This window comes from Halopseudomonas sp. T1L2 (assembly GCF_055397385.1).
Map to the genome: position 1 here is coordinate 2,405,172 of NZ_AP040865.1, position 227,598 is coordinate 2,632,769.

The window sequence follows — 227,598 nt, forward strand, 5'->3', positions numbered from 1 at the left end:
TCACGGTAAAGCTCGCGCCCCAGATCCGTCACCCGGAAGTGGCGAGTGGAGCGCTCGATGAGCCGGGCGCCGAAGTGTGTCTCCAGCCGCGCAACCCGCTTGCTGAGTTTCGACTTGCGCTCACCCGTTGCTCGTTCGGCGGCCGCAAACCCGCCAAAACGCACGACGCGAGCAAAGCACAACAGATCGTTCATATCCTGCATCGGAAGCGCCACCAGGGTTGTTCAGAGGGACCCGAATGCACAGTGAGACGGGCGTAAACGGGCCTATTGTTTCCAAAAAGGAAATTCTGAATCGCCAAATAGTGCGCTACTGCGACACTTTGTCGCTGCCATATAGTGACCACACCGCCCTTGCGACAGGTTCTCGACAGAAAGTCGACAACCAGAAATCCTGCAAAAACAGAAACAGTTTCAGAATATTTCAGAAGTATACGCTGGAACCGGGGCGGTACTCATCAACAGGAGAACCCTGCATGAAAAATCTGTCAGCATTGATTGTTGCATCCTTCCTCGCCTCCAGCCCTGCTATCCAGGCCGATGACAACCGCCAGCGCCTACAGCAGAACAGTGACCGCACAGCCAGTCAAAGTACCGCTGACTATCTTCAGGAGCTCATCGAGGCGCAGGCGCGGGCCGATACCGACACAGACGACCAAGGCAAGGCCTGATACCCCATTAGCTATAGCGAGCGCCTCGGTGCAACCCGGGGGCTCCGGCTTACTCACGACAGCTGTGGCAAGAAAAGCAGCAGCGCCAGAGTCACCGGAATCAGAATGGCCCCCATCACCGCCTGCGGGTGGCGACAGCGCCACAGTGCCATCCAGACAGCCCACGGCGGACTCAAGCGCGAAGCTTTGAGCCGCGGGAAGACCAGCGTCTCCAGCGCCTGACGGTCAAACACCGGCTGCATTGGGTTGCCCAGAAACAGCACAAGGTCATCCGCCATCAGATGGGTCGCGCTATAGCGTACCTCGGCCAGCGGGACGGTGCGCTGCCTGCCCTGCCCCTCCAGGATCAACGCCCGATCGGACACCCCAAGCCGCTGCCGCGCCGAGGCCCACAGATCATGGATCATGAGCCCCAGGCAGAGCGCGCCGTAGCACGCCAGCAACACCAGCGGCCAGGCGGAGCTGCCCAGCATCACTATCTGAAACAACACATACCCGAGTGCTGCAACGACCAGCACCAGCATCGGCATGATCCAGCGCAGGCGCCGTTGCAGCCGATTGGGTAGCCAGTAGACGTCGCCTCCGGGAATCGGCGCAGGTTCTGCCGCGACCGCCGCAATGAACCCGCGACCGGCCAAACCACGGAACTGCGCCAGGGTTTCCTTGCGCTCCAGCAACCACGCCGCGGCAAAGCCAGCGACCAGGCCAAGCCCCATCACCCCAAGTCCCAGCCACCCCAGCCAGCGGTAGTGCTCACGCTGCTGCGTCGCCTGCTGCTCCAGCGAGGTCAGCATCGGACTCGCTATCGCGGTCGGGTGTTCGCCCCGACTATCCAGCAGGAAAAGCCGTTGCGCGGCACCGTCGACCACCCACAGACGTTCACGCCAAAACTCGAATGCCAACGGATCACCGATCAGCTCGGCAGCAGGCGTGGCAATGACCTTCAGATCGCCATCAAACTGAACAAGGCGGCCATCGCGCATGGCGTTATTGGCCAGGTTGACCAGCCAGCCATCCGCGCGTTCGGCAAACTGATGTGGCCAGCGCAGCGCGCCCTGGGCCGGCAGCTCAACATCGCGCCTTCGCGAGCCAAAGTCATCGACGCCGTCATCCAGCATCACCAACCGATGGTTATTGGTATCGGCGACCCAAAGACCATCAGCGGTCAGTCGAAGCTGATTGGGGAAACGCAGCAGTCCTTCAGGTGTGCGCTTCAGCTCAAGCTGATCGGCAGACAGGCGGTAAACATGGAAGCCGGGCGTATCCGCAACAAAGAGAACATCGTCTGCCGCCAGCGCAAGACGAAAGGCACTGTCCATTGCCGGAAGCAGTCGACCGTAGGGTTCACAGGCCAGTTGAGGCAGGGCGCAACGATAAAACCCCTCAGGACCAACGGGAGCCCTGCCGGCGGTCTTCTGCAGCCGCAGGTAGCGCGCCAGCCAGTAGCCGAACCCGGCTTCTTCGGGGCGATGATAGACCAGCAGATCACCATTACTGAAAAAGGCATGATCACCCACCGGAGCGATACCGGCCTGACCAAGATCCAGATGCTGTTGCTCCCGGCCCTCGTGATCAAGCCAGACAAGGTGAGAGCCGAGGCGCACAGACAGCTCGGCTGCCTGAGGCCGAATAAAGCCATAACCCGGAACATCCAGTCGCAACTGGTTGGCCCAGAGGTACCCCAGCAATCCAAGGGTCGTAAACAGCACCACACCCGCAGCCGCCAGCCGGGACGTCCCTTTCATTTCGCCGCTCCATCATTGCAATACAGCCAGAAGCATCACCCAGACGACCAGCGAACGCAAACAGGGTGTGCCAACCCGATCATGCAGGATGAATGCCCACAAAAAAACCCGGCCGAAGCCGGGTTTCCTGATGCCTGAGGCAGCGGGTCGTCAGACGCCGCTGGTCTCGGCAGCTTCAACGTCCTTCATGGACAGTTTGATACGGCCCCGATTGTCCACGTCCAGTACCAGAACCTTCACTTCCTGACCTTCCTGCAGTACGTCGGTCACTTTCTCGATGCGCTCATTGGCGATCTGGGAAATGTGAACCAGGCCGTCCTTACCCGGCAGGATGTTGACGAAGGCACCGAAGTCGACAATGCGCTCGACCTTACCGGTGTAGACCTTGCCGATTTCGGCCTCGGCAGTGATGGCGTCAACACGTGCCTTGGCAGCGTTGGCGGCGTCCTTGCTGGCGGCGAAGATCTTGACCATGCCGTCGTCGGTAATGTCGATAGAGGCGCCAGTCTCGTCACAGATACCACGGATGGTTGCACCACCCTTGCCGATAACGTCGCGGATCTTCTCCGGGTCGATCTTCATGCTCAGCATGGTCGGCGCGTTGGAAGAGATTTCCTTGCGCGACTCGGGCAGCACTTCGTTCATCTGCTTGAGGATGTGCAGACGCGCTTCGTGCGCCTGCTGCAGCGCGATTTCCATGATCTCTTCGGTGATACCGTTGATCTTGATGTCCATCTGCAGCGCAGTAACACCCTTCTCGGTACCGGCAACCTTGAAGTCCATGTCGCCCAGGTGATCTTCGTCACCCAGGATGTCGGTCAGAACAGCGAACTTCTCGCCTTCCTTGACCAGACCCATGGCAATACCGGCAACCGGCGCCTTCAGCGGCACGCCCGCGTCCATCAGCGCCAGAGAGGCACCGCAAACGGACGCCATGGAGCTGGAACCGTTGGACTCGGTGATCTCGGAAACCACACGGATGGAGTACGGGAACTGATCCATGTCGGGCATGACAGCCTGAACGCCGCGACGCGCCAGACGGCCGTGGCCGATTTCGCGGCGGCCAGTACCGCCCATACGACCACACTCACCTACCGAGTAGGGAGGGAAGTTGTAGTGGAACATGAAGGGCTCTTTGCGCTCGCCTTCCAGCATGTCCAGCAGTTGGGAGTCACGCGCGGTACCCAGGGTGGTCACAACCAGAGCCTGCGTTTCGCCACGGGTGAACAGTGCAGAACCGTGAGTGCGGTCCAGAACGCCAACCTCGATGTTCAGCGGGCGGACAGTCTTGGTGTCACGACCGTCGATACGCGGGTTGCCGTTAACGATACTTTCGCGAACGGTGCGGTATTCGATCTCGCCGAACACGTCCTTGACTTCACCAGCCGGGAACTTGCCTTCGTCTTCGCCGGACAGCGCGGCAACGGCCTGGTCACGCAGCTCGCCCAGACGGGTGTAGCGCTCCTGCTTGTTGACGATGGTGTAGGCGTCAGCAATGCCGGCACCGAACTGGCTCTTGATGGCATTGATCAGCGCGGTGTTCTCCGCCGGCGCCTGCCAGTCCCATGCCGGCTTGCCAGCTTCGGCAGCGAATTCCTTGATGGCCGCAATCGCGCCCTGGAATTCCATGTGCGCGAACAGGACCGCGCCCAGCATCTGGTCTTCGGTCAGCTCTTGCGCTTCGGATTCAACCATCAGCACGGCTTCTTCGGTACCGGCAACCACCATGTCCAGACGCGAAATGGCCAGTTCTTCGTAGGTCGGGTTCAGCACGTAACCGCGCTGATCGTCGAACGCAACGCGGGCAGCGCCGATCGGGCCGCTGAACGGTACACCGGAAATGGCCAGGGCAGCGGAGGTACCGATCATCGCGGCGATATCCGGATCGGTGGTCTTGTCGGTGGAAACGACGGTGCAGACAACCTGCACTTCGTTCATGAAACCTTCGGCGAACAGCGGACGGATCGGACGGTCGATCAGGCGGGAAGTCAGGGTTTCCTTTTCGGAAGGACGACCTTCACGCTTGAAGAAACCACCGGGGATACGGCCGGCGGCGTACGTCTTTTCGATGTAATGAACAGACAGAGGGAAGAAATCGCGGCCAGCTTCGGGCTGCTTGGCGGCCACAACGGTGACCAGAACGCTGACAGCATTGTCGATACTGACCAGAACGGCACCGGAAGCCTGGCGAGCAATGCGGCCTGTTTCCATGGTGACTGTGCTATTGCCTAACTTGAATTGCTTGATTACCGGTTTCACGGTGTCTTCTCTCTCTTCTTTTGCCTTTGGGGGAAACTCTGGGCATGGCCGGGGATCGGACCCGGCCATGTCCAAACGGAGCTGGTCTTAGCGACGCAGACCCAGACTGCTGATCAGAGCGCTGTAACGAGACAGGTCCTTCGACTTCAGGTAGTCCAGCAGCTTGCGACGCTGGTTAACCATGCGAATCAGACCACGGCGGGAGTGGTGATCCTTCTTGTTCTCTTTGAAGTGGCCCTGCAGCTTGTTGATGTTTGCAGTCAACAGAGCTACCTGGACTTCCGGAGAACCGGTATCACCTTCAGCACGCTTGTACTCGGCAACGATTGCAGCTTTTTCTTCAACACTCAGTGACATCTCGTATTTCCTCTGAGGTAACAGGCCGGGACCAGTGTCCCGTGTTTTAAATCGAGGAATGACCATGCCTGTTGACAGCCACCCTCGTGGCGACCCGCTATCGGGTCAACTCCATGCCGAATCATACTCCCGAATGATCGGGGATTCAGCCAATTCTGTATGACGTCCCGGCGGCACAAGCCGCGGAACATCACGCCTCGAAACGCAACAACCGCTTGGGCGCAACCCGAGCATCGTCGGTCATTTCGCCGATACCGAGAAAGCGGCCACTGGCATCGCGCAGGCGCACCTTGCCAAACGCCGGACTACCCGGTACGCGTACCGCCTGTCCGTGATTCAGGTAGTAGGCGGTCTGCTCGGTCAACTCCAGGACCGGCCAGTCTTCCAGCCCGCTATCCATCGGCAGCAGCAGATGATCAAGCGCCTCGGCGCCACCCTCGGCGTGCAGCGCCTCAAGCGCCTCCAGGGTAACCGATTGGGACAAATCAAACGGCCCCGCCTTGATCCGGCGCAGCGCTGACACATGCGCGCCACAGCCCAGCGCAGCGCCGATGTCCTCGACCAGGCTGCGGATGTACGTCCCCTTGCTGCAGTGCACTTCCAGCTGCAGACGATCGCCTTCCAGGCCCAGCACCTTCAGTTGACTGATGGTGATGGTACGCGCCTTGCGCTCGATGGTTTCGCCGGCACGGGCCAGCTTGTAAAGCGGCTGCCCCTCATGCTTGAGCGCCGAGTACATCGGCGGCACCTGATCGATCTCACCGGTAAAGCTCGGCAGCAGTGCCTCGACGTCAGCCAGCGTCACGTTGAACGGCTTGATCTCCAGCACATCGCCCTCGGCGTCACCGGTGGCGGTGGTCATACCCAGACGCGCCTCGGTGACATACGCCTTGTCGGCGTCCAGCAGGTACTGGGAAAACTTGGTTGCCTCACCCAGGCACAGCGGCAGCACGCCGGTCGCCAGCGGATCAAGGCTGCCGGTGTGACCACCCTTGTTGGCGTTGAACAGCCAGCGCACCTTCTGCAGGGCCGCGTTGGAGCTCATGCCCAGCGGCTTGTCGAAAATCAGGATGCCGTCAATGGAACGGCGCTTGCTCTTCGCTCCTGCCACGGTTTACTCCTCGTCGCCATCGCCGTGCTGGCGATCCTCGGCCACTGCCCGCTCGATCAGCGAAGACAGATGCACGCCACGACGAATGCTCTCGTCGTACTGGAAATGCAGTTGCGGAATGGTTCGCAGCTTCATCGAACGCCCAAGCAGCATCCGCAGATAGCCGGAGGCATCCTTGAGGATCTCAAGGTTGAGCGCGATGTCTTCGGCGCTGTCCCGGTTCATCAGAGTGATAAACACCTTGGCGTGGGACATATCGCGACTGACTTCAACCGCGGTCACGGTCACCATACCCAGACGCGGGTCACGTACCTCGCGCTGAATCAGTTGAGCCAGCTCACGCTGCATCTGATCCGCCACACGCTGGGTACGACTGTATTCTCTTGCCATATTAACCGTCTCAAGCAACAAACTCCGGGCTGCCTGGCAGCCCGGAGTTTGTTGCGAATGTCAGGCGGCGCCCCGCAGGAACGCCGCTGTAGTGTTACAGACTGCGCTGAACCTGAACACGCTCGAAGACCTCGATACGGTCACCGGGACGAACGTCGTTGTAGTTCTTGACGCCAATACCGCACTCCATGCCGTTACGCACTTCGCCCACGTCGTCCTTGAAGCGACGCAGGGATTCCAGCTCGCCTTCGTAGATAACGACGTCTTCGCGCAGAACGCGGATCGGACGGTTACGGTACACAGTTCCCTCGATGACCATACAACCGGCTACCGCGCCGAACTTCGGCGAACGGAACACGTCACGTACTTCGGCAACCCCCAGGATCTGCTCGCGGACATCGCTGCCGAGCATACCGGACAGTGCTTTCTTGACGTCATCGATGATCTCGTAGATCACGCTGTAGTAGCGCAGATCCAGACCTTCGCTCTCAACGATCTTGCGTGCAGTTGCATCGGCACGAACGTTGAAACCGAAGATCACCGCGTTGGACGCCAGCGCCAGGTTGGCGTCGGTCTCGGTGATACCACCGACACCGCCGGAGACAATCTTGACCTGTACTTCGTCGTTGCCCAGGTCGACCAGCGAGCCCTGCAGCGCTTCCAGCGAACCGCGCACGTCGGCCTTGAGCACGATGTTGAGGGTCTTCTTCTCGTCCTGGCCCATGCTTTCGAACATGTTTTCCAGCTTGGCCGAGTGCTGACGAGCCAGCTTGATCTCGCGGAACTTGCCCTGACGGAACAGAGCGACTTCGCGGGCCTTCTTCTCGTCGACAACGACGTTGAGTTCGTCACCGGCGTCCGGCGTGCCATCAAGACCGAGAATCTCGACCGGAATGGACGGACCGGCTTCCTTGATCGGCTGACCGTTCTCGTCGAGCATTGCCCGAACGCGGCCGTAGTTTACACCGGCGAGTACAACGTCACCCTGACGCAGGGTGCCATTCTGAACCAGCACGGTAGCAACCGGGCCACGGCCCTTGTCGAGACGGGATTCAACGACGACACCGCGACCGGGTGCAGAAGGTTGAGCCTTGAGCTCAAGGACTTCGGCCTGCAGCAGAACCGCTTCGAGAAGCTCTTCGATGCCGGTACCGGCCTTGGCGGAAACCGGAACAAACATGGTGTCGCCACCCCATTCTTCCGGAATAACGTCACGGGCAGCCAGATCGTTCTTGATACGATCCGGATCGGCATCTTCCTTGTCCATCTTGTTGATGGCAACAACCACCGGAACACCAGCCGCCTTGGCGTGCTGAATCGCTTCCTCGGTCTGCGGCATCACGCCGTCGTCGGCGGCAACCACCAGAATCACGATATCGGTTGCCTTGGCACCGCGGGCACGCATCGCGGTAAACGCAGCGTGGCCGGGGGTATCCAGGAAGGTAACCATGCCACGATCGGTTTCAACGTGATATGCACCGATGTGCTGGGTGATACCACCGGCTTCACCGGAAGCCACCTTGGCACGGCGGATGTAATCCAGCAGCGAAGTCTTACCGTGGTCAACGTGACCCATTACGGTGACGACCGGCGCACGGCTGACTTCTTCACCTTCGTGGGCCAGCGACTCGACCAGTTTGTCTTCCAGGTCGCTCTCGCGAACCTGCTTGACCTTGTGGCCCATGTCTTCGGCAACGATGGATGCAGTGTCCTGATCCAGCACCTGGTTGATGGTGACCATGGTGCCGTTCTTGAACATGTACTTGATGACTTCAGCCGCCTTGACCGACATCTTCTGCGCCAGCTCGGCCACAGTGATGGTCTCGCCGATCACGACTTCACGCACCACCGGACCGGTAGGCTTCTCGAAGCCGTGCTGATTGCGCTTCTTGCCCGCCTTCAGCTTGCCACCGCCGCCACGGCGACGGGTTTCGGCTTCGTCATCAACCGAAATACGCGGAGCATGACGCGCCTTGTCCTTGCCACCATGACCGCCAGCACGCTTGCGACCACGCTCTTCTTCCTCTTCGCGGGCCTTGCGACGGCTTTCTTCTTTCTTCTTGTGGTGCTCGGCGGCAGCCTGCGCCGCCTCGGTCGGCTGAGGGGCCGGCGCAGCTTCTACAGCCGCAGCTGCCGGTTGTGCAGCGGCAGCGACAGCCGCCGCTTCAGCCTGACGCTTGGCCTCGGCCTCTGCTTCAATACGGGCAGCTTCCTCAGCCTGACGCTTGGCCTCGGCCTCGGCAGCCTGCTGACGCGCTTCTTCAGCGGCACGCAGCTGCTCCAGCTCGCGCTGGCGTTCGGCCTCCAGGTCGGCCGGTTCGCGCTTGACGTAAGTGCGTTTCTTGCGCACTTCGACGTTGACCGTCTTGCTGCCGGCAACCTTCAGGGTGCTGACCGTCTTGCGCTTGAGGGTAATCTTGCGCGGCTCCGAGCCGGAGTCGCCATGGGCGCTTTTCAGAAACGCCAGCAGGGCCTGCTTTTCGTCATCACTGACCGCTTGGGCAGGACCTGTTTGCGGCAAACCCGCTTCCTGCATCTGTTGCAGCAGGCGCTCTACCGGAGTACCTACTTCGTCAGCCAATTGTTTGACCGTCACTTCCGCCATTCACTTCTCTCCTCAGTCGGGTCCGTGCGTCTCCGCAGGGGGATCTCGTCGATTCCGACCGGTTATTCAAACCAGGGGGCGCGGGCTGCCATGATCAAAGCCGCAGCACGCTCTTCATCGATACCGTCGATGTCGAGCAGGTCGTCCACGGACTGCTCGGCCAGATCTTCCATTGTCAGGATGCCGTTGGCCGCCAGCTTGAAAGCCAGCGCCCGTTCCATACCATCCATATTCAGCAGGTCGTCAGCCGGCTGTGCTTCTTCGAGCTTCTCCTCGTTGGCAATCGCCTTGGTCAGCAGACGGTCCTTGGCGCGGGCGCGCAGCTCGTTGACGATGTCTTCATCAAAGCCATCGATCTCGAGCAGTTCCTCCATCGGCACGTAGGCAACTTCTTCCAGCGTGGTGAAACCTTCTTCAACCAACATCTGAGCCACTTCCTCATCGACATCCAGCTCGTCGACGAAGTTGCGCAGCACGTCGCCGGTCTCGGCTTCCTGCTTGGCACGGATATCGTCTTCAGTCATGACGTTCAGGGTCCAGCCGGTCAGCTGACTGGCCAGACGAACGTTCTGGCCATTACGGCCAATGGCTTGCGCCAGGTTGTCTTCGGCAACCGCCAGATCAATGGTCTGGGTATCCTCGTCCAGAATGATGGACGCGACTTCCGCCGGGGCCATGGCATTGATGACAAACTGAGCCAGGTTATCGTCCCAGAGAACGATATCGACGCGCTCGCCGCCCAGTTCGCCGGATACGGCCTGAACGCGCGAACCGCGCATACCGATACAGGCCCCTTGCGGATCGATGCGCTTGTCCTTGGAACGCACAGCGATCTTGGCCCGCGACCCCGGGTCACGGGCAGCGCCCATCACCTCAATCAGCTCCTCGGCGATTTCCGGCACTTCAATGCGGAACAGCTCGATGATCATCTCCGGGCAGGCACGTGACAGCACCAGCTGCGGGCCGCGATTCTCGGTACGGATATCCTTGAGCAGGGCACGGATACGGGTGCCGGTGCGGAACGTCTCGCGCGGGATCATTTCTTCGCGCGGCAGAACGGCTTCGGCATTGTTGCCCAGGTCGACGATGACGCTGTCACGTGTCACCTTCTTTACAGTACCGCTGATGATTTCGCCCAGTCGATCACGATAGGCGTCAACCACCTGAGCGCGCTCGGCTTCGCGAACCTTCTGCACGATAACCTGCTTGGCAATCTGCGCAGCGATACGACCGAACTCGACCGACTCGATCTTTTCTTCGTACTGGTCACCAATGTTGAGCGCAGAATCGCGCTCCTGAGCCTGATCCAGGGTCAGCTGGATGGCCGGATCGTCAAAATCCTCATCCGCCACCACCGCCCAACGACGGAATGTTTCATAGTCACCGGTGTGCCGATTGATCGACACGCGCACATCCACTTCATCTTCGTAACGCTTTTTGGTCGCCGTTGCCAATGCCAGCTCAAGCGCTTCAAAGATTACACCGGGTGGTACACCCTTTTCGTTGGAAACGGATTCCACAACCAGCAACACTTCTTTGCTCATCGTATGCCTCGCCTAACGCCGTCCATTGGGCTCGTTCAGCCCGAAATTTGTTCAAAAACGCGGAATGATATTGCCCTTATCGATCGAATCGATGGGCAGCAGGTACTCGTGCTCGCCTACCTGCAGAATGACCTCGTCACCCTCCACTCCGCGAATCACACCCTGAAAATTACGGCGCCCCTCATAAGGGGTACGCAGCCTGATCTTTGCCTGCTCGCCAGTGCAGTCCAGATACTGCTGCAGCGTGAACAGGGGACGGTCCATGCCCGGAGAGGAAACCTCCAGGGTATAGTCGCCGGAAATCGGATCCTCGACATCCAGCACAGCGCTGGCCTGACGACTGACGGCGGCACAGGCTTCGACACTGACGCCATCCGGATGATCAATATATACGCGCAGCAGGGTGTGTTTCCCCTGGGACAGGTACTCGATACCCCAGCAGGTGTATCCCAATGCCTCGACGACCGGGACCAGCAGGGTCTCCAACTCAGTCACTTTGCCGGACACGCTCACCGCCTATATTTGTCGCATGAATAAAAAATGGGCCTTAAGCCCATCGTGAGTCTGGCCGCTTCGCACAGACGAAGCCCAGAGACCGTTAGCTCCGCAGCCAACAGGAAATGAACCGCGGCAAAAACCTAACAAAAAGCCCCTTAAAAGGGGCCCTTTGATACTGGTTGCGGGGGCAGGATTTGAACCTACGACCTTCGGGTTATGAGCCCGACGAGCTACCAGACTGCTCCACCCCGCGTCGAATCTAGGGCGTGAATTATACGTCTACCGGCGCAACATGACAACCGGCACACCTGTTCACCCCTGAAAAAGAAACAGGGGCCTGATGTATCAGACCCCTGTAGATGGTGCGGAAGATGGGACTCGAACCCATACACCCTAAGGCACTACCCCCTCAAGATAGCGTGTCTACCAATTCCACCACTTCCGCAAAACCTGTACTACCAGCGCCGAGGCTTATTCAGCCGCCGGCGGAATCTCTTCCCCAATCGACTCCGGCACATCCGTTGGAGCGACGTCCTGCTCCAGCACCGGCACATCCTCGTCAATCAGCGCCGGAGCCTGCTGCTCAACCTGCAGGGCCGGAGCCGGCAGACCAGCCTCAATGGCCGCGTCCGCCTTGTGGCTGGCATAGTAAGCCAGCCCCAGAGAAGTCACAAAGAACACCGCAGCCAGAATCGCAGTCACGCGACTCAGAAAGGTGCCCGAACCCTGACTGCCGAATACGGTCGCCGAGGCGCCGGAACCAAAGGAGGCTCCCGCTTCCGCACCCTTGCCCTGCTGCATCAGAACCAGGCCGACTACGGCAATGGCAACCAGCAGGTGCAGCACTACAATCACGGTCTCAATCATTACACTCGTCCAGCGGCGCGAGCGATCGCACCGAATTCTTCCGCGTTCAGAGAAGCTCCACCAATGAGCCCCCCGTCGATATCCGGCATGGAGAACAACGCCTCTGCATTGTCCGCCTTCACACTACCGCCATAAACAATCCGCACATCTTGTGCCTGCGCGTCATCCAGCATCGCCAGCCTGGCTCGAATCATGGCGTGCACATCCTGAGCCTGCTCAGGGCTCGCAGTCAAGCCAGTTCCGATAGCCCACACAGGCTCATACGCAACTACGCCCTCTGCCAGACCACCAACACCAAAGGCATCGAGGATAACCTGCAACTGCCGCGCAACCACATCAGCTGTCTGACCGGCATCCCGCTCAGCCTGGCTCTCGCCAACACATAATACGGGCCGCAATCCACACGCAAGCGCAGCAGCAAACTTTTTACAGACCACTGCATCGGACTCGCCGAACAGGGTCCTGCGCTCGGAATGACCAACGAGGACATAACCACATCCTGCATCCCGAAGTTGCGCCGGCGATATCTCACCAGTCAGCGCGCCTGGCTCAGCCTGCGTGGCACAGGTCTGGCCTCCCACCGACAGCGGCGAGCCCTGCAGACGATCTACACACCGATCGATATACAGCGCAGGGGGAGCAATCATCAGCTCGACCCCTTCAGGCCACTCCTGCTCGACCAGGCCATTCAGCAAGGCATCTACAGACTGCCGAGAACCGTGCATTTTCCAGTTGCCGGCAACTAGCGGACGTCGCATGCCAAACCTCTCTACCCAAGCGGGCGCCAATCTTAACCAAGTTGTATCGGTGACACAACTGCCTTTTTCATCCGTTTAATATCCGCGTAACAACATCGGCCAGCGCCGCAGCTTCGTGCTCAACCTGCGCGGCGACCTGACCTTCGACCATAACCCGCACCAGCGGCTCGGTACCGGACAGACGCAACAGCACTCGACCGGCGTCGCCGAGACGGGCCTCGGCCTGCGACACCGCATCCTTGACCGCCTGCTGCTCCAGCGGCGACCCGGCACCCGGCGCATAGCGCACATTGATCAGCTTCTGCGGACACTTCTGCATGCCTGCGCAGGCTTGCTCCAGGGAGAGCCCCGACCGCTGCAGCGCCTTCAGCACCTGAAGCGCAGCAATAATGCCGTCGCCGGTCGAGGTGTGATGCAGGCAGACGATGTGGCCGGAAGATTCGCCGCCAAGTATCCACTCGCGCTGACGCAGCTCGGCCATAACATACCGATCCCCGACATTGGCCCGCACAAATTCGACACCACGCGCCTTCATCGCCAGCTCAAGCCCGAGATTGGTCATCAGGGTGCCAACCACTCCGCCCCGCAGCAAGCCGCGCTCGTGCAGGTCGAGCGCGATGATATACAGCAGCTGATCACCGTCCACCTCATTGCCAGACTGATCAACCATCAACACCCGATCACCATCGCCGTCAAAGGCGATACCCAAATCCGCCCCCTCGGCGACCACGGCGGACCTCAGCGCGGCCAGGTGGGTTGACCCGACATCGGCATTGATATTCAGGCCGTCAGGGCTCGCGCCGATCACCCTGACGTCGGCACCCAACTCGCGAAACACGCTCGGCGCCACCTTGTAAGTTGCACCGTGAGCGCAGTCGAGCACCACTTTCAGCCCCTTGAAACTGGTGCTGGTAGGCACACTGCTCTTGCAGAACTCGATATAGCGGCCGGAGGCATCTTCCACGCGGGACACCTTGCCGAGCAGGGCAGAGTCAACCACGGTCATGGGCTCATCTACCAGCCGCTCTATCTCGAGCTCCAGACTGTCCGGCAACTTGCTGCCAACCGACGAGAAAAACTTGATGCCATTATCGTAAAACGGATTGTGAGAGGCACTGATCACAATACCGACGTCAGCCATGAAGGTACGCGTCAGGTAGGCAATCGCGGGTGTAGGCATTGGCCCCAGCAGCTGAACATGGGCACCGGCCGCAGACAGCCCCGCCTCCAGCGCCGACTCGAACATATAACCCGAGATACGCGTATCCTTGCCGATAATCACGCGACAGGCACCGTGATGCCGAAAGGCCGTGCCAACAGCCCAGCCCAGCTTCAACATGAATTCGGGGGTAATCGGCGCACTGCCTACCCGGCCGCGAATGCCATCGGTGCCAAAATAACGTTTTTCCATTAACTGACTCTGCCGCTTGAAATTGTTAGGACTGACGGGCGCTTTTAACCGCCTCAACCATGCGCACCACATCGACCGTTTCAGCGACATCGTGCACGCGCAAAATCGCCGCACCGGCATCCACCGCCAGGGCCGCCAGGGCAAGACCACCATACAGACGCTGATCAACCGGCCGATCCAGCGCCTGGCCAATCATGCTTTTTCTGGACACGCCCACCAGCAGCGGTAGCCCGGCCGGACGCAGATCGCGCAAACGCGCAAATAATCCCAGATTGTGCTCCAGGGTCTTGCCAAAACCAAACCCGGGATCAAGGATCAATCTCTGACGGATAATGCCGGCTGCCTCGCAGGCCTCGACCCGAGCCTGCAGATACGCATTCACCTCATCCAGCACACTGGCGTAGCGCGGCGCGAGCTGCATGGTATCCGGCTCGCCCTGGCGGTGCATGAGGCAAATTGGCAACCCGGTATCGCGCGCGGCCTCGAGCGCACCGGGACGCTCGAGCGCACGGACGTCATTGATCAGCCCCGCACCGGCTGCGGCCGACGCCACCATCACCTCGGGCGTACTGGTATCAACCGAAATCACCACGTCAAAGCGAGCAGCGATAGCCTCAACTACCGGCACCACGCGCTGCAGCTCCTCCTCAACGGAGACTACAGCAGCGCCGGGGCGAGTGGACTCCCCCCCAACATCGATCAGGGACGCTCCTGCGCCAATCATCTGCTCGACATGCAGCAACGCAGCATCCAGACGATTGTAACGGCCACCGTCGGAAAAGGAGTCAGGCGTAACATTGAGAATGCCCATGACATGGGCACGAGAAAGATCAAGCTCCCGAATGCCGCAAGGCAAACGGGAGCTATTGCTGTCAGAACGCATCAGGCCCTCAATGCTCCCCGGCAGGTCCGCCGATCGGACCGGAGCCCTTGGGAGTATCAACGACATCCGACTTGGCATCGTCGGGCGTTACTACAGCGCCGGGCCCGGATTTGTCATCGCCTTGCCAGTCCTTCGGCTCACGGGGCACGCGCCCTGCCATGATGTCGTCGATCTGCTGTGTATCGATGGTTTCGTACTTCATCAAGGCTTCAGCCATCATGTCCAGCTTGTCACGGTTTTCTTCCAGCAGACGGCGGGCAGTGGCGTAGCTCTCGTCGATGATGCGACGCACCTCTTCGTCGATCTGCTTGGCGGTTTCACCGGAGACACCAGCCAGACCGCCAGCGCTGGAGCGCCCAAGGAAGCCCTGATCCTCGTCCTCGGCATAGAGCAGAGGACCCAGCTTTTCAGACAAGCCCCACTTGGTCACCATGTTCTTGGCCAACTGGGTTGCCCGCATGATGTCGTTTGATGCACCGGTGGTCACACCATCAAAGCCCAGCGTCATCTCCTCGGCGATACGGCCACCGAACAGCGAGCAAATCTGACTGGTCAACGCCCGCTTGGACAGACTGTAACGATCCTCTTCCGGCAGGAACATGGTCACACCCAGCGCACGACCGCGCGGAATGATGGTGACCTTGTAGACCGGGTCATGCTCGGGCACCAGACGCCCGACAATGGCATGACCGGACTCGTGGTAGGCCGTGTTCAGCTTTTCCTTGTCGGACATGACCATCGACTTGCGCTCGGCGCCCATCATGATCTTGTCTTTGGCCATCTCGAACTCGCTCATCTCCACCAGACGCTTGTTGGAGCGCGCAGCGAACAGCGAAGCCTCGTTGACCAGGTTGGCCAGATCAGCACCGGAGAAGCCCGGCGTACCGCGCGCGATCAGCGACGGATTCACATCCTCGCCCAGCGGCACCTTGCGCATGTGCACCTTGAGAATCTGCTCGCGGCCGCGGATATCCGGCAGACCCACCACCACCTGACGATCGAAACGGCCGGGGCGCAACAACGCAGGGTCAAGCACATCAGGGCGGTTGGTCGCGGCAATCACGATAATGCCGTCGTTCGGCTCAAAGCCATCCATCTCGACCAGCAACTGGTTCAGAGTCTGCTCGCGCTCGTCATGACCGCCGCCCATTCCGGAACCACGGTGACGGCCGACCGCATCGATCTCATCGATAAAGATGATGCAGGGCGCGTGCTTCTTGGCCTGCTCGAACATGTCGCGCACCCGGGACGCACCCACACCGACGAACATCTCGACGAAGTCGGAACCGGAAATGGTAAAGAAAGGCACCTTGGCTTCACCGGCAACCGCCTTCGCCAGCAGGGTCTTACCGGTACCAGGCTGACCAACCATCAGCACACCGCGCGGAATATGACCACCCAGGCGCTGAAACTTGCCCGGGTCACGCAGGAACTCAACCAGTTCCTGCACGTCTTCCTTCGCCTCGTCGCAGCCCGCGACGTCAGCGAACGTCGTCTTCACCTGATCTTCGGACAGCATGCGCGCCTTGCTTTTGCCAAAGCTCATCGGGCCACCGCGACCACCGGCACCGCCCTGCATCTGCCGCATGAAGAACATGAAAATGGCGATAATGATGAGAATGGGGAAGCTGGCGATCAGCAGCTGCGTCCAGATGCTTTGCTGCTCCGGCTGCTTGCCCTCGATGATGACATCGTTATCCAGCAGATCACCGATCAGGCCGTTGTCCTGGATGGCCGGACGCACGGTCTTGAAGGTATCCCCGCTGCGCTCACGACCGGTGATGATGTATCCATCCACAGTCACTCGCTCGATCTGGCGATTCTCCACCAGTTCCAGAAACTGTGAATAATTCAGCGTATCCGGTTCGCTGGTCTTGCTGAAGTTGTTCATCACCGTGACCAGTACCGCGGCAATGATCAACCACAGGATGAGGTTCTTCGCCATATCGTTCAATTTGCTACCCTCTTGCCCCGCTGCACGACCGCGGGCGCCTTGCTGAGTCTTTTAACCACCTGCCAACATTACACCAGTTTAGGTCACCTCGGCATTGGCTTCAGTGTAACCCGCTATGTAACAGCCACCTCACAGACCACCCGGGGCAAGCTCCGGTTCCGATTCGCTGCACACGGATCAGCGTTCACCACCCTTGAAACCGCGGGCCAGCAGGTAGGTCTCGCGCGAACGGCCACGCGAGGCATCGGGTTTACGCGTCAGCAGCTTGTCGAATTGACCCCGCATCTCACGGAAATACTCATCGAAACCCTCTCCGTGAAACACCTTGATCAAAAAATCGCCGCCGGGCCGGAGCACGCGCGAGGCCATGTCGAGTGCCAACTCGCACAGATACATGGCGCGCGGTTGATCAACTGCTGGCGTCCCACTCATATTGGGGGCCATATCGGAAATAACAAGGTCGACCGGGGCATCACCAATGGCAGCGAGAATCTGCTCAAATACCGCATCCTCGGTAAAATCGCCCTTGATGAAGGTGACGTCGGGAATGCTATCCATGGCCAGAATGTCGGATGCAATGATGCGCCCCTTTTCACCAATCAGACGCGACGCGACCTGCGACCAGCCGCCCGGGGCCGCCCCCAGATCCAGCACGGTCATGCCCGGCCTCAGAATGCGGTCGCGCTCCTGAATCTCCAGCAACTTGTAACTTGCGCGCGAGCGGTAGCCATCTTTCTGGGCCTGTTTTACGAACGGGTCATCGAAATGCTCTTTGAGCCAACGCTTGCTTGTCTTGGACTGTGCCACGGAATACCTCGTGCAGCGGATCACGCCGCCGGTTAAACTAGTGCATCAACACTCATTTGAATCTTCATACGGAACATTATGGCGCTCAGCTCCGCACAGAAAAAAGACCTCAAACGCATCGGCCATCACCTGAAGCCGATCGTCATCATCAGCGAACAGGGTGTCAGCGAAGGCGTCCTGGCCGAACTGGACCGCGCTCTGAACGACCACGAACTGATCAAGATCAGGGTTACCGTCAGTGATCGCGAGGCCAAACAGGCGCTGATTGCCGAGGCTTGCAGCCAGACCGGTGCCGAACTGGTTCAGGTGATCGGCAAGATGGCAATCCTGCTGCGCCGGGCCAAGAAGCCCAACGCCAACCTGTCCAACCTGAAACGTTTTCAGGGCTTCTGAAAAAGCAACGGGGCCCTTCGGCCCCGTTTGCCTTATCTATCACCCGACGACTCGTCCGGTCGTGGCTGCACCGCCAGCACCAGACCGGCGAACGCCACCACCAGATAACTCATCAGCATCAACAGCTGATTGCCTGCGCCGCGGAACAGGAAAAATGCCCCCACCGCCGCCAGCGCCAGAACGAGAACCTGGGCCCGCACATCACGCCAAATGGCTCCGCGCACACGCACTACCAGCACAAAAAGTTGCAGCAGCATTGCCACCGCACTGATGCCCAGTACCGCCGGGCGCAGGGTCAGGGCGGCATCGTCAACAAGCAACGGCGCCAGGCCGGACTGTTCCAGCGCCGGCAAAAAGACAAAGTGCAGACTCCATACCGAACCGACCCAGAGGGTCAGCAGCAGCTGCCAGACCACGCGGCCGCCATACCGGGGACCACTACCGACAGCCGCCGGCGTCACAGGTGCTGGACCTCGACAATCTCGTATTCGACCACACCGCTCGGTGTTTTCACCGCGACAATCTCACCCTCTTCCTTGCCGATCAGGGCGCGGGCGATGGGTGAATTGACCGACAGCTTGCGCTGCTTGATGTCAGCCTCGTCATCACCAACGATCTGGTAAACCACCTCTTCGTCAGTTTCGACATTGGCAATGGTCACCGTGGTGCCAAAGATCACCTTTCCGGTATGCGGGATAGTGGTCACGTCGATCACCTGCGCATTCGACAGGCGACCTTCGATGTCACGGATACGCGCCTCGACCATACCTTGCTGCTCGCGCGCGGCGTGGTATTCGGCATTTTCCTTGAGATCGCCGAGCTCGCGAGCTTCCGCAATCGCCTGAGTGATCTGCGGCCGCAGCTCACTCTTGAGGTGCTTGAGTTCGACTTCGAGAGCTTCTGCGCCCTGCTTGGTCATCGGGTACTTCATAACTCAGATACCTTTGTGTAAATCCTGGAGACGACGCACTGCGCGCTCCGGGCCAAATTTCAGTGCAGTGCAGACCGCCTCGCCACCTGCCAGGGTGGTAGTCGAGTAGACCTTGTGCTGCAGTGCGTTGCGACGAATCGAATAGGAATCGGCAATCGACTGGCGACCTTCGGTGGTGTTGATCACCAGATCAATCTCGTCGTTCTTGATCATGTCGACAATATGCGGACGCCCTTCGGTCACCTTGTTCACGCGACGTACCGGCAGGTTGGCCGCTTCCAGCACCTTGGCAGTGCCGGCGGTCGCAACCACTTCAAAACCCAGGTCGATCAGATCGCGGGCAACATCGACCACCAGCGGCTTGTCGTCTTCACGCACACTGATGAACACGGTGCCGCTGGTCGGCAGCACTTCACCAGAACCCAGCTGGGACTTGGCAAACGCCTCACCGAAGCTGTCACCCACACCCATTACCTCACCGGTGGACTTCATTTCAGGGCCGAGGATCGGGTCTACGCCGGGGAACTTGGCGAACGGGAACACCGCTTCCTTAACGCTGAAGTACGGCGGCACCACCTCTTCAGTGAAGCCCAGTTCCTGCAGCGTCTTGCCTGCCATGACACGGGCAGCAATCTTGGCCAGCGACTGACCGATGCACTTGGATACGAACGGCACGGTACGGGAGGCGCGCGGGTTGACCTCGATCACGTAGATGTCCTCGCCCTGCACCGCCATCTGCACGTTCATCAGGCCGACCACGCCCAGCTCCAGTGCCATCTTGCGCACCTGCTCGCGAATATCGTCCTGGATGTTCGCCGGCAGCGAATACGGCGGCAGCGAGCACGCCGAGTCGCCGGAGTGCACGCCAGCCTGTTCGATGTGCTGCATGATCGCCCCGATCACCACATCCTTGCCGTCAGAGACCGCGTCAATATCCACTTCGATGGCGCAGTTCAGGAAGTGATCCAGCAGCACCGGGCTGTCGTTGGACACCTTGACCGCCTCGCGCATGTAGCGCTTGAGTTCTTCTTCCTGATAGACGATTTCCATCGCCCGCCCGCCCAGTACGTAGGACGGGCGCACCACCAGCGGATAACCGATGCGCTTGGACAGTGCGAGAGCCTCGTCTTCGCTGCGCGCAGTCGCATTCGGCGGCTGACGCAGTGCCAGGCGCTCAACCATCTGCTGGAAGCGCTCACGGTCTTCGGCGCGGTCAATCGCCTCAGGGCTGGTACCGATAATCGGCACGCCGGCCTCTTCCAGCGCGCGCGCCAGTTTGAGCGGCGTCTGACCACCGTACTGCACGATCACACCCTTGGGCTGTTCGACGCGAACGATTTCCAGCACGTCTTCCAGGGTCACCGGCTCGAAATACAGACGATCCGAGGTGTCATAGTCGGTGGAAACGGTTTCCGGGTTGCAGTTGACCATGATGGTTTCGTAACCATCTTCACGCATCGCCAGTGCAGCGTGAACACAGCAGTAGTCAAACTCGATGCCCTGACCAATACGGTTCGGCCCACCACCCAGCACCATGATCTTGTCACGGCTGGACGGATTGGACTCGCACTCTTGCTCATAAGTCGAATACATGTAGGCGGTATCGGTGGCGAACTCGGCCGCACAGGTGTCAACGCGCTTGTAAACCGGCAGCACGTTCAGCTTGTGACGATGACGACGCAGGCTCTTCTCGCTCACGGCCAGCAACTGCGACAGACGCAGGTCAGAGAAGCCCTTGCGCTTGAGGCGGAACATCAGGTTGTAGTCGATGTCGGCCAGCCCCAGCGTCTTGACCCGCTCTTCTTCCTTGACCAGGTCCTCGATCTGAACCAGGAACCAGGTATCAATCTTGGTCAGATCAAACACCTGTTGCAGGGTCATGCCGGCGCGGAACGCGTCAGCCACGTACCAGATGCGATCCGCACCCGGGACGGTCAGCTCGCGGGTCAGCTCGGTCATTACGTCGTCGGCAGCCGGATCGACCTTGGGGTCGAAACCGCAGACGCCCACTTCCAGGCCGCGCAGTGCTTTCTGCACGGACTCCTGGAAGGTGCGACCAATAGCCATCACTTCACCCACCGACTTCATCTGAGTAGTCAGGCGCGCATCGGCGTTGGGGAATTTCTCGAACGCGAAACGCGGAATCTTGGTAACCACGTAGTCGATGGACGGCTCAAAGGAGGCCGGCGTGCGACCGCCAGTGATGTCGTTCTGCAGCTCGTCCAGGGTGTAGCCGACAGCCAGCTTGGCGGCAATCTTGGCAATCGGGAAACCGGTGGCCTTGGAGGCCAGCGCCGAGGAGCGCGACACCCGCGGATTCATTTCGATGACGACCATGCGGCCGGTGTTCGGGCAGATACCGAACTGCACGTTGGAGCCACCTGTCTCGACACCAATCTCACGCAGTACCGCCAGCGAGGCGTTACGCATGATCTGATATTCCTTGTCGGTCAGCGTCTGGGCCGGCGCGACAGTAATGGAGTCACCGGTGTGAACACCCATCGGGTCAAAGTTTTCGATCGAGCAGACGATGATGCAGTTATCCTTCTTATCGCGGACCACTTCCATCTCGTACTCTTTCCAGCCGATCAGCGACTCGTCGATCAGCAGCTCGTTGGTCGGCGACAGGTCCAGACCACGGTTGCAGATCTCCTCGAACTCTTCACGGTTGTAGGCGATACCACCACCGGTACCACCCATGGTGAACGATGGACGGATGATGCACGGAAAGCCGACCTGCTCCAAAACACCGTAGGCCTCAGCCATGGTATGCGCGATACCGGAGCGCGGGCACTCCAGACCAATGGCCTTCATCGCCTTGTCAAAGCGCGAACGGTCTTCGGCCTTGTCGATGGTGTCGGCGTTGGCACCAATCATCTCCACGCCGTACTGCTCCAGCACGCCGTGCTTCTCCAGATCCAGTGCGCAGTTCAGCGCGGTCTGGCCGCCCATGGTCGGCAGCAGCGCGTCCGGGCGTTCTTTCTCGATGATCTTGGCAACAGTCTGCCACTTGATCGGCTCGATGTAGGTGGCATCGGCCATGGCCGGGTCGGTCATGATGGTCGCCGGGTTGGAGTTGACCAGAATGACGCGGAAACCTTCTTCCTTCAGGGCCTTGCAGGCCTGAGCACCGGAGTAGTCGAACTCGCAGGCCTGACCGATGACGATAGGGCCGGCGCCGAGGATCAGAATGCTTTTAATGTCTGTACGTTTTGGCATAGTCGTTTACAAATCCTAGGTGTACCGGGGTTCAGGCGCGTTTTTTCATGGCGTCGATGAAACGGTCGAACAGCGGTGCCACATCGTGCGGACCCGGGCTCGCCTCGGGGTGGCCCTGGAAGCTGAAGGCCGCCTTGTCGGTGCGCTCGATACCTTGCAGGGTGCCGTCAAACAGCGACTTGTGGGTCGGCCGCAGGTTGGCCGGCAGGCTGGTCTCGTCCACCGCAAAGCCGTGGTTCTGACTGGTGATCATCACCACACCGGTATCCAGATCCTGAACAGGATGGTTGGCGCCATGGTGACCATGACCCATCTTGACGGTTTTGGCACCGGAGGCCAGTGCCAGCAGTTGGTGACCGAGACAGATACCAAATACCGGGATGTCCGTTTCCAGAATTTCCTTGATCGCAGCAATGGCGTAGTCACATGGCTCCGGGTCGCCCGGGCCGTTGGACAGGAACACGCCATCCGGGTTCAGGGCCAGCACGTCGGCGGCCGGCGTTTGCGCGGGCACCACAGTCAGACGGCAACCGCGCGCAACCAGCATGCGCAGAATGTTGAATTTCACGCCGTAATCGAAGGCAACAACGTGGTAGGGCAACTCGGCATCGGACAGCTCGGGATGACTATCGGTCTCCAGATTCCAGACACTGGAGCGCCACTGATAGCTTTCCTTGACCGACACTTCCTTGGCCAGATCCATGCCCTTGAGGCCAGGGAAGCTGCGCGCCAGTTCAAGCGCCTTTTCCTCGGAGATATCGTCTCCGGCCAGCAGGCAGCCATTCTGCGAGCCCTTCTCGCGCAGAATCCGGGTCAGACGACGGGTGTCGATACCGGCGATGGCAACAATGTTGTTTTCACGCAGATACCCGTCCAGAGACTGCTTGCAGCGCCAGTTGCTGGCCAGCAGCGGCAGGTCACGAATCACCAGACCGGCAGCCTGAACTGCGTCGGACTCGACATCCTCAGGGGTCACGCCGGTGTTGCCGATGTGCGGGTAGGTCAGGGTCACGATTTGACGCGCATAGGAGGGATCGGTAAGGATCTCCTGATAACCGGTCATGGCCGTATTGAACACGACCTCACCAACACTGGAACCGTCGGCGCCGATGGACTCACCGCGGAAAATACTGCCGTCGGCGAGTGCGAGAATGGCTGGCTTGGACAAGAAAACCTCCGAAAGAACTGACACATTTCACCAAACGCGGGCTGCACAAAAGCGGGAATGTGGTGCTGAACACAACATCCCGCTTGCAAAGGCATTGTCAGATACGCGCTGAATAGACAGATTAGCGCAATAGTTTAAACACATGAGGCCAAAATATCCACACCGCAACGCCCAGCTCTTCCCGCAGGCAGTCGCGATCACCGCCCAGCAATCGCTTCAATCTCGCACAACTCTGTGTTACAACAGCCGGTGTATGAAAATGGGCAGGAGCCCACGCCAGACGGCGCAGACCGTCAAAACCGGACGCCTCCCTGGCGCCGGATAACACAAGAAAAACCAAAGGACTCGGGGACCCTCACCATGCCAACGCTCTTGAAACGCCTGCTGGTGCTGCCACTGCTGCTTATTGCCTCACTCGCCTACGCCGACCCGCAACGTCTGCAACAGCTGCATGAGTTCCGCAGCGAAGCCTTCAAGGCCGGAACCTACCTGCTGATCGACAACAACCTCTACGAGCGCGTTCGTGAGCCAGGCAACCGCGAAATCTACAACTCCGCACTGCAGCAAATGGACTCGCTGCTGCGCCAGATGAACAACCCCGGCAACCTTCGCCCGCTCTACAGCGAGCTGGTGACCCTGATCCGGGAACTGGAAGCGTTGCCCGAGGACCAGGCGCACTACAGCCTGGCCACCGTCAATCGCATCATGATGGCACACGGCAACCTCGAAAATGCCGCCGCAGAGCTTTATGAAGCGGAAGTCGCAGGCAGTCCGGATAATCTGGTTGCCCTGCAACGCCAGAGCATCGAGACCAGCCGCATTCTGCTGCTGTATGAAAACAACATGTTCAGTTCGGTTGGCGTGTACTTCCTGCCCAGCCGCGAGGGCCTGTTTGTCGAGCTGGACAACCGCATCAACGAGGGCTCAAATCAGCTCAAGCAACTGATGCCTGAACACAAGGACACCTTTGACCGCCTGGATAAGCAGTACAGCTTCATCCAGCCGCGCCTGATCAACCATCACGCCGACTGGGTACCCACCATCGCCGCGTTCTACCTGACCAAGAACACCCAGACACTCGATGAACTGGCTCGTGAACAGGCCAACCTGGCCGAGGCCAGCGTGAGCACCAACTAAGGCGGCAGGAACAAAAAAGGGTGGCCATCATGGCCACCCTTTTTTGTGCATCATTCCGCCGTCTAGCCCTTGAAGCCGAGCACGTCCTGCATATCAAACAGGCCCGCGCCACGGCCCTCAAGCCACATCGCCGAACGTACCGCACCCTTGGCAAAGGTCATCCGACTGGAGGCCTTGTGGGTAATTTCTACCCGCTCACCCTCGGTCGCAAACAGCACGGTGTGATCTCCGACCACGTCACCGGCGCGAACCGTCGCAAAACCAATGGTCTTGGGGTCACGCGCCCCGGTCTGCCCTTCACGCCCATAAACAGCCACGTCAGCCAGATTGCGACCGAGCGCATCGGCAACAACCTCCCCCATGCGCAGGGCCGTTCCAGATGGAGCGTCGACCTTGTGACGGTGGTGCGCCTCGATAACCTCGACATCAGCCTCATCCCCCATGACCCGCGCAGCCATGTCCAGCAGCTTGAGACAGAGGTTCACGCCAACACTGAAGTTGGGCGCAAAGACGATAGGGATCTGCTTGCCGGCCTCGGCGAGCAACGCCTTTTCAGCCTCGGAGAAACCCGTAGTACCGATCACCATCGCCTTGCCTGCATCACGGCAAATCTGCAGATTCACCAGCGTCGTGGTCGGATGAGTGAAGTCGATCAGCACGTCAAAGTCGTCGACCACTTGCTTGAGGTCACCACTGATCGCAACGCCCAAGCGACCGAAACCGGCCAACTCACCCGCATCAGCGCCCACCAGCGAACTGTCAGGGCGCTCAATCGCCGCCGTCAGCGCAGCACCTTCCGTCTGACCGATTGCCTCGATCAGCGTCTTCCCCATGCGCCCGGCAGCGCCAATTACCGCAATCCGTCTCATCTTGCGCACCTGCCTCAGAATTTCATGTCTTCGAAGAAGTTCTTCACACCATCAAACCAGCTCTTGGCACGAGGCGACTGACTCGAGCCTTCGGCCTCAAGTGTTTGACGCAGCTCTTCGAGCAATTCGCGCTGACGCTTGGTCAGGTTGACCGGCGTTTCGACAACCACCCGGCAGAGCAGATCACCGGCCGAACCACCACGCACTGGCGTCACACCCTTGCCGCGCAGGCGGAACAGCTTACCGGTTTGCGCGCCCTCGGGAATCTTCAGCTTGACCCGACCGTCCAGGGTCGGCACCTCAAGCTCTCCGCCCAGTGCCGCATCGACGAAGCTGATCGGCACCTCACAGTACAGATTCTTGCCGTCACGCTGGAAGATCTTGTGCTCGCGCACCGAAACAACCACATACAGATCACCGGCAGGGCCGCCATTAACACCGGCCTCACCTTCACCTGCCAGGCGGATACGGTCACCGGTATCCACACCGGCCGGAACCTTGACCGACAAGTTCTTCTGCTTCTCTACACGACCATTGCCGTGGCAGTCCTTGCACGGATCGGTAATCATCTTGCCGGTACCATGACAGCGCGGGCAGGTCTGCTGCACCGAGAAGAAGCCCTGCTGCATGCGTACCTGACCATGACCACCGCAGGTGGTACAGGTTGTCGGCGTGGTGCCCTTCTTCGCACCGCTACCATCACAGGTTTCGCAGGCAACCAGAGTCGGCACACGAATGGTGACCGTGGTACCGCGCACCGCCTCTTCCAGATCCAGCTCCAGGGTGTAACGCAGGTCACTGCCGCGCTGCACGCTGGAACGGCCACGACCGCCGCCGCCACCGAAAATGTCACCAAATACATCGCCGAAGATATCGGAGAAGTTGGCGCCGCCGCCACCAAAACCACCGGCACCGCCACCCATGTTCGGATCCACGCCGGCGTGACCATACTGATCGTAGGCGGCGCGCTTGTTGGCGTCGGTCAGCACTTCGTAGGCTTCGGTCGCTTCCTTGAACCTCTCTTCGGCATTCTCGTCATCCGGGTTACGGTCCGGATGATATTTCATCGCCAGACGGCGATAGGCCTTTTTCAGCTCGGCCTCGCTGGCGCCCTTTTCGACCCCCAGCACTTCGTAATAATCACGCTTGGACATGTGTTCGACTTCCCTTACAGAGACACCCGGCACAAACGGCAACGCGGGAGAAGCTCCCGCGTTGCCAGGCAGAGTTGGAGGGCAACACACCGGACATGCCGTCGGTGCACCACCCTACCCGGTTCATCAAGGACTTACTTGTTGTCCTTGACCTCTTCGAACTCGGCGTCGACCACGTCGTCCGCATCGTTACCGGACTCCGCGCCTGCTGCCGGGTCTTCACCCTTGCCAGCCTGAGCCTGTTCGGCATACATCTTCTGGACCAGCGGGCCAGATGTCTCGGACAACGCGTTGATCTTGGCCTCGATCTCTTCCTTGTCGCCGGTCTTGATCGCAGCTTCCAGATCGCTCAGCGCCGTTTCGATGGCGGCCTTCTCTTCATCAGTCGCCTTGTCGCCCGCCTCGGTCAGGGTCTTGCGAGTCGCGTGAACCAGCTGATCGGCCTGGTTGCGCACGGTTACCAGTTCTTCGAACTTGCGGTCTTCCTCAGCGTTGGCCTCGGCATCACGCACCATCTTCTCGATTTCGTCATCCGACAGACCAGAGGACGCCTTGATCACGATGGACTGCTCTTTGCCGGTTGCCTTGTCTTTGGCAGACACGTTGAGGATACCGTTGGCATCGATGTCGAAGCTGACCTCAATCTGCGGCACGCCACGCTGCGCCGGCGGAATGTCGGCCAGATCGAAACGGCCCAGCGACTTGTTCTGGCTCGCCTGCTTGCGCTCACCCTGCAGCACGTGAATGGTCACCGCCGTCTGGTTGTCGTCTGCAGTCGAGAACACCTGCGACTTTTTGGTCGGGATGGTGGTGTTCTTCTCGATCAGCGTAGTCATCACGCCACCCATGGTTTCGATACCCAGCGACAGCGGAGTAACGTCCAGCAGCAGCACGTCCTTCACGTCACCGGCCAGCACCGCACCCTGAATGGAGGCACCGATAGCGACCGCTTCGTCCGGGTTAACGTCCTTGCGCGGCTCCTTATTGAAGAACTCGGCAACGGTCTTCTGCACCAGCGGCATGCGAGTCTGACCACCAACCAGTATAACGTCGTTGATGTCAGACACATCCAGGCCGGCATCCTGCATCGCGATGCGGCAGGGCTCGATGCTGCGCTTGATCAGGTCTTCAACCAGCGACTCCAGCTTGGCACGCGTCACCTTGACGTTCAGGTGCTTCGGACCGGACGCATCTGCAGTGATGTACGGCAGGTTGACGTCGGTCTGCTGGCTGGAAGACAGCTCGATCTTGGCCTTTTCAGCCGCTTCTTTCAGACGCTGCAGCGCCAGCGGATCGTTGTGCAGGTCAACGCCGTTCTCTTTCTTGAACTCGTCTGCCAGGTAGTCGATCAGACGCATGTCGAAATCTTCACCACCCAGGAAGGTGTCACCATTGGTGGCCAGCACTTCAAACTGGTGCTCGCCGTCAACTTCGGCAATTTCGATTACGGACACGTCAAAGGTACCGCCACCCAGGTCGTATACGACAACGGTGGAGTCGCCACGCGCCTTGTCCATACCGTAGGCCAGAGCAGCTGCGGTCGGCTCGTTGATGATGCGCTTGACTTCCAGACCGGCGATGCGGCCGGCGTCTTTGGTGGCCTGACGCTGGCTGTCGTTAAAGTAGGCCGGCACGGTGATAACCGCTTCGGTAACCGGTTCACCAAGGTAATCCTCGGCGGTCTTCTTCATTTTCTTCAGTACTTCAGCAGACACCTGCGGCGGAGCCATTTTCTCGTCATTTACCTGAACCCAGGCGTCACCGTTGTCGGCCTTGACGATCTTGTACGGCACCAGCTTGATGTCTTTCTGTACGACGTCTTCTTCAAAACGGCGGCCGATCAGACGCTTGACCGCGTACAGGGTGTTCTGCGGGTTGGTAACCGCCTGACGCTTGGCCGACTGGCCAACCAGGGTTTCACCGTCGTTGGTGTAGGCGACGATGGACGGCGTGGTACGACCACCCTCAGCGTTCTCGATCACCTTGGCGGAACCGTTTTCCAGAATAGAGACACAGGAGTTGGTGGTCCCCAGGTCGATACCGATAATCTTGCCCATAAGTTTCTCTCCGAATCTGACTGCCGCGTCTTGGTCTGCGGCGCTGTTCAACTATGCTTGAGCCCTTGATGGGGGCTGCCAAATCAATTTCAAGCCTGCTCGTCAATCGAGGGCGCGGCACCCGCCGCCGGGGCCTTGCTGACGACAACCATGGCCGGGCGCAACAGGCGACCGCTGAGGGTGTAACCCTTCTGGAACACCTTGAGCACGGTGTTCGGCTCAACCGCGGTACTTTCTTCCATCGCCATGGCCTGATGCAGTTCAGGATTGAAGGGCTCGCCCTCAGGCTGAACCGGGACTACCTGGAACCGCGCCAGGGTGTCGGCAAACATCTTCAGGGTCAGCTCAATACCCTCGCGCATCGGCTTGATCGCCGGATCATCAGCATTGGACAACTCCAGGCCGCGCTCAAGACTATCGATGATCGGCAGCAGATCATTGGCAAAACGCTCCAGCGCGAACTTGTGCGCCTTCTCGACATCCTGCTCGGCACGGCGACGCGCATTCTGCACATCAGCCGCCGCCCGCAGAGCCTGATCCTGAGCGGTAGCCAGCTGTTCTTCCAGACTCGCTACGCGCGCGGCAAGATCGCCTTCGGGCGTCGCAACGGTCTGATCGACCACGTCGTCCTGATCCTGCAGATCCGGTCTCTGTTCCTCTGCCATGTCTTTCTCCTGTCATAGGGTGGGCGTGTCTTTGCGCGCAATCGCCGCACACGCAGTCAATGATGAACGACCAGCCTCGCCGATCGCGTCTGGCAACCTATATGGGGACAGTCCACACAGCTTCAAGGGTCAATATCAATCAGTGTGCTCATGCTATTGCGGGGACTTGTCGCCACAAAGCAAACTACTGTATAAACAACCAGAACAATTTTCTCGGGAGCGCGCCATGCTGATCCACCTCGCGGTCAACAACTACGCCATCGTCGACACCCTGGAACTCGAGCTGGGCGGCGGCATGAGCGTGATTACCGGCGAAACCGGTGCAGGCAAATCCATCATGCTCGATGCACTGGCCCTCACCCTTGGCGATCGCGCCGACAGCGGCGCGGTGCGCCCCGGCGCCGACAAGGCCGACATCCTCGCCACCTTCGACATTCGCGACATTCCCGAAGCCCGCCAGTGGCTCGATGAGCGTGACCTGACGCAGGACGACGACCAGGTTATCCTCCGGCGCGTGATCACCGCCGAAGGCCGCTCACGAGGCTACATCAATGGCGCACCCTGCCCCCAGCAGGACCTGCGTGCCCTCGGCGAAATGCTGATCGACATTCACAGCCAGCATGAGCACCAGTCGCTGCTGAAAACCGATACCCATCGACGCCTGCTGGACGAGTACGCCGGCGCCGGCGAACTCGCGAGACAGGTTCAACTGGCTGCCCAGCGCTGCCGCCAGACCGAGAAGGCGCTACGCCAGGCCAGCCAGCAAAGCGAAGAACAGGCCGCTCGCCAGCAGCTGCTGACCTACCAACTGGACGAACTGGACAATCTGAGCCTGCAGGACGGCGAACTGGACGAACTGGAGAACGAGCAGCGTCAGCTTGCCAGCGCAGACCAGATCCTGCATTCCTGCCAGCAAGTCATCAACATCTGCAGCGAAAATGACGCAGGCAGCGTGCTGGAAGCCCTGACCGCCAGCCTGAGTCGGCTGGACGCCTTTAAAAGCCACAGCCCGCAACTGGGTGAAGCCAGCGACATGCTCGCCAGCGCACAGATTCAGATCGAGGAAGCAGTCGGCGAACTGACCCGTTACCTCGACCACTTCGAGGCCGACCCTGAACGCCAGCAGTACGTGGAAGAACGCCTCAGCGCCATTTATGACCTGGCACGCAAGCACCGTATTCAGCCGCAGGAGCTGCCCGCACTGCAGCAGCAGCTGATCGACGAACTGGAAGGCCAGCAGCAACAAGCTGCCGACGCAGAGCGCCTGCAGGAAGAACTGGTTGCCTACCAGGCCCACTATCGCCAACTGAGCGAGAAACTGTCAGCACAGCGCAGCAAGGGAGCAGCCAAACTCGCCAAGGCAGTAACTCAGGAAATTCAGCGCCTGGGCATGCCCGGTGGCCGAATCGAGCTGCAGCTGACACCGCTGGACGCTGACAGCTACCCGGTAACCGGGCTGGAAACCGTCGAGTTCCTGGTCAGTGCCAACCCCGGCCAGCCCGCCAAACCGCTGGCCAAGGTAGCATCTGGCGGCGAACTGTCACGCATCAGCCTCGGCATTCAGGTCATCACCGCACAGACGTCACGCGTTCCCACACTGGTGTTTGACGAAGTCGATGTGGGTATCGGCGGCCCGACCGCCGAGATCGTTGGCCAGCTGCTTCGCCAACTTGGCGCGCGCGGCCAGGTACTGACAGTCACCCACCTGCCGCAGGTCGCCGCTCAGGGGCATCAGCACCTGTTTGTACGCAAACAGCAAACCCGCAACAGCACACGCACCTGCATTGACCAGCTGGACGATAACGCCCGCGTACAGGAAGTCGCCCGCATGCTTGGCGGCGTCGACTTGACCGACGAATCACTGGCCCACGCCCGCAAGCTGCTCAGCGTTGCACACTGAGCAGATATAAAAAAACCGGGCCTGGCCCGGTTTTTTTGCACCAAAAAATCAGCACTTGTCCAATCTGACGTTACTTGCCGCCAGCCTTGCGCACATACAGCACCAGATTGTGGTCAACCAACTCGAAGCCGTGCTCCTTGACGATTTCGCGCTGACGGCGCTCGATTTCAGGATCGAAGAACTCGACCACTTCACCAGAGTCAACACAGACCATGTGGTCGTGGTGCTCGCCGTCGGCCAGCTCAAACACGGCGTGTCCGCCGTCGAAGTTGTGGCGCACGACCAGTCCGGCCGCTTCAAATTGCGTCAACACGCGATAGACGGTGGCCAGGCCAACGTCCTCGCCCGCCTCCATCAAAGCCTTGTAGACGTCCTCGGCACTCATGTGACGCTCGTTCGAACCGTCGAGCATTTGCAGGATCTTAACCCGAGGTAACGTGACCTTCAGGCCAGCTTTGCGGAGTTCTTGATTTTCAACCATGTCACTATTCTCGTTCAGCGCTTCGCAGGGCGGGATGAGTCGGGTATGATCAGGGCAATACAGCCATTCCAAAGATAGCGGATGTTAGCACGTGACGCGAAAAAGCTTTAATCGAATCCTTTTCATGCTGTTATGCAGTGTCTCTATCGGCCTTCTGGGTGGCTGCGGCGTGGTCCCCGGCATTTACAAGATCGATATCCAGCAAGGCAACGTTGTCACCCAGGAAATGGTTGACCAACTCCGCCCCGGCATGACCACCCGCCAGGTGCGCTTCATTATGGGCACTCCGCTGATCCAGGACACCTTCCACCCCAACCGCTGGGATTACCTGTACAGCATGGAATCGGGACACAGCACGCGCGTGCAGGAACGCATCAGCCTGAACTTTGAAGACAATCGCCTGGTCGGCCTCTCCGGCGACTTCATGCCAGGTCAGAGCCAGGACGAGGAAATCATGAGCTCCGACACCGTCGAAACCTATCCCGTCGACCTGGGCGCTCCACTCGGCACAGGCGAATAGCCAACGCACTAAAGGGGAAGCGTCCGACGCCTCCCCTTCCTGCCCCCGCGACTAGTCTTCCGTCTTGGCCGCCTTGGCCTTGGCAGCGCGCTGCTTGCGCACTTCCTTCGGGTCCGCAATCAGCGGACGATATATTTCCACCCGCTCTCCTGACTGCAGCACCCGCTCTGCAGGTTTGGGGACGGCCTTGCCGAAAATACCCAGCGGGGCACTTTCCAGATCCAGCTCGGGGAAGTGCTGCTCCATGCCGGACAGACGCACGGCGTCCAGCATGCTGGTGCCCTCGGGCACATTAAGCGTCACAATCTTCTGCTTGTGGGGCAGCGCATAGGCCACCTCCACCACCATGGTCTTCTCAGCCACCCCAGGTCTCCTTGGCCCGCTGACAGAAGGCGTCCACCATTGCATTGGCTGCCTGATTGAACAACGGCCCCAGCGTCGCCTTGACCAGGGCGCCGGCGTACTCGAAATGCAGATCCAGAGTGATCTTGCACGCCGAATCACCAAGCGCCTTGAACTCCCAGGCACCACGAAAATCGCTGAACGGGCCATCCACCAGACGTAGCGTAATGCGCTCGCCCGGCACCAAAGCATTTCGGGTAGTAAAGGCCTGGCTCATGCCGGCCTTGGCAATGTCCAGACGGGCACACATCTCGGTGTCAGTCTCACTGAGAACGGTCGCACCGGAGCACCAGGGCAAAAACTCCGGATAACGTTCAACCCGGTTAACCAGGTTGTACAGATGGCTGGCCGGATACGGCAACAAAGCCGAGCGCTGAATGTGGGTCATGCAATCTTCACTTGGTCAGTTCGGTGACGAGGATAATCAGAATCCCCGCAGGGGCTACATAGCGTAACAGCGAATAGATGAGCGGGAACAGGCGGCGATACTTCAACGCCAGCTCATCGCGGAATACATCGCGGTCCAGCACCCAGCCTGCGAACAGCACAAACAGAAGACCACCCAGAGGCAGCATGATGCGGCTGGTCAGATAATCAATCGATTCAAAGAACGTCATGCCGCCCTCACTGGTCCAGCGGAACAGGTGCCAACCGTCAGCATCGGACACAAAGAACCGCGCATCCGCCAGCACGTTGAACGACAGCACCGTACCCAGGCCAACTACCCAGCAGAGCAGCGCAATCACCGAGGTCACCCACACACGACTGCGACCACTGCGCTCAATCCAGAACGCCACTGCCGGCTCGAGCATGGAAATCGCCGAACTCCAGGCCGCTACAGTTACCAGCACAAAGAACACAACACCAAACAGGTTACCGCCGGCAATATTGCCAAAGGCGATTGGCAGCGTGACAAACATCAGGCCAGGCCCTTCATTGGGCTGCAGCCCGGCGGCAAACACCACCGGAAACAGGGCCATTCCCGCGGTTAGTGCTACGACCGTATCCAGCAGACCAACCGTCAGCACTGTCGATCCAATGGACGCCTTGCGCGGCATATAGGCGCCGAACACCATGATCGAGCCGACACCCACGCTCAGGGTAAAGAATGCGTGCCCCATGGCGGCCAGAATACCGTCAGGCACCTTGGCCAGATCAAACTCGAACAGAAAGCGCACACCCTCCATGAAATGACCCGTGGTAAGGCTGTACCCCAGAAGCGCCACCAGCAGTACAAACAGCATCGGCATCAGAATCCGCAGCGTGCGCTCAAGGCCCGCCACCACACCCCTGGCAATCACCCAACCGGTGAGCAGCATAAATAGCGTATGCCACACCGTCAGCCGAACCGGGTCGCTGACAAGGCTGCCGAAACGCTGCCCCGCACCGTCACCGTCAATGCCGGCAAACTCACCGCGCACCATGCCAACGATATAATCGAGCGCCCAGCCGGCTACCACGCTGTAAAAGGACAAGATCAGCAGCGCACCAGTCATCCCCATCACCGCAGCCCAGGACCAGGCGGACGAAGCGTTCGAGTATCGGGAAAGCGTCTTCAGCGTATTGACCGGGCTCTGTCTGCCGCGCCGTCCCAGCAGGGTCTCGGCCAGCATCACCGGCAAACCGATCAGACAGATGCAGATCAGATAGACCAGAACAAAGGCGCCACCGCCATATACACCTGTCATGTAAGGGAACTTCCAGATGTTGCCGAGGCCTACGGCAGATCCGGTTGCCGCAAGAATGAAGACCCAGCGGCTTGCCCAGATCCCGTGAATGGAGACAGCGTCTTTGCTCATAAAGAGTCCCGGAGTACCCGAAAAAAGGAACGCATTGTCCAGATTTTAACCAATCACCACAAGGTCAAATCGCCGCAGGCATGAAAGCCCTCCACCCACAAAATCCGCCGATACAGCATAGGAAACTACAGGTATACTGACGCGCCTATGAGCAAGCAAAAGAAATCCCCGGCCAACAGCGGCACCATTGCGCTGAACAAAAAGGCCAAACACGACTATTTCATCGAGCAGCGCTTCGAAGCCGGCATCGCACTGACCGGCTGGGAAGTAAAGAGCCTGCGCGAGGGTAAGGTGCAGCTGGTCGATAGCTACATCCTGCTCAAGAACAACGAAGCCTTTCTGCTGGGCGCCCACATCACGCCACTGAAGACCGCCAGCACGCACGTCATCGCCGACCCGACCCGCACCCGCAAACTGCTGCTGCACGCACGCGAACTCGACAAGCTGGTCAATGGCGTACAGGCCAAGGGCTTCGCCTGCGTCCCGCTCGCGCTGTACTGGAAGGGTCACCTGGTCAAATGCGAAATTGCCCTGGTACGCGGCAAAAAGGACTTCGACAAACGGCAGACCGAGAAAGAGCGCGACTGGGATCGCGAGAAGCAACGCGTCGTACGCGAGAACCATCGCTAATTTTTTTTTGCTACCCGCTGAACTTTCCCGCAACCAGCCCGTCATACCCTTTGACAGGCTGGTCCGCTCCACCAGCCGGTTTATGGTTTAAAGCATGTAACGCCTATACCCTGACTCGTCAGGGTATTTTTTTGTCTGCCGTGGCGGCTCGGGGAAAACGAAATGCGTCAGGCCGCTTGACGATCACGCCCGCACACCGCGCAAACCGGGCAGAACCGCCCTGGCCTGCAAACGATAGCTATTACTCAGGGAACCTTTCGCGTACAATCGCATCTTAGTAACAGACCTGAAAGATTTGGGGCCGATTTGGATTCGACGACGGTTACAAAACTTGAGGGGCATGCCGAGCTGGTAGCAGAACTCGTAAATTCGCTGCTGCAAACTTATAGTTGCCAACGACGACAACTACGCACTAGCCGCTTAAGCCGGCTAGCAGCCTCTAGGGGATGCCTGTAAACCCGAAGATTTGGCTGTCAGATAGAACAGGATCGCCGCCAAGTTTGCTGTAGACGTAACGGCTAAAACTTATACAGCTCGCTCCAAGCACCCTGCCACTCGGGCGGCGCGGAGTTAACTAAGTAGAGATGGCTAAGCATGTAGAACCGATAGCGGCGGACTGGCGGACGGGGGTTCAAATCCCCCCGGCTCCACCAAATGCAAGTTTTCACATGTACCCTCATGACTGAAAACACCCCCTGAAAGCCCGCCCCGTGCGGGCTTTCTTGTATCTACACGTTCCCCGGTAAATCCATGCCGCATTGCGCTTCGTGTATCCCCTGCGCGTCTCCCACGCAAACTTCAATTGCCGGCCGGGTATATGAGCACGCTGAAATTGAGCATCGCACCTTCACCGGTAAGCTGGTCGCCAGCCTTGATGCGGATGTTTCGCTGTTTCTTGAGCCTGGCACCCCGACCTCCCGAGGGCACCGAATAGGCATTGGGACGTCCCACCAGTTACGAATCTGACAGGCGACTGGTTATGGTCGGCCATGTGTCTGTCAGCTGCCCAGTGCTCACTTCGCTGCTAAGTGCGTTCCCAACGCTCGGCTGATCGCGTCATGGAGGCGTGTTGTATCCACCGGCTTGTGCAGCAACAGGGCGCCGGTGCTTTGCGCTTCACGCAGGCGATCGGGGGCGGTATCGCCGGTGATGATGAAGGTGGGCGGCAGGACGCCGAGGCGCTCACGCAGGGCTGCCATCACATCAGCGCCGGTCTGACCGTCACGCAACCGGTAATCGACAATCAGCAGATCGGGCAAGGCGCTGCACCCCTGCAGGGCGCTGGCGGCGGAGTCGGCAACCAGACAGCGGCAGCCCCAGGAGGAAAGCAGCTCACTCATTGCCACGCGGACCGCTTCGTCATCATCGACCACCAGCACCGAGACGCCATCGAAATTGGCTAGCTTTCGGACCGGTGCGCTGGTGTCGCTGACGACACCGCCCTGCTCGACCGGAACGATCAGACGAAAGACCGAGCCCTTGCCCGGCACCGATGCCAGTTCCAGCTCGACTTCCAGGGTATTGCATAGCCCCTGAACAATGGCCAGCCCCAGGCCAAGCCCTTTGCGCCGGTCACGCTCGGGGTTACCCAGTTGGAAAAATTCCTGAAAGACTGCCTGGCGGTTTTCTTCGGCAATGCCTATGCCGGTATCCCAAACTTCGATATGCGCCATGGCACCACGCCTGCGACACGCCACCAGAACACCGCCCTGTTCGGTGTAACGCAACGCGTTGCTGATCAGGTTACGCAGGATCAGTTCGACCAGTGAAGGATCGGTATCGACGGCCAGTACGGTATCCCGGCAGCGATAGACCAGCCCCTGGGCATCGGCCTGCGGACCGAACTCGCGCTCCAGTTTGCTGAACAACGTCTGCAGCCGGAACCCACAGGGTGCCGGTTCGATCACGCCGGCTTCCAGCCGGGAATAATCCAGCAGCGTGTTGAGCATATGCCGGGCCGACGCCGAGACCGCCGCGGCGTTATCGAGCATTTCCTGCTGACGACCATTGATGCCACTGCGCCCCAGCGCCTCCAGAAACAACCCAAGCGCGTGCAGCGGCTGGCGCAGGTCGTGACTGGCCGCGGCGAGAAAGCTGGACTTGGCCCGGTTGGCAGAGACCGCTTCAGAACGGGCCAGCTCACGCTGTTCGGACTCCGCTCGGAGCTGCTCCACCAGTTCCAGGTTGGTGAACTGCAATTGCAGACTGTGCCGAGCGGCCTGTTGCGCGCCACTGGCGAACATGGTCATGCAGAGCAGGTAGATGAAACACAGACCGCCCAGACCGAGCATCAGCGGATCAGAGCTGAACAGGCTGACAATCATCAGCGGTGCTACCGCCGGGTAAATGTAAGCACAGTAAAGCGGCATACTGGAGGCATTGATGGCAAAGGTGCCCGCTCCATGGGTAATGATCACCACCATGATCAGTAACAAGGGGATGGGGGAGCTGGCATCCAGAATGAGTAGAGGCAAAACGCCCCAGACGATACCGGTACTGGCAAATACACCCACCAGCAACCAGAACCGCCGTGGCGCGGTCATCGTTCGATGTACGACGTTGCGCAGCAGGACGTAGGTCGTGCTGTTAAGCAACCAGCTGCAGGCCAGCCAGAAAAACCCGGTACGGTCATCGAACAGCCAGTAGAGGGTCAACGCACAGAACAGGCCCAGCATGCTGGCGCCGACAATGCCTACGCCCAGCAGGTGTTGGGTAATGAGCTTGGCCTGTTCATTAAACAGGCGCGCCTCAGGCAAACGCCAGGGGGCAAGCATTTGCCCTGCCAATCCGTCGGACACTGCCACGCCCCTCCCCAAGGTCACGATGACACGCGGCATCACCAAGGCGGCGGCACGCAGTAGTCCGAAATATAGAGCATCATCGTGCCATCACCAACCAGAAACACGGCCGCCCGCAATTACGTATGAGCTGCGCGGTGCGCTCAACGAATTATGCCCCGGACGCGGGCGACTACCGCGGCCTCCGTGCGACTGCTGACGCCCAGAGCGGCCAATATTGCCGAGACGTGGACGCGCACCGTGTTCTCAGCCATGCCCAGCTCTCGGGCAATAGCCTTGTTTGAGCGCCCCTCGGCGAGCAAGCAGAGCACCTCGACCTGCCGCGCGGTCAACGCCGGGGCGCCAGTGCTCACCTCGGTGTTATCCGCATCACTCCAGCTTTGCTCCCCACTGAGCAGCGCGTCGATCGCAGCAGCGATCTGGTAGGCGTCGGCTGCCTTGCTGAGAAAGCCATCAGCCCCCTTTTCCCGTGCCTGGGTGCGCCAGCCGAAGTCATCGTTACCGGACAGCACCAATACCGAGGCTGCCGGAAATTGCCGTCGCAGCAGGGCGATTCCATCCAAGCCATTCAGGCCCGGCATGCACACATCCAGAATGATCAACGCCACATCGGAGCGCTCGATACGTCTGGCTTCGGCAACCGACCCGGCTTCCAGCAGCTCGCCCAGCTGCGGATGCTGCGCCAGCAACATGGCCAGTCCGGCCCGGAACAGCGCATGATCATCAATCAGCAGAGCGCACTTCTGCGCGCTGCGTGTTCCCATTGTCACTAGCTGTGTCACTCCTGTGAAATCCTGAACCCGGCATGCTCTTCAAATACGGGTTGATGCAGACCTTGACAGCCGAAGCCACCAGCAATCGAGATTGCTGGCTCGAAGCGCACCAATCCGTTCTCGACCTCAAGATAACCATCAACAAAGCGCAAGGTTGCAGAGTTCGTCCATAAGGGGTCGCCGGTGCGACTCCCGATAATAACTATGTGACCACCCTCCAGGCGCCAGCGGCCAACACTCATCACTTCGTCTCCAACCTGGTGGCAGCCGGGCAAACCCGGCATATAACTGCGATAGAACTGGGTCCAGTAGCCATCGGCATGAAACTTCATATCGGCGTAGACGTAGCCTGGTTGCCCGTACAGCGATACAGAACGGGCCGCGTGCCAATAGCTGCCCGTCAACTGCGCCTCCAATGAGTCGGCGTGTGCAGCGCTGAGGTATACCATCGCTGCACAGGCTGCAGCCAGCCAGGCACAACGAATCCTGCATGCGCTCATATACCATCCCCCTGTTCCGGATGCCTGCCATGGCCATCGAACATCCTGCAGAAAAGGGTACGTGGTAGCTTCAAGCGAAACCTATAACTCAGATGGACTAGCGTCTGACCCTGATCCCGCGCCTGTCGACTTTAACCTGACGATGGACACCCAGTTATTCGAAGACCAGAGCGGAACCGCTCTGTATCAGGCATCACCAGGCAAATAGGCCAACTCGTTGTCATTAAACGAACGTCATGCCGTCAGCAAATTGCAACATAAGCGTCGCGCTGCTAGATTTCACCCACACTCACAAAACGGAAACCTGAGATATGAAACGGATTCTCATCGGTACGCTCTTCGCAGCCGCTTCTTTCAACGCATTTGCAGTTGCTCCGGGCGGCCCCGGTTGCGGCTGGGGCAACATGCTGTTCGAAGGCCAGAGCGGTCTGCCTTCCCACCTGGTAGCCTCCATCACCAACGGTACCTCCGGTAACGCCACCTTCGGCATGACCTCCGGTACCAACGGCTGTGATACCAGCGGTCGTCTGGCTTACAACGGCAAGCCGATGCTGGTTCTGGGCAGCATCATGAACGAGCTGTCCGAAGACGTCGCTCGCGGTGAAGGCGAAGCGCTGACCACCTACGCCGTCGTTCTGGGCATCCAGCCGGAAGATCGCGACCACTTCGCCGCCGTCACCCACGCCCACTTCAGCGAGATTTTCCCCAGCGCTGATGTCACTGCCGAGCAGGTTCACGCCGCCACCCTGAGCGTCATGCGTCAGGACGCCGTTCTGGCCAAGTACGCCGAACAGGCCTGATCGCCGCAACGCCTGACAGAAGGCCGGAGCGCAAGCCCGGCCTTCTGTTTTTGTGCGTGCCGTGCTGACTCCCTCCAATGAGAGCCTCCATGCTCAGATGTCTGGTTCCCCTGCTGCTCGGCAGCCTCTGCCTGCAGGCGCAGGCCAAACCACAGCTCACCCAGGAACAACGCGATGCCCTGGCCAGTGAGCGCTTCTGGCTGACGCTGGGCCACTACCAGCCCGCTCGCTGGGGCGGCTGGCGCAGCTACGTAGACGACAACGCCTTTTTCCTCGCCGGCAACGGCGCCGAGTCCCCGTCGGATGAACTGAGCGCAACCTTGGATGGGCTGTATGCCAGCGCCGCACAGGGCAACGACCATGTGCAATGCCGCTACCCCTCACGTACCCGCTGGCTGCGTGAACAGCTGAACCTGAACGACCTGCCGACACCGAACTGCAGCGAGTACAACGACTGGTACGAGGACATCGCGCCGTACTCCACCGTGCTGGTGTTTCCGGACGCCTACCTGAACAGCCCGTCATCGATGTTCGGCCACACCCTGCTGCGTATCGACTCACCGGAAACCGCCGGCAGCGGCACCAGCCTGCTGACCTACGCACTCAACTTCGGGGCCATGGTCGAGAATATGGACAACGGCGTGCTCTACGCCTGGAAAGGCCTGGCCGGCGGCTACCCCGGACAGTTCTCGCTGCTGCCCTACCGCGACAAGATCAGCGAATACAGCCGACTGGAAAACCGCGACCTGTGGGAGTACCAACTTGATCTGAGCCCGGAAGAAACCGCGCGCATGGTCGAGCACGTGTGGGAACTGCGTCAGGTCCGCTTCGACTACTACTTCTTTGACGAAAACTGCTCGTTCCGGCTGCTCGAGCTGCTGGAAGTGGCCCGGCCGTCGCTGCGCCTGACCGACCAGTTCCCGCTGACCGCCATCCCCGCCGATACCGTGCGTGCGGTGCGCGAGGCCGGGCTGATCACCGAGGTGAACTACCGACCTTCACGCGAACGCGAACTGCTGGCCCGCGCCGCGCCCCTGACCGCTGACGAAGCACGATGGGTCACCCGGCTCGCCGGCGACAGCGCCCAGCTAAAGAGCAGCGCCTTTGCCGCATTGCCACGCGAACGTCAGGCGCTGATTCAGGAAGCCGCCTACCGGCTGGCACGTTACGAGGCCAGCGGCAAGGCGCGTGACTCGGCCGATGCCGCCAACAGCTACGCCCTGCTGCAAGCCATCAATCTCAACCCGCCACCGGCGCTGAACATCGAGACGCCGACCTATCCCGAGTTTGGGCACGAGTCCCGCACCTGGCAGCTCGCCGCAGGCAGCCGTGAGAACCGCGCCTTCGCCGAATACGGGTTGCGTATGGCCTACCACGATCTGGCGGACAATCTGGCAGGCTTTCCGCTTGGCGCGCAGATCGAGCTGGGTGACATCAGGCTGCGGCGGTACGAGGGCAATCACTGGCAGCTGGAACAACTGGAGCTGGTCAACATCCGCTCGCTGACACCCCGCAGCGCACTGCTCAAGCCGTGGTCCTGGCAGGTCGCCACCGGCTGGGAGCGGGTCGCGGGCGAGAACGGCAACCACCGGCTGGTGCCGCACCTCAACGGCGGCGGCGGCTTTGCCTGGCAGCCATGGGACAGCGTGCTCGGCTACAGCCTGGCCACCCTGCGGCTGGAACATCATCGTGACTTCGATGCACCGCTGAATGCCGCTGCCGGTTTCAACCTGGGGCTACTGTGGCGCAACCCGCTCGGCAGCCTTCTGGCAGAAGGCCGCGGCGACTACTTTGACAACGGTGAAGTACGCCGCAGCCTGGCTCTGGCCCAGCAATGGGAGCTGAGCCGCAATCTGGGGCTGCGCCTGCAGGCCTCACGCGAGTTCAGCCAGTTCAGCGCACCGCAGACGGAGTTCGCCCTGCAGCTGCGCTGGTATCACTACTGAGGGCGCGGGGCCATGGCCCCGCCAACTCACGCCCTGGCCTTGGCTGCCGCCAGATAGCTGGCCAGACGACTGCCCATCTCCTGCCCCAGCGCCTGCAAACCGCTCATCGGCCGCACCATCACTTCAAACTCGACAATCTTGCCGGCCTCGTTGAAGCGCACCATATCGATGCCCTTGAGCTGACGACCGTTCACCTCGGCGCTGAACTCAAGCACCACATTCAAGCCATCGGCCGTGGCCAACTGGCGGTGATAGGTAAAGTTCTCGAACACCTGCAACACCGTGCCGAGGATGGTCGCCACCACCTCAGCCCCCGGATATGGCGAGTGCGCCATGGGCGAGCGAAACACCGCGCCGGCATCCAGCAGGCTGGGCAGATCGCTCAGATCCTTGTGCTCTACCATCCGGTGCCAATGCTCAAGGCTGGCCGCCGCTGCGGGGTGGAGTTGCAGTTCAGACATGGAATTCTCCTTTGGCGCTGGCACCAAACCAGCAAACTTATCATTGTTAAGATCAAGCCAAAAAATAACCGGCAACCTGCTGTCGCAAGTACCGGTGAATGGGCACGTTACGACGCAATCTTAACAACGTCAAGATAACACCATGCTAGGATGCGACCACACCGTCATCACCGCAGCAGAGACATAGGCTCCATGGCAAAACCCGCAAACCGCTCCCGCGACGCCTACCACGTCGGCAATCTGGCCCCGCAACTGCTGGCAGCGGCCCGCACGCTGCTGGAGGAAGTCGGCCCGACCAAGTTGTCGCTACGTGCGGTATCAGAGCGAGTCGGGGTCAGCGCGACCGCAGCCTATCACCACTTCCAGAACCGCAACGAGCTGATAAGTCATCTTGCCGCGCAGGGCTTTGCAGAGCTGGCAGCGGCGCTGCAACGCGCCTGCAGCAACGGTTCAGGGCTCGACAGAGTGCGCGCCGGCAGCCTCGCCTACCTGCACTTTGCCCGCAGCAACCCGGCGCTGTACCAATTGATGTTTGGCCCGGAGTTCACCGACGAAGCCCTGATTCCGGCACTCCAGCGCGAACGGCTGGCGGCCTTTGGCGAGCTCAAGCGCATGGTGGCCGAGACCCTTGGGCAAGCATTGGACAGCTCTGACGTACGCAAGGCGTCTGTCGCCGCCTGGTCCTACATCCACGGACTGACCTCGCTGGTCATACACGGACTGCTGCCGGGCGCCGCAGACAACAGCGACGAGCACTTTGTCGAGCGCACACTCGAAGGCTTTGCTGCGCTGGCAATCAGCTGCACTACGCCAATCAAATAAAAATTATCGAATTCAAGCTCAATTATTATTGATTTGTCTTTAGGCAAGCCGCGCCGCACACTCGTGCCCGCTTGCCTACCAGCGCCCGAAACCGAACCGCGGCTCCCCTGCTGATCTGGTTACGGCGCTGGCCAGCCGGCCTTCCATACTGCCCTGCTGCATGAAACCCACGACCATGAATAACCACACCCAACTATCCCTGCCCGCCACTCGGCAGGGCTCGCCGCTGCTCGGCGGCCAACTATCGACTCATCCGCGTGAAATGCTGCGCGCAACCCTGGGCGCAGCCCTGGGCCTTAGCCTGAGTGTGTGGCTCTGCCAACAGGTATTCGGTACGGCGGTGGCGACCCTGCTGATCGGCCCGGTTGGCGCTTCTGCCATCCTGTTGTTTGCCGTACCATCCGGTGCACTGGCCCAGCCATGGTCAATTCTCGGCGGCTACCTGACCTCAGCCGTGGTGGCCACCGCCGTTGCCCAACTGGGCGGGCACAGCCTGCCGATGGCATCGCTTGCTGTAGGCCTGTCAGTGCTGACGATGTTTCTGCTGCGCTGCCTGCATCCGCCCGGGGGCGCTGTGGCTCTGTGCGTAGTACTGGCAGGGCCGGCACTGCAGGCGCTGGGCGAAAGGGCCATTCTGCCGGTGATGCTCAACGCCCTATCGTTGCTGACCATGGCGGTGCTCTACAACAGCCTCACCGGGTTACGTTAACCCAAACGCCCAGCACCGCAGATCAACATGCACCCTGCTGCTGACAGTACTCCCGCGCTATCCAGCGGCATTACTGCGGAGGACCTGGACCAGGCACTGGAGGGATTCGGCGGCTTTGTCGACCTGACCCGTGAGGATCTCGGCCAACTGATTGAAAAGGCAGAGCAGGCGGCGATGCGCCGACGAGTCGGTGCCGTGCAGGCTGCCGACATCATGACCCGGGAGCTGCACTTGATCAGCCCGGAAACTACCGTGCGTGATGCGCTCGACCTGCTCGGAGCAATGCGTTTGAAGGTACTGCCGGTTACCGACACCGAGCAGCGCCTGGTAGGTGTCGTGACGCTGGTTGATCTGGCCAGCGTACTGGATCGCAGGCGTCTCCGGCTGGTGCGCCGCAGGCCCAACGATCGTACGCCGGTCAGCGAAATCATGACCGCGCAAGTCACCGCGGTCGCAGCGCAGGCACCGTTAGGCGATCTGGTACCACTCCTGTCCGAGCGCGGTCTGCATGCTCTGCCGGTGCTTGACGGAGACAGACTGGTGGGCCTGGTCACCCAGACTGACCTGATAGGCGCTTTGCAACGTGGTCTTTGTGGCCAACGCGGCTAGGCCGCTGATACCGGACTCCAGCGCTGCGACCAGTCGTGGTCGCCGCGTGCCGCCTCGCGCAACAGGTCCAGCGCCTGCTGAAGACTGTCGCTGTCGCGCTCGCGTGAATAAACCAGCCAGGTCGGAAAACTGAATTCTGGCGCCTGCGGGACGCGCACAAGGGCGCCGCTATCCAGATAACTCTGCACCACCCGAGTGCGAAAATACCCGGCACCACCGTAGCTGAGCAGATACTGCAGCGCCAAAGGCCCCAGGTTGAAACTCAGCTCGGCGCGCGCCCGTTCCGGCAAGGCTCGATCGTGCTGTTGCCGGAAGGCGTCACCCCAGTCGATATAAATGTAGGGCTCGGGGTTACTCGGCAGACAAACCTGTATCAGCTTCTCTTCCAGCAGCTCCTCTACCTGCAGCCCGGGCCAATAGGTCGGCTGAAAAACCAGAGCGGCGTCGAGCGCGCCCTGCTCCAGCTTGCGCTGCAATTGCCCACCATCGCCCACCTCTGCCCGGACAGCCTGACTGCCCAGGCGCCGACGCAGCAGACTGACCCAATGCAACATCAACGGATTGCACAGGCTCGGCTCTGCCCCCACATGCAAGACGTTGTCGATACCGCAGAGCAGCGGCAGGTCACGCTGGGCCGCCTCCCAGGCCTGCACCATGCGATTGGCGTAGGCAACGAACTGCTCACCGTCGGGAGTCAGACGCGCGCCCCCACGGTTGCGCACAAACAGCGTGCAGTTGAGTTGCGACTCCAGGCTCTGGATACGCGCGGTGACCGCAGCCTGGGTCACATGCAGTTGCTCTGCAGCCGCCACCAGACTGCCGCTGCGGACGATTTCCAGAAAAGTACGGGCCAGGCTGATATCCATATGCGACTCTTGTATGTTCGACATGCGAAGGCTGAAGCAGCCCAAGATTGTCCTCCATCAGCGGGCCAGCGCCAACCGGCCGGAAGCGTCAATAAAGCGGCCAAGAGCCGAACATAAAAAATATTCGCCATTTTCTTGCCATTGCACGCCTCGGGCGAGAGACTGAAAAGCCCAACCAAGGAGGACAGCATGAAGATTCCATTACGGACTACTCTCAGCGCAGCCGTACTTGCGACCACCCTCGGCGTAATGCCGACGACAGCCAGCGCCAGCGATCTCGGCTACGGTGTCGGTATCAGCTATGTATTCGGCCAGGGTCTGGCAGTCGGGATAAAGGCCTTCGCTGACGACGAGGCCAACGAAGGTACGGTCGGCATTGGTATGGACTATGTGTTCAGCAACAGCGGATTGCGCCCGAATGTCGGCATTGGCTACCTCGGCGACGGCTACTATGGCGATCTGAACCTGGGCTACAACCTGGGTATCGGCGAATTCGATCTCGGCGTTGGTGCCGGCTGGTCCGATGCCGACGACAAGTCGAAGAACCGCCCGGCGGCATCCCCGGACAACCCGCCTCCGCCACCCCCGCCGGACCAGCAACCCGGCTGATGCGATGTTGCAGAGGCCGCCGACACGGCCTCTGCCCTGCTTCACGAAGACCCGCCTTATCTATCCCCGGCTGACCCCGATCAATAACCGCACTCCGGCACTCCGCTAAGCTCGCCGACTTTCTGTCGACCATGCGGTACATCATCATGCCCAACGCTCCCGAACTGCTGGCCCCGGCCGGCACCCTCAAGGCCATGCGCTACGCCTTTGCCTACGGCGCCGACGCGGTGTATGCCGGCCAGCCGCGCTACAGCCTGCGCGTGCGTGAAAACGATTTCCACGATCCCGAGGTCATGGCCGACGGCATCAGGGAAGCGCACGCACTCGGCAAACGCTTTTATCTGGCCAGCAATATCGCCGCCCATAACAGCAAGGTCGCTACCTACCTGCGCGACCTTGAACCGGTGGTAGCCATGGGGCCCGATGCGCTGATCATGTCGGACCCGGGGCTGATCATGCTGGTGCGCGAGCGCTGGCCGGAGCTGCCGGTGCACCTCTCGGTGCAGGCCAACGCGGTGAACTGGGCGACCGTCAAGTTCTGGCAGCAGCTGGGGCTGGAGCGCATCATTCTGTCGCGCGAGCTGTCGCTGGAAGAGGTCGAGGAAATCCGCCAGCGCTGCCCGGATGTCGGCCTTGAGGTGTTCGTGCACGGCGCGCTGTGCATCGCCTACTCCGGGCGCTGCCTGCTGTCCGGCTACTTCAACCACCGCGACGCCAACCAGGGCGCGTGCACCAACGCCTGCCGCTGGCAGTATGACGTAAAACCCGCAGTCGAAACTGCCGAAGGCAACATCGAGCCAGTCGCACAGCCGGTGCAGATCATCACCCAGCACGACAAACCCGACGAGCCGATGGCAATCGAGGAAGACGAACACGGCACCTACATCATGAACTCCAAGGACCTGCGCGCGGTGCAGCACGTCGAGCGCTTTGTGCAGATGGGCGTGGATTCGCTGAAGATCGAGGGACGCACCAAATCGCATTTCTATGTTGCCCGCACGGTGCAGGTCTACCGCCAGGCGATCGATGACGCGGTGGCCGGTCGCCCTTTCAATCTGGGCCTGATGGACGATCTGGAGAGCCTGGCCAACCGCGGCTACACCGAAGGCTTCTACCGCCGCCACCCACCCGGGGTCTACCAGAACTACGAGCAGGGCGCCTCGCGCATGACCCGCCACCAGTTTGTCGGCGAGCTGACCGGCGAAGCCAGCGACTGGATCGAGATCGATGTGAAGAACCGCTTCGCCCTTGGCGATCAGTTGGAACTGATGACCCCGCAGGGTAACCACAGCTTTGTGCTTGAAGCCCTGCAGGACCGCAACGGCAACGCCATTGAGGTCGCCCCGGGCAACGGCCACCAGGTGCGCATTCCACGCCCGCCGCTGGCCGATCTCAAGTACGCATTGCTGATGCGCTGGCTGCCGGCCTGACGACCGAAGCAAGGGCAAGTATGCAGGGGACACTGAGCTGCGCCCTTGCGCCGGACAACTGCACGGATTGATCGTCCGTCATTGTCCTCGCCCGCAGCGGGACCAGGCCCGGTCTGCCTTGTTACGCCGGGCGAGGACACTGAAGTGCTGGTATTCGATCGCAGAGCAAACGCACTGCCGGGCGTCTGATGCGCTCGGCAGGCATAGCGCGCGGACTCAGTCCCGCGCGGCCTTGAGCAGCAAGCTGTAGAGCTGATCCTTAAGATGGGCGCGTTGCTTTTTCATCTGCTGAAAGGTGGTGTCCTCCACCGGGGACTCGCGCTTCTCCAGCCGCATGATTTCCCGGTCCAGAGCAGAGTACTCCTGCAATAGCTGCTTGAAGTGGGCATCCGCCTCAGTCAGTTGGTCGATCAGATCGCTGTACTGGGGAAACTCCCCATGCAACTCGTGATTTGCAATACCCATCGCCTACGCCTCCGTTGATTGATCGGGACACTCCTGTGAGCCTAGTCGATTCAGCCCAAAGCGCCCAACCAGCGCCAGCCAATCACGGCAGCGGGGAGCAGCAATGCGGTCAGCACACCGAGCGCCCCCATCGCCAGCGCGGCAAAGGCCGCACATTCATCGCCCTCCTCCAGCGCCCGGGCCGTACCCACCGCATGCGCATTCATGCCGTAGGCCATGCCCCGCGCCGCCGGGTGATTGACCCCGGCGAGCTTCAGCAACGGCGGCAACATCACGGTGCCCAATACACCGGTCAACATCACCAGCACGGCGGCCAGCGCCGCCAGCCCGCCCAGTTGCTCGGCCAGCGGCATGGCAATCGGCATGGTCACCGACTTGGTCGCCAGGGTCATCAGCACCGACAGGTCTGCCCCCAGTAACCAGGCGGCCAGCAAGGTCAACACCACGCTGGCGCTCCCACCAACCAGCAGTGTCACCAGCACCGGCCAGAGATTGGCGCGAATACGCCGCAAATTCCGATACAGGGGCACCGCCAGCGCGACTGTGGTGGGCCCGAGCAACCAGGAGATAGGCACAACAGCTTCACGGTAGGCGGCATAATCCAGCTGCAACAGGCGGATACCGGCAATGAGCAGCAGCATGGTGATCAATACCGGCTGCAGCACCAGCCAGCCGGTGCGTCGGTAGAGCCAGAGCGCAAACACAAAGGCCGCCAGCGTCAGCGCGATAGCGGTCAGTGGCGCATGGACCACCTGCAGCAGCGCGTCAGTCATCTTCCCGGCTCCCGGTCATCAGCCGCTGCATCAGCACGCCGCACAGCGGAATGCACAGCAGCAGCGACACGACCAACCCCGCGCCAATAGCGGGCAATTGCGCCAGCAGCACATCCCCGCCGAGCACAATACCGGTCGCCGGAATCGCCAGCATCAGCGGCAGGTAACCCAGCAACGCCGCGCTGGCCTGTTCCAGCGACTCAGGAATCCGGCCAAGCAGCACCAGCAACGCCAACAGCAGGAGCAAACCGATGACCGGCGCTGGCAGCATCGGCAGCCAGAGCGCCTGCAGCAAAGCCCCCATCGCCTGCATCACCACCAGCAGGAGCAGTCCCTTCAGCACTCGCTAGTCCGCCGGCGAAACAGCGGCCGCGGTTCAATCGCCGAGCGCCCGTAGAGCACGCTCATGCCGTTCAGCCCCTTCAGTGCATCCTCGGCCGACTTGTCCTCGCGCACGGCAAAGGCATCAAAGCCGCACTGGCGCATATGGCTGAGCTGATCGCGCAACACATCGCCGACCGCATGCAGTTCGCCGGTCCAGCCGATGCGGGTGCGCAGCAGGTAAGCCTGGCTGTAGCCACGGCCGTCGCGAAAGCTCGGGAACAGCACGGCAATCAGCGGCAGTACCGCCAGATAGGGTTGCAGCCGCTCGGCCTCGTCATCGGGTTGCAGGCAGACCGCGTCGGCACTGGGCTCTTGCCCACTCAATACCGCCTCGGGTTGGCGCTGCAGCCACGCATCCAGACTGAGAATCCGGGGACCATCGGCGGGCTCCTCACCGGTCAGCGCCAGCGTCCACAGGTCCTCATTCACCCGTTCAGGCCCATGCTCGGTGAGACGTATCAGATTGTTCATGCGCGCACCTCCTGCGCCGGATACACCCGCGCCTTGAACGGGGCAAGGCCGATACGCGCGACGGTATCGACAAAGCGCTCCGTGCCCTGCCGCTGCTCGCGGTACACCTCGGCCAGTTGGGCAATCACCTCGGGCACGTCCTCGGCACTGAAGGCCGGACCGATCACCTTGCCCAACGCGCTCTGCTTGCCCTGCGCCCCACCGATGGTGAGCTGGTACCACTCGCTACCGTTTTTATCGACGCCAAGAATGCCGATATTGCCAATGTGATGATGACCACAGGCGTTCATGCAGCCGGAAATGTTCAGGCTGATCTCGCCCAGATCCTGCAGCAGCTCGGGGTCGGCAAAGCGCTGTTGAATCGCCTGTGCCACCGGAATGGACTTGGCGTTGGCCAGTGAACAGTAATCGCCACCGGGGCAGGCAATCACGTCGGTCAGCAGGCCAATGTTGGGCGTGGCCAAACCGAACTCGCAGGCCTGCTGCCATAACGCGTAAAGATCTGCCTTGGCGACATCCGGCAGCACCAGATTCTGTTCGTGGGCGACCCGAATCTCGCCGAAGCCAAAGCGTTCGGCCATCAGCGCCACCTGCTCCATCTGCTCGGCAGTCACGTCACCGGGCGGCATGTCGGCACCCGGTTTGGTCGACAGCGTGACCGACACATAACCCGGCTGCTTGTGCGCGTGGGTGTTGCGCTGCACCCAGCGGGCAAACCCGGCGTCGCGCGCCAGCGCGCTGCCAAATTCCAGGTCCACCGCTGGCTGCGGCGGGTAGCTCGGCGGCTGAAAACTGGCGGCGACGCGCTCATACTCGGCGCGGGTCAGCTCGGCGGGGCCATCCTTGATGTGCTGCCATTCGGCCTCGACCTCGCGGGCAAAAGCGTCGATGCCGAGCGCCTTGATCAGAATCTTGATGCGCGCCTTGTACTTGTTGTCCCGGCGGCCGTGGCGGTTATAGACCCGTAGCACCGCCTCGACGTAGGACAACAGGTGCTGCCAGGGCAGCGCCCGACGGATCGGCTGCGACAGAATCGGCGTACGCCCCAGGCCGCCGCCGACCATGACGTCGAACAGCATCTCACCCGCGGCATCCCGGTACAGATAGAGCCCGATGTCGTGCATCATCACCGCCGCACGGTCTTCGCTGGCCGAGCACAGGGCAATCTTGAACTTGCGCGGCAGGTAGAGAAACTCCGGATTGATCGTCGACCACTGGCGCAGAATCTCGGCCAGCGGCCGCGGATCGAGCACCTCATCGGCAGCCACCCCGGCAAAGGCGTCGGTGCTGATATTGCGCACACAGTTGCCGGAGGTCTGAATCGCGTGCATGTCGACCGCCGCCAGCCGGGCCAGAATGTCGCCCACCTGCTCCAACTCGATCCAGTTGAACTGAATGTTCTGACGCGTGGTGAAGTGGCCGTAGCCGCGGTCAAAGTCGCGGGCGACGCCCGCCAGGGCGCGCAGCTGATCGGCCGACAGCGTGCCGTAGGGAATCGCCACCCGCAGCATGTAGGCATGGCGTTGCAGATACAGACCGTTCTGCAGGCGCAGCGGCAAAAACTCCTCCTCGCTCAGCTCGCCGCTCAGCCGCCGGCTGATCTGATCACGAAACTGGGCGACCCGCTCGGCAACCAGCGCCCGGTCATACTCATCGTAGTGGTACATGCTCACCTCTCGGCAGGCGGCAGTTCCCGCCAGCAGCAGGCCTCCCGCACAGTATCATCAAGGCGGCCACTATGCGCAGGCCGGCTGAGCCGTACCAGCCTCAGATCCGGCAAAAAAAACCGTATCAGTTGTACTGAAGGCGCTGTTTTTCTTAAAGCGCAAGGCAACACCGCATGGGGTTGCAGTGCGGCTGTTGACCAAATACTTGAAGGATTGAGTGTGCACCGTATTTCGTCCCGTTTACGCGGGCGAGTAGCGCAGGTTTGGCGGGAAGAAGAGCGGCAGCCTGTTTGAGGCTCGCAGAGCCGAGTTCTGCCGATCCCGTCAAACCGAGCAACACAGCGAACCCGAAGAGCCGCGTAGCCGGGTGCCCCGGGGGATACAGGGAAGCGCTAACCCATTCCACATACCCTCTGGCGTTCAAGCTGGGCTGCAATCAAGGCGTGGTTTCGAAGGCATGTCGGGACCTGTCGAGAGACCACAACGCAGAGTGCGGCCCAGCATGAACGCCCCGCAGGGCGGGCGCTCAAGCATGCATCTGCTGCGTTGCGCTGCTTGCCAATAGAACCACTATTGGCCGCACATCGCGCCTTGCATCTGCACGCTTGAGCACTCGCAGAGGGCATGCGGAATGGGTAAGCGCTTCCCTTGGGGGGCTGGGCAAGCAGCCCCCCTTGGCTCGCCGTGAAGGCGAAAGGCTGATTCAGAAGCAGCCCGCGGGCCCTCGCCTGATGAAAGTCGGCAGGCAAACTAGAGACGCCTAAAGCTAGCCTTAGACCTTTTTGAGTCCTCGCAAAGCTTGCCGCCAGCGCCCACGAAAAGCCTACGCGGACACGCCTTTGGCTTTGTCCGCACTACGCATCGTGCATGCGCAGAGAAGGCAAACACGCTGCGCCGGCCAGCGGAACGAGGCACCCATCTGATATGGTTTTTTGCATCCAATCTGAATCTGTTACCGAATCAGTTGCAGCCGCATCATCGCCTCAGCCTGAACTTCCAAGAGCCGTGATGCCATGACCAGTCATATTCCGCTGAAAGACCTGACACCCGCCCAGCAGGGCGGGCCCATTCACACCCGCAGTTTCAAGGGCCTGTACCGCAACTTGCGGCTGCTGGGCGCGGGTGCCCTGATGGTGCTGTTCTTCGGTACCGCCTGGATCGACTGGAACGGCCAGCAAGCCGTACTCTGGGATCTGGACAGCAAGCAGTTTCACATCTTCGGCGCGACCTTCTGGCCGCAGGATTTCATCCTGCTGTCGGCGATTCTGATGATTGCCGCCTTTGGCCTGTTCTTTATTACCGTGGTCGCCGGCCGTATCTGGTGCGGCTACAGCTGCCCGCAGAGCGTCTGGACCTGGATCTTCATGTGGGTCGAGAAAGTCACCGAGGGCGAGCGCCACCAGCGCATCCGCCTCGACGCCGCGCCATGGTCGCTGAACAAGCTGCTGCGCCGTGGCGCCAAGCACGGCCTGTGGCTGGCAATCAGCCTCGTGACCGCCATCGGTTTCATTGGCTACTTCACCCCGGTGCGCGAGCTGGTCAGCGACCTGCTGAGCTGGCAGGTTGGGGCGACTACCGCGTTCTGGCTGCTGTGCTTTACCGCTGCCACCTACTTCAACGCCGGCTGGCTGCGCGAGAAGGTATGCGTGCACATGTGCCCGTACTCGCGTTTTCAGAGCGCGATGTTTGACGCCGACACCCAGCTGGTCACCTATGACGCGGCGCGCGGTGAAGCGCGCGGCCCACGCAAGAAAAACACGGACCCGGCTGCCAGCGGTCTGGGGGACTGCATCGATTGCACCGTCTGCGTACAAGTCTGCCCGACCGGCATCGATATCCGCGACGGCCTGCAAATCGACTGCATCAGCTGCGGCGCCTGCATCGACGCCTGCAACGGCGTCATGGATCAGATGGGCTATGCCCGCGGGCTGATTCGCTATACCTCCGAGCGCGCACTGGCCGGCGGCAAGACCCACTGGCTGCGCCCGCGTCTGGTCGGCTACGCGATCGCCCTGCTGCTGATGATCGGTGGCCTGGTATGGGGCCTGCAGGAACGTCCGCTGATTGATCTGGACATCAGCCGCGACCGCAGCGTATTCCGCGCCAACAGCAATGGCGACATCGAAAACATCTATACCCTCAAGGTGCTGAACAAGACCCAGCAGAGCCGCGAGTACAGCGTGAGCCTGGCTGATGCCGAGCGCTTCAACACCCAGGGCCTCGGCAACCTGCAGGTTCCTGCGGGCGAAACCAGCACGGTGGCCGTGCGGGTCAGTCGCCGCGATACAGCCGCCGCTGGCAGCGAGCCGCTGGAGTTTGTGGTGCAGGACCTGAACGATCCGGCCAGCCGAGTCAGCGACGAGAGCACCTTCGTCTCTCCGGCCGTGCGCTGATATCGCATGCGCGCGCGTGATGGCCTACAGTGGCGGACTCCACCTTCAGAGTCGCAGAACGGGATGAAACGCTACGAAAAGCTGGCCGACGACATCGCCGAGCTGATCCGCACCGGGGTCATCGCCCCGGGCGAAAAAGTCCCTTCGGTGCGGCACGCCAGCAGCACCTACGGGGTCAGCCCGTCGACCGTGTTCCAGGCCTACTACCTGCTGGAAGACCGCGGACTGATTCAGGCCCGACCGCGCTCGGGCTATTTCGTCCACGCCCTGGCGAGGCGTCAGCTGAGCGAGCCGAATATCAGCCCCTACGCCTCCAGCAGCGTCGACGTGGACGTCAGCGAACTGGTGTTCTCGGTCCTTGGCTCGCTGAAAGACCCGGACATGGTCGCCTTCGGCTCGGCCTTTCCGAGCCCGGACCTGTTCCCGCTGGCGCGGCTGTCGCGCTCGCTGGCCAGCAGCGCACGTGACATGAAACCCCACTCGGTGATTGCCGACATGACCGCCGGCAACCCCGACCTGCGCCGCCAGATCGCCCTGCGCTATATGGTCAGTGGCATGCTGCTGCCGATGGACGAACTGGTGATCACCAACGGCGCGATGGAAGCGCTCAACCTCTGCCTGCAGTCGGTCACCCAGCCAGGCGACCTGGTCGCGATCGAGAGCCCGGCCTTCTATGCCACCCTGCAGGTGCTGGAGCGATTGCAGCTCAAGGCAGTCGAGATCCCGGTGCATCCGCGTGAGGGGATTGACCTCGACAGTCTGGCCGACAGCCTGCAGCGCTTTCCGATCAAGGCCTGCTGGTTCATGAGCAGCCTGCAGAACCCGCTGGGCGCCAGCATGAGCGACGCCAAGAAGAAGCAGCTCTATGCCCTGCTCAAACAGCATCAGGTGCCGATGATCGAGGACGATGTCTACGCCGAACTGTACTTCAGTGCCAAGCCACCCAGACCGGTCAAAAGTTTCGATACCGACGGGCTGGTGATGCACTGCGGCTCGTTCTCCAAGTGCCTGGCACCCGGTTATCGGGTCGGCTGGGTAGCGGCCGGGCGCTTTGCCGAGCAGGTCAGCCGCCTCAAACTGATGACCACCATTTCGTCCTCGGTACCCGCCCAGGCCGCGCTGGCCGACTACCTGCAGCACGGCGGCTACGACCGCCACCTGCGCCGGCTGCGCCACGCGCTGGAGAGCCAGCAGCGCGCCATGCTGGCCTCCGCCGCCCGGCACTTCCCCCGTGAGACGCGGGTCAGCCGCCCCAATGGCGGGTACTTTCTGTGGTTCGAGTTTCCCGAGCGGGTCGACTCGCTGCAGCTGTTCCAGCACGCGCTGGCGCAGGGCATCAGCCTCGCGCCGGGGCCGATCTTCTCGGCCAACCGGCAGTACCGCAACTGCGCCAGGCTGAACTACGGGCACCCCTGGGATGACCCCAGCGAGCAGGCCATGGCCGCACTCGGCCGGCTGATCGCCGCCTTCTGAGCCGCTGCGACAGCCAGCCGCAGTGCACCATGGCGTCACACTGACCCAGAGCAATATTCGACCTGTCCGGCGCGCGCAGACTGAGGGCCTTTGTTCCCTGGGAGACGCTGCGCATGAACTGCGACATTGCCATTATCGGCGCTGGCCCGAGCGGCCTGTGCATGGCCCGCGCGCTGGCCGAAAGCGGCCTGAACATCGTATTGGTCGAGCGCCAGAGCGAGGCCAGCCTGGCCGACCCGGCGTTCGACGGCCGCGAGATTGCCCTGACCCATGCCTCCCGGGCACTGCTGGAGCAGCTCGACATCTGGCCCCGGTTGCCAGTTGAAGACGTAGCCCTGCTGCGCGATGCCAAGGTCATGAACGGCCCGTCACCCTTTGCCCTGCAGATTCAGGCGCGCCACGCCGGCTCTGATCACCTCGGTCATCTGGTTGCCAACCGCGCCATCCGGCAAGCCGCCTGGCAAAGCCTGCAGGCGGTCGGCGGAGTGCATCTGCTGTGCGACACCCGGCTGCGCCAGGTGCACCAGCACAGCGGCGGCGTCGAACTGGTGATGAATAACGGTACCCGGCTGGAAACCCGCCTGCTGATCGCCGCCGACAGCCGCTTCTCGGAAACCCGAAGAATACTGGGTATCGGTGCGCAGATGAAGGACTTCGGCAAAAGCATGCTGGTCTGCCGCATGAATCATGAAGCCGATCACCAGCAGGTTGCCTGGGAATGGTTCGGCTACGGTCAGACCCTCGCCCTGCTGCCACTGAACGGCAAACAGTCTTCTGTAGTTGTCACCCTGCCGCCACGGGAAATCGAGCAGCTTCAGCAGCTTGATCCGCAGGCGTTTGCCCGCGAAATGGAGAGCCGATTTGCTCACCGGCTGGGTAATATGGAGCTGGTCAGCGAACGCCACGTCTATCCGCTGGTCGGCGCCTACGCCCGCCGCCTGACGACTCACCGCGCCGCGTTGATCGGCGACGCCGCAGTCGGCATGCACCCGGTTACCGCCCATGGCTTCAACTTCGGCCTCGGCAGCGTGCAGCGACTCAGTCGCCTGCTACTCGAAGCTCACCAGCAGAACCGCGATATCGGCTCGATCGCCCTGCTGGCCCGTTACGAGCGCCAGCAGCGACTGGCTACCTGGCCGCTGTACCAGGCGACCAACCTGCTGGTCGAGTGCTACACCAATGACCATCTGCCGATGCGCCTGCTGCGAGGTGCGGCGCTGCGCGCTGCCCAACAGCTGGCGCCGCTCAAGCGCGGCATTGCGCGACACCTGACCGCAGGCAACTGAATGGCAGATGATCTAAGCTGACGTTTGTCATTATCGATGAGTGGACCTGAGTCATGTTGCTGATCGAACTGGGAACGCTGCTGATCGTCGTGGGTACCTATGTGGCGATCCATCTGTGTCTGGCCAACTACCGTGACAACGAGCTGGAACAGGCCGCGCAACTGCCGTTTGCCGAGGAGCCTGACCGCCTTGACGCCTGATGCGGCAATAAGCCACAGCCGCCGCAGCTCTGCGCCGGGGCACCGGTGCTAAAATTGCGCGCATGAATCTGACCCAAGACAACCGCCTTTCACTCACCCTGGTGCTCTACCTGTGCACCCTGGTGAGTCTGCTGACCTGCGGCTTCCACCAGGGTCAGATGAGCGGGCAGCACCTGAGCGGCGTCGGGGTGGTGTTCTGCAACCTCGGCAGCGACAGCCTGGGTGTGGATCTCGACGATCAGAAGCAGCACCAGATGAGTGACCTGCAGGCCGGCTGCCCGCTGTGCTCTTCCATCGGCCACGGCAGCGCGGTGGCCATGCATGGCTGGTCGCTCGACTACCTGCCCGCCAGCCCAACCAGTGCACCACCCAGCGGCCAATGGGCTCGCCCGCCGCCGCGCCATATCTGGCCCTCAATCAATCCCCGCGCCTCACCCTCCCCGCTCGACGCTGCGCCCCGCGCCGTCTGAGCCTGCCTGCGGCCACCGGCCGTGCGTTGCGTCACACCCCACAACACCCTGACCTGATTTCGGCCCGGCGCCGACTGCGCCGCTGTGGCCACTGTGTGGATGACAACAATGCAACACGCCAACCGTTTTACCCGAACCCCTGTCAGCCTGCGCTGGCAAGCCGCCTTCGCCCTGCTGTTTACCAGCCTCGGCGCTACCGCCCAAAGCCACGAAGGCCATGACCATGAAAGCAGCAACGCTGCGCTGCAACTGGCGCCCGTGGTGGTGACCGCCGTTCAGCAAAGCTCGCCACTGACTATCGTTGCCGACCCCAAGGACGCCCGCCAGCCGGTGCCCGCCAGCGATGCCACCGACTATCTGAAGACCATTCCCGGGTTCTCGGCGATTCGCAGCGGCGGCAGCAACGGCGACCCGGTCCTACGCGGCATGTTCGGTTCGCGCATCAACCTGCTGGCCAACGGCGGCCAGATGATCGGCGCCTGTCCCAACCGGATGGACGCGCCCAGCTCCTACATCGCACCGCAAACCTACGACCGCCTGACCGTCATCAAGGGTCCGCAGAGCGTACGCTGGGGGCCTGGGGCTTCGGCCGGCACCGTGCTGTTCGAACGTGAGCCGGAGCGTTTCGAGGAGCCGGACAGCCGCGTGCATGCCAGCGTACTGGGTGGTAGCAATGGCCGCTTCGACAAGCTGCTCGATGCCGCCATCGGCAACCAGAACGGCTACCTGCGCTTCGCCGGCAACGACGCCCAGTCCGACGATTACGAAGATGGCAACGGCGATACCGTGCCGTCGCGCTGGAGCAAGTGGAACGGTGATATCGCCGCCGGCTGGACGCCCGATGCCGATACCCTGCTGGAATTCAGCGCCGGCAAGGGTGACGGTGAAGCGCGCTACGCCGGGCGCGGCATGGACGGCACCCAGTTCGCTCGCGAAAGCCTTGGCCTGCGCTTCGAGAAACTCAACCTCGGTCAGGTCAGCAAACTGGAGGCGCAGGTCTACTACAACTACGCCGACCACATCATGGACAACTTCCGCCTGCGCAGCCCCGATCCGACCAGCATGATGCCCATGCCGATGGCCTCGCAGGTGGATCGCCGTACGCTCGGCGGTCGCCTGGCGCTGAGCTTCGATTGGGACGCGGTCGAACTGGTATCCGGTATTGACGCCCAGCGCAGCGAGCACCGTGCCCGCAGGTCCAGTTACAGCATGATGACCGGCTATACCGATGCGGACGAGTTCGCCTGGGAAAAAGACGCAGTCATGCACAACTACGGACTGTTCAGCGAAGCCACCTGGCACCAGAGCGACCTGACCCGCTGGATCGGCGGCGCACGGTTGGACCGCGCCTCGGTCAAGGACTACCGGGTAGGTATTCGCAACATGATGGGCATGACCACGCCCAACCCGACCGCCGGCCAGAGCCGCAGCGACACCCTGCCCAGCGGCTTCGTCCGTTACGAACAGGATCTGACCGCCCTGCCGGCAACGGTCTACGCCGGCCTCGGCCACGCCGAACGCTTCCCCGACTACTGGGAGCTGTTCTCGCCCAGCCTGGCGCCAACCGGCGAGCTGAACGCCTTTGACGGCATCGAGCCGGAAAAAACCACCCAGCTGGACGTCGGTATCCAGTATCAGGACGCACGCCTGCAGGCCTGGGCATCGGCCTACGCCGGTCAGGTCGACGACTTCATCCTGTTCCGCTACTCGACCATGATGGGCATGCGCCGCAGCCAGGCCTACAACGTCGACGCCCGCATTGCCGGTGGCGAGCTGGGCGTGGCATATGACCTGACCAGCAACTGGAAGACCGACGCCACGCTGGCCTACGCCTGGGGTGAGAACCGCAGCGACGGCCAGCCGCTGCCCCAGATGCCGCCGCTGGAAGCCCGCCTGGGCCTGAGCTACGAGCAGAACGACTGGAGTGCCGGCGCACTCTGGCGACTGGTCCGCGCGCAGAATCGGGTGGATGAAGGCGCCGGCAACGTGGTCGGTCAGGACATCGGCAGCAGCGCCGGCTTTGGCGTGTTCTCGCTCAACGGCGCCTGGCGCATGACCGAGCAGGTGAAGCTGAGCGTGGGTGTCGACAACCTGTTCGACAAGGCCTACGCCGAGCACCTGAACCTGGCCGGCAACTCGGCATTCGGCTTCCCCGCCGACCCGGTGGCCATCAACGAGCCCGGGCGTTCACTCTGGGCCAAGGTCGATTTCGACTTCTAGGCAATGGGCCCGCCAGACGCGCAATACGTCTGGCGGGTTCCGCTCAACCGATCAGACGTCGCTGATATCGCTGGCGTCGTGCCGCTCGGCGACCTGCAGCGCTTCGTCGCCCCACACCCGATTGACCCGGCGACCACGCTGTACCGCCGGCCGCGCAGCAATCTCCGCCGCCCAACGGCGCACGTGCTCGTACTCATGCACCGAGAGGAACTCGGCCGCGTCGTACAGCCCGCCCTCTACCAGCACGCCGTACCAGGGGTAAATGGCGATATCGGCGATGCTGTACTCGTCACCGGCCAGGTAGCGGTTATCGGCCAGCTGGCGGTTGAGCACGTCGAGCTGACGCTTCACTTCCATGCTGAAGCGATTGATCGGATATTCGAACTTCTCGGGCGCATAGGCATAGAAATGGCCAAAGCCGCCGCCCAGATACGGCGCCGAGCCCATCTGCCAGAACAGCCAGTTCATCGCCTCGGTGCGCATGGCGTGATCACTCGGCAGCAGCGCGCCGAACTTCTCCGCCAGATACAGCAGGATTGAGCCGGACTCGAACACCCGGGTCGGCGGGTTGGTGCTGTGATCAAGCAGCGCCGGAATCTTCGAGTTGGGGTTGATGGCGACAAAGTCACTGCCGAACTGATCGCCCTCGGCAATGCGAATCAGCCAGGCATCATACTCGGCATCGGCGTGACCAAGCGCCAGCAGCTCTTCAAACATGATGGTCGCCTTGACGCCATTGGGCGTGGCCAGCGAGTAGAGCTGGAAGGGATGCTTGCCGACCGGCAGCGTTTCCTCGTGGGTCGGCCCGGCAATCGGGCGATTGATACTGGCGAACTTGCCGCCGTTCTCACTATCCCAGGTCCAGACCTTGGGCGGTGTATAGCTGTTGTCAGTCATGCGACGTCTTCCTGTGTTCTGAAGCCAGACAGCAAAGGGTAGACGACAGAGCATGTCGAGCCACACCCGGCAGGTCAATGCCGAATCCTGCCTGCCCCTTGCACATCCATGCCGACGTGCAAGGGACGCAGCCCGGTCAGGCGGACTCGGCTTGCGGCAGGTCCGGACGGCGGCCGTAACGCTCGGCCAGCACCGCGCAGACCATCAGCTGAATCTGGTGGAACAGCATCAGCGGCAGGATCAGCGTCCCCAGCGCGCCGCCGGCAAACAGCACCTGCGCCATCGGCACACCGGTCGCGAGGCTCTTCTTGGAGCCGGCGAAGATAATGGTGATGCGGTCTTCGACGTTAAAGCCCAGACGGCGACCCAGCCAGGCGGTCAGGCCCAGTACCAGCGCCAGCAACAGACAGCAGGCAACCACCAGCCCCAGCAGCTCCGTAAGCGGCACGGTTTGCCAGATACCCTCGACCACCGCATGGCTGAACGCGCCGAAAACCACAAGCAGAATCGAGCCCTGATCCACGCTCTTGAGCCAGCCCTTGTTGCGTGCAACCCAGTCGCCGATCCAGCGACGGGCAATCTGGCCGGCAATAAACGGCAGCAGCAGTTGCACCACAATCTTGCCGATCGCATCCAGGGTGTTGGACTCACCGGCCTGCGCGCCCATCAGCAGCAGCACCAGCAACGGGGTCACAAAGATACCCAGCAGACTGGAAGTCGCTGCGCTGCAGACCGCCGCAGCGACGTTGCCGCGGGCAATCGAGGTAAAGGCAATCGCCGACTGCACGGTGGCCGGCAGGGCGCAGAGGAACAGGATACCCAGATAGAGCTCATCCCCTACCAGCGGCACCAGCGCCGGTTTGAGCAATACGCCTAGCAGCGGAAACATGATGAAAGTGCAGGCAAATACCAGCAAATGCAGGCGCCAGTGGGTCATGCCGGAGATGATCGCATCGCGCGACAGCTTGGCACCGTGCATGAAGAACAGCAGCGCAATGGCCGCGTTGGTCAGACCATCAAAGGCGACAGCCGCCTGCCCGTGCACCGGAAACAGGCTGGCGGCAATGACGACAGCGATCAGGCAGAGGGTCATGTTGTCAGGTAAAAAGCGTGGGCGTGCCATGGCTATGTCTCGTTTTTCGTTATCAATGTTGCGACGTGCGGGGAGGGAGTTTACTGTCTGAGCCAACGACCGACTAACGCGATTGGATAGCACAATGTCGACAAACGGACAAAAGCACCTGAATCTGCGTGCGGTACCTGATTTGCCCGGCCTGCCGCGTCCGCTGTATGCGCGCAGCGAATCGCTTGCCCGCAGCACCACGACCCACTGGCACAGCCACCCGTGGGCGCAGCTGTCCTACGCCATCTCCGGCGTGCTGTCTGTGCATACCCGCAACGGCCGTTTTCTGGCCCCGCCGCAGCGGGCGATTCTGGTGCCGCCTGATCTGCCCCACGCGGTGATCAGCTCGCCGGATACCGAAATGCGCAGCCTCTACATCGAACGCGACGCCATGCCGTGGCAGGCCGGACAGTGCGCGGTGCTGGAGATCAACCCGCTGACCCGCGAGCTGATCAACCAGTTCGGTCGCATTCCGGTCGAGTACGACGAGAGCGGTGCCGACGGGCGACTGGTCGCGGTATTGCTCGACCAGTTGACCGCCGCCCGCGACACCGGGCTGTATCTGCCCTGGCCGGATGACTCACGTTTGCAGCAGGTGTGTCAGGCGCTGTTCGACAACCCCGAACTGACGCTGACGCTCAGCGACTGGAGCGGACAGCTCGGCTGTTCCGAGAAAACCCTCACCCGCCTGTTCCAGCGCGATACCGGCCTGAGCTTCCGGGCCTGGCGCCAGCGCCTGCGGCTGCTCAGCGCCCTGCCGATGCTGGAACGCGGCGAGCGGGTGACCGACATTGCACTGGCCTGCGGCTACGACTCCACCTCAGCGTTTATTGCGGCCTTTCGCAAACAGATCGGTATGACGCCCAGTCAGTTCGCCAGCCGCCAGTAGCGCGCCGGGCTGTGCCTGGCCTTTGCACGCAATCAGGGAAATCACTTTCCTGTCATGACAACATCAGCAGCGGTGCCCCGTAGCCGCAATCAACCGGGCCCTCAGCCCGATTGATTGACCGCACGTTGACCTCGGGCAATACCAACCCGCTCGACAGCGCCCAGTATCCACCTAAGCTGAGGAAGGACGATTGCGTCCAAGCGACAACAACATCCCGCAGAGGAATGCTTATGAACTTCAAGAATCCGGTCATGATTGCTGCTCTGACCATGGCAGCACTGTGCCCGCCGGCCTTCGCCACTTCGTCCACTCCGCCCCCACCGTCGGCCGAACCAGGTTACGAACAGCAGGCAGCCAGCGCTGCCCAACTGCTGCAAAAGGCGATTGCTGCCTACCGCGAGGAAGGCAACGCGGCTTTTGCCCGTTTCAGCCGCCAGGGCGAATTTATCGATGGCGACCAGTACGTTTACGTGGTCGACGAGAACGGCTACATGCTGGCCAGTGGCGGCCCGTCGGCGGCCCTGATCGGTCGTGATATCACGCCGCTGCTGGACCCGGAACTGAAGGAAGCCTTCAACTCGGCTCTGCAGGCACCGGAATCAGACACGGTGTCGAGCGCCGAATACCGCTGGATGAACTGGAACGACGGCAAGGTGGAACGCAAGCAGGTGTTCTATCAGAAGGTCGACGGAAAGACCTTCGCCGTTGGCTATTACCTGCCACGTTCCAGCGAAGCTGCTGCCAAGGCACTGCTGGATGACGCGGCTGCCGCGATCGCAGACGATGCAGAGGCTACCATCGCCCGAATCAATCGACTGGACCCCGAGTTCAACCGGGACGACCTGTATGTATTCGTGGTGGATATGGACAGCATGAGCATGGTGGCGCACGGCTATAGCCGGCGTTTGCTCAACATTCACTTCCCGGATCTGAAAAACCGCGACGGCCTGCGCGTCGGCCAACAGATTCTAGATGCTGTAGAGGCCGGTGAAGACAGCGTCACCTACACCTGGCCCAACCCGGTAACCGAGCGGCCGGAAGAGAAAAAGACCCTGATCCGCAAGGTCGGCAACTATCTGGTTGCGGTGGGTTACTACCAGGAGCCGGTAACCGAGTAAGCCTGACAGGCTGGTGGCGCCCGCCATCAGCCTGCTTGCAGCTAGCGCAGCTGACTGTCCTTGCTGGCGCTGCGGTTATAGCCGGAGTCAAACCGGGCGTCTTTCTCCTGCTCTGCCTGACAGGCCAGACACAGGCGCACACCCGGCAACGCCTGACGACGACGCTCGGCAATCGGCTCCCCACAGTGCTCACAGTGACTCAGACTTTCGCCCTTGGGCAAATCCTGCCGGGCGCGCTCGACAGCGGAATCGAGTGTCGCGTCGATCTGCTCCTGTACCGCTCCGTCCTGTGCCCAGCCACTGGCCATGATGCCTCCCGCTTTACTCGTCGAAAGCCGCTTGCAACAACGATGGCAGCACTTCGCCGGCCGCGCCAGCCAACAGCCATTCATGCTGACCACCCAACGCCTGCGGCTGCGGGTTGACGTGGACCACGGCCGCCCCGGCCTGCAGCGCAATTTCCGGCACCTGCGCAGCTGGATAGACCACGCCGGAGGTGCCAACCGAGAGCAGCAGATCACAATCAGCCGCCGCCGCAAAGGCCGCTTCGAGCGCATCGACCGGCAGGCTCTCGCCAAACCAGACCACGCCGGGCCGGACCAGACCGCCGCACTGCTTGCAACGTGGCGGCGCAAGACGCCGACCTTCGGCAGGTTCTAACGGTGGTTCGGGCGGCATGCTGAATGGCGAAGCACACCGACTGCACCGCGGCTGATGCAGGCTGCCATGCAGGTGCAACGCATCGGCACTGCCGGCGCGCTCGTGCAGGTCGTCCACATTCTGGGTGACCAGCGTCAGCTTCGGCACCCGCTTTGCCAGCTCGGCAATCGCCAGATGGCCCGGGTTGGGCTGGGTGCTCAGCACCTGCATGCGCCGCCACTCGTACCAGCCCCAGACCAGCTCCGGGTCATCCTCGAAAGCCTCGGGCGTTGCCAGGCGCATGGGATCAAACCGCGACCAGAGCCCGCTCAGCGCATCGCGGAAGGTGGCAATACGGCTCTCCGCCGACACCCCGGCACCGGTGAACACCACCACATGCTGCGCATCACGCAGCCGCGCCAGCAAGCCCTGATCAAACGTCATCACCGCGCCTCCATAACCCGTTGCCGTCATCGTGCACCAGGGCGGAGTCAGTCGGCAAATACAAAGCCGGCCAGCGGTACGCCCATCGCAACCTGATGAAAGTCAGTGCGACCGGGGCTGTCAGCAGCAGCGCCTGCCACCACATGCAGCGGCAGCAGATGCTCGGCATCAGGGTGTGCCAGCAGAGCGCCCGGCGCCTGCTGCCAGTCAGCCAGCGCAGCATCGCGCTCGGCCTGCGGCAGCACGATCATGTTCTGCAGCCAGCGATCAAAGGCCTCGACCGCCGGCGCCGGCGCCGCCAGATTGGCGCGCATCAGCGGGATATTGTGAAAGCTCATGCCACTGCCGACGATCAGCACACCCTGCTCGCGCAGCGGCGCCAGCACGCGGCCCAACTCCAGATGGGCCTGCGGGTCCATATCAGACCGCAGCGACAACTGCAGCACCGGAATATCCGCCTCGGGCCGCACCAGCTTGAGCGGGATGAATACCCCATGATCAAGCCCGCGCCGATTATCGAACGCGGTATCGAAACCCGCTTTGCCGAGCAGTTCGGCAACCTCGCCGGCCAGCTCCGGCGCACCCGGTGTGGGCCAGGTCAGTTGATAGGTATGCGGCGGAAAGCCGTAGTAGTCGAACAGCAGGCCGGGAGCAGCCTGGGTATTCAGGGTAAAGACCGGTTCTTCCCAGTGGGCCGAGATCACCAGCAGAGCGCGGGGAGCCACGTTCAGGCTCGGCAGCAGATTGCGCAGCCAAGCCTCCATGCCCTGCCAGGTGTCGGCCGGTTCCCACTCCATGAAGAAGCAGGGACCGGCGCCATGGGGAAGAAAGACCGTCGGCAGTCGATTGGCAGACATGATCAGTCCTCCAGCACGTCAGTGATCAGATACGCAGGCCGAGGCGTGCATCCAGCGAGAAGCGGTCGCCGCCGCGCAGGAAGATACCGAAGGCGGTCAGGGCCCACAGCAGCGGGTATTCGATTCCGCCATTGGTCCAGAAGAAGCCATTGGCCGTGTGCACGGTCAGCGCCACGCCCAGCATGAATGTGACAGCCAACGCCGCGGGCCGGGTCAGCAGCCCAAGGACCAGCGCCAGACCGCCGAAGAACTCGACCAGCCCCGCCAGCAGCGCAAACAGAATGCCGGGGGACATGCCCAGCGAGCCTTCAAAGAACTGGCCGGTTGCTTCCAGACCGTAGCCGCCAAACCAGCCAAACAGCTTCTGCGCGCCGTGCGGCATCAGCATCAGACCGGCGGTAATACGAATCAGCGGATAGCCCAGCGGGGCCAGACGTTCAAAGATGGCCAGGCCGGGGGTAGCTGTGTGTTGGTTGCTCATGATGTGTCTCCAAAGGTTGCGTTGAGCTGATGGAGAGCAGAGTATGTTGGTTTCCAAAACGAAAGAAGACAGCAAATAAGGAACCCATGGTTAACAAATCGGAAACCTTGGGCGGATCACTCGAAGACCTGTACGCCTTTTGCGCTGTCATCGAGTTTGGCACTCTTTCCGCCGCCGCCCGTGAACGGGGAGAAACCAAAGGCAGTATCAGCCGCCGCCTGTCGCGCCTGGAGCAACGCCTCGGCGTCGCCCTGCTGGCGCGCACCCCTCGGTCGGTATCGGCAACCGAGGAAGGCACCACGTTCTATCTGAAGGCCCGCGACGCCCTGACCTTGCTGGCCGACGCCAGCGCCCGCGCCCGCGCCGCGCAGGACGTGCCAGCCGGTCATCTGCGCCTGACCGCACCGCTGGACCTGGGAGTTGGCGTGTTGCCGTTGCTGCTTACACGGTTCCGCGCGCAGTATCCGCAAATCGACATCGAGCTGCTGCTGACCGACACCCCACTGGACCTCAGCGCCCATCGTATCGATCTGGCCCTGCGCGCTACGCCGGGCAACCTGCCGGACATGAGCTATCGCGCCTCTGCGCTGGTGAACTTCCGCATCGGGCTGTATTGCTCACCAGGCTATCTCGCTGAACGCGAGCCGCCGAGCCAGCCTGCCCACCTGGCCGGGCATCAATTGCTGGCCTGTCGTGAGCGGGTCGGCGCAACAACCCTGCTGCTGAACGACAGTCGCGGGCATGGGGCCAGCCTGACCCTGAAGCCGGTCATGCGCACCAGCGACTACGCCAGTGCCCACCAACTGCTGTGCAACGGCGCTGGTATCGGCCCCCTGCCGGACCTGATTGCCCGCCAGAGTCTGGCCCGCGGCGAGCTGGTACCGATTCTTGCCGACTGGCAGGTAGCAACCGGAACCCTTTACGCAATCACTCTCAGCGGCGCTCAGGCCCCCGCCAGGGTGCGGTTGTTCCGCGAGTTTCTGCGCAAAGAGCTGACCACCCTGCAGCAACCGACCTGACCGCTGGCGCCATAGCCATTACACTGGCAACAGCTGCACTCCCCACACCCGAACCGGATGCCACATGCAGATTGAACTGATCGAGATTCGCGACCACCTGAGCCGCTTCCCGCCGTTCGACGAGCTGCCCGAGGAGCTGCTGGACGAGATTGCCCGGCAGGTCGAGATCGGCTACTTCAAGGCGGGAACAGATATTCTTGCCTTTAATCAGGAAATCCACGAGCTGCACTACATCCGCAGCGGCGCGGTCGATATCTTTCGCCGCGGTGGCGATCTCTACAACCGCCTGGGCGAAGGCGATATTTTCGGCCATTTCGGCCTGCTGCGACGCAACCGTGTGCGCTTTCCAGCCCGCGCTATCGAAGACACGCTGATTTACTACATCCCCGGCACGCTGTTCGACCAACTTTGTGAACAGCATGAGCACTTTGCCGACTTTGTCGAAGCCGAGGGCCAGTCACGTCTGAAAGCCGCCGTCGAAAACGGCCGCGCCAGCGAGCTGATGAAGATCAAGGTGCGCAAGCTGATATCCCGCCTGCCGGTCACCGTACCGCTGAACACCAGCGTGCAGGAGGCTGCGCAGGTCATGACGGCGCAAAGCGTGTCATCGCTGGTAGTCGTGGACCCGCACAGCCAGTGGCCCAATCCGGATCGCGTTCCGGTAGCCGATGCCCAGCACGGGGTGATGGTCGGCATCATTACCGACCGCGACTTCCGCACCCGAGTACTGGCCGAAGGCTTGCCACTGGACACGCCGGTCAGCGCGGTCATGTCACCCAACCCGATTACCGTTCAGGGTGACGACACCGTGTTTGAAGCCATGCTCAGCATGCTGCGCAACAATATCCACCATCTGCCGGTGGTCAAGCGTCGTCGCCCGATCGGACTGATCAACCTGAGCGACATCATCAAGTACGAATCCCAGAGCAGCCTTTATCTTGTCAGTGCGATTTACAACAAGAAATCGGTAGCCGAGTTGCAGGCCCTGCTGCCCGATGTGCGCGCCACCTTCGTGCGCATGGCCCGCGATGAAGCCAGCGCACACATGATCGGCAGTGCCATGTCGGGCATTGGTCGCAGCTTCAGCCAGCGTCTGCTGGAGCTGGCCGAAGACGAACTCGGCCCGCCGCCGGTCCCATACGCCTTTATGGCGCTCGGCTCCATGGCGCGGGACGAGCAGCTGGTCGTATCCGATCAGGACAACGCGCTGGTACTGGACGACAGCTTCGACCCGGCCCTGCATGACGATTACTTTTTCAAACTGGCCACCTTCGTCAGCGATGGCCTGGCCGCCTGCGGCTACACCTATTGCAAGGGCGGCATCATGGCGACCAACCCGAAATGGCGCCAGCCGCTGTCGGTCTGGCGCAAATACTTTATCGACTGGATCGAGCGCCCCAAGGCAGAGGCCCTGCTCAACAGTTGCATTTTCTTCGATCTGGATGCGGTCTATGGCGAGTCAGCACTGGTGGAAGAGCTGCAGGAATTGCTGGCAGAGCGCGCCAGCAGCAACGAGCCCTTTCTCGCAGCCCTTGCCCGCAATGCGCTGAACCGCACGCCACCATTGGGCATCTTTCGTACCTTCGTGATGGAGAAGGACGGCCGTCAACGCGATGTAATCAACCTCAAGCGCCGCGGCACCGCGCCACTGACCGATCTGATCCGAGTGCATGCACTGGCCTGTGGCTCACGGGCGCAGAACTCGTTCGAGCGACTGGATGCCATCGCCGCCACCAAGTTGATGCCGCCGGAATCACTGGAGCGGCTGCGCTATGCGCTGGAGTTCCTGTCGCTGGTACGCATCCGCCACCAGGCCATGGATATCGAGGACGGCATCGAACCGGACAACGAAATTGAGCCGGAAAAGGTACCCACCGTCGAGCGGCACAACCTCAAGGAAGCCTTTCAGGTGCTGAGTAACGCCCAGAAGTTCCTGCGTTTTCGCTACCCGCACCTGCCGGTCACCCGCACCCTATGATCCGCTTCAACCCCGCCGCCAACGCCGTCGACACGCGCACGCCTGAGTGGCCGACCGAGCTGGCCAGACTGGCCGAACGCAGCAGCCAGCCCGGCTTGCAGGCGTACTACCGCGCCGGCTGCCCTGCTGGTGACACGCCGCTGGAAGAGGTGCCGCTGGCGGCACTGGATATCGAAACCACTGGCCTGGATGCACGCCGTGATGCCATCGTCAGCATCGGACTGATGCCCTTCAACCTGCAGCGTATCCGCTGTCGCGAGGCCTTCTACGAGGTGGTAAAACCCGACATTCCGCTGAGCGAGGAGTCAATCACCTACCACCGCATCACCCACTCTGATATTCGCCAGGCGTCAGACCCTGCCAGCACCCTGAACCGCCTGCTGGAGGCCATGGCCGGGCGCATCATGGTGGTTCACTACCGGGCACTGGAACGCGCCTTTCTTGATCGAGCTGCCCGTCAGTATCTGGGTGAGCCGCTGTTGTTCCCGGTTATTGATACCATGCAGCTCGAAGCCCGAATGCACCGCGGCAGCGCCCAGCCCGGATGGCTGGCCCGCCTGTTCGGACGCGAGATCGAATCCATCCGCCTGGCGGACAGCCGCCAGCGCTACGGTCTGCCGCACTACCACGCCCACCACGCGCTGACCGATGCGCTGGCGACCGCTGAGCTGCTGCAGGCGCAGGTACTGACCCACTATCGGCCAGACACCCCGCTACGCGAACTCTGGTATTGAATAGGCAAACAAAAAAAGCCGCTCCCTGCCAGGGGAGCGGCCTTATCCAGCAGACGGCGATCAGCGCGGTTCGCTCATCAGCCCCTTGATGATCGCGATACAGCCAACCAGCAGCACGATGGTAAACGGCAGCCCGGTCGACACCGACATCGCCTGCAGCGCCGCCAGGCCACCACCCAGCAGCAGCGCGATCGCAACCACGCCTTCACTGATGACCCAGAACACCCGCTGGGGCACCGGCGCATTGACCTTGCCGCCGGCGGTGATGGTGTCGATCACCAGCGATCCGGAGTCGGACGAGGTAACGAAGAACACAATGACCAGTACGATGCCGACAAAGGAGGTAATCGCGGTCAGCGGCAGTTCGCCAAGCATGGCGAACAGCTTCAGCTCAAGCGCGGCGTCCTGTACGCCGGTGAACCCATCGGCCACGAACTGACCGATTGCGGTACCGCCAAAGGCCGTCATCCACAGTACCGACACCAGTGAAGGTACCAGCAATACCGCGACCAGGAACTCACGCACGGTACGGCCGCGGCTGACGCGGGCGATGAACATGCCGACAAAGGGCGACCAGCTGATCCACCAGGCCCAGTAGAAGGCAGTCCAGCCTTGGGTAAAGTTGGCGTCTTCACGGCCCACAGGGTTGGACAGCGCCGGCAGGTTGGTGACATAGGCCAGCAGGTTATCGAAGAAGCCGGTGGCAATCGCCAGGGTCGGGCCAACAATGATGACAAAGCCCATCAGCACGATAGCCAGTACCATGTTGATCTCGGACAGACGCTTCACACCTTTGTCCAGACCCGCGACCACCGAGAGCAGCGCCAGAGCGGTGATGCCCATGATCAGCAGCACCTTGGTGACGTTGCCGGTACCGATATCGAACAGGTAGTGCAAACCGGCAGTTGCCTGTTCGGCACCGAAACCCAGCGAGGTGGCCAGACCAAACAGCGTAGCGAACACGGCCAGGGTATCGATGATATGTCCAGGCCAGCCCCAGACGCGCTCACCCAGGATCGGATAGAAGATAGAGCGAATGGTCAGCGGCAGGCCCTTGTTAAAGGAGAACAGCGCCAGCGCCAGCGCCACCACCGCATAAATTGCCCAAGGATGCAGGCCCCAATGGAAGATGGTCGCAGCCATGCCAAGACGCTCGGCGGCAACCACATCCCCCGCAGCGCCGCCCAGCGGCGCCCAGTCGGTGCGCAGACCATCCTCGCCTACCGCCACGCCGCCAAGCGACGACGAGAAATGCGACATCGGCTCGGATACGCCGTAGAACATCAGGCCGATGCCCATACCGGCCGCAAACAGCATGGCAAACCAGCCGAGGTAGCCATAGTCAGGCTTGGCTTCCATACCGCCAATGCGCACCTTGCCCAGTGGCGAGACGATCAAGCCGAGGCAGAGGATGACGAATATGTTGGCGGCACCGATGAAAAACCACGCCAGATTGCCAGTCAGCCAGTTGCGCAGGGCGGTAAACAGCGGCGCCACTTCGGTCTGCAGTGCCAGGGTCAGCACCACAAACAGCACGACCGAGAGCGCTGAAATGATGAAGACCTTGCCGTGAATATCCAGGTTCAGCACAAAGCTGCCGGAAATGTTGTCCTGACCAATTACGTAGTCGGTATCGATCAGGTTGGCATCACCGGTCGGTGCCGGGATACCGTCATTGCCGACAGGATCGGCGTTAGAGTCGTGCTCGTTCAATGGTTCTCTTGCCATCTAAAGATGCTCCGATACTTCAGTGCGGGCTATGCCCGATGACGTGTCGACGGCACCGCGAGAGCGGCGCAGCGACAACAATTGACAGCCCCTAAAGGCAGTGAGGTGCACACCACAAAGGGTGTGCAGCAAAAACATCCAATCCGCCAGGCGGCCGTGTCAAAGCGAAGCGCTTTCCCAACAAAAGCAGCACAATGATAGCCAGTTGACAGGAATTAGTGAAATCGGCGGGACAATCAACAGCCTGTTCAGGGGCGCAATTCACCCTGGTCAAGCAGGCTGACGGCACCACGGAACAGCATCAGTACTTGCTCCTCTGCCAGCGCAAGAATGTCGCTACGGCGCTCAGGATCACCCAGATAATCAAGCGACTGATAGAGCATGTTGCGGTTGACCATGCCAGCAACCCGGCGCAGCTGCGCCGGACTGACCCGCTCAGGAATCAGCCGCAGCTCGCGAATATCCTCGGCCATATCGTCGGCAAACTCGTCCATCTGCCGACGCAACTCCTCGCGCAGCAACGCCGAGGGCCCATGCAGCTCGCGCAGGGCGATCAGCACCCGATCGCGATGGGTGAGCACGTAATCGAAATACAGTCGCAGCGTCTGCCGACATACAGCGCGCCCCTTGCTTACGCCTGGCTCGCCGGTACCCTGCTCGACCTCGGTCGCTGCCTGACGACGCAGGGCTCGCAGCGCCGAGCGCAACTCGCTTTTGGACTGTCTCAGCAACTGCAGGCCGAGGTCTTCCATATCACGGAAGTGACGGTAGAAGGTATTGGGATTGAGACCCGCCTCACGGGCAAGTTCGCGCAATCCCAGACTGGTCACACACCGGCTGCTGGCGGCCAGGCGCTCAGCGGCATCAAGCAGCGCCCGCTTGCCGGGCGGCTCGGCATGTTTCTTCGGCTCTGTGCTGGCCACCACCTCAGTTGCCCGGTGCGGACCTCAGAATCGCCAGCACCTGACGGTTGGACAGGCCATACTCATCCATGAGTGCCCGCAGGGCATCGTTAAAGGCCAGCTCCTGCTGCAACCCGGAGTCCTGCTTCATCTTTTCCAGCTGGGCCAGCTGGGCGGCCAATTGACGCTCGGCGGCGCGAAACTCGGAAAGCTTGCTCATGTCATACCTGTGTGAGTGGATACAAGAGAACCAACGACGAGAATACTACACCAGTTCAGCGCAAACGCCCTGTCGCCACCGCTGAGCAACGCAAAGGAGTACGCCATGGATGACAGTCCCCCCGCACTGGTCATGCCCCCAAGACAGCAGACCGCAGAGGGAGCGCAGCGTCGCGTCGGCGTTGAGCTGGAGATGAACGGCATCGATCTGGACCGGTTGAGCACGCTGGTCGCTGCCAGAGGCGGCTATCGAATCGAACAGCCAGGCCGCTGCGAGCGACGCCTGACCGGTGACCCGGCTGGCGACTGGGTGGTTGAGCTGGACTCGCAGTGGATCAAGAAAATCGGCCGTGAGCCGCGACCGCAGGGTGACGAGTCGGCAGAACTGCTCGGTTCGGCCGAGGATGCCCTGATCTGGATGGCTGAATCGCTGGTGCCGGTCGAGCTGGTTAGCCCGCCGTTGCCGCTGGACCGCCTGGACGAGATCAACGAGCTGATCCACCAGCTGCGCGAGGCAGGAGCCAAGGGCACCAGCGACCGCCTTACCAACGCCTTCGGCATGCAGTTCAATCCGGAAATTCCGGACGCCGACAGCCGCACCCTGTGTGCCTATCTGAAGGCCTTTCTGTGTCTCTACGACTGGATGAACGAGCGGGCGCAAGTAAACCTGACGCGCCGTATCACGACCTACGTTGATCCGTTCCCGGCCGATTACGTCAGCCTGGTTACCGACCCCGACTACTGGCCCGACCAGGCCCAGTTGATAGACGACTACCTGAAGCACAACCCGACCCGCAACCGTGCGCTGGATATGCTGCCACTGTTTCGTCATCTGGACGAGGAACGGGTGCTCGCCTGCACCCAGGACCCGCTGATCAAGGCCAGGCCGACCTTTCACTACCGGCTGCCGGACTGCCGTATTGATGAGCCCGACTGGGATATGACCGAGGCCTGGAACGACTGGCTCGAGGTCGAGAAACTGGCCGCCGATCATGAGCGCCTGCAAGGCTGCTGCAAGGCCTATCAGCAGTGGCAGCAACAGGGGCTGGGCCGACTGCTGGACAGCTGGCCACGGCAGCTGGAACGTGACTGGCTGCAAAAGGATACGGCATGAAGAAGCCCGTGATCGCCATCACAGGCCCAGACCGCGGCGCCACAGGGCCACGCTTTCTGGTGGCCTGGGCGATACGCCGCTATGGCGGCATCCCGCTGCAGCTCAGGCCTGGCGACGAAGAGCGCGCACAACGCTATCAGGGCGTGGTCATTACCGGCGGGCACGACATTGACCCGGTACTCTACGCCGCCGAGCCCGAGGTCAAGCCACGCTACGACGGCGCCCGGGACCGCCTCGAGTCCGCCGTCATCGACCATGCCCTCAGCCACGGGCTGCCGCTGCTGGGCATCTGCCGCGGCGCACAGCTGCTCAACGTGCGCTGCGGCGGCAACCTGTTTCAGGACCTGCGCTCCCGACGCAAGCTGACCTCGCATCGACGTACCGTGCTGCCGCTGAAAACGCTCTGCGTGGAGCCGGACAGCCATCTGGCACGCCTGCTGAGCCGCCAGCGGGCTCGGATCAACAGCCTGCACAACCAGGCGATCAATCGGGTGGGTGATGGCCTGGTCATCAGCGCCCGGGATCTGGACCAGATTCCCCAGGCCATCGAGGCGCCGGGGCGCAGCTTTGTTATCGGCGTGCAGTGGCACCCCGAGTTTCTGCTGTTCCTGCCGCGTCAGAGACGCCTGTTTCAGGCGCTGGTGTCAGCCGCCAAGGAGCTGACCTGAGGCTGCCAGCGCTTACGCGCGTGCAGGTAGGCGGCGGTGTCACCATAACCCAGCCGGTCCGCAATCTGCGCCCGGGTCAGCCCCTGCAGGGCCAGGTACTGATCCAGTTCGGCGCGCACCAGGTCCAGCAACTGACGAAAATTCAGGCCCTGATCCTGAAGACGTCGGCGCAATGTTCGAGTGCTCAGATGCAAAGCCGGCGCGACCTCTTCCAGTGACACCTGCACCCCGTCCAGCAGACCACGACGAACCAGCGCCGCCACCTGCCCGGCCGTACCGCCAAATTGTTGCTGCTGCGCCAGGCGTCGGTCCAGCTCGCAACACACCAGCTCAAACATCGCCCGGTTGGCACCGGGATGGGCGTGCTGCATGTCCGCGTCGCTAAACCACAACTGATTCTCGGCAGCGGCAAACTCCACGCACTCGCCCAGCGCCGGCCGATAGGCCTCGTGATAGTCCGGTTTCCGGTGACGCAGACACACCCGTACCGGCGTCAGCGCGATCTGAGCCGCTGCCCGCATCTGGGTTACCGCCATATTCATGTAGTGCTCGACCAGATAGCGCTCCAGCCCGGCTGCTGCATGCACCCGAATGCTGACCCCGGTCATGCCGTCGGCCTTCACCGACCGGACCGAGTCCATGGACGAGGCCAATGACTGGTAGCGCACCCAGCAGTCCAGCGACTGCTGCGGGTTGGCTGCGTAGAAGCCAAGGCAGGCCAGCACATGCCAGTCCTGCGGAGTAAACAGCGAGAACAGATGCAGGCCAATGGCCGGATCATGCTCTGCCGCCCTGTGCCAGAGCTGCTCAAGCGCCACCAGATCGAAATCGTCACGGTCGCCACGCTCGTGCAGGAAACGCTGCAAGACCTTGCCAAGTGGGCCGTGATGAAAGCGCTGAATCGACACCTTGGCCGATTCAACCCTGTTTTTGTCCTCTGCACGCATGTTGGACCGATCCGATTTGGATTCTTATTGGCTGGAAGTCGAGTCAATCAAACCGCCCGCAGAGGTTAGCATGGAAACAATAACAACAAGCCTGAACCCCGCCGTCATCGTCGCCGGGATCTTTTTCTCCTTCATCCTGCTTGAGCTCATCCTCGGCCGCTTTTTCCAGCCGGCCGGTCAGCGCCGTGACGCGCTGATCGAGATCATCGGTTCAACGCTGCTGCTCGGCGTAACCGTTCCGTTCATTACGTTCGCCAGCGGCGCGATCATGGGCACACTGGCCCCCGAGTAGAAAGGTGCCCTGAGCGGGATTCCGTGGCTGGCCGGCTTCGCCCTGTTTCTGCTGTTCGATGACATGACCCAGTACTGGTGGCATCGCCTCGCACACAAGGTGCCGTTCCTCTATGACCTGCACCGAGCGCACCACTCGGCCAGGTACATGAGCATCCGCATCGTCTACCGCAACAACAGCTTCTACTACCTGCTGATGCCCGGTATCTGGTTCTCGGGCATCCTCATCTATCTGGGCCTGGCACACGTCTACTTTGTGTATCTGATTCTCAAGATGTGCGTTATCTACGGCGCCCACAGCAGCGTGCCGTGGGACGCCAAGCTGTATCAGTTCAAGTGGCTGAAGCCGGTCATGTGGGTCGTCGAGCGCACCATCTCCACCCCCTCCACCCACTCTGCTCACCACGGACTGAGTGCCGAGGATGGCGTAACCAACTACAAGGGCAACTTCGGCAACCTGCTGTTCTTCTGGGACATTCTGTTCGGCACCGCCAAGATCACCCGTCGCCGCCCCCCGAAGTACGGCATCGAGAACCTCGGCCCGGTCAGCTGGACGCAGGAGCTGTTCTGGCCGCTGGTACGCAAGCCCAAAGCCAAAGCCACCCCCGAACTCAATCCTGAGGTAAGCCAATGAGTCGTCATATTGCCCTGATCGCCGGTTCCAGCCAGCACAGCAGCCAAAGCGCCAAAGTCGCGCACTGGCTCGCAAGCAGTCTGCAACGCCGGGACTGCGAAACCAGTGTCATCGAACTCGGCCAGCAGCCACTGCCGCTGTGGCCCGAAGCTGACAGCAACGGCGTCTGGCCGGCGATTTCTGCGACCCTGCGCAGCGCCGACGCGCTGGTTGTCATCAGCCCGGAATGGCACGGCATGGCCAGCCCGGCACTGAAAAACCTGTTCATGTACGCCGGTCGCGCCGAACTGGCGCACAAACCGGCGCTGCTGGTCGGCGTCTCCGGCGGCCAGGGCGGCAGCTACCCACTGGCCGAGCTGCGCGCCTCCAGTTACAAGAACTGTCGCATCTGCTACCTGCCGGAACACCTGATCGTGCGCAACGTGGAGCGGGTCATGAATCCGGGCGAACCGACCAGCGAAGACGACCTGCGCATCCGCGCCCGCGCCGACTGGGCCATGGACCTGCTGCTCGATTACGCCGAGGCGCTGGCGCCGCTGCATGCGCGTCATCGCAACCCGCCAACAGAGTGGATGAACGGCATGTAAGCGTTTGAAAAACAGTTGAAAAGCGCCAGCAGCCAGATCGCTCCCGGAGACAAAGGTCGCTATGATGGCACGCGACTGTCCGAGGAGATGGAACACCGTGCTGTTCAAGGAAAAACTGCTGCTGGCCAACTGTGACTCGGTGCACGCCCACGGCCACCAAGAGTTGCGCAAACGCTTTCTGACCGGCCTGGCCTTTGCTGATGGAGTGGTACTGCCACCCAACACCCTGATCGACAACCTTGAGCTGGCCAACGCCCTCGGCCAGATGAACGTGATCAAGTACCTCAACGAAGAGGGCAAGGGCAAATTTGTTATCCGCGGCTTCGGCCTGTCGCGCTTCGCCACGTTGCAGGAGTACTACGATGCCCTGCCCGGCAACTTTATCCTGTCCAGCCTGCCGGGTCGCCCGCGCAAGGGGGAGCTGGACCGGCAACAGCGCACGGTCATGGCCGAGCGCCTGCGCAAACTGCAGGCCGCGCTGAGCGAACTGCAGCCGGTGCTGGACGACGTCAGTGTGCCCCGCGAGGCACTGCAGCAGGAAGTCTTGCGCCGCCTGGACACCCTGCCCGGCTCCGGCGGCTACTTTGAGCATGACGGCGACTACCAGCTGTTCAGGCTCGGCGGGCTGAGCAAATATTCGCGCTCGGACTGGTACCTGTATGCCGAGCAGTTTTTCCGTGAGCGCGGTCAGGCAGGGCTCGAGGCGCTGCGCTTCGAGTTGATCGACCCTGCCTACAATTCACTGTTCGCCAAGGCGTCCGAGGGCTTTTTGCAGGACAACATTCGGTTTCTCCAGGGCGTTCCCGAGCAGGTGCTCGATTCCAGCATTGCCTTCAAGGCCCTGCGCAGGGAAATTGAACTGGTGCAGTACCCGATCAAGGTGTTCAACTTCATCTCGAGTCTGGGCGCCGGCGAGGTAATCAAGTTCCTCACCGACGAGGCACTCGGCTATCTTGAGGACAAGATGATGGAAACCGGCGAGTCCTACATGACCCGCCGCAACTGGTTTGGGCTGTATCCGCGCATGCGCAGCTTCATGGGCCTGGAGATCAAATGAGCACGGTTTACGAGAACCCCTGGTTCAAGGTTGTCCGCGAGGAGGGCTTTCACTGGGTTGAGGAAAACGGCGCCAGCAACGGCGCAGCCATTCTCGCCGTACTCGACGGCCACAGCGCGCTGCTGGTGCGGGTGCAGCGCCCCGCCCAGGGCAAGCGCATCATGCTGGAAATTCCGCGCGGCTACGGCGAACCGGGCGAAAGCAGCCTGCAGTGCGCCTGCCGTGAACTGCAGGAAGAAACCGGCTATCGCGCACAGCCAGACCAACTGACGCTGCTCGGGCACTATCGCCCCAACTCGGCGATTCTGGCCAGCAGCGTCGATCTCTATCTGGCGCAGCTCGGCTCAACCGACCTGGTCAGCGCCCCGGACGACGAAGCCATTGCCATCGAGGCCGTACCACTGCAAGCGCTACCAGCACTGTTGCAGGACGGTACGCTGGATGACGGCTTCACCCTGGCGGCGCTGGCACACTTCTACGCGCGCGCGCAGGGCTAAGGCGCTCAGCGGCCCAGGTCCAGCCCGCTGATCCGCCGCACCGGCGTTTGCACCGCCGCCTCCAGTACACCGGGGCGACTTTCCAGCAGGCTGAAGTGTTGACTGGCGCGGGTAATGGCGGTGTAGACCAGTTCCTTGGTCAGCACCGGGTTGCGCGCCTCCGGCAGCACCAGCACGGCGTGCTCGAACTCCGAGCCCTGCGACTTGTGCACCGTCATGGCGAACACCGTTTCCACCTCAGGCAGACGACTGGGCAAGACAAAACGAATGCCGCCCTTGCCGTCGTTGCGCGGGAAGGCGACGCGCAGCGCCTCAGTCTCCGGCTCCCCTGCGTGCAGCGCCGGTTCGCGGATGCGCAACGCAATGCCGATGTCGCCATTCATCAAGCCCAGACTGTAGTCGTTGCGGGTGACCAGTACCGGACGTCCCTCGTACCAGAGCTTGTCGGCGTGCGGCAGGCCACGACGGCTCAGCAGATCCGCCACACGCTGATTGATGCCTTCGACGCCCCAGTCGCCGCGGCGCACCGCACACAGCAGCTGGAAACGGTCGAAGGCGCGCAGCACATCGCCCGCCCAGGCTTGCCAGCGGGGATCATCGGCAGCCGCATCTGCGCCCGGGCGCTGCGCCTGCAGCGTGCTCAGATAGGCGCCATAGCCCGGCAGGCCACCCTCGCTGCCCAGCACCAGCGCGGCAAACCCGGGGTCGCGCAGGTCCGTCAGGCGCCGGCTGTGAATATCGACGAACTGCCCCCGCTGCAGCAGATCGCGCGCGGCGGTGGCGTCGCAGCGATTAACCGCGCGGGCCAGCTCACCGATGCCGCTGTCAGAACCAAAGCGGTGGGAATGGCGCAACATGGCGGTCTGCTGCTCGAGCAGATGGGTCGACTCGTCACCGGGCTGCAGGCCGCTGCCTGCCAGCGACTGACCGCTGACCTGCTGCAGCCAATCGACCGTGGCCGGTGAGTAGCAACCCGCGTCGGCGCGTCGACACAGATCACCCAGCACCGCGCCGGCTTCCACCGAGGCGAGCTGATCCTTGTCACCGAGCAATACCAGTCGCGCCTGCGGCGGCAACGCGGCCAGCACGTTGGCCATCATTTCCAGATCGATCATCGAGGCCTCATCCACCACCAGCACATCCAGCGCCAGCGGGTTACCGGCGTGATGGCGGAAATGGCGGCTGTCCGGCAGGCTGCCGAGCAGCCGATGCAGCGTGCTGACCTCGGTCGGAATCGCATTGCGCACCGCGTCATCAACCGGCAGCACACCGACCTGCCGCCCGATCGACTCGGTAAGCCGCGCGGCGGCCTTGCCGGTCGGTGCCGCCAGGCGGATACGCAGCGCCTTGCCGGCCTCAACCGCCGGCGTCTGCAGCAGCGCCAGCAACCGCACCACAGTGGTGGTCTTGCCGGTACCGGGGCCGCCGGTAATGATGCTGAAACGCCCGCGCGCCGCCAGCGCACAGGCGATGCGCTGCCAGTCCGGGTTCTGCTGACTGCCGGCAAACAGGGCGTCCAGCCGCTCAGGCAGATCCCCGGCAACCTGCAGTGGGTGCTGCAGGCGCTGATGCAGGGTCGAAACGACATGCCGTTCGTGCTGCCAGTAGCGGCGCAGATACAGCCGCTGTCCGACCAGCACCAGCGGGCAACAGCCCTGCTCCGGTTGCTGGCTATCAACCACCCGACTGGCCTGCAACGCCCCACGCCAGCTGTCCAGCGTAACGCCCGCCAGTATCGCCGACGGCAGCGGCGTATCGATCAGGCTCTCCCCTTCCGGCGGCAGCGACAGGGCAAAATCCGGTTCGGACAGCGTGGCGGCCAGATCCAGGCAAACATGCCCATGGCCCAGTTGATGGCTCACCAGCGCCGCCGCCAGCAGCACTGCCGGGCTGGTTTCCGGCGCCTGCTCCAGCAGAAACCCGGCGAAGGCCCGGTCCAGCGCCCGCAGCCAGCCGTTGGCCCGCCAGTCGTCCAGCAGCTGCAGCAGCGCGTCGCTGCTGTCCAGCTGCGTTGCAGATGCGGGCAGCGCGCCCAGCAGGTCCAGTTGATCACCCTGCATGGTCAATCTCCTCAACCGGTTGGCCGGCGAACAGGCGGTCCAGCGTTTCAATCAGCTCGCGCGGCGGGCACTGATGGCAGAGGCCGCCGTTTTCCGCGTCCACACCCCGCATGAACCAGTAAAGCGCGCCGCCGATATGACGGTCGTAGTCGTAGTCCGGCAGCCGCGCCTGCAACTGGCGGTGCAGCGCCAGCAGGTAGAAGACATATTGCAGATCGTAACGGTGCTCCAGCAGCGCACGACTCATGGCCGCCTCGCTGTAATCGGCCGGGGTCGCGCCCAGCCAGTTGGATTTGTAGTCGAGCACGTAATAACGCCCTTCATGCTCCAGTACCAAGTCGATATAGCCCTTGAACAGACCGTTAAGACGATCACGCTGCAGCGTCGGGCGCGGCAGGCCATCCAGCGTCATCGCGGTGACCAGCCGATCAATCTGCTGCACGTCGACCTTGCTGGCGGCAAACATAAAGGCCATTTCGCTCTGGTAGCGCGATTGCGGCAGCTCACCCAGCGCCAGCTCGGTACCCGGCACCAGCCCCGGGCGCTGCAGCAATTGCCCCAGCCATTCGCTCAGACACTCACTCCACTCACCCCAGCCACGGCGCTGGCAGCGCGGCGACAGCCAGCGGCGGCAACGCTCGGCATCCTGCAACGCCGAGAAGCCTTCCTGCGCCGCCAGCTCCAGCAGACCGTGCAAAAAGGTGCCGGGCTGCGGGCCACGCGGGAAGCGGTGAATGCTCGGCTGCTCGCCACGACGCAGTGGCACAAAGCGGCTCTGGCGCTCGTCGTCGGCAATCCACTCGGCCAGCGCGCTGTCGGTACTCTCGCCACTGAGCGCCAGCGCACTGTAGGAGCCAATCCACCATGCATCGAAGCGACCGTGCGCAGGGCGGCGGGCATCGACCAATGCCGGGCCATCATCCAGCAGCGGCAGCCGATCATCACGCGGCTCCGGCGCACCCTGCAGCGCGACCACCTCGCCGTCCGGCTGCCAGCGGGCCAGCCAGTCTTTCAGTTGAATAGATGAGTCCAGCGCCGCGCCACCGCCCAGCAGCCAGGCAATGGCACTGCGGTGCAGCACCGACTGCTTGTTGTTGCCGCTCTTGAGGTCGGCCATGCCCAGCCAGCAGGCATGCTGCGCGCGGGTCAGCGCCACATAGAGCAAGCGCAGATCTTCACCGAGCCGCTCGCGGTCAGCCTCGGCCACCTGATCGGCATCCGGCTTCAGTACCCAGCCGTCGCTCAGGCGCAGCGGCTGGTCGGCCCGCACCGGGCGACTCAGGCAAATGAACGGCAGAAATACCAGCGGATACTCCAGGCCCTTGGACTTGTGGATGGTTACCACCTTGACCAGCTCGGCGTCACTTTCCAGCCGCAGTACCTGCTCATCCGCAGCCCCCTCGTCCGCCTGCCGAATCAGCTCTGCCAAGTGGCGAATCAGCGCCTGCTCGCCATCCAGCTCGCGGGCGGCGCGCTGCAACAGCTCGGCCAGATGCAGCAGATTGGTCAGCGCGCGCTCGCCATCGTCCTGCTGTTGCAGCCGTGCCGGCAGTTCAAAGTCGTGCAGCAGACGGTGCAGCATCGGCAGCACACCCTGGCGCTGCCAGATGCGCCGGTAATCACGGAACTGGTCGACCCGTTGCTCCCACAGGCGCTCGTCCTGATTCAACTGATCCAGCGCCTGCCAGTTGAGGTGCAGGCTGTGGCTGGCCAGCGCCGCGCGCAGCAGGCGGTCGTTGCCGGGCTCGGCACAGGCGCGCAACCAGCGCAGCACATCCTGCGCCTGTTGGGTTGCCAGCACCGAGTCCTTGTCGGACAGATACACACTGCGCACGCCGCGGGCGGCCAGCGCATCACGAATCAGCTGCGCCTCGCGACCGGTGCGCACCAGCACCGCCATGTCTGCCGGGCGTACAGCGGCGAAGGGTTCTCCGTCACGGGCAAAGCCGGCACGCCCCTGCTGGCCTGCCTGCAGCAGCGCCGTCATCTCGCTGGCGCAGCGCTCGGCCATCTCCCGGCGGTAGACATCACCGCTCAATGGCTCTTCCGATTCCAGCAACCAGGCAGTCAAGGCCGGTGCGGGCTCACCGTCGGAGCACCAGACTTCCTTGCGTCCACGTGCCCCCACCGGCAGAAACGGCATGGGGTTGTCATCAGCCTTGCGAAACAGAAAGGCGCCAGCGGCGAAGTTCTGCTCGGCCTGCTCGAAAACCCGATTGACCGCCGTGACCATCGTCTGGCTGGAGCGGAAGTTGGTGTCCAGATTCTCGTGCCGCCCGGCGGTGTCGCCACGGGCGCGCAGGTAGGTATGAATATCCGCCCCGCGGAAGGCGTAGATCGCCTGCTTGGGATCGCCGATCAGCAGCAGCGCGCAGTCCTGATCGTTTTCCGCTACCCGATAGATGCGGTCGAAGATGCGGTACTGCAGCGGGTCGGTATCCTGAAACTCGTCGATCAGCGCGACCGGGAACTGCTGACGGATAACCTCGGCCAGCCGGTCGCCATTGGGGCCCTGCAGCGCCGCATCGAGCCGGGTCAGCATGTCGTCGAAGCCCATTTGCGCCCGGCGGCGCTTTTCCGCCTCAAAGCGCACCGACATCCAGTCCGCCGCATGACGCAGCGCATCGCTGTCCGGATTCGGCAGCGCAGCCAGCGCCTCGCGCAGTTGCGGCAAGCCGCGCAGCGCCGGATGATCGGGCACGGCGCCCTTCTTCCAGGCCTCGCCGAGGCCGTCTTCGCTGAGCCGGGCCCAGGCTGCCGGTGGCAGTTCGAGCTTTATCTGCTCCGGTGTCAGCGCCCATTGGCGCAAGGTCTCGAACCAGGGCGCGTAGTAGCGCTTCTGAATCTTGCGCTTGTCGACCACGCCCTGCTCGACCGCCTGATCCAGCAACGCTTCCAGCTCATCGGCCCACTGCACACAGGGCACCTTGAGCGCGGCCAGTTCGGCATCACGCTGGTTGAGCACCCGCTCCAGCAACGCCTGCAGTTCGGTAGCAGGCGCTGCGGCTGTCGGGTCGAACAACCGGCGCGCCTGCGCCAGCAACGCGTCCGGCTGGCCCCAACCGGACTGCACCCAGGCCAGCGCACTGCCGTGCAGGTGGTAGCAATGCAGCCGCCAATAATCCCGCGCGACCTCGGCCAGCAGGTCGCGCTGGTCGGTTTCCAGCGTTTGGGTAAACAGGCTGCCGCTGTCAAAGGCGTGCTCGCGCAGCATGCGCTGACACCAGCTGTGAATGGTCGATACCGCGGCCTGGTCCATCCACTGGGCGGCGATATCCAGCTTGCGCGCGGCGCTGGCGTGCTCGGCTTCGGGGATATCCGCCAGCAGGCCGGAGAGAATCGGGTCCGGTTCAGTCAGTTCACCGCGGAACGCCTGCGCGCCCTCGACCAGCCGTGCGCGAATGCGGTCGCGCAGTTCCTGGGTCGCGGCCTCGGTAAAGGTCACCACCAGCACGTCCGGCGGCAGCAGTTCACGGCTGAAGGCGTTGTCGCCCTCGCCATGCCCCAGTACCAGCCGCAGGTAAAGCGCCGAGATGGTGAAGGTCTTGCCGGTACCGGCACTGGCTTCAATCAGACGGCTGCCGCGCAGCGGGCAGCGCAGGGCCAGAGGTCGTTGGTTGCTCATGCCTGGTCCTCCGATGCCTGCGTAATCATCAGCCATTCATCCTCAATCGCCTGCGCCAGCGGTTGATACAGTGACTCTGCCCAGCCAATAAATTCGTCGTTCGCCTGCAGGCTGGCAAAGTCGGGATAGCTGCGCTGCAGCGCCGGGCTGCCGTCGACCTCGCCGCGACTGAAGTCGTTGCCCTCGTAGCAGAGCCGCGCGGCACCGAGGCGCTTTTCGTCCTTGCCCTCGGTCAGCCAGGCGAAGGCGGTTTCCACGGCGACCGGCAACGGTCGGCTCAGGCCGTGCAGATACCCCAGCAACCAATCGCGCACGATACTGGCGGCGCGTTCCTGCTCCAGCGGCAGCAGCTGAATGCTGGCGTCGGCACCGATCAGACAGGTCGTGAGCCGGTGACCAGAGGCCGCAGCCAGCACGTGCTGGCACAACTCGCCCAGCAACTTGCGCCAGCGCAACACGCCCTTTTTACCGAGCAGGCTGCCGGTCACCAGCTGGACCCGCATCAGGCCGTCCAACGGAGCACAGCGGCGCACGCCGGCAAGCCAGCTGACCACTTCGATAGTGGCGTCCGGTGTGCTCGCCACCGCCTGCAGCAGCAACGGATTTTCCAGCGGCTGATCCCACAACAGCAGTTGCTCACGGAAGCGCTCAAGCTGTGCGCCCAGGGGCGCAACCAGTTGCGCCAGGGTCAGCTCACCGAACCCGGCCAGCGGCAAGCTGCCGCGCTGCTGCAGGCGGCTGGCCTGCTCAAGCAGCAGGGCCTGCCAGTCATCCTGCAAATCGGCCTGCTGCACCTGTTCCAGCAGCCACTGACTGAGCTGGTGCCGTTGCAGGCCATCGAGTGCAAAGGGTTCGTCGTCTTCGCTGGTGCTGTGCTGCTCCTGCAGCCAGACCTTCAGCCGGGCGGCAAAAAAGTGCTCAACCGGGTTACGCAGAAAGCGCTGCAGCGCCAGCAGCTCGATGGGCGCTTCCAGCGTGACCGGCGCCAGCGGCTGGTCTGCATCATCGCCAGCACGGGAGTCGTGCAGCTGACGCCACTCGCTGGCGTAACTGAACAACGCGGAATCGGCGCTGAAATAGGCGCGACTGAACGGCTGCAACGGATGCTCGACGGTCAGCGCGTGCAACAGATCAGCGCCATCAGCCGTGTGCCAGCCGGCGGCCAGATGATCGCGCAGCTGCCCGATCAGCACCGACGGCGGCCGTTCGCTGTTGTCGCGGATACTGCGCCCGACCCAGCTGATATGCAGGGCGTCGCGCGCCGACAGCAGCGCCTCCAGCAGCAGATAACGGTCGTCCTCGCGGCGCGAGCGGTCGCCCGGCCGGTAGTCCTTGCCCATCAGATCAAAGTCCAGCGGTGGCTGCGCGCGCGGGTAGTCGCCATCATTCATGCCCAGCAGGCAGATGCGCTTGAACGGAATGGCGCGCATCGGCATCAGCGTGCAGACGTTGACCGCCCCGGCGAGAAAACGCTGGCTGAGCTGGCTCTGGCCGACACCATCGAGCCAGGCCTCGGCCACCACGTTGAGCGGCAGTGCCACGTCCAGCGCGACGCCGTCACACAGCTCCAGCCAGTCGGCCAGCCCCTCGTGCAGCTGCGCCAGCAGCAGTTGATCCCGATCACTCTCGGCGATAAAGAAGTCATCCAGCAGCTGGCGCAGGCGTTCGCCCCATTCACTCGGCACGGTCGCATTGGCCAGCCGCGTTTCGTGGCGGTCCAGTGCATCCAGCAGGCCGCTGAGCGGGCCGATCAGCGCCGCGTCCAGCCCGCCAATCTCGTCATAGGGTTCGATCTGCTGCCAGGCCTCGGCACCGCCGCTGGCGTAACCCAGCAGCATCCGGCGCAGGCCGAAACGCCAGCTATTGGCTTCCAGCCCGTCTGGCAAACCCAGAGCGGCGCGGCGCTGCTGATCCAGCCCCCAGCGGATGCCTGCGCCCTCGATCCAGCGTTGCAGGGTCGGCAGGTCGGCCTCACTCAGACCAAAGCGACTGCGCAGCGCCGGCACATCGAGCAGGTCCAGCACCTCGCTGACCGGCAGCCGGCTGTCAGGCAAACGCAGCAGGTGCTCCAGCGCAATCAGCAGCGGCTCCTGGCCGCGCTGGCCCTGATCGGCCAGGGTAAAGGGAATCGCCCGCGGGTCGTCGCCACTGTGCTGACCAAACACCGCCTGAATATGCGGTGCGTAGAGGTTGACGTCCGGCACCATGACGATGATGTCGCGCGGTTTGAGGTCCGGGTCGGCAGCAAAGGCGGCCAGCAGCTGATCGTGCAGCACTTCGACTTCGCGCTGCGGGCTGTGCGCCAGATGAAAGCGGATGGAGTGATCCCGTGCGGTGTCGACCGCCGGCCACAAGTCGCGCGACTCGGCCAGCGGCCGCAGTTGCAGGATGTCCTGCTGCAGTTGCTGCAGCAGCGTGTTGCCGGCGGGTGCTTCAAACAGGTCAACCCGGCCGCCGGCAATATTGGCGAAGCGCGCTTCGTAACTGGCGCGTTCGTCGTGCTGGTCGAGCAGGTTGATGTAGTCACGGCCCTGCTTGCCCCAGGCGGCCAGCAGCGGATGGGCGTGCTGGTGCAGGGTGTTCTCGTCCAACTGCAGGGGCGTGCCCGGCCGCCTTTGCTGACGACGGTATTCGTGGCGCAGCAGGTCCTGATCGGCAACGATATCGCCCCAGTGGTACTCACAGGGGTTGAGCACGCAGAGCAGCACCTGAGAGAAGCGGCCGATCACCGCCAGCGCCTCGAGCGTCTGCGCCGGCAGCGACGAGATACCGAACACGATCACCCGCCGCGGCAGGCTGGCTGGCCGGCTGTCACAATCGAGCAGGTGCTGGACAAAACGCGGATGGATGCCCGCCCGGCTGTCGCTCAGGCGTTCCGCGCCTACGTCCGCCAGCACCGCACGCCAGAGCGCCGGCTGCCAGCGTTCCTCGTCATCCAGCGGCCGCGCGCCGGCACGCGCCAGGCCGATATGGTCGCGCCCGGCGGCCCAGTCGTTCAGCCAGTCGGCGCGATAAACCTGATACTGGTCAAACAGATCGGCCAGCCGCACCGCCAGTTGGTAACGCTTGCGGCAATCGTGGTCATCCGCGAGAAAACGCTTGAGCGGCGCAAAATCGGGCTGATCCTGCAGTGCGGGCAGCAGCCGCATCAGCCGCCAGGTCAGCGGCTGCTTGTCGAGCGGCGATTGCTCGGGCACGCTGTCGCGTCCCAGAACGCCGCGGTAACTGTCCCAGAGAAACCGCGCCGGCAGCTGCACATCCAGCGCCGCGGCGATGCCGCAGCCGCCCTGAGCAGGGTCGGCAGCCAGCGCCATCTGCAGCCACTGGGCGATGCCGTTGCTCTGCACCAGGATGACTTCGTTTTCCAGCGGCGCCAGCGGGTGCGCCCGCATCCAGTCCACCGCCAGCTCGCGAAGGGTCTCCAGGCGGTTGCCGTGGATGATCATCAAACCGGGGGCGAGGCTGTTGGCGTCCTGCATGGAAGCTCCTTGAATAGGGTCTGTTGCTGTTTCGTTCCCCCGCCTGTTGCAGCCTGTAAAGCTGTCAATCAAGGAGCGAGAAGCGTAGCGTGGTCATTCCACGTAAGCGCCGAGCGACGCCGAGTGGCGGCTTTACAGGCGCAACCCGCAGGGCCGGGGCTATTTTTCGGCCATGCTGCGTTGTCAGTCGCTTATGTGGAGCGACCACACTGCGCTCTTTCCGCCTTGCCTGGCCGAAAAACAGCCTCCGGCAGACGGGGGAACGAAACAGCAGCAGACCCTTAACAGACCGCAGTCTATCACCGCGCTGCGACAGGCGCGGTCGCAGCTTACACCGCAAGTGGTTGAGAAGCGTTGGCGAGGCAGGCAGCGCAAGGCAAAGATCGCCGAGAAGCGATCGGAGTCGCGCTCGACTTTACAAATTGTAAATGAGCACTTCGATCGGACTCGCGCCCGAGGCGATCTTTAACGCAGCGATGGCAACGCAGGTAGCTTCTCGGCGACTTGCTAGACCTGGCTGCCCAGAAACCGCCTCTCCCACGGCGTAATTTCATCCATAAAGCTCTGCAGCTCCATGCGCTTGCTGGCCAGGAAGCCGTCAACAAACTCGGCGCCGAACAGCTCACGCGCCAGCGTGCTGCGATCCAGCCGCAGGATGGCGTCGTGCAACGTGCCGGGCAGGGTCAGCTCGTCCGGCGCCTCGAACTCGCCCTGCGCCGGTGCCGACGGCTGACACTGGTTGTCGATGCCATACAGACCGGCGGCGAGAGACGCTGCGACACTCAGATAAGGGTTGGCGTCGGCGCCGGGCAGGCGATTCTCGACCCGCCGCGCTTCCGGTCCGCTAGCCGGAATGCGCAGGCCAGCCGAGCGGTTGTCGTGCGACCAACACAGGTTGTTAGGCGACGCGTAGGCATGGCAGAAGCGCTGGTAGGAGTTGATGTAGGGCGCCATCAGCAACGTCAGCTCGCCCATGCACTGCTGCAGGCCACCAATGAAGTGCCCAAAATGCGCCGTGGCCTCGCCGGTCGCCGCATCGGTAAAGATATTGTTGTCGCTCCCCTGCTCCACCACGCTCTGGTGAATGTGCATCGAGCAGCCGGGCACCCGCGCCAGCGGCTTGGCCATGCACACGGCAATCAGCCCGTGCTTGAGCGCGACTTCATGCAGAGCATGCTTGAACAGAAAGGTCTGGTCGGCAATCAGCAGCGGATCACCATGGACAAAATTGATCTCGTACTGGCTGACGCCCATCTCGTGCATAAAGGTATCGCGAGGAATGCCCAGCGCGGCCATGGTGTCGGCCAGCTCGTCGAAGAACGGCTTGAGGCCGCTGCTGGTGCTGACACTGAACGCGCCGTAACCGGCTTCGCGGCGGCCATCCAGCCCCACCGGCGGCTGGAACGGCTGGGTGTCGTCACGGTTGGGCTCGAACAGGAAGAATTCCAGCTCGGTCGCTACCACCGGCGCCCAGCCACGTTCGGCATAACGCTCAACAATCCGACTCAGCAGAGCGCGGGTCGACAGGCCGGAGAGCTGACCATCCAGCTCCACCGCCTCGCAGATCGCCAGCGCGCGCGGACGCTCGATCCACGGCAGCACATGCACCTGATCCAGCAGCGGGCGCAACACCAGATCGCCATCGTCGCTGCCGTAATACTGCGCCTCCGGGTAGCCACCCATCACGCACTGCAGCAGCACGCCACGCGCCAACTGCAAACGGCGATCCGCCAGAAAGCCCTCGCCGGTCATGACCTTGCCACGGGGAATACCGTTCAGATCCGGGGTGACACACTCGACGTCGCCAACGCCGGCAAGGCGTTCGGCAAGGGAACCAAGGGATACGGGGACGTTCATGCAGCACTACCTGTGTTTGATCTAGCCAACATGGCGATGCCGGATCATACCCCATCCGAGCCGCCACCACTCAAGCGCCCGCGCGCGCCATGCCGGCCCTGAATGCAAAAAGGCCAGCGCAAGCGCTGGCCTTTCCTGGTATTGCCGGTGCGGATCAGAAGCTCAGAGCGCGATCGCCCTGCTCATCCTTGATCCGGGTAGGCAGGCCCATTTCGTTCAGCAGGTTGATGAACGGTTTGGGGTCCAGCTCTTCGACGTTAACCATCTTGCCCGCATCCCAGGTGCCCTGCGCGATCAGGATGGCAGCGGCAACCGGCGGCACACCGGCAGTGTAGGAAATACCCTGGCTGCCGACTTCGGCGTAGGCTTCGGCGTGGTCCGCTACGTTGTAGATGAACACTTCCTTGTCCTTGCCGTCCTTCTTGCCTTTGACCACATCACCGATGCAGGTCTTGCCGGCGTAGTCCGGGGCCAGCGAAGACGGGTCGGGCAGCACGGCCTTGACCACTTTCAGCGGAATCACTTCCAGGCCTTCGGCAGTGGTGACCGGCTGTTCGGACAGCAGACCGAGGTTTTTCAGCACGGTGAACACGTTGATGTAGTGCTCGCCAAAGCCCATCCAGAACCGCACGTTCGGCACGCCCAGGTTTTGCGACAGTGAGTGCACTTCGTCGTGACCGGTCATGTAGCTGGTCTGCGAGCCGACAACCGGCAGATCGTCGGTACGCTTGACCTCGAACATCTTGTTGCTGGTCCACTGGCTGTTCTGCCAGGACCACACCTGCCCGGTGAACTCACGGAAGTTGATTTCCGGGTCGAAGTTGGTCGCGAAGTACTTGCCGTGGCTGCCGGCGTTGATATCGATGATGTCGATTTCCTCGACGCTATCGAAGTATTCGTTCACCGCAACCGCAGCATAGGCGTTAACCACGCCCGGGTCGAAGCCGACCCCCAGGATCGCGGTGATGCCCTTCTCGGCGCACAGTTCCTTGCGCTTCCACTCGTAGTTGGCGTACCACGGCGGGGTTTCACAGATCTTGTCCGGCTCTTCGTGAATGGCGGTATCCAGGTAGGCAGCACCGGTCTCGATGCAGGCCTGCAATACCGACATATTGATGAAAGCCGATCCGACATTGATCACCAGTTGCGACTGTGTCTTGTCAATCAACGCCTTGGTGGCCTCGATATCGAGGGCATTCAGGGCATGGGCTTGCAATTCACCGGCAACCTTGAGGCTGCCCTTTTCCTTCACGCTGTCGACGATGGCCTGACACTTCTCGGCGGTACGCGACGCGATATGGATGTTACCCAGCACGTCATTGTGCTGGGCGCATTTGTGTGCGACCACCTGGGCCACACCACCGGCACCAATAATCAGAACGTTTTTCTTCATTTCTTTTCCTCGAAACGCCTCCTTGGAAAGGCTGGGTAGGTTATGCCTCAGGAGAGGCTGTCCAGGTAATCCTGGAATCCGAACTCGCGCACCAGTTTCACCGAGCCATCAAGCTCCCTGATTGCAATGGCGGGCATGTTGACGCCGTTGAACCAGTTCTTCTTGACCATGGTGTAACCGGCCGCATCAATAAAGGACAGGCGATCGCCGATCTTCAGCTCGCTGTCAAAATTGAATTCGCCGAAGATGTCGCCAGCCAGACACGACTTGCCACACACCATGTACTGGTGCGGGCCATCGCAGGGCTCCATCTTGGCCTCCTGACGGTAGATCAGCAGATCGAGCATATGCGCTTCGATCGAACTGTCGACCACGGCCAGCTGCTTGCCGTTATAGAGGGTGTCGAGCACAGTCACTTCGAGGGAAGTGCTCAGGGTAATGGCGGCCTCGCCGGGCTCCAGGTAAACCTGAACGCCGTAGCGCTCGGAGAATGCCTTGAGGCGGGCACAGAAACGATCCAGCGGGTAACCCTCGCCGGTAAAGTGGATACCGCCGCCCAGACTGACCCAGCTCACCTGCTCAAGCAGGTGGCCGAAACGCTCTTCGATCTGTCCGAGCATCTGGTCGAACAGTTCAAAGTCGCTGTTCTCACAGTTGTTGTGAATCATGAAGCCGGAAATCAGCGGCAGCACCGCCTCGATCTTGGCGGCGTCCCACTCGCCCAGACGGCTGAACGGACGGGCCGGATCAGCAATCAGGAAGTCCGAGCTGCTGACCCCGGGGTTCAGGCGCAAGCCGCGAACCTTGTCAGCCGAAGCCTCGCTGAAGCGGGTCAGCTGACTGATGGAGTTGAAGATGATCTTGTCCGAATGGGCCAGGACTTCGTCGATCTCGTCATCGGCATAGGCCACGCTGTAGGCATGCGTTTCCCCCGGGAACTTGAGCTTGCCAAGTTTCACTTCATTCAGGGAGGAAGAGGTAGTGCCGTCCATGTACTGACTCATGAAGTCGAACACGGACCAGGTAGCAAAGCATTTCAGTGCGAGCAGCGCCTTGGCGCCGGAGTGCTCACGCACATAGGCGATCTTCTCCATGTTGCGTTCGAGCTTGCTCTTGTCGATGAGATAGTACGGCGTCTTGATCAATTCGTTCATACCCTCCAGCTGTCAGAACCCGGTACCGGGCAAGTAAAAGCGCGAAATTATAAATTAACGCGCCAACAGTCGATAGGAAAAATCACCCCCTCAAGCCTAGCCGCCGATTACTGCAGTTTCACTTCAACACAACAAAACATGCAAAAAAAGCATCGAACTTAAAATAAAAATGCATTGGCCATATATTCGCAGTAACTCCTATAGTGTCTGCATGCCGGCGTCGCCGGTTACCAACAACAACTGCGCCGCATGTACGGCGACGACACACGGAGACACCCCATGCGCTCACGCACTGTCATCCTCGGTCTTGGAGCCCTTGCCGCCGGTATCAGCCTGGCGGTCAGCGCTGCCCCCAACCCGGCGACCGAACTCACCGCCGCCAGCAACCATGCGATCCTGGAGCAACTTCCCTTTGCCGACCAGCAGGCCTTCGCCGACGCTCAGCGCGGATTTATCGCCCAGCTACCTGATGGCAAAGTCCTCAACGCCGACGGTTCAGTTGCCTGGGACATGAGCGAGTATGCGTTCCTGAACGACGAGAGCGCACCCGATACCGTTAACCCCAGTCTCTGGCGGCAGGCTCGACTGAACGCCATTCACGGCCTGTTCAAGGTGACCGACGGCATGTACCAGATCCGCGGCATGGATCTGGCCAACATGACGATCATTGAAGGTGACACCGGCCTGATCATCATTGATCCGCTACTGTCTCCCTCCACCGCCAGGGCCGGCCTGGAGCTGTACTACCAGAACCGTCCGCAAAAGCCGGTTGTTGCGGTGCTCTACACCCATAACCACGTCGACCACTGGGGCGGCGTAAAGGGCGTGACCAGCAATGAAGATGTGGCATCCGGCAAGACGCGTATCTATGCGCCAGTCGGCTTTATGGAGCACGCGGTCTCCGAGAACGTGATTGCCGGTCCCGCCATGAGCCGCCGTGCCATTTACCAGTTCGGCGCCATGCTGCCGCCGGGTGAACGCGGCCATGTGGATACGGGCCTGGGCAAGGCGCTGTCGAAGGGTGATCGCTCCCTGATTGCACCAACCGATACCGTGCCGGATAACGGTAACCTGAACATCGATGGTGTAGAGATCGAGTTTCAGATGGCCCACGGCACCGAAGCAGAATCGGAAATGATGATGTACTTCCCTGCGTTCAAGGTCCTGAACACCGCGGAAATCACCAGCCAGCACATGCACAACGTGTACACCATTCGCGGCGCTGCCGTGCGTGACGCCAGCGCATGGGCCCACTACATCGACCTGGCGCTGGAGCGCTTCGGTGATCGCGCCGACATCGTGGTGGGACAGCACCATTGGCCAATCTGGACCCAGGAGGATGCCAAGCGCTTCCTGTCGGTACAGCGGGACATGTACAAGTACCTGCACGATCAGTCCGTACGCATGATCAACAAGGGCTACCTGCCGGGCGATATCGCCGAGCAGCTGAAACTGCCAGCCAGCCTTGACCAGCAATGGTACGCCCGCGGCTACTACGGCACCCTGCGCCACAACGCCAAGGCCATTTACCAGCGCTACATGGGCTGGTACGACGCCAACCCGGCCAACCTGAACCCGCTACCACCGGTACAGAACGCAGCCAAAACCATCGAATACATGGGCGGTGCCGACAAGGTGATCGAGCAGGCACGCAAGGATTATGACAACGGCGAGTATCGCTGGGTCGCCAGCGTAATGAATCAGGTGGTGTTTGCCGACCCGAGCAATCAGGCCGCCCGCGAGCTGGGTGCCAATGCACTGGAGCAACTCGGTTATCAGGCCGAAGCCGGCACCTGGCGCGGAGCTTACCTGATGGGCGCTCAGGAACTGCGTAACGGCACGCTACCGCCAACCGTGGGCTCGCTGTCACCGGACGTACTGCAGGCGCTGGACACCGGCATGTTCTTCGACCTGATGGGGGTACGACTGGATGCCGCCAAGGCTGAGGGCAAGCATCTGGTAATCAACTGGCAGCTGACAGACACCAACGAGAACTACCGTCTGAACCTGGAGCACTCGACGCTGACCTATCGCGCCAATACTCAGGATGACAACGCCCAGGCAACGGTCAGCATGAACCGCGACACGCTGGACCAGATCCTGCTGCGCCGCACCACCTTCCCGGACGCGGTCAAGGCTGGGCTGATCAAAATCAGCGGCGAACCCAATGCGTTCTTCGGCTTGCTGCAAATGCTGGAAGTACCCTCCGGTGACTTCCCGATCGTGACTCCAGTCAGTAACTGACCTTTTTAGCCCCGTTCGTACCTTGGCGGACGGGGCTCTTTTTCTTCAGGACTGCTGCAGCGAACGCAGCAACCGCTCGGCAAAAAATCCCCGCTGTTCATTCAGGTCAAACAAGCCCGGTGCAAACAACCAGGTCTGGGTCACGCCCATCAACTGGGTGTAAATCATCAACGCCAATTGCCCCGCCGTCTGACCTTGCGGAATCTGGCCCTGCGCCTGTGCGGCGCAAACCAGCGCTTCCAGCGTTTCTATCATGCTCTGGGTCAGCCGCCGCTCACGCTCAAGCGTTGTCAGCATCGCCTCGGTCAGCTCGGTCTTGTTGAGCAGAATCTCGAAGGACTGGCGAAACCAGGCGTCCTCGACCAGCAGCGCAAACCAGCTGCGGACAAAACCGTCGATTCGCTCCAATGGTGACAGACCGGCGCTGCGCGCCTGCGCTACCAACTGCTCGAGAGGTTCCTGCGAATAGGCCAGTACCGCCTCGAACAGGTCGTCCTTGTTCTTGAAGTGCCAGTAGATGGGGCCACGACTGAAACCGGCTTCGGTGCCGATCATGGCCAGCGTGGTGTTGGAATAGCCGTTGCGGCTAAATAACGTCAGCGCCGCCTCTATGATTTTCAGACGGGTTTTTTCCGCGTCTTCTTTGGTTCTGCGCATGGGTGTTCCAGCAGGTGCAGCGGGAGATTGCTCCCGCTGCAGTCAGACTCCTCAGAGGGCGCCGTCGGCAGCCATCTGCATGTACTCGGTATCGAACCGCAGCTTGATGTTAGCGGTATCACCCAGGGTCTTGCCATCGGGCATCGCGATGCCGACAAAGTCAGGCGAGTCTGCGCCTTCGCCAAGCAACCCCTTCTCGAACGAGAACTGGCGAACGCTGTCCATCGCCTCGTAGGCCTCATCACTGCCAATAAAGGCGATGGCGTCAGCCGGTTGCCAGAACATCTTCATGCCGGCCAGCTGTGCTTCATACCCGGCCTGATCGGTCGCAGACGCTTCGCCGAGGAACGCTCTGGCCTTCTGACCTTCCTCGCTGTCGGCCCCCATCTCGGCCATCAGCTCAAACCATGCACCGACCAGCGCCTTGCCCAACGCCGGGTTGTCGCGCAGTGTCTCGGTGTTAACGATGGTCAGATCCTTGATATGGCCCGGAATCTGGCTGGAATCAAATACCCGGTTGGCGCCCGGCTGGCTGAGAATTTCGTCAAGCAACGGATTCCAGGTCACTACATTGCGCACGTCGTCGGTATTGAAGGCGGCGACCATATCGGCATCGCTGGTATTGACCACGGTGACATCGCTCTCGCTCAGACCGACCGAGTCCAGCGCGCGGGCGAGCAAATAGTGGGATACCGACAGCTCGACCAGATTGACCTGCTGCCCCTTGAGATCAGCAACACTGGCGCTATCTTTCATCACCATGCCGTCGTTGCCGTTGGAGTAGTCCCCAACGATCAAGGCCGTAGTATCTACGCCGCCGGCGGCGGGGATCGACAGCGCGTCCATACTGGTCGCTACCACACCATCAAACTGACCGGCACTGTACTGGTTGATCGACTCGATGTAATCGTTTATCTGCACTATCTCGACGCTGATGCCGTACTTGTCGGCCCACTTTTTCATCAACCCGGACTCGTCGATGTACTTCCACGGAATCCAGCCGGCGTAAATGCTCCAGGCCAGTTTGAAGCTGTCTTTCTCTTCGGCTTGAGTTGCGGGAATCACGGCGACCGATGCCGCCAGTGCAATCATGGCGCCTGAAACAACCTGCTTGAAACGTCGTGCAAATGGAACGGACTTTTTCATGGTTCAACTCCAGATGGTTCTCTTTGGCAATGATGTGAAGTCTTGGCAGTAACTGAGCAGCAAGAACCGCGCCGTATTCGGCGCGGAACCGACTTAAAAGAACTTCAGGTAGCGTTGCAGCTCCCAGTCGGAGACGTGGGTGTGATACTCGGTCCATTCCTGGCGCTTGAAGCTGACGAAGCTGTCGAACATCGCATCGCCAAATACCTCGCGCGACAGCGGGTCTGCTTCGAAGGCATCAATTGCTTCGCCAAGGTTCTGCGGCAACAGCTCAATGTCCATTTCACGCACCTGCTGATCGGTGTAGTTGTACATGTTCTCGCGATGGGGATTACCCGGGTCCATGGCTTCGCGAATGCCTTCAAGACCGGCAGCCAGCATCATCGCGGCACCAAGATAGGGGTTGCAGGCGATATCGGCCGCACGGCACTCGACCCGACCGCCTTGCGACGGGATACGCAGCATGTTGGTGCGGTTGTTGTTGCCGTAGCAAACGAATACTGGCGCCCAGGTAGAGCCGGACATGCTGCCCTTGCGCACCAGACGCTTGTAGCTGTTTACCGTCGGCGCGATGACTGCGCTGATCGCCTTGGCGTGCTTCATTACGCCGGCGATGAAGTGATACGCCATCTGGGTCACCCCGCAGCCGTAGGGATCTTCGCCATTGGCAGGATCAAACAGATTGCGGCCGGTCTCACGATCAGCCAGCGACATGTTGTAGTGCGCGCCACTGCCGGTGCGGTTGGCCGACGGCTTGGGCATAAAGCTGGCAAAGCCACCGTGCTTGCGCGCAATCTCGTTGGCCATCAAACGGAAGAACACCAAGCGGTCAGCCATGCCGAGGGCGTCGGTGTAGGTGAAGTCGGTTTCAAACTGGCCGTTAGCGTCTTCGTGGTCGAAGGAGTACACATCCCAGCCCATGGCATTCATGGCTTCGACCAGCTCGCCCACAATCGGCATGTTATCCATCAGGCCGCGCGGGTCATAACAGGGTTTGGCCAGGGTATCGCGGGTACTGATCGGCTCGAACCCGCCATCCTCTGAGTCACGAAACAGGAAGAACTCGGTCTCGATACCCAGGTTAAAGGTCAGCCCCATATCAGCGGCCTTGGCTACCTGGCGTTTAAGAATATTACGTGAGCAGGCTTCGAATGGTGCGCCGTCCAGATACAGGTCACTGGCGAACCAGGCCAGTTCGCGATTCCACGGACAGATGGTGGCAGTCGCGGGATCGGGCATGGTCGCGACTTCATTGTCACTGATGTCCTGTGGAACACCGTCCAGCGCAGCGCCAGTGTAGAGCTCCGACCCTTTCATCATCCGCCCCAGATGATTGAGCGGAACAAACTTGCCCTTGATCACCCCGTGCAGATCGACGTAGCCACCCAGAGCGTACTTCACGCCCTTCTCTGCAAGGGACTCTTTCAATTGTTCACTGCTCACATGCTGACTCATGTTGATACTCCGCTGATTCTGTCCGCAACCGCTGCGGCGCTTGGTACGAATCTTTCATTCAACATACATGCCAGCATGCATATTTAATCCATAAGCAGATTCAATCAACTCCCAAACATCACCTCGATGGCACCAACCAAGAGATTGCTATATGTCGATATATCAAGCAGTTAAGAAGCAATTCAGCGTTGGAGACTGGCCACTTCAGAGCGGCAACATACTGCGCGATGCGCATGTCTGCTATCTGCAACTGGGCCAACTCAACGCTGCGCGCGACAACCTGATCATCCTGCCGACGTACTACGGCGGAACACACGAAGGAAATCTGCCCCTGATTGGTGCAGACGGACCACTGGATCCGGAACACTACTGCATTCTCATCCCGAACCTGCTTGGCAACGGCCAATCCAGCTCGCCGTCCAACGCACATCACAGTCAACGCGGCGCGGATTTTCCAATGGTTAGCCTGTACGACAACGTCGCTCTGCAGCACAGACTGGTTGAGGAGCACTTTGCAGGCACGGAAATCGCACTGGTAGCCGGCTGGTCAATGGGCGGCATGCAGGCCCTGCAGTGGGGCTGTCTGTATCCGGACCAGGTAAAGCGCGTAGCCAGTATCTGTGCGACAGCTCGTTGCTGGCCACACAACCAGGTGTTTCTGGAAGGAGTCAAGGCAGCACTGACGTGTGACAAAGACTGGGATGGAGGGCGCTACCAATCCCCGCCCAAAGCCGGCCTGAAGGCCTTTGGTCGAGTTTACGCCGGGTGGGCCTACAGCCAGGCGTTCTTTCGTCAAGAACGATACAAAGAACTGGGCTTCGACTCGATAGAGTCGCTGCTACGGTACTGGGAAGAGGACCACGTCAAGCAGGACGCCAACGATCTGCTTGCCGTGTTGCACACCTGGCAACAGGGCGACATCAGCGCCAACCCTGTATGGAACAACGATTTCAGCGCCGCCCTGAAGGGGATTAAAGCCAGGTGCCTGATAATGCCAGGCAGCACTGATCTCTACTTCACCAGCGAGGACGCCTTGAGCGAAGCACAGCAAATACCAAACGCATTTTTTCGGCCACTTGAATCTGACTGGGGGCATTGCGCCGGAGCGCCTGGGCGCAATCCGCTAGATACGAGAAGTATTCTCGATGTGCTAAAGACACTACTGACTGAAGATTAGGGGGAAACAGGGGAGCCGATGCAGAGGGTGTGCAGAATTCTGTGTAACCGGGGATGGGGTTACTACTGTGGCAGCCTGCCTTCGTAGCTGATCGTAAAGCGTGTCAGTGCCGCTTTCCAGTCACGGATCGGCATCGTCCATTTCTTGCTGATGTTGCGTAGCGCCAGATAGAACAGTTTCAGCAGCGCCTCGTCGCTGGGGAACGAGCCGCGGTTCTTGGTTATCTTGCGCAAACTCATGTTCACCGACTCAATGGCGTTGGTGGTATAGATCACTTTGCGGATCTCCGGTGGGAAGTCGAAGAACGGCGTGATCCGAGCCCAGTTGCGCCGCCAGGACTGACCAATTGGCAGGTAGTCGTCATCCCATTTGGTTTCGAACTCGCCAAGGCGCAGCTCAGCCTCGTCCGCCGTGCTGGACTGGTAAATCCGCTTCAGGTCAGCCGCTACCTCGGCGCGCCGTTTCCAAGAGACGTAGTTCAGGCTGTGCCTGACCATATGCACGATGCACAGTTGCACGCTGGTGTGCGGGAAGACAGCCTCGATGGCCTCGGGGAAGCCCTTCAGGCCATCCACGCAGGCGATGAAGATGTCCTGCACGCCACGGTTGCGCAACTCGGTCACCACCTGCAACCAGAACTTGGCACCCTCGCTCTGGGCGATCCATAGCCCGAGGATTTCCTTCTCCCCGGCCAGGTTGATGCCCAGCGCCAGGTAAACCGCCTTCACCCGCACGGCACCCTCACGCACCTTGGTGTGGATGCAGTCGAGGTAGACGATGGGATAGACCGCGTCGAGCGGCCGTGACTGCCAGGCCTTCACCTCATCGGTTACGGCATCGGTCACCGAGGAGATCAGACTGGGCGATACCTCGGCGCCATACATCTCCTGTAGGTGTGCCTGAATCTCGCGCACGGTCATGCCCCGTGCGTACAGCGAAAGAATCTTGTCGTCGAACCCCACCCAGCGGGTCTGGTGCTTCTCGACGATCTGCGGTTCGAAGGTGCCATGCCGATCACGCGGTATCTCAATGGGCAGCTCGCCGAACTCGCCCTTGAGCTTCTTGCGGCTAAAGCCGTTGCGGGTATTGCCAGACGAGTTACCGACCGGCTGATGCTTGTCGTGCCCCAGATGGTGAGTCAACTCGGCATCCAGCGCACGCTCAACCAGCTTTTTGGTCAGCTGCTTGAGGATGCCTTCGGCACCAATCAGGTCTTCAGGTTTTTGATAGTTGGCCAAGAGCTGATCCAGCAGCTCGTCGGTGATGGGATGTAGTTTCTTGCTCATCGTGTCTCCGGTTCGGAGCGACAGTGTCGCTCATTAGCCGGTTACACAAAAATTCGTACACCCCCCCGATGCATCCCCTGCAATATCCTAAGGCGTGAACCAAGGTCAGAAGTTGTAGCGGATGCCTGCAGACAACAGGTCCACATCATATTCGTCGCCCACATCGCGGTAACGCTCAAACTCAGCTACCAGCGTCACATGCTCGCCAAGGTTGTAACCACCGCCAACGCCAAACGAGGTGACCCATTCAGTTTGTGAGTCGCTGATTACATCAAAACCATTCACAGACAGATCGAAGTCTGTTTCAAGGCGGTGGTAACCCAATTTCGCAAACAGGCTAAAGCTATCCAGCGGCATGGTTAATACGCCATTCAAACCATATCCTTCAGTGCCAGCATTAAAGCCCAGATTGTTGTTCCCGTCAGTCGCGCGAAACGAAACCTCCCCCAAGTCAACGTACTCGGCTTCAAATGCGAAGTATTGGTTTAGCTTCAGACCTGCACCAATTTTCCAGGCTGTGTCCTTGTTGTCCATAGAGGAGTTAAGGCCTAGCCCTGACGGAACAACATCACCAGTGCTGAGATCAGCATCAGATTGCCCGAGGCTAGCAAACAGGTAGGGCTGAGCCTCCTGCGCTTGAGAGAGGGCTGAGGCCGAGCAAAGTGCAACGACAGTTGCAGCAAACAGTGTTTTTTTGAACATCTTATTAAGTCTCCATATGACAACATGCCACCTTCTTGGTAGCGGTCCTTGCTCTCGGCATTCCTGCCAAGAGATCCCAGATCATAAGGGTTATTGATCTCAGAAAGCCATCCCCCTTACTTGCTACTGATGGAACTATATTCAGAAGACGCGATGACATAGTCCCAATTCAGGTACGTATGTATGCAGAATATCGACCTGACTCTGCCGCCCGCAGCAGCGCTGACCCAGGCGAATTTTCCGTGCGCGCAAAGAAGAACACCCCGACCATGACTGATCGGGGTGTTCGGTATAGGCGCTTGACGATGACCTACTCTCACATGGGGAAGCCCCACACTACCATCGGCGATGCATCGTTTCACTTCTGAGTTCGGGATGGGATCAGGTGGTTCCAATGCTCTATAGTCGTCAAGCAATTTGTTGCTGCCCGCTGGGCGTGCAGCTTAAAAAGCTTGGATGTGTGACAGAAGCTAAGGTATTTGCAATCTCGCAAGTTCGCGAAGTTGTTTGTTTCTGTTTGGCTCGATAACACCAGATTGCTTGGGTGTTATATGGTCAAGCCACACGGGCAATTAGTATTGGTTAGCTCAACGCCTCACAGCGCTTACACACCCAACCTATCAACGTCGTAGTCTTCGACGGCCCTTTAGGGGAGTCAAGCTCCCGGTGAGATCTCATCTTGAGGCAAGTTTCCCGCTTAGATGCTTTCAGCGGTTATCTTTTCCGAACGTAGCTACCCGGCAATGCGTCTGGCGACACAACCGGAACACCAGGGGTTCGTCCAACCCGGTCCTCTCGTACTAAGGTCAGCCCCTCTCAAATCTCAAACGTCCACGGCAGATAGGGACCGAACTGTCTCACGACGTTCTAAACCCAGCTCGCGTACCACTTTAAATGGCGAACAGCCATACCCTTGGGACCGGCTTCAGCCCCAGGATGTGATGAGCCGACATCGAGGTGCCAAACACCGCCGTCGATATGAACTCTTGGGCGGTATCAGCCTGTTATCCCCGGAGTACCTTTTATCCGTTGAGCGATGGCCCTTCCATACAGAACCACCGGATCACTAAGACCTACTTTCGTACCTGCTCGACGTGTTGGTCTCGCAGTCAAGCGCGCTTTTGCCTTTATACTCTACGCACGATTTCCGACCGTGCTGAGCGCACCTTCGTACTCCTCCGTTACTCTTTGGGAGGAGACCGCCCCAGTCAAACTACCCACCATACACTGTCCTCGATCCGGATAACGGACCAGAGTTAGAACCTCAAAGTTGCCAGGGTGGTATTTCAAGGTTGGCTCCACGCAGACTGGCGTCCACGCTTCAAAGCCTCCCACCTATCCTACACAAGCAAATTCAAAGTCCAGTGCAAAGCTATAGTAAAGGTTCACGGGGTCTTTCCGTCTAGCCGCGGATACACTGCATCTTCACAGCGATTTCAATTTCACTGAGTCTCGGGTGGAGACAGCGCCGCCATCATTACGCCATTCGTGCAGGTCGGAACTTACCCGACAAGGAATTTCGCTACCTTAGGACCGTTATAGTTACGGCCGCCGTTTACCGGGGCTTCGATCAAGAGCTTCGCCGAAGCTAACCCCATCAATTAACCTTCCGGCACCGGGCAGGCGTCACACCCTATACGTCCACTTTCGTGTTTGCAGAGTGCTATGTTTTTAATAAACAGTTGCAGCGGCCTGGTATCTTCGACCGACATGGGCTTACGCAGTAAATGCTTCACCCTCATCGGCGCACCTTCTCCCGAAGTTACGGTGCCATTTTGCCTAGTTCCTTCACCCGAGTTCTCTCAAGCGCCTTGGTATTCTCTACCTGACCACCTGTGTCGGTTTGGGGTACGATTTCTAGTTACCTGAAGCTTAGAAGCTTTTCCTGGAAGCATGGCATCAACCACTTCGCGTTCTAAAGAACACTCGTCATCAGCTCTCGGCCTTAGCGACCCGGATTTACCTAAGTCACCAGCCTACAACCTTAAACACGGACAACCAACGCCGTGCTGGCCTAGCCTTCTCCGTCCCTCCATCGCAGTAACTAGAAGTACGGGAATATTAACCCGTTTCCCATCGACTACGCCTTTCGGCCTCGCCTTAGGGGTCGACTCACCCTGCGTCGATTAACGTTGCGCAGGAACCCTTGGTCTTCCGGCGAGGGAGTTTTTCACTCCCTTTGTCGTTACTCATGTCAGCATTCGCACTTCTGATACCTCCAGCCAACTTCTCAATTGACCTTCACAGGCTTACAGAACGCTCCTCTACCGCTCATCTTACGATGAACCCGTAGCTTCGGTGTATGGTTTGAGCCCCGTTACATCTTCCGCGCAGGCCGACTCGACTAGTGAGCTATTACGCTTTCTTTAAAGGATGGCTGCTTCTAAGCCAACCTCCTAGCTGTCTAAGCCTTCCCACATCGTTTCCCACTTAACCATAACTTTGGGACCTTAGCTGACGGTCTGGGTTGTTTCCCTTTTCACGACGGACGTTAGCACCCGCCGTGTGTCTCCCGTGCTGACACTCACTGGTATTCGGAGTTTGCATCGGTTTGGTAAGTCGGGATGACCCCCTAGCCGAAACAGTGCTCTACCCCCAGTGGTGATACACGAGGCGCTACCTAAATAGCTTTCGAGGAGAACCAGCTATCTCCGAGCTTGATTAGCCTTTCACTCCTATCCACAAGTCATCCGCTAACTTTTCAACGGTAGTCGGTTCGGTCCTCCAGTGCCTGTTACGGCACCTTCAACCTGCCCATGGATAGATCGCCCGGTTTCGGGTCTATACCCAGCGACTAAACGCCCTATTAAGACTCGGTTTCCCTACGCCTCCCCTAGACGGTTAAGCTCGCCACTGAATATAAGTCGCTGACCCATTATACAAAAGGTACGCAGTCACAGAACAAGTCTGCTCCCACTGCTTGTACGCATACGGTTTCAGGTTCTATTTCACTCCCCTCACAGGGGTTCTTTTCGCCTTTCCCTCACGGTACTGGTTCACTATCGGTCAGTCAGGAGTATTTAGCCTTGGAGGATGGTCCCCCCATGTTCAGTCAACGTTTCACGTGCGCCGACCTACTCGATTTCACAGCTAAGAGTCTTTCGTATACGGGGCTATCACCCACTATGGCCGCACTTTCCAGAGCGTTCTACTAAACTCAAAACTGCTTAAGGGCTGGTCCCCGTTCGCTCGCCACTACTTGGGGAATCTCGGTTGATTTCTTTTCCTCAGGGTACTTAGATGTTTCAGTTCCCCTGGTTCGCCTCACACACCTATGTATTCAGTGTGTGATACCCAGCTTATGCTGGGTGGGTTTCCCCATTCAGAGATCTCCGGATCAAAGGTCATTTGCCACCTCCCCGAAGCTTATCGCAGGCTATCACGTCTTTCATCGCCTCTGACTGCCAAGGCATCCACCGTATGCGCTTATTCACTTGACCATATAACCCCAAACAATCTTAAGTTAATTACTTAACTCAGATTATTCAGTGATATCGGTTTAAAACAGAATTAACGACAATTCCGGAACTTGCACTTGAGATTACAAGTTTACCTTAGCCACATTGCATGCAGTGAAACATGCCATGTGTCTGTACTTCTATCACATATCCAAATTTTTAAAGAGCGTCTGGTTCAGAGACCAGATATCAACAATCAAGGGTTTGATTGTTCATATATGAACTCTGAGTTCCATTCTATGGCGTGTGCTGCGTCGTCCTGGTGGAGCCAAGCGGGATCGAACCGCTGACCTCCTGCGTGCAAGGCAGGCGCTCTCCCAGCTGAGCTATGGCCCCGTTCAGACCTTACACCTCGACAATTGGTGGGTCTGGGCAGATTCGAACTGCCGACCTCACCCTTATCAGGGGTGCGCTCTAACCAACTGAGCTACAGACCCAATCGCCTTTCTTTCTGAATCAAGTAATTCGTGTGAGTGCTTGAGGAACAGCCGAGATCTTTCGATTAAGGAGGTGATCCAGCCGCAGGTTCCCCTACGGCTACCTTGTTACGACTTCACCCCAGTCATGAATCACACCGTGGTAACCGTCCTCCCGAAGGTTAGACTAGCTACTTCTGGTGCAACCCACTCCCATGGTGTGACGGGCGGTGTGTACAAGGCCCGGGAACGTATTCACCGTGGCATTCTGATCCACGATTACTAGCGATTCCGACTTCATGGAGTCGAGTTGCAGACTCCAATCCGGACTACGATCGGTTTTATGGGATTAGCTCCACCTCGCGGCTTGGCAACCCTCTGTACCGACCATTGTAGCACGTGTGTAGCCCTGGCCGTAAGGGCCATGATGACTTGACGTCATCCCCACCTTCCTCCGGTTTGTCACCGGCAGTCTCCTTAGAGTGCCCACCATAACGTGCTGGTAACTAAGGACAAGGGTTGCGCTCGTTACGGGACTTAACCCAACATCTCACGACACGAGCTGACGACAGCCATGCAGCACCTGTGTCAGAGTTCCCGAAGGCACCAATCCATCTCTGGAAAGTTCTCTGCATGTCAAGGCCAGGTAAGGTTCTTCGCGTTGCTTCGAATTAAACCACATGCTCCACCGCTTGTGCGGGCCCCCGTCAATTCATTTGAGTTTTAATCTTGCGACCGTACTCCCCAGGCGGTCTACTTAGTGCGTTAGCTGCGCCACTAAAATCTCAAGGATTCCAACGGCTAGTAGACATCGTTTACGGCGTGGACTACCAGGGTATCTAATCCTGTTTGCTCCCCACGCTTTCGCACCTCAGCGTCAGTATCAGTCCAGGTGGTCGCCTTCGCCACTGGTGTTCCTTCCTATATCTACGCATTTCACCGCTACACAGGAAATTCCACCACCCTCTACTGTACTCTAGCCAGACAGTTATGGATGCAGTTCCCAGGTTAAGCCCGGGGATTTCACACCCATCTTATCAAGCCGCCTACGCGCGCTTTACGCCCAGTAATTCCGATTAACGCTTGCACCCTCTGTATTACCGCGGCTGCTGGCACAGAGTTAGCCGGTGCTTATTCTGTTGGTAACGTCAAGATTGCAGCGTATTAGACTACAACCCTTCCTCCCAACTTAAAGTGCTTTACAATCCGAAGACCTTCTTCACACACGCGGCATGGCTGGATCAGGCTTTCGCCCATTGTCCAATATTCCCCACTGCTGCCTCCCGTAGGAGTCTGGACCGTGTCTCAGTTCCAGTGTGACTGATCATCCTCTCAGACCAGTTACGGATCGTTGCCTAGGTGAGCCATTACCTCACCTACTAGCTAATCCGACCTAGGCTCATCTGATAGCGTGAGGTCCGAAGATCCCCCACTTTCTCCCGTAGGACGTATGCGGTATTAGCGACCCTTTCGAGTCGTTGTCCCCCACTACCAGGCAGATTCCTAGGCATTACTCACCCGTCCGCCGCTAAATCCGGGAGCAAGCTCCCTTCATCCGCTCGACTTGCATGTGTTAGGCCTGCCGCCAGCGTTCAATCTGAGCCATGATCAAACTCTTCAGTTAAATACTGATTGGGTTTTGAGAAAACCCTAAACTTGGCTCAGCTTTACAAAAAACTCATGAATTCACAGAGTTACTTGCTAGGCTGACAATCTTTCTGATCATCGAGCACATTCAGCAAGCACCCACACGAATTACTTGATTCAAATTGTTAAAGAGCGATTCGGCCAGCGTTTCCGCCTAACCAAGGCCGCGAATTCTACGCTAACCTTATGTTCTGTCAAGCTTTTATTTGAAGTTTTTAACCGCTTCAAAACCTGCCTGAGCGACCTGGAAGTACTTTCGCTTTCCGGACCAGGGAGGCGCATTCTACAGGATCAAACCCCGCTGTCAACACCTTCCAAACAACCTGATGAGAACTTCTCATCTCTCTCGAACTGGCGTCTTTCGAACAACCCTTTCGAGGCGGATCATTCTACGCCATCTCGCCGGACTGTCAAGCCTCATTTTCAAGCTAACCTATTGATTAATAAGCGCTTTAAGCGAAGCATCCTGCCCGACGAGGAGGCGAATTATAGGCCCGTCAGATTTTCCGTCAAGCCTTTTTCAGAAGAATTTTGGCAAACCGTTTTTTACCGGCCTGACACACGTACTCTTCACCCAGCGCAAGCACACAGGAGTGGTCGACCACTTCGCCATTAACCTTCACCGAGCCGGCAGAAAGCAAATCACGCGCAGCAGCAGCATTCTTCGCCATACCGGCCCGATTGATAACTGCGGAAATCGGCAGGTCAGCCTCCGCCTCAATAACCACTTCTGGAATATCTGCCGGCAGCTCGCCATCCTTCAGACGATTGCCTGCTGAGCGGTGAGCATTGGCCGCGGCCTCTTCCCCATGAAATCGAGCAACCAACTCTTCGGCAAGCTTGATCTTGATGTCGCGCGGATTGGCACCAGCAGCGACGTCCGATTTGAACTGATCAATCTCCGCCATACTGCGGAAGCTGAGCAGCTCAAAGTAGCGCCACATAATACTGTCCGGCATTGAAACCAGCTTGTTGTACATCTCACCAGGCGCGTCGCTGATGCCTATATAGTTATTCAGCGACTTGGACATCTTCTTCACGCCATCCAAGCCCTCCAGAATCGGCATGGTGAGAATGACCTGAGGCTCCTGCCCATACTGCCGTTGCAGCTCACGCCCCATCAGCAGATTAAACTTCTGGTCGGTACCACCCAGCTCGACATCCGCCTCCATTGCAACAGAGTCGTAGCCCTGCACCAATGGATACAGGAACTCATGGATTGCGATCGACTGACCACCCTTGTAACGCTTGTCGAAGTCATCGCGCTCCAGCATCCGAGCGACGGTATACTTGCCCGCCAACTGAATCATGTCAGCGGAGGTCATCTTGTCCATCCAGGTCGAATTGAACATGACCACCGTCTTGGCAGGATCCAGAATCTTGAAAACCTGCTCTTTATAGGTCTCGGCGTTGGCAGCCACCTGTTCACGAGTCAGCGGTTGGCGCGTGACGTTCTTGCCGGTCGGATCGCCGATCATGCCGGTGAAGTCACCAATGAGAAACAAAACCTGATGACCAAGGTCCTGAAACTGTCGCAGCTTGTTGATAAGCACGGTGTGACCGAGGTGAAGGTCAGGCGCGGTCGGATCAAAACCCGCCTTGATTCGCAGTGGCTTACCGCGCTCCAGCTTGGCGCGCAACTCGCCCTCAACCAGAATTTCATCGGCGCCGCGCTTGATCAGCGCCAACTGCTCGTCAACCGGCTTCATAGCTGCAGTTTTCCTGTGAGTGTCAGTGGGTGGTGTTTTCAGGGGGACAAACCATACAACATTGCCTATCAATTACAAGCAGCGCAGGCGCACCTTGCGGACAGCAGGCATTACGAAACGGACATAATTTGGCGGTATAAATCTGACAGGCGGGAAAGGCAAAAGCTTGCCACAGCAGCTTTTCAATTATAATTTAGCAAGTTAGTCCACTTTATCTAGAATACTTCTACACAAGAGCGCTTATGGGATCTCAAGATAAAAAGTCACCGCGATACCCCAAAAGCCACCTCGTGGCAGCCAGCGGTATCGCAGCAGCGCTGAGCATCATCCTGCTCGTAGTCCCTACCGCCGACGTCGAAGCCAAGAAGACATTAGTCCAGCTCGAGTTGCCGGCCCCCGAATCCAACGCCGACCAATCGCTTTCCCAGTCTCCTGAACAACTGGACGCACTGGTCAGCGAAGCAGTCACAATCCCCAAGCCGATGGATATCGCACGGCAGGCAACCGCCACAGCGAACGACGAGCCCCTTGTTGCGGTTGACACTGCAGCTGCAGAGGTCGGCCCTACCTGGCAACAAATTACCGTTGCCAACGGCGACACCCTGTCCACCTTGTTTGATCAGGCAAACCTGGGTGTCAGCACTCTGCATGCTGTCATCAACAGCAGTCAGGACGCACGCCGCTTCACTCGCCTGAATGTGGGCCAGGTGCTGGAGTATCAGACCGACGCGGAAGGTCAGTTGACCGCGATGCGCTCCAAACTGAACGACCTGGAAACCATCCGCATTGATCGAACGGCAGACGGCTACCAGTTCAGCAAGCAGGTTATCGAGCCTGAAATCCGCGAACGCTACGTTCAAGCCACCATCGACAGCTCTCTGTTTCTCGCCGCTCAGCACGCCGGGCTCAATCACAACCTGACAATGCAGATGGCCAACATCTTCGGCTATGACGTCGACTTCGCGCGCGACATCCGCCAAGGCGATCGCTTCGAAGTACTGTTTGAGGAAAAGCACGTCGATGATAAAACCGTAGGCTCGGGAAACATTCTGGCCGCCCGCTTTACCAACCGCGGCAAGACCTACACCGCGGTGCGCTACACGGATCGCAATGGCTATGCGAGCTACTACCGGGCTGACGGCACCAGCATGCGCAAGGCTTTCATCCGGACCCCGGTTGACTTTGCCCGAATCAGCTCCCGCTTCAATCCCGGTCGCCTGCACCCGGTGCTCAATCGCATTCGCGCCCACAAAGGCGTCGATTATGCTGCTGCCACCGGCACGCCCATCAAGGCGACAGGCGACGGCCGGGTTGTTTCCGCCGGCCGCAAGGGCGGTTACGGCAACGCCGTCGTTATCCAGCACGGGCGCAAGTACCAGACACTGTATGGACACATGAGCCGCTTCGCACGGGGTGTTACTGCGGGCACGCACGTCACCCAGGGGCAGATCATCGGCTACGTAGGCATGACTGGCCTGGCCACCGGGCCGCACCTGCACTACGAATTCCGCGTTGATGGCCGTCACGTTGACCCGCTTAGCGTGCAGCTTCCGGCCTCCGACCCAATCCCCAGCAGTGAGCGCACCGCCTTCCTCGCCACCAGCCAGCAGCTGATGGCGTCGATGGACCAGTCGCGCGCTACCCAGCTCGCCGCGCTGGATCAGTAATGTCCCCCTTGTATGTCGGTATCATGTCAGGCACCAGCCTGGATGGTATCGACATCACCCTCTGCCGATTCAACGATGAACGCCGGGCCGAGTGCCTGGACGCCCTTTGCGTACCGATGCCTGCCGATCTGCGCCAGCAATTGCTGGATCTGTGCAGCCCGGGAGGGGACGAAATCTATTTGTCCGGCGTCGCGGGTAACGCCTGGGCCAGACTGGCAGCCCAGGGTGTACAGCAATTACTGACTCAAAGCCAGACAGCCCCCGAGCAGGTGCGCGCTATCGGCAGCCACGGCCAGACAGTCCGCCATCATCCGGAACAGGGTTTCAGCTTGCAGATCGGCTCACCGTCGTTGCTCGCGGAGCTAACCGGTATCGACGTCATAGCCGACTTTCGCAGTCGCGACCTCGCCGCCGGTGGCCAGGGGGCGCCACTGGTACCGGCATTTCACCAATGGCTGCTGAGCTGTCCAACACAAACCCGCACCCTGGTGAATATCGGCGGGTTTGCCAACCTGACAGTCCTCCGGCCGGGGCAGCCTGTTGCAGGCTTTGATTCAGGCCCGGGAAATGCCCTTATGGACAACTGGACTCAGCGCCATACTGGGCTGCCTTACGACGCCAACGGCGACTGGGCGCGACAGGGGCACCCCCATCAGGCCTTGCTGAATCGCATGCTCGCAGACCCCTACTTCGCGCGCAGCGGCCCGAAAAGCACGGGGCGCGAGTACTTCCACGAGGCCTGGCTGGCAGCACACCTCAAGCACAGCCCCGATATACCGGCCGCAGACGTACAGGCCACCCTTGCGATGCTCACGGCCACAACCATCGCTCACAGCGTCGAGCTCGCGGCAAGTGACACCAAAGAGCTGTTTGTGTGTGGCGGTGGAGCGCGCAATCGCCACCTGATGGCACTGCTGCAGCATTTGTTGCCGACACAGGCGGTTCAGTCTACAGAGGAGCTGGGAGTCAGCCCGGACTGGATGGAAGCGATCGCATTCGCCTGGCTGGCGTGGCGTTTTGATCAGCGCCTCAGCGGCAATCTGCCGAGCGTGACAGGAGCAGGCGGTGAGCGCATTTTAGGTGCGCTGTACCCCGCCTGAATCAGATCGAGAAGGAAGAGCCGCAGCCGCAGGTCGTGCTGGCGTTAGGGTTGTTGATCACGAAGCGCGAGCCCTCAAGGCCTTCCTGGTAATCCACCTCGGACCCGACCAGATACTGGAAGCTCATCGGATCAACAACAAGACGCACACCGTCGCGCTCGACAACGGTATCGTCCTCGGCCAATTCGTCATCAAAGGTAAAGCCGTACTGAAACCCAGAACAACCGCCGCCTGTCACGAAGACGCGCAGACTCAAACTGTCGTTCCCCTCCTCCTCAATCAGCGAACGCACCTTACTGACCGCGTTATCACTGAAAATAAGCGGTGAAGGGACAAAGACTTCAGCAGACATACAACCTCCAGCGACCTTGGCCGCAGCACAACAGGGCGAGCATTATCCTTTTTCCCGAGGTTTTTGGTCAACTATTCTCCGATTCGAGCTGCAGGACCGCGTCGAGCTGGGCTGACTGGGCACTGTCATCGAGATAATTAAGCTGACCGCTGATCTGCGCCCCCATAACCATCTCCATATAGCGGTAATAAAGATCACCACTAATCCGCGCCTTGGCATCCAGCTCCAGGTGCTCGAGTGCGTGCACATCGCCAACGACCTGGCCGTTGATGACCACATGAGGCGCCTTGATAACACCTTCGACGTAGCCGTGCTCACTGATGCGCACCAGCCCCTCTTCAGCCTCGATACTGCCGACAACCCGACCATCAATCTGCAAGGCGCCATCAAATCGCATATCGCCACGTATCTGGGCCTGCTGGGCAATGATGGTCGTCTTGCCACTAAACTGGCCGATATCAGCCTTTTTGCGCTTGTCGGATCCCCACATCAGTGCTCTGCTCCTGTAACCGTCCAATCGAAAACCTGCTCAACCAGGGTGTCTCCGTTACGGGTTGCGACGAGCTTGACCTGCTGGGGCTCAAAGCCGTCCGGAAGGGTAAGCAGGGCCTGCTCACTGCGAGCGGGCACGACCTGAAAGTAGCGGAAATTCAGTGCCAGTTGATCATCTCCCAATGACGGGGACAGGTCTGCCAGAGACAGCTCATCGGTCTTGCCATTGAGCAGCCCTTTGACACTGACTGCCAGACTGGCCTCCAGCGTATCGCTCTCGTCCCCCACCCTGCTGACCATGACTTTATAGCGGAAAGCCGCCGGAGAGTCTGTGGCCTGCAACTCAAAAGCCTGGATTCGCAGCCCCGGCGCCATCGCACTTGGCGCCAGCACGCCCTGGTACTGGGCCAGACTTTGCTGCTGTTTGAACAGCTGAGCCTCAAGCTCGTGAATAATCTGCTGCCCCTCAGCAACAGCGTCACGCGCCACCAGCAAATCGACTTCCAGCTGGTGATAACGTTGACGGGCCTCCTCCAGTTCCCTGGTGAGTTGCGCCTGACTCTCAACCAGGGCAAGGCGCTCCAGTTCGAGCGGCTGCTGGTGCCGCATCGCGGCCTCCCAGCCCTGCCATGCACTGATCGGAACAGAGATCAGCAACAAGATGACCACTGCGCGCCGCCAGCGCCGCTGCATCCGGCTTTCGCGCGGCTGCAGCGTCACATGATGCTCCCGAAAAGAGTGAGAGCCGGGGCGCCGTGAACCGAACATCAGGGCAGCAGCGCGGGCTGCTGCAGCCCGGCGCGCTCGTCCAGACCAAACAGAATGTTCATGTTCTGCACGGCCTGACCGGAAGCACCCTTGGTCAGGTTATCAATCACGGACAACACCACGACCAGATCCCCGCCCTGCGGACGGTGCACCGCGATGCGACAAACGTTGGCACCACGCACGCTGCGCGTCTCCGGGTGACTGCCTGCAGGCATGACGTCAACAAAGGGCTCGTCGGCATAACGCTGCTCGAACAACGCCTGCAGATCCACCCTGGTATCTGCGACTCGTGCATACAGGGTGGCATGAATGCCGCGAATCATCGGCGTCAGGTGCGGCACAAAGGTCAGACCGACAGGCCCGCCGGCAGCCTGTTGCAGCCCCTGGCGAATTTCCGGCAGGTGGCGATGACCCGCAACCGCGTAGGCCTTCATGCTCTCGCCCGCTTCGCATAACAGGGAGCCGACGCTCGCGCCACGTCCCGCGCCGCTGACACCCGACTTGCAGTCTGCGATCAACGTTGCCGGATCGGCCAGCCCCGTCTCCAGCAGGGGAATCAGACCAAGCTGCGTGGCGGTCGGATAACACCCGGGCACGGCGATGAGCCGCGCACCGCGAATCGCCTCACGATTGACCTCGGGCAGGCCGTAGACGGCCTCAGGCAACAAATCGGGAGCGCCGTGCGGCTGGTGATACCACTGCGCCCACTCGTCGGCGTCGCGCAGGCGGAAGTCTGCCGACAGGTCGATCACCTTGACGCCGGTAGCCAGCAGCTCGCCGGCCAGCGCGTGCGCGACGCCGTGCGGAGTAGCAAAGAACACTACATCGCAGGCGCCCAGTGTGGCGACATCCGGCACGGAAAAGCGCAGGTAGTCATAGTGACCGCGCAAATTGGGATACATATCGGCAACACAGAGGCCTTCCTCTGATCGGGACGTGATGACCTCGACATGCGCTTCGGGGTGCTGGGCCAGCAGCCGCAGCAACTCAACACCGGTGTAGCCGGTTCCGCCTACAATGCCTACTTTGATCATCATTCCGTCCTGAATTGCATGTGAATTGTTGATACTCTGCGGCAAGCCTGCGCTCAGAGGCCGCAAAGCGGTCCCCTATGATAAAAGCGCTGGCAGAAATTACCAGCGCCGCCCCCGCGCAGCAGCCAGACACAGGAGACTCGTGTGTACCTCTGGATAAAAGCCTTCCACATCATGGCCGTGATTACCTGGTTCGCCGGCCTCTTTTACCTGCCTCGCCTGTTCGTCTATCACGCCCAGGCCGAAGACGAGATCAGCCGCGAGCGCTTCAAGACCATGGAGCGCAAGCTGCTGCGCGGGATCATGAACCCCTCAATGATCGTCACCCTGCTGCTCGGCGGCTGGATGCTCTATCTCAACCCCGGCTGGCTCAGCCAAGGCTGGATGCATGCCAAACTGGCGCTGGTCGCACTGCTAGTGATCTACCATCACCTATGCGGACGCATTCGCACCCGCTTTGCGAACAACGCCAATATCCGCTCGCATGTCTACTACCGCTGGTTCAACGAAGCACCGGTACTGGCACTGGTAGGCATCGTCATTCTGGTGGTAGTCAAACCCTTCTAGTCCGCTTTCACCGCTCGGCCTTGCGCCCAGGCGCGCAGGGCCTGCAGCTTCTCGGCCATCACGACAGACAGCGGTGAGGTGCGGGCAATCGCGGCAAGGATGTCGCGCCCGCCAAGCGGCTCGCCGCTGGCTGCGCAGGCATAGACCGCCGAGACCACCGCCTGTTCAATCTCCGCACCGGAGAATCCGTCACTGGCCTGAGCCAACTGCTGCAGGTCGAACTGCCCCGGATCAAACTCGCGCTTTGCCAGATGAATGCCGAAGATCTCCGCCCGTACCGACTCACCCGGCAAGTCGACAAAGAACAGCTCATCCACGCGCCCCTTGCGGATCAACTCAGGGGGCAATTGCGCGACATCATTCGCTGTCGCGACCAGAAATACCCTAGACTGCCGCTCGGCCATCCAGGTCAGCAGGCTGCCCAGCATCCGACGCGAGACGCCGCTGTCGCTCTGATCCGCCGCAACGCCCTTCTCGATTTCGTCGATCCAGAGCACACAGGGCTCCAACGCGTCGGCCAGCTGTAGGGCATCACGCAGGTTCTTTTCGGTCTCGCCAATGTACTTGTTGTAGAGCCCCGCCATGTCCAGACGCAGCAGCGGCAGCCCCCACAGCCCAGCGATCGCCTTGGCCGCGAGGCTCTTGCCCGCCCCCTGCACCCCCACCAGCAATACACCGCGGGGCATATCCTTAACCGGCCCCGCCTTGCTGAAGGCTGCGTGACGGTCGGCCAGCCAGGCCTTGAGCTTCTGCAAACCACCCACTTCACCAAAACGCGCGGTTTCCTGCTCGTAACTCAGCACGCCATCCATGCCCAGCAACTCGAACTTGGCCTTGTTCAGGTTCGGCAGGTCGCTCTGGTCGATCGCTCCATCGTCGATGATCAGGTTACGGGCCAGCCGCCGCGCCTCCTCATGGGTGGTGCCGCGCAGGTTACGCACCACCTGCTGCAACGTGCGATTATCGGTACGCACCCGCTGCCCCCGATTGGCCTCGCTCCAGCGCATCGCCTCCTCGCGCACAATGGCGGTCAGCTCCTCTTCCGATGGCATGCTCAACTGCAGACGCGCGGCAAGACGCCTCAGCTCCGGTGGCAGATTGACCGCATGGCTGACAAGAATCAGCGTCGGGCCGGTCGCCCCCCGGTTCATTGCCAGCGTCTTCAGCTGACGCACGATGCGTGGCGAGTCCATGAATGGATGCAGGTCGCAGAAGACATAAAGTGCATTCTCGCCGGCCTCCCTCACCACATCCAGGGCAACCCCGGCATCGCGAGTGTCGCGTTCGGGATCAGGTTCTGCCCCGAAGCCAAGCCGACTCAAACCGTCCAGATGATTCCAGGTGTACCAGGTCTGCGCACGTTGAACAGCCAGCGAGCCGATGGTCTCGAGTACCCGCGGCTCCTGCCAGGACTCGATGACGATCAGGCGAACGCGCGAGTCCAGCACCAACCCCAGGTCATGAATATCGTTTTTCAATCAACGCCTCCTCTGCTGCGCCGCAGTCCTGCCACGCACTTCCCGATAGTGCCAATCCGTTTGCCTGCGTTACACTGCCACCAACGCGGTCACCGGCCGCGACCCTCAGCCAACCAAGGAGCGCAGCGTGGATTGTCTGTTCTGCAAGATCATCGACGGCAAGATTCCGTCCAAGAAGATATACGAAGATGATCAGGTCTTCGCCTTTCACGATATCAACCCGCAAGCCCCAGTGCACTTTCTGGTGATCCCGAAGAAGCATATCGCCACGCTGGACGACGTCACCGAAGAGGATCGCGCCGTCGTTGGCCATATGGTCTACACCGCGCAGAAACTGGCAAAGGAGCTGGGTTACGAGGCAGGTTACCGCACTGTGTTCAACTGCAACGAACAGGGCGGCCAGACCGTTTACCACATTCACCTGCATGTCCTTGGCAAGCGCCAGATGACCTGGCCTCCGGGCTAGGCGTTGCAGGGCAGGAGACGCCATCATGAGCACGCGACACTACAGTTTTCTCGACCGCCTGCTGAATCAGGCAGACCAGTCACTGCGTACGCTGATTCCTGGCGCAGCACAGGCCCAGCGTCCCTCGCCGGCGCAGCATCTGGCTAACGTGCCAATGGACGATCACGAGCGCCAGCATATCGCCGGCCTGATGCGCATCAACCACACCGGAGAGGTATGCGCGCAGGCGCTGTATCAGGGCCAGGCGCTGACCGCCAAGCTACCCGAAGTCCGCTCGAAGATGGAGCACGCCGCGGCTGAGGAGATAGACCACCTGGCCTGGTGCGAACAACGCCTGAAGGAGCTGGGCAGCCGCACCAGCATCTTCAATCCGCTGTTTTACGGGATGTCATTCGGGATTGGTGCAACCGCCGGGCTGATCAGTGACCGCATCAGCCTGGGCTTTGTTGCCGCCACCGAACAGCTGGTCGAGCGTCACCTTGACGATCACCTGACCCAGCTGCCGGAGGAAGACATCAAGTCGCGCGCCATCCTGGAACAGATGCGCGAAGACGAGATCGAACATGGCCAGCAGGCGCTGGATGCCGGCGGCGCGGTATTCCCGGAGCCGATCAAGCAAGCCATGGTGCTGCTCTCCAAGGTCATGACCAAGGCGACCTACAAGGCCTGATTGATCGACCGGACGGTGTCGGGGTGACGCAAATGCAGCACCCCGAACAGCATGACCTGCAACAACTGCCGGCCCAAAGAGCCAACCTTCCTCAGCTTGCCGAACATCAACAGGCACTCCAGCACGTGCACACCCAGCACGATCAACGCGATCATCTGCAGGCGCTGTGGGTTGGGTACCGGAACCAGATTGAACAGACTGAGGATAACGGTCAGCCAGAAGACCAGCATCAGCAGCTTGCCTGCCAACATGAATGTACGCATGACTACTCCCTGATTGTTGTTATTGGGGAGCCCGATGGTAACTCACGGACGCTTGCATGAAAGGGCCGGGCTAGCCAACGGAGTGACCGCAGGCGCCACGAACCGCAAGTGCGGGCGCGCAGAATGCTGCGCCCGCTGCAGAAAAATCAGTCGATTTCGACGATCTCGTAATCATGGGTCACTTCCACACCGGCGCGGCCCATCAGGATCGACGCCGAACAGTACTTCTCGGCAGACAGCTCAACCGCGCGTTTGACGTGCGCTTCCTTCAGGTTCTTGCCGGTCACAACGAAGTGCAGGTGAATCTTGGTAAATACCTTGGGCTCGACATCAGCGCGTTCGGCCGCCAGTTCGGTGTGCACATCCCGAATATCCTGACGGGCCTTTTTGAGAATGCTGACCACATCGAAGCTGGCGCAACCGCCCAGCCCTACCAGCACGGTCTCCATCGGGCGGATACCCATATTGCGCCCACCCGCCTCCGGCGGACCGTCCATTACCACCGTGTGGCCGCTGCCGGACTCACCCAGAAACATGACCCCGTCAACCCACTTGATCGTTGCTTTCATCACAGACTCCCGCAGGAAAATCGCTCACAGGGCCGGGAGAATACCACAGCAACCTGCGGCATATGTCCGCACTGGTCATACGGATAAAAACTGGACATAATCCGTTTCAGTCTCACGCTGAGGCTGACACGGATGCCACGCATCTTCGGTACGCGCGACTACGGCCAGGACACGCTTTTAATGGTTTCAATCAACCTGACTACTAAAATAAAAAATCTGGATGCTTTTCTCGCCCACTGCCATCGCAGGAGGTTCGCCGCCCGCAGCACGCTGATTCATGCGGGCGACCAGTCGGACAGTCTGTTCTATATCGTCAAAGGGTCGGTCACGATCCTGATCGAAGACGAACATGGCCGTGAAATGATTATTGCCTACCTGAACCAGGGTGATTTCTTCGGTGAAATGGGCCTGTTCGACCTGTCACCGGCCCAGCATGACCGCAGTGCCTGGGTTCGCGCCAAGACCGAATGTGAAGTAGCGGAAATCAGCTACAGCAAGTTCCGTGAACTGACCCAGCGCGACCCCGAGCTGCTCTACGCCGTCGGTCGACAGATGGCCGAGCGCCTGCGCAAAACCACGCGCAAGGTTGGTGACCTGGCGTTTCTCGACGTCACCGGACGGGTCGCCGGCACCCTGCTTGAGCTGTGCAAACAGCCCGATGCCATGACTCATCCCGACGGCATGCAGATCAAGATTACCCGCCAGGAAATCGGCCGTATCGTCGGCTGCTCCCGGGAAATGGTCGGGCGCGTTCTCAAAAGCCTTGAAGAGCAAGGGCTGATCGACGTCAAAGGCAAGACGATGGTGGTGTTCGGCACCCGCTGAGCAGCGCCTGCAGCCAACCTCAAACACCCCGCGATGGGCCGGGCAGTCTGCTCCCGGCCGCTCCTGCACCTCGCCCCTTGCTCATGTACAATCGCTCACCAGGCTATTCCAACACGAGGTGAACATGGGCTTGAACAACGAGTGGATGCAACGCGACATTTCGGTGCTCTGGCATCCCTGCACCCAGATGAAAGACCACGAGCACATGCCGGTCATCCCGATTCAACGGGGCGAAGGCATCTGGCTGCATGATTTCGAAGGCAACCGCTACATGGATGCCGTCAGCTCGTGGTGGGTCAACATCTTTGGTCACGCCAACCCTTATATCAACCAGCGCGTAAAGGATCAGCTCGACTCGCTTGAGCACGTGATTCTCGCCGGGTTCAGCCACACCCCGGTGATCGAACTGTCCGAGCGGCTGGTAAAAATGACGCCAGATCCGCTGACCCGCTGTTTCTATGCCGACAACGGTTCCTCCTGCATCGAAGTGGCGCTGAAAATGAGCTTTCACTACTGGCTCAACATCGGCAAACCGCAGAAGAAGCGCTTCGTCACCCTCACCAACAGCTACCATGGCGAAACCCTGGCGGCGTTGGCGGTGGGTGATGTTGCGCTGTACAAGGAAACCTATCAGCCGCTGCTGATGGACGTGATTACCGTGCCCTCACCCGACTGCTACTACCGCGCCGAAGGCGTCAGCTGGGAAGAGCACAGCCGGCAGATGTTCACGCACATGGAACAGACCCTGGCCGAGCAGCACGAAGAGATTGCCGCGGTCATTGTCGAGCCGCTGATCCAGTGCGCCGGCGGCATGCGCATGTATCACCCGGTCTACCTCAAGCTGCTGCGCGAGGCCTGCGACCGCTACGGCGTGCACCTGATCCACGACGAAATCGCAGTCGGCTTCGGCCGCACCGGAAGCCTGTTCGCCTGTGAACAGGCCGATATCGCCCCGGACTTTCTCTGCCTGTCCAAGGCGCTGACCGGCGGCTATCTGCCAATGGCCGTGTGCATGACCAACGACACCATCTATCAGGCGTTCTACGACGACTACGAGAGCATGCGCGCCTTCCTGCACTCGCACAGTTATACCGGCAACCCGCTGGCCTGCGCTGCGGCGCTGGCGACGCTGGACCTGCTCGAACAGGGTAACGTGATCGAGACCAACAAGGCGCTGTCGGCGCACATGGCCAAGGCCACCGCCCACTTCGTCGACCATCCGCACGTAGCCGAAGTCCGCCAGACCGGCATGGTGCTGGCCATCGAGATGGTCAAGGACAAGGCAACCCGCGAAGCCTACCCCTGGCAGGAGCGCCGCGGCATCCGCGTCTATCAGCATGCGCTGAAGAACCAGGCGATGCTGCGCCCGCTCGGCAGCGTGGTGTACTTCATGCCGCCCTATGTGATCACGCCGGACCAGATCGACCACCTTGCCAGTGTCGCCTGGGAAGGTATCCAGCTGGCCACCCGGGACTGATCCCATGCGCGTATCCCGCTTTTATCTGGATCGCCCGCTGGCCGCAGGCGAGGTCATTCTCGACGGCGACGTTGCCCACTATATCGGCCGGGTGCTGCGTCTGGCGCCCGGCGCGCCCGTGCAGATCTTCAACGGCAGCGGTCAGGAATGGCCGGGCGAAGTCAGCGCGGTGAGCAAGCGCGACGTGACCATAACCCTGCAGCAACCGGTGGCCGGTACACCCGAGTCGCCGCTGCACACCCACCTCGGGCAAGCGTTGTCCCGTGGCGAGCGCATGGACTGGGCCATTCAGAAGGCGGTCGAGCTGGGCGTCAGCGAAATCACTCCGCTGTTTACCGAGCGCTGCGAAGTCAAGCTGCAGGGCGAGCGCGCCGACAAGCGCCAGGCTCATTGGCAGCAGATCGCCGTCAGTGCCTGCGAGCAGTGCGGCCGCAGCAGCGTTCCAGTGATCCATCCGCCAATGGCATTGCATGACTGGCTGTCCGCGCTGCAGGTCGACGTCAGGCTGGTCCTGCACCACCGCACCGAGCAGGACCTGCAAAGCCTGCCGGCGCCAGAGTCAGCCGCCCTGCTGATCGGCCCGGAGGGCGGTCTCAGCGCTGGCGAGATCGCGCAGGCTGAGCAGGCGGGGTTCCACGCTGCCCGTTTCGGCCCGCGGGTGCTGCGCACCGAGACCGCGCCGGTGGTTGCGCTGACCATGCTTCAGCACCTCTGGGGAGATGTCTGAGCGGGCGCGGTGCGCCTGCCAGAACTCGCCGGCCAGCCCTTCCAGTCGCTGCACCAGCGTCATCAGCTCGGCAGCATGCTCGTCGTTTTCGGCCATTGCCTCCAGGTTGGTCACGCTGCCTAGCCGGATACGCTGCAAACTGCGGCTGATTTCGTCACTGACACTGCTTTGCTGCTCCACCGCCGCGGCAATCTGAGCGCTGGCCTGACTGATACCGCTGACCAGCCCGTCGATGCCATCCAGCGCCTCGGTGGCATCACTGACACCCGCGGCGCACAGATCAACCTGCTGCAGACTCTCCTGCATTGCACTGACCGCGGCCTGACTACCCTGCTGCAACCCCTCAATCGACTGCCTAATGGTGGCGGTCGATTGCTGGGTACGCGCCGCCAGCGCACGCACCTCATCGGCGACCACTGCAAACCCGCGCCCCTGCTCACCGGCCCGCGCCGCCTCGATTGCCGCGTTCAGCGCCAGCAGGTTGGTTTGCTCGGCAATACCGTTGATGACCTCCAGCACGGCCGAGATCTGTTCGCTCTGGCTGGCCAGCGCCTTCAGCCGATCGCCGGATTCGGTAATCGAGGCGGTCAGCATGGCCATTCGTTCACTGGTGGAGCTGGCTACCCGATGACCATCGCTGGCACTGCGCTCTACCCCTCTGGCATCCTCGGCCGCCTGCTGGGCGTTACGTGCCACCTCCTGAACACTGACCGCCATCTGCTCGACCGCGGCAGCAACCTGCTCAGTCTCCGCCTGCAACTCGCTGCTGGCCTGACTGCTGCGTTTCACCGCGCCGACCATATCCCGGCTTTGCTGGGCCAGTCGCTGCGCCGCATCGCTCATGCGCCCAACCAGCGCAGAGGCCTCTGCCTCCTGCATGTCAAAGGCAAAGGCAATCTGACCCAGCTCGTCCCGGCGCCCGGTATAAAGCAGCTGACCCAGGGGGTTGTCAGCGATCGCCCGTGCCCGACGTGTCAGCGCACGCAGCGGCCCCAACTGGTGCCAGAGGCCGGTCAACAACAGCGCATAGCCGCCGGACAGGGTCAGCGCCAGTTCCGGCAGAGACGCGCCAGATGAGGCCAGGATGACACCCGCCGCACAGAGCATTGCGGCACTGCCCAATGCCAATCGGGCAAACAGTGAAAGCGCCGGACGCCGCAACGCACGCGGCACCGTGCCCTGCAGTAAAGCGGCATAACAGCGCTCGGCAGCGGCTACTCGCTCATCCGACGCACGCGTGCGAACCGATTGATACTCCACCACCCGGCCGTTCTCACGCACCGGTGTCACATAGGCACTGACCCAGTAGTAATCACCATTTTTACAGCGATTTTTTACCAGCCCCATCCAGCTTTTACCTGCCTTCAGGCAGTCCCACAGCTGTTTGAATGCCTCGGGCGGCATATGCGGATGACGGATGATGTTGTGGTTTCGCCCCACGAGCTCGGCTTGCGAATAGCCGCTGATGCGCTCGAATGTTGCGTTGGCGTAGGTGACGGCACCCTTGAGGTCTGTCGTTGTCAGCAGGTTATCGCCATCCTGCAAACAGACCTCGCTGTCGGTGATCGGTAAATTTACCTTCATGTACCCCTCGCGGCGCAGTGGTGAACATCAGGGAAAAAGCAGACCTCTCAGGTCATCGGCACACATGGGAAAGCCCAGCTTGAAACCCTGCCCCAGGGTGCACCCTTCCTGCAGCATCAGATCAACCTGGCTGAGGTGCTCAATGCCCTCGGCAACCACCGCCAATCCAAGACTGCGGCTGAGCGCGATGATCGCCCTGCAGATAGTGAATTGCCGGGTGTTTTCGTGGGTCTCGTGCAGAAAGCTGCGGTCCAGCTTGATGATGTGAAGCGGAAAACGATTGAGGTAACCAAGCGAGCAGTAGCCGGTCCCGAAGTCATCCAGGGCAATACGCACGCCCATATCGGCAAGCTCGCGCAGGCTGGCCAGCACCCGTGGATCGTGATCGATCAGCAGGCTTTCGGTAATTTCCAGTACCAGACTGTCGGGCGCATAACCCGTGTCCTGGAGGATCTCACGCAGGCGCTGGACGAAGTCCGCTTCCTGCAGCTGCCGACCCGACAGGTTGACCGAGCAATGCAATGGCCCCGCTCCTTGTTGCTGCCAGCGTTGAGCCTGTCTGCACGCCTGCTCCAACACCCAGTAGCCGACCGAGACAATCTCCCCCGACTCCTCGAGCACCGGAATAAAGGCGGCAGGTGAGACCGATTCACCGTCATGGGACCAGCGCAATAACACTTCGACCGCCACCGGCGGCTGGTTTGGGGCGTTCAGATCGAAAATCGGCTGGTAATGCAGAGTAAACTCGTCACGCTGCAGCGCCTGCAGCACGTTGCTTTCCAGCTTGAGGCGCTGACGTGCCCGCTGCTGCATCGACTGATCGAATCGCTCGAAGCGCGCCTTGCCCGACTCCTTGGCACTGTAAAGCGCCAGATCGGCGGCCTGCAGGGCATCCTCCAGCCCCTGCCCGGGCAGCAGCGGCGCAACACCAATACTGGCGCTGACCACCAGGCAACGCTCGCCGAAACACAGCGGTTCGCGCAACGCGGCAAGTGCCCTGGTTGCGACCGTTTCTGCATCCTCGGCGCAGGCCAGATCATCCAGCAACATGACAAACTCATCGCCGCCGAAACGGGCCAGTTGGTCCCCGGGCCGCAGGCAGCTGCGCAGCCGCTCGGCAACCAGCAGCAGAACCCGATCACCGGCGGCATGCCCGAGGCTGTCATTGATCAGTTTGAAACGATCCAGATCGATGAACAGCAAGGCCGCATGGCGCGCGCCGGGCCGGCTCAGTTGTGAGGCCGTGCGCTGCAACTGGATATTGAGTTGGTGGCGATTGATCAGTCCGGTCAACGGGTCATGCCGGGCGGCATGCTCCAGTTCGCGCTGAAAGCGCTGGCGCTCGCTGATATCGGTCTGCGAACCGGCCAGCCGCCGGCGCCCGGACAAGTCGACTTCAACCACGCCCCGGGTCAGCACCCAAAGGTAGCTGCCGTCACTGCGACGCAGGCGGTACTCATGTCGAATCCACGGCGAGCCGCCCTGCAAATGCTGCTGGATAGCAGCCTGCAAGTCGGCCTGATCGTCCGGGTGAACGCGCTCGAACCAGTGCATGGAGCGCTGTCCGACCTGGCCTGGGTCAAGCCAAGCATGCTGGCCCAGCGCTCGGAGACATAGAGCTGATCCTGCTGCAGATCCCAGTCCCAGATGCCATCGTTGGCGCCGCGCAAGGCATGGGCATACCGGGCTTCGCTGGCTTCCAGGGCACGATGCTCGGCATCGATGTAGGCGTCAGCGGCCAGGCTCATGTCAAAAAAGACAATCTTCAGCAGACTGTCGAAATCAGCCAGCCTTGACCGCTGCTCGACACTGAGATCGTCGAACCAGTTACCGAGCATGCGACTCAGGTACATCCGATACGCACCCAGATACCACTTCAGTTCAACGCCGACCTGTTCGTGTATGTGCCCGATGCGCACACGCTCTTCCAGATAGCGCTGGTCAATCTCGCCACAGAACAGGCGACTGTAATAGCCCCGCTGACTATGCTTGAGGCGATCGACCAGCCCCTCGCCACGCAGAATCCCCTGTGTTTCAGGATACTGCTTCAAACGCTCGTACAGCGCCTCAACAAATTCGTGGCTGGCCTGCTCACCGAAACTGGCGATACGGCGTAAACGCTCCCCATCCGCGTTGCTCCAGTCGAGAAAATGCAAACGCTGTTGCAGGCCGCTGGCATCAAGCCCCAGTTTGTCGAATACCGGTTTAAGCACGGTTATCACGTCCATGGCGGTAAAAAGGCAGCGCTCCATAGGGCTGCCGACTGTTGTTATTCGGTTTTGCGCGGGCAACAAAAAAGGCGCTGTACTCCCGAGCTGTAAAAGCTCGGGAGTACAGCGCCTTGTCTTTCAGGCCCTTGCGTCCTGACCGGCAAAGCCGTCTCATTGGTCAGGAAACACGCTACCCTAGAGATCATCCTCTGACAAGCTTTGCAATAGCCCTTCCAGGCGATGACGCAACCCCGCCAGCTGCCGCGAACGGAAGGCATGGCGCGTCTGCTCCAGGGTGTCGATGGCATCCTCCAGGGCAAAACGCACGCGGCTGCGCTCGTTCAGCTGCTCGGGAGCGAGCCAGCGGCACAATGGCGCGTCACTGCAATCCTGTGGCTGACAGATCAGCTCACAGTCAAGCCCGGCCTGCTTAAGCGCCTTGATAATCGGGTCACGCTGCGCCGAAGATGCAGCAACAACCACCTTCGATTCGTCGGTCATGGCAGATCAGATAAATGATGAGTTTGATGTCAAATTGTAATCAAGCGCTGCACCAAAGACACCACAAGAGTCAAAAAATCGCCGCCTTTGCTGATCTGAATCAATGCCGTCACGCTTCCGCCATTACTCACACGCCGATTGACCGCCCCCGCCCCCTTGGGTAATGTTCAGCCGTTTGAACCATCCCGGATGAGGTAACGCATGGCCCGGAAGAAAACCGCCGCAGACTTCGAGCAGTCACTGGGCTCGCTGCAGGCACTGGTCGAGCGGCTGGAAAGCGCTGACCTCAGTCTGGAAGAATCATTGAGTGCCTTCGAGCAAGGCGTCACCCTGACCCGCGAATGCCAGCAGGCGCTCGCCCAGGCGGAACAGAAGGTCCAGCAACTGATCGAAAGCAATGGAGAGCTGAAGACAGAACCCTTTGACGGCGCCAGCGAATGAGCCCATTCGGTCAGTATCTTGAGCAGTGTCAGCAACGCATCAACGCCTTCCTGAGCAATCAGCTGCATACCCCGCAACCCCGTCTTGATCGACTCTACAGTGCCATGCGCTACAGCGTGGTCATCGGTGGCAAGCGCATGCGCCCGCTACTGGCCTATGCCAGCTGCGAGGCTGCCGGTGGCGAGTTGGCCCGGGCAGATCACGCGGCAGCAGCGGTGGAGCTGATCCATGCCTACTCGCTGATTCACGACGACCTGCCGGCCATGGACAACGATGACCTGCGCCGCGGCCAGCCTACCTGCCACCGCGCCTTCGACGAGGCGACCGCGATCCTCGCCGGTGACGGCTTGCAGGCGCTGGCCTTCGAACTGCTCGCCAGCGCGCCGGACTGCCGCCCGGATACCCGTCTGCAGATGGTCAGCCTGCTGGGCCACGCCGCCGGGCCGCAGGGCATGGTCGGCGGACAGGCGATTGATCTTGGCGCGGTCGGCGAGAAGCTCGACCAGAGCACCCTGGAAACCATGCACCGGCACAAGACCGGCGCCCTGATTCGTGCCAGCGTGCAATTGGGCGCACTGGCCAGCGAGCGGCTCAATGCCGAACAGCTGGCTGCCCTCGGCAGCTACGCCGACAGCGTCGGCCTGGCTTTCCAGGTGCAGGACGACATTCTCGACATCGAAAGCGATACCAGCGTGCTCGGCAAACAGCAGGGTGCCGACCTGGCCCGCGACAAGCCGACCTACCCGGCACTGCTCGGGCTGGACGGTGCCCACCGTCTGGCTGCCGAGCTGCGCGACCAGGCGCTCAGCGCAGTCGCAGGCTTCGGCCCCGCAGCAGAGCGCTTGCGCCAGCTGGCTGACTACACCGTTCAGCGCCGCTTCTGAGATAGCCCTGCGTGCAGTTGGGCTATCGGCCTGCATCGGTTAAACTGCGCCCTTGTTTTCCCGCCACCGACGTTGGCACCCAGAGCCTTGTTTGATGCCCAGCACTTTCCACGAAATCCCGCTCCATCGCCCCAGCACGCCGCTGCTGGACCGTATCGACGACACCGAGTCGCTGCGTGCGCTTGACGAAAGCCAGCTGCCCGAGCTGGCCGATGAGCTGCGGGCCTTTCTGCTCTGGAGTGTCGGCCAGACCGGCGGGCATTTCGGCGCGGGGCTGGGCGTCATCGAGCTGACTATCGCCCTGCACTACGTCTATCACACGCCGGACGACCGCCTGCTGTGGGACGTTGGCCATCAGGCCTACCCGCACAAGATTCTCACCGGCCGCCGCGAACAAATGGCCAGCCTGCGCCAAAAGAACGGTCTGGCCGCCTTCCCGCGGCGCAGTGAAAGCCCCTACGACACCTTTGGCGTCGGCCATTCCAGCACCTCGATCAGCGCCGGCCTGGGCATGGCCATCGCTGCAGGCCTGCAAGGCCTGGATCGCCGCACCGTTGCCGTGATCGGCGACGGCGCGCTGACTGCGGGCATGGCCTTTGAAGCGCTCAACCACGCCTCGGAAGTCGAAGCCAACATGCTGGTCGTGCTGAACGACAACGACATGTCGATCTCGCGCAATGTCGGTGGCCTGTCCAACTACCTGGCCAAGATCCTGTCCAGTCGCACCTACTCGCACATGCGCGAGGGCAGCAAGAAGGTCCTGTCCAAGATTCCGCCGGCCTGGGAGCTGGCACGCAAGACCGAAGAACACGCCAAGGGCATGCTGGTGCCGGGCACCCTGTTCGAGGAGCTGGGCTGGAACTACATCGGCCCGATCGACGGGCACGACCTGCCTACGCTGGTACGCACCCTGAAGAACATGCGCGAGCTCAAGGGCCCGCAGTTCCTCCACGTGATCACCCAGAAGGGCAAGGGGTTTTCCCCCGCCGAGGCCGACCCGATCGGCTACCACGCCATCACCAAGCTGGAGCCCAAGGCCCCGAGCAACGGCGTCAGCAAACCGAAATTCTCGAACATCTTCGGCCAGTGGCTGTGCGACATGGCCGAGCAGGACGAGCGCCTGATCGGCATTACCCCGGCCATGAAGGAAGGCTCGGACCTGATTGCCTTCTCCGAGCGTTTCCCCAGGCGCTACTTTGACGTCGCCATCGCCGAGCAGCATGCCGTCACCCTCGCTGCGGGCATGGCCTGTGAAGGCGCCAAGCCGGTGGTTGCCATCTATTCGACCTTCCTGCAGCGCGGCTACGATCAGTTGATCCACGACGTTGCGGTGCAGAATCTGGACGTGCTGTTTGCCATCGACCGCGCCGGTCTGGTTGGCGAGGACGGCCCGACCCACGCCGGCAGCTTCGACCTGTCGTACCTGCGCTGCCTGCCGAACATGCTGATCATGGCGCCGGCCGACGAGAACGAGACCCGCCAGATGCTGACCACCGGTTACCTGCACGAAGGCCCGGCGGCTGTGCGCTATCCGCGTGGTACCGGCCCGGGCGTGCCCATCGATCCGGCGCTGGAGCCGCTGCCGATCGGCAAGGGCCTACTTACCCGCCGGGGCGAAAAGGTTGCCATCCTCTGCTTCGGCACCCTGCACCAGCAGGCCAGCAAGGCTGCCGAGGCACTGAATGCGACCGTTGCCAACATGCGCTTCGTCAAGCCGCTGGACACTCAGTTGATCGCGGAGCTGAGCGCCAGCCATGACCTGCTGGTGACCGTGGAGGAAAACGCCGTCATGGGCGGCGCCGGCAGCGCGGTCAACGAATGGCTGCTGGCCCAGGGTATCAAGCTGCCGGTGCTCAACCTCGGTCTGCCCGATATCTACGTCGAGCACGCCAAGCCCGCTGAAATGCTGGCTGAGTGCGGTCTGGACGCTTCCGGTATCGAAGCGGCCATTCGCGCCCGCCTCGACCGTTTGTAAGAGCCTGCCTCTGGCAGGCTTGACCCACCCCGCCGAAAAGCCTAGAGTCCGCCCCACTTCCAGTCGCCTGGGTGTCCGGCCTGCAGTGCAGTCCGGGTGAAACGGGAAGTCGGTGAGAATCCGACACTGCCCCCGCAACGGTAAGGAATCGCAGGCCAGCCCTGCCAGCATCATCGAAAATGCCACTGTGCTCTGCATGGGAAGGCGATGATGTGTTGATTCCAAGTCCGGAGACCGGCCCAGCGCGAGTACAGCCACGGCAATGCCGTGCGACTGTCTGCTGAGGTGTCGCGGAGGGCGTCACCGGTCAGCGTGCAGCCGCCGCGCGGTGGCCTGCCTCCTGACTTCCCGCCCTCCTCAAAAGCCGAACTTTTGAGGAATCTATGTACAAGTCACTGCTGATCATCCCCGGCCTGCTGGCCTGCGCCGTTGCCCAGGCCAACGACGCGCTGTCACTCGCCGATACCGTCGTTACCGCCTCCCGACAGGTCGAAAGTCGCAGCGAAAGCAGCGCGGCCAGCACCGTCTTTACCCGGGCAGATATCGACCGTCTGCAGCCCAACAGCGTGACCGACCTGCTGCGTCGTGTGCCCGGCCTGTCGATCACCACCAACGGCGGCCTCGGCAGCTTGAGCGGCATTTCCCTGCGCGGCACCAACGTCACTCAAACGCTGGTTCTGATCGACGGTCAGCGGATCGCCAGCGCCAGCGCAGGCCAAGCCAGTCTGGAATTCATCAGCGTCGATCAAATCGAGCGAATTGAGGTGATCCGCGGCCCACGCTCAGCCATCTACGGCTCCGACGCCATCGGCGGCGTGGTACAGATTTTCACCCGCCAGGGCCGTGACGGGCTTGATGCGCGCGTCAAGCTCGGCGTCGGCAGCAACCAGACCTTTACCCGCGATCTGGCACTTTCCGGCGGCAACGGCCAGACCCGCTTTGCGCTGGGCACCAGTCTGAACGAAACCGACGGCATCAATCGTACGACCAATAGCGTCGGTGGTGATCGCGACGAAGACGGTTATCGCAATCGCGCGTTCAACGCTAGCCTGACCCACAGCTTCACCGACGATGTTGAAGCCGGCATCCGCCTGCTGGAGCAGACTGGCAGCACCGAGTACGACCTGCTCGGCGACCCGGAAGATGACTTCAGCCTGAGCACCGCGGCAGCACACGTTCAATGGCAGGTCAGCAGCCTGTGGCGTACCCGCCTGGAAGTCGGCCACGCCGAAGACCGCCGTGACACCCGCTCCAGCGTATTCCCCTCGTCATACGACACCTACCGCGACTCCGCCAGCTGGCTCAACAACCTGAGCATAAATGATGCCCATAACCTGCAGCTGGGGCTGGACTGGTACGAGGATCGCATGCGCACTGACGGTGCCTTCACCGACGATGAGCGCTACAACCAGGCTGCGTTTGCCCAATACCGTTTCAGCGGTGAGCAGGTCAGCGTCGAACTGGGTATGCGTCATGACGACAATGAACAGTTCGGCAGCGAAAACACCTTCAACGGCGCGCTGATCTTTGCCCTGAGCAACAACCAGCAACTGGTTGCGTCGTACAGTGAGGGCTTCCGCGCGCCGACTTTCAACGACCTGTACAACGCCTGGGGCTCCAATCCGAACCTGCGTCCGGAAAGCTCAAAGAGCTACGAGCTGCAATGGCGCGGCCAGTTTGACGCCACCACGCTTCAGGCGTCTGCCTACCGTATGGATATCGACGACCTGATCCTGCTGGACAGTTTCTGGATTCCACAAAATATCAGCGAAGCACGCATCAACGGCCTGGAACTGTCTGCCGAGCGCGACATCCTCGGCTGGTACACCGTCGCATCCGCTACCTGGCTGGACCCGCGCGACCGCAGCACCGGTCAGCTGCTGCCTCGCCGTCCCAAGCGCCTGCTGAGCATCGACAGCGATCGCCAGTTCGGCGACTTCGGCATCGGCTTCAGCCTGGTGGCCAACAGCACCCGCTACAATGACGCAGCCAATACCCAGAAGCTGTCCGGTTTCGGCACCCTGGAAGTACGCGGCAACTGGCTGATGAGCGACACCACCCGTTGGGATCTCAGCGTCAGCAACGTGCTGGAGAAGGAATACGCACTGTCCAACGACTTTGCCGGCAACCCGTACCAGAACGAAGAGCTGAACGCGCGCCTGTCGCTGACCTGGACGCCGCAGCTGTAAGCTTCACCTGCTGACAACTCTGTACCGACAAACCCCGCCCCGTGCGGGGTTTTGTTTTTGGGAAGGTCGAGTTCCAACTCGGTCTGGGGGACGCAGGCATCGCCTTTGGTCGAGTTGGAACTCGATGAGATGGTCTCCTCCCTCTCCCTTCTACGGCGTCGATGCGCCAGGGGATAGATGCTATGCATCTACTGGAACCGAACGGAGACAGGAGGAGACCATGAACCAATCTATGACAATTGGCATCGACCTGGCAAAGCACATTTTCTTCGTTGCCGCCCTTGATGGCTCGGGCAAACCAGCCCGGCGCAAGAAGCTTCGTCGCCATGAGGTGCTGCCATTTCTGGCCAATCATCCGGGGGCTGTCGTTGGCATGGAGGCTTGCTCCGGCGCGCACCACTGGGCCAGGGAGATACGCGCGTTAGGTCATAGTGTGCAGCTGTTGCCTGCACAGCATGTCAAAGCCTACCTGCGTGGCCAGAAGAACGATTACAACGACGCGCTTGCCATTGCTGAGGCGGTTCAGCATGGCCGTATTCGTTGCGTTGAGATCAAGACGGTCGATCAGCAGTTGGACCAGAGCCTGCATCGTCTGCGCCAAGCGCTGGTGACTGAACAGACGGGGTTGATCAACCGGACTCGATCCCTACTCGCAGAGCACGGCGTGGATCTGCCTGAAGGTAAGCACCGCTTCAGGCAGGCGGTCCTCGCACAGTTGGAAGATGCGCAGAACGGCTTGCCATGGCGCCTGCGGGAACTGCTGGGCCGGCAGTATCAGCTGTTCATCGCGCTGGAGCAGGAGCTCGCTTGGTACGAACGCGAAATCAAAACCAAGGCCGCAGAAAACGAAGCCTGTCAGCGCTTGATGAGCGTGCCGGGCTACGGCCCTATCGTCAGCAGCGCCTTCTATTGCTGGCTAGGGAGTGGCCAGCAGTTCCGTTGCGGTCGTGATGTGGCTGCGGCTCTCGGGCTGGTACCCAAGCAGTACAGCACTGGCGGCAAGACTGTGCTCGGTAGTATCAGCAAGCGCGGGGATAGACACCTCAGGGCGCTGCTAGTGCATGGCGCCAGAGCTGTTGCCCGTTACGCCAAAGAGCGTGACGACAGGCTAAGTCGCTGGGGCTGCAGCCTGATCGAGCGGCGAGGTTACAACAAGGCAGTCGTGGCACTGGCCAACAAACTGGCACGCATCGGCTGGGCAGTAGTGGCTCGAGGGCAAGCATACCAAGCCGTTCCGGCCTGAAGCGCAGCAGCCACACACTTGATTTAACCAAGAGGTAAGGCACACCCCCAGGTTGCGAAGGCAATCAGCAGATGGTGGTAATACAGGTCAAACCGATGTATCGAAAACCTGAGGAGGGTCATGGCCACACAGGCCGCGAGCTCGATAAGGACGATACGTGGCGACTGCTCATCGAGGCCCGCAGCACTGTGCTGCACACTGAGGCCGGATATACGACAGACAACCTGCTCTTGCCGTCAAAAACTGATGCCTTGCAATGAGGGAGGAGACCATATACGACCCTCCCGGCTTCCAATCCTCTCCCGCATGAACTCCAGCACAGCCCGTCGCCCCAACTTGCCGCCCGGCCCCGCTGATCAGGCATAATGCGTCCTTGTCCGAACCGGAATTCGACGCCCTATGTTTTTTACCAACGAGCGACTGCAGTTCTTCCGCCCGCTCACCAGCAAATACCGCGAACAGATTGTCGAGTGCCTGCGCCTGCTGCACGAGCGGCTGTACAGCGCCCGCGCCGATTACGGCGAATCACTCAAGCGCGAGCAGGTGCTGGATATCTTCAGTGAAGCGCTGGAACGCGCGCCGCTGCTGGAAGGCGACGATGAAGACGCCAGCCGCTTCAAGAGCAACCGCGAGCAGGCCAGCTGGATTCTCACCAGCCTGATCGAAAACGGCTGGCTGGAACGTCAGGTGGATCAGGCGACCTTCCAGTCGACCTACCCGTTCAGCCGCATGGGGCGTTTGTTTGCCCAGTCGCTGGCCGAGGCCGACGGGCACAACACCCGCACCCGCCACCGCAATACGCGCAACACCCTAAACGCGCTGTCGGCCTTTGCCGAGCACGGCGAGGTGTATGACCTGCTCGACGCCCACGAATACGCCGAACGCATCATCGCCGACTTCACCGATATCATCGCCGAGCTGGAAGAGCGCAAGCGCCAGTTGGTGCGTGAGGTAGAGGCGCAGCAACTCGTGCAGCAGGCCAGCGATCAGTTCTTCGACTTTATGGAGCGCCGCTTCCAGCCAGACTTGGCGGTGCGCCTGTCGGCCGACAGCGTCGAAAAACACCGCGAGCGCATTCAGGATGTGATTGCCCGTATTCGCCGCAAGCCACGCGAGTGGAAAGCCGAGGCCGAGCGCGAGCTGCGCCGCCTGGCGCCGGATTTGCTGGTGGACGAACGCAGCTCGATTCTCTGGCAGTTGCTGGACGGCATCGAAGGCTGCCTGCGCAACGCCGCCGACATCATGCTGCCGGCGCTGCGCCGCACGCTGCAGAGCTTCACCCAACGCGCCGACATCATCATCCGTCAGCTCAGCTACCTGCACAGCCAGAAGCACAGCGATATCGTCGGCCTGTGCCGCGAGCTGTCCGCCCTGCCCGCCGAAGAGCAGGCCAAGCGCCTGAGCGCCGCCGGCGAGGAAATGGCGGTAGTGAATCTGGCGCTGGTCGATCCGGGCCAGGTGAAGCTGCGCGAGCGCCGCGAGCGCCCGCCGGTGCACAGCCTGATGGAAACCCTCGACGCACCAGAAGACGACACCCTGCGGGCGCTGGCGGTCAATCAACTGCTCGACAAGGCCTTCAACGTCAACGCCAGTGGACTGCACAGCTACCTGCGCGCCGCCCTCGGCAGCGGCAATCAGCTCAACACCCGCGACCTGCCGGTCAACAGCGCCAGCGACCTGCTCGCGCTCAGCCACGTGATCGCGCTGGCCAGCGCCGAACACGCTGCCAGCGGCCTGCGCGTGCGCATCGAGCCGAGCGGCGAGACCATCAGCAACGAAACCTATTTTGATCGCCGTGACGGCTTCATCATCGATCTGGAACATGACGAACATGCGTGACGCGCTGGACCACCACCTCAACGAACGCGGCCTGAGTGCCGAGGACTTTTCCGAGCTGATGATCCGCCTGCTCGACCGCGGCGTCCTCTGCCGCGACGAAAGCAACCGCGAGGCCGAGCTCTACGACCGCTACCTGCAGGCCGCCGAGCTGGTCGAGGACTATCTCTCGGTGCTGCGCATCCGAGTGCTGCACGAGCCGCGCTTCAATCTGGTCCGGGTGTTCCCGCCGGGCGCGGAAGTGCCCGGCCTGGTCGACGCCGACGACAGCTTCGGCAGCGGCCTGCGCGAGCGCCTGAACCAGCAGGAAGTGGCGCTGATTCTGGTGCTGCGCGCCGAGTACGACAAGGCCCTGCGCGAAGGTCAGGTCGACGAGTTTGGTCAGGTCATGCTGTCGCTCGAGGCGCTCAACCTGAGCAGTCGCAACCTGCTCGGCCGTTCACTGCCGGAACAGCAGAGCGAACGCCGCAACCTGCTGCGCCGCCTGCGCCAGCTGCGGCTGATCCGAAGCCCCAGCGATGCCGAACTGGACAGCGGCGAAGCCTGGCTGACGATTCGCCCGGGCATCATCAGCCTGGTGACCGACAGCGCGCTGGCCCAGCTCGCCAGCCCCGAGATTGAAAATAGCGAAGACCAGCCGTCCGCCGAGGAGAGCAACTGATGTATCTGAAGCGTTCGATTACCGTCAACTGGGGCAACCTGCCGGTCGAAGAACTGGAATACGGCCCGGTCAACCTGTTCTCCGGCGGCAACGGCTCCGGCAAGACCACCGCAGCGGACGCCCTGCAGACGCTGATGACCGCCGCCCACGACAACCTGTTCAACTACAACCCGGGGCAGGACGAAACCACCCAGCGCGGCCGCGGCGGCAAGCAGGTGCGTACCCTCGCCTCCTACGTGCTCGGCTGTGACGACGGCGCCTACGCCCGCCCCTGGGATACCGACGGCTACATCGCCGGCGTGTTCCACCCGACCCGTGGCGAGACCGCCGAACCCTTTACCGCGGTGATCGGCGTACGCGCCCATCTCGACGCCGCCGGCAGCAGCCGCCAGGCGCGGCAGGACGAACTGCTGCTGATGATCATTCCCGGCGAGATGCTCTCGCTGTCGCACTTTCTGCGCGAGCAGGATGACGGCCGCCACGTGATCGCCGTGACCGAGCTGCCGGGCCTGCTGCGCAAGCAGTTCAGCGCCCAGCAGATCGAAGTCTACGACCGCAAGAGCGCCTATCTCGCCCGTCTGTACGCCGCGCTGCGCGGCCGCCGCGACGCACTCTCGACCCGCGAAGCCAAGAACGCCGCGCGCACCTTTGCCAATTTCATGGCCTACAAACCGGTCAAATCCATCGACCAGTTTGTCGCCGAGGAAGTGCTGGAGCCGCGCGAGTTTGGCGACACCATCAAACGCATCCGCGACCTGCTGCGCACCGTGCACGGCATGGAACAGGAAGCGGCGCGGGTACGTCAGGCGGTGGAACTGCTGTCGCTGACCACCAGCCAGACCACGCAGTATCTGGACAGCTGGCTGGAGCGCACCGGGCTGGAGTACGCTGCCGCCGCGCAAGCCTGGCAGAACAACCAGCAGGGCTATCTGGCCGCCAAACAGGAACAGCAGCAGCTCGCCAGTCAGCTCGAGGCGCTGCAGGAAGACCAGCGCCTGACCACCGAGCGCCTGGCCCAGGCCCACCACGAACTGGTGCAACTGGAAGCCCGCCGTCAGGGCATTCCGGCGCTGCAGAACAAGGACCAACTGGAGCAGCGCCAGCGCCAGCTGAGCGAGCAGCTGCGCAGCGCCGTACCCGGCCTGCTGACCCAGGCCCATCAGCGCGACCGCAACCTGGTGGCGCTGCAATCCGCCACTGCGCTGCTGGCCCAGCACAGCCTGAGTCAGGCGCTTCCGCAGCTGGCCAGCCGCGGCTGGCGCGAGGCCAGCGCGGCAGTGATGGCTGCCGAGCGCGAACCGGTTGCCGACCTCAATCAACTGCTGGCCCGCGACTGGATCGACCTGACCCCGCTGGACGCCGGCCTGGATGCCATTCGCAGCCAGCAGCGTGCGCACAACCAGCTGGCCGAGCGCCTGCGCGAGCAGGACAGTGAAGGCGCCAGCCTGCTGCAGCGGGTCGACCGGCTGGTGCAGGAACGCAGCAGTGCGCTGAACACGCTGGATCGTCAGATCAGCCAGGTTCGCCACCAGATCAGCACCCTTCAGAGCAGCCGCGTGACCTATCCGGCGTATGTCGAGGAAGCGCTGCTGGCGATCCGCAAGCAATGCCCGCAGGCCGACCCGCGGGTACTCTGCGACCACGTCGAGGTACTCGACCCGGATTGGCAAATGGCGATCGAGGGCTACATCGGCGGCAGCCGCTACGCCATTCTGGTCGAGCCCGAATATGAAGCCGAAGCGATCCGCATCGTCCGCCAGATGAACAGCCGCGAACGCAACCGCGCGCGGGTCATTCAAGGCAGCAAGGCCAGGCAGGACGCCGAACGCATCAGCCTGCCGAACGATTCGATCCTGCAGGTCATGCGCTTCAGCCACCGCGTCGCCGAGTACTACCTGCAGGCCTCCTACGCCACCGTGACTAGAGTGGAAGACGCCGGTGCCCTGCGCCAGACCCGCCGCGGCATCACCCGCGACGGCATGGGCTCGGGCAACTACGCGCTGTTCCGCTGCGATATCGACGACAGCCAGCTGGTATTCGGCGCCGCCGCCCGCGAACGCAACCTGCGCGCACAGGAGCAGCGCCTGCACGATCTGGATCTGCAGCAACACCAGCTGCGCCGCGAACTGGAAGCCCTGCGCGAACTGGCCCGTCAGCTCGGTCAAATTGCACCGCTCGAGTACGCCGCCCGCGCCAGCGAGCTGCTCGACAGCCAGCGCCAGCTGCGCGAAGTCGAACAGCAGCTGGAAGCACTCGACCTGGGCGCGCACCACGATCTGGAATCCGAACAGCAGCGCGTTACCCTGCGCCACCGCGAGCTGGAACTGCACGGCAAGGAACTGGACGTCCAGCTCGGCCGCCTGCAGGAAAAGCAGGTCAGCATCGGCCAGCGCATTACCCACTTCGCCGACCAGAGCGACGCCCTGCTCGATGCCCGCGACAAGGCCGAACAGTACCTGCTGGACGCCGCTGCCAAGGTGCCGGGCCTCGACCCGCAGGCACGGCTGGAGCAGCTCGACACCATGCTGGAGCAGCGCGGCGGCCAGTTCGACTTCATCGCCGACGCCCAGGCGCTGACCAGCAGCCTACACCGCCAGGTCGCCGACCTGCAGCGCGCCATCGAGCACTACAACGACCAGGCCCAGCCGGCCGATCAGGTACTCGCCGACACCCCGGCCGAGCTGCACAGCCTGGCGTTCTTCCGCCACGTTGGCGCACTGCATCAGCAGCTCGACAACCTGCACAACCGCCTGCGCAACAACGTGCTGCTGGCCAAGCAGGAGCAGCTCGCCAGCCTGCGCGACAGCTTCAACACCACCTTTGTCAGCGACCTGTGTCACGAGATTCATCAGGCCATCAACGACGGCCGTCGCACGCTGGAGCAGCTGAACAAGGAGCTGGAGCACCACCGCTTCGGTGCCGACCGCGAGCGCTTTCAGTTCGACTGGGACTGGCTGCCCGAGTACAAGGCCTACTGGGAGTTCTTCCGCGAACTGATTCAGATGCCGAACCTGGGCGATGGCACCAGTCTGTTCGACGATGCCCTGTCCGAGCGCTCGGCCGCAGTGCGCGATCAACTGCTGGCGTTGCTGCTCGATGGCGACGAACAGCAGGCCCTGCGCGAGCTGGAGCGCATCAGCGACTACCGCCGCTACCGCCGCTACGACATCCTCAAGCACCCGGAAGGCAAGTCGCCGATCCGCCTGAGCGAATACGGCACCGGCTCCGGCGGCCAGCTGGAAACCCCGGCCTACATCATCCGCGCCGCCGCCGTGACCAGCGCTTTCCGCTTTAACGAGGGCGACAGCCACCTGCGCATGGTGATCGTCGACGAAGCCTTTATGCACATGGATGAAATCCGCTCGCGTGAAGTCATCGCCTACCTCACCGAAACCCTCGGCCTGCAGCTGATCTTCATCATGCCGACCAGCAAGGCCGGCCCCTTCCTGGAGCTGGTCAGCAACCAGTTTGTGTTCAGCAAGGTGCCCAGCAGCCAGCCGGTCGGCGAGCTGAACACCCGCGTGCTGCTCGACCGACAGCAGCTCAACCGCGAACGCGTGGCCGAACTCTGGGCCCAACACCGCCGGGTAATCCGCCAGCAGGGCGCGCTGGAGTTTATGGAAGACGTGATCTGACCTGACGCATTGCGTTGTCGGCACCGTCGGCAACGCAATGCACCGGCAGATGCCAAACGCCGCACATTCATCCGAATAGTCGATTGTCCGACCCGCCATCGCCCCGCAGGATCAGCGCAGGAACACCTGCAGCCAAAGGGAAATGGCATGTCCGGCAAACCCGCCGCCCGACTCGGCGACCCCACACAATGCCCGCAGACCGGCCACGCCAGCCAGCGCCTCGTCAGCGGCGCCACGGACGTACTGTTTGACGGCAAGCCCGCAGCCCGCCTGGGCGACACCAGCAGCTGCGGCAGCCCCCTCAGCAGCCAGCTCGTCAGCAACGTCCTGATCAACGGCCGCCCCGCCGCCGTGCTCGGCAGCGTTGGCGCGCATGGCGACCGCATCACCGCCGGCTCACCGACAATCTTGATTGGCAACCAGCCCGGCAGCGCCGAAAACCGCGCGACTCAAGCCCTGATCATCACCGGCCTGGTACGCGCCCTGCAGGCCCTGTTCGACGTTCCGGTAAAACCCGGCGTCAGCAACGCCGTGCCGCTGGAGCGCGAGGAAGAAGAGGAGGAAGAAGAAACCGACCTGCCGCAGAAACAGCGCATCACCCTGCGTGTCGGCATGTTCTTCGACGGCACCCTCAACAACCTGCCCAACGCCTCCCTTACCGCCCAATGCCGCCGCGAAGACCTCGCCCAACTCGGCCCCGATGGCCTTGAAGCCATCACCCGCTTCTGCGAATCCCACGGCTATAACGACAGCAACGCCGATGCGTTCTTCGATCAGCGGCCAGATAACAGTTATGGGAATGAGCTGAGTAATGTGGCGTTGCTATACGAGCTTTATCAAGACGACTCTCGCCAGCAACTGCCACCGGAAGCCACCAAAGCCAGCGTAAAGGTCTATATCGAAGGCGCCGGCAGCAAAGCGGGCCAAGAAGACGCCACTATGGGTATGGCGTTTGGGCAGGGTGAGACCGGGGTCGTTGAACGGGTTGAGCAGAGTCCTGCCACGTTGCTACTGATGATTGACAGCCTGGTGGACAGCAACCCTGCTATCTGCATCGAAAATATAGAGTTCGACATTTTCGGCTTCAGTCGCGGCGCGGCAGCAGCTCGCCACTTCGCCAACGAGGTACTCAAAGCCGAAAAAGGTATTCTCGCCAACAATCTGGACGCCAGGACGCCCACGTTCTCCCCTGGGTTCTCCATCACCGGAAGTATAAGCATCAACTTTATCGGCCTGTTCGATACCGTAGCGGCCATCGGCGACCCTGCTAACGGCCATCTCAGTGTCGGCGACGACTATAACCCCGGAGTCAATTTGTACCTACCACCCGGCTGCGCCCGCAAGGTAGTGCACCTGACCGCTGCGGACGAGCATCGACATAACTTCAGCTTGAATCGGGTAAGCGGGCCACACGAAGAACTGGTTTTGCCCGGCGTACACTCCAACCTAGGCGGCGGCTACCCAACGCTATCTTATGAGCGACTGGTAATCGGTAGACCCGTCTTCTTCCTCAGTAATCACTACCCATTGGACGGCCCGGCTCGTCAGCAACTCGTCCGCTCCCGCGCCTGGCAGGTCAGGCAACAGGAGGAAGAACGCTTTCGGGCGCGCGGACTACCAGGCGACGGCCGCTTCGAGCGGCATGAAGAAGTCCTCGGACAAAGCCCAAACGCACGCGTACTGCTGACGCTCTCAATTATCCGCAGCGTCCGAGGTGAGCTGTCCCGCGTATCCCTTAAGGTCATGCACGCCAAAGCATCAAGTGCGGCTGTGCCGTTCGGCGCATTAAACGATGCAGATAGGCGCTTTGCTATCCCGACCGACCTCGAACCAATCGCAGGCAAGGTGTTTGCCGCATGCATGGCTGGACGTAGCCCGATCCTGAGCATTGAGGAAAAGCGCTTCCTGCACAGCCGCTATATCCACAGCTCGGCCAACTGGGTGCCGGTGAAAGGCTTTATGGCTAACAAGCCGCGGCATGACTTTATTCGCGCCATCTATCCAGATGAGCGACAGAACGGATACCCCGTATGATCACACGCACTCTGATCCTGCTCGCAGCGCTAATCCTTAGCAGTTGCCAGAGCAAACCGATTCAGCCCTTCCCGCCCAAACCTGACCTCCCCTACCGCGCTTGGTACGTGGGCCTCGGGGCTCCTGACTATATGGAAGCATGGGTCGACGGTGTGGACCTAATAGACGTGAACGACCTGATGTACGAGCGCGTGTTCGGGGGAATTGCATCAACAAGCACGCCTCCCAACAATCAGGGCGACGCTCGCGGCTGGCCAAAGCGTCCAGGCCCTGGGTCGAGCTTCCCCATGTCCGGCATTGATCTGCCAGAGAAAATCACAGTGCGCTGGCAGTCGCTTGCGGAACCAGAAGCGTACCTGGCCAGCTTCTATGTTTCAGATGAGACAAGAGCCGAAATGGTTAAACCACGGCCCACATACTGTGCGTGGCGGGACGCCCACGTCACTCACTATTTGAACATTATTGCGATTGGCGTTGCCCCGGGGGGTGTAGTCAAAGCCTGGCTGGTAGGCCCGTGTCTCGACCCAATCGAAATCGCCCACGTCCAAGGCGAAATCAACCCCGTCGGCCCCTACAACGGCGAATCCAACGGCGAGTTCTACCGCCCACCCAGCCCCAACGCCCAGCACTATATCGACACCCACGGCATCCCGTTCGGCAGTTGGTAACCGCTGGGGTCAGCCCTTCTTGCCCGGACGCTGATCCTTGACCAGCAGCAGGTTGTTTTCCCGTCGCAGGGTGAACAGGCCAATACCTTCTACCAGCCCACTGAACTTGCTGTAGCCATAATTGCGCGGGTCAAACTCCGGCATCTGCTTGGCCAGCTGACTGCCCACCGGGCCGAGATTGGCCCAGCCGTCATCGTCCGACGCGGCTTCGATGGCCTGACGCAGCAGGCTGCACAGCTTGGTGTCCTGTCGCAGCTCCTGAGCAGAGCGGCGCTGAATGACCGTTTCGGCATTTTCCGGATGCTGGGTAAAGATTTCGGTGTAGATAAAGCGGTCGCAGGCAGCAACAAAAGGCTTGGGCGTTTTCTGCTCACCAAAGCCATACACCACCTTGCCCGACTCACGCAGCCGCGCGGCCAGACGGGTGAAATCACTGTCGCTGGAAACTATGCAGAAACCGCCAAGGTCTGCCGAATACAGCAAGTCCATGGCGTCGATAATCATCGCGCTGTCGGTCGCGTTCTTGCCGGAGGTGTAGGCAAACTGCTGAATCGGCTGAATCGAGTGTTCCAGCAGCGAGGCTTTCCATTTACCCAGACTTGGCGTGGTCCAGTCACCGTAGATACGCTTGACGCTCGCCACACCCAGCTTCGCCACCTCGGCCAGCAAGCCCTCAACAATCGCCGGATTGGCATTGTCGGCGTCGATCAACACGGCCAACCGTGTCGGCTCCATATGTGCTGCCATAGCCTCACTCTCCTGTGCAGGTAGCGATCATCTTGGCAGGCAATGGGGCTGGCTAACAACCCCGTCTAGAAACGCACCAACCCGCACAACTGCTCTACTCCCTCAATAATCGCCGGCGTCGGACGCACCAGCAGGTCGCTGTCGAGTACATGGAGGCGGTTGTGCTGCACGGCGGCCAGTTTGGGGAAGCGGCGCCAGTCGTCCAGCCAAGCTTCTGCAGTAACGCCCTGATCGGCCAGCGCGATGATGATCTCGGGGTTGGCGGCCAGCACGCCTTCGCGGCCCACTTGGGGGGCGAGGCCGGCCAGATCGGCGAAGACGTTATCAGCGCCGCACAGACTGAGTGCATCGGACAGCAACTGATCGCCAGCGGCCGTGTAGAGCGGGCTGTCCCAGAGCTGCAGGAAGACCTTTGGCCGGGTTGACGACGGCGGCGCACGGAGTTGCTCGAGCTGGGCGCGGAAATCGGCCTCCAGCGCCTGCGCCTCGGCTGGCTGGTCGAGCAGCTCACCGAGCTGCAGGGTCATGCTGGCGATATCGTCAAGCCGTTGCGGGTCAAACTGTTCGACGCGAATACCCCAGCCGCGCAGGCGCTCGAGCAGTTCGCGGGGATTGCCGGAGGTCCAGGCGAGGATCAGATCAGGCTGGACGGACACGATCCGTTCGGCAGAGAGGGTCTGATAGCTGCCGACGGTTTGCCGATCGCTCAGTTCGGCGGGCAGTTGACCGTCGTCCAGCACGCCGACCAGCTGGGCACCCGCGCCCAGTTGCAGGGTCATGTCGGTCAGAAAGGGAGCCAGGCTGACGATGCGCTCGGCAGCCTGAACAGGAAGCAGGTTGAGTGACAGCGCAAGCAGCAGCGCCAGCAACTGACGCACTCAGTTGACCCAGGCGGCCGGCGGACGGTAGAGCAGCATGGCGCCGAGGCTGACAATTACCAGCAGCACCAGCGGGATGGCTTCACCCACGCAGAAATAATGCACCAGTGCGATCAGCGCCGGCAGCGCGGCAGCGGCCAGTCCCAGACTCTGATTACGGTGCAATACGGCCCAGCCGCTGGCCGCTTCTGCGCTGTCACCCAGGCCTTCGGCGCGAATCAGTGTGCGTTTGTACAGCCGGAAGCGCCAGAGGGTCAGCATCAGGCTGGCCATACCAACGGTGAACAGCGGCACCGCGGCCTGATCGAACAGGCCGGTCCAGTCACCCAGCACCACCACCAGCAGGATCGGCAACAGCAGGACAGTCAGGCTGAGCATGCGCCAGACGCTGCGCAATGCACGCCAGTGGGGTTTGGGATCAAAGGTCATCGGACTCAGCCTCGGCTTCGGCCTGATGCAGCTGGCCCAGCATGTGGCCCAGCTTGCCGGCCTTGGTTTCCAGATACTTGGTGTTGTGCGGATTCTTGCCGAACTGCAGCGGCAGACGCTCGGCTACCAGCACGCCGAAGCCTTGCATGGCCTTGACCTTGCGCGGGTTGTTGGTCAGCAGCTTGAGGCTCTTGATGCCCAGGTGATCAAGCATCGGTTTGCAGATGCCGTAATCGCGCTGGTCGGCGCCAAAGCCGAGCAGTTCGTTGGCTTCTACGGTATCGGCACCGCCGTCCTGCAGGTGATAGGCGCGGATCTTGTTCATGAGGCCAATGCCGCGACCTTCCTGACGCAGGTACAGCAGTGCGCCGCGGCCTTCCTCAGCGATGGCCTTGAGCGCGGCTTCGAGCTGAAAGCCGCAGTCGCAACGCAGGCTGAACAGGGCATCGCCGGTCAGACATTCGGAGTGCAGACGGCCTAGTACGGGCGCGCCATCGGACACATCGCCCATCGTCAGCACCACATGCTCCTTGCCGGTCGCTTCTTCCAGGAAGCCGTGCATAGTGAATGTGCCCCACTTGGTGGGCAGCTGGGATGACGCAATAAAGGTGACTGTCACGCCGGTCTCCTGTACGACCTTTGCAAAAAAGGGGCGCTTATATTAGCAGGTGACGGACGCTCGGGCGATCTGCAAGACGCCTGGATAGGTCTGCTGAATGCGCAGGCCTGTGGTGCAGAGGGTCAGTACTTGCGCTCGAGCAGCAGCAGGTTGTCCTGTTCGTCCATCCGCACCCGGCTAAGCCAGCTCATGCCGAGCAGCACTTCGAGCGGAAAACGGCCTTCCAGCACCAGCGCCTGCACGTTGGACAGCTCGATGTCGCCAACCTTTACCCGCGCCAGCGTCACCTGGTAACCATCCACGGCACTGGAAGCTGTGGCGGCGCGAACCGGTGTGCCGCTAAGCGCGTAATCGATACCGAGACGACGCGCCTGCACCGAACTCATCGAGACACTGGTTGCGCCGGTATCGACCATAAAACTGACGGTCTGACCATTGATTGAACCGGCAACCCGGAAATGACCGCCTTCGCCCCGCGGAATACTGACCTGCTGGCGCTCAGACTGGGCAAAGCCTTCGGTGTATTCACGCTGCAGACCAAACTGCCGAGTCTGGCCGTCCACTCTCAGGGTTGCCGTCTGGCTGTCGGCGGCGATCAGCTCGACTCCGTTCACTGGCGGCTTGCCAACCCGCAGCATGTGGCGCTGGCCGTCGATATTGACTACCGCCGCATTGGCGAACAGCCCAACCACACGCACCTCGGTCGCTGCCGAAGCCAGCGAGGCCACGGCCAGCCCGGCGCCGAGCAGCAGAGCAGAGAGAGAAGCGATACGAGCCATGCGGTGTTTCCCTTGCGCGATGACGGACGAGGCTTACACCATAGCCAACAGGGTCTCGGCCAGCAACAGCACCAGCAGCGCCATGAACCCGGCGATAATGTCATCCAGCATGATGCCGAAGCCGCCGCCAACCTGACGATCAACCCAGCGGATTGGCCAGGGCTTCCAGATATCGAACAGCCGGAACAGGGCGAAGCCGGCCAGCAACCAGGGCCAGCCGGTCGGTGCCAGCCAGAGCGCAATCCACAGTCCGACGAATTCGTCCCAGACGATGCCACCGTGATCGTGCACGCCCAGATCCGCAGCGGTGCGGTGACACAGCCAGATGCCGAGCAGGGTCGACAGCACGATCATCAGGCCGTAGCCGGCAACCGGCAGTTGCTGCCAGACCAGCACAAAGGGCAGCGCCGCCAGCGTGCCCCAGGTCCCCGGCGCCGGGCGGATCGCACCGCTGCCAAAGCCAAAGGCCAGAAAGTGGATCGGGTTGCGCCATACCGAGGCTGGCGTCGTTTCGTGCGCGTCAGTCATCCGTGCTCCTGAAATGTTGATAGCCGCCCGGGCCATCGATCGGTTTCGGCCCCAGCCCGAGGTCCAGCTGAACCCCCTGCCCGCCCTGTACATCGCCAATAACGCAGACCGCATGACCCGCCGCACGCCAGCGCTCCAGCTGCGACCGGGCGGCACGCGGCAGGGTAAACAGCAGCACGTAGTCGTCGCCACCACGCAGCATCCAGTCGAGCTGCTGACGCTCGGACCAGCTGCGCAGGGCATCGGACATCGGCAGTTGCGGACCGTTGATCAGCAAACGCACACCACTGGCACTGGCGATATGTCCGGCATCGGCCAGCAGGCCATCGGAGATGTCCAGACCGGCAGTAGCGACCCCGCGCAGCAACTGCCCCAACGCGAGCTGAGGCAGAGGCCGCCAGAACCGGCGATGCAAGTAATCCTGGGCTGCCATCGGCAGACCCGTCGGCAGCGGCTTGCCAAGCACGACCTCCAGCCCGGCAGCGCCATCACCCAGACTGCCGCCGACGCAGAGCAAGTCACCGGGACGAGCGCCGGAGCGGGTCAGCGCCTGCCCGGCAGGCACCTGACCGAGCACGGTGACGCCAATATTGAGCGGGCCACGGGTGGTGTCGCCACCAATCAGGTTGATCCCCGCGTCACGTGCGGCGTCGGCCAGACCACTGGAAAACGCCTGCAGCCAGCCGGGCGTTGCCTGCGGCAGGCTCAGCGCGAGGGTAAACCCAAGGGGGGATGCGGCCATCGCCGCCAGGTCACTGACCGCTACCGCCAGGGCGCGATAGCCCAGTTCGGCGGCGGGACAGTCTTTGGGGAAATGCACACCCTCAACCAGGGTGTCGGTAGAAATGACCAGTTGCTGCCCGGCAGCGGGCTGCAGCACTGCGGCATCGTCGCCGATGCCGAGGACAGTGGCGCTGGCATCGACAGCCCGTTCCAGACGCGCAGTGCGAAAGTAACGGGCGATCAGATCAAACTCGTCCAGCGCCATGGCCGGTGGATCAGCGTCCCTTGCGGGCGGCACCGACTTCGGCCTTGCGCAGGCGCGGAGCCAGCTTGTCGAGGATGCCGTTGACGTACTTGTGACCGTCGGTAGCACCGAACGACTTGGCCATCTCGATGGCTTCGTTAATGACCACGCGATACGGCACATCGATGCGCTTGAGCAGCTCGTAGACGCCGATGCGCAGTACGCTCAGCTCAACCGGATCAACATCCTTGATGTCCCGATCCAGCACGCGACTCAGCTCATCGTCGATGTCACCGAGATTGCGCGGCACACCGGTCAGCAGCTCGTGGAAATACGCACTATCCACCTTGCTGAAGTCGTTGTCGGTGCGAAACTGCGCCTCGATATCAAACACCGGCAAATCCGCCATGTGCCAGGAGTACAGCGCCTGCATCGCCAGACTGCGCGCCTTGCGACGGGCCGACGCCTTGGGTCGGCCAGCTGCGGGGGAACTCTGCTGATCGTCCATCAGGCCTCCAGCTGCTTGATGACGCTGACCATTTCATACGCAGACATAGCCGCTTCAGCGCCTTTGTTACCAGCCTTGGTGCCGGAACGCTCGATGGCCTGCTCGATGCTGTCGACTGTCAGCACGCCAAAGGCAACCGGAATGCCGTACTCCAGAGATACCGCACCCACGCCCTTGACGCACTCACCGGCAACGTATTCGAAGTGCGGGGTACCGCCACGAATAACGGCGCCCAGGGTGACAATGGCGTCGTACTGCTTGAGGTCAGCGACTTTCTTAACCATCAGCGGAATTTCAAAGGCGCCGGGAACACGCACGATGGTGATGTCTGACTCCTTGACACCGTGGCGCTTGAGCGCGTCTACCGCGCCCTCTACCAGGCTTTCCACCACAAAGCTGTTGAACCGGCCAACGACCAGTGCATAGCGGCCTTGGCCAGTTACAAAATCACCTTCGATGGTACGGATAGCAGTCATGAACAGTCTCTCTGTATAAAGAACCGGCAGGGCTCTGGGCGCTGCCGTGAATCAAATGGGTGACGAAACCTACCTGCGTTTTCTCGCCAATGGGTCAGTCGCAGGGCAGGTATTCTACTACTTCCAGGTCAAAGCCGGATATGGCGTTGAACTTCATCGGGCTGGAAAGCAGGCGCATCTTGCGCACACCCAGATCGCGCAGGATCTGCGAACCGGCCCCAACGGTATTATAGGTCGAGGGGCGGCGTGCCGCCGCGTTGCCGGTCCCCAGGTTGCTGACGTGCTCCAGCAGCGCAGCCGAATCGACCTGATTGCCCAGCATCAGCACCACACCACGGCCTTCAGCCGCCACCCGGCGCATCGCTTCCTGCAGGCTCCAGCGCCCGGCCTCGGGTACCAGGAACAGATCGCGCAGCGGATCCACGTTGTGCACGCGAACCAGCGTCGGCTCTTCCGGCTCGATGGTGCCGAGCGTCAGCGCAAGGTGCACCAGGTCTTCGGTACGATCACGATAGGCGACCAGGTTGAACTGGCCCAGCTCGCTGCTCAGCACCTGCTCGTCGACACGTTCAACCGTGCGCTCGTTGAGCAGACGGTAGTGAATCAGGTCGGCGATGGTGCCGATCTTGATGTCATGCTGCTTGGCAAACTCTTCCAGCTCCGGGCGACGCGACATGCTGCCGTCGTCGTTCATGATCTCGCAGATCACCGCCGACTCGCCAAACCCGGCCATGCGGGCCAGATCGCAGGACGCCTCGGTATGCCCGGCACGCGCCAGCACGCCGCCAGGCTGCGCCATCAGCGGAAAGATGTGGCCGGGGCTGACGATGTCATCGGCGGTCGCATCCGGCGCGGCAGCAGCCTGGACGGTGCGCGCGCGGTCAGCGGCGGAAATACCGGTGCTGACGCCGACGGCAGCCTCGATGGAGACGGTAAACTTGGTGCCAAAACCGGAGCCGTTGCGCTGCACCATCAGCGGCAGCTTCAACCGCTCGCAGCGCTCCAGACTCATCGGCATGCAGATCAGGCCACGGCCGTAGCGGGCCATGAAGTTGATGTGCTCGGCCTGACAGGCCTCGGCGGCCATGATCAGGTCGCCTTCGTTCTCGCGGTCTTCGTCATCCATCAGGATGACCATCTTGCCGGCGCGAATATCTTCGATCAGTTCTTCGATGCTGTTCAGTTTCATCCGGCCCTCCGGGGGCAGGTTATATCAGGACTTGAGGAAACCGTTTTCGGCCAGAAACGCCATGCTGATGCCGGAGGAGGTCGGCTCGGCGGCTTTCTCGCCCAGCAGCAGACGTTCCAGATAACGGGCGATCAGATCCACTTCCAGGTTGACGACGGTGCCGGGCTGGTAATCGCCCATGACGGTTTCCTGCAGGGTGTGCGGAACGATGTTCAGGTGGAAGACCGCACCTTCCACCGCGTTGACGGTCAGGCTGGTGCCGTCGACGGTAATAGAGCCTTTATGGGCAATATATTTGGCCAGCTCGGCCGGCGCCTCAACCCGGAAATGCCAGGAGCGGGCGTCCTGATGCAGGGACAATACCTTGCCCACCCCGTCAACATGGCCACTGACCAGATGACCACCCAGACGTGTGGTCGGCGTCAGCGCCTTTTCCAGGTTGACGCGGCTGCCCGGCTTCAGGCTAGAGAGCGCGGTACGGCGGATGGTTTCCTGGCTGACGTCAGCCCAGAAACCATCACCGGGCAACTCGACGGCGGTCAGGCAAACGCCGTTGACCGCGATGCTGTCGCCCAATTTGACGTCCCCGAGATCCAGCTTGCCGGTGCGCACATACAGACGCACATCGCCGCCCTTGGGCTGCATGCTCTGGATCTGACCAACCGCTTCGATAATGCCGGTAAACATGAATTGCCTCGCTTTCGCCGTTGCCGGTCAGGAGACCAGCAGACCCAGACCGTAGACAGCACTGAAACCGAAGGCAAAGGCCATCAGCAACAATCCAAAGCTGCGCAGGTAGGTAATGAATGTCAGGCCGGGCATCTTGCTCATGGCAACGATGCCGGCAGCGGAGCCAATTATAAGCAGGGAACCGCCTACACCGACAGCGTAGGTCAGGCCCATCCACTCGGCGACGCTCATCTGCAGGTCGGCTTTGAGCAGTGCAGCGGTCAGCGGCACGTTATCGATCAGAGCAGAGAGCATGCCCATCAGGAAGTTGGCCAGCAGGGTCGGCATAACGTCGTAGAGGGCGGTCAGGTTCTGCAGCGTACCGATGTACTGGAGCATGCCAACCAGCAGCAGCACGCCGAGGAAGAACAGCAGCGTCTCAAACTCGATAACCCGGATGTATTCCAGAATCGGGTCGTTATCAATGTCTTCATTGAAAAACCGTGCAATCAAAAACATCAGCGCCAGACCGGTGAGGAACGTCAGCACTGGCGGGATCGCAAAGAACAGGCTGAGCAGGATGGTTGCGAGGATGGTCAGCAGGAACAGCGCACCGATTACCTGATCAACGCCACGCAGTTCGTGCAGCTGGCTCTTTTCGATAACGACCTCGTTGCCCATGCCGATCGACAGCAAAGCGGCCAGCAGCAGCACGGCCAGCAGCGCCGGGGCACTGAGCAGCAGCAGGTTGGTGATCTCGACCTTGTCGGCCATAAAGATCATCAGCGTGGTGACATCGCCAGTGATCATCGCGACACCGCCGGAGTTCACCGCGAACACCACCAGCGTGGCGAAGCGCAGCATCTTGCGCAGCTCCAGATTGAGACTCAGCACCAGCGCCACCGACACCAGGGTGGCAGTGATATTGTCGGCGATGGAGGAAAAGACAAAACAGAATGCGCCGGTCAGAAACAGCAGCTTGCGCTCGGTAATGCGTCCGGGAAGGATGCGATAGATGACGTTTTCGATCAGCCCCTTTTTGTTGAGATAGGCGACGAAGGTCATGGTGGCCAGCAGGAACAGCCAGAGGCTGGCGATATCGGTGATGTTCTCGTTGAGAGCCTCCTGCACATGCTCCCGTACCGCATCGCTTGGCGCCGCGATAAACAGCACCAGCCAGGAAAGCGCCCCGAACAGCAGCACCACCTTGGCCTTGTTGACGTGGATGACTTCTTCCAGCACGACCCCCAAAAAGGCCACTACCGCCATGATCCACAGCAGTATCTGCACACTACTTTGCATTGTCTTACACTCTCAGGAAGGGAAAATCGGTCGTGCCGTGATGCGCCAGTCCTGGCCAATTGCGCGCATGTCGACGATGGCAACATCCATCGCCTCACTCATGCTTTCGAAGGGCAACTGCATCAACGGCCGCGCCTGACTTCCGAGCAGGCGCGGCGCCATATACACAATCAGTTCATCCACCAGCCCGGCACGCCAGAAGGCACCGGACAGGCCGGCGCCGGCTTCCACCAGCACCTCATTGCAGCCTCGCTCGGCGAGGGTCTGCAGCACCGCGTGCAGATCGACCTTGCCATCTGCACCGGGGACCGCCAGCAGTTCGCTGCCGGCAGCTCGATAATCGTCGGCCGCCTGCTCTGCACTGGTGCTGATAACCAGCGTTGGCCCCGTTTCACGGAAAAAGCGCTGATCGAGCGGAACCCGGCGCAGGCTGTCGATCAGCACGCGCAGTGGCTGGCGCTCGGCGGCGGCCGCCGCCTCGTCGGCCGGCAAGCCGAGTTCAGCGGCCCGCACGGTCAGCGCAGAATCATCCAGCAACACGCTGTCTGCACCGCTGACCACTGCTCCGCTGCGCGCCCGCAGGCGCTGCACATCGGCGCGCGCCGCCGGGCCGGTAATCCATTTGCTTTCACCGCTGGCCATCGCGGTACGGCCATCGAGGCTCATCGCCAGCTTGACCCGCACCCAGGGCAGCCCCTGCTGCATACGTTTGATAAAACCGGGATTGAGCGCCTGCGCCTGCGCTTCCAGCAGCCCGCAATCGACCTCGATACCGGCTTCGCGCAGCCGGTTCAGGCCGTTGCCGGCAACCTGCGGATTGGGGTCCTGCATGGCGGCCACCACGCGGCTGACGCCGGCCTTGACCAGCGCATCGGCGCACGGCGGAGTGCGACCGAAATGGCTGCAGGGTTCAAGGGTAACGTAGGCGGTTGCGCCGCGGGCCAGATCGCCGGCCTGCGCCAGCGCATTTACTTCGGCATGGCCTTCACCGGCCCGCACATGCCAGCCTTCGCCGACGATCCGGCCATCAGCAACCAGCACGCAGCCGACCCGCGGGTTGGGTTCGGTGGTGTAGACACCCCGCTCGGCGAGCATCAATGCCCGGCTCATCCACTCCCGGTCAGCCGCGCTCCACTCAGGCATCGGATTCGTCCTGATCGCGCCGAGCCAGACGCTCGATCTCTTCACGGAACTGATTGAGATCCTGGAAACGGCGATAAACGGACGCGAAGCGGATATAGGCGACTTCGTCGAGCTGTTTCAGCTCGCGCATGACCATCTCGCCGACAGCCAGCGCCTTGACCTCGCGCTCACCGGTCGCCCGCAAACGGTGCTTGATATGACCAATGGCCGCTTCGATCTGCTCGACGCTGACCGGGCGTTTCTCCAGCGCACGCTGAAGACCGGCGCGCAACTTGTCCTCGTCGAAGGGCTGACGCCGGCCGTCCTGCTTGATGACCCGCGGCAACACCAGCTCGGCGGTCTCGAAGGTGGTAAAACGCTCCTGACAGGCCAGACATTCGCGTCGCCGGCGCACCTGATCACCCTCGGCCACAAGGCGGGAGTCGATCACCTTGGTGTCATGGGCGCCACAGAATGGACAATGCATGCAGGTTTTCCCAGGTGGATAAAAAACGGCCTACATCTTACCTCTTTGTAGGCCGCGGATGAAATGTGTCATTACATTTCAACTACCAGATTGTCGCACCCGTCAGGGCACGGGAGCCGTCAGGTAACTGTCACGCAGCCTGCGCTTGGCCACCTTGCCGTTGTCATCCCGAGGCAGCACATCGACCAGCTCGACCCGCCCGGGCACCTTGTACCCGGCCATGTTGCTGCGGATAAACGCCTGAATGGCAGCTTCATTCAGCGCCGGGTCAGAGACAGCCACCACGGCCATCAGAGACTCACCGTACTCCGCGTCCGGGATACCGAATACCGCACAGTCGCGCACACCGGGCAGGGTGATCAGCACATGCTCGATTTCCGCCGGATAGATGTTCACGCCACCGGAGATCACCATGTCGGACTGGCGGTCGCAGACATACAGGTACCCGTCGGCATCGAGGTAGCCGATATCACCCACGGTTGCCAGATCGTCCAATCCGGCCTTGGCGCGAGCCGCTTCATTGTTCAGGTAGGTGAAGTCCGGCACCATCGGCTGACGCACATAGATCACGCCCGGCTCACCCACGCCGCACTCGCGACCGTCTTCGCTGACGATGCGAATCCGCGTGTCACCGATGGGCCGACCGACGCTGCCCGGCTTGCGCCGCGCCGACTGGGGGTCCTGCAGGGTGATCATGCCGGTCTCACTGGAGGCGTAGGTTTCAAAGATCACGTCGCCCCACCAGTCAAGCATCGCCTGTTTAACGTCCGGAGCGCAGGGCGCGCCGGTCGAGGCAACAAAGCGCACGGACGAAATATCGTACTTGGCCCGCACCTCGGCCGGCAGACGCAGCAGGCGGACGTACATGATCGGCACCAGATAAACGGTTTCGATCCGGTGCTGTTCGATCAGCGCCAGCGTCTGCTCGGCGTCGAAGCGCGGCATGACCACCAGTGTTTCGGCCTGCTGGATCGCCTGCTGGGCATAGGACGTGGGCGCGCTGTGATACAGCGGCGCGGTCACCAGCGCGCGGGTGCCCGGGGTAATGCCCCAGGCAATCCGGCACAGCTCACGCATATGCTCGGCCATCTGAGCGCGCGCCTCCGGCGGTGGCGCCAGCCGTACTACCCCCTTCGGGCGCCCGGTGGTACCCGAGGTGTAGGCCATGTGCGCCCGCGGCGTGCGCTCGGGACCGTCGTAAGGCGCTTGCTGCGCCAGCCAGCCTTCGTAGTCACGCGCATCCTCAGCGCCGGCACCGACCACCAGCACCTGCACGCCCGCCGGAATCGCGCCATCCAGCGTGGCCAGCAGATCAGCCTCGACAATCAACACCTTGGCCGCCGAGTCGTTCAGCAGGTAGGCCACCTCATCGCCCTTGAAGTGCCAGTTGATCGGGCAGTAGAAGCAGCCCGCAGTCTGACAGCTCAGGATCGCATCAATAAACGCCGGGCCGTTACGCAGCATCACGGCGATGACATCGCCATCCTCGATACCCATTCGGGCCAGCCCACCGGCCAGCCGCAGCCCCCGCTGCGCAACCTGCTCCCCGTCGCGGCGCAGCTCGCCGCAAACCAGTGCAGCAGTCATGCCTTGCTGCCAAACGGCTGGGTAATACGCGCCAGGCGCGCCTGCGCATCGTGATACTCGCGCTCCAGCTGGCTGACCGCCTCGGCTGTCGAAGTGACTGCAGCAATGCTGCCAACACCCTGCCCTGCGCCCCAGATATCGCGCCAGGCCTTGCTCTTGCTGCTGCCACCGGAACCGAACTTCATGCTGCTCTTGTCACCTTCAGGCAGATTGTCCGGGTCCATGCCGGCATTGACGATACTGGGCTTCAGATAGTTGCCGTGCACGCCGGTAAACAGGTTGCTGTAAACGATATCGTCAGCCGTGGTATCGACCAGCATCTGCTTGTAGGCCGCATCGGCATTGGCTTCATGGGTGGCGATAAAGCGGGTGCCCATATAGGCCAGGTCCGCGCCCATCGCCTGCGCCGCGAGAATCTGCTCACCCTTGGTAATCGAGCCGGACAGAATGATCGGGCCATCGTAGAAGGCTCGGATTTCCGACACCAGCGCGAACGGGCTGAGCTGACCGGCATGGCCACCGGCGCCGGCACACACCAGAATCAGACCATCCACACCCGCTTCAATCGCCTTTTTGGCGTGCTTGACGTTGATGACATCGTGGAACACCAGACCGCCGTAGCTGTGAATCGGGCCAACCACTTCATTGGGTGCGCGCAGGCTGGTGATGATGATCGGCACCTTGTACTTCACGCACAGCTCGACGTCGTGCTGCAGGCGGTCGTTGCTGCCGTGCACGATCTGGTTGACCGCAAAGGGCGCTACCACCGCATCCGGGTTCGCCGCCTTGTAGTCCGCCAGCTCGCTGGTAATGCGCTGCAGCCACTCGTCCAGCACTTCGGCCGGGCGCGCGTTGAGGGCCGGAAACGAGCCGACAACACCGGCCTTGCACTGGGCAATGACCAGGTCGGGGTTGGAGATGATAAACAGCGGCGAGCAGATGACCGGCAGGCTCAGATTACCTTGCAGCACGGTGGGCAGACTCATGGTTCGATTCCTTGTAGTTGTGATTGGACGACTATAGAAGCCTCTACTTTGATCTACAATGCGCACACACAATGCCCAAACTGTTTACCAATCGGCAACAATCATGGATATCAAAACCCTGCAGTACTTCAGTGCCATCGTCGAAGCCGGCGGCATGAGCGGTGCCGCCCGCCGGCTTGGTACCTCGCGCTCGCATATCAGCCGACGTCTGAAGGCACTGGAGCAGGATCTGCAGGTGCAGTTGCTGCGCCGCACCACCCGGCGGGTCGAGCCGACCCAGATTGGCTGGGCACTGTACGAGCACGCCGCCCGCATCAGCCAGGAACTGAGCGCCCTGCAATCAACGGTCGACAACCTCGGCCGCAACCTGCGCGGTCACCTGCGTCTGAGCGTGCCCTCCGCGCTGGGCCAGCAGATCATCGGCCCGCTGCTGCTAGAATTCGCCGACACCTATCCGGATGTAACCCTGCAACTGACCTTCAGCAACCGCATCTTCGATCTGGTCGCCGAGGAAATTGACGTTGCCATTCGCGTCACCAACACCCCGCCGGATACGCTGGTGGCTCGTGATCTGGGTCCCATCGACTGGGTGCTGTGCGCCAGCCCCGGCTACCTGCAACGTGTCGGCAGGCCACAGAACCCGGAAGACCTGCTGCGCTGTGACGTGGTGAGCGTCAAGGTGCCGGATCTGCGCCTGCCGCTGGAGCTGTCCGATGGCAGGCACAGCCAGCAGCTGACCCTGCGTCCACGCCTGCAGACCGAAGACATGCTGTTCCTGCGCCGCGCCGCGCTGCAGGGGCTGGGTTGCGCGCTGCTGCCCTACTACGCAGTGCGCGAGGAGCTGAATGCCGGCAGCCTGACAGCCGTGCTGCCCGACTACCGCGCCCGGGTCGATGCCTGGGGCGATCACCTGTATCTGCTGACCGCGCCCAACCTCTATCCGACCCTGGCCACCCGGGCGCTGATCGAGTTCCTGCGCACCCGGCTGGCCGACATTCCGCTGACGCCGCAGCATCCGGCAGCGGGTGAAGTCGCTACAATACCCGTCTGATTTCAGGAAGCCGACCATGACCCTCGAAGCCCTTACCGCCGAACTGCACAAGGTTCTGCCCGACGCCGCGCTTGTGCCGAGCCGCCTGCCGGGTCTGCCGGAACTGGAGTTGTGGCTGCTCGATCCGAGTAATCTGGACCGCGCCTTCGCCACTGACGAAACCCGCCGGCTGCTGGAGCACCCGCCCTACTGGGGCTTCTGCTGGGGCAGCGGCCTGGCGCTGGCGCGCTGGGTACTGGACAACCCCGAACAGGTGCGTGGCAAGCGGGTACTGGACTTCGGTGCCGGCTCCGGCGTGGTCGCGCTGGCCTGCCGCATGGCCGGTGCCGAACAGGCCATCGCCTGCGATCTGGACCGGCCCGCGCTGCTGGCCTGCGCCCTCAACGCCCGACTCAACGACATGCAGATCGTGCTGTCCAATGACTACTTCGCCGTCGAAGGCGAGATCGATCTGCTGATCGCCGCCGACGTGCTCTACGACGTCGACAACCGCCCACTGCTCGACCACTTCGCCGAGCGTGCCGACAAGGTGCTGATCGCCGACTCCCGGGTACGCAACCTGAGCCACCCGCGTTACCGGCGCAGCGCCATCCTGCCGGGCCGCACCTGGCCCGACCTGGGTGAGCCGCTGGAGTTTCGCGACGTCAGCCTGTATCAGCTCAACCCTTGACCTTGGCGCCAGCGCCACCATATAAGCCAGACTCGACATCACCGCAGCGGAATAGCCCATGTCATCGCCTTACCTGTTCGACGCCACCACCGATACCTTCGATCGCTATGTACTCGAAAACTCCTTCCATAAACCCGTGCTGGTCGACTTCTGGGCCGACTGGTGTGCGCCCTGCAAGGCGCTGTTTCCGGTGTTGGAGAAAATTGTCGACAGCTACGAGGGGGAACTGCTGCTGGCCAAGGTCAACTGCGATGCCGAGCCCGGCCTGACCGAACGCTTCGGCATTCGCAGCCTGCCGACCGTGGTGCTGTTCAAGGACGGTCAGCCGGTCGAAGGCTTCGCCGGTGTGCAGCCCGAGGGTGCGATTCGCGACTTGCTCGCGCCGCACGTCAACGAGCCCGCTGCCGCAGCCGAAGCGCCGGAAGAGGATCTGGCCGCTCAGGCACAGGCGCTGATCGACGCCGGTCAGCCGCAACAGGCCATTGCCCTGCTGCAAGCCGCGCTGCAGGCCGAAGCCGACGATGCGCTGCTGCTGGTCCTGGCCCGCGCGCTGCTGGCCGATGGCCAACTGGATGACGCCGACAAGGTGATCAACGCCGTCCAGAACAAGGACAGCCACAAACAAGCCCTGAGCGCGCTCAAGGCCCAGCTCAGCTTCGCCCGTCAAAGCGCCGGCTTCGCGCCCCGCGCCGAGCTGCAGGCCCGCCTCGACGCCGATGCCGCCGACAGCGAAGCCCGCTACCAGCTGGCCCTGCTCGATCTCACCGCCGGCCACAGCGACAACGCGCTGTCGGCCCTGCTTGAGCTGCTGCAGCGTGACCGCAGCTGGAACGACGGCGCCGCGCAGAAGACTCTGTTGCAGGTGTTTGATCTGCTCGGTGGCGAGCATCCGCTCACCGTGCAGTACCGCCGCAAGCTCTATCAGGCCCTGTACTGATCGACCGCAGGCTCCCGAGTCGTCGCAGCCACGCGGCCGGGAGCCTCAATTCAGGGTTGCCTTGGCGAAAAAATGAAATAAGATAACGTTTTATTTAAAGCCGGAGTCCAACCATGCGCCGCACCCTGCTTGCCCTCAGCATCGCCCTGTTTTCCAGCCAAGGCGCCTTTGCCGAAGACCACCAGCACGCCAGCCTCGGCGCCCACGAGCACGGCGTTGCCAGTCTCAATCTCGTGGTGGATGGCAATCTGGTGAGTCTGGAGCTCGACAGCCCCGCGACCAATCTGGTTGGCTTCGAGCACGCGCCAGGCACTGACGAGGATCGCGCCACCGTCGCCCGCGTCAAAGCGGCTCTCGAGCAGGCCGACACACTGTTCAGCTTCTCCCCGGCTGCCGGCTGCACACTGCAGCAGGTCGAGCTGGAAAGTCCGCTGTTTGCCGCCGACGAGCACGAGCATCATGACGAGCACGCACATGGCGAACATGAGCACCATGATGACCACGACGATCATCACGACCACGAACACAGCGCACATGCCGATATCGAGGGCCGCTTTGACTTCAACTGCTCGTCCCCCGAGCGACTTGAAGCGCTGACCCTGCCGTTGTTCAATAGCTTCCCGGCGATGCAGCGCATTCAGGTGCAGGCCATCACCACCAGCGGCCAGCGTGGCGCCGTGCTGACCGCCGACCAACCCACGCTGTCACTGGACTGAAGCCGCCATGAGCAAACCTCTGCTGCAAGTCACTGACCTGCAGTTCGCCTGGCCGGGCCAGCCAACCTTGCTGGATATCCCGGCGTTCAGCCTGCAAGCGGGCGAGCGGCTGTTTCTCAAGGGCCCGTCCGGCAGCGGCAAGACCACGCTGCTCGGACTGCTCGGTGGAGTGCACCAGCCGCAGAGGGGCGAGATCAACCTGCTGGGCCAGTCACTGGGTCAACTCTCCGCCCTGCGCAGAGACCGCTTTCGCGCGGACCACACCGGTTACCTGTTCCAGCAATTCAACCTGCTGCCGTATCTCTCGGTACTCGACAACGTCACCCTGCCCTGTCGCTTCTCCAGCCTGCGCCGTGAACGCGCGCTGCGTCAGCAACCCGATTTGAATACCGCTGCCGGGCACCTGTTACGCGAGCTTGGCTTGAGTGACATCACGCTGCAGCAACGCAGTGCCAATGCCCTGTCGATCGGCCAGCAGCAGCGCGTGGCCGCCGCCCGCGCCCTGATCGGTAGCCCCGAGCTGGTGATCGCCGACGAGCCGACCTCGGCGCTGGACGCCAACAGCCGCGACGCCTTTCTCAAGCTGCTGTTCGACGAATGCGCGCAGATGGGCAGCAGCCTGCTGTTTGTCAGTCATGACACCAGCCTCGCCACGCGCTTTGATCGCGCCCTGTCACTGGCCGAGTTGAACCGCGCCAGCCAGCCGGAGACGTTCTGATGTATCTGCTGCGCCTTGCCATCCAGAGTCTGGCCAACCGCCGTTTTTCCGCGCTGCTCACCGTCATTGCCATCGCCCTGAGCGTCACCCTGCTGCTGGCCGTTGAGCGGGTTCGCACCGAGGCTCGCAGCAGTTTTGCCAGCACCGTCAGCGGCACAGACCTGATCGTTGGAGCCCGCTCGGGCTCGGTGCAGTTGCTGCTGTACTCGGTATTTCGCATCGGCAACGCCACCAACAATATCCGCTGGGACAGCTTTCAGCAGATCAGCCAGCAGCCGCAGGTCAAATGGGCAATCCCACTGTCGCTCGGCGACTCGCACCGCGGCTTTCGCGTGCTGGGTACCAGCCAGGCCTACTTCGACCATTACCAGTTTGGTCGCGACCGCAGCCTGAGTTTCAGTCAGGGGCAGCCATTTGCCGATCTCTACGACGCCGTGCTCGGCGCGGACGTGGCACGCGAACTTGGATACCAGCTGGGTACCGAGATGGTGCTGGCCCACGGCGCCGGTGCCGTCAGCTTCGTCAACCATGCCGACAAGCCCTTCAAGGTTGTTGGCATCCTGGCCAAAACCGGGACACCGGTCGACCGCACCATCCACGTCAGTCTGCACGGTATCGAGGCGCTGCACGTCGACTGGCAGCAGGGCATGCCGGCCCGCGGAGCCGGTCAGATCAGTGCCGAGCAGGCGCGTGAACTGGACCTGACACCACACGCCATCACCGCCTTCATGCTCGGGCTCAACCGCCGCATCGACACCTTTGCGCTGCAACGCCAGATCAACGAGTTCAGCGGCGAACCGCTGCTGGCTATTCTGCCGGGCGTTGCCCTGCAGGAGCTCTGGAGCCTGCTCAGCGTGGCCGAAAAGGCGCTGCTGCTGGTCTCGGTGTTCGTCGTGCTGACCGGGCTGGTCGGTATGCTCACCGCCATCCTCAGCGGCCTGAACGAGCGCCGACGCGAGATGGCCGTGCTGCGCTCGGTCGGTGCCAGACCGCTGCACATTTTCAGCCTACTGTTACTGGAAGCGGTGAGCCTTACCCTTGCCGGCATCGCCCTCGGGCTGGGACTGCTGTACGCTGGCATCGCCGTTACCGCCCCCTGGCTGGAACAACAATACGGCCTGTTTATGCCCCTGAGCTGGCCGACCCGCAGCGAACTGACGTTACTGGCCTGCATCGTCGCTGCCAGCGTGCTGATGGGCTGCATTCCGGCCTGGCGCGCCTACCGTCAGGCACTGCTCGATGGCCTGTCCATTCGTCTTTGATTTCTGCAGGAAGCCTGATGCGCCTGACACGCTTGTTTGCCCTGACCCTCAGCCTGCTGATACTGCCGGCCGAAGCCGCCCGAGAGCTCAGCTGGGATGACCTGGTACCCGCCGGTACCGGCCACCTGTACGGCATGCCGCCGGCACAGCACAACGGTTTGCAGTCGGAAGATCAGGCTCCAGCCAATCCGCTGACTCAAAGCATGGCGAACGCACCGACCGTCGCCGAGCTGGACGGCCAGGAGGTCAAGCTGCCGGGCTATGTTGTGCCATTGAATGTAGACCCCAGCCAGCGCGTTACCGAGTTTCTGCTGGTACCCTACTTCGGTGCCTGCATCCACGTACCGCCTCCGCCGTCGAACCAGATCGTGCTGGTCCACAGCGAAATCGGTATTGCGCTGGACGCCACCTGGGTACCGTACTGGATTACCGGCAAGCTGCGGGTTGAGCAGAGCGAAAGCGAACTGGCCAGCGCCGGTTACCGGCTGGAGGCCAGTGCGATCGAAGAGTTTGTCTACTGACCCATACCCAGCGCCTGCTGCGCCGCTGCCCTCAGGCTGGCAAGCTGACGACGCTGGGCGGCACTGGCGGGCTGAATCCCCTGAACCATAGCAAGCACGTCCTGCCACTGCGCCTGCTGGTAGTGCAACCAGGCCACCTGCAGCCGATCCGCTGTTTGCCCGGAAGCGCCAGCTACCTGTTGCCAGACTTTCAGCGCCTGCGGGTAATCCCGCGCCGCCTGCCACAACTGCGCCAACTGGCGCTGTCGCTCCAGCGTCGTTTGCAGCAGGCGCTCACGGAGTAGCTGTTCGAGTAATCGCGCTGCCTGCCATGGCGCGCCCGCACGGGCGTGCAGGGCAATCAAGCTCTCCATGTCAGACGCCTGCAGACCGACGCCGGCCAACTGCGCGAGCCGCATGGTCGCCGCCGCCTTGCCCTGTTCACCGGCCAGACTCTGCAGACTCGCCAGTTGGCGCCAGCTGGCGGCGTTTCCGGGGGCACGCTGCAGGAGCACCTGTTGCCAGCGCGCCGCCGCTGCGTAGCGCTTGAGTTCGTAATTCATGCCAACCAGCAACTGATACCAGCTGTCGTCCGCCGCCGGGCGCTCGCGTACCACCTGCTCTGCCAGCGGCAGTGCCTTGTCGAACTGCCCAAGCTGGCGATACGCCTGCACCTGCAACTGACGGGTAGCATCACTCGGTGGCAACAGCGCCAGCTCAACCGCCGCCTGCTGATAGCGCTCCTGCTGCAGCAACAGCCGCGCCAGATTGGCACGATCCTGCGCCTGCGCTTCGGCACCCAGCGCATCCTGCTTGAGAGTCTCGCTCAGCCAATGAATCGCGTGCTCGGGGTCGTTAGCGTCAATCGCCAGGTAAGCCAGCCGCTGCTGCAGCAACGCCCGCTCAAGACTTCCCTCCGCGCTCGCCGGCAGAGCGGCCTGCAACTGCAGCCGGGCGCCGGTCGTATCACCACGCTGCTCGGCGGCCCTTGCGTCGTCCAGTGCCTTGTAAACGGCAGGATCAATCTGCGCAGCCGACAGTGGCGTTGCCAGCAGCAACCAGCCAAACAGCCAGCCACGCATCAGTGCTTGCCCTCAAGGACAAAGTTGAACACCTTGGTAGCCTCCCGTGCGACCGGTACGCCGTTCTCCTGCCGGGGTACAAAGCGACTGCGACTGATTGCTCGCCGAGCCGCACGATCAAACACACCGGGCGGCTCCGAGGCGATCACCTCGATATCCTCCACCCGGCCTTCGGCATTGACCGTGAACCGCAAGGTCACAGAACCCTCGATTCCGGCCGCCGCCGCCCGCATCGGGTAGTCCGGAGGCACTTCACTGAGCGGCACCAGTTCCTCGGCACTGCCCGCCACAGCGCCATGGGCAGGCGCCGCCGCTGCTGGTGCACTGACCGCAGCCGAGGGCCCGACGGCAGCCGCCTCCAGCGGAGGTAACACCGGGGCAGCGCTGAGGCGCAGGTCCGCCTGCAACTGTGGAATTTCAATTTTCAGTTCAGGGGCTGGCAATGGCGGCGCCTCAACGGCAGGCGGCTGCAATGGTGGACGCTGGGGTGGCGTTGGGCGCTCCGGCACCGCTTGCTGCGGCTGATGCTCATTGCGGCTGTCGGCAACGCTGCGGGTGACGCCGATGCGCACCAGTTCGCGCTCCGGCATCTGCGCCCGTTCAGGTGGCGTCACCAGCGCCAGCATCAGGCCAAACAGCGCCAGGGCGACCAGCAGCGCCAGCAAAAAGCTGCCGATCAGCCGCATCACTGTCCCGCCGTAGCGGCGAGCGCCACGTCACTGACGCCTGCCAGCCTGATCTGATCCATCACCCGCACCACGAGGCCGGTACGGGCATCGCGATCAGCCTGAACGACCACCGTGCTGTCCGGCTGATCGACGCGCATGCGCTCAACCCCGGCACGCACCGCACGAATATCGACCGGCTTGCCGTCCATCCAGATCTCGCCATCGGCGCTCACAGCGACCAGGATGCTGGCGCGCGGTTTGCTCACCGCGCTGTCTGCACTCGGGCGCAACACATCAATGCCCGCTTCGCGCACAAAGGAGCTGGTGACAATAAAGAAAATCAGCATGATAAAAACAATGTCGAGCATCGGTGTCAGGTCGATACCCGCTTCGTCTTCGCTACCGGCGTGATGTCTGCGCATGCGCATCAGCTGCTCTCCTAATCCTGCTGCAGGCGGTCGGACAGACGCTGCAGCGCACGCCGCGACTGCTGGTCCAGCCGTGCCAGACAAAACAGACCGCTGATCGCGATCACCATTCCGGCCATGGTCGGCACCGTCGCACGCGACACACCGGCGGCCATCGCCCGGGGGTTGCCATTGCCACTGAGCGCCATCACGTCAAATACCTGAATCATGCCGCTGACCGTGCCCAGCAGCCCGAGCAGCGGACACAACGCGATCAGCACCCGCACCAGCGGCAGAAACCGGGTCAGTTGTGCCTGCGCCTGCGCCAGCCAGGCGGTGCGAATATGCTGCGCCGCCGCGCTGCGCCGCTCACCGCGCGCCAGCCAGCGTTGCTGCAACGCCCGCGCCTGCTGCGGAAACACCCGCGCCAGATACCACAGCCGCTCCAGCATCAGCGTCCACAGCATTAGGGTGGCGACCAAAATGGTCCACAGCACCCAGCCACCGCTGTCGAGGAACGCCAGCAGGCGCCAGAGCAGATCAGTCACGCGACTCTCCACCACCCAGATGCAGCGCGATCAGACCGGCACTCTGCTGCTCCAGCAGCTGCACCAGCGCTTTGCTGCGCGCCACCACCAGGGTATGCAGAAACAGCAGCGGAATGGCCGCCAGCAAGCCCAGAACGGTGGTTACCAGCGCCTGGGAAATGCCGCCTGCCATGAGTTTCGGGTCGCCACTGCCGTACTGGGTAATTGCCTGGAAGGTGGCGATCATACCGGTCACGGTACCCAGCAGACCCAGCAACGGTGCCACCGCAGCGAGCAGTTTGATCAGACCCTGCCAGCGTTCCAGCGCCGGCGTCTCGCGCAGAATGGCCTCATCCAGCTTGAGCTCAAGGGTGTCCAGCTCCTCCAGTCGCGGCTTGCTGCCGATCACGCTCAACACCCGCCCCAGCGGATTGTCACTGCGCAGCGCGTCCAGGTCATCAATCTGCCGATCCACGCCGCGCTGCACCCGCTGCAGCCAGATCAGCCGCGCCAGCGCCAGCAGCACGCCCAGCACCCCCAGCGCCACAATCACATACCCCACGATGCCACCCTGCGACACGCGCGTCAGCAGGTCCGGCGTGCGTTGCAGCTGGGCGATGACCTGACCTCGGGCGGGATCGATCAGAATATCGCCAGGCACCTCACGGGGCGCGAGAAAGTCGGCAACCAGCCCGCTGCCACCCGGCTGACGGGCGGCCAGCTGCAGGCTGTTGGACTCGGGCTGATACAGCAGATAACCCGGTTCGGAGAGGGCAACAAACGGGCCGACCAGCACCACCGGAGTCGCCGCGCTGCGGCCCTGGCGATCAACCACCGATGCGCTGATCCGGGCGACCTCGCCACTGGCGGTCATATCCTGCTGCAACCGATACCAGAACTGCTCGAGCGCCTCGACACTGGGGATTCTGCTGCTTTGCGCCAGCGCCTCCAGCTCGTCGCGCCGTTCGGGAAAACGGCTGTTGAGCTGCGAGCCCTGCCACTGCCCGAGGGTATCCCCGGCGCTCTGGCGAACAACCCCGAACAGCTCGCCGAGATTGCCGCTGCGCTGGGTCAGCTCTTCTCTCAGTGCAGCCAGCTGCTCACCCTGGGCCTTGAACTGCGCATCCAGCTGATCGGCCCGGGCCTGGGCCTGAGCCAGCCGCGCACGCGCCTGCGCCAGCCGCTGTTGCTGCTGATCACGCTCGCGCAGAAACTGCTGCTCCCGCGCCTGCATCGCTGCCTGCTCGGCGCTGCGGGTATCACGGATGCTTTGCAGCAGGGCGTCCTTGTCCAGTGTTTGTGCCTGCACCAGCGGCGCGAGTAAACAGACAAACAGGAAAGCAAGCCACTTCATGGCGCCACCTCCACACTGACCTGCGGCATCGGCAGACGCAACATCTGCGGCGTCTGCTCGTTGCGGGCAATCGCCATCCCCTGGTCCAGCGCACGCCGATAGCTGGACGGCAGCGCCTGCCATTGCCCATGGGCGGCGTCCCAGTAGCCCTGCTGCCGACCATCCAGACTCTGGAAGAACAGCATCAGCCGACCAACCCGCAAAAACTCGACAACCCGCTGCTGATCCCCATCATTGAGCGGGCCACGCCAGGCCTCCAGCGTGCGGCCGTATTCACTCTCGATCTGATAGGCCTCCAGCACCCGACGGTACAACTCCGCGATGCTGACATCGGGGTCAACCAGCAGGGCCTGCAAACGGGCGACCCGCTCCTCCCGTTCGTCCAGCAGGAAGGGCAGATCCAGAGCAATAAAGGCATCCAGCGATTCGATCATGCGCCGGATCAGCGGCAGCATTTCCCGCTGGGTGTCGGCGACGCTGTCGATCTGCTGTTGCAGGCTGGCGATCTCGTCTGCCTGGCTCGCGACCAACTGTTGCATTCGCTCGCTGTAATCGATCAGGGCATCGGCCTGGGTCACGGCGTGGCGATAAGCCTCCAGCGCGGCGCGGGTTGCCTGATCCAGCTCATTGATACGCTGCTGCGCCGCGACCGCATCATCAACAAGCGCCTGACTCTGCTGCTGCGCCTGCTCAAGAGACTGCTGAGCCTGCAGCGTCAACGGCAATGTCAGCAGCACCACCGTCAGCCATAATGGTTTCATCCAGCGTTCCTCGAACTCACCGGCCACCTGAAGACGGCCAAAGACAGCCATTGTCAGTTTTGTTGGCAGTGCGGGCAACCGTGACCTCAGTCACAGCCTGCGGCAGCCTGCCGCACTCAACTCTGCCAGCAACTTGCTCCAGATCAATAGTCGTTACTGCGCTTGCTCGTACAGTTGCACCTGTCCAACACACTAGGAGACAGAACATGTCAGCTTTCGCATCCCGCCTCGGCCTTGCAGCCCTTTTCGCCCCTGCACTGCTGGCCGTTTCGGTAACCGCTCAGGCCTACCAGGCAGGCGACGCCATCGTTCGCGTTGGCGCGGTTGCCGTTGACCCGCAGGAAGACAGCAGCAACGTGACTCTCAATGGCGCTGATATCGGCACCGATGTCGGCGTCGACAGTAACGTCCAGCTGGGTATCACCGGCACATACATGCTGACCGAGCATGTGGGCATCGGCATCCTGGGCGCTACGCCGTTCGAACACAGCATCAACCTGAACGGCGTGGGCAAACTGGCTGACATCAAGCACCTGCCACCGACCGTCACCTTGCAGTACTTCCCGATGCACAGTGCTTCCAAGCTGCAGCCTTACGTCGGTGCCGGTCTGAACTACACCACCTTCTTCAGTGAAGAGTTTACCAGCGCCAACAAGGCCGCCGGTTTCAGCAACCTGGACCTGGATGACTCTATCGGTCTTGCCCTGGAAGCCGGCGTTGACTATCAGATTGGCGAACGCCTGATTCTGAACGGCGCCATCTGGTACGCCGACATCGATACCGAAGCCTCTTTCGAGCTGAACGGCAATAAAGGCAAGGTTGACGTCGAAATCGATCCGATGGTCTACATGGTGAGCCTGGGCTACAAGTTCTAAGCCCTCCTCCCGCACTCACGGCTGCACTTTCCCCTGGGATCCTTGTGATCTCAGGGGATTTTTTTATCCAGCAATTCGGGCAGGCCGATGCGCCAGGTGCGCGGCTTGATACCAAAGACATGCAGCAGGCGACGACCGCTGAGCACCGCGTTGCGCGGTTCGACTGCCGCGGCGGGCTGGGTCTCGAAGGCAACCGGCTCAATGCCCGGCTCGCGCTCGATTCGCCCGCAGGAAACCAGTTCCTGAGCCAATGTCCGGGCGAAGCTGATCCAGCTGGCCATTTCTCCACTTGCATAGTGATAACACCCGTACAGCTGGGCGTTGCAGTCCAATTGCTTGAGCGCACTCAACACTACCCGCGCCATATCCGCCACGGGAGTCGGGTTCCCCCGCCACTCCTCGGCCAGTACGACGGTCTCACCGCTGCACAACTGACTGATAAGGCGCTGCAGCAGGCCGCCTTCGGACGAATCCAGAACCCAGCTGAAACGCAGCAGCAGATGACGGGAGCAGCACTGCTCCAGCAAGCTGTCCAGCGCAGCCTGCTGTGCCCCGTGCAGACCAATTGGCTGCAACGGATCCTTCTCGGTGTAGGGCTGCCCCTTGCTGCCGTCAAACACACGCGTATTGGAGAGCATGCACAACAGCAGATCACGCTGCCGGCATTCCGCAATCAGTTGCCGGGCGAATGCCGTATGCTGATCCAGCGCTTCGGCAGTGGGTGCCAGCACCTGAAACTGCTGGTGGTAGAACGCCAGATCAACAACCGCATCCGGCTGCAAAGCATCCAGCCACCCGGCGATAGCAGACGGTTGCCAATCGGCGGGCTCCTCGTCCAGCGTAAGAAACTCAATGTCTTCCGCTGCCGCCTGCACCGTCAGTGCGCGCCCGAGGAGTGACGACTTGCCCAGCAGCAACACCCGCATCCGCATGCTTTGTTGACCCTTGATCCTGATAACCCGAGACAGCCTGTATTGTGCAGTCTCAGGCCAACGACGTCACCTGTGGAAACTCAGGTATAGGTAATCAGGTCACGGTGCTGAAGGTTATCCAGGTGCGGAACGCTGTTGAAACTGCTCAAGCGCATGTTGTGCTGATTGAATACGCACTGAATGATCGCGGTGTTGCGGGTCTGCAGATTCAGCTCGACCATGGTCCGGCTGGGCGCCTCGAGCAGTTGTCGCACCAGCATGGCAATAGCGCCGCCAGAGCTCACAGCCAGCACCTTGCTGCCCTTGTAGTTGGCCATGATGTGCTCACGCACCGAAAGGATACGATCCTCGAAGCTCGCCCAGGTTTCCGGCAGTTCCCCCTGCAATTCGCCTTCGGACCAGAGCACGATGCCCTGCTTCAGGCGTTTGAAAAAATCGGCTACGGTCGGCTTTTCCGGCAAGGCCTGCTCGGGGTGCTGAGCGAGAAAGGCGTGCAGAATCGAGTGAAAGTCGAACTCGTTCAACTCCGGAAAGACCTGAAAGCCGCTGGCCTCAATCCCCATGCCGGCGCAGATGCCCTCGGCCGTTTCGCGGTGGCGCACCATGTCACCCGTCAGGATGTGATCAAACTGCAGCTGCTGGGTCGCGAAGTATTCGCCCAGCATCCGCGCCTGCTGATGCCCCTTTGGTGACAGCTGATCGTAGTTGTCGCTGCCGAACGACGCCTGACCGTGACGAACGAAATACACCTCTGACATGTTGCTCTCTCTGTGCTGGAGTGATTGGGCAACCCGCTGCCCGGCATCATCTGCGACACAGGAGCTTTCACGAGCCATAAAAAAACCCGGCAGACCGGGGATACAGGATCCTAGGTCATGCCGGGTTGCGGCGACAGCTACATTCTAGAACGGAATGTCATCATCAAAGCTGTCGTAATCCGGTGCCGACTGCTGCGGCGCGGCCTGCTGCGGCTGCGCGGCGGCCTGCGGCTGGGCCGCGGGACGCTGCGGGCGGGACTGGCCCATGCCCTGTTCGCCACCGCCCTGACGGCTGTCGAGCAGCTGCATCTGACCGCCCATGTCGACCACAACCTCGGTGGTGTAGCGCTTGACGCCGTCCTTCTCCCACTCGCGGGTCTGCAGACGACCTTCGACGTAGAGCTTGGAGCCCTTGCGCGCGTACTCGCCAACCACCTCGGCGATACGGCCAAAGAACACCACACGGTGCCACTCGGTACGTTCCTGCATCTGGCCAGTCTGCTTGTCCTTCCAGCTGTCAGTGGTTGCCAGGGTGACGTTGGCGACTGCGTTGCCATTGGGCAGGTAGCGCACTTCCGGATCACCACCGACATTACCGATCAAAATTACCTTGTTGACGCCTCTGGCCATTCTACTCTCCTGATATGCCTGGGTGATCAAACGGGTGCTGCGACCCGGTCCAACGCTTCACGATCCAGCAGTTTGCTATCGACTTTCAAGTAGGCAGCCGATTCGTCGGCAACAATCACGACGTCGGTCACACCTGCGACAGCAAGCAGGCTGGCGGCCAGGCCTGCGTCTCTGATGCGATCAGAGGACACGGCCAACCGATAACTGGTTACGTAAGGCGGTTCGCGCATGGTAACACCAATAGCCAGCCACGACAGCGCCAGCAGCGCGCATCCGACGAATACCCCGCCCAGACCAAAATGGGCGAACAGCCAGCCGCCAAACATGCCACCCAGTGCCGCCCCGGCAAACTGACTGGTGGAATACACGCCCATAGCAGTGCCCTTGCCGCCTGCCGGGGCAATCTTGCTGAGCAACGACGGCAAGGTCGCCTCCAGCAGGTTGAAACCGACAAAGAACAGGATGATGCAGGCGACCAGCCAGGGCAGCGAAGCCTGGGTCAGCCAGAACAGCGGCTGGACCAACACCAGCAAGGCCACCGCACCCAGCAGCACTCTCTTCATCTGACGCTGCCTTTCGGCGTAAATAATAAACGGCACCATACCGAAGAACGACAGCAGCAAGGCCGCCAGATAGACCCACCAGTGCTCTTCCTTTGGCAAGCCGGCCTGCTGCTGAAGCGCCAGCGGAATCGCCAGAAAGGTCGCCATCAGAATGGCGTGAAGGCAGGCGATGCCGTAATTCAGCCGCAACAGTTCAGAATTGGCGAGCGCCGGTCGCAGGGCACCGCGCACAATCCCGGCATCGCGGTGGTGAAGCACCTGCTGCGGCGTCGGCACGACCAGCAGCACCAGGCCAATACCAACGATCGCCAACATCGAGGTCGACAGAAAGACGCCGCCCAGCCCGGCGATGCCGGCAACGACCGGCCCGGCCACCATCGCGACGGCAAAGGCCAGGCCGATACTCATGCCGATCATCGCCATGGCCTTGGTACGGTGCTGTTCACGGGTCGAGTCGGCAACCAGCGCCATGACGGCGGCTGCGATGGCACCCGCCCCTTGCAGAATCCGCCCGGCTATAACCTGTTGAATGCTGTCCGCCCCTGCCGCCAGCAGGCCCCCAGCCGCAAACAGCACGAGACCGAAGATAATGACCGGTTTGCGCCCGATCCGATCGGACAGCATGCCGAAGGGAATTTGCAGCACAGCCTGGGTCAGCCCGTAGGCACCGATAGCCATGCCAATCAGCAGCGGCGTGGCCCCCTGAAGTTGCTGGCCATAGGTCGCCAGCACCGGCAACACCATAAACAGACCCAGCATGCGAAAGGCAAAAACCAGCGCCAGCGAGATCGAGGCGCGGCGTTCCTGCGGACTCATCGAGTCAACCTGATGCATGACAGCTCCGGGTAAAAGCGCGGATTTTATCATGCCTTTCCGGTGACCGGGACGGCCATGCAAGTGGACGCATGAAGACGGCCGAACTTTGCCGCCACACCGGCGCAGGCCGTATACTTCTCCGCTTTGTCGGCTGCGAGGTGAGAGTACTGTGGATACAATCCAGATACGGGGTGCACGCACACACAACCTGAAGAACGTCGACCTTGATCTGCCACGCGACAAGCTGATCGTGATTACCGGCCTGTCAGGCTCGGGCAAGTCGTCGCTGGCCTTTGATACGCTCTACGCCGAGGGCCAGCGCCGTTACGTCGAGTCTCTATCGGCCTATGCCCGGCAGTTCCTGTCGATGATGGAGAAGCCGGACGTCGACCACATCGAAGGCCTATCGCCAGCCATCTCGATCGAGCAGAAGTCCACCTCGCACAACCCGCGCTCCACCGTCGGCACCATCACCGAGATCTACGACTACCTGCGCCTGCTGTTTGCCCGCGTCGGCACCCCGATGTGCCCGGACCACAACCTGCCGCTGGCCGCCCAGACCATCAGCCAGATGGTCGATCAGGTGCTGGCCATGCCGGAAGGCAGCAAATTGATGCTGCTGGCACCAGTCATGCGTGAACGCAAGGGCGAACACCTGGCCCTGATTGAAGAGCTGCGTGCGCAGGGCTTCGTCCGCGCCCGCATCGATGGCCGCATCCACGAACTGGATGAGGCGCCGGCGCTGGACAAGAAGCGCAAGCACACCATTGAGGTCGTGGTTGACCGCTTCAAGGTCCGCGCAGACCTGCAGCAGCGTCTGGCCGAGTCATTCGAGACGGCAATCAGCCTGGCCGACGGCATTGCCATCATCGCCCCGATGGAGGGCGAGGACGGCGAGGAAGTTACCTTCAGCGCACGCTTTGCCTGCCCGGAATGCGGCCACTCGATCAGCGAACTCGAACCGCGCCTGTTCTCCTTCAACAACCCGGCCGGCGCCTGCCCTGGCTGTGACGGTCTGGGCGTGAAACAGTTCTTCGACGCCCGTCGCCTGGTCAATGGCGAGCTGACGCTGGCCGAGGGCGCCATCCGCGGCTGGGACCGCCGCAACGTCTATTACTTCCAGATGCTCAGCTCACTGGCGGAGCACTACGGCATCGATCTCGACCAGCCGTTTGAAAAGCTGCAGGAGCCACACCGCAAGCTGATCCTCAGCGGCACCGGCAAGGACAACGTACCGTTCCGCTACCTCAACGATCGTGGCGACGTGGTGCGCCGCGAGCATCCGTTCGAGGGCATCCTGCCGAACCTGGAACGCCGCTACCGGGAGACCGAGTCCCAGAGCGTGCGCGAGGAACTGGCCAAGTACCTGAGCACCCAGCCTTGCCCCGATTGCCACGGCACCCGTCTGCGCCGCGAGGCCCGCCACGTGATGATCGACGGCCGCAACCTGCCGGGCGTCACCACCCTGCCGGTTGGCAGCGCCGCAGAATACTTCGAGCAACTGACGCTGGAGGGCAGCCGCGGCGAAATTGCCGAAAAGATTCTCAAGGAAATCCGTGCCCGTCTGATGTTTCTGGTCAACGTCGGCCTCGACTATCTGACCCTCGACCGCAGCGCCGACACCCTGTCCGGCGGCGAGGCCCAGCGTATCCGTCTGGCCAGCCAGATTGGCGCCGGCCTGGTCGGCGTGATGTACATCCTCGACGAGCCCTCGATCGGGCTGCACCAGCGCGACAACGAGCGCCTGCTCGCCACCCTGGTGCACCTGCGCGATCTGGGCAACACGGTGATTGTGGTCGAGCACGATGAAGACGCCATTCGGCTGGCCGACTACGTCGTCGACATCGGCCCCGGCGCCGGTGTACACGGAGGTCAGGTCGTATCAAAAGGCACGCCGCAGCAAGTGATGGACGACCCCGCCTCGCTGACCGGCAAATACCTGTCCGGCAAGGTCAAGATTGCCGTGCCGGCTGAACGCACCCCGCTGCGCAAGGACTGGCTGCGCCTCAAGGGCGCGTGCGGCAATAACCTGCAGAAGGTCAACCTGGAGATCCCGGTCGGCCTGCTGACCTGCGTGACCGGGGTATCCGGCTCGGGCAAATCGACACTGATCAACAATACCCTGTTCCCGATTACCGCGACCGCACTGAACGGCGCGACCACGCTGGAGACTGCACCCTACGACAGCTTCGACGGCCTGCAGCACCTGGACAAGGTAGTGGATATCGACCAGAGCCCGATCGGCCGCACGCCACGCTCCAACCCGGCAACCTATACCGGACTGTTTACGCCGATTCGCGACCTGTTTGCCGGCACCCAGGAAGCCCGCTCGCGCGGCTACAAGGCAGGGCGGTTCTCCTTCAACGTCAAGGGCGGACGCTGTGAGGCCTGCCAGGGCGACGGCCTGATCAAGGTCGAAATGCACTTTCTGCCGGACATCTACGTTCCCTGCGACGTGTGCAAGAGCAAGCGCTATAACCGCGAAACCCTGGAGATCAAGTACAAGGGCAAAAGCATCCACGAGGTACTGGAAATGACCATCGAGGAAGCCCGCGAGTTCTTCGATGCCGTACCGGCGATTGCCCGCAAGCTGCAAACGCTGATTGATGTAGGCCTGTCCTATATCCGCCTTGGCCAGTCCGCTACCACGCTGTCAGGTGGTGAAGCGCAACGGGTCAAACTGGCCCGCGAACTGTCCAAGCGCGACACCGGCAAGACGCTCTACATCCTCGACGAGCCGACCACGGGCCTGCACTTCGCCGATATCCAGCAATTGCTCGACGTGCTGCACCGACTGCGTGACCACGGCAATACCGTGGTGGTTATCGAGCACAACCTGGATGTGATCAAGACCGCCGACTGGATCGTCGACCTTGGTCCGGAAGGCGGCTCACGCGGAGGCCAGATCATTGCCACCGGCACCCCGGAACAGGTGGCAGCAGAACCGGCATCCCATACCGGCCGCTTCCTCGGCCCGCTACTGGAACGGGATCGCGCCTGAGCCTACAGCTGAAAGTGCGCGACCAGCTGCAGCTGACTGCCCGCCAGCCGCTGCAGCCGCTCGCCGCAATCGCGGGTATGCACTGCGGTGTCCCGACTTTCAGCGGTCATATCCTGCAACCGGTGCATATGCTGGTTTACGTCCGCGGTCGTTGCGGCCTGCTGCTCCGCGGCGGTGGCAATCTGAAACGCCAGACTCTGAACCGCATGCAGCGCACCGTCCAGATCTCCGAGACGGCCCAGCACCAGCTGGGTTTCCTGCTCGAGCGACTGTGCCTGCGATGACGCGGCCTGCATGCGATCAAGCGCTTGCAACGAGGACTGATCCAGGGCGCCGACTATAGTGACCACCTCCTCGGTAGCCGTCCGGGTACGCAGCGCGAGCTGACGCACTTCATCGGCAACCACCGCAAATCCCCTCCCCTGCTCCCCGGCGCGGGCAGCCTCAATTGCTGCGTTGAGTGCGAGCAGGTTGGTCTGCTCCGCAATACCGTTGATCACCTGCAGCACAACGCCAATCTGCCGACTATCATCGGCAAGGGTTTGTACCACCGTGTCCGCGCTACGCAGACCGCCGAGTAGCTGATCCTGACGACTGATCATCTCTTCCAGCGTGTTCTGCATCGCCCCAAACGCCTTGCGCGCTCCGGCAGTCCGCTCGGCACTAGCGGATGCAGAGCTCGCGATTTCCTGTACGGTTGCCGCCATCTCGTCCACAGCAGAGACGACCATTTCTACGGCGTCTTGCTGCTGCTCCAGTCTGGCACTGGTACGCCCCGCCGCATCAAGAATGTCATCACTGGCACCACCAACCGCCTCGCTGGAAGCGCGCAACTGCTGAACCACACCGCGCCAGGCCGCCGCCATCTCCTGTAACGCCTGCAGCAGCCCTCCGGAGTGCGCCTGCCTACCCGCAGAGCGAAGTTCACCTCTCGCCAGGCTCTCTGCGAAGCTGACCATGTTCAGCGGCTCATCGCCGAGCGGGCGCATCACACTACGACTGACCAGCAACGTCGCCAGCAATACTGCAACGACGGTAAAAACCCCAAGCAACAATACCTGCCACATCAGCGCACGCACCGGCGCGAAAGCCTGCTCGGAATCCACTTCGGCGATCAGCGCCCAGCGCTGACCGTCGAACTCGACAGGCGCAAAGGCTTTTAACGCCGTAGCCCCATCAAGGCCGGATTCGCTCAGGCGTCCGCTCTGCCCGGCCATGGCCTGTTCGATCGCAAGGCCACCAAGCGCCTGCCCCTCCCCGGCGCGCCGGTCCGGAAAGCGCACCGAATCGGAACGCAAACGTCGATCATAGCCCACCAGATAGGTCTCACCCTTGTCACCCAGACCCTGGCGTTCGTGCATCAGTTCATTGAGCGGACCTATCGGCAACTCAAGTACCAACAGCGCCTGTAACAGCCCATCAGCTCCAATTGGCGCGACCAGGTACTGTACCGAGTCTGCACTCAAGGGGTCGGAAACCAGGTCGCCAATGTGAATTCGTGGATCTGACAACCCCTGCGCGACGGCGCCACCCAGCGGTGTATCTGCCCACTCGGAATCAGTCAGTAAAGCCTGATAGGCAGGACCGCGGTTAACACTGAAGAACACCAGCCCATCGGGGCTGACCAGCTTCAGATCCCGATACCCGTAGGCTTCGATGAAATGTTCAAAGGTAGGCTTGTCATAGCTGCTGGCGCTGAGCAGCGCGACTGCATCCAGACCAAGGTAGCTGTTGCTCAGCGTACGACTCAGGGTATCGAGCTGATTTCGCCGCTGCGCCCATCCATCCTGCAGCTGACGCTGCTTGATGCTGGCAACCGCCTGAAGCGTGTTGAGGGTTTGGTCTCGCAGCGCGTTACTCGCCTGCGAATACACGGTAGCGGCCATTACGGCCACCGGTACCAGACCAACGAGCAGGTAGGTTATTGCCAACTTGAAACGCAAGGACATGGGGCACCGCTCCGCATAGATGAATTCCACGGAACGGCAAGCAAGAATCGTGCAACTTAATTTACACAGCGTAAAACATAGCCGACCATCAGCCTGAGAAAGCGCCTATGGTTGACCCCGCCCTGTGCAGAGCACCAGCGCTGTGCATTCGAGGCCGCTCATAGCGCAGCAGGCTGATCTGCAGGCACAAAAAAACCGGCCTGAGCCGGTTTTTTTGTAGCGCTGATACTTACTCTTCAGCTGCAACCGCTTCTGGGCGGTCAACCAGCTCAACGTAAGCCATCGGGGCAGCATCACCAGCGCGGAAACCGCACTTGAGGATACGAACGTAGCCACCCGGACGGGTTGCATAGCGCTTGCCCAGGTCGTTGAACAGCTTGCCGACTGCAGACTTGCTGCGAGTACGGTCAAACGCCAGACGACGGTTGGCAACGGTGTCTTCCTTGGCCAGGGTGATCAGCGGCTCGGCAACGCGACGCAGCTCCTTGGCTTTCGGCAGAGTAGTTTTGATCAGTTCATTCTCGAACAGCGACACAGCCATGTTCTGGAACATAGCCTTGCGGTGTGCGCTGGTCCGACTCAGGTGACGACCACTTTTACGATGACGCATCTCTCAATTCCTCGGTGTCGAGACGATCAGGCCGAAACCTTATCGTCCTTCTTCAAGCTTGCAGGCGGCCAGTTGTCCAGACGCATACCCAGAGACAGACCACGAGAGGCCAGAACGTCTTTGATCTCGGTCAGAGACTTCTTGCCCAGGTTCGGGGTCTTCAGCAGCTCTACTTCGGTACGCTGGATCAGATCGCCAATGTAATAGATATTTTCGGCCTTCAGGCAGTTGGCCGAACGGACAGTCAGCTCAAGATCGTCCACCGGGCGCAGCAGGATCGGGTCAATCTCGTCTTCCTGCTGCTCCACCACCGGCTCCTGGTCACCCTTCAGGTCAACGAAGGCAGCCAGTTGCTGCTGGAGGATGGTTGCAGCGCGACGAATCGCCTCTTCCGGGTCCAGAGTGCCGTTGGTCTCGAGATCGATGACCAGCTTGTCCAGGTTGGTACGCTGCTCGACACGCGCACTCTCCACCACATACGCAACGCGGCGTACGGGAGTGTAGGTGGCGTCCAGCTGCAGACGACCGATAGAGCGGGTCTCGTCCTCATCGGACTGACGCGCATCGGCCGGTTCGTAACCACGACCACGAGCTACAGTGAGCTTCATGTTCAGTTCGCCGTTGTCGGACAGCGTGGCAATCACGTGATCCGGGTTGACGATCTCGACTTCGTGGTCCAGCTGAATGTCGGCGGCAGTAACAACGCCCGGGCCTTTCTTGGAAAGGTTCAGGGTTACCTGGTCGCGACCGTGCATGGTGATCGCCAACCCTTTCAGGTTGAGCAGGATCTCGATGACGTCTTCCTGAACGCCTTCGATGGCGCTGTACTCGTGCAACACGCCGTCGATTTCGGCCTCTACCACGGCGCAGCCGGGCATGGACGAGAGCAGAATGCGACGAAGCGCATTGCCCAGGGTGTGACCGAAACCACGCTCCAGCGGCTCAAGAGTAATCTTGGCACGCGTGGGCGAAGTTTCCTGAACGTCAATGTGACGCGGTGTTAGAAACTCGGTAACCGAACTCTGCATGTGGGGCACCTTTATGCTGTCTGTCGCTTACTTGGAGTACAGCTCGACGATCAGGTTTTCGTTGATGTCGGCGTACAGGTCGCTGCGTGCAGGCAGGGCTTTGAAAACGCCTTCTTTCTTGCCAGCGTCTACTTCAACCCACTCCGCACCACCGCGCTGAGCAGCCTGCTCCAGAGCGCTGTTGATGCGCAGCTGGTTCTTGGCCTTTTCACGGACAGCAACTACGTCACCCGGGGAAACCAGGTAAGACGCGATATTGACGGTCTTGCCATTGACACTGATGGACTTGTGGGATACCAGCTGACGTGCTTCAGCGCGAGTGGCACCGAAACCCATGCGGTAAACGACGTTGTCCAGACGACGCTCGAGCAGTTGCAGCAGGTTCTCACCGGTAGCGCCCTTCAGACGGGCTGCTTCCTTGTAATAGTTGCGGAACTGACGCTCCAGAACGCCATACATACGACGGACTTTCTGCTTCTCGCGCAGCTGAGTACCGTATTCCGAAAGACGACCGCGGCGCTGACCGTGAACACCCGGAGGGGTTTCCAGTTTGCACTTGGAGTCGAGAGCGCGCACGCCGCTTTTCAGGAACAGGTCAGTACCTTCGCGACGAGACAGCTTGCACTTGGGACCAATATAACGAGCCATTTTACCGTCTCCTGATTAAACGCGACGCTTCTTGGGCGGGCGGCAGCCGTTGTGGGGAATAGGGGTGACATCGGTGATGCTGCTGATCTTGTAACCACAAGAATTCAGTGCACGAACTGCCGACTCACGACCCGGGCCGGGGCCTTTAACGCAAACGTCGAGGTTCTTCAGGCCATACTCAAGAGCAGCCTGACCGGCGCGCTCGGCAGCTACCTGGGCAGCAAACGGAGTGCTCTTACGGGAACCACGGAAGCCGGAGCCACCGGAAGTTGCCCAGCTCAGGGCGTTACCCTGACGGTCAGTGATGGTGATGATGGTGTTATTGAAAGACGCGTGGATGTGGGCGACCCCATCAACGACCGTCTTTTTTACTTTTTTACGTACACGAGCAGCTGGCTTAGCCATATCTGTAGATTCCCTCGCAATTACTTACGGATCGGCTTGCGCGGACCCTTACGGGTACGGGCATTGGTCTTGGTGCGCTGACCGCGGACCGGCAGGCCACGACGGTGACGCAGGCCACGATAGCAGCCGAGATCCATGAGGCGCTTGACGTTCATGTTGATCGCGCGGCGCAGATCGCCTTCGGTGTTGCTCTTGGCGACTTCATTGCGCAGGGTATCAATCTGCTCTTCGCTCAGATCCTTGATTTTGACACTGGGCTCAATGCCAGTGGCGGCACAGATCTGTTGTGCCTTGGTCTGACCAATACCAAAGATATAGGTCAGAGAGATAACAGTGTGCTTGTTATCCGGGATGTTGACGCCTGCAATACGGGCCATCCAATTTACTCCGTCTGACAGCTACCTGACTCAACCCAAAGAGGTTGCTCGAAAAAGGGTGCAGTAGGGTAGCGCTAACAAAAATAAAATTCAACCACCTGACCAAAATTTGGCCAGGTGGCGGTTATCCTGAGACGTAGTCTTAATTCAGAACCGGGAATTAACCCTGGCGCTGCTTATGACGGGGCTCAGCACTGCAGATTACACGTACGCAACCGTTGCGACGGATAACCTTGCAGTTACGGCAAAGCTTCTTGACTGATGCTGCAACTTTCATAGCCGACTCCTATAACCCGAAGACTCAGCGGAGCATGCCGCTGCCGTAACCTTTCAGGTTAGATTTCTTCAAAAGAGACTCGTACTGCTGAGAAACGAGATGCGATTGTACTTGGGACATGAAGTCCATAACAACCACAACAACGATCAGCAGCGATGTCCCACCCAGATAGAAGGGCACATTCGCCGACACCACCAGGAACTGCGGCAACAAGCAGACAGCGGTCATATACAGGGCCCCGAACAGGGTGAGGCGAGTCAGAACGCTATCAATGTAGCGAGCGGACTGCTCACCGGGACGGATACCCGGAATGAACGCGCCGGACTTCTTGAGGTTTTCCGCAACATCCTTCGGATTGAACATCAAGGCTGTGTAGAAGAAGCAGAAGAAAATAATCCCTGCACTAAACAGAATGATATTCAGCGGCTTACCCGGTCCAATGGCCTGAGCCAGGGTTTGCAGCCATTCCATGTTGTCACCCTGGGCGAACCAGGTACCCAGCGAGGCCGGGAACAACAGGATACTGCTGGCAAAGATCGCCGGGATCACACCTGCCATGTTGACCTTGAGAGGCAAATGGCTGGTCTGCGCGGCGAATACCTTGCGACCTTGCTGACGCTTGGCGTAGTTGACCGTAATTCTGCGCTGGCCACGCTCGACGAAGACGACGAACGCAATCATGGCAATAGCCACCAGGCCAACACCAATCAGCGCGAATATGTTGATGGTACCCAGACGGGCACCTTCGAAGGACTGTCCAATGGCTGCCGGCAAACCGGCAACAATGCCGGCGAAAATCAGCATCGAGATACCGTTACCGATACCTCGCTCGGTGATCTGCTCACCGAGCCACATCATGAACATTGCGCCAGCAACAAAGGTAGTAACAGCCACAAAATAGAAGCTGAACCCTGTGTCAAACGCAACGCCCTGACTGGCCAGACCAACGGACATACCGATGGCTTGTATAAAAGCCAGCACCAGCGTCAGATAACGCGTGTACTGACTGATCTTCCGGCGTCCGGACTCCCCTTCCTTCTTCAACTGCTCAAGCGACGGGGTAACCGCCGTCATCAGCTGCATGATGATGGATGCAGAGATGTACGGCATGATGCCCAGAGCGAAGATACTCATTCGCTCCAGGGCACCGCCGGAGAACATGTTGAACAGGCTAAGGATCGTCTCTGAATTCTGATTGAACAGATCGGCCAGACGATCAGGGTTTATCCCGGGAACCGGAATATGCGCCCCGATACGGTAAACGATGATCGCGAGGAACAGGAAGCGCAGGCGCCCCCAGAGTTCACTCAAGCCACCTTGATTCATTCCAGAAAGAGCGCCTTGCTTAGCCATTTAGTCCTCGATCTTGCCACCAGCTGCTTCGATCGCTGCACGAGCACCTTTGGTGACGGCCAGACCTTTGACGGTAACCGCTTTGGTTACGTCGCCGGACAGGACGATCTTGGCTCGTACAAACTTGTTGCCAATTACGTTGGCATCTTTCAGCGCCTGCAGGTCAATGACCTCAGCGTCAACTGCGTTCAGTTCGCTGGTGCGAATTTCAGCAGTGACCATAGCCAGTTTGGAAGTAAAACCAAACTTCGGCAGACGACGGTGCAGCGGCTGCTGACCACCCTCGAAACCGGGGGCAACGGTGCCACCGGAACGCGAGGTCAGACCCTTGTGACCGCGGCCAGCGGTCTTACCCAGACCGCTACCGATACCACGACCGACGCGCAGCTTTTCACGGCGTGCACCCGGCGCGGAACGCAGATCATTCAGTTTCATGTCTTATTCCTCTACCCGAACCATGTAGGAGACCTTGTTGATCATCCCACGAACCGACGGAGTGTCTTCGACTTCGACGGTGTGGCCGATGCGGCGCAGACCCAGACCCTTAACGCAGGCCTGGTGCTTCGGCAGACGACCAGCGACGCTCTTGAACAGAGTCACCTTGATTTTTGCGTTTGCCATGTCCGCTTACCCCGTGATGTCTTCGACGGTCTTGCCGCGCTTGGCCGCTACAGACTCGGGAGACTGCATCGACTTCAGACCCTTGTAGGTAGCCTGAACGACGTTAACCGGGTTGGTGGAACCGTAACACTTGGCCAGTACGTTGTGTACACCAGCCGCTTCCAGGACGGCGCGCATTGCACCACCGGCGATAACACCGGTACCTTCGGACGCCGGCTGCATGAACACCTTGGAGGCGCCGTGAGCTGCACGAACGGGGTACTGCAGGGTGGTACCGTCCAGATCAACCTGGATCATGTTACGACGTGCCGCTTCCATCGCCTTCTGGATGGCGGCAGGCACTTCACGTGCCTTGCCGCGACCGAAACCAACGCGACCCTTGCCGTCACCGACAACAGTCAGCGCTGTGAAAGCGAAGATACGGCCGCCTTTTACTACTTTGGCGACGCGGTTCACCTGAACCAGCTTCTCGATGTAACCTTCGTCGCGCTTTTGATCGAAATTAGCCATAACTCTACCCTTAGAATTCCAGCCCGCCTTCACGAGCGGCGTCGGCCAGCGCTTTTACGCGACCATGGTACTTGAAGCCGGAACGGTCGAAGGCGACCTGAGTTACACCGGCGGCCTTGGCTCGCTCAGCAACCAGCAGACCTACCTTCTTGGCCGCTTCAATGTTACCGGTAGAACCGGCACGCAATTCAGCATCCAGAGTGGAGGCGCTGGCCAGCACTTGGCTGCCATCTGCCGAGATAACCTGTGCGTACATGTGCTGCGAAGAGCGGTACACGCAGAGACGAACGGCTTCCAGTTCGCGCAACTTCAGGCGCGTACGGCGAGCGCGACGGAGACGAATAACTTTTTTATCGCTCATTTGCTATGCCCTACTTCTTCTTGGCTTCTTTACGACGCACTACCTCATCGGAGTAGCGTACACCCTTGCCCTTATAGGGCTCCGGACGACGGAAATCACGAATTTCCGCTGCTACTTGACCAACCAGCTGCTTGTCGATGCCTTTGATGATAATGTCAGTCTGGCTGGGGGTTTCAACAGAAACACCCTCAGGCAGCTGGTAGTCGATCGGGTGCGAGTAACCCAGTGCCAGGTTCAGAACCTGACCCTTGGCCTGCGCCTTGTAACCAACACCAACCAGCTGGAGCTTGCGCTCAAAGCCCTGGCTGACGCCAATGACCATATTGTTGACCAGGGCGCGGGTGGTACCGGCCATGGCCATGTTCAGGCTACCGGCGCGCGCTGCGAAACGCAGCTCACCGTCTTCCTGAACAACTTCAACAGTCGGGTGCAGGTTCAGACTAAGAGCGCCCTTGGCACCCTTGATCGACAGTTCCTGACCGTTCAGTTTTGCTTCTACACCCTGCGGCAGTTTGACAGGGTTCTTAGCGACGCGAGACATCGTGACCCCCTATCAGAATACGGTGCAGAGAACTTCGCCGCCGATACCGGCAGCGCGAGCAGCGCGATCAGTCATCACACCTTTATTGGTGGAGACGATGGAAACGCCCAGACCACCCTTGACCTTCGGAAGCTGGTCAACGGCTTTGTACTGGCGCAGGCCAGGACGGCTTACGCGCTTGAGCTCTTCAATTACCGGCTTGCCTTCGAAGTACTTGAGTTCGATAGACAGAGTGGGCTTGACGTCGCCAACTACTTCGTAGCCTGCAACGTAGCCTTCTTCCTTAAGTACCTTGGCGACAGCCACCTTCAGCTTTGCCGAAGGCATGCTGACGCTGGACTTCTCAGCCATCTGGGCATTACGGATACGGGTCAGCATATCTGCCAACGGGTCCTGCATACTCATGGGCTATGTGCTCCTGAAACTGAGTAATAAAAGTCTGGTTTACCAGCTGGCCTTGACCAGGCCGGGCACATCGCCGCGCATTGCTGCTTCACGCAGCTTGATGCGGCTCAGTCCAAACTTGCGGTATACGCCGTGCGGACGACCGGTAACGCGGCAGCGGTTACGCTGACGGACCGGGCTGGAGTCGCGCGGCAGTTTCTGCAGGGCAACTTGAGCTGCCCAGCGATCTTCAACGGAAGCGTTTACGTTACCGATGGTGTCCTTGAGAGCTGCACGTTTTGCAGCAAACTTGGCAACCAGGCGGGCGCGCTTGGCTTCACGGTTCTTCATACTGACTTTTGCCATTGTCCTGACTCCTAGTTACGGAACGGGAAGTTGAACGCGCGCAGCAGCGCACGACCTTCGTCGTCGGTTCGCGCAGTAGTAGTCAAGGTGATGTCCAGACCACGCAGGGCATCGATCTTGTCGTAATCGATTTCCGGGAAAATGATCTGTTCCTTGACGCCCATGCTGTAGTTGCCACGACCGTCAAAGGACTTGGCATTCAAGCCACGGAAGTCACGAACGCGCGGCAGGGAAATCGACAGCAGACGATCCAGGAATTCGTACATCTGCTCGCGGCGCAGGGTAACCTTTACGCCAATCGGCCAGCCGTCACGAATCTTGAAGCCTGCAATGGATTTGCGAGCATAGGTCACGATGCCTTTACGGCCGGTGATCTTCTCGAGGTCAGCCAGTGCGTTTTCGATGACTTTCTTGTCACCAACAGCTTCGCCAAGACCCATGTTCAGGGTGATCTTGGTGATTTTCGGCACTTCCATCGCATTCAGACCCAGTTCAGCCTGGAGTTTCGGAGCGATGGTAGTGCGATAGGTTTCTTTCAATCTCGCCATGGTAAGCACCTAGATTCTCAAGCGTCGACAGCTTTTTGGGTCGACTTGAAAATACGAACCTTCTTACCGTCTTCGACCTTGAAGCCGACGCGATCGGCCTTGTTGGTCTCGGGGTTGAAGATTGCCACGTTGGAGACGTGGATCGGCGCCTCCTTCTCAACAATACCGCCCTGTGCACCAGCCATCGGGTTCGGCTTGGTGTGGCGCTTGATAATGTTGACACCGGAAACCAGCAGGCGGGCATCGTCACCAACTTTCAGGACTTTGCCGCGCTTGCCCTTGTCTTTACCGGCAATGACGATTACGTCGTCGTCGCGTTTGATCTTTTGCATGACCGGGCTCCTTACAGCACTTCGGGCGCGAGGGAAACGATCTTCATGAACTGCTCGTTACGCAGTTCACGAGTCACCGGCCCAAAGATGCGGGTACCGATCGGCTCATTCTTGTTGTTGAGCAGAACGGCAGCGTTGCCATCGAAACGGATCAGCGAACCGTCTGTACGGCGTACGCCGTGACGGGTACGCACGATGACCGCGTTGAGCACCTGGCCTTTCTTTACTTTGCCGCGCGGAATCGCTTCCTTCACGGTCACTTTGATGATATCGCCAATGCCGGCGTAGCGACGGTGAGAACCGCCCAGAACCTTGATACACATAACGCGACGTGCACCACTGTTGTCAGCCACATCCAGCATGGATTGAGTCTGAATCATAACTTTCTCCGACCCTTAAATAATCCGCTAAGTTGCGCGGGCTTAAACTTGCGCCGCGCGCTCGTCGATCTGAACCAGGGCCCAGCTCTTGGTTTTGGCCAAGGGGCGGGTCTCACGAATGGTCACCAGATCGCCGATGCGGCATTCGTTGTTCTCGTCATGCGCCTTGAGCTTGGTAGAGCGCTTCACGTACTTGCCGTACAGTGGGTGCTTTTCCTGACGCTCGATGAGCACAGTGATGGTTTTATCCATCTTGTCACTGACAACACGGCCAGTAACGGTACGAACTGTTTTGTTCTCGGCCATGATCAGTTACCACCTTTCTGATTGAGCACGGTCTTGACGCGAGCGATGTCGCGCTTTACCTGGTTCAGCAGATGCGTTTGACCGAGCTGACCGGTTGCTTTCTGCATGCGCAGGTTGAACTGATCGCGCAGCAGGGTGAGCAGCTGTTCATTCAGCTGCTCAGCAGATTTTTCACGAAGTTCTGTCGCTTTCATTACATCACCGTCCGCTTAACAAAGGTGGTAGCGAGAGGCAGCTTGGCTGCGGCCAGTGCGAATGCTTCGCGGGCCAGCTCTTCGGAAACACCTTCAATCTCGTAAAGGACCTTACCCGGACGAATCTGGGCCACCCAGTACTCGACGTTACCCTTACCTTTACCCATACGTACTTCAAGAGGCTTCTTGGAGATGGGCTTGTCCGGAAAAACCCGGATCCAGATTTTACCGCCACGCTTAACGTGACGAGTCAGGGCGCGACGAGCCGCTTCGATCTGACGTGCAGTCAGACGACCACGACTTACGGCTTTGAGAGCGAACTCACCGAAGCTCACCTTGCTACCACGATGCGCCAGACCACGGTTGTGGCCGGTCATCTGCTTGCGGAACTTCGTACGCTTAGGTTGTAACATGTGCGTACCCCTTACTTAGCAGCTTTTTTCTTGGCCGCGACGGCTTTGGTTTCTTCCTGGAGACCACCAATGATCTCGCCTTTGAAGATCCAAACCTTCACACCGATCACACCGTAGGTGGTGTGGGCTTCAGCCGTCGCGTAGTCAATGTCGGCACGCAGGGTGTGCAGCGGCACACGACCTTCGCGATACCATTCGGTACGGGCGATCTCGGCGCCGCCAAGACGGCCGCTAACCTGGATCTTGATACCCTTTGCACCGATGCGCATGGCGTTCTGTACGGCGCGCTTCATGGCGCGACGGAACATCACACGACGCTCGAGCTGCTGAGCAACGCTTTGTGCAACCAGGGCACCGTCAAGTTCCGGCTTGCGGATCTCTTCGATGTTGATGTGCACCGGCACGCCCATTTGGCTGGTCAGTTCCTGACGCAGCTTCTCAACGTCCTCACCCTTCTTGCCAATCACGATGCCCGGACGAGCAGTGTGAATGGTGATGCGGGCAGTCTGGGCCGGACGCTGGATATCAACGCGGCTGACAGAGGCACTTTTCAGTTTGTCCTGAATGTACGCACGTACCTTCAGGTCAGTGTTCAGATAGTCTGCGTAGTTGCGACCGTCTGCGTACCACACCGAAGTGTGTTCTTTAACGATACCGAGGCGAATGCCTACCGGATGTACTTTCTGACCCATTTGATCGACTCCTACTTGTCAGCAACCTTGACCGTGATGTGGCAAGACCGCTTGACGATGCGATCAGCGCGGCCTTTGGCACGCGGCATGATGCGCTTCAGAGAGCGACCTTCGTTAACAAACACGGTGGAGACCTTCAGGTCATCCACGTCTGCGCCATCGTTATGCTCTGCGTTGGCGATCGCCGACTCGAGCACTTTCTTGATGACGGCAGCGGCCTTCTTGTTGCTGAATGCCAGCAGGTTCAGGGCCTCATCCACCTTCTTACCGCGGATCTGGTCGGCGACCAAACGCGCTTTCTGGGCAGAGAGTCGGGCGCCCTTATGAGTAGCGGCTACTTCCATCTTCTAACCCCTTAGCGCTTGGCTTTCTTGTCTGCTGCGTGACCACGGTAGGTACGCGTAGCAGAGAATTCGCCCAACTTGTGACCGACCATGTCTTCGGTAACGATAACCGGCACATGCTGACGACCGTTGTGTACAGCGATGGTCAGACCGACCATCTGCGGCAGAATCATCGAACGGCGCGACCAGGTCTTGATCGGCTTACGGTCGTTCTTTTCAACTGCCACTTCGACCTTCTTCAACAGGTGAAGATCGATAAAAGGACCTTTCTTCAGAGAACGCGGCACTGTCGTATCCCCTCTAATTACTTGCTGCGGCGACGGACAATCATCTTGTCAGTGCGCTTGTTGGACCGAGTCTTGGCACCCTTGGTCGGGAAGCCCCACGGGGAAACCGGATGACGACCACCGGAGGTACGACCTTCACCACCACCATGCGGGTGATCTACCGGGTTCATGGCAACACCACGAACGGTCGGACGAACACCGCGCCAGCGCTTGGCACCAGCCTTACCCAGCGAGCGCAGACTGTGCTCACCGTTGGACACTTCACCCAGAGTCGCACGGCATTCGCCAAGGACTTTGCGCATTTCGCCAGAGCGCAGACGAACGGTGACATAGGCACCTTCGCGAGCAACCAGCTGGACAGCGGCACCGGCACTGCGAGCTACCTGAGCGCCTTTACCCGGCTTCAGTTCGATCGCGTGGATAGTGCTACCTACCGGGATATTGCGCAGCGGCAGAGTGTTACCGGCCTTGATCGGCGCATCGGCACCGGAGACCAGTTGATCGCCAGCAACAACGCCTTTCGGGGCGATGATGTAGCGACGCTCACCGTCGGCATACTTCAGCAGAGCAATATGAGCGGTACGATTCGGATCGTACTCGACGCGCTCTACTACAGCGGGGATACCGTCCTTGTTACGACGGAAGTCCACGATGCGGTAGTGCTGCTTGTGACCGCCCCCACGATGACGCGTGGTGATGCGGCCGTTGTTGTTACGACCACCAGACTTGCCTTGCTTCTCTACCAGAGGCGCGTAAGGAGCACCTTTGTGCAGGTCAGCGTTAACGACCTTGACGACGAAGCGGCGGCCAGCGGAAGTAGGTTTACATTTAACAATAGCCATGATGTACCCCTGTCTTATTCAGCGCTGGCGAAGTCGATGTCTTGACCGGGCTGCAGGCTGACATACGCCTTTTTCCAGTCATTACGCTTGCCCAGGCCGCGAACGGTTCGCTTGGTCTTGCCTTTTACATTCAAGGTCGATACAGCCTTGACCTTGACGTTGAACAGTTGCTCAACGGCTTTCTTGATTTCCAGCTTGGTCGCAGTAGTGTCTACTTTGAACACGAACTGGTTGCGGCTGTCAGCCAGCACAGTTGCCTTCTCGGAAACATGCGGGCCAAGCAGTACTTTGAAAATGCGCTCTTGGTTCATCCCAGCATCTCCTCGAACTTCTTAACAGCAGGTACGGTAATCAGCACCTTGTCGTAAGCGATCAGGCTAACCGGGTCAGAACCCTGAACGTCGCGAACGTCGACGTGCGGCAGATTGCGCGCTGCCAGGTACAGGTTCTCATCAACGCCGTCGGTAACGATCAGCACATTCTGCAGATCGAGATCCTTCAGCTTGCCGGCCAGAGCCTTGGTCTTCGGTGCATCAACAGAGAAGCTCTCGACGACAACCAGACGATCCAGGCGTACCAGCTCGGACAGGATGGAGCGCATTGCACCGCGATACATCTTGCGGTTCAGCTTCTGCTCGTGATTTTGCGGACGGGCAGCAAAGGTAGTACCACCGGAGCGCCAGATCGGGCTACGGATAGTACCGGCACGGGCGCGACCGGTGCCTTTCTGACGCCAGGGCTTCTTGCCGCCACCGGAAACGTCGGAACGGTTCTTCTGCTGCTTGGTACCCTGACGAGCACCAGCCATGTAAGCAACAACGGCCTGGTGAACGAGGGTCTCGTTAAACTCGGTAGCAAAGGTCAGATCGGAAACTTCGATCGCATTTGCACCAGCTACATTCAGATTCATGGTAACTCCCCCTTAACCCTTGGCCTTGACCGCCGGGCGAACAACGACGTCGCTGCCGGTAGCGCCAGGCACGGAGCCCTTGATGAGCAGCAGATTGCGCTCAGCGTCTACGCGAACGACCTCGAGAGTCTGGACGGTTACCTGTTCGGCACCCATGTGACCAGACATCTTCTTGCCCTTGAATACACGGCCCGGGGTCTGACACTGACCGATGGAACCGGGTACACGGTGGGATACCGAGTTACCGTGAGTAGCGTCCTGGCCGCGGAAATTCCAGCGCTTGATGGTACCGGCGAAGCCTTTACCCTTGGATTGACCAGTTACATCCACCTTCTGACCGGCTTCGAACAGGGCTACAGTGAGCTCTGCCCCAGCTTCATACTGGGAGCCGTCTTCAATGCGGAATTCGCAGACCTGACGACCAGCCGCAGTGCTGGCTTTGGCAAAGTGCCCAGCCATCGGCTTGGTAACGCGACTGGCGCGACGCTCACCCACAGTGACCTGAATAGCTTGATAGCCATCAGTTTCCAGGGTTTTAACCTGAGTGACGCGGTTCGGTTCAACTTCTACAACCGTAACCGGAATGGAAACACCATCTTCAGTGAAAATGCGGGTCATACCGCATTTCCGGCCGACTAAACCAATAGTCATTTTGTAAACCTCATGAGTGCACGGGGCTATTACCCGCTATGGCCGCCCAACACAGGGCGTTACACGACCTTTAGCCCCCGTTTTGGGGCTATCAGCCGAGGCTGATCTGAACCTCAACGCCAGCGGCAAGGTCCAGCTTCATCAGCGCATCGACAGTCTTGTCGGTGGGCTGAACGATATCCAGAACCCGTTTATGGGTACGGATTTCATACTGATCGCGCGCGTCTTTATTGACGTGCGGAGAAATCAGTACGGTAAAACGCTCTTTGCGCGTCGGCAAAGGGATCGGACCACGCACCTGAGCCCCAGTACGTTTCGCGGTATCCACGATTTCCTGGGTAGACTGATCGATCAGGCGATGGTCAAAAGCCTTCAACCGAATACGAATCTGTTGGTTCTGCATTTGACCAGAAACTCCAAGTAACTGTTTTCAGGCACACCCAACTGCAGGTACGCCTGTCCAAGGGAGGCGCAATTCTACTGATGCGCACCCCCACTGTCAACCAAAAGACAAAAGCCCCCGCTAGGCGGGGGCTTTGCCTTTCACCTCAGATCATTATTCGATGATCTTGGCTACTACACCGGCACCAACGGTACGGCCACCTTCGCGAATCGCGAAGCGCAGACCGTCTTCCATTGCGATCGGAGCGATCAGGGTAACGTCCAGCTTGACGTTGTCGCCCGGCATTACCATTTCAACGCCTTCCGGCAGTTCGCAGGAACCGGTCACGTCAGTAGTACGGAAGTAGAACTGCGGACGGTAGCCCTTGAAGAACGGAGTGTGACGACCGCCTTCATCTTTACCCAGCACGTACACTTCAGCTTCGAAGCGAGTGTGCGGAGTGATGGTGCCCGGCTTGGCCAGAACCTGACCACGCTCAACGTCTTCACGCTTGGTACCACGCAGCAGAACACCAACGTTCTCACCAGCACGGCCTTCGTCCAGCAGCTTGCGGAACATTTCAACACCGGTACAGGTGGTCTTGGTGGTCGCCTTGATACCAACGATCTCGACTTCCTCACCAACCTTGACGATACCGCGCTCAACACGACCGGTTACCACGGTGCCGCGACCGGAGATGGAGAATACGTCTTCGATCGGCATCAGGAACGGCTTGTCGATCGCGCGCTCAGGCTCAGGGATGTAGACATCCAGAGTCTCAACCAGCTTGCGAACGGCAGACGTACCGATTTCGTTGTCGTCTTTACCTTCCAGCGCCATCAGAGCAGAACCGATGATGATCGGAGTGTCGTCACCCGGGAAGTCGTAAGCGCTCAGCAGGTCGCGAACTTCCATCTCGACCAGCTCAAGCAGCTCTTCGTCGTCAACCATGTCGGCCTTGTTCAGGAACACGACAATGTAAGGAACGCCGACCTGACGGGACAGCAGGATGTGCTCGCGAGTCTGCGGCATCGGGCCGTCAGCTGCGGAACAAACCAGGATCGCGCCATCCATCTGAGCAGCACCGGTGATCATGTTCTTCACATAGTCGGCGTGGCCAGGGCAGTCAACGTGCGCGTAGTGGCGAGTCGGAGAATCGTACTCTACGTGCGAGGTGTTGATGGTGATACCGCGAGCCTTCTCTTCCGGCGCGTTGTCGATCTGGTCGAACGCACGGGCAGCGCCGCCGTAGGACTCTGCACAAACGCGGGTCAGAGCTGCAGTCAGGGTAGTCTTGCCATGGTCAACGTGACCGATGGTGCCTACGTTCAGGTGCGGTTTACTACGTTCAAATTTTTCTTTTGCCACGGTTGATAACCTCTTTAATTAGCCTAGGTTCAAGTTAGCCTTGCTTCTTGATGATCGCTTCGGCGATGTTCATGGGTGCCTCGGCGTACTTCGAAAACTCCATGGAGTAGCTCGCACGTCCCTGGGACATGGAGCGAACATCCGTGGCGTAACCGAACATTTCACCAAGCGGAACCTCAGCGCGGATCACCTTACCGGAAGGAGTATCTTCCATACCCTGTACCAGACCGCGACGACGGTTCAAGTCGCCCATTACGTCACCCATATAATCCTCAGGGGTGACTACTTCGACTTTCATCATCGGCTCAAGCAGGACAGCACCGCCCTTCTGGGCCAACTGCTTGGTGGCCATCGAAGCTGCGATCTTGAACGCCATCTCGTTTGAGTCGACATCATGGTAGGAACCGTCAAACACGGTTGCCTTCAGGCCAAGCAGCGGATAGCCGGCGAGAACGCCGTTCTGCATCTGCTCCTCGATACCCTTCTGGATGGCCGGGATGTATTCACGCGGAACCACACCACCGACAATTTCATTGACGAATTCAAGCTTCTCGTCATTGCCCTCGGCAGGCTCGAAGCGAACCCACACATGACCATACTGACCACGACCGCCGGACTGACGCACAAACTTGCCTTCGACTTCACACTTGTTGCGAATCGCCTCGCGATAGGCAACTTGAGGCTTGCCGATATTGGCCTCAACACTGAACTCACGCTTCATCCGATCGACGATAATGTCGAGGTGCAACTCACCCATACCCGAGATGATCGTCTGACCAGACTCTTCATCGGTACGCACGCGGAACGAAGGATCCTCCTGGGCCAGCTTGCCCAGAGCGACACCCATCTTCTCCTGATCGGCCTTGGTGCGTGGCTCAACCGCAACCGAAATAACCGGCTCAGGAAAGTCCATGCGCTCCAGGACAATCGGCTTGTCGATAGCGCAAAGCGTATCGCCAGTGGTCACATCCTTCATACCGATCAAGGCCGCAATATCACCGGCGCGCACTTCCTTGATCTCTTCGCGGGCATTGGCATGCATCTGCACCATGCGCCCGACGCGCTCCTTCTTACCCTTCACCGAGTTGAGCACCGCGTCGCCCGAAGACAGCACGCCGGAGTAAACCCGAGCAAAGGTAAGCGTCCCCACAAAGGGATCGGTCGCAATCTTGAACGCCAGCGCCGAGAAAGGCTCGGCGTCGTCGGCATGACGTTCGTCAGTGCGCTCCTCATCATCCGGGTGCACGCCCTTGATGGCAGCAACCTGGTCAGGCGCAGGCAGATAGTCGATAACCGCATCCAGCACCAGCGGTACGCCCTTGTTCTTGAACGAGGAACCACACACTGCCGGAACGATCTCGCAGGCCAGCGTACGCTGACGCAACCCCGCCTTGATTTCCTCGACGGAAAGCTCGCCTTCCTCGAGATACTTGTTCATCAGGTCTTCGTTGGCCTCCGCGGCCGCCTCGACCATCTTTTCGCGATACTCTTCTGCCAGATCACGCAGCTCCGCGGGGATTTCCTCCTCCACGAAACTCATACCCTGATCCGACTCATCCCAGCGAATCGCCTTCATCCGCATCAGGTCAACCTGACCGGCGAAGTTCTCCTCCGAACCGATAGCCAACTGAATAGGCACGGGCGTATGACCCAGCCGCTTCTTGATCTGCTCAACGACACGAAGGAAGTCGGCGCCCTGGCGATCCATCTTGTTTACATAGACGATTCGCGGAACACCGTACTTGTTGGCTTGACGCCACACGGTCTCGGATTGAGGCTCGACACCGGACGTACCACAAAACACAACGACAGCACCATCAAGCACCCGCAGCGACCGCTCGACTTCAATCGTGAAGTCGACGTGGCCGGGGGTGTCGATGATGTTGACGCGATGCTTGTCGTACTGCTTCTCGGAACCCTGCCAGAAGGCAGTGGTAGCCGCCGAAGTAATGGTGATACCCCGCTCCTGCTCCTGCGCCATCCAGTCCATGGTCGCGGCGCCATCATGCACCTCGCCCATTTTGTGGTTTACGCCGGTATAGAACAGAATCCGCTCTGTAGTCGTGGTCTTGCCCGCATCGACGTGCGCACAGATACCAATATTGCGATACAGATTGATCGGGGTTGTACGAGCCACAACAGTCTCCTTGGCCGTTTAGAAGCGGTAGTGAGAGAACGCCTTGTTGGCTTCAGCCATACGATGGACGTCTTCACGCTTCTTGACAGCAGCACCCTTGCCTTCAGCGGCATCACCCAGCTCACCAGCCAGACGCAGGGCCATGGACTTCTCGCCACGCTTACGGGCAGCATCAACCAGCCAGCGCATCGCCAGAGCGTTGCGACGGGAGGGACGCACTTCAACCGGAACCTGATAGGTGGCACCACCTACACGGCGAGATTTAACTTCCACGAGCGGAGCGATAGCGTCGAGAGCTTTCTCGAACAGCTCGACCGGATCTTCGGTCTTGGTACGCTCTTTCAGCTTGTCCAGTGCACCGTAAACGATACGCTCGGCAGTGGACTTCTTGCCGCTTTCCATTACGTGGTTCATGAATTTCGCGAGAATCTGGCTGCCGTACTTAGGTTCTGGCAGGATCTCACGTTTTGCCGCTACACGACGTCTTGGCATGATAAGCCCTCAAACGGTCTTCAGGTTAGCCCGGAACTGTAACAACCTGGTTACGTCCGACCTTACTCTTATCGACTCTGATAAATGAAATAGAATTACTTGGGACGCTTGGCGCCGTACTTCGAACGACCCTGCTTACGGTCTTTAACACCAGAGGTGTCCAGAGAACCGCGAACAGTGTGGTAACGCACACCCGGCAAGTCTTTTACACGGCCGCCGCGAATCAGAACGACGCTGTGCTCTTGCAGGTTGTGACCTTCACCACCGATGTAGGAAGAAACTTCGTAGCCGTTGGTCAGACGAACACGGCAGACTTTACGCAGAGCCGAGTTCGGCTTCTTCGGCGTAGTGGTATACACGCGAGTGCACACACCACGACGCTGCGGGCAGTTCTGCAGGGCCGGTACGTCGCTCTTTTCAGCAACGCGCTTACGCGGCTTGCGAACCAGCTGGTTGATTGTTGCCATCTAGCAAACTCCACTGATGTCGGTAAGACATAGTTAATAAAAAATGGCAGGACATAGTGCCCCGCCAATTTTAGGGGTACGGAATTCTATAGACCCCGCCCCCTGTCGTCAAGGCGCCCACTCCCGGAGGGAGCGGGCCTTCCTTTAACCTTCGCTCGAGTTCAGTGCGTCAGACAGCGCCTGCTCGACTTCGCTCGCGCTGACCTTGACCGGCTTGTCGGCCATACGCTGACGCTTGCGCTCGGCGTGATAGGCCAGACCGGTACCGGCCGGAATCAGACGACCTACAACGACGTTCTCTTTCAGGCCGCGCAGGTGATCGCGCTTGCCGGTAACGGCAGCCTCGGTCAGAACCCGCGTGGTTTCCTGGAAGGAAGCCGCCGAGATGAACGATTCGGTCGACAGCGAGGCCTTGGTGATACCCAGCAGCACGCGGTCGTACTTGGCCGGGAACTTGTCCTGCGCCACCAGTTCTGCGTTCTCTTCCAGCACCTGGGTCAGCTCGACCTGATCGCCCTTGATGAAGCTGGAGTCGCCGGACTCGGTGATCTCGACCTTGCGCAGCATCTGACGAATGGTCACTTCGATGTGCTTGTCGTTGATCTTTACGCCCTGCAGACGGTAAACGTCCTGAATCTCGTTGACGATGTACTTGGCCAGCGCACTGACACCCAGCAGACGCAGGATATCGTGCGGGTTGCTCGGACCGTCGGAGATAACTTCACCCTTGGTAACCTGCTCACCCTCGAACACGTTCAGGTGACGCCACTTCGGAATCAGCTCCTCGTACGGATCGCTGCCGTCGTTCGGCGTAATCACCAGGCGACGCTTGCCCTTGGTTTCCTTACCGAACGAAATGGTGCCGCTGATCTCCGCCAGAATGGACGGCTCCTTCGGACGACGCGCTTCGAACAGGTCGGCAACACGCGGCAGACCACCGGTGATGTCGCGGGTCTTCGAGGTTTCCTGCGGGATACGTGCAACAACGTCACCCACGTTCACCTTGGCGCCATCGGACAGGTTGACCAGCGCGTTGGCCGGCAGGAAGTACTGAGCCGGCACATCGGTACCTGGCAGCAGCAACTCTTTGCCGTTCTCGTCTACCAGCTTCACCGCAGGACGGATGTCCTTGCCGGCAGCCGGGCGATCTTTCGGGTCCATGACCTCAATGTTGGTCAGACCGGTCAGCTCGTCAGCGGTACGCTTGATGGTGATGCCTTCATCCATACCGAAGAACGCAACGGTACCGCTGATCTCGGTAACGATCGGGTGGGTGTGCGGGTCCCACTTGGCAACGATTGCGCCAGCGTCGACCTTGTCACCTTCCTTGACCGAGATAACCGCACCGTAAGGCAGCTTGTAACGCTCACGCTCACGGCCGTATTCGTCTGCGATAGCCAGCTCGCCGGAACGGGAAACCGCAACCAGGGCACCGTCGGCACGTTCAACATGCTTCAGGTTGTGCAGGCGGACGGTACCACCGTTCTTGACCTGAACGCTGTCAGCAGCCGAGGTCCGGCTTGCCGCACCACCGATGTGGAACGTACGCATGGTCAGCTGAGTACCCGGCTCACCGATCGACTGGGCTGCGATAACACCTACGGCCTCACCGATGTTGATCAGGTGGCCACGCGCCAGATCACGACCGTAACAGGTCGCGCACACACCGTAGTGGGTGTCGCAGGTGATCGGCGAACGAACGATGACCTCGTCGACACTGTTCTTCTCGAGGAACTCAACCCACTGCTCATCGATCAGTGTGCCAGCGGCCACGATGGTCTCGTCACTGCCCGGCTTGAGGACGTCACGGGCAACAACTCGACCCAGCACGCGCTCACCCAGCGGCTCTACGATATCGCCACCTTCAATGTGCGGCGACATCAGCAGACCCTTGTCGGTGCCGCAGTCGGTCTCGGTGATAACCAGATCCTGCGCCACGTCGACCAGACGACGGGTCAGGTAACCGGAGTTCGCCGTTTTCAGTGCGGTATCGGCCAGACCCTTACGAGCACCGTGGGTCGAGATGAAGTACTGCAGTACGTTCAGACCTTCACGGAAGTTCGCGGTGATTGGCGTTTCGATGATGGAGCCGTCCGGCTTGGCCATCAGACCACGCATACCGGCCAGCTGACGAATCTGGGCAGCAGAACCCCGCGCACCGGAGTCAGCCATCATGTACATGGAGTTGAAGGACTCCTGATCAACCTCTTTGCCCTCGCGATCAAGTACGCGCGTGGTCTTGAGGTTGTCCATCATGGCCTTGGAGATTTCGTCGTTGGCCTTGGACCACAAGTCGATGACCTTGTTGTACTTCTCGCCCTGGGTTACCAGACCGGAAGCGTACTGGTCTTCGATTTCCTTAACTTCTTCGGTCGCCTCGTCAATGATGCGCGCCTTCTCGTCAGGAATGACGAAGTCGTTCACGCCAATCGACGCACCGGAGATGGTGGAATAGGCGAAACCGGTATACATCAGCTGGTCGGCGAAGATAACGGTTTCCTTCAGACCCACCACGCGATAGCACTGGTTGATCAGCTTGGAAATCGCCTTCTTCTTCAGCGGCTGATCGACCATTTCGTACGGCAGACCTTTGGGCAGAACCTGGAACAGCAGCGCGCGGCCGACAGTGGTGTCGACAATGCGAGTCTCGGTGGTCCAGCTTTCGTCCTTGTGCTTGACGGTTTCGGTGATACGCACCTTAACCATCGCGTGCAGCTCAACCTGACCGCTGCGGTATGCCATCTCGACTTCGTTGACGTTGGCGAACGCCATGCCTTCGCCCTTGGCGTTGATGCGGGTACGGGTCATGTAGTACAGACCCAGTACCACGTCCTGGGACGGCACGATGATCGGCTCGCCTGACGCCGGCGACAGGATGTTGTTAGTGGACATCATCAGCGCACGCGCTTCCAACTGGGCCTCGAGGGTCAGCGGGACGTGCACGGCCATTTGGTCACCGTCGAAGTCGGCGTTGTAGGCCGCACAGACCAGCGGGTGCAGCTGGATAGCCTTACCTTCGATCAGAACCGGCTCGAATGCCTGGATACCCAGACGGTGCAGAGTCGGTGCACGGTTCAGCAGAACCGGGTGTTCGCGAATGACTTCAGCCAGGATATCCCAGACTTCCGGCAGCTCGCGCTCAACCATCTTCTTGGCCGCTTTGATAGTGGTCGCCAGACCACGGTGCTCCAGCTTGCCGAAGATGAAGGGCTTGAACAGCTCCAGAGCCATCTTCTTGGGCAGACCGCACTGGTGCAGACGCAGAGTCGGACCAACCACGATCACCGAACGACCGGAGTAGTCCACGCGCTTACCGAGCAGGTTCTGACGGAAACGACCCTGCTTACCCTTGATCATATCGGCCAGGGACTTGAGCGGACGCTTGTTGGTGCCGGTGATGGCACGGCCGCGACGACCGTTGTCCAGCAGCGCATCAACCGACTCTTGCAGCATGCGCTTTTCGTTGCGCACGATGATATCCGGCGCAGCCAGATCAAGCAGGCGCTTCAGACGGTTGTTACGGTTGATGACGCGGCGATAGAGGTCGTTCAGGTCCGAGGTCGCGAAGCGACCACCGTCCAGCGGAACCAGCGGACGCAGGTCCGGCGGCAGTACCGGCAGAACGGTCATAACCATCCACTCGGGCTTGTTGCCGGAGCCGTCGAATGCTTCCATCAGCTTCAGACGCTTGGACAGCTTCTTGATCTTGGTCTCGGACGTAGTCTGCGGAATTTCTTCACGCAGCTTGCCGATCTCGTGAGCCAGATCCATGGAGCTGAGCAGCTCGTAAACAGCCTCGGCACCCATACGGGCGTCAAAGTCGTCACCGAACTCTTCCAGCGCTTCGAAATACTGCTCATCGTTCAGCAACTGACCCTTTTCCAGGGTAGTCATGCCCGGCTCGATGACAACGTAGCTCTCGAAATAAAGCACGCGCTCGATATCACGCAGGGTCATGTCCAGCAGCAGGCCGATACGGGACGGCAGCGATTTCAGGAACCAGATATGGGCAACCGGCGAAGCCAGCTCAATGTGACCCATGCGCTCGCGACGCACCTTGGCCAGTGCAACTTCGACGCCGCACTTCTCGCAGATGACGCCACGGTGCTTGAGGCGCTTGTACTTGCCGCACAGGCACTCGTAGTCCTTCACCGGGCCAAAGATCTTGGCGCAGAACAGGCCGTCACGCTCCGGCTTGAAGGTACGGTAGTTGATGGTTTCCGGCTTTTTAACTTCGCCGTAGGACCAGGACCGGATCATCTCCGGGGATGCCAAGCCGATTCGGATGGAATCGAACTCTTCAATCTGTCCCTGGGACTTGAGCAGGTTCAATAAGTCTTTCAAGGCCTATACTCCTCGCAGTGTCTCAAGGGCGGCGCTCGCCGCCCGAGACGTGGGCAGTTGGTGATTATTCGGATTCCAGTTCGATATCGATACCGAGCGAACGGATTTCCTTGACCAGAACGTTGAAGGACTCAGGCATGCCGGCCTCCATGCGATGGTCTCCGTCCACGATGTTCTTGTACATCTTGGTACGGCCGTTCACGTCGTCCGATTTCACTGTCAGCATTTCCTGCAGGGTGTAGGCAGCGCCGTATGCTTCCAGAGCCCAGACCTCCATCTCCCCGAAACGCTGACCACCAAACTGCGCCTTACCACCCAGCGGCTGCTGGGTTACCAGACTGTAGGAACCGGTGGAACGTGCATGCATCTTGTCATCAACCAGGTGGTTGAGCTTGAGCATGTACATGTAACCAACGGTCACCGGACGGTCGAATGCATTACCGGTACGGCCATCCCACAGACGCATCTGACCGCTGTCCGGCAGATCGGCGAGACGCAGCATGTGCTTGATCTCGCTCTCCGCGGCGCCATCAAATACGGCCGTTGCCATCGGCACACCACCGCGCAGGTTGTTCGCCAGCTCGATGATTTCCTGATCGCTCAGCTCGTCCAGATTCTCCTGACGACCGCCTACCTTGTTGTAGACCTCGTCGAGGAACTTGCGCAGATCAGCAATCTTGCGCTGCTCTTCGAGCATGCGGTTGATCTTCTCCCCCAGCCCCTTGGCGGCCAGGCCCAGGTGGGTTTCGAGGATCTGACCGACGTTCATACGCGACGGAACCCCCAGCGGGTTCAGTACGATGTCGACCGGTGTACCGTTCTCGTCGTGCGGCATATCTTCGATCGGCATGATGACCGAGATAACACCCTTGTTACCGTGACGGCCAGCCATCTTGTCACCCGGCTGGATGCGACGCTTGATTGCCAGGTAAACCTTGACGATCTTGAGTACGCCAGGTGCCAGGTCATCGCCCTGCTGGAGCTTGCGCTTCTTGTCTTCAAACTTCTCGTCGAGCAACTTGCGACGGTCAACCAGATAGGCCTGAGCCAGCTCCAGCTGCTCGTTCAGCGCGTCTTCGCTCATACGCAGCTTGAACCACTGACCACGCTCGATACCAGCAAGGATCTCGGCGTTCAGTGCAGTACCTTTTTTCAGGCCGGCACCACCCTCGACGATCTGACCGTCCAGTGCGGCAGCAAGGCGCTCGAAGGTCGCGGTTTCAACGATACGAAACTCTTCCTGCAGGTCCTTGCGGATCTCGTCGAGCTGCTCCTTCTCGATAGCCAGTGCACGGCTGTCGCGCTCTACGCCGTCACGGGTGAACACCTGAACGTCAATGACGGTGCCCTTGGTGCCGGTCGGCACGCGCAGGGAAGTGTCTTTCACATCAGAGGCTTTTTCACCGAAGATCGCACGCAGCAGCTTTTCTTCCGGGGTCAGCTGGGTCTCGCCCTTCGGCGTCACCTTGCCAACCAGAATGTCGCCCGGGCCCACTTCAGCGCCAACGTAGACGATACCCGCCTCGTCCAGCTTGCCGAGTGCCGCCTCACCCACGTTCGGGATGTCGGAGGTGATCTCCTCAGGCCCAAGCTTGGTGTCACGGGACACACAGGTCAGTTCCTGAATGTGGATAGTGGTAAAGCGGTCTTCCTGTACAACGCGCTCGGACACCAGGATGGAGTCCTCGAAGTTGTAACCGTTCCAGGGCATGAACGCGACGCGCATGTTCTGACCCAGCGCCAGCTCACCCATGTCGACGGAGGAACCGTCAGCAAGGATATCCTTGCGTGCAACCTTGTCACCTTTCTTCACCAGCGGACGCTGGTTGATGCAGGTGTTCTGGTTGGAACGGGTGTACTTGGTCATGACATAGATGTCGACACCCGCTTCGCCAGCTTCAACTTCGTCGTCGTTGACGCGGACAACGATACGGCTGGCGTCGACCGAATCGATCACACCACCGCGGCGCGCGGTAACGCAAACACCGGAGTCGCGAGCAACGTTGCGCTCCATACCGGTACCGACCAGCGGCTTCTCGGCACGCAGGGTTGGAACCGCCTGACGCTGCATGTTCGAGCCCATGAGTGCGCGGTTGGCGTCGTCGTGCTCGAGGAACGGAATCAGCGAGGCAGCCACGGACACAACCTGACGCGGCGAAACGTCCATCAGGGTGACGTCTTCCGGCGCCTTAACGGTAAATTCGTTCATGTGACGAACCGCTACCAGGTCGTCAACCAGCTTGCCGCCCTCGACCTTTGCGCTAGCCTGAGCGATCACGTGGTCCGCTTCTTCGATGGCAGACAGGAATACGATCTCGTCAGTAACGACCGCGTCTTTCACACGACGGTACGGGCTTTCAAGGAAGCCGTACTGGTTGGTGCGCGCGTAAGTTGCAAGCGAGTTGATCAGACCGATGTTCGGACCTTCAGGGGTTTCGATCGGGCATACACGACCGTAGTGGGTCGGGTGTACGTCACGGACTTCGAAGCCTGCACGCTCACGGGTCAGACCGCCCGGGCCAAGAGCCGATACACGACGCTTGTGGGTAATCTCGGACAGCGGGTTGTTCTGGTCCATAAACTGGGACAGCTGGCTGGAACCGAAGAACTCCTTGACTGCGGCAGCGACCGGCTTGGCGTTGATCAGGTCCTGGGGCATCAAGCCTTCGCTTTCGGCCATGGACAGACGTTCCTTGACCGCACGCTCAACACGCACAAGGCCAACGCGGAACTGGTTCTCTGCCATTTCACCAACCGAGCGAATACGGCGGTTACCCAGGTGATCGATATCGTCAACGACGCCTTTGCCGTTACGGATGTCAACCAGAGTCTTCAGCACCTCGACGATGTCTTCCTTGCTGAGAACGCCAGCGCCTTCGATCTCTTCGCGACCGATACGGCGGTTGAATTTCATACGGCCAACAGCAGACAGGTCGTAACGCTCACTGCTGAAGAACAGGTTCGCAAACAGGGTCTCAGCCGCGTCTTTGGTCGGCGGCTCGCCGGGGCGCATCATGCGATAGATTTCGACCAGAGCTTCCAGCTGGGTACTGGTGTTGTCGATACGCAGGGTGTCGGACACAAACGGACCACAGTCGATCTCGTTGGTGTACAGGGTTTCCAGACGGGCAACCTGCGCCTTGGCCAGCTTGAGTACCAGGTCAGCGGTAATCTCGGTGTTGCACTCAACCAGGATTTCGCCGGTAGCCGGGTGCACCACAGGCTTGGCGATGGTACGACCAATCAGATAGTCGAACGGCACTTCCAGGCTGGTGATACCAGCTTTCTCGAGCTGGTTGATGTGGCGCGCGGTAATACGTCGACCTTTTTCGACGATGACCTTGCCCTTGCTGTCCTTGATGTCAAAGGTAGCAATCTCACCACGCAGACGCTGGGGCACCAGTTCGAGCATCAGGTTTTCACCCTGAACCTGGAACACGTTGGTGTCGTAGAACATGTCCAGAATTTCTTCTGTCTGGTAGCCCAGTGCGCGCAACAGAACGCTCGCCGGCAGCTTGCGGCGACGGTCGATACGAACAAAGACACAGTCTTTCGGGTCAAACTCGAAGTCCAGCCAGGAGCCGCGGTAAGGAATCACGCGAGCCGAGTACAGCAGCTTGCCGGAACTGTGCGTCTTGCCACGATCGTGGTCGAAGAACACACCCGGGCTGCGGTGCAGCTGGGAAACGATGACACGCTCGGTACCATTGATGACGAAGGTACCGTTCTCGGTCATCAGGGGGATTTCCCCCATGTAGACTTCCTGCTCCTTGATGTCCTTGATCGCCTTGTTGGACGACTCGCGATCAAAGATGATCAGGCGCACTTTGACGCGCAGCGGTACCGCGAAGGTAACCCCGCGCAACACACATTCCTTTACGTCGAAGGCCGGCTCGCCAAGGCGGTAACCGACGTATTCGAGGGCCGCATTACCGGAATAGCTGATAATGGGGAAAACAGATTTGAAGGCCGCGTGCAGACCGATATCACGGATCTGGCCCTGGCCGGCGTCAGTCTGGAGAAACTCCCGATAGGAGTCCAGCTGAATGGCCAACAGGTAGGGCACATCCATCACATGCGGCAGTTTGCCAAAGTCCTTGCGGATACGTTTTTTCTCAGTATATGAGTAAGCCATCAGCGTTCCCCAGCTTGGTCACCTGCTTGATTGGCCTCCCCGCTTCGCGGGAAAACCTGAAAATGCGTGCAAGCCCTTCGTCTTGCTCACTCCCTCGGAGTGCGGGCGTTGTACGCCAGTTTGGCGTGATACAACGGAAAAAGGCCGGTGGCACACAGGCCACCAGCCATCAATCTGATTGGATAGAACCAGATTGTCGACGCAAGGTCGGGCGAGCTTACTTGAGCTCGACCTTGGCGCCTGCTTCTTCCAGCGCCTTCTTGGCAGCTTCGGCTTCTTCTTTGGAAGCGCCTTCCTTGATGGTGCCCGGAGCGCCGTCAACCAGTGCCTTGGCTTCTTTCAGGCCCAGGCCGGTCAGTTCACGAACAGCCTTAATGACGTTAACTTTCTTCTCACCGGCTTCGGTCAGAACAACGTCAAACTCGGTCTGTTCTTCAGCAGCAGCAGCGCCACCAGCAGCCGGACCGGCTACAACAGCAGCAGCAGCAGAAACGCCGAACTTTTCTTCCATAGCGGCGATCAGTTCAACAACCTGCATTACGGACATTTCGGATACGGCGTTGATGATATCTTCGTTGGTCAGAGCCATGACTCTAAATTCCTGTATTGGGGACGGCGGAGCCGTCGAAAAAAAGCGTTAAAGGGAAACTGAAGGCGCCGATCAGGCAGCTTCGGCTTCCTTCTGATCGCGGACTGCAGCCAGAGTACGAACGAACTTGCTGGTGGCGCCTTGAATAACGCTCATCAGCTGTGCGATTGCTTCGTCGTAAGTCGGCAGAGAAGCCAGCTTGTCGATTTCACCTGCTGCAAGGAAGTTGCCTTCGAACGCAGCTGCTTTGATCTCGAACTTATCCTGATTCTTCGCGAACTCCTTGAACAGACGAGCGGCAGCGCCCGGGTGTTCGTTGGAGAAGGCAATCAGAGTCGGGCCTACGAAAGTTTCATTCAGGCACTCGTACTGAGTACCTTCGATCGCACGACGCAGCAGGGTGTTACGTACAACACGTACGTAAACGCCGGCTTCGCGTGCTTCCTTGCGCAGACCAGTCATAGCAGCAACGGTCACACCGCGGGCATCAGCCACAACGGCAGACAGCGCACCTTTGGCAGCTTCGTTGACTTCAGCGACGATGGCTTTTTTGTCTTCGAGCTTAATTGCCACGGGTTTTACTCCTGGATTTACCATTAACCGCCCTTGCGGGCAGCGTGTTTTGGTGTCTGATCCAGCCTGCACTGAATCGGGAGCACCATCTGCGTAGGCCTGAGGGATCACTCCCGGGGTTTAAGGCTTGCGCCGCCTACGGTCTTGGACAGCCCCCGCCATGCAGGGACCCCAATCAAAGAAGAGCGCACCGTGCATACGGCGCACTCCAACAACATCAGATGTTCAGGGAAGCCTGATCGATCTGTACGCCCGGACCCATGGTGGTGCTCAGGGTTACGCGCTTGATATATACGCCTTTGGAGGTGGACGGCTTGGCCTTTTTCAGGTCAGCCAGCAGCGCCTCGACGTTCTCCTTCAGTGCGGTGGCGTCAAAGCCTACCTTGCCTACGGAGCAGTGAATGATGCCGTTCTTGTCGGTGCGATAACGAACCTGACCAGCCTTGGCGTTCTTCACGGCAGTGGCGACGTCTGCAGCAACGGTACCAACCTTCGGGTTCGGCATCAGGCCGCGCGGACCCAGAACCTGACCCAGCTGACCAACAACGCGCATTGCATCCGGAGAGGCGATAACAACGTCGTAGTTCAGATCGCCAGCCTTCATTTCGGCGGCCAGATCGTCCATACCGACTTTGTCAGCGCCGGCAGCCAGAGCTGCTTCAGCGTTGGCACCCTGGGTGAACACAGCAACGCGCACAGTCTTGCCAGTACCGTTTGGCAGCAGGGTTGCGCCACGTACGACCTGGTCGGATTTACGCGGATCAACGCCCAGATTTACAGCAACGTCGAACGACTCTACAAACTTGACGTTGGATACGTCAGCCAGAACGGCTGCAGCCTCTTCGAAGGTGTAAGCCTTGTTAGCCTGTACCTTTTCGGCAATTGCCTTTTGACGCTTGGACAGCTTAGCCATTACACACCCTCCACGTTAAGGCCCATGCTGCGCGCGGAACCAGCGATGGTGCGCAGGGCAGCTTCCAGATCAGCAGCGGTCAGATCAGCCTCTTTGGCCTTGACGATCTCTTCCAGCTGAGCACGGGTGACGGTACCCACTTTCTGGCTGTTCGGACGCGGAGAACCGCTCTTCAGACCAGCTGCTTTTTTCAGCAGAACGGCTGCAGGGGTGCTCTTGGTTTCAAAAGTAAAGCTACGGTCACTGTAAACAGTAATGATCACCGGAGTCGGCAGACCAGGTTCCATGCCCTGAGTCTTGGCGTTGAACGCCTTGCAGAATTCCATGATATTTACGCCGTGCTGACCCAGAGCCGGACCAACCGGCGGGCTCGGGTTGGCCTGACCGGCCTTGACTTGCAGCTTGATATAAGCCTGAATCTTCTTTGCCATTGTCTTTCTCCGAAGGGTAATAGCGCCTTGCGGCTTCCCGTTTAAAAACAGCCCCTGATACCGACAACAAAGCCCCGCAACGCGCTAGGCGCTGCAGGGCTCAGGAAATCAGGAGAGATCAGCCTTTTTCGACCTGGCCGAACTCTAGCTCCACTGGCGTGGGGCGACCAAAAATAAGAACAGCCACCTGAACACGGCTCTTCTCATAGTTAACTTCTTCAACAACCCCATTGAAGTCAGCAAAGGGACCGTCGGTAACACGAACAACCTCACCGGGCTCAAACAGCGTCTTCGGCTTCGGCTTGTCGGTGCCATCTGCAACGCGACGAAGAATGGCTTCGGCTTCCTTATCAGTGATCGGCGCCGGCTTGTCGGCGGTACCACCAATAAAACCGAGAACTCGCGCAGTATCCTTGACCAGGTGCCATGTTCCCTCGTTCATTTCCATTTGAACAAGCACATACCCCGGGAAGAACTTGCGCTCACTCTTGCGCTTCTGACCATTGCGCATTTCCACCACTTCTTCGGTGGGAACCAGAATCTCGCCGAATTGGTCTTCCATTCCGGCCAGCTTGACACGCTCCTGGAGAGAGCGCATTACATGCTTTTCGAAGCCCGAATAGGCATGCACTACGTACCAACGCTTAGACACGGAGCACCTTTAACCAATGAACTGAGAGACGATCCAACCCAGCAAGCTATCAAGCCCCCAGAGGATCAGGGCCATAACCAGAACCACCGCAACAACGATAATGGTTGTTTGTGTGGTTTCTTGCCGAGTAGGCCAAACGACCTTGCGTATTTCGATACGCGCTTCTTTGAGCAGCGACCAGAACGCCTTGCCCTTGCTTGTCTGCAGTGCAACGAAGCCCGCGACCAGAGCAAGAACAACAAGCGCGATCGCGCGGTACAAAACAGGCTCGGCAGAGAAGTAGGAATCCCCAAAAACACCGACGGAGACAATTAAAGCCACAACAACCCACTTGATCACATCGAAGCGGCTATCGTTAAGCTCTGCCTTAGCACTCATGAATCTTCAAGTCCTGTTTTGGAAGCCAGATTTTAATCTGGCAGGCCAGGAGGGAATCGAACCCCCAACCTGCGGTTTTGGAGACCGCCGCTCTGCCAATTGAGCTACTGGCCTGTAATCGCAGTCGAGCCGGCAATACTACCGGCCCGACAGTTCAAGATCAACCAATATTACTCGATGATCTTGGCTACTACACCGGCGCCAACGGTACGGCCACCTTCGCGAATCGCGAAGCGCAGACCGTCTTCCATTGCGATCGGAGCGATCAGGGTAACGTCCAGCTTGACGTTGTCGCCCGGCATTACCATTTCAACGCCTTCCGGCAGTTCGCAGGAACCGGTCACGTCAGTAGTACGGAAGTAGAACTGCGGACGGTAGCCCTTGAAGAACGGAGTGTGACGACCGCCTTCATCTTTACCCAGCACGTACACTTCAGCTTCGAAGCGAGTGTGCGGAGTGATGGTGCCCGGCTTGGCCAGAACCTGACCACGCTCAACGTCTTCACGCTTGGTACCACGCAGCAGAACACCAACGTTCTCACCGGCACGGCCTTCGTCCAGCAGCTTGCGGAACATTTCAACACCGGTACAGGTGGTCTTGGTAGTCGCCTTGATACCAACGATCTCGACTTCTTCACCAACCTTGACGATACCGCGCTCAACACGACCGGTTACCACGGTGCCGCGACCGGAGATGGAGAATACGTCTTCGATCGGCATCAGGAACGGCTTGTCGATCGCGCGCTCAGGCTCAGGGATGTAGGCATCCAGAGTCTCAACCAGCTTGCGAACGGCAGACGTACCGATTTCGTTGTCGTCTTTACCTTCCAGCGCCATCAGAGCAGAACCGATGATGATCGGAGTGTCGTCACCCGGGAAGTCGTAAGCGCTCAGCAGGTCGCGAACTTCCATCTCGACCAGCTCCAGCAGCTCTTCGTCGTCAACCATGTCGGCCTTGTTCAGGAACACGACAATGTAAGGAACGCCGACCTGACGGGACAGCAGGATGTGCTCGCGAGTCTGCGGCATCGGGCCGTCAGCTGCGGAACAAACCAGGATCGCACCATCCATCTGAGCAGCACCGGTGATCATGTTCTTCACATAGTCGGCGTGGCCAGGGCAGTCAACGTGCGCGTAGTGGCGAGTCGGAGAATCGTACTCTACGTGCGAGGTGTTGATGGTGATACCGCGAGCCTTCTCTTCCGGCGCGTTGTCGATCTGGTCGAACGCACGGGCAGCGCCGCCGTAGGACTCTGCACAAACGCGGGTCAGAGCTGCAGTCAGGGTAGTCTTGCCATGGTCAACGTGACCGATGGTGCCTACGTTCAGGTGCGGTTTGCTACGTTCGAACTTCTCTTTAGCCATCGAGAGATCCCCTATTCGTGAGAGCAATGCGCGTGTCACGCGACCATTAAATAAAAGGCAGATATTCGCATATCTGCCTTGATATTGGAGCTCATGAGCGGATTTGAACCGCTGACCTCACCCTTACCAAGGGTGTGCTCTACCAACTGAGCTACATGAGCTTACAAACCATTACATCGTCAGACTGGAGCGGGTAGCGGGAATCGAACCCGCACCATCAGCTTGGAAGGCTGAGGTTCTACCATTGAACTATACCCGCCAAGTAGCCTGACTACGCGAAATCTGGTGGAGGGGGAAGGATTCGAACCTTCGAAGGCTAAGCCGTCAGATTTACAGTCTGATCCCTTTGACCGCTCGGGAACCCCTCCGTAAAAGAGGCGCCATTTTCATCACTTGGCGACCCTCTGTCAACACTTTTATCAGCAAAAACACTTACTTGAAGATATTTTTTACCGACTGGCCGGAAGTCCGGGACTGCCGAGCCGTGAAGCGGGCGCAATTCTAGGGGATGTTGCGCTCATTGGCAACGGGTGCGCACGATTGATATTGATGCTGCATTGCAGGGAAGTCCTCCCGCAGCTTGAGCAGCAGCTCCGAGCCTACCAGCCTGCGCGCTTCGGGAGCCACCTGGACACTATATTGGCTGCGCAATTTTTCCACTCGCTCGATACGCACGTCGTAACCGTCTGACTGCAACTGAGCCTGTCGGGCGGCCGCATAATCCTCCCGACTGAATACACCTAGAGAGATGTTGCCAGCCAGAGGGCCTTCGGTTATCACAAAGCTATCAATCCCTCGCTCCTGCAGCGACGACAGCTTCGCCAGTGCGCCCGAAGCCCCACCCATTACCGACATTACAAGCCAGTAATCGCTACTGCTGACAATCTCATCCGCTACCACCTCCGCCGTTACGTCCAGCGCAAGCAGCCGCTGAAGCAACTGCGCCGCCTCCTCACGATCTGCAAAGACACCGAGACGAATGCACAGCGCTGCGGGCGAAGTATCGGCACCCAAGAGAGACGCAGGGTGCGAGCTGATCATCGATGACTCGACAAGGGAATCAGGCACCGGCAGAGCCGACACGTCAAGCTCGCGATCAGGTACCAGTTCGCCGCTCTGCAACTGCCAAAGTGCGTACAGAATGTTTAGCAGCAGCAGAAAAAGGAACAGCGAACGCATCAATCAATCTCCATGGGACAAGCCAGCGCCAGCCCATCGAAAACCAGATCGTTGATGATATGGCAGTTTTGCGGCAGCGCTTCGGCCATTCGCTCGGCATCCCCACCGGTCAGAATTACCACCATTTCTTCGCCGAGCGTGTGGCGCGCGACACGAAGCTGCTCGCGAACGAAGCCGACCAGCATAAGATCACAGCCGAACTCCACGGCCTCGGCGGTACTTTCACCCGGCTGCGGCAGCGCAAGATCGCCGCGCAGTGACTGCTCATAGCGGATCAGTCTGGTGTGACGCTTGAGGCTTCCCCTCAGCAGCTTGCTGCCCGGCGCAATGTATCCCCCCAGATGCTGGCCCGCCGCGTTGACAAAATCGACCGTCACCGCGGTTCCCAGATCAATCACGACACAGGCACGGCGACACAGATTGTAGCCGGCCACCAGTGCCAGCCAGCGATCCATTCCGAGTTTGCTGAAATCCGCATAACCATTGCGCACACCCGCCAACTCCTGGGCGCTACGCGCAAGCACCGGATGCAGCTTCAGCCAGCTTGTAAGCTGATCCATTACGACCTGGTTCTCTTCGGCGGAACGAACACTGACCAGCCGGCAGCCGTGGATTTCTCGCTCCTGACCACCCAGCAACCGTTGCAGCTCGACTAGGTCGGGCGCCATATCCCGGTCACGGACGCGCCCCTCCCGATCCAGCAGCCGCCATTTGATCAGGGTATTGCCGCAGTCCAACTCAAGAAGCATGGTTCAACCTCAGACTTACTTCACCACCGCTGATTTCAACGTCACCGCTTTCGGTATGCAGCAGCAGCGCGCCCCGGGCATTGACACCCGCATCCACTCCATAGAGCTCATTACTCCCGGACACCACTTTTACGGCCTTGCCCGCCCATGCGTTACGCGTCATCCATTGCTGCTGGAACGGAGCAAAGCCCTGGCGATGGAAAGCGTCCAGCGCTGGAGCCAAGCGCCGAAGGAGCGCAGCAATCAACTCATTGCGATCCAGCGTCGCATGCTGCCCGGAGCGCAAAAGCGACGTCCATGCCTGATCAATACTGGCCGCAGAGTCGAGTAGCACGTTGACGCCCACGCCAATGACGACAACGGCGTCGCCCGTAAGGTCACCCGAGATTTCGAGAAGAATGCCGGCGAGCTTGGCATTATCAAGCAACACATCATTCGGCCACTTGAGCTGGCAACCTCGGTAGCCGACATCTTCAAGCGCCTGCACAAGACATAATCCGACGAGCAGGCTGAGCCCCTCGAGCCCCGCACCGCCAGCAGAGACAGGCTCGGCCAGGGAGATATAGATATTCTGGGCATACGGACTTGCCCATTGCCGTCCGCGCCGCCCGCGACCAGCCAGCTGCTGCTCCGCCAGCACGATAAGCGGCAGGGGCTGCTGCGGATCCAGAGCGCGCTGCGCCTGCGCGTTGGTTGAGTCAACCTGTTCATGCACAAACCACCGCCAGCGCGCTGCAAGTTCTGCCGGCAGCAATGACTGTATTTTCCCGACATTGAGCATGCTCGCACCGGGAGGCAGCCGATACCCCTTGCCGCGGACGCGCTGTAGCGGATAGCCATCGTCCTCCAGCCGCTTGAGAGCCTTCCAGACTGCAGCGCGACTAACTCCCAGCTCTGAGCCGATAGCCTCGCCGGAGTGAAAGCGGCCGTCGGCTAGCAATTCAAGTATCTCGCTGAGCATGGTTGGCTGTACCTGTGGCAATGAACGGCACATGATACCGTTGGCGGCCGACCGTCGCTATCCTCTCGGCCGACGCGACCAGAATGGACGCCGCAACTCCTCGTGAGCATCTGCGAGACTGATACCCACATCCTTCATCTCTGCCTCAGTCATCGTCGCCAACAGACGGCGCTCGTAGCACCAACGTCGCCAGCCCCCAAGCGCGCGCCTTCCCGCTCGCCACACCAACGCAGCACACCCACCTCGTCCAACACACTTGCACATAAGCATTCCTCCAGATCGCACTGGAGAAATTGTCCCGATCGGCATAGCATCAATCCAACGAATGCTTTTTATGCAAACCATCTTCAGGATTGATGAATGGCCAGTTACCCAACTATCGACAGCGAGCTGCTTCGCACCTTCGTCGCCATTGCAGATCAAGGCGGCTATACCCGAGCAGCGGAACAGGTCAATCGCACGCAATCTGCTGTAAGCATGCAGATGAAACGGCTAGCAGCCTGTTGAAATTCGCCTACGGTCTGTCTGACTTTGCAGTGTAAGGTTTACGATATCGGCTCCAATCTGCCGGGAACCCCGATTTCCATGCGTGGCGCCGATATCACTCAGGAATCCTTGTTCACTGTCGCCAAGCTCGATGACTTCGTGCCAGCGACTCACCCCCTGCGCGCCATCCGCAAGCTGGCAGACACCGCTCTGCAGCGGATGAGCGCCCTGTTTGACACCTTGTATGCCGACACCGGTCGCGCCTCGATCGCCCCCGAGAAGCTGATGCGGGCACAGTTGCTGCAGTTGTTCTACTCGCTGCGCAGCGAGCGGATGCTCATGGAGCAACTGGGCTACAACCTGCTGTTCCGCTGGTTCGTCGGCTTGGCCATCGATGATCCGGTGTGGGATCACTCGGTCTTCTCGAAGAACCGTGACCGTCTCAATGCCCAGGCCGTGGCCACCGAATTTCTGAGCGAGGTGGTGCGCCTGGCAGAGAAGCAGGGGCTGATCTCGGATGAGCACTTCTCAGTCGACGGCACATTGCTGCAAGCCTGGGCCTCTCAGAAGAGTTTCCGGCCCAAGGACGACTCTCCAGACGATCAAGGCCCCGGACCACGCAATGCCCCGCCGGACTTCAAGGGGCACAAGCGCAGCAACGACACCCACGCCTCGACCAGCGATCCGGATGCCCGGCTGTACCGAAAGAGCCACAACACCGGCGCGCAGCTGAGTTACATGGGGCATGTGCTGATGGAACACCGCAGTGGCCTGGTGCGCAGTGCTCATGTGACTCTGGCCGGTGGCCGTGGCGAACGCGAAGCCGCGCTGGCGATGCTGAGCAAGCTGGGTGGTCGCCGTCGCCGCACCTTGGCTGCGGACAAGGCCTACGATACGGCAGACTTCGTGGCCGCCTGTCGGGCACTCGGCGTGACACCGCATGTGGCACAGAACACCAGTGGCCGGCGTAGCGCCATCGACGGCCGTACCACGCGCCATGCTGGCTATGGACTGAGCCTGAAGATTCGCGCCTGGATCGAAACCCACTTCGGCTGGCTCAAGGCGGCGGCAGGCCTGCGCCAGGTGAAGCAACGCGGACTTGAGCGTGTCGACGCGCTGTTCCAGCTGGCCATGGCGGCAAGCAACCTGGTGCGCCTGCCGAAGCTGCTGGCTACAGGCTCAATGGCATGAGCGCGTTGACGGGGAAGGTGCGCCTGGAGCACGCCAAATCGGGCTATTTCCATCGATTGGCGCCCTAAACGGGAAGTAAACGAGCGCGACCGCTGCTGCCAGAAGCAGTGGACGTAATCATCGCGGCGAATTTCAACAGGCTGCTAGAGGAAGACGTGGTACAGCGCAGCCTGTTTCAGCGCAACGGACGTCAGATGCTGCTTACCGCCGAAGGCGAACTATTGCTGGGCTACGCACGACGAATCCTGCGCCTGCAGGGGGAAGCGCTGAACAGCCTGCGCGCACCGCACATGGTCGGCCTGGTACGCATCGGCACACCCGACGATTACGTTACGCGCTTCCTGCCGGGCGTACTGGCCCGCTTTGCGCAAGCATTTCCACTGGTGCAAGTCGAGATGCACTGCGAGCCATCGTTTCAGCTACTCCAGCGCCAGGATCTCGATCTGACCATCGTCACTCGAGAGCCAGGCAAGGAAATCGGCCAACTGCTGCGTCAGGAAGAGGTGGTGTGGGCGCAGGCAGAAAACGCCATGCTGCACGAGCGCAGCACCCTGCCGCTGGCGATGTTCAACGCAGATTGCTTCTGCCGCAACTGGGCCTGTAATGCGCTGGACACCCTGAACCGCGATTATCGCGTGGCCTACAGCAGCCCAAGTCTGTCGGCGATTCTGGCCGTGGTCGGAGCAGGGCTGGCGATCACGGCACAGCTACGGAGTCTTATCCCGGCTGACATGCGCATCATCGGTAAGGAAGAAGGATTACCAGACATGCCCATGGCAAGCATCGTGCTGCTGCGTAACCCGCGCAGCCAGTCACCGGTTACCGAATGTCTTGCCGAGCATATTGCCGAGGGCTTCCGTCAGCACTAACCCCAATAGAAGGTGCCCGGACTTGCGCAATCAGGCCGGAACAGGTGGCCTACATCCGGCACAGCGAAGCAGCGATCACCCCGTTGCGGTTGCCAGCCATTGTACTCGGCGTGGGTAATGCCCACCTCCCAAAGCTGAGGCGCATCCCATCCACAAGGCCGCAACTCGAGTCGCACTTCAGCCCCCACCAGACTGATCGACTCCACCTGCAGCGGCAAATGCGCGTGATCCACAGGATGGAGCTGAAGGCGAACCTCGTGGGGGCGCAAGTACAGCTGAGCTGCCGCGGAAGGAACTGCCTCGGGCAGGCGTATCCAGGCATCGCGCTGAGCAATTCGCTGATCGGCTATCTCGCCCGTCAGCACATTTACATGACCGAGAAAGTCGAATACAAACTGGCTGACCGGACGGGCATACAGCGCCTGCGGTTGATCGACCTGCTCGATCTGGCCCGCACTCATCACCACAACACGATCAGACAGCTCCAGCGCCTCTTCCTGGTCGTGGGTCACAAACACACTGGTGAAGTTCAATTCGTCATGCAGGTTTCGCAACCACCTGCGCAGATCCTTGCGCACCTTCGCATCAAGCGCACCAAAGGGCTCATCCAGTAGCAGTATCTGCGGCTGCATCGCTAGCGCTCGCGCCAGGGCGATTCGCTGCTTCTGTCCGCCTGATAGCTGAGAGGGGTAGCGGCCCGCCAGATGAGACAACTGCACCATCTCCAGCAACTCACCAACGCGCTTGCGTATTTCCGCTGCCGAAGGACGCTGGCGGCGCGGCAGTACATCCAGCCCGAAGGCGACGTTGTCTGCAACGGTCATGTGGCGGAACAGCGCATAGTGCTGGAAGACGAAACCGACCTTGCGCTCACGCACGTGCAGACGGGTTACATCCTGCCCGTGAAACAGAATGCGTCCGGCATTGGCACTTTCCAGCCCCGCAATAATCCGCAGCAACGTGGTCTTGCCGGAGCCGGACGGCCCCAACAGACCAACCAGCTCTCCATCCGGGATCTCCAGCGAAATGTCGCGCAGGGCACGGAAGCTACCGAATGACTTGTCGATGTTCTCGAGGGTAATACTCATCAGTGTGAATCCGTCTGTAGCGCCGGCGTCGCCTGCTGACGAGCCTGACGCCATTCGATCATGCTTTTGACCAGCAGCGTCAGCAGCGCAATACCGGCCAGCAGCGAAGCACTGGTAAATGCCCCGACTGCGTTGTAGTCCTGATACAACAACTCAACGTGCAACGGCAGCGTGTTGGTTTCGCCGCGGATGTTACCGGAGACAACCGACACCGCACCGAATTCGCCAACGGCCCGGGCATTGGTCAGCACAACACCATAAATCAGCGCCCACTGGATGTTGGGCAAGGTAACGCGCCGGAACAGCTGCCACCCGCTGGCTCCCAAAACAACACCCGCTTCTTCCTCCTCGCGCCCCTGCTGCTGCATCAACGGAATCAGCTCACGCGCAACGAACGGACACGTCACGAACACGGTGACCATGACGATGCCTGGCCAGGCAAACATCAACTGGATGTCGTAATCCATCAGCCACCCACCGAGCCAGCCGTTACTGCCGTAGAGCAACAGGTACAACAAGCCGGCGACCACCGGGGATACCGCGAACGGAATATCGATAAGGGTGATCAATGCCTTGCGGCCGGGAAACTCGAAACGGGTAACCAGCCAGGCCAGAAAGATACCGAACACCAGATTGATCGGCACCGTAAGCGCCGCGACAAGCAGCGTCAGACCAATCGCACTCAGCGTGTATTCATCCGTCAGATTGGCCCAGAAGGTTTCAGCGCCGGCGGAAAACGCCTGCACAAAAATGATCGCCAGCGGTACCACCAGCACCAGCGCAACAACGAGCAAAGCCAGACTCACCAGAGACCACTTGACCCATGCCTGATCGGCGATACGCAACCGTGCCTGCTTATGCATATTGGACTCTCACCGGCCGTGCAGCCGACGCAGATAACGCGCCTGCCAGATATTGATCGAAAACAGCAGCACCAGCGAGGCCATCAGCACAACGGACGCAATCGCGCTCGCGGCTGCATAGTCGAACTCCTGCAGCCGGATAAAGATCATCAAACTGGTTATCTCACTGACATACGGCATGTTGCCGGCGATAAAGATCACTGCTCCAAACTCACCCAGACTGCGCGTAAACGACAGCGCAACACCGGTCATCAGTGCCGGCCACAGGGCGGGAAACACGACACGGCGAAACACCGTGAGATCCGAAGCCCCCATGGTCACAGCCGCTTCTTCATCCTCAGGCGCCAGATCCTCGAGCACCGGCTGAACCGTGCGGACTACAAACGGCAAGCTGGTAAAAGCCATCGCGACAATGATACCCAGCGGCGTGAACGCCACCTTAATGCCCAATAGCGCAAGCATCTGGCCGTACCAACCGTTTTCGGCAAACAGTGCCGCAAGAGTAATCCCGGCAACCGCAGTAGGAAGGGCAAACGGAAGGTCGATCAGCGCGTCAATGATACGCTTGCCGGGAAACTCGTAGCGCAGCAGCACCCAGGCCAGCAACAGCCCTACAACACCGTTGAAAAGTGAGGCAAAGAATGCAGCCCAGAGCGTGACCTTGTAGGAGGCGACCACACGCTCGTCTGTGATGACAGCCCAGTACTGCGACCAGGACATATCAGCTGTCTGCGCAATCAGCCCCGTCACCGGCAGTAGCAGCACCAGGCTGATGAACAGTAGCGAGATACCCATACTGAGCGCAAAACCCGGCAGCACTCGCTTGCCGGGTTTTGCATCAAACAGCGACCAACCGCTGGAACTACGATTCATAGTGCTTGTTTACCTGCGCTGCAGTTGATCCAGCTTGCCGCCACTGCCAAAGTGAACGGTCATAGCCGTCTCCCAGTCGCCGGCAATCTCCTCGATCGGCAGCAACTCCAGCTCGGGGAAGCGATCAGCAAACTCGGCTTGCACCGCCTGGTCATGGACGCGGTAATTAAAGCCGGCGATCAGGCGCTGAGCCTCTTCGCTATACAGGTATTCCAGATATTCCCTGGCAACATCGGCCGTACCGTTACGCTCAACGTTGCGATCTATCCAAGTAACCGGAAACTCGGCAAGGAAGCTGACCTTAGGTACTACGACCTGGTACTCACCCGGCGGATACTGGGCAGCAATGTTGTTAACTTCCGACTCAAACGTCAGCAGCACGTCACCGATGCCCCGTTCGATAAAGGTGGTGGTCGCACCGCGCCCACCGGTATCAAATACAGCGACGTTGCCGAGAAAGTCACGCAGGAACTCGTCAATGGCAGCCTGATCGTCGCCAAACGTCTTTTGTGCATAACCAAGCGCCGCAAGATAGGTATAGCGACCATTACCCGAGGTTTTCGGGTTTGGCAGAACAGAGCTGACATCGTCACGCACCAGGTCGTCCCAGTTCTGGATGTTTTTCGGATTACCCTTGCGCACCAGAAACGCCATGGTCGAGTAGTACGGCGAGGACGCGTTCGGCAGCCGCTTACGCCAGTCGGCCGGAATCAGATTCCCGCGCTGGTGGAGAATGTCCACGTCGGTAACCTGGTTGTAAGTAACCAAGTCCGCACGCAGCCCCTGAATGATTGCCTGTGCCTGCTTCGAAGAGCCACCGTGGGATTGTTTGATCTCGACGGTTTTGCCGGTTTCATCCAGCCAGTGCTGTGTGAACAACTCGTTATACGAGGCAAACAGCTCGCGGGCAATATCGTAGGAGGAGTTCAGAATCTCCTGGTCAGCTGCCTGGGCATTTGCCATGCCCACACTACCGGTAACGGCCAGAGTAACTACCAATCGCTTGATCAGTTTGCCGGGTGACTGAAACATTGCATCCTCCACACGCACAAGGCGCCTTTTTGAATAGGACGCCAAGATTACAAGCCGCAAAGACTTAGAACAACATTCGGCTTAGACGGATTTTCTTATTCCATCTAACGCTAAGACATAAGCAATTGACGGGTTCAGGCGTCCGGATTATCGACCTGACTCTGCCGCCCGCAGCAGCGCTGACCCAGGCGAATTTTCCGTGCGCACAAAGAAGAACACCCCGACCATGACTGATCGGGGTGTTCGGTATAGGTGCTTGACGATGACCTACTCTCACATGGGGAAGCCCCACACTACCATCGGCGATGCATCGTTTCACTTCTGAGTTCGGGATGGGATCAGGTGGTTCCAATGCTCTATAGTCGTCAAGCAATTTGTTGCTGCCCGCTAGGCGTGCAGCTTAAAAAGCTTGGATGTGTGACAGAAGTTAAGGTATTTGCAATCTCGCAAGTTCGCGAAGTTGTTTGTTTCTGTTTGGCTCGATAACACCAGATTGCTTGGGTGTTATATGGTCAAGCCACACGGGCAATTAGTATTGGTTAGCTCAACGCCTCACAGCGCTTACACACCCAACCTATCAACGTCGTAGTCTTCGACGGCCCTTTAGGGGAGTCAAGCTCCCGGTGAGATCTCATCTTGAGGCAAGTTTCCCGCTTAGATGCTTTCAGCGGTTATCTTTTCCGAACGTAGCTACCCGGCAATGCGTCTGGCGACACAACCGGAACACCAGGGGTTCGTCCAACCCGGTCCTCTCGTACTAAGGTCAGCCCCTCTCAAATCTCAAACGTCCACGGCAGATAGGGACCGAACTGTCTCACGACGTTCTAAACCCAGCTCGCGTACCACTTTAAATGGCGAACAGCCATACCCTTGGGACCGGCTTCAGCCCCAGGATGTGATGAGCCGACATCGAGGTGCCAAACACCGCCGTCGATATGAACTCTTGGGCGGTATCAGCCTGTTATCCCCGGAGTACCTTTTATCCGTTGAGCGATGGCCCTTCCATACAGAACCACCGGATCACTAAGACCTACTTTCGTACCTGCTCGACGTGTTGGTCTCGCAGTCAAGCGCGCTTTTGCCTTTATACTCTACGCACGATTTCCGACCGTGCTGAGCGCACCTTCGTACTCCTCCGTTACTCTTTGGGAGGAGACCGCCCCAGTCAAACTACCCACCATACACTGTCCTCGATCCGGATAACGGACCAGAGTTAGAACCTCAAAGTTGCCAGGGTGGTATTTCAAGGTTGGCTCCACGCAGACTGGCGTCCACGCTTCAAAGCCTCCCACCTATCCTACACAAGCAAATTCAAAGTCCAGTGCAAAGCTATAGTAAAGGTTCACGGGGTCTTTCCGTCTAGCCGCGGATACACTGCATCTTCACAGCGATTTCAATTTCACTGAGTCTCGGGTGGAGACAGCGCCGCCATCATTACGCCATTCGTGCAGGTCGGAACTTACCCGACAAGGAATTTCGCTACCTTAGGACCGTTATAGTTACGGCCGCCGTTTACCGGGGCTTCGATCAAGAGCTTCGCCGAAGCTAACCCCATCAATTAACCTTCCGGCACCGGGCAGGCGTCACACCCTATACGTCCACTTTCGTGTTTGCAGAGTGCTATGTTTTTAATAAACAGTTGCAGCGGCCTGGTATCTTCGACCGACATGGGCTTACGCAGTAAATGCTTCACCCTCATCGGCGCACCTTCTCCCGAAGTTACGGTGCCATTTTGCCTAGTTCCTTCACCCGAGTTCTCTCAAGCGCCTTGGTATTCTCTACCTGACCACCTGTGTCGGTTTGGGGTACGATTTCTAGTTACCTGAAGCTTAGAAGCTTTTCCTGGAAGCATGGCATCAACCACTTCGCGTTCTAAAGAACACTCGTCATCAGCTCTCGGCCTTAGCGACCCGGATTTACCTAAGTCACCAGCCTACAACCTTAAACACGGACAACCAACGCCGTGCTGGCCTAGCCTTCTCCGTCCCTCCATCGCAGTAACTAGAAGTACGGGAATATTAACCCGTTTCCCATCGACTACGCCTTTCGGCCTCGCCTTAGGGGTCGACTCACCCTGCGTCGATTAACGTTGCGCAGGAACCCTTGGTCTTCCGGCGAGGGAGTTTTTCACTCCCTTTGTCGTTACTCATGTCAGCATTCGCACTTCTGATACCTCCAGCCAACTTCTCAATTGACCTTCACAGGCTTACAGAACGCTCCTCTACCGCTCATCTTACGATGAACCCGTAGCTTCGGTGTATGGTTTGAGCCCCGTTACATCTTCCGCGCAGGCCGACTCGACTAGTGAGCTATTACGCTTTCTTTAAAGGATGGCTGCTTCTAAGCCAACCTCCTAGCTGTCTAAGCCTTCCCACATCGTTTCCCACTTAACCATAACTTTGGGACCTTAGCTGACGGTCTGGGTTGTTTCCCTTTTCACGACGGACGTTAGCACCCGCCGTGTGTCTCCCGTGCTGACACTCACTGGTATTCGGAGTTTGCATCGGTTTGGTAAGTCGGGATGACCCCCTAGCCGAAACAGTGCTCTACCCCCAGTGGTGATACACGAGGCGCTACCTAAATAGCTTTCGAGGAGAACCAGCTATCTCCGAGCTTGATTAGCCTTTCACTCCTATCCACAAGTCATCCGCTAACTTTTCAACGGTAGTCGGTTCGGTCCTCCAGTGCCTGTTACGGCACCTTCAACCTGCCCATGGATAGATCGCCCGGTTTCGGGTCTATACCCAGCGACTAAACGCCCTATTAAGACTCGGTTTCCCTACGCCTCCCCTAGACGGTTAAGCTCGCCACTGAATATAAGTCGCTGACCCATTATACAAAAGGTACGCAGTCACAGAACAAGTCTGCTCCCACTGCTTGTACGCATACGGTTTCAGGTTCTATTTCACTCCCCTCACAGGGGTTCTTTTCGCCTTTCCCTCACGGTACTGGTTCACTATCGGTCAGTCAGGAGTATTTAGCCTTGGAGGATGGTCCCCCCATGTTCAGTCAACGTTTCACGTGCGCCGACCTACTCGATTTCACAGCTAAGAGTCTTTCGTATACGGGGCTATCACCCACTATGGCCGCACTTTCCAGAGCGTTCTACTAAACTCAAAACTGCTTAAGGGCTGGTCCCCGTTCGCTCGCCACTACTTGGGGAATCTCGGTTGATTTCTTTTCCTCAGGGTACTTAGATGTTTCAGTTCCCCTGGTTCGCCTCACACACCTATGTATTCAGTGTGTGATACCCAGCTTATGCTGGGTGGGTTTCCCCATTCAGAGATCTCCGGATCAAAGGTCATTTGCCACCTCCCCGAAGCTTATCGCAGGCTATCACGTCTTTCATCGCCTCTGACTGCCAAGGCATCCACCGTATGCGCTTATTCACTTGACCATATAACCCCAAACAATCTTAAGTTAATTACTTAACTCAGATTATTCAGTGATATCGGTTTAAAACAGAATTAACGACAATTCCGGAACTTGCACTTGAGATTACAAGTTTACCTTAGCCACATTGCATGCAGTGAAACATGCCATGTGTCTGTACTTCTATCACATATCCAAATTTTTAAAGAGCGTCTGGTTCAGAGACCAGATATCAACAATCAAGGGTTTGATTGTTCATATATGAACTCTGAGTTCCATTCTATGGCGTGTGCTGCGTCGTCCTGGTGGAGCCAAGCGGGATCGAACCGCTGACCTCCTGCGTGCAAGGCAGGCGCTCTCCCAGCTGAGCTATGGCCCCGTTCAGACCTTACACCTCGACAATTGGTGGGTCTGGGCAGATTCGAACTGCCGACCTCACCCTTATCAGGGGTGCGCTCTAACCAACTGAGCTACAGACCCAATCGCCTTTCTTTCTGAATCAAGTAATTCGTGTGAGTGCTTGAGGAACAGCCGAGATCTTTCGATTAAGGAGGTGATCCAGCCGCAGGTTCCCCTACGGCTACCTTGTTACGACTTCACCCCAGTCATGAATCACACCGTGGTAACCGTCCTCCCGAAGGTTAGACTAGCTACTTCTGGTGCAACCCACTCCCATGGTGTGACGGGCGGTGTGTACAAGGCCCGGGAACGTATTCACCGTGGCATTCTGATCCACGATTACTAGCGATTCCGACTTCATGGAGTCGAGTTGCAGACTCCAATCCGGACTACGATCGGTTTTATGGGATTAGCTCCACCTCGCGGCTTGGCAACCCTCTGTACCGACCATTGTAGCACGTGTGTAGCCCTGGCCGTAAGGGCCATGATGACTTGACGTCATCCCCACCTTCCTCCGGTTTGTCACCGGCAGTCTCCTTAGAGTGCCCACCATAACGTGCTGGTAACTAAGGACAAGGGTTGCGCTCGTTACGGGACTTAACCCAACATCTCACGACACGAGCTGACGACAGCCATGCAGCACCTGTGTCAGAGTTCCCGAAGGCACCAATCCATCTCTGGAAAGTTCTCTGCATGTCAAGGCCAGGTAAGGTTCTTCGCGTTGCTTCGAATTAAACCACATGCTCCACCGCTTGTGCGGGCCCCCGTCAATTCATTTGAGTTTTAATCTTGCGACCGTACTCCCCAGGCGGTCTACTTAGTGCGTTAGCTGCGCCACTAAAATCTCAAGGATTCCAACGGCTAGTAGACATCGTTTACGGCGTGGACTACCAGGGTATCTAATCCTGTTTGCTCCCCACGCTTTCGCACCTCAGCGTCAGTATCAGTCCAGGTGGTCGCCTTCGCCACTGGTGTTCCTTCCTATATCTACGCATTTCACCGCTACACAGGAAATTCCACCACCCTCTACTGTACTCTAGCCAGACAGTTATGGATGCAGTTCCCAGGTTAAGCCCGGGGATTTCACACCCATCTTATCAAGCCGCCTACGCGCGCTTTACGCCCAGTAATTCCGATTAACGCTTGCACCCTCTGTATTACCGCGGCTGCTGGCACAGAGTTAGCCGGTGCTTATTCTGTTGGTAACGTCAAGATTGCAGCGTATTAGACTACAACCCTTCCTCCCAACTTAAAGTGCTTTACAATCCGAAGACCTTCTTCACACACGCGGCATGGCTGGATCAGGCTTTCGCCCATTGTCCAATATTCCCCACTGCTGCCTCCCGTAGGAGTCTGGACCGTGTCTCAGTTCCAGTGTGACTGATCATCCTCTCAGACCAGTTACGGATCGTTGCCTAGGTGAGCCATTACCTCACCTACAAGCTAATCCGACCTAGGCTCATCTGATAGCGTGAGGTCCGAAGATCCCCCACTTTCTCCCGTAGGACGTATGCGGTATTAGCGACCCTTTCGAGTCGTTGTCCCCCACTACCAGGCAGATTCCTAGGCATTACTCACCCGTCCGCCGCTAAATCCAGGAGCAAGCTCCCTTCATCCGCTCGACTTGCATGTGTTAGGCCTGCCGCCAGCGTTCAATCTGAGCCATGATCAAACTCTTCAGTTAAATACTGATTGGGTTTTGAGAAAACCCTAAACTTGGCTCAGCTTTACAAAAAACTCATGAATTCACAGAGTTACTTGCTAGGCTGATAATCTTTCTGATCATCGAGCACATTCAGCAAGCACCCACACGAATTACTTGATTCAAATTGTTAAAGAGCGATTCGGTCAGCGTTTCCGCTCAACCAAGGCCGCGAATTTTACGCTAACCTTATGTTCTGTCAAGCTTTTATTTGAAGTTTTTAACCGCTTCAAAACCCGCTTGAGCAACCTGGAAAAGCCTTCGCTTTCCGGGCCAGGGAGGCGCATTCTACAGGATCAAACCCCGCTGTCAACACCTTCCAAACAACCTGATGAGAACTTCTCATCTCTCTCGAACTGGCGTCTTTCGAACAACCCTTTCGAGGCGGCGCATTCTACGCCATCTCGCCGGACTGTCAAGCTTCATTTTCAAGCTAACTTATTGATTAATAAGCGCTTTAAGCGAAGCATCCTGCCCGACGAGGAGGCGAATTATAGGCCCATTAGATTTTCCGTCAAGCCTTTTTTCAGCAATTCACACCGAACGATAAATAAGCCGCTTGCAGGCGTTGCGCCTGCGACGACCAGTCCGGCCGCAGACCAAACCTGCAACCCGCAACTCACACCCACCCGAACAACGAGACGACTGCGCAGACACAAAAAAACCCGCCGAAGCGGGCTTTTCTTGCACCAAGCGCTTACTTCACGTCTTCAACAGACTTCAGCGGGTAGTGCGCCGGATAAGGCAGAGTCGCCACACCGGAGTCGATGGCAGCTTGCGCAACGGCAGCCGGCACCTTCTCGATCAGGCGAATATCCATCGGCTTCGGAATGATGTACTCACGACCGAATTCCAGAGCAATCCCGCCGTACGCTTCGGAAACGTAGTCCGGCACCGGCTCTTTGGCCAGTTCACGGATAGCGTGAACCGCAGCGATCTTCATTTCTTCGTTGATGCGGGTCGCGCGAACGTCCAGGGCACCACGGAAGATGAAGGGGAAGCCCAGAACATTGTTAACCTGGTTCGGGTAGTCGGAGCGGCCAGTAGCCATGATCACGTCAGGACGCGAAGCGTGAGCCAGCTCGGGATCGATCTCCGGATCCGGGTTCGAGCAGGCGAACACGATCGGATTTTCAGCCATCAGCTTCAGCTCAGCCGGTTGCAGCAGATTCGGACCAGACAGACCAACGAATACGTCAGCACCTTTCATGGCGTCGGACAGGGTGCGCTTGTCAGTCTCGGTGGCGAAGATGGCCTTGTACTCGTTCAGGTCATCACGGCCAGCGTGGATCACGCCCTTGCGGTCGAGCATGTAGATGTTTTCGGTCTTGGCGCCCATGCTGACCAGCAGCTTCATACAGGCGATAGCAGCAGCACCGGCACCCAGGCAGACGATCTTGGCGTCTTCGATGGTCTTGTCGGCCAGTTCCAGCGCGTTGATCATCGCGGCTGCGGTTACGATCGCAGTACCGTGCTGGTCATCGTGGAATACCGGAATGTCGCACTGCTCAATCAGCGCGCGCTCGATTTCAAAGCACTCGGGCGCCTTGATGTCTTCCAGGTTGATACCACCGAAGGTGCAGGAAATGCGCTTGACGGTATCAATGAAGGCTTGCGGGCTTTCGGCTTCAACTTCGATGTCGAATACGTCAACGCCTGCAAAGCGCTTGAACAGAACACCCTTGCCTTCCATAACCGGCTTACTCGCCAGCGGGCCGAGGTTACCCAGCCCCAGAATGGCAGTACCGTCAGAGATAACGGCAACCAGGTTACCCTTACCGGTGTATTTGTAGGCGTTTTCCAGATCCTTGGCGATTTCACGCACCGGCTCTGCTACACCCGGGCTGTACGCCAGAGCCAGATCGCGGGCAGTCGCGGTCGGCTTGGTCAGTTCAACGCTCAGTTTGCCTGGACGCGGGTTGGCGTGATAGGCGAGTGCATCAGTTCTCAAATCAGACATGGTCACTATTTTCCGGTCAGGTTGCTCATGCGGACGACGGAGAGTACATAAAACGAAACACCCTCGCAAGGTTATTCACGAGATCAATGTCAAGGACATTCTCTTACAACTTTGAGTCATCTTGACGTTGTCAGTCACTGCTGAACAGGTGTAGCTGAGCGGGGTGGCGCAGGCTGATCATGTAGCGGCGAAAACCGTTTTGCTGTTCGCGACGGTCAACTACCCAGCCACGCACTTCAATCTCTCGCCCAACCCAACTGGCGCCCGGCGCAGACGCAAAGTTCACCAGGTCCCGGCGGGCCAGCCTGAGCGTCAGCGGCCCTTCCAAGTCGATCCAGATCGCCTGACGGGCCTGACTGACCGCAACGACGCTGCCACGCAGCAACTGAAAGCCACCACGATCAAGGTGCGTCACCGGGCGCACCACACCAGACTGCCAGAGCCCTCGCCGAGCCTGACGCGCATTCGCCTCAGCCGCCAGGTGGCACTCGGCCAACGCATCATTGGGCGGAATGACGACCGCATAACCAAGACCGGACTGCAGCAGCTCCGCCTCAACGCTGCGGCCGTGGCTGTCGAACAGGTAGCCCAGCGTACGACCGTAATGATCCCGCGGATCATCACCGACCTTGAGCTGCAGCGACTCGCCGTTGACCAGCGCCAGCAGCTCGCGCCGCGCGGCCTGCGCCCAGGGCTCCGACGCCTTGCCGTCACGCCCGATCTCGGGGGTATTGATACCCGCCAGCCGCAGCCGGCGGCCATCGGTCAAACGCAGGGTGTCGCCATCAGTAACGCTGCGTACAGACACCGTCTCAACGCCCGGCGGCATGACGCAGGAAGCCTGTGGCGGGTCAGCCTGAACGCAGCCAGCCAGTAAACTGCAGGCAAGAAAAAAGGCGCCCACAAGGGACGCCTTCTTTTCGTTCGCCAGAACCACAAGGGCCTGCATGGCAAACTTACTTGCTGCTGACCGCACCAAAGCGAGCCTTGAAGCGCTCGATACGGCCGCCGGTGTCCAGAACCTTCTGCTTACCGGTGTAGAACGGGTGGCACTCGGAGCAGACGTCCAGGTGGATCGGAGCGCACAGGGTGGAACGGGTCTTGATCACCGCGCCGCAGCTGCAGGTCGCTTCGATTTCTTCGTACTTCGGATGCAAATCAGCTTTCATGGTATGTCCTCGGTTGGTTTGTGCCGCCACCGGATCAACCTGATCGGGCACCGCACTCTGAATCTGTTCTACCAGCCAAGTGACTGCATGCCGCAAGCGGCGCATACAGAGTGACCGGAAAATAGGCCGGCGATGATAACAGAATCCGCCAGCGAAGCAAGCACCATTGTTTTGCGCCCGTCGGTGGTAACATCAGCGCCACGCCCCATGGAGTGATCTGCGTGACCGGACCTATCCTGCAAGTTGCCCTGCCCTCACCGCTGAGACGCCTGTTCGACTACCGCGCGCCGCGGGGAGTCAGTGCGGCCGACCTGCAGGTGGGCCAGCGGGTTCGCGTACCGTTCGGCAATCGCGCCATGGTGGGCATGATTGCCGGCATCAGTGACCACACCGAGGTACCGGCCAATCGACTCAAGCCCGCCGAGGCACTACTCGACCTGACGCCAGTTCTGCCCGACAGCCTCTGGCGCCTATGTCTATGGACCGCGCGCTACTACCAGCACGGCCTGGGCGATACTCTCAGTGTCGCCCTGCCGGTCCTGCTGCGCCAGGGCGAACCGGCGTTAGCCCGTCAGGACCAGCTCTGGCAGCTGCAGCCCGGCGCCTACCCCGAGCACCCGGCGGTGCAACGTGCGCCCAAGCAAAAGCAGGCGGTGCAGATTCTCGCCCAGCATCCGCATGGCCTGTCCCACGCGCTGATCGGTCAATGGGGGCTGAGCCGCGACACGCTGGTTACCCTTGAGAGCAAGGGCCTGGTACAGCGCATTGAGCGCTCACCTCACCATGTCGCCGAACCGCTGCCTTTATTAAGGCAGGCGCACCTTACTGCCAACGCCGAACAGCAGGCGGCACTGGACGCGATTCTCGGTGCCGAGGGCTTTCATACCTGGCTGCTGGAAGGGGTAACCGGCAGCGGCAAGACCGAGGTCTATCTGCAGGCCATTGAGCGCTGCCTGCTCAGCGGCCACCAGGCGCTGGTACTGATCCCGGAGATCGGCCTGACCCCCCAAACCCTGAGCCGCTTTCAACAGCGCTTCAGCGCACCGGTGGTGATTCTCCATTCCGGCCTGAATGATCGCGAGCGACTGGATGCCTGGATCGCTGCCCGCGACGGCGACGCATCCATTGTTATTGGTACCCGCTCGGCGATCTTCACCCCGCTGGCGCGGCCCGGCCTGATCATCGTCGATGAGGAACACGACCTTTCCTATAAACAGCAGGACGGTCTGCGCTACAACGCGCGGGATCTCGCGGTCTACCGCGGCCATCTGGAACAGGTCCCGGTGATCCTCGGCTCGGCGACGCCATCGTTCGAGAGCCTGCACAACGTGCAACAGGGCCGCTACCGGCACCTGCGCCTGACCATTCGCGCCGGCAATGCCAAGGCCCCAACCTTCCAGTGCCTCGACATCCGCAGTCGCCCACTGGAAGGCGGCCTCTCCCGCCCGTTGACCGAGCTGGTCGGCGAACACCTCAAGCGCGGCAATCAGGTCCTGGTGTTCATCAACCGCCGCGGCTTTGCCCCGACCCTGATGTGCCACGACTGCGGCTGGATTGCCGAATGCCGCCGCTGCGACGCGCGCATGACCGTGCACCAGTCACCGCCGCACCTGCATTGTCACCATTGCAGCAGCCAGCGTCCGCTCGACCGTCACTGCCCGAAATGCCAAAGCGAAGACCTGCGTCCGCTTGGCGCTGGCACCGAACGCACCGAAGAGTTTCTCAAGGAGCGCTTTCCGCATTTCCCGGTACTGCGCATCGATCGCGAGAGCATGAGCCGCAAGCGCGCCATGCAGGACATGATGGAAACCATCCAGAGCGCCAAGCCGTGCATTCTGGTCGGCACCCAGATGCTCGCCAAGGGGCACCACTTCCCCAACGTCACGCTGGTGGCCATTCTGGACGCCGACGGCGGGCTGTTCTCTGCCGACTTCCGCGGCCCGGAGCGCATGGCACAGATGATCACCCAGGTCGCCGGACGCGCCGGACGCGCAGAGAAACCGGGGCAAGTGATCATCCAGACCCATATGGCGGAGCATCCGCTGTTGATCGAGCTGACTGAGCGCGGCTACCCGGCGATTGCCGAACGCGAGCTGGCCGAACGCGAACTGGCCCAGTTGCCGCCGTACCGCTTCATGGCGCTGCTGCGCGCCGAAGCCAATCAGGCCAGCGCCGCCGAAGCGTTTCTCGATGCCGCACTGGAGCAAGCCGAAAGCCTGATCAGTCAGCATCAGCTGCCCGAAATCGACCTGCTCGGCCCGGTGCCCTCACCGATGGAACGCCGCGCCGGTCGCCATCGCGCCCAACTGCTAATGCAGGCCGCCCAGCGCTCAGTCCTGCATCAGTTGGTGCACATGCTGCTGCCGCTGCTGGAACAGCACCCACTGGCGCGCAAGGTGCGCTGGTCGATTGATATTGATCCGTTGGATATGTTTTAGCAGTGGAGTGATGACTCTCAGAGTCCATCAAACCGGACGCAGAGCGTCCTTGAGGCATTCCCACGCAGAGCGTGGGAACGATCAGAAGAGCTGCGTGCAAGGCATGACAACCGCACGGACCGACTCCCCGTTTACGCGGGCGAGTAGCACAGGATTGGCAGGAAAAAGGACGGCAGCCTGTTTGAGGCTCGAAGAGCCGAGTTCTGCCGGCCCCTGCCAAGCCGAGCAACGCAGCGAACCCGCAGGGCCGCGTAGCCGGGTGCCCCGGGGGATCGCCAAGGGGGGCTGGGCAAGCAACCCCCCTTGGCTCGCCGTAAAAGGCGAAAGGCCGACTAAGCAACGGCACAAAAGCGGCCCGCCCCACCGGACGCGGAGCGTCCTAAACCCAACCCCACCCGACCACAGGGTTTGGCAAGCCGCCCCATAAAACGGATAATGTCGGGTTTTCACTGGGCACCTGCCGGATACTCCATTAAATGAAGAACCTGATCAGCCAACTGCTTGCCGATGCTGTAGACCGCCTCAAGGCCGACGGCGTCCTGCCGACCGACCTTTCGCCCTCCATTCAGGTCGAGAACGCGCGCGACAAGGCCCACGGCGACTTCGCCAGCAACCTGGCGATGATGCTGGCCAAGCCGGCCGGCATGAAGCCGCGCGATCTGGCCGAGAAGCTGATCGCCGCCCTGCCCGCCCATCAGGCGGTGGCGTCGGTCAACATCGCCGGCCCGGGCTTTATCAACTTCTTCCAGGATGCCGGCTGGCTGGCCGGTCAGCTTGAAGCCGCGCTGGCCGACCCGCAACTGAGCGTGCGCGCCGAGGTTCCCGCCCAGCGCGTCGTCGTCGATTACTCCTCGCCAAACCTGGCCAAGGAGATGCACGTCGGCCATCTGCGCTCCTCGATCATCGGTGACGCCGTTGCCCGCATCCTAGAATTCCTCGGCCACACCGTGATCCGTCAGAATCATGTGGGCGACTGGGGCACCCAGTTCGGCATGCTGCTGGCCTATATGGAAGAGCACAGCGTCGACGCCGAAGCCGAGCTGGGCGATCTGGAGAATTTCTACCGCCAGGCCAAGAAGCGCTTCGACGAGAGCGAAGACTTCGCCGCCCGCGCGCGCCAGCGCGTGGTCGACCTGCAGGCTGGCGAGCCATCCTGTCTCGCTCTGTGGGAACGCTTCAACAGCATTTCCCTCGGCCATTGCCAGGCCGTCTACGACCGCCTCGGCGTCAGCCTGACGCCCGCAGATGTGCGCGGCGAAAGCGCCTACAACGCCGATCTGCCGGGCATCGTTGCCGATCTGCGTAGCGCCGGTCTGCTGACCGAGAGCGATGGCGCCCAGTGCGTATTCCTCGAGCAGTTCAAGAACGCCGAGGGCAACCCGCTGCCGGTGATCGTACAAAAGGCCGGCGGCGGCTATCTGTATGCCACCACCGACCTGGCCGCCATGCGCTACCGCCATGCCGAGCTGCATGCCAACCGGGTGCTGTACTTTGTCGATCAGCGTCAGGCGCTGCACTTCCAGCAGGTGTTTGCCGTGGCCCGGGCAGCCGGCTTTGTTCCCGCCGACATGCAACTTGAGCACATGGGCTTCGGCACCATGAACGGTGCCGACGGCAAGCCGTTCAAGACCCGCGACGGCGGCACCGTCAAGCTGGTCGACCTGCTCGACGAGGCAGAGCAGCGTGCTCTGCGCCTGGTTAAAGAGAAGAACCCGGAGCTGCCGTCCGACGAGCTGCGCGCCATCGGCACCGCCGTGGGTATCGGCGCGGTCAAGTACGCCGACCTCTCCAAGCACCGCAGCAGCGACTACAGCTTCAACTTCGACCTGATGCTGAGCTTCGAGGGCAATACCGCGCCCTACATGATGTACGCCTATACCCGTGTTGCCAGCGTATTCCGCAAATTGGAACGCAGCATGGATTCGGTCGCCGATCTGGCACCTATGGCTCTGGTCGAGCCGGCCGAGACCGAGCTGGGCGCGCATCTGGCGCAATTCAACGCCACGCTGAATTACGTTGCTCGCGAAGGCACCCCGCACGTACTCTGCACCTATCTGTACGAGCTGGCCGGTCGCTTCTCCAGCTTCTATGAACAGTGCCCGATCCTCGCAGCGGACAGCGAGACCCAGCGCGACAGCCGTCTGCGCCTGGCAGCACTGACCGGCCGTACCCTCAAGCAGGGTCTGAACCTGTTGGGCATCAACACTCTGGAGCGTATGTAAGGGCATGGCAAAAGGACGCAAAGCCCCTCGCCGCGGCGCCAGCCGCGCGCAATCAGCGCCACGGCGCAAAGGCATTC

208 protein-coding genes, 10 tRNA genes, 6 rRNA genes, 1 other RNA gene, 5 pseudogenes and 1 riboswitch (2 of these 231 running past the window's edge) are annotated in these 227,598 nt (G+C 60.5%); of the genes and pseudogenes, 66 read left to right on the forward strand and 164 right to left on the reverse strand.

The annotated features are described in order from the left end of the window. Positions 1-194: the beginning of a LysR family transcriptional regulator gene (locus ACZ5WQ_RS11330; RefSeq protein ID WP_228246858.1), read on the reverse strand. It extends 715 nt beyond the left edge of the window; only the first 194 of its 909 coding nucleotides appear in the window; it begins with the start codon at positions 192-194; the stop codon falls past the left edge of the window. A 281-nt stretch (positions 195-475) separates the two neighbouring features. On the opposite strand from ACZ5WQ_RS11330, the gene ACZ5WQ_RS11335 reads away from it, so the two are divergent. After that, a complete protein-coding gene (locus ACZ5WQ_RS11335) occupies positions 476-670 on the forward strand; it encodes a hypothetical protein (protein ID WP_233048375.1) in 195 nt (64 codons plus the stop codon). Between the two features lie 53 nt (positions 671-723). On the opposite strand, the gene ACZ5WQ_RS11340 is transcribed toward ACZ5WQ_RS11335, so the two are convergent. The 16 genes from ACZ5WQ_RS11340 to rlmE all read right to left on the reverse strand — a co-directional run bounded on the left by ACZ5WQ_RS11340 (position 724) and on the right by rlmE (position 17,859). Beyond that, complete coding sequence (locus ACZ5WQ_RS11340; RefSeq protein WP_464382338.1) at positions 724-2,415, reverse strand: hypothetical protein; 1,692 nt, start codon at positions 2,413-2,415, stop codon at positions 724-726. Positions 2,416-2,565: 150 nt separating this feature from the next. Further along, positions 2,566-4,674 (reverse strand): polyribonucleotide nucleotidyltransferase, encoded by a 2,109-nt coding sequence (gene pnp / locus ACZ5WQ_RS11345; protein WP_285677186.1) that lies wholly within the window; start codon positions 4,672-4,674, stop codon positions 2,566-2,568. Between the two features lie 87 nt (positions 4,675-4,761). Then, positions 4,762-5,031, reverse strand: a complete 270-nt coding sequence (rpsO, locus tag ACZ5WQ_RS11350; RefSeq protein ID WP_088276391.1) for a 30S ribosomal protein S15 — start codon at positions 5,029-5,031, stop codon at positions 4,762-4,764. Positions 5,032-5,221: 190 nt separating this feature from the next. Next, positions 5,222-6,142, reverse strand: coding sequence for a tRNA pseudouridine(55) synthase TruB (truB, locus tag ACZ5WQ_RS11355; protein ID WP_464382339.1), 921 nt, complete (start codon positions 6,140-6,142; stop codon positions 5,222-5,224). Positions 6,143-6,145: 3 nt separating this feature from the next. Further along, the gene (rbfA, locus tag ACZ5WQ_RS11360; protein ID WP_088276389.1) at positions 6,146-6,532 is read right to left on the reverse strand and encodes a 30S ribosome-binding factor RbfA; all 387 of its coding nucleotides are present in this window, start codon (positions 6,530-6,532) and stop codon (positions 6,146-6,148) included. Positions 6,533-6,626: 94 nt separating this feature from the next. Next, a complete protein-coding gene (gene infB, locus ACZ5WQ_RS11365; RefSeq protein ID WP_228246853.1) occupies positions 6,627-9,137 on the reverse strand; it encodes a translation initiation factor IF-2 in 2,511 nt (836 codons plus the stop codon). Between the two features lie 62 nt (positions 9,138-9,199). Next, positions 9,200-10,681 carry a transcription termination factor NusA gene (gene nusA / locus ACZ5WQ_RS11370; RefSeq protein WP_228246852.1) on the reverse strand — a complete coding sequence of 494 codons (1,482 nt, stop codon included), beginning with the start codon at positions 10,679-10,681 and terminating at the stop codon, positions 9,200-9,202. Between the two features lie 51 nt (positions 10,682-10,732). Then, positions 10,733-11,188, reverse strand: coding sequence for a ribosome maturation factor RimP (gene rimP, locus ACZ5WQ_RS11375; protein WP_088276385.1), 456 nt, complete (start codon positions 11,186-11,188; stop codon positions 10,733-10,735). Between the two features lie 167 nt (positions 11,189-11,355). Beyond that, positions 11,356-11,432, reverse strand: a tRNA-Met gene (locus ACZ5WQ_RS11380). Positions 11,433-11,539: 107 nt separating this feature from the next. Then, positions 11,540-11,624, reverse strand: a tRNA-Leu gene (locus ACZ5WQ_RS11385). 26 nt (positions 11,625-11,650) lie between these two features. Continuing rightward, positions 11,651-12,046: a preprotein translocase subunit SecG gene (gene secG / locus ACZ5WQ_RS11390; protein ID WP_228246851.1), complete on the reverse strand. Its 396-nt coding sequence runs from the start codon at positions 12,044-12,046 to the stop codon at positions 11,651-11,653. Then, on the reverse strand, positions 12,046-12,804 hold the full coding sequence (tpiA, locus tag ACZ5WQ_RS11395) for a triose-phosphate isomerase (RefSeq protein ID WP_228246850.1): 759 nt from the start codon (positions 12,802-12,804) through the stop codon (positions 12,046-12,048). The genes secG and tpiA overlap by 1 nt, the downstream gene beginning before the upstream one ends. 67 nt (positions 12,805-12,871) lie before the next feature. After that, positions 12,872-14,215 carry a phosphoglucosamine mutase gene (gene glmM, locus ACZ5WQ_RS11400; RefSeq protein WP_464382340.1) on the reverse strand — a complete coding sequence of 448 codons (1,344 nt, stop codon included), beginning with the start codon at positions 14,213-14,215 and terminating at the stop codon, positions 12,872-12,874. 25 nt (positions 14,216-14,240) lie between these two features. Further along, positions 14,241-15,098, reverse strand: coding sequence for a dihydropteroate synthase (gene folP / locus ACZ5WQ_RS11405; protein ID WP_228246848.1), 858 nt, complete (start codon positions 15,096-15,098; stop codon positions 14,241-14,243). A 7-nt stretch (positions 15,099-15,105) separates the two neighbouring features. Beyond that, positions 15,106-17,043 carry an ATP-dependent zinc metalloprotease FtsH gene (gene ftsH / locus ACZ5WQ_RS11410; protein WP_373315000.1) on the reverse strand — a complete coding sequence of 646 codons (1,938 nt, stop codon included), beginning with the start codon at positions 17,041-17,043 and terminating at the stop codon, positions 15,106-15,108. Positions 17,044-17,229: 186 nt separating this feature from the next. Further along, positions 17,230-17,859, reverse strand: a complete 630-nt coding sequence (rlmE, locus tag ACZ5WQ_RS11415) for a 23S rRNA (uridine(2552)-2'-O)-methyltransferase RlmE (protein ID WP_228246847.1) — start codon at positions 17,857-17,859, stop codon at positions 17,230-17,232. Between the two features lie 78 nt (positions 17,860-17,937). Here rlmE and yhbY point away from each other — a divergent pair, with 78 nt between their 5' ends. Continuing rightward, positions 17,938-18,252 carry a ribosome assembly RNA-binding protein YhbY gene (yhbY, locus tag ACZ5WQ_RS11420; RefSeq protein WP_228246846.1) on the forward strand — a complete coding sequence of 105 codons (315 nt, stop codon included), beginning with the start codon at positions 17,938-17,940 and terminating at the stop codon, positions 18,250-18,252. A gap of 32 nt (positions 18,253-18,284) precedes the next feature. On the opposite strand, the gene ACZ5WQ_RS11425 is transcribed toward yhbY, so the two are convergent. From ACZ5WQ_RS11425 to carA, 4 genes are read right to left on the reverse strand one after another with little or no spacing between them, the layout of a single operon-like run. Continuing rightward, positions 18,285-18,668: a hypothetical protein gene (locus ACZ5WQ_RS11425; RefSeq protein ID WP_285677189.1), complete on the reverse strand. Its 384-nt coding sequence runs from the start codon at positions 18,666-18,668 to the stop codon at positions 18,285-18,287. A gap of 41 nt (positions 18,669-18,709) precedes the next feature. Continuing rightward, the gene (greA, locus tag ACZ5WQ_RS11430) at positions 18,710-19,183 is read right to left on the reverse strand and encodes a transcription elongation factor GreA (protein ID WP_088276375.1); all 474 of its coding nucleotides are present in this window, start codon (positions 19,181-19,183) and stop codon (positions 18,710-18,712) included. Positions 19,184-19,186: 3 nt separating this feature from the next. Next, positions 19,187-22,402, reverse strand: a complete 3,216-nt coding sequence (gene carB, locus ACZ5WQ_RS11435) for a carbamoyl-phosphate synthase large subunit (RefSeq protein WP_233048379.1) — start codon at positions 22,400-22,402, stop codon at positions 19,187-19,189. Positions 22,403-22,433: 31 nt separating this feature from the next. After that, positions 22,434-23,570, reverse strand: coding sequence for a glutamine-hydrolyzing carbamoyl-phosphate synthase small subunit (gene carA / locus ACZ5WQ_RS11440; protein WP_464382341.1), 1,137 nt, complete (start codon positions 23,568-23,570; stop codon positions 22,434-22,436). Positions 23,571-23,930: 360 nt separating this feature from the next. Between carA and ACZ5WQ_RS11445 the strand changes: the two genes are divergently transcribed. Next, positions 23,931-24,707 carry a hypothetical protein gene (locus ACZ5WQ_RS11445; protein ID WP_285677190.1) on the forward strand — a complete coding sequence of 259 codons (777 nt, stop codon included), beginning with the start codon at positions 23,931-23,933 and terminating at the stop codon, positions 24,705-24,707. A 62-nt stretch (positions 24,708-24,769) separates the two neighbouring features. Here the strand turns inward: ACZ5WQ_RS11445 and dapB are convergent, their stop codons facing one another. The 4 genes from dapB to grpE all read right to left on the reverse strand — a co-directional run bounded on the left by dapB (position 24,770) and on the right by grpE (position 29,452). After that, positions 24,770-25,576 carry a 4-hydroxy-tetrahydrodipicolinate reductase gene (gene dapB, locus ACZ5WQ_RS11450; protein WP_233048382.1) on the reverse strand — a complete coding sequence of 269 codons (807 nt, stop codon included), beginning with the start codon at positions 25,574-25,576 and terminating at the stop codon, positions 24,770-24,772. A gap of 14 nt (positions 25,577-25,590) precedes the next feature. Beyond that, complete coding sequence (gene dnaJ / locus ACZ5WQ_RS11455; RefSeq protein ID WP_464382342.1) at positions 25,591-26,730, reverse strand: molecular chaperone DnaJ; 1,140 nt, start codon at positions 26,728-26,730, stop codon at positions 25,591-25,593. A 134-nt stretch (positions 26,731-26,864) separates the two neighbouring features. Beyond that, positions 26,865-28,787, reverse strand: coding sequence for a molecular chaperone DnaK (dnaK, locus tag ACZ5WQ_RS11460; RefSeq protein ID WP_464382343.1), 1,923 nt, complete (start codon positions 28,785-28,787; stop codon positions 26,865-26,867). A gap of 89 nt (positions 28,788-28,876) precedes the next feature. Continuing rightward, positions 28,877-29,452, reverse strand: a complete 576-nt coding sequence (gene grpE, locus ACZ5WQ_RS11465) for a nucleotide exchange factor GrpE (protein WP_285677194.1) — start codon at positions 29,450-29,452, stop codon at positions 28,877-28,879. A gap of 226 nt (positions 29,453-29,678) precedes the next feature. Here grpE and recN point away from each other — a divergent pair, with 226 nt between their 5' ends. Continuing rightward, positions 29,679-31,352, forward strand: coding sequence for a DNA repair protein RecN (recN, locus tag ACZ5WQ_RS11470; RefSeq protein ID WP_269688574.1), 1,674 nt, complete (start codon positions 29,679-29,681; stop codon positions 31,350-31,352). A gap of 70 nt (positions 31,353-31,422) precedes the next feature. Here recN and fur read toward each other — a convergent pair whose 3' ends face one another. Then, entirely contained in the window at positions 31,423-31,833 is a 411-nt protein-coding gene (gene fur / locus ACZ5WQ_RS11475; protein WP_088276365.1) for a ferric iron uptake transcriptional regulator, read from the reverse strand. 124 nt (positions 31,834-31,957) lie between these two features. Here fur and ACZ5WQ_RS11480 point away from each other — a divergent pair. Continuing rightward, a pseudogene (locus tag ACZ5WQ_RS11480) lies at positions 31,958-32,317 on the forward strand (outer membrane protein assembly factor BamE); the annotation flags it as partial. Positions 32,318-32,404: 87 nt separating this feature from the next. Here the strand turns inward: ACZ5WQ_RS11480 and ACZ5WQ_RS11485 are convergent. Genes ACZ5WQ_RS11485 through ACZ5WQ_RS11495 form a run of 3 tightly spaced genes read right to left on the reverse strand, consistent with a single transcriptional unit; the run spans position 32,405 to position 34,554 of the window. Then, positions 32,405-32,716, reverse strand: a complete 312-nt coding sequence (locus ACZ5WQ_RS11485; protein ID WP_464382344.1) for an RnfH family protein — start codon at positions 32,714-32,716, stop codon at positions 32,405-32,407. Then, a complete protein-coding gene (locus ACZ5WQ_RS11490) occupies positions 32,709-33,143 on the reverse strand; it encodes a type II toxin-antitoxin system RatA family toxin (protein ID WP_228246835.1) in 435 nt (144 codons plus the stop codon). The genes ACZ5WQ_RS11485 and ACZ5WQ_RS11490 overlap by 8 nt, the downstream gene beginning before the upstream one ends. Positions 33,144-33,150: 7 nt before the next feature. Continuing rightward, positions 33,151-34,554 carry a sodium-dependent transporter gene (locus tag ACZ5WQ_RS11495; protein ID WP_088276360.1) on the reverse strand — a complete coding sequence of 468 codons (1,404 nt, stop codon included), beginning with the start codon at positions 34,552-34,554 and terminating at the stop codon, positions 33,151-33,153. A 147-nt stretch (positions 34,555-34,701) separates the two neighbouring features. Between ACZ5WQ_RS11495 and smpB the strand changes: the two genes are divergently transcribed. Continuing rightward, complete coding sequence (gene smpB / locus ACZ5WQ_RS11500) at positions 34,702-35,184, forward strand: SsrA-binding protein SmpB (protein ID WP_088276359.1); 483 nt, start codon at positions 34,702-34,704, stop codon at positions 35,182-35,184. A gap of 297 nt (positions 35,185-35,481) precedes the next feature. Further along, positions 35,482-35,837: a transfer-messenger RNA gene (gene ssrA, locus ACZ5WQ_RS11505) on the forward strand. Positions 35,838-36,197: 360 nt separating this feature from the next. Here ssrA and ACZ5WQ_RS11510 read toward each other — a convergent pair. From ACZ5WQ_RS11510 to ACZ5WQ_RS11520, 3 genes are all read right to left on the reverse strand, one after another. After that, the gene (locus tag ACZ5WQ_RS11510; protein ID WP_464382345.1) at positions 36,198-37,958 is read right to left on the reverse strand and encodes an ATP-binding response regulator; all 1,761 of its coding nucleotides are present in this window, start codon (positions 37,956-37,958) and stop codon (positions 36,198-36,200) included. A 167-nt stretch (positions 37,959-38,125) separates the two neighbouring features. Next, positions 38,126-38,746 (reverse strand): response regulator, encoded by a 621-nt coding sequence (locus ACZ5WQ_RS11515; RefSeq protein WP_464382346.1) that lies wholly within the window; start codon positions 38,744-38,746, stop codon positions 38,126-38,128. Positions 38,747-38,760: 14 nt separating this feature from the next. Next, on the reverse strand, positions 38,761-39,159 hold the full coding sequence (locus ACZ5WQ_RS11520) for a hypothetical protein (RefSeq protein ID WP_464382347.1): 399 nt from the start codon (positions 39,157-39,159) through the stop codon (positions 38,761-38,763). Between the two features lie 407 nt (positions 39,160-39,566). On the opposite strand from ACZ5WQ_RS11520, the gene ACZ5WQ_RS11525 reads away from it, so the two are divergent. Both ACZ5WQ_RS11525 and ACZ5WQ_RS11530 read left to right on the forward strand, forming a co-directional pair. After that, positions 39,567-40,055: a DUF3015 domain-containing protein gene (locus ACZ5WQ_RS11525; RefSeq protein ID WP_088277213.1), complete on the forward strand. Its 489-nt coding sequence runs from the start codon at positions 39,567-39,569 to the stop codon at positions 40,053-40,055. A gap of 89 nt (positions 40,056-40,144) precedes the next feature. Further along, positions 40,145-42,001, forward strand: a complete 1,857-nt coding sequence (locus tag ACZ5WQ_RS11530; RefSeq protein WP_464382348.1) for an Lnb N-terminal periplasmic domain-containing protein — start codon at positions 40,145-40,147, stop codon at positions 41,999-42,001. Positions 42,002-42,027: 26 nt separating this feature from the next. Here the strand turns inward: ACZ5WQ_RS11530 and ACZ5WQ_RS11535 are convergent, their stop codons facing one another. Beyond that, a complete protein-coding gene (locus tag ACZ5WQ_RS11535; RefSeq protein ID WP_269688563.1) occupies positions 42,028-42,462 on the reverse strand; it encodes a nuclear transport factor 2 family protein in 435 nt (144 codons plus the stop codon). Positions 42,463-42,654: 192 nt separating this feature from the next. Here ACZ5WQ_RS11535 and ACZ5WQ_RS11540 point away from each other — a divergent pair, with 192 nt between their 5' ends. The 3 genes and pseudogenes from ACZ5WQ_RS11540 (at position 42,655) to ACZ5WQ_RS11550 (ending at position 44,602) form a co-directional block, all read left to right on the forward strand. Beyond that, complete coding sequence (locus ACZ5WQ_RS11540; protein ID WP_088277219.1) at positions 42,655-43,284, forward strand: TetR/AcrR family transcriptional regulator; 630 nt, start codon at positions 42,655-42,657, stop codon at positions 43,282-43,284. Positions 43,285-43,546: 262 nt separating this feature from the next. After that, positions 43,547-44,197: pseudogene (locus tag ACZ5WQ_RS11545) on the forward strand (HPP family protein); the annotation flags it as partial. Positions 44,198-44,206: 9 nt separating this feature from the next. Beyond that, positions 44,207-44,602 carry a CBS domain-containing protein gene (locus ACZ5WQ_RS11550; RefSeq protein ID WP_464383648.1) on the forward strand — a complete coding sequence of 132 codons (396 nt, stop codon included), beginning with the start codon at positions 44,207-44,209 and terminating at the stop codon, positions 44,600-44,602. On the opposite strand, the gene ACZ5WQ_RS11555 is transcribed toward ACZ5WQ_RS11550, so the two are convergent. Continuing rightward, on the reverse strand, positions 44,599-45,468 hold the full coding sequence (locus tag ACZ5WQ_RS11555; RefSeq protein WP_464382349.1) for a LysR family transcriptional regulator: 870 nt from the start codon (positions 45,466-45,468) through the stop codon (positions 44,599-44,601). The genes ACZ5WQ_RS11550 and ACZ5WQ_RS11555 overlap by 4 nt on opposite strands. Before the next feature lie 189 nt (positions 45,469-45,657). On the opposite strand from ACZ5WQ_RS11555, the gene ACZ5WQ_RS11560 reads away from it, so the two are divergent. Together ACZ5WQ_RS11560 and trhP are read left to right on the forward strand one after the other, a co-directional pair. Then, positions 45,658-46,077 carry a hypothetical protein gene (locus ACZ5WQ_RS11560; RefSeq protein ID WP_335600579.1) on the forward strand — a complete coding sequence of 140 codons (420 nt, stop codon included), beginning with the start codon at positions 45,658-45,660 and terminating at the stop codon, positions 46,075-46,077. A 146-nt stretch (positions 46,078-46,223) separates the two neighbouring features. Further along, the gene (trhP, locus tag ACZ5WQ_RS11565) at positions 46,224-47,507 is read left to right on the forward strand and encodes a prephenate-dependent tRNA uridine(34) hydroxylase TrhP (protein WP_464382350.1); all 1,284 of its coding nucleotides are present in this window, start codon (positions 46,224-46,226) and stop codon (positions 47,505-47,507) included. A gap of 216 nt (positions 47,508-47,723) precedes the next feature. On the opposite strand, the gene ACZ5WQ_RS11570 is transcribed toward trhP, so the two are convergent. From ACZ5WQ_RS11570 to ACZ5WQ_RS11590, 5 genes are read right to left on the reverse strand one after another with little or no spacing between them, the layout of a single operon-like run. Next, complete coding sequence (locus tag ACZ5WQ_RS11570) at positions 47,724-47,972, reverse strand: YdcH family protein (RefSeq protein ID WP_285677248.1); 249 nt, start codon at positions 47,970-47,972, stop codon at positions 47,724-47,726. 50 nt (positions 47,973-48,022) lie between these two features. After that, positions 48,023-48,745: an LrgB family protein gene (locus ACZ5WQ_RS11575; protein WP_464382351.1), complete on the reverse strand. Its 723-nt coding sequence runs from the start codon at positions 48,743-48,745 to the stop codon at positions 48,023-48,025. Beyond that, positions 48,738-49,088, reverse strand: a complete 351-nt coding sequence (locus ACZ5WQ_RS11580) for a CidA/LrgA family protein (protein ID WP_464382352.1) — start codon at positions 49,086-49,088, stop codon at positions 48,738-48,740. The genes ACZ5WQ_RS11575 and ACZ5WQ_RS11580 overlap by 8 nt, the downstream gene beginning before the upstream one ends. Then, complete coding sequence (locus ACZ5WQ_RS11585) at positions 49,082-49,600, reverse strand: DUF934 domain-containing protein (RefSeq protein WP_464382353.1); 519 nt, start codon at positions 49,598-49,600, stop codon at positions 49,082-49,084. Before ACZ5WQ_RS11585 ends, ACZ5WQ_RS11580 begins: the two co-directional genes overlap by 7 nt. Next, on the reverse strand, positions 49,597-51,267 hold the full coding sequence (locus ACZ5WQ_RS11590) for a nitrite/sulfite reductase (protein ID WP_464382354.1): 1,671 nt from the start codon (positions 51,265-51,267) through the stop codon (positions 49,597-49,599). The genes ACZ5WQ_RS11585 and ACZ5WQ_RS11590 overlap by 4 nt, the downstream gene beginning before the upstream one ends. Positions 51,268-52,280: 1,013 nt before the next feature. Here ACZ5WQ_RS11590 and ccoG point away from each other — a divergent pair. From ccoG to ACZ5WQ_RS11620, 6 genes are all read left to right on the forward strand, one after another. Continuing rightward, a complete protein-coding gene (gene ccoG / locus ACZ5WQ_RS11595; protein WP_285677253.1) occupies positions 52,281-53,660 on the forward strand; it encodes a cytochrome c oxidase accessory protein CcoG in 1,380 nt (459 codons plus the stop codon). A gap of 63 nt (positions 53,661-53,723) precedes the next feature. Continuing rightward, positions 53,724-55,133, forward strand: coding sequence for a GntR family transcriptional regulator MpaR (mapR, locus tag ACZ5WQ_RS11600; RefSeq protein WP_464382355.1), 1,410 nt, complete (start codon positions 53,724-53,726; stop codon positions 55,131-55,133). Positions 55,134-55,246: 113 nt separating this feature from the next. Beyond that, entirely contained in the window at positions 55,247-56,419 is a 1,173-nt protein-coding gene (gene ubiM / locus ACZ5WQ_RS11605; RefSeq protein WP_464382356.1) for a 5-demethoxyubiquinol-8 5-hydroxylase UbiM, read from the forward strand. Between the two features lie 53 nt (positions 56,420-56,472). After that, positions 56,473-56,619 (forward strand): hypothetical protein, encoded by a 147-nt coding sequence (locus tag ACZ5WQ_RS11610; protein WP_160003199.1) that lies wholly within the window; start codon positions 56,473-56,475, stop codon positions 56,617-56,619. A gap of 62 nt (positions 56,620-56,681) precedes the next feature. Then, positions 56,682-57,089, forward strand: coding sequence for a DUF2946 domain-containing protein (locus tag ACZ5WQ_RS11615; protein ID WP_464382357.1), 408 nt, complete (start codon positions 56,682-56,684; stop codon positions 57,087-57,089). Between the two features lie 99 nt (positions 57,090-57,188). Then, positions 57,189-59,309: a TonB-dependent copper receptor gene (locus ACZ5WQ_RS11620; protein ID WP_464382358.1), complete on the forward strand. Its 2,121-nt coding sequence runs from the start codon at positions 57,189-57,191 to the stop codon at positions 59,307-59,309. Positions 59,310-59,360: 51 nt separating this feature from the next. Here ACZ5WQ_RS11620 and yghU read toward each other — a convergent pair whose 3' ends face one another. Next, the gene (gene yghU, locus ACZ5WQ_RS11625; RefSeq protein ID WP_464382359.1) at positions 59,361-60,206 is read right to left on the reverse strand and encodes a glutathione-dependent disulfide-bond oxidoreductase; all 846 of its coding nucleotides are present in this window, start codon (positions 60,204-60,206) and stop codon (positions 59,361-59,363) included. A gap of 136 nt (positions 60,207-60,342) precedes the next feature. Further along, a complete protein-coding gene (locus ACZ5WQ_RS11630) occupies positions 60,343-61,329 on the reverse strand; it encodes a bile acid:sodium symporter family protein (RefSeq protein ID WP_464382360.1) in 987 nt (328 codons plus the stop codon). Positions 61,330-61,423: 94 nt separating this feature from the next. Between ACZ5WQ_RS11630 and ACZ5WQ_RS11635 the strand changes: the two genes are divergently transcribed. Then, positions 61,424-62,218, forward strand: coding sequence for an AraC family transcriptional regulator (locus tag ACZ5WQ_RS11635; protein ID WP_464382361.1), 795 nt, complete (start codon positions 61,424-61,426; stop codon positions 62,216-62,218). A gap of 230 nt (positions 62,219-62,448) precedes the next feature. Continuing rightward, positions 62,449-63,336, forward strand: a complete 888-nt coding sequence (locus ACZ5WQ_RS11640) for a cache domain-containing protein (protein WP_464382362.1) — start codon at positions 62,449-62,451, stop codon at positions 63,334-63,336. Between the two features lie 41 nt (positions 63,337-63,377). Here ACZ5WQ_RS11640 and ACZ5WQ_RS11645 read toward each other — a convergent pair whose 3' ends face one another. Genes ACZ5WQ_RS11645 through ACZ5WQ_RS11660 form a run of 4 tightly spaced genes read right to left on the reverse strand, consistent with a single transcriptional unit; the run spans position 63,378 to position 65,757 of the window. Continuing rightward, positions 63,378-63,644, reverse strand: coding sequence for a DksA/TraR family C4-type zinc finger protein (locus ACZ5WQ_RS11645; RefSeq protein ID WP_104739396.1), 267 nt, complete (start codon positions 63,642-63,644; stop codon positions 63,378-63,380). A gap of 13 nt (positions 63,645-63,657) precedes the next feature. Beyond that, entirely contained in the window at positions 63,658-64,419 is a 762-nt protein-coding gene (locus ACZ5WQ_RS11650) for an SIR2 family NAD-dependent protein deacylase (RefSeq protein ID WP_335599329.1), read from the reverse strand. 47 nt (positions 64,420-64,466) lie between these two features. Next, on the reverse strand, positions 64,467-65,276 hold the full coding sequence (locus ACZ5WQ_RS11655) for a DODA-type extradiol aromatic ring-opening family dioxygenase (RefSeq protein WP_233048435.1): 810 nt from the start codon (positions 65,274-65,276) through the stop codon (positions 64,467-64,469). Between the two features lie 25 nt (positions 65,277-65,301). Next, positions 65,302-65,757 (reverse strand): DoxX family protein, encoded by a 456-nt coding sequence (locus tag ACZ5WQ_RS11660; protein ID WP_233048436.1) that lies wholly within the window; start codon positions 65,755-65,757, stop codon positions 65,302-65,304. Between the two features lie 86 nt (positions 65,758-65,843). Here ACZ5WQ_RS11660 and ACZ5WQ_RS11665 point away from each other — a divergent pair, with 86 nt between their 5' ends. The 3 genes from ACZ5WQ_RS11665 to ACZ5WQ_RS11675 all read left to right on the forward strand — a co-directional run bounded on the left by ACZ5WQ_RS11665 (position 65,844) and on the right by ACZ5WQ_RS11675 (position 69,488). Further along, on the forward strand, positions 65,844-66,776 hold the full coding sequence (locus ACZ5WQ_RS11665) for a LysR family transcriptional regulator (protein ID WP_464382363.1): 933 nt from the start codon (positions 65,844-65,846) through the stop codon (positions 66,774-66,776). A 64-nt stretch (positions 66,777-66,840) separates the two neighbouring features. Next, the gene (locus tag ACZ5WQ_RS11670; RefSeq protein WP_269688540.1) at positions 66,841-68,754 is read left to right on the forward strand and encodes a DUF294 nucleotidyltransferase-like domain-containing protein; all 1,914 of its coding nucleotides are present in this window, start codon (positions 66,841-66,843) and stop codon (positions 68,752-68,754) included. Then, positions 68,751-69,488 (forward strand): 3'-5' exonuclease, encoded by a 738-nt coding sequence (locus tag ACZ5WQ_RS11675; protein WP_464382364.1) that lies wholly within the window; start codon positions 68,751-68,753, stop codon positions 69,486-69,488. Before ACZ5WQ_RS11670 ends, ACZ5WQ_RS11675 begins: the two co-directional genes overlap by 4 nt. 60 nt (positions 69,489-69,548) lie before the next feature. On the opposite strand, the gene ACZ5WQ_RS11680 is transcribed toward ACZ5WQ_RS11675, so the two are convergent. The 3 genes from ACZ5WQ_RS11680 to ACZ5WQ_RS11690 all read right to left on the reverse strand — a co-directional run bounded on the left by ACZ5WQ_RS11680 (position 69,549) and on the right by ACZ5WQ_RS11690 (position 72,338). After that, positions 69,549-71,216: a BCCT family transporter gene (locus ACZ5WQ_RS11680; protein ID WP_464382365.1), complete on the reverse strand. Its 1,668-nt coding sequence runs from the start codon at positions 71,214-71,216 to the stop codon at positions 69,549-69,551. 248 nt (positions 71,217-71,464) lie between these two features. Then, entirely contained in the window at positions 71,465-72,139 is a 675-nt protein-coding gene (locus tag ACZ5WQ_RS11685) for a TetR family transcriptional regulator (RefSeq protein ID WP_464382366.1), read from the reverse strand. Between the two features lie 4 nt (positions 72,140-72,143). Continuing rightward, positions 72,144-72,338: a hypothetical protein gene (locus tag ACZ5WQ_RS11690; RefSeq protein WP_088277286.1), complete on the reverse strand. Its 195-nt coding sequence runs from the start codon at positions 72,336-72,338 to the stop codon at positions 72,144-72,146. Positions 72,339-72,443: 105 nt separating this feature from the next. On the opposite strand from ACZ5WQ_RS11690, the gene ACZ5WQ_RS11695 reads away from it, so the two are divergent. Next, positions 72,444-73,451: an amidoligase family protein gene (locus ACZ5WQ_RS11695; protein ID WP_228246979.1), complete on the forward strand. Its 1,008-nt coding sequence runs from the start codon at positions 72,444-72,446 to the stop codon at positions 73,449-73,451. Continuing rightward, a complete protein-coding gene (locus ACZ5WQ_RS11700; RefSeq protein WP_464382367.1) occupies positions 73,448-74,119 on the forward strand; it encodes a gamma-glutamyl-gamma-aminobutyrate hydrolase family protein in 672 nt (223 codons plus the stop codon). Before ACZ5WQ_RS11695 ends, ACZ5WQ_RS11700 begins: the two co-directional genes overlap by 4 nt. Here the strand turns inward: ACZ5WQ_RS11700 and ACZ5WQ_RS11705 are convergent. Continuing rightward, positions 74,083-75,066 carry an AraC family transcriptional regulator ligand-binding domain-containing protein gene (locus ACZ5WQ_RS11705; RefSeq protein WP_464382368.1) on the reverse strand — a complete coding sequence of 328 codons (984 nt, stop codon included), beginning with the start codon at positions 75,064-75,066 and terminating at the stop codon, positions 74,083-74,085. The genes ACZ5WQ_RS11700 and ACZ5WQ_RS11705 overlap by 37 nt on opposite strands. 70 nt (positions 75,067-75,136) lie before the next feature. Between ACZ5WQ_RS11705 and ACZ5WQ_RS11710 the strand changes: the two are divergent. The 4 genes and pseudogenes from ACZ5WQ_RS11710 to ACZ5WQ_RS11725 all read left to right on the forward strand — a co-directional run bounded on the left by ACZ5WQ_RS11710 (position 75,137) and on the right by ACZ5WQ_RS11725 (position 78,132). Continuing rightward, positions 75,137-75,991 (forward strand): annotated as a pseudogene (locus ACZ5WQ_RS11710) (sterol desaturase family protein). After that, complete coding sequence (locus tag ACZ5WQ_RS11715) at positions 75,988-76,578, forward strand: NADPH-dependent FMN reductase (RefSeq protein ID WP_464382369.1); 591 nt, start codon at positions 75,988-75,990, stop codon at positions 76,576-76,578. Before ACZ5WQ_RS11710 ends, ACZ5WQ_RS11715 begins: the two are co-directional and overlap by 4 nt. Positions 76,579-76,675: 97 nt before the next feature. Beyond that, complete coding sequence (locus tag ACZ5WQ_RS11720) at positions 76,676-77,635, forward strand: hypothetical protein (protein WP_464382370.1); 960 nt, start codon at positions 76,676-76,678, stop codon at positions 77,633-77,635. After that, a complete protein-coding gene (locus ACZ5WQ_RS11725; protein ID WP_464382371.1) occupies positions 77,632-78,132 on the forward strand; it encodes an NUDIX hydrolase in 501 nt (166 codons plus the stop codon). The genes ACZ5WQ_RS11720 and ACZ5WQ_RS11725 overlap by 4 nt, the downstream gene beginning before the upstream one ends. Before the next feature lie 5 nt (positions 78,133-78,137). On the opposite strand, the gene recD is transcribed toward ACZ5WQ_RS11725, so the two are convergent. From recD to ACZ5WQ_RS11755, 6 genes are all read right to left on the reverse strand, one after another. Then, positions 78,138-80,192 (reverse strand): exodeoxyribonuclease V subunit alpha, encoded by a 2,055-nt coding sequence (gene recD / locus ACZ5WQ_RS11730; protein WP_464382372.1) that lies wholly within the window; start codon positions 80,190-80,192, stop codon positions 78,138-78,140. Further along, positions 80,182-83,817: an exodeoxyribonuclease V subunit beta gene (gene recB, locus ACZ5WQ_RS11735; RefSeq protein ID WP_464382373.1), complete on the reverse strand. Its 3,636-nt coding sequence runs from the start codon at positions 83,815-83,817 to the stop codon at positions 80,182-80,184. The genes recD and recB overlap by 11 nt, the downstream gene beginning before the upstream one ends. Continuing rightward, positions 83,814-87,296 carry an exodeoxyribonuclease V subunit gamma gene (gene recC / locus ACZ5WQ_RS11740; RefSeq protein WP_464382374.1) on the reverse strand — a complete coding sequence of 1,161 codons (3,483 nt, stop codon included), beginning with the start codon at positions 87,294-87,296 and terminating at the stop codon, positions 83,814-83,816. Before recC ends, recB begins: the two co-directional genes overlap by 4 nt. Before the next feature lie 507 nt (positions 87,297-87,803). Continuing rightward, positions 87,804-89,153: a glutamine synthetase family protein gene (locus ACZ5WQ_RS11745; RefSeq protein WP_464382375.1), complete on the reverse strand. Its 1,350-nt coding sequence runs from the start codon at positions 89,151-89,153 to the stop codon at positions 87,804-87,806. A 154-nt stretch (positions 89,154-89,307) separates the two neighbouring features. Next, positions 89,308-90,546 carry a saccharopine dehydrogenase family protein gene (locus ACZ5WQ_RS11750; RefSeq protein WP_269688527.1) on the reverse strand — a complete coding sequence of 413 codons (1,239 nt, stop codon included), beginning with the start codon at positions 90,544-90,546 and terminating at the stop codon, positions 89,308-89,310. A 47-nt stretch (positions 90,547-90,593) separates the two neighbouring features. Further along, positions 90,594-91,691 carry a carboxynorspermidine decarboxylase gene (locus tag ACZ5WQ_RS11755; RefSeq protein ID WP_088277332.1) on the reverse strand — a complete coding sequence of 366 codons (1,098 nt, stop codon included), beginning with the start codon at positions 91,689-91,691 and terminating at the stop codon, positions 90,594-90,596. A 288-nt stretch (positions 91,692-91,979) separates the two neighbouring features. On the opposite strand from ACZ5WQ_RS11755, the gene ACZ5WQ_RS11760 reads away from it, so the two are divergent. Next, positions 91,980-93,944 carry an alkyl/aryl-sulfatase gene (locus ACZ5WQ_RS11760; protein ID WP_233048452.1) on the forward strand — a complete coding sequence of 655 codons (1,965 nt, stop codon included), beginning with the start codon at positions 91,980-91,982 and terminating at the stop codon, positions 93,942-93,944. A gap of 45 nt (positions 93,945-93,989) precedes the next feature. Here the strand turns inward: ACZ5WQ_RS11760 and ACZ5WQ_RS11765 are convergent, their stop codons facing one another. The 3 genes from ACZ5WQ_RS11765 to glnT all read right to left on the reverse strand — a co-directional run bounded on the left by ACZ5WQ_RS11765 (position 93,990) and on the right by glnT (position 97,202). Continuing rightward, a complete protein-coding gene (locus ACZ5WQ_RS11765; RefSeq protein ID WP_088277314.1) occupies positions 93,990-94,601 on the reverse strand; it encodes a TetR family transcriptional regulator in 612 nt (203 codons plus the stop codon). A 51-nt stretch (positions 94,602-94,652) separates the two neighbouring features. Then, positions 94,653-95,747, reverse strand: coding sequence for a putative urea ABC transporter substrate-binding protein (locus ACZ5WQ_RS11770; RefSeq protein ID WP_464382376.1), 1,095 nt, complete (start codon positions 95,745-95,747; stop codon positions 94,653-94,655). A gap of 93 nt (positions 95,748-95,840) precedes the next feature. Beyond that, entirely contained in the window at positions 95,841-97,202 is a 1,362-nt protein-coding gene (gene glnT / locus ACZ5WQ_RS11775) for a type III glutamate--ammonia ligase (RefSeq protein WP_464382377.1), read from the reverse strand. A gap of 151 nt (positions 97,203-97,353) precedes the next feature. Between glnT and ACZ5WQ_RS11780 the strand changes: the two genes are divergently transcribed. Then, on the forward strand, positions 97,354-98,379 hold the full coding sequence (locus ACZ5WQ_RS11780) for an alpha/beta fold hydrolase (protein WP_285677279.1): 1,026 nt from the start codon (positions 97,354-97,356) through the stop codon (positions 98,377-98,379). A 62-nt stretch (positions 98,380-98,441) separates the two neighbouring features. On the opposite strand, the gene ACZ5WQ_RS11785 is transcribed toward ACZ5WQ_RS11780, so the two are convergent. The 8 genes from ACZ5WQ_RS11785 to tyrS all read right to left on the reverse strand — a co-directional run bounded on the left by ACZ5WQ_RS11785 (position 98,442) and on the right by tyrS (position 107,597). Next, a complete protein-coding gene (locus ACZ5WQ_RS11785) occupies positions 98,442-99,665 on the reverse strand; it encodes an IS256 family transposase (RefSeq protein ID WP_233048513.1) in 1,224 nt (407 codons plus the stop codon). A gap of 105 nt (positions 99,666-99,770) precedes the next feature. Further along, the gene (locus tag ACZ5WQ_RS11790) at positions 99,771-100,367 is read right to left on the reverse strand and encodes a porin family protein (RefSeq protein WP_269688523.1); all 597 of its coding nucleotides are present in this window, start codon (positions 100,365-100,367) and stop codon (positions 99,771-99,773) included. A gap of 297 nt (positions 100,368-100,664) precedes the next feature. Beyond that, positions 100,665-100,780: ribosomal RNA gene (gene rrf, locus ACZ5WQ_RS11795) — 5S ribosomal RNA — on the reverse strand. A gap of 138 nt (positions 100,781-100,918) precedes the next feature. Beyond that, a 23S ribosomal RNA gene (locus tag ACZ5WQ_RS11800) occupies positions 100,919-103,807 on the reverse strand. Positions 103,808-104,085: 278 nt separating this feature from the next. Next, a tRNA-Ala gene (locus ACZ5WQ_RS11805) sits at positions 104,086-104,161 on the reverse strand. A 24-nt stretch (positions 104,162-104,185) separates the two neighbouring features. Beyond that, positions 104,186-104,262, reverse strand: a tRNA-Ile gene (locus ACZ5WQ_RS11810). Between the two features lie 66 nt (positions 104,263-104,328). Beyond that, positions 104,329-105,865 (reverse strand): 16S ribosomal RNA (locus tag ACZ5WQ_RS11815). Together the 16S, 23S and 5S rRNA genes with 2 tRNA genes alongside form the textbook arrangement of a ribosomal RNA operon. A 532-nt stretch (positions 105,866-106,397) precedes the next feature. Beyond that, entirely contained in the window at positions 106,398-107,597 is a 1,200-nt protein-coding gene (tyrS, locus tag ACZ5WQ_RS11820) for a tyrosine--tRNA ligase (protein ID WP_233049904.1), read from the reverse strand. Between the two features lie 242 nt (positions 107,598-107,839). On the opposite strand from tyrS, the gene ACZ5WQ_RS11825 reads away from it, so the two are divergent. Together ACZ5WQ_RS11825 and ACZ5WQ_RS11830 are read left to right on the forward strand one after the other, a co-directional pair. Next, positions 107,840-109,264 (forward strand): peptidoglycan DD-metalloendopeptidase family protein, encoded by a 1,425-nt coding sequence (locus tag ACZ5WQ_RS11825; RefSeq protein WP_228246451.1) that lies wholly within the window; start codon positions 107,840-107,842, stop codon positions 109,262-109,264. After that, a complete protein-coding gene (locus ACZ5WQ_RS11830) occupies positions 109,264-110,364 on the forward strand; it encodes an anhydro-N-acetylmuramic acid kinase (RefSeq protein ID WP_464382378.1) in 1,101 nt (366 codons plus the stop codon). Before ACZ5WQ_RS11825 ends, ACZ5WQ_RS11830 begins: the two co-directional genes overlap by 1 nt. A 1-nt stretch (position 110,365) precedes the next feature. Here ACZ5WQ_RS11830 and erpA read toward each other — a convergent pair whose 3' ends face one another. The 4 genes from erpA to argC form a co-directional block, all read right to left on the reverse strand. Then, entirely contained in the window at positions 110,366-110,716 is a 351-nt protein-coding gene (gene erpA / locus ACZ5WQ_RS11835) for an iron-sulfur cluster insertion protein ErpA (RefSeq protein WP_228246449.1), read from the reverse strand. 67 nt (positions 110,717-110,783) lie between these two features. Next, positions 110,784-111,206, reverse strand: a complete 423-nt coding sequence (locus ACZ5WQ_RS11840; protein WP_228246448.1) for a bactofilin family protein — start codon at positions 111,204-111,206, stop codon at positions 110,784-110,786. Further along, the gene (locus ACZ5WQ_RS11845; RefSeq protein ID WP_285677676.1) at positions 111,206-111,928 is read right to left on the reverse strand and encodes a DUF6776 family protein; all 723 of its coding nucleotides are present in this window, start codon (positions 111,926-111,928) and stop codon (positions 111,206-111,208) included. Before ACZ5WQ_RS11845 ends, ACZ5WQ_RS11840 begins: the two co-directional genes overlap by 1 nt. Before the next feature lie 47 nt (positions 111,929-111,975). Beyond that, entirely contained in the window at positions 111,976-113,010 is a 1,035-nt protein-coding gene (argC, locus tag ACZ5WQ_RS11850; RefSeq protein WP_269688520.1) for an N-acetyl-gamma-glutamyl-phosphate reductase, read from the reverse strand. Positions 113,011-113,184: 174 nt separating this feature from the next. Here argC and hemJ point away from each other — a divergent pair, with 174 nt between their 5' ends. Beyond that, complete coding sequence (gene hemJ / locus ACZ5WQ_RS11855; protein WP_269688678.1) at positions 113,185-113,577, forward strand: protoporphyrinogen oxidase HemJ; 393 nt, start codon at positions 113,185-113,187, stop codon at positions 113,575-113,577. Here hemJ and ACZ5WQ_RS11860 read toward each other — a convergent pair. After that, complete coding sequence (locus ACZ5WQ_RS11860) at positions 113,574-115,055, reverse strand: AAA family ATPase (protein ID WP_464382379.1); 1,482 nt, start codon at positions 115,053-115,055, stop codon at positions 113,574-113,576. The genes hemJ and ACZ5WQ_RS11860 overlap by 4 nt on opposite strands. A 127-nt stretch (positions 115,056-115,182) precedes the next feature. Between ACZ5WQ_RS11860 and ACZ5WQ_RS11865 the strand changes: the two genes are divergently transcribed. Both ACZ5WQ_RS11865 and coq7 read left to right on the forward strand, forming a co-directional pair. Then, entirely contained in the window at positions 115,183-115,521 is a 339-nt protein-coding gene (locus tag ACZ5WQ_RS11865; RefSeq protein WP_464382380.1) for a histidine triad nucleotide-binding protein, read from the forward strand. Positions 115,522-115,543: 22 nt separating this feature from the next. Beyond that, positions 115,544-116,191, forward strand: a complete 648-nt coding sequence (gene coq7, locus ACZ5WQ_RS11870; RefSeq protein ID WP_464383649.1) for a 2-polyprenyl-3-methyl-6-methoxy-1,4-benzoquinone monooxygenase — start codon at positions 115,544-115,546, stop codon at positions 116,189-116,191. Here coq7 and ACZ5WQ_RS11875 read toward each other — a convergent pair. Then, the gene (locus tag ACZ5WQ_RS11875) at positions 116,179-116,454 is read right to left on the reverse strand and encodes a DUF1145 domain-containing protein (RefSeq protein WP_088277479.1); all 276 of its coding nucleotides are present in this window, start codon (positions 116,452-116,454) and stop codon (positions 116,179-116,181) included. The two genes, coq7 and ACZ5WQ_RS11875, sit on opposite strands and share 13 nt — an antisense overlap. 146 nt (positions 116,455-116,600) lie before the next feature. Beyond that, complete coding sequence (locus ACZ5WQ_RS11880) at positions 116,601-117,023, reverse strand: OsmC family protein (protein ID WP_083728081.1); 423 nt, start codon at positions 117,021-117,023, stop codon at positions 116,601-116,603. A gap of 180 nt (positions 117,024-117,203) precedes the next feature. Here ACZ5WQ_RS11880 and crp point away from each other — a divergent pair, with 180 nt between their 5' ends. The 3 genes from crp to ACZ5WQ_RS11895 all read left to right on the forward strand — a co-directional run bounded on the left by crp (position 117,204) and on the right by ACZ5WQ_RS11895 (position 120,052). Then, positions 117,204-117,848 carry a cAMP-activated global transcriptional regulator CRP gene (gene crp, locus ACZ5WQ_RS11885; RefSeq protein ID WP_088277477.1) on the forward strand — a complete coding sequence of 215 codons (645 nt, stop codon included), beginning with the start codon at positions 117,204-117,206 and terminating at the stop codon, positions 117,846-117,848. A gap of 124 nt (positions 117,849-117,972) precedes the next feature. Further along, positions 117,973-119,325, forward strand: coding sequence for an adenosylmethionine--8-amino-7-oxononanoate transaminase (locus tag ACZ5WQ_RS11890; protein ID WP_233048462.1), 1,353 nt, complete (start codon positions 117,973-117,975; stop codon positions 119,323-119,325). A gap of 4 nt (positions 119,326-119,329) precedes the next feature. Further along, a complete protein-coding gene (locus tag ACZ5WQ_RS11895) occupies positions 119,330-120,052 on the forward strand; it encodes a 16S rRNA (uracil(1498)-N(3))-methyltransferase (RefSeq protein WP_228246440.1) in 723 nt (240 codons plus the stop codon). Positions 120,053-120,238: 186 nt separating this feature from the next. On the opposite strand, the pseudogene ACZ5WQ_RS11900 reads toward ACZ5WQ_RS11895, so the two are convergent. The 4 genes and pseudogenes from ACZ5WQ_RS11900 to ACZ5WQ_RS11915 form a co-directional block, all read right to left on the reverse strand. Next, positions 120,239-121,636 (reverse strand): annotated as a pseudogene (locus tag ACZ5WQ_RS11900) (methyl-accepting chemotaxis protein); the annotation flags it as partial. 27 nt (positions 121,637-121,663) lie between these two features. Beyond that, positions 121,664-123,148, reverse strand: a complete 1,485-nt coding sequence (locus ACZ5WQ_RS11905; protein WP_464383650.1) for a putative bifunctional diguanylate cyclase/phosphodiesterase — start codon at positions 123,146-123,148, stop codon at positions 121,664-121,666. After that, positions 123,049-123,888, reverse strand: a complete 840-nt coding sequence (locus tag ACZ5WQ_RS11910; protein WP_464382381.1) for a protoglobin domain-containing protein — start codon at positions 123,886-123,888, stop codon at positions 123,049-123,051. The genes ACZ5WQ_RS11905 and ACZ5WQ_RS11910 overlap by 100 nt, the downstream gene beginning before the upstream one ends. Before the next feature lie 153 nt (positions 123,889-124,041). Further along, positions 124,042-124,347, reverse strand: a complete 306-nt coding sequence (locus ACZ5WQ_RS11915; protein WP_233048464.1) for a hypothetical protein — start codon at positions 124,345-124,347, stop codon at positions 124,042-124,044. A gap of 201 nt (positions 124,348-124,548) precedes the next feature. On the opposite strand from ACZ5WQ_RS11915, the gene ACZ5WQ_RS11920 reads away from it, so the two are divergent. From ACZ5WQ_RS11920 to ACZ5WQ_RS11965, 10 genes are all read left to right on the forward strand, one after another. Continuing rightward, on the forward strand, positions 124,549-124,788 hold the full coding sequence (locus ACZ5WQ_RS11920) for an exodeoxyribonuclease VII small subunit (protein WP_233048465.1): 240 nt from the start codon (positions 124,549-124,551) through the stop codon (positions 124,786-124,788). Continuing rightward, positions 124,785-125,672: a polyprenyl synthetase family protein gene (locus ACZ5WQ_RS11925; RefSeq protein WP_233048466.1), complete on the forward strand. Its 888-nt coding sequence runs from the start codon at positions 124,785-124,787 to the stop codon at positions 125,670-125,672. Before ACZ5WQ_RS11920 ends, ACZ5WQ_RS11925 begins: the two co-directional genes overlap by 4 nt. A gap of 94 nt (positions 125,673-125,766) precedes the next feature. After that, positions 125,767-127,647, forward strand: coding sequence for a 1-deoxy-D-xylulose-5-phosphate synthase (dxs, locus tag ACZ5WQ_RS11930; RefSeq protein WP_464382382.1), 1,881 nt, complete (start codon positions 125,767-125,769; stop codon positions 127,645-127,647). Between the two features lie 53 nt (positions 127,648-127,700). After that, positions 127,701-127,904: riboswitch (cobalamin riboswitch) on the forward strand. Positions 127,905-128,030: 126 nt separating this feature from the next. After that, positions 128,031-129,836 carry a TonB-dependent receptor domain-containing protein gene (locus ACZ5WQ_RS11935; RefSeq protein WP_464382383.1) on the forward strand — a complete coding sequence of 602 codons (1,806 nt, stop codon included), beginning with the start codon at positions 128,031-128,033 and terminating at the stop codon, positions 129,834-129,836. Between the two features lie 220 nt (positions 129,837-130,056). Continuing rightward, on the forward strand, positions 130,057-131,079 hold the full coding sequence (locus ACZ5WQ_RS11940; protein WP_464382384.1) for an IS110 family RNA-guided transposase: 1,023 nt from the start codon (positions 130,057-130,059) through the stop codon (positions 131,077-131,079). Positions 131,080-131,478: 399 nt separating this feature from the next. After that, positions 131,479-132,918: a Wadjet anti-phage system protein JetA family protein gene (locus ACZ5WQ_RS11945; RefSeq protein ID WP_464382385.1), complete on the forward strand. Its 1,440-nt coding sequence runs from the start codon at positions 131,479-131,481 to the stop codon at positions 132,916-132,918. Beyond that, positions 132,911-133,576, forward strand: a complete 666-nt coding sequence (locus ACZ5WQ_RS11950) for a DUF4194 domain-containing protein (protein ID WP_096006217.1) — start codon at positions 132,911-132,913, stop codon at positions 133,574-133,576. The genes ACZ5WQ_RS11945 and ACZ5WQ_RS11950 overlap by 8 nt, the downstream gene beginning before the upstream one ends. After that, the gene (locus tag ACZ5WQ_RS11955) at positions 133,576-137,211 is read left to right on the forward strand and encodes an ATP-binding protein (protein WP_464382386.1); all 3,636 of its coding nucleotides are present in this window, start codon (positions 133,576-133,578) and stop codon (positions 137,209-137,211) included. The genes ACZ5WQ_RS11950 and ACZ5WQ_RS11955 overlap by 1 nt, the downstream gene beginning before the upstream one ends. A gap of 147 nt (positions 137,212-137,358) precedes the next feature. After that, on the forward strand, positions 137,359-139,245 hold the full coding sequence (locus tag ACZ5WQ_RS11960; protein WP_464382387.1) for a PAAR domain-containing protein: 1,887 nt from the start codon (positions 137,359-137,361) through the stop codon (positions 139,243-139,245). Positions 139,246-139,376: 131 nt separating this feature from the next. Beyond that, positions 139,377-139,913 carry a DUF2931 family protein gene (locus ACZ5WQ_RS11965; RefSeq protein ID WP_464383651.1) on the forward strand — a complete coding sequence of 179 codons (537 nt, stop codon included), beginning with the start codon at positions 139,377-139,379 and terminating at the stop codon, positions 139,911-139,913. Between the two features lie 9 nt (positions 139,914-139,922). Here ACZ5WQ_RS11965 and ACZ5WQ_RS11970 read toward each other — a convergent pair whose 3' ends face one another. The 16 genes from ACZ5WQ_RS11970 to ACZ5WQ_RS12045 all read right to left on the reverse strand — a co-directional run bounded on the left by ACZ5WQ_RS11970 (position 139,923) and on the right by ACZ5WQ_RS12045 (position 153,186). After that, positions 139,923-140,660: an NYN domain-containing protein gene (locus tag ACZ5WQ_RS11970; RefSeq protein ID WP_464382388.1), complete on the reverse strand. Its 738-nt coding sequence runs from the start codon at positions 140,658-140,660 to the stop codon at positions 139,923-139,925. A gap of 65 nt (positions 140,661-140,725) precedes the next feature. After that, positions 140,726-141,538 carry a cobalamin-binding protein gene (locus tag ACZ5WQ_RS11975; protein ID WP_464382389.1) on the reverse strand — a complete coding sequence of 271 codons (813 nt, stop codon included), beginning with the start codon at positions 141,536-141,538 and terminating at the stop codon, positions 140,726-140,728. Continuing rightward, positions 141,539-141,967 (reverse strand): MFS transporter, encoded by a 429-nt coding sequence (locus ACZ5WQ_RS11980; protein ID WP_464382390.1) that lies wholly within the window; start codon positions 141,965-141,967, stop codon positions 141,539-141,541. Next, entirely contained in the window at positions 141,957-142,586 is a 630-nt protein-coding gene (gene ribA, locus ACZ5WQ_RS11985; protein WP_088277443.1) for a GTP cyclohydrolase II, read from the reverse strand. The genes ACZ5WQ_RS11980 and ribA overlap by 11 nt, the downstream gene beginning before the upstream one ends. Before the next feature lie 122 nt (positions 142,587-142,708). After that, a complete protein-coding gene (locus ACZ5WQ_RS11990) occupies positions 142,709-143,365 on the reverse strand; it encodes a retropepsin-like aspartic protease family protein (protein WP_228246427.1) in 657 nt (218 codons plus the stop codon). A gap of 33 nt (positions 143,366-143,398) precedes the next feature. Further along, positions 143,399-143,893: a phosphatidylglycerophosphatase A family protein gene (locus tag ACZ5WQ_RS11995; RefSeq protein ID WP_464382391.1), complete on the reverse strand. Its 495-nt coding sequence runs from the start codon at positions 143,891-143,893 to the stop codon at positions 143,399-143,401. Next, a complete protein-coding gene (thiL, locus tag ACZ5WQ_RS12000) occupies positions 143,886-144,875 on the reverse strand; it encodes a thiamine-phosphate kinase (RefSeq protein ID WP_464383652.1) in 990 nt (329 codons plus the stop codon). Before thiL ends, ACZ5WQ_RS11995 begins: the two co-directional genes overlap by 8 nt. Positions 144,876-144,891: 16 nt before the next feature. Next, complete coding sequence (nusB, locus tag ACZ5WQ_RS12005) at positions 144,892-145,368, reverse strand: transcription antitermination factor NusB (protein ID WP_088277435.1); 477 nt, start codon at positions 145,366-145,368, stop codon at positions 144,892-144,894. Next, positions 145,368-145,844, reverse strand: coding sequence for a 6,7-dimethyl-8-ribityllumazine synthase (gene ribH, locus ACZ5WQ_RS12010; protein ID WP_104739478.1), 477 nt, complete (start codon positions 145,842-145,844; stop codon positions 145,368-145,370). The genes nusB and ribH overlap by 1 nt, the downstream gene beginning before the upstream one ends. Positions 145,845-145,938: 94 nt before the next feature. Further along, positions 145,939-147,033 (reverse strand): bifunctional 3,4-dihydroxy-2-butanone-4-phosphate synthase/GTP cyclohydrolase II, encoded by a 1,095-nt coding sequence (gene ribBA / locus ACZ5WQ_RS12015; protein ID WP_228246423.1) that lies wholly within the window; start codon positions 147,031-147,033, stop codon positions 145,939-145,941. A gap of 24 nt (positions 147,034-147,057) precedes the next feature. After that, the gene (locus ACZ5WQ_RS12020; RefSeq protein ID WP_335600694.1) at positions 147,058-147,720 is read right to left on the reverse strand and encodes a riboflavin synthase; all 663 of its coding nucleotides are present in this window, start codon (positions 147,718-147,720) and stop codon (positions 147,058-147,060) included. A 27-nt stretch (positions 147,721-147,747) separates the two neighbouring features. Next, complete coding sequence (nhaD, locus tag ACZ5WQ_RS12025) at positions 147,748-149,004, reverse strand: sodium:proton antiporter NhaD (RefSeq protein ID WP_464382392.1); 1,257 nt, start codon at positions 149,002-149,004, stop codon at positions 147,748-147,750. Between the two features lie 12 nt (positions 149,005-149,016). Continuing rightward, entirely contained in the window at positions 149,017-150,147 is a 1,131-nt protein-coding gene (gene ribD, locus ACZ5WQ_RS12030) for a bifunctional diaminohydroxyphosphoribosylaminopyrimidine deaminase/5-amino-6-(5-phosphoribosylamino)uracil reductase RibD (RefSeq protein WP_285677695.1), read from the reverse strand. Next, positions 150,140-150,613, reverse strand: coding sequence for a transcriptional regulator NrdR (nrdR, locus tag ACZ5WQ_RS12035; protein WP_088277424.1), 474 nt, complete (start codon positions 150,611-150,613; stop codon positions 150,140-150,142). The genes ribD and nrdR overlap by 8 nt, the downstream gene beginning before the upstream one ends. A gap of 102 nt (positions 150,614-150,715) precedes the next feature. Beyond that, positions 150,716-152,200, reverse strand: a complete 1,485-nt coding sequence (locus ACZ5WQ_RS12040; protein ID WP_228246419.1) for an AMP-binding protein — start codon at positions 152,198-152,200, stop codon at positions 150,716-150,718. Beyond that, complete coding sequence (locus ACZ5WQ_RS12045; RefSeq protein WP_228246418.1) at positions 152,197-153,186, reverse strand: NAD(P)H-dependent flavin oxidoreductase; 990 nt, start codon at positions 153,184-153,186, stop codon at positions 152,197-152,199. Before ACZ5WQ_RS12045 ends, ACZ5WQ_RS12040 begins: the two co-directional genes overlap by 4 nt. 103 nt (positions 153,187-153,289) lie before the next feature. Between ACZ5WQ_RS12045 and ACZ5WQ_RS12050 the strand changes: the two genes are divergently transcribed. From ACZ5WQ_RS12050 to ACZ5WQ_RS12080, 7 genes are all read left to right on the forward strand, one after another. Continuing rightward, positions 153,290-154,237 carry a LysR family transcriptional regulator gene (locus ACZ5WQ_RS12050; RefSeq protein WP_228246417.1) on the forward strand — a complete coding sequence of 316 codons (948 nt, stop codon included), beginning with the start codon at positions 153,290-153,292 and terminating at the stop codon, positions 154,235-154,237. A gap of 16 nt (positions 154,238-154,253) precedes the next feature. After that, a complete protein-coding gene (locus tag ACZ5WQ_RS12055) occupies positions 154,254-154,907 on the forward strand; it encodes a class I SAM-dependent methyltransferase (protein WP_228246416.1) in 654 nt (217 codons plus the stop codon). A 58-nt stretch (positions 154,908-154,965) separates the two neighbouring features. After that, positions 154,966-155,844 (forward strand): thioredoxin, encoded by an 879-nt coding sequence (gene trxA / locus ACZ5WQ_RS12060; RefSeq protein ID WP_228246415.1) that lies wholly within the window; start codon positions 154,966-154,968, stop codon positions 155,842-155,844. A 113-nt stretch (positions 155,845-155,957) separates the two neighbouring features. Further along, on the forward strand, positions 155,958-156,560 hold the full coding sequence (locus tag ACZ5WQ_RS12065) for a DUF2796 domain-containing protein (RefSeq protein WP_228246414.1): 603 nt from the start codon (positions 155,958-155,960) through the stop codon (positions 156,558-156,560). 7 nt (positions 156,561-156,567) lie between these two features. Then, positions 156,568-157,278: an ABC transporter ATP-binding protein gene (locus ACZ5WQ_RS12070; protein ID WP_228246413.1), complete on the forward strand. Its 711-nt coding sequence runs from the start codon at positions 156,568-156,570 to the stop codon at positions 157,276-157,278. Continuing rightward, the gene (locus ACZ5WQ_RS12075; protein WP_228246412.1) at positions 157,278-158,540 is read left to right on the forward strand and encodes an ABC transporter permease; all 1,263 of its coding nucleotides are present in this window, start codon (positions 157,278-157,280) and stop codon (positions 158,538-158,540) included. The genes ACZ5WQ_RS12070 and ACZ5WQ_RS12075 overlap by 1 nt, the downstream gene beginning before the upstream one ends. Positions 158,541-158,557: 17 nt before the next feature. Then, positions 158,558-159,061 carry a DUF3299 domain-containing protein gene (locus ACZ5WQ_RS12080; protein WP_228246411.1) on the forward strand — a complete coding sequence of 168 codons (504 nt, stop codon included), beginning with the start codon at positions 158,558-158,560 and terminating at the stop codon, positions 159,059-159,061. Here the strand turns inward: ACZ5WQ_RS12080 and ACZ5WQ_RS12085 are convergent. Genes ACZ5WQ_RS12085 through ACZ5WQ_RS12110 form a run of 6 tightly spaced genes read right to left on the reverse strand, consistent with a single transcriptional unit; the run spans position 159,055 to position 163,839 of the window. After that, on the reverse strand, positions 159,055-160,122 hold the full coding sequence (locus ACZ5WQ_RS12085) for a tetratricopeptide repeat protein (RefSeq protein ID WP_464382393.1): 1,068 nt from the start codon (positions 160,120-160,122) through the stop codon (positions 159,055-159,057). The two genes, ACZ5WQ_RS12080 and ACZ5WQ_RS12085, sit on opposite strands and share 7 nt — an antisense overlap. Then, positions 160,122-160,808 carry an energy transducer TonB gene (locus tag ACZ5WQ_RS12090; RefSeq protein ID WP_228246409.1) on the reverse strand — a complete coding sequence of 229 codons (687 nt, stop codon included), beginning with the start codon at positions 160,806-160,808 and terminating at the stop codon, positions 160,122-160,124. The genes ACZ5WQ_RS12085 and ACZ5WQ_RS12090 overlap by 1 nt, the downstream gene beginning before the upstream one ends. Then, positions 160,808-161,218, reverse strand: coding sequence for an ExbD/TolR family protein (locus tag ACZ5WQ_RS12095; RefSeq protein ID WP_088277401.1), 411 nt, complete (start codon positions 161,216-161,218; stop codon positions 160,808-160,810). The genes ACZ5WQ_RS12090 and ACZ5WQ_RS12095 overlap by 1 nt, the downstream gene beginning before the upstream one ends. 11 nt (positions 161,219-161,229) lie before the next feature. Then, positions 161,230-161,745, reverse strand: a complete 516-nt coding sequence (locus ACZ5WQ_RS12100) for a MotA/TolQ/ExbB proton channel family protein (RefSeq protein ID WP_269688498.1) — start codon at positions 161,743-161,745, stop codon at positions 161,230-161,232. After that, positions 161,738-163,078, reverse strand: coding sequence for a MotA/TolQ/ExbB proton channel family protein (locus tag ACZ5WQ_RS12105; protein ID WP_464382394.1), 1,341 nt, complete (start codon positions 163,076-163,078; stop codon positions 161,738-161,740). The genes ACZ5WQ_RS12100 and ACZ5WQ_RS12105 overlap by 8 nt, the downstream gene beginning before the upstream one ends. After that, complete coding sequence (locus ACZ5WQ_RS12110) at positions 163,075-163,839, reverse strand: DUF3450 domain-containing protein (protein ID WP_228246406.1); 765 nt, start codon at positions 163,837-163,839, stop codon at positions 163,075-163,077. Before ACZ5WQ_RS12110 ends, ACZ5WQ_RS12105 begins: the two co-directional genes overlap by 4 nt. Positions 163,840-164,045: 206 nt before the next feature. Between ACZ5WQ_RS12110 and ACZ5WQ_RS12115 the strand changes: the two genes are divergently transcribed. Beyond that, on the forward strand, positions 164,046-164,714 hold the full coding sequence (locus ACZ5WQ_RS12115; protein WP_088277395.1) for an OmpW/AlkL family protein: 669 nt from the start codon (positions 164,046-164,048) through the stop codon (positions 164,712-164,714). A 50-nt stretch (positions 164,715-164,764) separates the two neighbouring features. On the opposite strand, the gene ACZ5WQ_RS12120 is transcribed toward ACZ5WQ_RS12115, so the two are convergent. The 4 genes from ACZ5WQ_RS12120 to ACZ5WQ_RS12135 all read right to left on the reverse strand — a co-directional run bounded on the left by ACZ5WQ_RS12120 (position 164,765) and on the right by ACZ5WQ_RS12135 (position 168,431). Beyond that, positions 164,765-165,646 carry a sugar nucleotide-binding protein gene (locus ACZ5WQ_RS12120; protein WP_228246405.1) on the reverse strand — a complete coding sequence of 294 codons (882 nt, stop codon included), beginning with the start codon at positions 165,644-165,646 and terminating at the stop codon, positions 164,765-164,767. Between the two features lie 80 nt (positions 165,647-165,726). Beyond that, positions 165,727-166,404, reverse strand: coding sequence for a histidine phosphatase family protein (locus ACZ5WQ_RS12125; protein WP_228246404.1), 678 nt, complete (start codon positions 166,402-166,404; stop codon positions 165,727-165,729). Positions 166,405-166,548: 144 nt separating this feature from the next. Then, positions 166,549-167,034 carry a single-stranded DNA-binding protein gene (gene ssb / locus ACZ5WQ_RS12130; RefSeq protein WP_269688495.1) on the reverse strand — a complete coding sequence of 162 codons (486 nt, stop codon included), beginning with the start codon at positions 167,032-167,034 and terminating at the stop codon, positions 166,549-166,551. Between the two features lie 26 nt (positions 167,035-167,060). Then, entirely contained in the window at positions 167,061-168,431 is a 1,371-nt protein-coding gene (locus tag ACZ5WQ_RS12135; protein ID WP_269688494.1) for an MFS transporter, read from the reverse strand. A 151-nt stretch (positions 168,432-168,582) separates the two neighbouring features. Between ACZ5WQ_RS12135 and uvrA the strand changes: the two genes are divergently transcribed. Continuing rightward, a complete protein-coding gene (uvrA, locus tag ACZ5WQ_RS12140; protein WP_228246401.1) occupies positions 168,583-171,414 on the forward strand; it encodes an excinuclease ABC subunit UvrA in 2,832 nt (943 codons plus the stop codon). A gap of 2 nt (positions 171,415-171,416) precedes the next feature. Here uvrA and ACZ5WQ_RS12145 read toward each other — a convergent pair whose 3' ends face one another. The 49 genes from ACZ5WQ_RS12145 to birA all read right to left on the reverse strand — a co-directional run bounded on the left by ACZ5WQ_RS12145 (position 171,417) and on the right by birA (position 207,857). Next, positions 171,417-173,363, reverse strand: a complete 1,947-nt coding sequence (locus ACZ5WQ_RS12145) for a methyl-accepting chemotaxis protein (RefSeq protein WP_464382395.1) — start codon at positions 173,361-173,363, stop codon at positions 171,417-171,419. 229 nt (positions 173,364-173,592) lie between these two features. Continuing rightward, on the reverse strand, positions 173,593-173,973 hold the full coding sequence (rplQ, locus tag ACZ5WQ_RS12150) for a 50S ribosomal protein L17 (protein WP_088277381.1): 381 nt from the start codon (positions 173,971-173,973) through the stop codon (positions 173,593-173,595). A 26-nt stretch (positions 173,974-173,999) separates the two neighbouring features. After that, entirely contained in the window at positions 174,000-175,001 is a 1,002-nt protein-coding gene (locus ACZ5WQ_RS12155) for a DNA-directed RNA polymerase subunit alpha (RefSeq protein ID WP_269688492.1), read from the reverse strand. A 27-nt stretch (positions 175,002-175,028) separates the two neighbouring features. After that, positions 175,029-175,649: a 30S ribosomal protein S4 gene (gene rpsD / locus ACZ5WQ_RS12160; RefSeq protein WP_088277377.1), complete on the reverse strand. Its 621-nt coding sequence runs from the start codon at positions 175,647-175,649 to the stop codon at positions 175,029-175,031. Positions 175,650-175,664: 15 nt separating this feature from the next. Then, entirely contained in the window at positions 175,665-176,054 is a 390-nt protein-coding gene (gene rpsK, locus ACZ5WQ_RS12165; protein ID WP_083728622.1) for a 30S ribosomal protein S11, read from the reverse strand. Between the two features lie 20 nt (positions 176,055-176,074). Then, complete coding sequence (gene rpsM, locus ACZ5WQ_RS12170; protein WP_088277375.1) at positions 176,075-176,431, reverse strand: 30S ribosomal protein S13; 357 nt, start codon at positions 176,429-176,431, stop codon at positions 176,075-176,077. A gap of 160 nt (positions 176,432-176,591) precedes the next feature. Continuing rightward, a complete protein-coding gene (gene rpmJ / locus ACZ5WQ_RS12175) occupies positions 176,592-176,708 on the reverse strand; it encodes a 50S ribosomal protein L36 (RefSeq protein ID WP_088277373.1) in 117 nt (38 codons plus the stop codon). A 24-nt stretch (positions 176,709-176,732) separates the two neighbouring features. Next, positions 176,733-178,061: a preprotein translocase subunit SecY gene (secY, locus tag ACZ5WQ_RS12180; RefSeq protein WP_088277371.1), complete on the reverse strand. Its 1,329-nt coding sequence runs from the start codon at positions 178,059-178,061 to the stop codon at positions 176,733-176,735. Next, the gene (gene rplO, locus ACZ5WQ_RS12185; protein ID WP_088277369.1) at positions 178,062-178,496 is read right to left on the reverse strand and encodes a 50S ribosomal protein L15; all 435 of its coding nucleotides are present in this window, start codon (positions 178,494-178,496) and stop codon (positions 178,062-178,064) included. It abuts the gene before it with no gap. Between the two features lie 3 nt (positions 178,497-178,499). Further along, on the reverse strand, positions 178,500-178,682 hold the full coding sequence (gene rpmD, locus ACZ5WQ_RS12190; protein WP_088277367.1) for a 50S ribosomal protein L30: 183 nt from the start codon (positions 178,680-178,682) through the stop codon (positions 178,500-178,502). Positions 178,683-178,688: 6 nt separating this feature from the next. Further along, positions 178,689-179,192 carry a 30S ribosomal protein S5 gene (gene rpsE, locus ACZ5WQ_RS12195; RefSeq protein WP_083728626.1) on the reverse strand — a complete coding sequence of 168 codons (504 nt, stop codon included), beginning with the start codon at positions 179,190-179,192 and terminating at the stop codon, positions 178,689-178,691. Between the two features lie 10 nt (positions 179,193-179,202). Then, entirely contained in the window at positions 179,203-179,553 is a 351-nt protein-coding gene (gene rplR, locus ACZ5WQ_RS12200) for a 50S ribosomal protein L18 (RefSeq protein ID WP_088277365.1), read from the reverse strand. A gap of 10 nt (positions 179,554-179,563) precedes the next feature. Then, a complete protein-coding gene (gene rplF, locus ACZ5WQ_RS12205; RefSeq protein WP_088277363.1) occupies positions 179,564-180,094 on the reverse strand; it encodes a 50S ribosomal protein L6 in 531 nt (176 codons plus the stop codon). A 12-nt stretch (positions 180,095-180,106) separates the two neighbouring features. Further along, the gene (rpsH, locus tag ACZ5WQ_RS12210) at positions 180,107-180,499 is read right to left on the reverse strand and encodes a 30S ribosomal protein S8 (RefSeq protein ID WP_228247489.1); all 393 of its coding nucleotides are present in this window, start codon (positions 180,497-180,499) and stop codon (positions 180,107-180,109) included. A 39-nt stretch (positions 180,500-180,538) separates the two neighbouring features. Beyond that, positions 180,539-180,844: a 30S ribosomal protein S14 gene (gene rpsN / locus ACZ5WQ_RS12215; protein WP_088277359.1), complete on the reverse strand. Its 306-nt coding sequence runs from the start codon at positions 180,842-180,844 to the stop codon at positions 180,539-180,541. A gap of 11 nt (positions 180,845-180,855) precedes the next feature. Beyond that, complete coding sequence (gene rplE, locus ACZ5WQ_RS12220) at positions 180,856-181,392, reverse strand: 50S ribosomal protein L5 (protein ID WP_088277357.1); 537 nt, start codon at positions 181,390-181,392, stop codon at positions 180,856-180,858. Positions 181,393-181,409: 17 nt separating this feature from the next. Continuing rightward, positions 181,410-181,724 (reverse strand): 50S ribosomal protein L24, encoded by a 315-nt coding sequence (gene rplX, locus ACZ5WQ_RS12225; protein ID WP_088277355.1) that lies wholly within the window; start codon positions 181,722-181,724, stop codon positions 181,410-181,412. Between the two features lie 11 nt (positions 181,725-181,735). After that, positions 181,736-182,104, reverse strand: coding sequence for a 50S ribosomal protein L14 (rplN, locus tag ACZ5WQ_RS12230; protein WP_088277353.1), 369 nt, complete (start codon positions 182,102-182,104; stop codon positions 181,736-181,738). A gap of 42 nt (positions 182,105-182,146) precedes the next feature. After that, complete coding sequence (gene rpsQ, locus ACZ5WQ_RS12235) at positions 182,147-182,410, reverse strand: 30S ribosomal protein S17 (RefSeq protein WP_104739447.1); 264 nt, start codon at positions 182,408-182,410, stop codon at positions 182,147-182,149. 2 nt (positions 182,411-182,412) lie between these two features. Beyond that, positions 182,413-182,604: a 50S ribosomal protein L29 gene (rpmC, locus tag ACZ5WQ_RS12240; protein ID WP_083728635.1), complete on the reverse strand. Its 192-nt coding sequence runs from the start codon at positions 182,602-182,604 to the stop codon at positions 182,413-182,415. After that, positions 182,604-183,017, reverse strand: coding sequence for a 50S ribosomal protein L16 (gene rplP / locus ACZ5WQ_RS12245; protein ID WP_088277349.1), 414 nt, complete (start codon positions 183,015-183,017; stop codon positions 182,604-182,606). The genes rpmC and rplP overlap by 1 nt, the downstream gene beginning before the upstream one ends. A gap of 11 nt (positions 183,018-183,028) precedes the next feature. Then, a complete protein-coding gene (gene rpsC / locus ACZ5WQ_RS12250) occupies positions 183,029-183,709 on the reverse strand; it encodes a 30S ribosomal protein S3 (protein ID WP_088277347.1) in 681 nt (226 codons plus the stop codon). An 11-nt stretch (positions 183,710-183,720) separates the two neighbouring features. Continuing rightward, complete coding sequence (rplV, locus tag ACZ5WQ_RS12255; RefSeq protein ID WP_088277345.1) at positions 183,721-184,053, reverse strand: 50S ribosomal protein L22; 333 nt, start codon at positions 184,051-184,053, stop codon at positions 183,721-183,723. 11 nt (positions 184,054-184,064) lie between these two features. Next, positions 184,065-184,340: a 30S ribosomal protein S19 gene (gene rpsS, locus ACZ5WQ_RS12260; RefSeq protein ID WP_088277343.1), complete on the reverse strand. Its 276-nt coding sequence runs from the start codon at positions 184,338-184,340 to the stop codon at positions 184,065-184,067. 17 nt (positions 184,341-184,357) lie between these two features. Further along, on the reverse strand, positions 184,358-185,182 hold the full coding sequence (rplB, locus tag ACZ5WQ_RS12265) for a 50S ribosomal protein L2 (protein WP_088277341.1): 825 nt from the start codon (positions 185,180-185,182) through the stop codon (positions 184,358-184,360). Positions 185,183-185,196: 14 nt separating this feature from the next. After that, positions 185,197-185,493 carry a 50S ribosomal protein L23 gene (rplW, locus tag ACZ5WQ_RS12270; protein ID WP_088277339.1) on the reverse strand — a complete coding sequence of 99 codons (297 nt, stop codon included), beginning with the start codon at positions 185,491-185,493 and terminating at the stop codon, positions 185,197-185,199. Beyond that, positions 185,490-186,092 (reverse strand): 50S ribosomal protein L4, encoded by a 603-nt coding sequence (gene rplD, locus ACZ5WQ_RS12275; RefSeq protein ID WP_088277337.1) that lies wholly within the window; start codon positions 186,090-186,092, stop codon positions 185,490-185,492. Before rplD ends, rplW begins: the two co-directional genes overlap by 4 nt. A gap of 12 nt (positions 186,093-186,104) precedes the next feature. Continuing rightward, the gene (gene rplC, locus ACZ5WQ_RS12280; RefSeq protein WP_088277336.1) at positions 186,105-186,743 is read right to left on the reverse strand and encodes a 50S ribosomal protein L3; all 639 of its coding nucleotides are present in this window, start codon (positions 186,741-186,743) and stop codon (positions 186,105-186,107) included. Between the two features lie 91 nt (positions 186,744-186,834). Continuing rightward, positions 186,835-187,146 carry a 30S ribosomal protein S10 gene (gene rpsJ / locus ACZ5WQ_RS12285; RefSeq protein WP_044501102.1) on the reverse strand — a complete coding sequence of 104 codons (312 nt, stop codon included), beginning with the start codon at positions 187,144-187,146 and terminating at the stop codon, positions 186,835-186,837. Between the two features lie 153 nt (positions 187,147-187,299). After that, entirely contained in the window at positions 187,300-188,493 is a 1,194-nt protein-coding gene (gene tuf, locus ACZ5WQ_RS12290) for an elongation factor Tu (protein ID WP_464382396.1), read from the reverse strand. A gap of 34 nt (positions 188,494-188,527) precedes the next feature. Next, positions 188,528-190,630, reverse strand: a complete 2,103-nt coding sequence (gene fusA / locus ACZ5WQ_RS12295) for an elongation factor G (RefSeq protein ID WP_088278036.1) — start codon at positions 190,628-190,630, stop codon at positions 188,528-188,530. A gap of 18 nt (positions 190,631-190,648) precedes the next feature. Then, positions 190,649-191,122, reverse strand: coding sequence for a 30S ribosomal protein S7 (gene rpsG / locus ACZ5WQ_RS12300; protein ID WP_088278034.1), 474 nt, complete (start codon positions 191,120-191,122; stop codon positions 190,649-190,651). A 95-nt stretch (positions 191,123-191,217) separates the two neighbouring features. Further along, entirely contained in the window at positions 191,218-191,589 is a 372-nt protein-coding gene (rpsL, locus tag ACZ5WQ_RS12305; RefSeq protein WP_080048726.1) for a 30S ribosomal protein S12, read from the reverse strand. 144 nt (positions 191,590-191,733) lie between these two features. After that, positions 191,734-195,933, reverse strand: a complete 4,200-nt coding sequence (gene rpoC / locus ACZ5WQ_RS12310; RefSeq protein ID WP_088278032.1) for a DNA-directed RNA polymerase subunit beta' — start codon at positions 195,931-195,933, stop codon at positions 191,734-191,736. 64 nt (positions 195,934-195,997) lie between these two features. Beyond that, a complete protein-coding gene (gene rpoB / locus ACZ5WQ_RS12315; RefSeq protein WP_228247487.1) occupies positions 195,998-200,068 on the reverse strand; it encodes a DNA-directed RNA polymerase subunit beta in 4,071 nt (1,356 codons plus the stop codon). A gap of 217 nt (positions 200,069-200,285) precedes the next feature. After that, positions 200,286-200,657 carry a 50S ribosomal protein L7/L12 gene (gene rplL, locus ACZ5WQ_RS12320; protein ID WP_088278028.1) on the reverse strand — a complete coding sequence of 124 codons (372 nt, stop codon included), beginning with the start codon at positions 200,655-200,657 and terminating at the stop codon, positions 200,286-200,288. A 72-nt stretch (positions 200,658-200,729) separates the two neighbouring features. Continuing rightward, positions 200,730-201,230: a 50S ribosomal protein L10 gene (gene rplJ / locus ACZ5WQ_RS12325; protein ID WP_088278026.1), complete on the reverse strand. Its 501-nt coding sequence runs from the start codon at positions 201,228-201,230 to the stop codon at positions 200,730-200,732. Between the two features lie 217 nt (positions 201,231-201,447). Then, positions 201,448-202,143 (reverse strand): 50S ribosomal protein L1, encoded by a 696-nt coding sequence (gene rplA / locus ACZ5WQ_RS12330; protein ID WP_088278024.1) that lies wholly within the window; start codon positions 202,141-202,143, stop codon positions 201,448-201,450. Beyond that, a complete protein-coding gene (gene rplK / locus ACZ5WQ_RS12335) occupies positions 202,143-202,574 on the reverse strand; it encodes a 50S ribosomal protein L11 (RefSeq protein ID WP_228247486.1) in 432 nt (143 codons plus the stop codon). Before rplK ends, rplA begins: the two co-directional genes overlap by 1 nt. Positions 202,575-202,692: 118 nt before the next feature. Further along, entirely contained in the window at positions 202,693-203,226 is a 534-nt protein-coding gene (gene nusG / locus ACZ5WQ_RS12340) for a transcription termination/antitermination protein NusG (protein WP_088278020.1), read from the reverse strand. 9 nt (positions 203,227-203,235) lie between these two features. Continuing rightward, complete coding sequence (gene secE / locus ACZ5WQ_RS12345; RefSeq protein WP_464382397.1) at positions 203,236-203,604, reverse strand: preprotein translocase subunit SecE; 369 nt, start codon at positions 203,602-203,604, stop codon at positions 203,236-203,238. A 38-nt stretch (positions 203,605-203,642) separates the two neighbouring features. Beyond that, positions 203,643-203,718 (reverse strand) — tRNA-Trp (locus ACZ5WQ_RS12350). 56 nt (positions 203,719-203,774) lie between these two features. Then, positions 203,775-204,968, reverse strand: coding sequence for an elongation factor Tu (gene tuf, locus ACZ5WQ_RS12355; protein ID WP_285677714.1), 1,194 nt, complete (start codon positions 204,966-204,968; stop codon positions 203,775-203,777). An 85-nt stretch (positions 204,969-205,053) separates the two neighbouring features. Beyond that, positions 205,054-205,129, reverse strand: a tRNA-Thr gene (locus ACZ5WQ_RS12360). A 24-nt stretch (positions 205,130-205,153) separates the two neighbouring features. Beyond that, a tRNA-Gly gene (locus ACZ5WQ_RS12365) sits at positions 205,154-205,227 on the reverse strand. 24 nt (positions 205,228-205,251) lie between these two features. Next, positions 205,252-205,336, reverse strand: a tRNA-Tyr gene (locus ACZ5WQ_RS12370). 133 nt (positions 205,337-205,469) lie between these two features. Beyond that, a complete protein-coding gene (locus tag ACZ5WQ_RS12375) occupies positions 205,470-206,147 on the reverse strand; it encodes an SPOR domain-containing protein (RefSeq protein ID WP_464382398.1) in 678 nt (225 codons plus the stop codon). After that, positions 206,147-206,896: a type III pantothenate kinase gene (locus ACZ5WQ_RS12380; RefSeq protein WP_228247482.1), complete on the reverse strand. Its 750-nt coding sequence runs from the start codon at positions 206,894-206,896 to the stop codon at positions 206,147-206,149. Before ACZ5WQ_RS12380 ends, ACZ5WQ_RS12375 begins: the two co-directional genes overlap by 1 nt. After that, on the reverse strand, positions 206,886-207,857 hold the full coding sequence (gene birA / locus ACZ5WQ_RS12385; protein WP_285677716.1) for a bifunctional biotin--[acetyl-CoA-carboxylase] ligase/biotin operon repressor BirA: 972 nt from the start codon (positions 207,855-207,857) through the stop codon (positions 206,886-206,888). The genes ACZ5WQ_RS12380 and birA overlap by 11 nt, the downstream gene beginning before the upstream one ends. Positions 207,858-208,217: 360 nt before the next feature. Here birA and ACZ5WQ_RS12390 point away from each other — a divergent pair. From ACZ5WQ_RS12390 to ACZ5WQ_RS12400, 3 genes and pseudogenes are all read left to right on the forward strand, one after another. Further along, positions 208,218-208,352 (forward strand): annotated as a pseudogene (locus tag ACZ5WQ_RS12390) (LysR family transcriptional regulator); the annotation flags it as partial. Between the two features lie 90 nt (positions 208,353-208,442). After that, positions 208,443-209,534, forward strand: a complete 1,092-nt coding sequence (locus ACZ5WQ_RS12395; RefSeq protein WP_464383627.1) for an IS5 family transposase — start codon at positions 208,443-208,445, stop codon at positions 209,532-209,534. Between the two features lie 107 nt (positions 209,535-209,641). Then, a complete protein-coding gene (locus tag ACZ5WQ_RS12400) occupies positions 209,642-210,403 on the forward strand; it encodes a LysR substrate-binding domain-containing protein (RefSeq protein WP_464382399.1) in 762 nt (253 codons plus the stop codon). Here the strand turns inward: ACZ5WQ_RS12400 and ACZ5WQ_RS12405 are convergent. The 12 genes from ACZ5WQ_RS12405 to rpmE form a co-directional block, all read right to left on the reverse strand. Next, positions 210,400-211,491 carry a sulfate/molybdate ABC transporter ATP-binding protein gene (locus tag ACZ5WQ_RS12405; protein WP_269688490.1) on the reverse strand — a complete coding sequence of 364 codons (1,092 nt, stop codon included), beginning with the start codon at positions 211,489-211,491 and terminating at the stop codon, positions 210,400-210,402. The two genes, ACZ5WQ_RS12400 and ACZ5WQ_RS12405, sit on opposite strands and share 4 nt — an antisense overlap. Beyond that, positions 211,491-212,354 (reverse strand): sulfate/thiosulfate ABC transporter permease CysW, encoded by an 864-nt coding sequence (gene cysW, locus ACZ5WQ_RS12410; RefSeq protein WP_233048478.1) that lies wholly within the window; start codon positions 212,352-212,354, stop codon positions 211,491-211,493. Before cysW ends, ACZ5WQ_RS12405 begins: the two co-directional genes overlap by 1 nt. A gap of 9 nt (positions 212,355-212,363) precedes the next feature. Next, the gene (cysT, locus tag ACZ5WQ_RS12415) at positions 212,364-213,227 is read right to left on the reverse strand and encodes a sulfate/thiosulfate ABC transporter permease CysT (RefSeq protein ID WP_464382400.1); all 864 of its coding nucleotides are present in this window, start codon (positions 213,225-213,227) and stop codon (positions 212,364-212,366) included. Positions 213,228-213,236: 9 nt separating this feature from the next. Further along, entirely contained in the window at positions 213,237-214,190 is a 954-nt protein-coding gene (gene cysP / locus ACZ5WQ_RS12420; RefSeq protein ID WP_233049906.1) for a thiosulfate ABC transporter substrate-binding protein CysP, read from the reverse strand. Between the two features lie 323 nt (positions 214,191-214,513). Next, positions 214,514-214,629 (reverse strand): 5S ribosomal RNA (rrf, locus tag ACZ5WQ_RS12425). A gap of 138 nt (positions 214,630-214,767) precedes the next feature. Next, positions 214,768-217,656 (reverse strand): 23S ribosomal RNA (locus tag ACZ5WQ_RS12430). A gap of 278 nt (positions 217,657-217,934) precedes the next feature. Beyond that, positions 217,935-218,010: transfer RNA gene (locus ACZ5WQ_RS12435), tRNA-Ala, on the reverse strand. A 24-nt stretch (positions 218,011-218,034) separates the two neighbouring features. Then, a tRNA-Ile gene (locus ACZ5WQ_RS12440) sits at positions 218,035-218,111 on the reverse strand. Positions 218,112-218,177: 66 nt separating this feature from the next. After that, positions 218,178-219,714 (reverse strand): 16S ribosomal RNA (locus tag ACZ5WQ_RS12445). Between the two features lie 715 nt (positions 219,715-220,429). Then, complete coding sequence (locus ACZ5WQ_RS12450; protein ID WP_088276140.1) at positions 220,430-221,692, reverse strand: malic enzyme-like NAD(P)-binding protein; 1,263 nt, start codon at positions 221,690-221,692, stop codon at positions 220,430-220,432. Positions 221,693-221,822: 130 nt separating this feature from the next. Beyond that, a complete protein-coding gene (locus ACZ5WQ_RS12455; RefSeq protein ID WP_464382401.1) occupies positions 221,823-222,641 on the reverse strand; it encodes a thermonuclease family protein in 819 nt (272 codons plus the stop codon). Positions 222,642-222,648: 7 nt separating this feature from the next. Beyond that, positions 222,649-222,861 (reverse strand): 50S ribosomal protein L31, encoded by a 213-nt coding sequence (gene rpmE / locus ACZ5WQ_RS12460; RefSeq protein ID WP_088276158.1) that lies wholly within the window; start codon positions 222,859-222,861, stop codon positions 222,649-222,651. A 221-nt stretch (positions 222,862-223,082) separates the two neighbouring features. Between rpmE and ACZ5WQ_RS12465 the strand changes: the two genes are divergently transcribed. The 3 genes from ACZ5WQ_RS12465 to ACZ5WQ_RS12475 all read left to right on the forward strand — a co-directional run. Continuing rightward, positions 223,083-225,299 carry a primosomal protein N' gene (locus ACZ5WQ_RS12465; protein ID WP_464382402.1) on the forward strand — a complete coding sequence of 739 codons (2,217 nt, stop codon included), beginning with the start codon at positions 223,083-223,085 and terminating at the stop codon, positions 225,297-225,299. Positions 225,300-225,775: 476 nt separating this feature from the next. Continuing rightward, positions 225,776-227,521, forward strand: a complete 1,746-nt coding sequence (argS, locus tag ACZ5WQ_RS12470; protein ID WP_464382403.1) for an arginine--tRNA ligase — start codon at positions 225,776-225,778, stop codon at positions 227,519-227,521. 4 nt (positions 227,522-227,525) lie between these two features. Then, positions 227,526-227,598: the beginning of an SPOR domain-containing protein gene (locus ACZ5WQ_RS12475; protein ID WP_233048483.1), read on the forward strand. Its footprint extends 500 nt past the window's final position; the window shows 73 of its 573 coding nt (coding positions 1-73); its start codon is at positions 227,526-227,528; its stop codon lies off the right edge, out of view.

Excerpts from the sequence above, each read along its gene's own strand:
- ACZ5WQ_RS11335 (WP_233048375.1), top strand. The coding sequence starts at position 476 with ATGAAAAATCTGTCAGCATTGATTGTTGCATCCTTCCTCGCCTCCAGC.
- ACZ5WQ_RS11340 (WP_464382338.1), bottom strand. The coding sequence starts at position 2,415 with ATGAAAGGGACGTCCCGGCTGGCGGCTGCGGGTGTGGTGCTGTTTACG.
- rpsO (WP_088276391.1), bottom strand. The coding sequence starts at position 5,031 with ATGTCACTGAGTGTTGAAGAAAAAGCTGCAATCGTTGCCGAGTACAAG.
- rbfA (WP_088276389.1), bottom strand. The coding sequence starts at position 6,532 with ATGGCAAGAGAATACAGTCGTACCCAGCGTGTGGCGGATCAGATGCAG.
- infB (WP_228246853.1), bottom strand. The coding sequence starts at position 9,137 with ATGGCGGAAGTGACGGTCAAACAATTGGCTGACGAAGTAGGTACTCCG.
- nusA (WP_228246852.1), bottom strand. The coding sequence starts at position 10,681 with ATGAGCAAAGAAGTGTTGCTGGTTGTGGAATCCGTTTCCAACGAAAAG.
- secG (WP_228246851.1), bottom strand. The coding sequence starts at position 12,046 with ATGATTGAGACCGTGATTGTAGTGCTGCACCTGCTGGTTGCCATTGCC.
- tpiA (WP_228246850.1), bottom strand. The coding sequence starts at position 12,804 with ATGCGACGTCCGCTAGTTGCCGGCAACTGGAAAATGCACGGTTCTCGG.
- glmM (WP_464382340.1), bottom strand. The coding sequence starts at position 14,215 with ATGGAAAAACGTTATTTTGGCACCGATGGCATTCGCGGCCGGGTAGGC.
- folP (WP_228246848.1), bottom strand. The coding sequence starts at position 15,098 with ATGCGTTCTGACAGCAATAGCTCCCGTTTGCCTTGCGGCATTCGGGAG.
- ftsH (WP_373315000.1), bottom strand. The coding sequence starts at position 17,043 with ATGGCGAAGAACCTCATCCTGTGGTTGATCATTGCCGCGGTACTGGTC.
- yhbY (WP_228246846.1), top strand. The coding sequence starts at position 17,938 with ATGGCGCTCAGCTCCGCACAGAAAAAAGACCTCAAACGCATCGGCCAT.
- greA (WP_088276375.1), bottom strand. The coding sequence starts at position 19,183 with ATGAAGTACCCGATGACCAAGCAGGGCGCAGAAGCTCTCGAAGTCGAA.
- carB (WP_233048379.1), bottom strand. The coding sequence starts at position 22,402 with ATGCCAAAACGTACAGACATTAAAAGCATTCTGATCCTCGGCGCCGGC.
- ACZ5WQ_RS11445 (WP_285677190.1), top strand. The coding sequence starts at position 23,931 with ATGCCAACGCTCTTGAAACGCCTGCTGGTGCTGCCACTGCTGCTTATT.
- dapB (WP_233048382.1), bottom strand. The coding sequence starts at position 25,576 with ATGAGACGGATTGCGGTAATTGGCGCTGCCGGGCGCATGGGGAAGACG.
- dnaJ (WP_464382342.1), bottom strand. The coding sequence starts at position 26,730 with ATGTCCAAGCGTGATTATTACGAAGTGCTGGGGGTCGAAAAGGGCGCC.
- dnaK (WP_464382343.1), bottom strand. The coding sequence starts at position 28,787 with ATGGGCAAGATTATCGGTATCGACCTGGGGACCACCAACTCCTGTGTC.
- grpE (WP_285677194.1), bottom strand. The coding sequence starts at position 29,452 with ATGGCAGAGGAACAGAGACCGGATCTGCAGGATCAGGACGACGTGGTC.
- recN (WP_269688574.1), top strand. The coding sequence starts at position 29,679 with ATGCTGATCCACCTCGCGGTCAACAACTACGCCATCGTCGACACCCTG.
- fur (WP_088276365.1), bottom strand. The coding sequence starts at position 31,833 with ATGGTTGAAAATCAAGAACTCCGCAAAGCTGGCCTGAAGGTCACGTTA.
- ACZ5WQ_RS11490 (WP_228246835.1), bottom strand. The coding sequence starts at position 33,143 with ATGACCCACATTCAGCGCTCGGCTTTGTTGCCGTATCCGGCCAGCCAT.
- ACZ5WQ_RS11495 (WP_088276360.1), bottom strand. The coding sequence starts at position 34,554 with ATGAGCAAAGACGCTGTCTCCATTCACGGGATCTGGGCAAGCCGCTGG.
- smpB (WP_088276359.1), top strand. The coding sequence starts at position 34,702 with ATGAGCAAGCAAAAGAAATCCCCGGCCAACAGCGGCACCATTGCGCTG.
- ACZ5WQ_RS11510 (WP_464382345.1), bottom strand. The coding sequence starts at position 37,958 with ATGCTTGCCCCCTGGCGTTTGCCTGAGGCGCGCCTGTTTAATGAACAG.
- ACZ5WQ_RS11515 (WP_464382346.1), bottom strand. The coding sequence starts at position 38,746 with ATGGGAACACGCAGCGCGCAGAAGTGCGCTCTGCTGATTGATGATCAT.
- ACZ5WQ_RS11525 (WP_088277213.1), top strand. The coding sequence starts at position 39,567 with ATGAAACGGATTCTCATCGGTACGCTCTTCGCAGCCGCTTCTTTCAAC.
- ACZ5WQ_RS11530 (WP_464382348.1), top strand. The coding sequence starts at position 40,145 with ATGCTCAGATGTCTGGTTCCCCTGCTGCTCGGCAGCCTCTGCCTGCAG.
- ACZ5WQ_RS11535 (WP_269688563.1), bottom strand. The coding sequence starts at position 42,462 with ATGTCTGAACTGCAACTCCACCCCGCAGCGGCGGCCAGCCTTGAGCAT.
- ACZ5WQ_RS11540 (WP_088277219.1), top strand. The coding sequence starts at position 42,655 with ATGGCAAAACCCGCAAACCGCTCCCGCGACGCCTACCACGTCGGCAAT.
- ACZ5WQ_RS11550 (WP_464383648.1), top strand. The coding sequence starts at position 44,207 with ATGACCCGGGAGCTGCACTTGATCAGCCCGGAAACTACCGTGCGTGAT.
- ACZ5WQ_RS11555 (WP_464382349.1), bottom strand. The coding sequence starts at position 45,468 with ATGGATATCAGCCTGGCCCGTACTTTTCTGGAAATCGTCCGCAGCGGC.
- ACZ5WQ_RS11560 (WP_335600579.1), top strand. The coding sequence starts at position 45,658 with ATGAAGATTCCATTACGGACTACTCTCAGCGCAGCCGTACTTGCGACC.
- trhP (WP_464382350.1), top strand. The coding sequence starts at position 46,224 with ATGCCCAACGCTCCCGAACTGCTGGCCCCGGCCGGCACCCTCAAGGCC.
- ACZ5WQ_RS11570 (WP_285677248.1), bottom strand. The coding sequence starts at position 47,972 with ATGGGTATTGCAAATCACGAGTTGCATGGGGAGTTTCCCCAGTACAGC.
- ACZ5WQ_RS11575 (WP_464382351.1), bottom strand. The coding sequence starts at position 48,745 with ATGACTGACGCGCTGCTGCAGGTGGTCCATGCGCCACTGACCGCTATC.
- ACZ5WQ_RS11585 (WP_464382353.1), bottom strand. The coding sequence starts at position 49,600 with ATGAACAATCTGATACGTCTCACCGAGCATGGGCCTGAACGGGTGAAT.
- ACZ5WQ_RS11590 (WP_464382354.1), bottom strand. The coding sequence starts at position 51,267 with ATGTACCACTACGATGAGTATGACCGGGCGCTGGTTGCCGAGCGGGTC.
- ccoG (WP_285677253.1), top strand. The coding sequence starts at position 52,281 with ATGACCAGTCATATTCCGCTGAAAGACCTGACACCCGCCCAGCAGGGC.
- mapR (WP_464382355.1), top strand. The coding sequence starts at position 53,724 with ATGAAACGCTACGAAAAGCTGGCCGACGACATCGCCGAGCTGATCCGC.
- ubiM (WP_464382356.1), top strand. The coding sequence starts at position 55,247 with ATGAACTGCGACATTGCCATTATCGGCGCTGGCCCGAGCGGCCTGTGC.
- ACZ5WQ_RS11610 (WP_160003199.1), top strand. The coding sequence starts at position 56,473 with ATGTTGCTGATCGAACTGGGAACGCTGCTGATCGTCGTGGGTACCTAT.
- ACZ5WQ_RS11615 (WP_464382357.1), top strand. The coding sequence starts at position 56,682 with ATGAATCTGACCCAAGACAACCGCCTTTCACTCACCCTGGTGCTCTAC.
- ACZ5WQ_RS11620 (WP_464382358.1), top strand. The coding sequence starts at position 57,189 with ATGACAACAATGCAACACGCCAACCGTTTTACCCGAACCCCTGTCAGC.
- yghU (WP_464382359.1), bottom strand. The coding sequence starts at position 60,206 with ATGACTGACAACAGCTATACACCGCCCAAGGTCTGGACCTGGGATAGT.
- ACZ5WQ_RS11630 (WP_464382360.1), bottom strand. The coding sequence starts at position 61,329 with ATGGCACGCCCACGCTTTTTACCTGACAACATGACCCTCTGCCTGATC.
- ACZ5WQ_RS11635 (WP_464382361.1), top strand. The coding sequence starts at position 61,424 with ATGTCGACAAACGGACAAAAGCACCTGAATCTGCGTGCGGTACCTGAT.
- ACZ5WQ_RS11640 (WP_464382362.1), top strand. The coding sequence starts at position 62,449 with ATGAACTTCAAGAATCCGGTCATGATTGCTGCTCTGACCATGGCAGCA.
- ACZ5WQ_RS11645 (WP_104739396.1), bottom strand. The coding sequence starts at position 63,644 with ATGGCCAGTGGCTGGGCACAGGACGGAGCGGTACAGGAGCAGATCGAC.
- ACZ5WQ_RS11650 (WP_335599329.1), bottom strand. The coding sequence starts at position 64,419 with ATGACGTTTGATCAGGGCTTGCTGGCGCGGCTGCGTGATGCGCAGCAT.
- ACZ5WQ_RS11655 (WP_233048435.1), bottom strand. The coding sequence starts at position 65,276 with ATGTCTGCCAATCGACTGCCGACGGTCTTTCTTCCCCATGGCGCCGGT.
- ACZ5WQ_RS11660 (WP_233048436.1), bottom strand. The coding sequence starts at position 65,757 with ATGAGCAACCAACACACAGCTACCCCCGGCCTGGCCATCTTTGAACGT.
- ACZ5WQ_RS11665 (WP_464382363.1), top strand. The coding sequence starts at position 65,844 with ATGGTTAACAAATCGGAAACCTTGGGCGGATCACTCGAAGACCTGTAC.
- ACZ5WQ_RS11670 (WP_269688540.1), top strand. The coding sequence starts at position 66,841 with ATGCAGATTGAACTGATCGAGATTCGCGACCACCTGAGCCGCTTCCCG.
- ACZ5WQ_RS11675 (WP_464382364.1), top strand. The coding sequence starts at position 68,751 with ATGATCCGCTTCAACCCCGCCGCCAACGCCGTCGACACGCGCACGCCT.
- ACZ5WQ_RS11680 (WP_464382365.1), bottom strand. The coding sequence starts at position 71,216 with ATGGCAAGAGAACCATTGAACGAGCACGACTCTAACGCCGATCCTGTC.
- ACZ5WQ_RS11690 (WP_088277286.1), bottom strand. The coding sequence starts at position 72,338 with ATGAGCAAGCTTTCCGAGTTTCGCGCCGCCGAGCGTCAATTGGCCGCC.
- ACZ5WQ_RS11695 (WP_228246979.1), top strand. The coding sequence starts at position 72,444 with ATGGATGACAGTCCCCCCGCACTGGTCATGCCCCCAAGACAGCAGACC.
- ACZ5WQ_RS11700 (WP_464382367.1), top strand. The coding sequence starts at position 73,448 with ATGAAGAAGCCCGTGATCGCCATCACAGGCCCAGACCGCGGCGCCACA.
- ACZ5WQ_RS11705 (WP_464382368.1), bottom strand. The coding sequence starts at position 75,066 with ATGCGTGCAGAGGACAAAAACAGGGTTGAATCGGCCAAGGTGTCGATT.
- ACZ5WQ_RS11715 (WP_464382369.1), top strand. The coding sequence starts at position 75,988 with ATGAGTCGTCATATTGCCCTGATCGCCGGTTCCAGCCAGCACAGCAGC.
- ACZ5WQ_RS11725 (WP_464382371.1), top strand. The coding sequence starts at position 77,632 with ATGAGCACGGTTTACGAGAACCCCTGGTTCAAGGTTGTCCGCGAGGAG.
- recD (WP_464382372.1), bottom strand. The coding sequence starts at position 80,192 with ATGCAGGGTGATCAACTGGACCTGCTGGGCGCGCTGCCCGCATCTGCA.
- recB (WP_464382373.1), bottom strand. The coding sequence starts at position 83,817 with ATGAGCAACCAACGACCTCTGGCCCTGCGCTGCCCGCTGCGCGGCAGC.
- recC (WP_464382374.1), bottom strand. The coding sequence starts at position 87,296 with ATGCAGGACGCCAACAGCCTCGCCCCCGGTTTGATGATCATCCACGGC.
- ACZ5WQ_RS11745 (WP_464382375.1), bottom strand. The coding sequence starts at position 89,153 with ATGAACGTCCCCGTATCCCTTGGTTCCCTTGCCGAACGCCTTGCCGGC.
- ACZ5WQ_RS11750 (WP_269688527.1), bottom strand. The coding sequence starts at position 90,546 with ATGAAGAAAAACGTTCTGATTATTGGTGCCGGTGGTGTGGCCCAGGTG.
- ACZ5WQ_RS11760 (WP_233048452.1), top strand. The coding sequence starts at position 91,980 with ATGCGCTCACGCACTGTCATCCTCGGTCTTGGAGCCCTTGCCGCCGGT.
- ACZ5WQ_RS11765 (WP_088277314.1), bottom strand. The coding sequence starts at position 94,601 with ATGCGCAGAACCAAAGAAGACGCGGAAAAAACCCGTCTGAAAATCATA.
- ACZ5WQ_RS11770 (WP_464382376.1), bottom strand. The coding sequence starts at position 95,747 with ATGAAAAAGTCCGTTCCATTTGCACGACGTTTCAAGCAGGTTGTTTCA.
- glnT (WP_464382377.1), bottom strand. The coding sequence starts at position 97,202 with ATGAGTCAGCATGTGAGCAGTGAACAATTGAAAGAGTCCCTTGCAGAG.
- ACZ5WQ_RS11780 (WP_285677279.1), top strand. The coding sequence starts at position 97,354 with ATGTCGATATATCAAGCAGTTAAGAAGCAATTCAGCGTTGGAGACTGG.
- ACZ5WQ_RS11785 (WP_233048513.1), bottom strand. The coding sequence starts at position 99,665 with ATGAGCAAGAAACTACATCCCATCACCGACGAGCTGCTGGATCAGCTC.
- ACZ5WQ_RS11790 (WP_269688523.1), bottom strand. The coding sequence starts at position 100,367 with ATGTTCAAAAAAACACTGTTTGCTGCAACTGTCGTTGCACTTTGCTCG.
- tyrS (WP_233049904.1), bottom strand. The coding sequence starts at position 107,597 with ATGAAGCCGGTTGACGAGCAGTTGGCGCTGATCAAGCGCGGCGCCGAT.
- ACZ5WQ_RS11825 (WP_228246451.1), top strand. The coding sequence starts at position 107,840 with ATGGGATCTCAAGATAAAAAGTCACCGCGATACCCCAAAAGCCACCTC.
- ACZ5WQ_RS11830 (WP_464382378.1), top strand. The coding sequence starts at position 109,264 with ATGTCCCCCTTGTATGTCGGTATCATGTCAGGCACCAGCCTGGATGGT.
- erpA (WP_228246449.1), bottom strand. The coding sequence starts at position 110,716 with ATGTCTGCTGAAGTCTTTGTCCCTTCACCGCTTATTTTCAGTGATAAC.
- ACZ5WQ_RS11840 (WP_228246448.1), bottom strand. The coding sequence starts at position 111,206 with ATGTGGGGATCCGACAAGCGCAAAAAGGCTGATATCGGCCAGTTTAGT.
- argC (WP_269688520.1), bottom strand. The coding sequence starts at position 113,010 with ATGATCAAAGTAGGCATTGTAGGCGGAACCGGCTACACCGGTGTTGAG.
- hemJ (WP_269688678.1), top strand. The coding sequence starts at position 113,185 with ATGGCCGTGATTACCTGGTTCGCCGGCCTCTTTTACCTGCCTCGCCTG.
- ACZ5WQ_RS11875 (WP_088277479.1), bottom strand. The coding sequence starts at position 116,454 with ATGCGTACATTCATGTTGGCAGGCAAGCTGCTGATGCTGGTCTTCTGG.
- ACZ5WQ_RS11880 (WP_083728081.1), bottom strand. The coding sequence starts at position 117,023 with ATGAAAGCAACGATCAAGTGGGTTGACGGGGTCATGTTTCTGGGTGAG.
- crp (WP_088277477.1), top strand. The coding sequence starts at position 117,204 with ATGGTTTCAATCAACCTGACTACTAAAATAAAAAATCTGGATGCTTTT.
- ACZ5WQ_RS11890 (WP_233048462.1), top strand. The coding sequence starts at position 117,973 with ATGGGCTTGAACAACGAGTGGATGCAACGCGACATTTCGGTGCTCTGG.
- ACZ5WQ_RS11895 (WP_228246440.1), top strand. The coding sequence starts at position 119,330 with ATGCGCGTATCCCGCTTTTATCTGGATCGCCCGCTGGCCGCAGGCGAG.
- ACZ5WQ_RS11910 (WP_464382381.1), bottom strand. The coding sequence starts at position 123,888 with ATGGAGCGCTGCCTTTTTACCGCCATGGACGTGATAACCGTGCTTAAA.
- ACZ5WQ_RS11915 (WP_233048464.1), bottom strand. The coding sequence starts at position 124,347 with ATGACCGACGAATCGAAGGTGGTTGTTGCTGCATCTTCGGCGCAGCGT.
- ACZ5WQ_RS11920 (WP_233048465.1), top strand. The coding sequence starts at position 124,549 with ATGGCCCGGAAGAAAACCGCCGCAGACTTCGAGCAGTCACTGGGCTCG.
- ACZ5WQ_RS11925 (WP_233048466.1), top strand. The coding sequence starts at position 124,785 with ATGAGCCCATTCGGTCAGTATCTTGAGCAGTGTCAGCAACGCATCAAC.
- dxs (WP_464382382.1), top strand. The coding sequence starts at position 125,767 with ATGCCCAGCACTTTCCACGAAATCCCGCTCCATCGCCCCAGCACGCCG.
- ACZ5WQ_RS11935 (WP_464382383.1), top strand. The coding sequence starts at position 128,031 with ATGTACAAGTCACTGCTGATCATCCCCGGCCTGCTGGCCTGCGCCGTT.
- ACZ5WQ_RS11940 (WP_464382384.1), top strand. The coding sequence starts at position 130,057 with ATGAACCAATCTATGACAATTGGCATCGACCTGGCAAAGCACATTTTC.
- ACZ5WQ_RS11945 (WP_464382385.1), top strand. The coding sequence starts at position 131,479 with ATGTTTTTTACCAACGAGCGACTGCAGTTCTTCCGCCCGCTCACCAGC.
- ACZ5WQ_RS11950 (WP_096006217.1), top strand. The coding sequence starts at position 132,911 with ATGCGTGACGCGCTGGACCACCACCTCAACGAACGCGGCCTGAGTGCC.
- ACZ5WQ_RS11955 (WP_464382386.1), top strand. The coding sequence starts at position 133,576 with ATGTATCTGAAGCGTTCGATTACCGTCAACTGGGGCAACCTGCCGGTC.
- ACZ5WQ_RS11960 (WP_464382387.1), top strand. The coding sequence starts at position 137,359 with ATGTCCGGCAAACCCGCCGCCCGACTCGGCGACCCCACACAATGCCCG.
- ACZ5WQ_RS11965 (WP_464383651.1), top strand. The coding sequence starts at position 139,377 with ATGGAAGCATGGGTCGACGGTGTGGACCTAATAGACGTGAACGACCTG.
- ACZ5WQ_RS11970 (WP_464382388.1), bottom strand. The coding sequence starts at position 140,660 with ATGGCAGCACATATGGAGCCGACACGGTTGGCCGTGTTGATCGACGCC.
- ACZ5WQ_RS11980 (WP_464382390.1), bottom strand. The coding sequence starts at position 141,967 with ATGACCTTTGATCCCAAACCCCACTGGCGTGCATTGCGCAGCGTCTGG.
- ACZ5WQ_RS11990 (WP_228246427.1), bottom strand. The coding sequence starts at position 143,365 with ATGGCTCGTATCGCTTCTCTCTCTGCTCTGCTGCTCGGCGCCGGGCTG.
- ACZ5WQ_RS11995 (WP_464382391.1), bottom strand. The coding sequence starts at position 143,893 with ATGACTGACGCGCACGAAACGACGCCAGCCTCGGTATGGCGCAACCCG.
- nusB (WP_088277435.1), bottom strand. The coding sequence starts at position 145,368 with ATGGACGATCAGCAGAGTTCCCCCGCAGCTGGCCGACCCAAGGCGTCG.
- ribH (WP_104739478.1), bottom strand. The coding sequence starts at position 145,844 with ATGACTGCTATCCGTACCATCGAAGGTGATTTTGTAACTGGCCAAGGC.
- ribBA (WP_228246423.1), bottom strand. The coding sequence starts at position 147,033 with ATGAAACTGAACAGCATCGAAGAACTGATCGAAGATATTCGCGCCGGC.
- ACZ5WQ_RS12020 (WP_335600694.1), bottom strand. The coding sequence starts at position 147,720 with ATGTTTACCGGCATTATCGAAGCGGTTGGTCAGATCCAGAGCATGCAG.
- nhaD (WP_464382392.1), bottom strand. The coding sequence starts at position 149,004 with ATGCAAAGTAGTGTGCAGATACTGCTGTGGATCATGGCGGTAGTGGCC.
- ribD (WP_285677695.1), bottom strand. The coding sequence starts at position 150,147 with ATGCCTGAGTGGAGCGCGGCTGACCGGGAGTGGATGAGCCGGGCATTG.
- nrdR (WP_088277424.1), bottom strand. The coding sequence starts at position 150,613 with ATGCATTGTCCATTCTGTGGCGCCCATGACACCAAGGTGATCGACTCC.
- ACZ5WQ_RS12040 (WP_228246419.1), bottom strand. The coding sequence starts at position 152,200 with ATGACTGCTGCACTGGTTTGCGGCGAGCTGCGCCGCGACGGGGAGCAG.
- ACZ5WQ_RS12045 (WP_228246418.1), bottom strand. The coding sequence starts at position 153,186 with ATGAGTCTGCCCACCGTGCTGCAAGGTAATCTGAGCCTGCCGGTCATC.
- ACZ5WQ_RS12050 (WP_228246417.1), top strand. The coding sequence starts at position 153,290 with ATGGATATCAAAACCCTGCAGTACTTCAGTGCCATCGTCGAAGCCGGC.
- ACZ5WQ_RS12055 (WP_228246416.1), top strand. The coding sequence starts at position 154,254 with ATGACCCTCGAAGCCCTTACCGCCGAACTGCACAAGGTTCTGCCCGAC.
- trxA (WP_228246415.1), top strand. The coding sequence starts at position 154,966 with ATGTCATCGCCTTACCTGTTCGACGCCACCACCGATACCTTCGATCGC.
- ACZ5WQ_RS12065 (WP_228246414.1), top strand. The coding sequence starts at position 155,958 with ATGCGCCGCACCCTGCTTGCCCTCAGCATCGCCCTGTTTTCCAGCCAA.
- ACZ5WQ_RS12070 (WP_228246413.1), top strand. The coding sequence starts at position 156,568 with ATGAGCAAACCTCTGCTGCAAGTCACTGACCTGCAGTTCGCCTGGCCG.
- ACZ5WQ_RS12075 (WP_228246412.1), top strand. The coding sequence starts at position 157,278 with ATGTATCTGCTGCGCCTTGCCATCCAGAGTCTGGCCAACCGCCGTTTT.
- ACZ5WQ_RS12080 (WP_228246411.1), top strand. The coding sequence starts at position 158,558 with ATGCGCCTGACACGCTTGTTTGCCCTGACCCTCAGCCTGCTGATACTG.
- ACZ5WQ_RS12085 (WP_464382393.1), bottom strand. The coding sequence starts at position 160,122 with ATGCGTGGCTGGCTGTTTGGCTGGTTGCTGCTGGCAACGCCACTGTCG.
- ACZ5WQ_RS12090 (WP_228246409.1), bottom strand. The coding sequence starts at position 160,808 with ATGCGGCTGATCGGCAGCTTTTTGCTGGCGCTGCTGGTCGCCCTGGCG.
- ACZ5WQ_RS12095 (WP_088277401.1), bottom strand. The coding sequence starts at position 161,218 with ATGCGCATGCGCAGACATCACGCCGGTAGCGAAGACGAAGCGGGTATC.
- ACZ5WQ_RS12105 (WP_464382394.1), bottom strand. The coding sequence starts at position 163,078 with ATGAAGTGGCTTGCTTTCCTGTTTGTCTGTTTACTCGCGCCGCTGGTG.
- ACZ5WQ_RS12110 (WP_228246406.1), bottom strand. The coding sequence starts at position 163,839 with ATGAAACCATTATGGCTGACGGTGGTGCTGCTGACATTGCCGTTGACG.
- ACZ5WQ_RS12115 (WP_088277395.1), top strand. The coding sequence starts at position 164,046 with ATGTCAGCTTTCGCATCCCGCCTCGGCCTTGCAGCCCTTTTCGCCCCT.
- ACZ5WQ_RS12120 (WP_228246405.1), bottom strand. The coding sequence starts at position 165,646 with ATGCGGATGCGGGTGTTGCTGCTGGGCAAGTCGTCACTCCTCGGGCGC.
- ACZ5WQ_RS12125 (WP_228246404.1), bottom strand. The coding sequence starts at position 166,404 with ATGTCAGAGGTGTATTTCGTTCGTCACGGTCAGGCGTCGTTCGGCAGC.
- ssb (WP_269688495.1), bottom strand. The coding sequence starts at position 167,034 with ATGGCCAGAGGCGTCAACAAGGTAATTTTGATCGGTAATGTCGGTGGT.
- ACZ5WQ_RS12135 (WP_269688494.1), bottom strand. The coding sequence starts at position 168,431 with ATGCATCAGGTTGACTCGATGAGTCCGCAGGAACGCCGCGCCTCGATC.
- ACZ5WQ_RS12145 (WP_464382395.1), bottom strand. The coding sequence starts at position 173,363 with ATGTCCTTGCGTTTCAAGTTGGCAATAACCTACCTGCTCGTTGGTCTG.
- rplQ (WP_088277381.1), bottom strand. The coding sequence starts at position 173,973 with ATGCGTCATCGTAAAAGTGGTCGTCACCTGAGTCGGACCAGCGCACAC.
- ACZ5WQ_RS12155 (WP_269688492.1), bottom strand. The coding sequence starts at position 175,001 with ATGCAGAGTTCGGTTACCGAGTTTCTAACACCGCGTCACATTGACGTT.
- rpsD (WP_088277377.1), bottom strand. The coding sequence starts at position 175,649 with ATGGCTCGTTATATTGGTCCCAAGTGCAAGCTGTCTCGTCGCGAAGGT.
- rpsK (WP_083728622.1), bottom strand. The coding sequence starts at position 176,054 with ATGGCTAAGCCAGCTGCTCGTGTACGTAAAAAAGTAAAAAAGACGGTC.
- rpsM (WP_088277375.1), bottom strand. The coding sequence starts at position 176,431 with ATGGCCCGTATTGCAGGCGTCAACATCCCGGATAACAAGCACACTGTT.
- rpmJ (WP_088277373.1), bottom strand. The coding sequence starts at position 176,708 with ATGAAAGTTGCAGCATCAGTCAAGAAGCTTTGCCGTAACTGCAAGGTT.
- secY (WP_088277371.1), bottom strand. The coding sequence starts at position 178,061 with ATGGCTAAGCAAGGCGCTCTTTCTGGAATGAATCAAGGTGGCTTGAGT.
- rplO (WP_088277369.1), bottom strand. The coding sequence starts at position 178,496 with ATGAAACTGAATGATCTGCGTTCCGCGCCGGGTGCACGCCGTGAAAAG.
- rpmD (WP_088277367.1), bottom strand. The coding sequence starts at position 178,682 with ATGGCAAACGCAAAAATCAAGGTGACTCTGTTCAAGAGCGTCGCTGGT.
- rpsE (WP_083728626.1), bottom strand. The coding sequence starts at position 179,192 with ATGGCTAATTTCGATCAAAAGCGCGACGAAGGTTACATCGAGAAGCTG.
- rplR (WP_088277365.1), bottom strand. The coding sequence starts at position 179,553 with ATGAGCGATAAAAAAGTTATTCGTCTCCGTCGCGCTCGCCGTACGCGC.
- rplF (WP_088277363.1), bottom strand. The coding sequence starts at position 180,094 with ATGTCTCGCGTCGCTAAGAACCCTGTCAAACTGCCGCAGGGTGTAGAA.
- rpsH (WP_228247489.1), bottom strand. The coding sequence starts at position 180,499 with ATGAGTATGCAGGACCCGTTGGCAGATATGCTGACCCGTATCCGTAAT.
- rpsN (WP_088277359.1), bottom strand. The coding sequence starts at position 180,844 with ATGGCAAAAGTCAGTATGAAGAACCGTGAAGCCAAGCGCGCCCGCCTG.
- rplE (WP_088277357.1), bottom strand. The coding sequence starts at position 181,392 with ATGGCGAGATTGAAAGAAACCTATCGCACTACCATCGCTCCGAAACTC.
- rplX (WP_088277355.1), bottom strand. The coding sequence starts at position 181,724 with ATGCAAAAGATCAAACGCGACGACGACGTAATCGTCATTGCCGGTAAA.
- rplN (WP_088277353.1), bottom strand. The coding sequence starts at position 182,104 with ATGATTCAGACTCAATCCATGCTGGATGTGGCTGACAACAGTGGTGCA.
- rpsQ (WP_104739447.1), bottom strand. The coding sequence starts at position 182,410 with ATGGCCGAGAACAAAACAGTTCGTACCGTTACTGGCCGTGTTGTCAGT.
- rpmC (WP_083728635.1), bottom strand. The coding sequence starts at position 182,604 with ATGAAAGCGACAGAACTTCGTGAAAAATCTGCTGAGCAGCTGAATGAA.
- rplP (WP_088277349.1), bottom strand. The coding sequence starts at position 183,017 with ATGTTACAACCTAAGCGTACGAAGTTCCGCAAGCAGATGACCGGCCAC.
- rpsC (WP_088277347.1), bottom strand. The coding sequence starts at position 183,709 with ATGGGTCAGAAAGTACATCCGGTAGGCATTCGCCTCGGTATCGTTAAA.
- rplV (WP_088277345.1), bottom strand. The coding sequence starts at position 184,053 with ATGGAAGTAGCCGCTACTCATAAGGGCGCCCGACTCTCTGCCCAGAAA.
- rplB (WP_088277341.1), bottom strand. The coding sequence starts at position 185,182 with ATGGCTATTGTTAAATGTAAACCTACTTCCGCTGGCCGCCGCTTCGTC.
- rplW (WP_088277339.1), bottom strand. The coding sequence starts at position 185,493 with ATGAACCAAGAGCGCATTTTCAAAGTACTGCTTGGCCCGCATGTTTCC.
- rplD (WP_088277337.1), bottom strand. The coding sequence starts at position 186,092 with ATGAATCTGAATGTAGCTGGTGCAAATGCGATCGAAGTTTCCGATCTG.
- rplC (WP_088277336.1), bottom strand. The coding sequence starts at position 186,743 with ATGACTATTGGTTTAGTCGGCCGGAAATGCGGTATGACCCGCATTTTC.
- rpsJ (WP_044501102.1), bottom strand. The coding sequence starts at position 187,146 with ATGCAGAACCAACAGATTCGTATTCGGTTGAAGGCTTTTGACCATCGC.
- rpsG (WP_088278034.1), bottom strand. The coding sequence starts at position 191,122 with ATGCCAAGACGTCGTGTAGCGGCAAAACGTGAGATCCTGCCAGAACCT.
- rpsL (WP_080048726.1), bottom strand. The coding sequence starts at position 191,589 with ATGGCAACAATCAACCAGCTGGTTCGCAAGCCGCGTAAGCGCGTTGCT.
- rpoB (WP_228247487.1), bottom strand. The coding sequence starts at position 200,068 with ATGGCTTACTCATATACTGAGAAAAAACGTATCCGCAAGGACTTTGGC.
- rplL (WP_088278028.1), bottom strand. The coding sequence starts at position 200,657 with ATGGCTCTGACCAACGAAGATATCATCAACGCCGTATCCGAAATGTCC.
- rplA (WP_088278024.1), bottom strand. The coding sequence starts at position 202,143 with ATGGCTAAGCTGTCCAAGCGTCAAAAGGCAATTGCCGAAAAGGTACAG.
- rplK (WP_228247486.1), bottom strand. The coding sequence starts at position 202,574 with ATGGCAAAGAAGATTCAGGCTTATATCAAGCTGCAAGTCAAGGCCGGT.
- secE (WP_464382397.1), bottom strand. The coding sequence starts at position 203,604 with ATGAGTGCTAAGGCAGAGCTTAACGATAGCCGCTTCGATGTGATCAAG.
- tuf (WP_285677714.1), bottom strand. The coding sequence starts at position 204,968 with ATGGCTAAAGAGAAGTTCGAACGTAGCAAACCGCACCTGAACGTAGGC.
- ACZ5WQ_RS12375 (WP_464382398.1), bottom strand. The coding sequence starts at position 206,147 with ATGCGTTCGCTGTTCCTTTTTCTGCTGCTGCTAAACATTCTGTACGCA.
- ACZ5WQ_RS12380 (WP_228247482.1), bottom strand. The coding sequence starts at position 206,896 with ATGCTTCTTGAGTTGGACTGCGGCAATACCCTGATCAAATGGCGGCTG.
- birA (WP_285677716.1), bottom strand. The coding sequence starts at position 207,857 with ATGCTCAGCGAGATACTTGAATTGCTAGCCGACGGCCGCTTTCACTCC.
- ACZ5WQ_RS12395 (WP_464383627.1), top strand. The coding sequence starts at position 208,443 with ATGCGTGGCGCCGATATCACTCAGGAATCCTTGTTCACTGTCGCCAAG.
- ACZ5WQ_RS12405 (WP_269688490.1), bottom strand. The coding sequence starts at position 211,491 with ATGAGTATTACCCTCGAGAACATCGACAAGTCATTCGGTAGCTTCCGT.
- cysW (WP_233048478.1), bottom strand. The coding sequence starts at position 212,354 with ATGCATAAGCAGGCACGGTTGCGTATCGCCGATCAGGCATGGGTCAAG.
- cysT (WP_464382400.1), bottom strand. The coding sequence starts at position 213,227 with ATGAATCGTAGTTCCAGCGGTTGGTCGCTGTTTGATGCAAAACCCGGC.
- cysP (WP_233049906.1), bottom strand. The coding sequence starts at position 214,190 with ATGGCAAATGCCCAGGCAGCTGACCAGGAGATTCTGAACTCCTCCTAC.
- ACZ5WQ_RS12450 (WP_088276140.1), bottom strand. The coding sequence starts at position 221,692 with ATGTCTGATTTGAGAACTGATGCACTCGCCTATCACGCCAACCCGCGT.
- ACZ5WQ_RS12455 (WP_464382401.1), bottom strand. The coding sequence starts at position 222,641 with ATGCAGGCCCTTGTGGTTCTGGCGAACGAAAAGAAGGCGTCCCTTGTG.
- rpmE (WP_088276158.1), bottom strand. The coding sequence starts at position 222,861 with ATGAAAGCTGATTTGCATCCGAAGTACGAAGAAATCGAAGCGACCTGC.
- argS (WP_464382403.1), top strand. The coding sequence starts at position 225,776 with ATGAAGAACCTGATCAGCCAACTGCTTGCCGATGCTGTAGACCGCCTC.